The sequence below is a fragment of the Arthrobacter sp. NicSoilC5 genome, assembly GCF_019977395.1.
GTDB lineage: Bacteria > Actinomycetota > Actinomycetes > Actinomycetales > Micrococcaceae > Arthrobacter.
Genome location: NZ_AP024660.1, coordinates 3016275 through 3242945 on the forward strand (window position 1 = coordinate 3016275; position 226671 = coordinate 3242945).

A 226671-nucleotide genomic window follows, 5' to 3' on the forward strand; every position below is an offset into this window, starting at 1 on the left:
GAACAAGCCGATCAGCCCCAGTTCCTCGCCCAGGGAGGCGATGATCATGTCGCTGTTGGCGAAAGGAACGAGGTCCGGACGCCCCTGGCCAAGGCCCGTGCCCACCAGTCCGCCGTTGGCCATGCCGAACAGGCCTTCGATGACCTGCCGGCTGCCGTTCTCATAGACGTCGGGGGAGAAGGCGTTGAGCCAGCCGTAGACGCGCTGCTGGACGTGGGCGAACACCTGGGCCGCCACGAAACCGCCACCGATGATCAGGGCCAGCCCGATCACCACCCAGCTGATCCGGCTGGTGGCCACGTAGATCATGACGATGAACAGGCCGAAGAACAACAGGGAGGAGCCCAGGTCGCGCTGGAAGATGAGCACGCCAATGCTGACGAGCCACGCGGTGATCATGGGACCCATGTCCTTGAACCGCGGAAACTGCATGGGGCCGATCTTGCGGCCGGCGAGCAGGATGAGGTCGCGGTTGGAGGACAGATACCCGGCGAAGAATATGGCCAGCGTAATCTTGGCGACTTCGCCCGGCTGGAACGTCATGGGACCGACCCTGATCCACACCCGCGCACCCAGGATTTCACCGGCGCTGATTCCCGGGACAAGCGGCAGGATCAGCAACAGGGCCGAGGCTGCCAGCGAGATAAAGGTAAACCGGCGCAGGATGCGGTGGTCCTTGAGGAAGAAGACCACGGCGATGGCCACTGCCATGGCAATGAGGGTCCACCGGAGCTGGTTGTTGCCGGTGTCCTCGCCGGGAGCATCAAGCCGGTGGATCATTGCCAGACCCAGGCCGTTGAGGGCGACAACGATCGGAAGTATTACTGGATCGGCATATTTAGCGCGGAACCGCAGGACGCCGTGGAACACCAGGGCGGCCACTGCCAGCAGGCTGGACTGAAACCAGAAATCCGAGTCGAAAGCCTTCTCCTGATCCACGCCCACCATCATGTTGGCGCCGATGCCGACGGCAAGGGCCAGCAACAGCAACGCAAGTTCCACGTTGCGGCGAGGCTTGGGCATGGTGCTTACCTGGCTCATTTGGCCGCCTCGCAGGTGATGGTGGGAGTGGGTGAGGGTGACGGTGCGGACGGCGCCGCGGCAGGAGCGGACGCATCCGGTGCCGGTGGCGGCGCCGCCGCACTGGCAGGGGCCGCACTGTTGGAGGGTGCCGGGGCACTGGCGGACGCGGAAGGCTTGGGGCACTCTTCCTCGGGCGAAGTTGTTCCGGTGAGCTCCAGGTTCTTGACGATCCGCTGGGCGTCGTAGAGGTCATTGGCAGGCACCGTCTGCCGCACGCGCTGCTGCGAGAACGGCGGGAGGGAGTCCATGCGGATATCCGTCACTGCTTCCAGGGAGGAAAGCTGGATGGGACCCAGCCGCTGCGACACCCCGTTGTAGATGGCCACGCGGGAGTCGAACTCGCCCACGTAGTAGCGGGTCTGCGTCCACGCGTAACCAAGCCAGAGGCCAACGGCCACCACTACCAGGACGGCGGCCGCGATGGACCAGGTCAACCAGCGGCGGGGACGCAGTGGCGGCAAGGCGTCTTCCCCGTCTGCCGGTTCCGCCTTGTGCGTCAGGAGCGTTGCGGCCCGCCGGGCCACGGTACGGCCGGCGACGGTGGGGATGGAACCGGACTCCGCGGCAGCAGCAGCGGCGCCCACCAGTTCATGCGGGCGGGAGGCCAGCTCTTCGCGCAGGACCTCGGCGGAGAGGTGTTCCCCAAGGTGGGGGTCGGTGCCGCCGGAGTCGGCCGGGCTGGCGTCGCCGTCCTTGGCGCCGGCGCCGTCTGCCGGTTCCTTGGCAGGCCCGGAACCTGGCTTGGGAGCCCCGGCTTCCGAACTGGCCGCCTCCTTGCCATCGGCCGGCACGGCGGCAGGAGCCTGGGCCGCGGGGGAAGCATCCGCCGCGGCAGCGGGCTTGCTGCCCTGGACCGGCGGGACAATTTCGACGGCTGCCGTGCTGACGTCGTCGGGCGTTTCCTCCACGATGTCCACCATGACCACGGTGACGTTGTCCGGGGAACCGGCCTCAAGGGTCAGTTCAACAAGGGTTTCGGCGCACTCATGCAGGTTGTGGGTTTCGCGGACAGTCCGCTCCACCGCATGCGCGGCCACATAGTTCAGTCCATCCGAGCACAGCAGCCAGCGGTCCCCGGGCCGGGCGTCCAGGGTGTCCAGGTCCAGCTCGGGGCTGGCATCGACGTCACCCAGGACGCGCATGAGGACGTTCTTGTGCGGGTGCGTTTCCGCTTCCTCAGGCCGCAGCCGGCCTTCGTCGATGAGCCGCTGGACGAAGGTGTGGTCCACGCTGACCTGCTTGAATTCACCGTCGCGGAGCCGGTAGGCGCGTGAGTCGCCGATGTGGGCGAAATGCAGTTTGTCGTCCGCCAGCAGCAGCGCAGTGACGGTGGTGCCCATACCCGCGAGCTTCGGGTTGATGTGCACCAGTTCAGAGAGCAGGGAGTTGGCAGTTTGGATCTCATCGGCCAGCACGGTCCCGGCGTCCTCGCCGTGGTCCGGGCTGTCCAGGTGGATCATGTCCAGGACGGTGGCGGCTGAGGCAACATCGCCGCCCGCGTGGCCGCCCATGCCATCCGCGACCACTGCGAGATGGCGGCCGGCGTAAGCGGAATCGTCGTTCTTGGAACGGATCCGGCCCACGTCCGACCGCGCGGCGAAGCGCATGATGAGGGGCCGCTGAGCCGGACTGGAGCCGGTTGCGGGGTTTTCAGCCTCGGCCACAGTTACGGCCTCAATTCAATGACCGTCTTGCCGATTCTCACGGGTACCCCTGGCTCGACAGGCAGGGCACGGGTAAGTTGCTGGTCTCCCAGATAGGTTCCGTTGGTGGAACCAAGATCTTCAATGAACCAGCGGCTGCCCTGCGGAAAGAGCCTGGCATGGCGGCCGGAGGCGTAATCGTCCTCAAGGACCAGGGTGGCTTCCTGGGCGCGTCCCAGCAGGATGGGGCTCGCTGCCAGGGGCACGGTCCGGCCCTTGAGCGGACCTTCGAGCACCACCAGCTGCCGGGCCTGCTGTTTCACGGGCTGCGGCGGAGCTTCGGCCAGTTCGGGGTTTCGCCGGATCTGGCGGGCCGTGGGTGCACCGGCCGCAGCCTTGCGGCCCAGCATCAGGTCCCGGCGCATGGCGGAGACGATGCTGAAGATCAGGACCCAGAGGAGCAGCAGGAAGCCGAACCGCAGCGCGGTGATGGTGAGGTCGCTCATGCGTGGCCACCCTGGTTGGCAGGAAGCAGGCGGAAGATGATCTTTGTCCGTCCCATCGTGATGGTGGAGCCGTCTGTGAGTTCGGTGCTTCCGGAAACCTTTTGGCCGTTGACGTAGCTGCCATTGGTGGATCCCAGGTCCACGGCGCTGGTGACACCGTTGGCCGTGCGGATCTCCAGGTGGCGCCGGGATACGCCCGTGTCTTCGATGTGGATGTCCGCCTCTGAGGACCGGCCCAGGATGATGGACGGGGCGTTGAGCGAATAGCGCTGGCCGTCAATGTCCAGCACCGGCTGGAGCCTGACAGGCTGCCGGCTCGGGGCCGCCGGAACGTTGGGCTGGGGCTTTGGCTGGGCGGCGGATCCCTGGGATTTTTCGGTGGAGGAGGCTATTTCGAAATCCCCGGCGCGGAGTTCGGAATCGCGCCGGAACGAAATGCGGACGGGGCCCTGGAGGGTGTAGCCCTGGCTGCGGACGTGGTTGATGACCACGTCGCAGAGTTCTTCGGCCAGCGGCGTGCCCCATTCCTGTGCGCGGCCAAAGTCATCGTCACTGAGCTGGACGTCGAAGACGTTGGGTACCAGCGTGCGTCCGGCCGCCACGGTGAGGGCTTTGTGGTCCACCTCGCGGCGGAGCCGGCTGGCGATCTCAACGGGCTCAACCTGCGCTTTGGAACCGGTGGAGAAGACGCCGCGGACGGCCTTTTCAATGCCACGTTCAACCTTGTCCAGCAGACCCATGGTTCTTCTCCTTTCCCCCCGGCTCCGGGGCAGTAGTTGTTGCTGGCCAGCACCTGCAGGGCAGTCCATCGTTGCGCGGTGATGCCCGCGGGCAGTGGCCACTCCTACATCCGATACTAATGGCCAGCCCTGCGAATGACCTTAATCCACAACGGCCGGGCGCCGGCAAAAGTTCGGATGCGTGACTGCTCCGGGCTGTGGCGGCGGAGAATCCGGGGCGCGGCTGATTACCCAGTGATGCCTGCTTTTGCGCGGTTTTTAGCCTGTCGTAGAGGGCCGCGGGAGGGCGGACGGGGGCCAATTGGTAATTTGCGGCATCTGTCCGTTATGCTTGATCTCGCTGCTTTTACGAGGCGCGGCACGGGAAACCAGTCCGGCTGAGTGGAGGAAGTTGCGCGCGAGTGGCGGAACGGCAGACGCGCTGGCTTCAGGTGCCAGTGTCCGAAAGGGCGTGGGGGTTCAAATCCCCCCTCGCGCACGCAAATGGAAGAGCCCCGGTCTTGGACCGGGGCTCTTTTGCGTTTCCCCATGGATCAGCGGTTCTGAAGGACTGCACCCGTGCACGGACTTCGCACCCGCGCGTTCCAGGGTGGTTCGTCCGGTGGCGGGTGCGTTGAGCGCCTGGCCGGCGGCGCTAACGGACGGGCCCCTGGCTGGACGGGCGCGCCGAAGCCTTGAACCGGCGTCGTGAGTTGGCCAAGTGGCTGCGCATGGCTGCCGCCGCGGCAGCCTCGTCACGGTCGGCGATCGCCTCCAGGATGGACCGGTGCTCCTGGACCACCTGGTCAAAATGGTCCCGGGCGTAATGCTCGACGCCGGTCATCAGGCGGGTGCGGGGCATGGCAATCATGGTCTGGCCCAGGGCCGCCAGGCAGTCCGAGTAATAGGGGTTGCCGGATGCTGCGGCCACGGCCCGGTGGAACTCGAAGTCCGATTTCATGGCATGGGCAGGATGGCCCGCGCTTCCGGTGAAGGCGTCCAGCGCCGTACTGGCGGCGCGCAGTTGCCGGTCCGTGTGGTTCCGGGCGGCCAGGGCCGCAGCCTCCGTCTCCACGCCCATGCGGAAGGCCAGCAGGTGCAGCCGGTCCTCTGTAGTGGCCACGGGGCGGACTCCGGGCACTGCCAGCGGCCCTTCCGCGGGCGGAGTAAGGGCGAAGCTGCCGCGGCCGCGCTCGGTTTCGACGAGGCCCTCCGCCTGCAGCCGGGTGAGGGCGGCCCGCACCACAGTGCGGCTGACGCCGAAGTCGCTGATGAGCGTGTTCTCGCTGGGCAGCTTCTCGCCCGGCTGGATCACGCCGTCCACGATGCGGTTGCGGAGGTCAGCGGCAAGGTCCGCGGTGAGGTTCCGGCTCATGGCTCAAGGGTACGGCGTCGGGGTTACGCGCCGAACTCAACGCTCTCGGTGGTCCAGGCCCGTGCCTGGTCGCTCAGTGTGACGCCCAGGCCTGGGCGGTCGGGGACGATCATCCGGCCGTCCTTGGTTTCCAGGCGCTCGTTGAATAAGGGGTCCAGCCAGTCGAAGTGCTCCACCCAGGGCTCGCGCGGATAGGCAGCAGCGAGGTGGAGATGGATCTCCATGGCGAAATGCGGGGCAAGTCCCAGTCCGCGCTCGTCCGCAAGGGCGGCGAGGCGGAGGAATTGGGTGATGCCGCCGACGCGAGGGGCATCGGGCTGGATGATGTCGCAGCCGTTCGCGGCAATGAGGCCCTTGTGCTCGGCCACGGAGGCAAGCATTTCGCCGGTGGCAATAGGGGTGTCCAGGACCTGCGCCAGGTGGGCGTGGCCTTCGAAGTCGTAGGCGTCCAGCGGCTCTTCAATCCAGACAAGGTCGAATTCCTCGAGGCGGCGGCCCATGCGCAGGGCGGTGGCGCGGTCCCACTGCTGGTTGGCGTCCACCATGAGCGGAACGTCAGGGCCGATGTGGTCCCGGATTCCGGCAACGCGGCGCAGGTCTTCCTTGCTGTCCGGCAGGCCTACTTTGATCTTGATGCCGCCGATGCCCTCCTCGATCGATTGGGTGGCGCGTGCTTTGACCTCCTCCAGCGTGGCGTTCAGGAAGCCGCCGGAGGTGTTGTAGGTCCGCACGGAGTCGCGGTAGGAGCCAAGGAGTTTGGCCAGCGGCAGTCCGGCGCGCTTGGCCTTGAGATCGTACAAAGCGATGTCGACGGCGGCGAGGGCCTGGGTGGCGACGCCGGACCGTCCCACGGACGCGCCTGCCCACAGGAGCTTGGTGTAGATCCTGGCGATGTCGTTGGGGTCCTCGCCGATGAGGCCTTCGGCAACTTCCTTGGCGTGCGCGTACTGGGCCGGCCCTCCGGCACGCTTGGAGTAGCTGAAGCCGATCCCTGAATGGCCCAGTTCGGTGGTGATCTCGGCGAACAGGAAGACCACCTCGGTCATGGGCTTCTGCCGGCCGGTGAAGACCTTGGCGTCGCTGATGGGAACGGTGAGGGGAAGCCTGGCGGTGGACAGCCTGACGTGCCGGATGAAGTCGACGGTGCTCATTTAATCTCCTAGGGCGGGGCGGGCTCCTTCGCCCACCCTCTTAGGATATAAGTCACATACTTGTATTACAAGTATGTGAGGCCGTCCGTGCGATGCGCCACTTACGGTGCACGGCCGGAATAGCTGCAGGCCAGGAGGCTGTTGACGCAGGCATGAAGGCGATTACTTACAGCAAATACGGCAGCCCCGACGTCCTTGAGCTCACCGAGCAGCCCATGCCGAAGGTGGGACCCGGAATGGTCCTGGTCAAGGTCAAGGCGGCTTCGGTAAACCCTGTGGACTGGAAGATCATGGCCGGCTACCTGGATGCTGCGATGGACCTGCAGTTCCCGGCGGTCCCGGGATGGGACGTGGCGGGCGTGGTGGAATCCGTGGGAATCGATTCCCAGCAGTTCAAGCCCGGGGACGAAGTCATTTCCTACGGCCGCAAGGATTATGTCCACGGCGGCAGCTTCGCCGAATACATTGCCCTTCCTGAAAGGCTCCTGGCCCGAAAGCCCGCCACTCTCGAATGGAACGAGTCCGCAGGGCTCCCGTTGGCCGGATTGACTGCCTACCAGGTCCTGAACCGCCTTGGCCTCGCGTCCGGCGAGACCGTGCTGATCCACGGCGGGGCCGGCGGCGTGGGATCCCTGGGCATCCAGATCGCTGTGGCCCTGGGCGCCCATGTCATTGCGACGGCGTCGGAAAAGAACCACGATTTCCTCCGGTCCCTGGGCGCGCAGCCCATCACCTACGGTGACGGCCTTGCCGACCGGGTCCGGTCCCTCCGCCCGGACGGTGTTGAGGTGGTTGCCGATTTTGTCGGCGGCAATCTTGAGGCCACCCTCGCGGTGCTTGCCGACGGCGGCAGGCACGCCTCCATCGCCGACAGTGACGTGGAGGAACATGGCGGAACCTGGATGTGGGTAAGCCCTGTGGGCGCCCAACTCCGGGAGCTCGCGGACCTGGTGGACAAGAGGAAGATGCGGGTGGAGGTCGCCGAGGTATTCCCGCTGGACCGGGCCGCCGATGCATTCCGGCTCAACATGGCCGGGCATACCCGCGGCAAGATTGTTGTGGCAGTGGACCAAACTCCCTGAGGTCCGTGAGGGCCGCTAGGCCCTGATGGCTCCGAAACCGGCAATCAGGGCCTCGAGCCCAAGCTGGAAGGCGGTATCGGCCGGGCGACCACGGTCCTGCCCGGCCGGCCCGTCCTGCCCGTGGGCCGAACTCCGCACGGCCGCGGTGAAATGCGGCGTGGATTCCGCCATGGAGCCGGAATCGAAGATGTCCTCCGGTGCCGTGACGTCGTACGCAGAGCCGAAAATAAACGACTCCAGCGCCACGATGGCGGGAACAATGCGCTCCCGGGGGAACCCGGCGTCGAAAAACCCCTTGCTGACGGTTTCGTACATGGCAAGGGTCTGGGGGGCGTCCGTCACCGGCAGGACTGCGATAACGGGAATGAGCGGGGTATGTTCGGCGAAGACATCCCGGTAGCTCCACGCCCAGGTGCGGACGGCGTCTTCCCAGCTGCCGCCCCCGAAACCTGAGACGTCCACCAGTGACATCAGGTGGTCCTCCACCAGGAGCAGTACGTCCTGTTTTGATTTCACATGGTTATAAAGGGCGGAAGGTGCCACGTCGAGCACCTTGGCCAGCGCCGCCATGGTCAGGCCGTCATAACCTTTCCGGCTCACCAGTTCCAGGGCGGCTGCCGTGATCCCCGCCTTGTCCAGCACTGCAGCCGACGGCCGGCCTGCCCGCCTCCTCTGTGCGCCGCCGTTGCTGGCGGAGCGCCCCTGTGCGGCTGATACTGCCGGCATTGCTGCCCTTTCGTCGGTGTCCCCTGCATTATTCCATCCAGCACTTCCGCTCCCGGCAGGCACCGGCTATAGTTCTAGCTAAATGAATGGCATTCATTTAGTGGTCCCCGTCACCAAGGGGGCCGCAGAGAGGACATCATGCTGAACCTGAACCGCGACGTCGTGGTCGTTGGAGCCGGGCCGTCCGGACTCACCGCCGCCCGTGAACTGAAGAAGGCCGGCCTCACCGTCGCCGTGCTTGAGGCCCGCGACCGGGTGGGCGGCCGCACCTGGACCGACACCGTTGATGGGGCCATGCTCGAAATCGGCGGCCAGTGGGTCTCGCCGGACCAGACCGCCCTCCTGGACCTGCTCCAGGAACTGGGCCTGGAGACCTACCCGCGCTACCGCGACGGGGAGTCCATCTACATCGGCGCCGACGGCTCACCCGTGCGCTACACCGGAGACACCTTTCCGGTGGACCCGGACACCGCCGTCGAAATGGACCGCCTGGTGGCGCTGCTGGACGGACTCGCCGCGGAGATTGGACCGACCGAACCCTGGGCGCACCCCAAAGCGCGTGAACTGGACACCATCTCCTTCCACCACTGGCTGCGGCAGAACTCGGCCAATGAGGAAGCCTGCAGGAACATCGGCCTGTTCATCGCCGGCGGCATGCTCACCAAGCCCGCGCACTCCTTCTCCGCCCTGCAGGCCGTCCTGATGGCCGCCTCGGCCGGCTCCTTCACCCACCTGACGGACGAGGACTTCATCCTGGACCGCCGCGTGGTGGGTGGAATGCAGCAGGTCTCGCTGCTGCAGGCGCAGGAACTGGGGGAGGACGTGGTCCTTGGCTCCCCGGTCCGCACCATCAACTGGGAGCCGGATGCCGACGGCGGCCACCGCGTCACCGTTGAATCCGACCGGGCCACGGTGAACGCCCGGTTCGTCATCATGGCCGTGCCGCCCAACCTCTACTCCCGTGTCTCCTTCAGTCCGCCGCTGCCGCGCCGCCAGCATCAGATGCACCAGCACCAGTCCCTGGGCCTGGTCATCAAGGTGCACGCCGTCTACAGCACCCCGTTCTGGCGGGACAAGGGACTTTCCGGGACCTGTTTCGGGGCAGACGCCCTGGTCCAGGAGGTGTACGACAACACCAACCATGGCGATGCCCGTGGCACGCTGGTGGGCTTCGTCTCCGATGAGAAGGCCGACGCCGTTTTCGAGTTGAGTGCCGAAGAGCGCAGGAAGGCGATCCTTGACTCGATCGCCGGTTACCTGGGCGCGGAAGCCCTGGCGCCGGAGGTCTACTACGAGTCCGATTGGGGCTCTGAGGAGTGGACCCGCGGCGCCTATGCCTCCAGCTATGACCTGGGCGGACTCCACCGCTACGGCAAGGACCAGCACGCCCCCGTCGGCCCCATCTACTGGTCCTCATCCGATCTCGCCGCTGAAGGCTACCAGCATGTGGACGGCGCCATCCGCATGGGCCGCATCACCGCGGCGCGCATCGCGGAAGTTGCCAAGGTTCCCGTGGCATCCGGCTGGTAAATAAGCATGCTTACTAATAGGCTGGCGACGGGGAGCGTCCCCGACTTTTCGACGAACGAGGTGAGGCATGACTGACGCCCAGAGCATCAGCAAGGTTACGGAGATCATCAACGATTCCAAGATCGGAATGGTCACCACCATCAACGAAGCAGGCGCCCTCGTCAGCCGGCCGCTGGCGGTCCAGGAGGTCAAGGACGACGGCGACATGTGGTTCTTCACGGGCCTTGGCACCTCGCAGGTAGCGCACGTCCAGGCCGACCCGCGCGTCAACGTCGCCTTTGGCAAGAAGACCGAATGGGTGTCCGTTGCCGGAACCGCGGAAGTGGTCACGGACCGGGCCAAGATCCACGAGATGTGGAACCAGGTTGTTGAAGCATGGTTCCCGGACGGTCCGGACACGCCCGAGGTGTGCCTGCTGCGGGTCGATTCGGATTCCGCCGAGTACTGGACCAGCCCGGGCGGCACCGCTGCCACGGTGCTTCAGTGGGTGAAGTCAAAAGTCACCAACAGTCGGATGAGCGTCGGCGAAAGCGGCACTGTGGAGCTGTAGCGCAGGCTGTTGACTGGGGGCGGGGCGGCTACTGCTGCTCCGCCCCTTTCAATGCCTCCAGGACTGCAGGCAGCAGCACGTCATTGCGGCCCCACACAGGATCCAGGATCTCCACATACCAGGAATCCGCGAGCAGGAGGGCCAGCGCATCGTTGGTCTCCCCGGCCCAGTCCTGGATCTGGGCCTCCTCCACGGGGTTCTCGCTGGAGCCGAGGACCGTGGTGATCTCTGCTCCGGCCAGGGTCACGGGAATGGCGGCGCTGCTTGCCTCGCCGGGAGCGTGGACTACCGTCACCAGCTCCGTGCGGGTGGAAAGTGCCAGCAGGCCCCGCGCAGTTTCGGCGCTGCAGAAGCCGGTGACGTACTGCCGCTGCGCCGCCCCATCAGCCAGGATGCCCGGCTGGGACTCCTTCGTGAACAGCCCGCTGCGGTTCAACTCTGCCAACGGCGCGGCCAGTGGCTCCGTCTCGGCGTCGAACGCCGCAGCGAAGTGGCCCGGCTGGTACGAACTCCCGCCTTCCAGCCACCGTGCCGTCAGCTCACCGGCGGCCTCCAGCGTGGTGGCTTGCCGCCAGACCCCGCGGTCCTCCAGCAGCCGGCCGTACTCGTCGTGGACAGGCAGTTCCTCAGGCTTCATCTTGGGATGCTATCGCCGGGCCTCCGCGCCGATCCAACCTCTTCGACACAGCAGTTAACTTCAGCCGGCCTGCTTCATTGGCATGGCCGCCGGAATTCCCGCCGCCCGTTCCGCTGCTGCGAGCGATGCAGCCAGGCTTCCGACGGCGTCCGGGTAGCCCTTGTGCGTGGCGGTCCGCAGTTGGTCCGCGGTCCGCATGGCCTTGATCAGTGCCGACGTTTCCGGCAGCCGCACGTCGGTCAGTGCCGGGTAGTCGATGCTGCAGCCGGGATCCAGTTCGTAGCGCCGCCAGCGGACTATGAGCTCATCATGCTGTATCCGGGCGGCCTGATGCGCGGAGAGCTGCTCCCGGTATTCACGCCGGGCGGCGCGCCACGCCAGGAACTTTGGGCTGCCCCGGTAGGCCGCAAGGCCCGAGGCCGCAGCTGCCCCGGCCAGCACCAGCCCCGCCCAGGGAGAAACCAGGGCCGGGATCAGAAGGGCCGGAAGCGCCACGCAGGAACCGAGGAACAGATCCCAAAACAGCTGGTCAGGAGCCTCCGGTGCGCGTCCTGCGGGTGCCAGGGACCGTCGTCGTACAACGAAAACCGTGGCGGCGACGCTGGCAACCAGCACGGCACCGCACAGCAGGACCACCCCCGCACCTTGAAGCAGTCCCTGGGTCAAGGACTCCGCCACGACTGACATCCTGCACCTCCCGCGCCCGTCATTCCCCACAAAGACTTGGCCCCGGCCGGAAAGCCCGGGCTGGTCCTTCCATTGGACCGTCTTCCAGGCACAGCGTCAATGGCTGCAAAATGCGGAGGCAGGCACTCCAAAGGGCGCCATGATGGGCGGTAGCGTGGGACCATGCGACTCAAAATGTGCAGCATCCACGTCCAGGACCCCGCGGCCGCCCACGCCTTCTACACCGGCACGCTCGGCTTTGACACCCTCATGGCCATGCCGGAGTACAACCTGTACATCATCAAGGATCCGGGGGCGGCCGACAGTTCGGTGGGGCTGCTCCTGGAGCCCAGCGACAACCCGATCGGCGCCAGCTACATGAACGCCGTGCGTGAGGCCGGCCTCCCCGCCATCGTTTTCGGGGTACCCGATGTCCAGGCAGAATATGACCGCCTGTCGGCCGCCGGGGTCAGCTTCAAGACTCCGCCCACCACGGACTCATTTGGGACCAGCGCCGTGTTCGACGACGGCTGCGGCAACTACATCCAGATCCACCAGGACTGACGGACCGGGATGCAACAGAAGCTTGTCCGCGCATCCGGACGCTGAGGCTCCGGACGGGCGAACAAGCTTCTGAAAGGGCGGCGGTGCAGGCTAAGCCTGGGCGCGGTCCTTCTTTGCCTGCTTCTTCGCGGCCTCGTCCTTGACCCGCTGGGCCTCGGCACGGACTGCAGCGTGCGTGGCGCGTTCGGTGACGAGCCACTGCGGGGGAGCCTGCAGCAGCGCGGTGATCTCCGCCGTCGTGAGCGCTTCTTCCACGCCGCCGCGTGCCAGGCCGCTGATGGACACGTTCAGCTTCTGGGCCACCACGGGGCGGGGGTGCGGCCCATTGCGGCGGAGTTCGGCAAGCCATTCCGGCGGGTTGGCCTGGAGTTCGGCGAACTCCTCACGGGTAATGGTTGAATCCTGGAACTCCTGCGGGGTGGCCGGCAGGTAGATGCCAAGTTTCTTGGCAACGGTGGCCGGCTTCATGGACTGGGAGTTTGCAGAGGTCATGCTTCAAGGGTATCCGGGCGGCGGGTACTGTGAAGACGTGCCCGCCGACAATGCCCCCATGCCTGATGCCCAGCCCGCCCCCGACGAGGCGGCGCCGCGGGTGCTGCGCGTCGCGTATGTGGCAGGGGTGACGCCGGGAAAGTGGATCCGCCGCTGGGAAGAGCGGATGCCCCATATTCCCCTTGAAGCATTCATGATCGACGACGGCGTGCAGCGCCAGGTGCTGGATGGCGGCCGGGCTGACATGGCCTTCGTCCGCCTTCCGATTGACCGGGACGGCCTCAGCGTCATCCCGCTCTACGAGGAACAACCCGTGGTGGTTGCCCCCAAGGGCCACGAGATCTCAGTGTTCGAGGAAGTGGCCCTTGCCGACCTTGCCCAGGAGTCCTTCCTCGATGCTGCTGCCTTAGGCGGCCCGGAGACGGCGCTCCAGGTGGTGGCCTCCGGGGCCGGGCTGCTGGTCCTCCCAATGTCAGTGGCGCGCCACTTCAACGTCAAAGACACCGTGGCGCGCAGGCTCACCGGGGCGGAGGAGAGCGAAATCGCCCTGGCCTGGCCCGCGGAGGCCACGGACGACGTGCTGGAGGAATTCATTGGCGTGGTGCGCGGCCGCACCGCCCAGAGCTCCCGCCAGCCCTCCGCCCAGCCGCAAAAGGTGAAGAAGGAACCCAAACCGGACCGCCGCGGCACCGGAACCAAAAAAGCGCCCAAGGTGGCCCAGCGCTATGCCCCCAACCCTGACAAGGGCCGCGGCAAGGGATCGCGGAAGAAGGGCAAGCGCTAGCCCCCATGAGCCCACCAGGCACCTGGTTGTTGACCGGATAACAGAAAGCCGGCCCCGCATGATGCGGAGCCGGCTTTGCTGCAGTCCGTCGCTGCCCGCGCGGACTAGGTGTTTTGGATGGTGTCTTTGGCGTCGGTTGCGCGGTCTTTGACGTCGGTGGCTGCGTATTGGCCTTCGGTTTTGACGTTTTGGGCGGCGTCGGTGGCGGTGGCCTTGACGTTTTCCATGGCTTCCTGGGCGGGTTCCTTGAGGTCCTGGGCCATGGTTTTGGCGGCGTCGGTGACCTGGGTTGCCAGGGGCTGGGCTGCGGTTTTGAGTTGGTCCGCGGCTTCGCGTTCTTTGTCGCTGGCCGGGATCAGGGAGGAGATCAGCATGCCGGCGCCGAAGGCGATGAGGCCGGCGGCCAGGGGGTTGCCGGCGGTTTTGGCTTTGACCTGGTCCGGGGCGTGGGAGACGGCCTGGCCGGCGTCGGAGAGTTTCGCGGAGACGGTGTCTGTGGCCTGGTGCAGGTTGTCGCCTGCGGTGTGCATGGCGTTGGTGGTGTGCCCGGCTCCGGTGGCGGTGGTGTCGTGGACTTTGGTGCCGGCGGTGTCTGCTGCTCCCATGATTTTCTCCTTCACCCCGGTCACGGCGTCGCGGACCTTGTCGGTTTGGCGGTGGACGATGTTGGACGGGGTGACTTTGTCGGCCACGGCGTCCACGTTGGTGCCCAGGCGTGCCCGGGTGGCTTCTATGTCTGCGCGGATGACGTCAGGGTTGTCGCTCATCGGTTTACCTCACCTGGTTTTAGGGTTGGGGGAATTTCTGAGAGGGTTTCGCCGGTTTGGGGCAGGCCTTTGATCTGTTTGAGTTCCTTGCGGCCGGTGGAGGCCAGGACGGCGGCGATGATGGCCCAGATGACGGCGACGATCAGTGCGGCCCAGCCCAGGGCCATGATGGCGCCCAGGGCCCACATCAGGGCCAGGGAGAGGAAGAGCAGGACGAAGTGTCCGCCGATCCCGGCGCCGGCGAGCATGCCGGCGCCTTTGCCTGCGCGGGAGGTGGATTGTTTGAGTTCGGCTTTGGCCAGTTCCACTTCCTGGCGCATCAGGGTGGACAGGTCACGGGTCACGTCCCCGAGCAGGTCACCGAGTGAGGCGTTGTCCGCTTTCACGTGCGCCGCGCTGGGCGGCGGCTCCGGAATCTGGCTACTCATCACAGACCACCCGTGCCGTGCCGGCCGGTGCCCGGGGTACCTTCAGTGCCGAACGTCCCGTCGCCGGAGTACACGCCGTTTTCGGCGCGGTAGGGGTCGTCCTCGAAGCGAAGCGGAGTCTCTTCGGGTGTTCCCGAAGGCAGGGTGCTGGTGGACACCGGGGTGGCACTGCCCACTACCGGCTCAGCAAAGAGGTCGTCGGTGCCTGCGGCATAAACGGTCTCCTGGCGAAGCGGCGCTGCCGGGGCTGGCTGCGCGGCGCGGTGCTGGCCTGAACCCTGGGCCGTATTGGAACCTGCAGCCTGTCCCGATGTTTCGGGTGCACCTGCGGTGAGTCCGCGGGTGAGGCGTCCGGCGAGGACGCCGGCGCCGGCGGCGAGGAGCAGGAAGGTTCCGGGGCGGTTGCGGGCGAACCGCTGGACCTCGTTCAGGAGGTCGCCCGGCTCCCGGTTTTCCAGCCAGGTGGCCATGGAGGAGGTGCGTTCTGCGGCCTGGCGGACCAGGTCGCCGGCCATGCCCTGCTGGTCCGGGGCGTTGGCCATGCTGTGCAGCTGGGTGGAGATGTTGCGGATGCCTTCCGCGGCCTTCTGCTGCTGGGTGCCCGCCTGGCTGGTGAGGCCGGACTTTGCCTGGTGCAGCAGGTCCTGCGCATTGGCCTTCGCATCATGCGCCACGTTCGCGGCTTCTTCCTTCGCCGTCTGAGCCACATTCTGTGCGGCGGATGCGGCCTCGCCGGCAACGTTGGATGCCTGCTCCCTGGCTGCCTGGGTCTTGGAGGTGTCACCCAAAGTGGTGGGGTAGGAGGCCTGCCGGGGAGCTGCCTCCGTTGCGCCGTACGGATCGGCGATGGCCGGATCGTCAGCGGTGTGCGGGGTCTGGGGCCATTGGTTCTCTGTCATCTTCGCTCTCTTTCAGAAAGGGTTAGCTGGCGATCAAGAACCAGCAATGCTGGCGAGTTAGTAAGCAAGGTTACTAATTAGATACTAAGCACACTTCCCATTTGGATTGCAAGGGGCAGTGCTGCAGTTTCGAAGTCCCGGGGCCGCCCGGCGATGCGGTTAAGTTGCCGCTGGATAGTAAGCCTACTTGCGAATATGTTGCTAAGCATGCTTATTGTAGTGGTGTAGCGACGCAGGGTGACCAGCACTTCGCCACCTACAGGAAGGCCGCGGCCGATGACCAGCAATCTCGATCCCGACGCCCGGAGCAGCTACCGCCTGATCACTTTGGCGGCCCGGCTCATCCAGCGGCGCCAGGACGATGCACTGGCCCCCCTTGGCCTCACCCGTGCCGCAGTTATTGCACTGGAAGGCCTGACGGGGGGCCCACTGAACCAGGAACAGCTTGCCGATGCGATCAGGGTCCAGAGCCAAACACTGGGCCGGGTCCTGACCCGGCTTGAGGGCACAGGACTCATCACCAGGACCCGGCACGCCTCGGACCGCCGCCAGCTGAAAGTGGAGCTGACGGACGCCGGCGTTGCCGCCGTCGAAGCGGCGCGCCAAGCGGAGATCAACGCCTATCCGGACGATCCGGACATCGGGTGGAAGGAACTCCGGGAGGAACTCACCAAGTTTGTCCGTGCCGTCCCACTCAACCGCGAAAGCGGCGTGGTTCCGTTTGCTCCGCCGGAACACCGGGGCGGACACCGTCCCCAGACCGGGCGGGCAGCCGGAATCCGTGGCTGGGAACAGCCACACCAGAACTGACAGGGCTGCGGGCGTCTTGCCATGCCCCGTGCGTGGGGTTGGGCAGCACCGGACAGGCAGCAGGGCTTACGACGACGGGACGTCCGGTCCCGAGGACCAGCGCAGCAGTGCCGCGATATGCACGCCCTTGGGCAGGACCGGTCCCGGAACCAGGAGAACGCGGGCGTCGGTGAGGGCGGCTGCGCGAAGCAGCGCCGCCGGGGCCGGCACTTCTCCCAGGATGCGGGCAGCCAGGGCTTCTTCCCGGGCTGTGGCAACCCACGGTTCGGCGTCCAGGGCCAGCAGGGTCCGTCCGGACAGGGCGGCATCATCAAAGATCAGGACGTCCGCCTGTGCCTGCTGGAGTGCATGCACCACCGCTCCGATGCCATGGGCTGCCTCGGGATTGGCCTGGCCCTCCTGGACGGCCAGCCTGTCCATGACAGCCTGCTGCTCCTCCGCCCACAGCTCAGCAACGTGCTGGTTGACGTGGTCCTCCAGGTTGGCGCTGCCAGCCCCGGCGGTGTGGGTGTGGGACTCCACCTCCGACACCAAAGCCCTGCCGGCTTCGGAGAGGTTGTCCTTGACCAGGCCCCTGGCACGGATGTCGCCGGCCAGCACGATGAGCCGGGCGCCGCTGGCGTTGGCCACCCTGTCGATTTCGCCTGCCACTTCGTCCGCGTTACGGCGCCAGACGTCTTCGGTGTGGTGCTGGAACCGCAATTCAGACCAACCCCCGCCATGGAACTTGTGCACGTGTTCGGATTCTCCCTCCACGTCCTGTACGAAGGCGGGAATCCTGGCTCCGGCCCGGTACAGCCGGATTTCACCGTGCTCCCGGCTTACTTCCGCCACAACGTAGGCAAGGTCTTCGGGCCGGTGCTTGACCAGCGGCAGCAGGTCCGGGACGGGCTCCACTGCGAGCCGCTCCGGCATGACGGGATCGCCGGGAAGCACCTCATTGACTACGGCCTTCCCTGCGTGGACCAGGACGAAGCGTGCCACGGGGGAGGGGATCCCGGCGGCCGGCTGGAGGGCCTGCTCCATTGCCTCGACATCGGCGGAGGTTGCCCCCTGCGCTTCAAGCCGGGCGCGGGTATTTCCGGCCCTGACATCCCCGGCTTCAAGGGTGTCCACTGTTCCGGTTCCCGCGTCCACGTAGGCCGTGCACCACGGGCCGGGAGTGCGGTAGAGATCGGCATATTTCTGCAGGTTCGTGGTCATTTTTCCTCCTCCCCGATGCGGGGGCCCGAGGTGGTTTTGCCGCGTTCCGCCATGACGATCTCCTTCGCGCGTGGCGTACTGCCACAGGCTTACTGGTTCGTCATTTCACCGTAGCAGCGGTGATCCGGGCGCTGAAGGGCCTTCCGGCCCCTTGCCGGTCAGCCGCGGCAGGCGTCCTGCAGGGCCCGGACTGAGTCTGCCGGCACCTGGTCCCCGGCCTCCGCAATCCGGCCCAGAGGCGTCGTGATCTCTGCAGGAACCCCTGCCGTCCGCGCGGCCGACACCAAGCCCGCCAAAGCCTGGCGGTCTTCGGCGCTGACCAGGCCGTCCTGGACCACTGCGCAGATTTGCCGGTTGACTTCCTGCGCGGCGGCCGAGGCCGCCCTGGAAGCGGCGTCGCTTGCCGCGGTGCCTGCGGCTTCCCCCACGGCGCCGCACCCCGTCAGCAGCAGGGCGGCGGCAAGGGCAGTGGCGGCGACGGGGCGAAGAGTCATGCCTCCAGCGTACCGGCGGCCTCTACCGGCGTGCCGGTACCCCGAGGATGCTGTCCAGCAGGGCGTTGCGGAACTTGCCCTCGGGGTCATGGCCGGCCGCAAAGGCCCGGAAATCGGCGAAGCGCGGGTACAGCGCCTCCCAGTCATAGCCCTCCGGCGTGAACAGCTTGCCCCAGTGCGGGCGGGCACCGAAGGGCCGCAGGGCTTCCTCAAGGACCGGGAGGAAGCCTTCCACCTCAGGCTGCAGCGGTTTCCACGTGAAGTGCAGCGCAGCGCTTTGCTGCCGGTAGAACGGGCTGAGCCAGAATTCGTCGGCGGCGCCGGTGCGGATTTCCGAGACGAACAGCAGCGGGGCAAGGTCTTCGGCCAGCGCGCGGACTGCCTGGAGGGCAGCGGGGGCGTGCTCCAGGGGAAGGATGAACTCGCTCTGGAGTTCGTCTCCGTTGCTTGGGGTGAACTCGTGCCGGAAGTGCGGGAGCCGGTCCAGCCACAGCCCGGGTTCGTCCAACTGCGCCGTGCAGTTCTCCGCTGACATGTCCGGCAGGGGGTGCCGGGGATGCAGCGCGGCGGTTGCCCCGAAGAGGTTTGGAAGCGGCTCCTCCCCGTCGAGCGCTTTGAGCCATACCTGGTTGATGCTGCTGCCCGCGTAGTCCGTAAAGAGGCTCACGCTGTAGGCGCTGGACACGATTCCGGCGAAATCTCCCAGGGCGTTGTCCCACGGCAGGTCCTCCAGAACCCGCTGGCGCATCCTGAAGCTGGGCCGCACCGCCAGTTCCAGCCCGGTGACAATGCCCAGGGCCCCGATGCCCACCACGCTTGCCAGGAACTCGTCGCCGTCCTCCCGGGTCAGCGTGACCTGCTCTCCGGAGGCCCGGACCAGGTCGATGGATTCCACGGCACCGGCGAGGGCCGGGTTGTTCACACCGGACCCGTGCGTGCCGGTCTGCACCGCGCCTGCCACCGAGATGTGCGGCAGCGAGGCAAGGTTGTGGATGGCGACGCCGGCATCCTCAAGCGTCCGGCAGAGCGCCCCGTAACTCACGCCGCCGCTGACGCGCACTGTTCCGCGGCCGGAATCCAGCTCCACCTGCTGCGGCAGCGCATCGAGCAGCACGTGCACGCCGTCGGTGTCTCCCACCCGGTTGAACGAGTGCCGGGACCCCAGGGCCTTGATCCGCGGCGAAGCGGCCACGATGGATGCCAGTTCCGCTACTGATTCCGGCCGACTGACATCCGCGGAGGAGTATTCGAGGTTTCCTGCCCAGTTCTTCATCGAGTGGCTTTCGCTTGGCATCGGTTTCCTCCCACTGTCAGCGCTAACAATCGAGCCTGTCAAGGCGCTTCCGCTGTGTGGGCGGGGATGTCCCGTGGCCGTGATCCGCCTGCCCGCGGGCAGTCCGGGGCAGTCCCGCAGGCAGGCGGACACCAACGCCGTCCAGTCAGGAGCTTCTTTCGTTGCGGGGTGTGGTGGTGCGGGGTGTGGTGGTGCGGGGCGGGGGCATGCGGCGGCTCCCGGTTGCTTCGATGGCCGCGGCCAGCCGGAGCAGGCCGGTATCGCTGTAGGCTTTGCCGGCGATGGTGAGGCCCACCGGCATGGCGATGTCCGCCGCGATGCCCATGGGAACCGTGACCGTGGGGATGCCAAGGTGCCGGGGGACCAGGTTCCCGTTGGCCACCCATACGCCGTTGCGCCAGGCGGCGTCCGCCGAGGCCGGGTTGGTGTCCGCGTCCGCCGGGGCAACATCGGCCGCCGCCGGGAACACCACGGCGTCCAGGCCCAGCCGGTCCATCCATTCCTCCAGGTCCACCCGGCGGGTTTCCTCCAGCCCTGCCAGGCCCGCGGGCAGGTGCGGAATGTCGGCCAGGACGGGCACGCCGTGCCCGCGGATCCAGCCGGGATAGTCGCTGATGTCGTCATCGAAGCCGTCGTAGCGGTCCGGAAGCGCCCCGTCCGGGGCCGGGAAGATGGCGGAACCGTCGACGTCGGCAAGGCGGTTCAGCTGCGGGTCCCCGTTGGCCTCCAGGAAGTCATTCCACGCCCAGGCCGACAGGTCCACGATTTCCCGCCGCAGGTATTCCGGGGACACCAGCCCCCGGGTGGCGATGGTGGGCGCGCCGGGCCGGTCGCCTTCGTAGTTGGAGACCACGGGGAAGTCCACCTCCACCACGTCGGCGCCTGCGGCTTCGAGGTCGCGGCGGGCCGCGTTCCACAGCTCCATGATGGATGCGCGGGTTTCGATCCGCTGCCCTGTGGACCCGCCGATGCCTGGCGCTTCGGCAGTGCCGGCCTCCGGGTCCGCGTTGATGTACATCCGCGGCACGCCCAGCCGCTTCCCGGCGAGTACGCCTGCCGCCGCGGCGGCGTCCGGAACGGCGAGGTCAAGGTACGACGCCGGCCGGACGGTGGATGCCTTGGGCACCGGGATCCAGGGCTGGACACGCCAGAAGTCGCCGCGTGGCTCGGCGTCGTCCGCCACCACCACGTCCAGGACCTCCAGCAGGTCCGTCATAGTGCGGGTGTGCGGAACCACGACATCCATGGTGGGCACCAGGGGCCAGTTCCCACGCACGGAGATGACGCCGCGGGAGGGTGTATAGGCGCACAGGGCGTTGTTCGATGCCGGGGCCCGGCCTGAGGACCACGTTTCCTCCGCCAGTCCGAAGGCTGCGAAGCTCGCCGCAGTGGCCGTGCCGGACCCGTTGGATGACCCGGAGGCAAAGGCGGCCGGGAGGAAATCGGCGTTGTAAGGGCTCTCCGCCCGCCCATATACTCCGCGTTGCATACCTCCGTTGGCCATGGGCGGCATGTTGGTCAGCCCGATCAGGACGGCGCCCCCGGCCCGCAGCCGTTCGATGGTAAAGGCGTCGCGCTGTGCCACCAGGTCCTTGAACGCGGGTGAACCGGCAGCCACGGTAAGGCCTTTGACCTGGTAGCTGTCCTTTGCGGTGTAGGGGACGCCGTCCAGGGGGCCCAGCGTGAAACCGGCGGCACGGCGGCGGTCCGACTCCTGCGCCTCGGCGATGGCCTCGGGGTTCATCACGACGAGCGAGTTCAAACATATTCCTGATGAGTCATATTTCTCGACGCGCGCCAAATAGAGTCGGACCAGGTCTTCGGAAGTGACCACCCCCGCGTCAAGGGCTGCCCGGAGCCGGCCAATGCCGGCCTCCACCACGTCGAAAGTCGCCCCAGCGGCCAACTGTTGAGTGGCCTGTGCCTGCTTCATGCTGCATCGCCTTCGCGCCGGGCCGGCTGCTGCTGGGTGATGCAGTGGATGCCGCCGCCGAAGGCGAAGATGTCCCGGGCATCCACCAGTTCCACCGTGCGTCCGGGGTAGGCGCGCTCCAGGATGCCGGCGGCGATGGTGTCATTCGGATCGTTGAACCCGCAGAGCACCACCACGTTGTTGGCCACGTAGTGGTTGATGTAGGACCAGTCCACCCAGCCCTCTTCATCCCTGAGCGTGGTGGGGGCTGGAACGTCGATGATGCGCAGCGGCCGGCCCTGGGCGTCCAACTGCCCGGCAAGGACTGCCTTCAGCTGCAGATAGACGGCGTGGTCCGGGTGGGCGGGATCATCCTGGCGGTGGAGCAGGATGGTTCCCGGGCCGGCAAAGGCGGCCACGATGTCCACATGGCCGCGGGTGCCGAACTCGTCATAGTCCCGGGTGAGCCCGCGGGGAAGCCAGATGGTCTTGGTGGTGCCCAGGGCTGCATGGATTTCCGCCTCGACGGACTCTTTGGTGGCGCCGGGGTTTCGGCCGGGATCGAGCTGCACCGTTTCGGTCAGCAGCACCGTGCCTTCACCGTCCACATGGAATCCGCCGCCTTCGTTCACCAGGGAGCTTCGCCTGACTGGCACATTGGTGCCGGCTGCCACGCTCCGGGCTACGTCCTGGTCCTTGGCCCAGGCAGCCCAGTCCTGTGCGCCCCAGCCATTGAAGATCCAGTCAACTGCGGCGAGTGAACCGTCCGCCGCATGAACGAACGTGGGGCCGCTGTCCCGCAGCCAGGCGTCGTCCAGCGGAACGGCCAGAACGTCGATGCCCTGGCCGAGCCATTCCCGCGCGGCGGTGGCATCGCGCGGATCGGCGACGACCGTAACGGGCTCGTACCGTGCGATGGTCCGGGCCACCTTGGTCCAGGCGGCCCGCGCACGGTCCAGGGTGGAGCTTCCCACCGGCCCGAAGGTCTCGTTTGGCGGCGGAAAGGCCATCCAGGTCCGCTGGTGGGCGTCCCACTCGGCGGGCATGCGGGACGCGGTACTGACGGCCGCGTGGCCAGGGGCGGCGCTGCCACCGACTGCTGTCGAATAAATGAATGCCATTCATTTATTATGGGGACGGCGCCGTGCGCACGCAAGGGTTTTTCAAACCTGGCGCGTAGTGGTCCGGTCGACGGCCGCCAGGATGGCGCGTGCCAGTTGCTCCGGTTTGGTGAACTGCGGCCAGTGCCCGGTGGGCAGGTCGATGTACTCGACATCCCGGACCTTGGCCAGTTCCGCGACGAACGGATGCCCCGCTGCGATCCATTCCCGGATCATGGCGGACGGGAACTCGCAGGCGATCACGGTGGCGGGGACTTCGTAGCGGCGCTCGTCATGCAGCTGCTGCTTGCCGTACGCCACGCCCCGGGGCTCCGGAACGGCACGGTCACGGAAGGCCTGGCGAAGCCCCTCATCGAGATCCACCAGGTCGGCATCGTCAAAGTCCTCCCAGGGAGGCAGGGGGACGTCATCCCCAACGGCCGGCAGTTCGTCATTGATGACACCGCCTTCACCGAGCGGTCCGCTGTCCACGTACACGGCACGCGCCACCTTGTCCGGCCGCGCATCCACCGCGCCGTGGATGATGGCACCGCCACCGGAATGGCCCACCAGGACCACCTTGCCGGGGAGGCCGTCCAGGAACTCCACCACCGTGTCGATGTGGTCCTGCAGATTGATGCCCGATCTGGCGGCGTCCACGGATTCCTTCCCCGGGAGGGTGAGGGGGTGGGTCCGGTGCCCTGCTGCCTCCAGGGCAGGGGTCACCTCCTCCCAGGATGAGGCGTCCAACCAGAAACCGGGAACCAGGATGATGTCCATGACCGAACCCTACTCCCCGCCCCCACGCCGGAATACGGTCCTACCGCTTCGGCTTGCGGTCCTTCCCCGCGGTCCGGCCTTGGCGTTCCGTGGCCTCGCGTTCCGCCCAGCGCTGCGATTTTCCGGCGGACACCACCTTCTGGTGCCACTCCCGGTGGTAGGCGCGCTGGGCGGCGACGTCGGAGCGGCGGGCCAGCGCGGCCAGTTCGCGCTGCATCTTCAGGTACGAGTTCCAGCGCCGTTCCTCCAGGACGCCGCCATCAATCGCTTCCCGCACCGCGCAGCCGGGCTCACCGCCGTGGGCGCAGTCCGCGAAGCGGCAGCCGGCGGCCAGTTCCTCCACGTCGCCGAACATCCCGCCCAGGCCTTCGCCGGCGTCGAACAGCCCGAAACCCCGTACACCGGGCGTGTCCATCAGCACCGTGCCGTTGGACAGGGGTACCAGCTCGCGGGCGGTGGTGGTGTGCTTGCCCTTGAAATCCCCGGACCGCACCTCCCCGGTCTGCTGGACCTCGCGGCCCACCAGCGCATTGATCAAGGTGGATTTTCCCGCGCCGGACGGACCCAGGAGCACGATGGTGCCGCCGGGCTGGATGCGGGACATCAGTTCGTCAACCCCGTCGCCGTTTTCGGCGGATGTGGTGACCACTTCCACGCCCGCTGCCTGCAGGATGACTTTCCCGACGACGTCGTCCGCCACATCAGCCAGGTCCGCCTTGGTGATGATCACCAGCGGGGTGGCACCGGAGTCCCACGCGGCAACGAGGGTGCGTTCCAGCCGGTTGTGCGTGAGCGGCCGGTCAACGGGCACCACCACCCCCACGGTGTCCATGTTCGCGGCCAGGACCTGTTCCTCGGAGGAATCCTCGAACGCGCGTTTGCGGCTGAGCTCCGAGCGGCGGGGAAGGACTGCCAGGATCTGGCGGTTACCGGCCCGGTTGGGGCCGATCCAGACCCAGTCGCCGGTGACGGCGGGCTCCCCGGACAGCGGATACGGCAGGTGGAGCAGTCCGTCCCCGGCGGCGACCAGCAGCAGGGTGCGGTCCACGCGGACCACCCGTCCGCGTTCCGTGGCGCCGGGGCAGGGGTTCTGGTGGAAGTGGCGGGCGACGGCGGGGGTGTAGCCGTAAGCGCCGGGGCCGCCGGTTGGTTGGTTGGTACTTGGGGTGTTGTCCAGGGGGTTGCCTGAAGAATTGTGCACTGTGGTTTCCTTGCGGGGTCCCCGGTGCAACAGCGCTGCTGCGGACAGCTGCCGACAGGTCAGGCGGGTGCAGCCGGGAGGATGGATGATGGGGTGGGTGCGGAGCGCTCTGGGCGCGCGGCAACTGCAGTCATCAAAACCACCTCCATTCCCTCGCGGGTTCACCGTCTTCCTGCCGGGGACGGCAGGGTGCGAACGGTCCCACTCTAGCGCCCGTCGCCGTCGGGGGCCATGGTTGAATGCTGCCTGCTAAGGGCGACCAGCGTAGTGCCCTCGCTCCCGGTAGCGCATCACCGCCTCGGCGTTGCCGCACCGCGCCGAGCAATAGGCGCGCCGTCCGCCGCGGCTGGTGTCGGCAAAAACCTTCGGGCAGCCGTCCCTGGCACAGGTACCCAGCCGTCCACCCGCAGCCTCCGTGATGAAGATGGCCAGGCCGCCGGCCGTGAGGGCACGCACGCGTTCCACCAGGCTGTCGCTGGTTTCAGCAAAGTGAAGGTGCGGGCCCAGTCCGTCGTGGACCGTCAGGAAGACCCGCTTGACCCCCTGTTCAAGCAGTGCGTTCACCGTGGCGCAGCGGTCCTTCTCGCTGTCCGACTCAAAGACAGCGCGCAGGCGTGTTGTCCAGTCCCGCAGGAGCGCTTCCTCGAACGCGCCCACCTGCGGATTGTGGAAAAGGTGGGCCGCCAAAAGGTCTGCCAGCGCACCTTCGTCCCAGGCTCCGCCGCCCAGCATGTTGACGAGTTCCTCCGCGACCCGGACGCCGGACATGTTGTCATGGTTGAACTGCATAAACCCATGACACCACACTGGGCATGACGGCGGGCTGCCCCAGGGGGTCCTGCCACACCCCACGTTTTCCTGACCAGGAGCCACACCTTTGACCGCCACCGCCGAAACCGCCCGCTCCCTGCAGTCCCGGATGCGCAGGACGCTGGTGTCCGCCCAGATCTTTTCCGGGCTGGGCAATGGCTCCACGCTCGCCTTGGGTTCGATCCTGGCCGTGGATTTGTCAGGCCCGAGGCCTGGGCAGGCTCAGTCAACACGTCCCTGACGCTGGGGACGGCAGTGACCGCCATTCCGCTGGCGCAACTGGCGCTCTCCCGCGGCCGCCGTTTTGCCCTTGCTTCAGGGCTTGCCGCTGCGATTGCCGGTACCGCCCTGATGGTGGGTGCCGTGATCACGGGGCTCTTCGTCCTGCTGCTCGGGGGTGCCTTCCTGGTGGGCGTGGCTTCGGCAGTGAACCTCCAGGCCCGCTTTGCGGTGACGGACCTGGCCGAACCCGCGCACCGCGGGCGGGACCTTTCGCTGGTGGTGTGGGCCATCACCATCGGGGCAGTAGCCGGCCCCAACATGGTGGGTCCCGGCGCGCTGGTGGCCGGCTGGCTGGGGATTCCTGCCGCAGCAGGGCCGTTCCTCATCTCGGCAGCCGGCATGGTCATCGGTGCTTCGATTGTGTGGGGCTTCCTCCGGCCCGACCCGCTGCTGACCCGCCGCACCATGGATGGTCCTGATTCCGGTGACGGTGTCCGGCGCCGGGGCGCCCTGCAGGCCGGATGGCAGATTGTACGGGAGAACCGCACCACCCGCGGGGCAGTGGTGGCGGTGGTGGCTGCCCATGCGGTGATGGTGGCGGTGATGTCGATGACTCCGCTGCACATGCAGCACCAGGCAGGCGAGGCCGCGGGCCACCCGGACACCATTGCGCTGATCGGGCTGACCATCTCCCTGCACATTGCCGGAATGTACGCCCTGTCACCGCTGGTGGGGTGGCTCACGGACAGGATGGGCCCCGCGCGGATGGTGTTGGCGGGCCTGGCAACCCTTATGGCTGCGGTGGCGGTGACGGGATTGGCGCCGGAATATCCGGCGGCCGTGACTACCGGGCTGGTCCTGCTGGGTTTGGGCTGGTCCGCCACCACCGTGGCCGGATCCACGCTGCTCGTCGCTGCTTTGGCACCCTCCCAGCGGATCCCCGCCCAGGGTTTTTCGGATGCCGCCATGTCCCTCGCGGCAGCGCTGGGCAGCGCGGCCGCAGGGCCGGTCATGGGCATGACCGGGTACTCGGGAATCAGCGCCGCCGCCGCGGTCCTGGTGGCCGCGGCGGCGGTAGCCCTGCTGCGGCTTCCGGAACTGGGCCGCTGAGCGAGGGAAACCCGATCCCTGGATCCGCCCCCATCACCACCGCATCAATACCGGTTATGCGCTGGTGGCGTCCTGCACCTCGCCCACCAATTCCTCGATGATGTCCTCCAGGAAGAGCATCCCGGTGGTCCTGCCGTCGGCGTCGAACACCCTTGCCACGTGGGCGCCCGTCCGCCGCATCGCTGCCAAAGCATCCTCGAGGTCCGCCCCGGCAAACGCCGAGGCAAGGCGGCGCACCCTCTTGGCCGGTACTGGGCGGTGGAATTTCTCCGCCGAGGTGAGGTCCATGACGTCCTTGAGGTGCAGGTAGCCATCCGGCTCGCCGGCCGCGTTAACCAGGATGTACCGCGAGTAGCCGTGTCCTGCCACGGCCTGCTGGATGTCCGCCGGCGTGGCGGAGTCGTGCAGCAGCACCATCTCCGCCATGGGCACCTGCACGTCGGCCACCGTCTTGGCCGTGAACTCGAAGGCGTTGGTCAGGGCGCCGGTGGTGTCCTTCAGCATGCCGTCCCGGGTGGACTGCTCCACGATGGTGGCCACCTCATCCAGGGTGTACGCGCTGGTGGCCTCGTCCTTGGGCTCAACCCGGAAGAGCCGGAGGACGGAATTGGCAATCCCGTTCAGCGTCCAGATCACCGGCTTGAACACCTTGGCCACGAACACCAGCGGCGGGGCGAGCAGGAGGGCTGCCCGGGTAGGCACCGAGAAGGAGATGTTCTTGGGCACCATCTCGCCCACCACCACGTGCAGGAACGTCACCAGCAGCAGCGCCACCACGAACGCGATGATGCTTATTGCCTCGTAGGACAATGCGGTCAGGCCCAGCGGGATTTCCAGCAGGTGGTGGATGGCGGGTTCGGACACGTTCAGGATGACCAGGGAGCAGACGGTGATGCCCAGTTGGCTGGTGGCCAGCATGAGGGTGGCGTGTTCCATGGCCCAGAGGGTGGTTTTCGCAGCCTTGCTCCCGGCTTCGGCGCGGGGTTCGATCTGGGAGCGGCGGGCCGAAATGACGGCGAACTCGGCACCCACGAAGAAGCCGTTGACCAAAAGGAGAACCACCAGCCAGATGATGCCGGGAAGATACTCACTCATGGGTCAGCTCCTGGGTCAGGTTGTCGATGATCCGGTCGTGCGGGCTGCGCGGCGGTTCACCGGACGCGGCAGGGGTGAAACGCAGCCGTTCCACGTGCATGCCCGCCACGCGCTCCACGCGGAGGGTGCCGCCGTCGACCGCCACCTCGTCACCCAGCTCGGGAAGCCGGTCCAGCCGGTCCGTGACGTACCCGGCCACGGTGTCGTACTCGTCCCCGTCGGGGACCTCGATGCCGGTGCGGTCCAGCAGCTCGTCCGGCCGCAGTGCGGCGTCGAACGTGACGGAACGGCCCACGCGGACCACCCCGGCCCGCGCCCGGTCGTGCTCGTCCTCCAGCTCTCCCACGATCTCCTCCACCAGGTCCTCCAACGTGACGATCCCGGCCGTGCCGCCGTGCTCGTCGGAGACGATGGCCACTTGGAGACCCTGGCGCCGAAGCAGGCCCAGGAGCGTGTCAACGCCCATGGATTCCGGAACCCGCAGCGGCTCGATCATGAGCTCCGCCGCGGTGGTGTCCGCACGCCGGCCAAGGGGCACGGCGAAGGCCTGCTTGACGTGCAGGAGGCCCAGGACATCATCCTTGTCACGTCCGGTGACCGGGAAGCGGGAGTAACCGGTGGAGGTGGCAAGGGCGACGATGTCCTCCGCGGTGTCCGCCGCGCCCACCGCCGCCATCCGGACGCGCGGGGTCATCACGTCCGCCGCGCTGTACTCGGAGAAGCGGAGGGTGCGGTGCAGCAGGGTGGCGTGGTCCAGGTCCAGGACGCCCTCGACGGCGGACCGGCGCACCAGGGAGCTCAGCTCCTCCGCGCTCCGGGCACCCGAGAGTTCCTCCTTGGGCTCGATGCCGAAGCCGCGGATGATGCTGTTGGCCGTGTTGTTGAACAGCAGGATTACCGGCTTGAACACGGCGGTGAAGAGGGCCTGGAACGGCACCACCACCTTGGCGGTGGCCAGCGGCAGGGCCAGGGCGAAGTTCTTGGGGACAAGCTCGCCCACCACCATCGAGAAGACCGTGGCCAGGAAGATACCGGCAACAGACCCGACGGCCGGCACCAAGGCTTCGGCCAGCCCCGCAGACTGCAGCGGGCCGCTGAGCATCCGGCTGATGGCGGGCTCAAAGGTGTAGCCCGTCAGCAGGGTGGTCAGCGTGATGCCCAGCTGCGCGCCGGAAAGGTGCGTGGAGGTGATGCGAAGGGCCTTGATGGTGGGCCCAAGCCGCTTTTCGCCGCGGGCCTGGCGGGCTTCCAGGTCATGCCGGTCCAGGTTCACCAGCGCGAACTCCGAGGCGACGAAGAAGCCGGTGCCGACGGTCAGGACCAGGCCGATGCCCAGCATGATCCATTCAAACATTGGGGCGCCCCTCTCCTGGTGTGGCCGGTGATCCGGTCAGGTGGCAGAGGGGCCAGGGCATGTGTGAAGGAGGGTCGTCCATAACCCTTTCAACTCAGCCGGGGACGCGAAGGTTCCCGGCGCCCTACCGCCGCAGTTCCAGCGCACGCTTCCGGCGGGCGCTGATGGAGGAGACATAGCCGCAGTTGGTGCAGGTGATCCGGTATTTCCGGGACACGGTAAGAACCGGGATGAAGAACAGGGTGAACCTGGTGGCCTGCTCCTCAAGGAGGTGGTGGATGAAGGCGCCGCAGTGCGGGCAGGTAGCGGTCCGTCCCGGCAGGGCCTTGTGCACGGTCTTGAACCCAAAGAGAAGAAGCATGGCGGCCTTTCGTGGTCCGGTTGCTAACCACCACCCTAGGCGGGTTTCGAAGGTGTCCGTCAGGGGTACGGGAGCTTCTGCAGTGTCTGTGTTAAATGCAATACTTGCGTGAGCAGCAATCGCCGCATTTGGGGGGACGTCTGGCACATGGTTCTGGATACGGCAACCCTGCGCATCGCTTTTGGCCTGATGGCCCTGGTGCTGGTGGTTCTGTTCTACTTTTCCGCCTACCGGGTGACGCGATCGCCGTACAGCGCCTGGTGGTGCGGCGCCCTGCTGTTCTTCCTGTCGGGATCGGCCTGTTTCCTCCTCGATGGCACGCCCCACCAGTGGTGGGCCAACCCGGCCGGGAACACCCTGCTGGTCCACGGCGGCGTCGCGGTGTGGGCAGGGGCGCGTTCGCTGCGGACCGTGCGGCCGCCCAAGTGGGCCTTCACGGGCATTCCGCTGGCCACGCTCGTTGCCTCCCTGCTCGACCATCCCGCCACCAACACCTGGTCCGGCGGTCCCGTGTTCCTCGCCGCGATGAGCTTGACTGTTGGGCTTGCGTCCCGTGAACTGTGGCGCCTTGAGCCGGGTTATTCGCGGGTCCGCATCCCCATGGCGGTGGCTGCGGGCGGACTTTCCGTTTTTTACTTCTTCCGCTGGCTGGCGTTCCTCGTGGAGGGCCCGGATGGCCCGGTGTTCGTTAATGTCTTTGGCTCGGCCATCACCACGCTGGTCACCATGGTGTTGCTGGTGGTGGTTTCCTTCAGCATGGCGGCGTTGAGCAGTGAACAGCAGACGCGTGCCCTGCGCGTGGTCGCCACCCGGGACGACCTCACGGGGCTATTGAACCGCAAGGCCTTCATGGACCTTGCTGCGGAACAGCTTGCCGACCGCAGCATCACGGGCGGCTCGGGAGCCTTGATCCTTGCCGACCTGGACCACTTCAAAGCGGTCAACGACACCTACGGCCATGCCGCCGGGGACCTGGCGCTTCAGGCCTTCGCCGACGCCTGCGTGGCAACTGTCCGATCCACCGACCTGATCGGGCGCTATGGCGGGGAAGAGTTCGTCATCCTGGTTCCGGGGGCAAGCGCGGAACGGGCAGAGACGATCGCGGAGGAAATCAGCAGGCGCCTGGCCGGCGCCAAAGCACCGGATGGCATGGAGATGCCCACCGCGAGTTACGGGATTGCCACGTACGACGCCGGAACTTTCGATGCCGATGACCTGGTCGCCTCGGCGGACGCGGCTCTGTACAGGGCCAAGTCCCTGGGCAGGAACCGCGCCGCCCGCAGCGATCGGCTGCACTAGCCCCCTGCTTCTGCGGCGCGGTTCCGGACACCGGCCTACTTGGACTGGAGCGCGTCTGCCTGCTCAGCCAGGACCGTCAGCTCCACGCTGCCAGGCCGCTCAACGGTGCTCTCGATGGCCACCGCCGTGCCCGTGTGTGCGGACTCCAGGACGGATTCCATGACCTCCAGGGCGTGGTAGGCCAAGGCTCCGCCGGCCCTGGGCTCCATTCCCTGCGGGGTGGCGGCCAGGTCCGCGATGCCGAACCCGCGGCCGGAATCCACGTAGCCGGCGGACACGGGAAGGGTTTCCCAGTCCTCGGCGCCCAGGGAGAACAGCTGGACGTCGCCGTCGAAGTGGTTGGGGTCCGGTACCACCAGGGAGCCGCGCTCGCCGTGGATCTCGATGTTGGGGGATTTGGACTTCACGGCATCAAAGCTCATGAAGAGCGTCGAGAGCGCGCCGGATGCGTGGACCAGGACACCGGTGACGTGGGAATCGATGTTCACGGGTACCTTCCCGCCCTGGCGCGGCCCCGAGCCGATGGTCCGCTCATTCCGCGTGTGGCTGGCCGCACCGATCACCGACACCACAGGGCCCAGCAGCGTCACGAGTGCCGTGACGTAGTAGGGGCCCATGTCCAGGAGGGGGCCGCCGCCGGGCTGGTAGTAGAAGTCAGGGTTGGGGTGCCAGCGCTCGTGGCCCGGCGTCACCATGGTGGCCGACGCCGAGATGGGTGCGCCGATCAGTCCGTCATCGATGGCTTTCCGGGCGGTCTGGATCCCGGTGCCCAGCACGGTGTCCGGTGCACAGCCGACGACGACACCTGCCTCCCGCGCCGCGTCCAGCACCCGGCGTGCTTCTTCGGTGGTGGCAGCCAGGGGTTTTTCGCCGTAAACGCTTTTTCCTGCGGCGATCGCCTTCAGTGCCACCTCTGCGTGGGCGGCGGGGATGGTCAGGTTCAGGACCAGGTCCACGTCCTCTGCGGAGAGCAGCTCGTCCACGGAGACGGCGCGGACGCCGTCGTAGTCATCCGCCACGGCCTGCGCACGTGCCGGATCCAGGTCCGCCACGGCCACCAGCTGGATCTGGTCCAGCCGGCGGAAGTTGGCGAGGTATTGCGCGATGATGGCTCCGCAGCCAACGATTCCGACTTTCAACGGCTTGCCCACAGCAGGCCCCTTTCGATGATGGTGCGTACGTTCCGGTCCTGGAGGATTTCCACGCGGTGCCCGGGGGTGGACACGAAGATCCGGCCTTTGCCCCACTGGCGGGTCCAGATGGCGGGGGATGTCACTTCGCGGTTCCAGGGGTCCCACTCGCGGACTTTCTGGGTGGTGGTGGCCAGGACGTCGATGTAGTCGTCCGACAGCACCCAGTACTGTTCGGTGACCAGGTCGAAGTCCTTGATGCCCTTGGTGATGGGGTGGTCGGCGGCGGCCGGCAGCATGTTGACGGTGTAGGGCACGTAGTTGTCCGACTGCTCACCGATGCACTCATCCGGGTGCTTGCCGGGGTGGCAGGCGAACTGGCCGCCGATCAGGTGCAGGTAGTCGGAGGTGTTCCGGTAGGAATCCGCAATGCCGCCGTGCCAGCCGGCCAGGCCGGTGCCGTTCTCCACGGCTGCCCGCAGTCCGGCGAATTCGTCCTTTTCGATGGTGGTCATGGTCATGCACTGCATGATGAGGTCCACCCCTGCCATGTAGGCGGCATCGGCGTAGACCTTGGGGGATTCCTCCACCCGGACGTCGTAGCCGTTGTCCTTGAGGTAGGGGATGAAGAGCTCTGTGGCCTCGTAGGGCTGGTGGCCGTCCCAGCCGCCGCGGACCACCAGGGCGTTCTTGCGTTCTGTCATTGGGGTTTCCTTTGGTTGGCTGCCGGCTTTTGCCGGCAAGGCGTGGGGTCAGCGGCTGGCGAAAGCGGCGTCGAAGGCCGCTGCCGGCGGGGCGATCCGGGCCAGGTCCTGGACCATGGCCAGCGCCTGCGGGGCCCCGATGAGCCGGTCCATGCCGGCGTCCTCCCACTCGATGCTGGTGGGGCCCTCGTAGCCGATGGCGTTCAGGGTCCGGAAGATCCGGTTCCACTGCACGTCCCCGTGCCCTGCCGTGACGAAATCCCAGCCGCGCCGGGGATCGGCCCAGGCCAGGTGCGAGCCCAGGCGGCCGTTGCGGCCGTCGAGCTGGCGGATGGACTCCTTGACGTGGACATGGAAAATCCTGTCCGCGAAGTCCTGCAGGAACATGACGGGGTCCAGGTCCTGCCAGATGAAGTGGGAGGGGTCGAAGTTCAGGCCGAAGTTCTCCCGGTGTCCGATCGCCTCAAGGGTGTGCTTGGCGGTCCAGTAGTCATAGGCGATTTCGGACGGGTGGACTTCCAGGGCGAACCGGACACCCACCTCGTCGAAGACGTCGAGGATGGGGTTCCAGCGGTCCGCGAAGTCCTGGTAGCCGGCGTCGATCATTTCCTGGGAGGCGGGCGGGAACATGGCCACCGCCTTCCAGATGGAGGAGCCCGTGAAGCCGGTGACAGTCTTCACCCCCAGGCGGGCAGCAGCCCTGGCGGTGTCCTTCATGGCGTCCGCTGCCCGGCGGCGTACGCCTTCGGGCTCGCCGTCACCCCAGATGTCCGCTGGCAGGATGCCCTGGTGGCGCTCGTCGATGGGGTCGTCGCACACCGCCTGTCCGGTCAGGTGGTTGGCGATGGCGAACACCTTCAGGTTGTTCTTTTCGAGGATGTCCATCCGGCCCTGGAGGTAGTTGTCATCCTCGGCCGCGCGGCGCGGGTCCAGATGGTCGCCCCAGCAGGCGATCTCCAGCCCGTCGAAGCCCCACTCGCCCGCGAGCCGCGCCACTTCCTCGAAGGGCAGGTCGGCCCACTGGCCGGTAAACAGCGTGATTGGTCGTGTCATGTCTATTCCTTGGATCGCTTGAAGCTGGTCGTTGCCGTGCCGAACCGCTGCTCAGACTTTTTGCCACTGGCTGGAATTTGCGGCACTGGACTCCACAGCGGCCAGGACCCGCTGCACCTGCAGGGCGTCGGCGAAGGACGGTTCCGGTTGGCGGGCTTCGCCGATGGCCGTGACGAGGTCCACCACCTGGTGGGTGAAGCCGTGTTCGTACCCCAGGCCGTGGCCGGTGGGCCACCAGTTTCCGACGTAGGGGTGCTCGGGCTCGGTGACGAAGATCTTCCGGAACCCGGCGTCGGGGGATTCGGCGGCGTCGTAGAAGGACAGGACGTTCATGTCCTCGAAGTCGAAGGCAACGGAACCCTTGGTGCCGTTGACCTCCAGCCGCATGGCGTTCTTCCTGCCCAGGGCGTAACGCGTGGCTTCAAAGACGCCGATCGCACCCGAAGCCGTGCCGCCGTCGAACTTTGCGCTGAAGATTGCCGCGTCATCAACCGTGACTTTTCCCCGCGGAGCATCGCTGCTGAGGTCGCCGTGCCCGCCGAGTCCCACCAGGTCGCCGGCCAGCGGGCGTTCCTGCACAAAGGTCTCCAGCAGGGCCGAGACCCCGCTGATGTTCAGGCCCGTAACCCACTGCGCGGCGTCGATGCTGTGTGCTCCGATGTCACCCAAGGAGCCGGATCCGGACTTGCTCTTGTCCAGCCGCCAGGTCATGGGGGCGTTGGCATCGCTGAGCCAGTCCTGCAGGTACTGGGCCCTGACATGGCGGATGCCGCCCAGCCTGCCCTGTTCCACGAACCGCTTGGCCAGCGCCAGCGCCGGAGTGCGGCGGTAGCTGAAGCCGCACATGGAGAAGACGCCGTTCTTCGCCGCGGTCTCCGCGGCGAGCGTCATCCGTTCGGCTTCCGCGACGGAGTTGGCCAGCGGCTTCTCGCACAGCACGTGCTTGCCGGCTTCCAAGGCGGCGATGGCAATGTCGGCGTGCGTGTCGCCGGGCGTGCAGATATCGATGAGGTCGATGTCGTCGCGCTCGATCAGGCGGCGCCAGTCCGTTTCAACCGATTCCCAGCCGAGCTTGTCTGCCGCGGCGCGGACGCCGTCGGCATTCCTGCCCGCGACCGCTGTCAGCCGGGGCTGCAGGGGCAGGTCGAAAAACCGGGGTGCGGTGCGCCAGGCGTGGGAGTGGGCTGCACCCATGAAGGCGTAGCCCACCATGCCGACCCGCAGGGGTTGTGCGGTGGTCATGGAGATGTCCTTTCTTACTTGCTGAAGCCGGCGGTGAGGCCGCTCAACAGTTGACGGCGGGCGACGACGTATACCACCAGCAGGGGAAGGGTCGCCAGGACGACGGAGGCGAGAATGGCGGGGATGTTCACGCTGAACTCACCCTGGAAGGTCCACAGGGACAGCGGCAGGACCCTGGTTGCCGGGCTCTGCGTCAGGATCAGCGGGAAGAGGAAACCGTTCCAGACATGCAGGGCGTTGTAGATGCCGACGGTGATGACCGCCGGCTTGGTCATGGGGAGAGCGAGGCGCCACATCATGGCCCAGTCGGAACAGCCGTCCAGGCGCATCGATTCGAAAAGCTCATTGGGGACATCGCGCATGAAGTTGGACAGGATGAGGACGCTGACCGGGATGGCAAATGCCACGGACGGAAGGATCAGGGCCAGCAAGGTGTCATACATGTGCGCCCGGGTGATCATCCAGTAGATGGGGATGATGGTGGCGTGCAGGGGGATGGCCAGGCCAAGGACGAACAGGTTGTTCGTCAGGCTCAGGAACCGGCCCTTGCCGCGGACTATCGCATACGCGGCCATGAAGGACACCAGCAGGGCAGGCAGGACCGTGCCCAGGGTGACGATCAGGCTGTTGGTGAAGTACCTGACGAAGTTGTTCTCCAGGACCAGCTTGTAGTTGTCCAGGGTGGGTTCCGTTGCCGGGAGCATGGGGTTGGAGGCGAAAAAACCAGCCTGGTTCTTGAAGCTGGTGATCACCACGTAATAGATGGGGACGATGATGATGGCCAGCCAAAGCCAGCCGCCCAGCCCGCCAAGGAGGTTTGGCCGGAGCCGCCCGGGTCCCTTGGTGCGGGTAACCGGTGCTGCGGTGATGCTGCCCGCCGGGGCCGGTGGGACGGGAAGTTGTGTTGTGGAGGCCATCAGGCACCTTCCAATTGGCTTGCGTTGCGGTTTTTGCCGCCCAACCGCTGGAGGATGAGCGCCAGGCCCAGTCCGATGACGACGAGAATGACTCCCAGGGCGCTCGCGGCGCCCATGTCGTTGGCCTTGAAACCCGTCAGGTACATGTGCAGCGGTAGCAGCCGCGTGCTGTAGCCGGGGCCGCCCCCGGTGAGCACGAAGATGAGGTCGAAGTAGGCGAGGCTGCCCACCACCATCAGGGTGGAGGACGTGATGATCGTGTACTTGAGCTGGGGCAGGGTGATGTTCCAGAACTGGCGGAAGCGTCCCGCGCCGTCGATTTCGGCGGCCTCGTACAGCGACGTTGGGATCTGGCGGACGCCGCCCTGGTAAATCAGCGTGTGGAAGGGAACGAACTGCCACGCAATCACGAAGACCACCACGAACAGGACCAAATCCGAGTTGCCAAGCCAGTCCTGGGCAAGGATGGGCAGGTTGAATCCGGGGCCCAGGCCGAAGTTGGGATCGAGCAGGGCCTTGAAGGCGATGGCAACGGCGGCGGACGAAAGCAGCAACGGCAGGAAATAGAGCACGGCGAGGGCGGCGCGGTACTTCTGGCCGCCGGCCGTGAACACGCCCAGCAGCAGGCTGATGGGCGCCTGGACGATGAACGAGAAGAACATGATCTTCGCGGTGACCACCAGGGCGTTGCCGGTGACCGGATCCTTGAGGACCGTGGTCCAGCTGGACAGGCCGTCCAGCTTGATCTCGCCCAAACCGTTCCAGCTGGTGAAGCTGAGGAAGACGACGCCGATCAGCGGGACGACAGCGAACGCCAGGAAGAAGACCAGGGCCGGGACTGCGAGCCACCCCGAGGGGCCCGCATCGCGGACCCCCCGGTTGGCGGAACCAAGAGCCGTCATGGTCCCTTACTTTCCGATCGTGGCGTTCATGGTGCTGATGAACTGGTCAGGGCTGATCTTCTTGAGGAAGATCTGGTCCAGGTTGGACAGCATGGCGTCACCCTGCGCGGGGCTGAGGGCCTGGTCCCAGGAGAGGGTGAAGCTGGGGGCGTTCTTGGCCAGGCCGTAGACGAAGGTCAGGAAGTCCTTGTCGGGTGAGGCGGCGAGTTTGTCTTCGATTCCCTTGACTACCGGGACGGCGCCGGAGCTGATCAAGGCATCTGTGTTGGCATCGGTGAACATGCCGTCCTTGACATAGTCCAGGGCGGCCTTCTTCTGGGCATCGGTTGCCTTGGCGGAGATGGACCAGAAGTTGGAGGGGTTGCCCACGACGTTCGTCGGGTCACCCTTGCCGCCCGAAACGGTGGGGAAGGTGGTGTATCCCAGCTTTCCACTCCTGACGAAGTCGGCGGCGTCCTTCTTCATGCCCTGGTAGATCCAGCCGCCCTGCAGGATCATGGCGGCCTTGCCGGTGTACATCAGGGCCTGGTCTGCGTTGCTGTCCGCCGCAACGGATGAGAAGCCGTTGATGAACCCGCCGGCGTCGGCCAGGTCCTGGATCTTGGTCAGCGCCTCTTTGACGGCGGGGTCGGACCAGGCCCCGGGCTTGTTGGCTGCGATGTTGGCGAAGACTTCGGGGCCGCCAATGCGCTCCACCAGGTACTCAAGCCACATCAGGTCCGGCCACTTGGACTGGCCGCCCAGCGAGAACGGGGCAACACCGGCTGCCTTGAACTTCGGCACCAGGGCCATCAGCTCATCCCAGGTCTTCGGCGGCTGGGCTCCCACCTTGTCGAAGACGTCCTTGTTGAAGTAGAGGACAACCGGCTGGACGTTGTTGTTCGGCAGTGCGTAGGTCTTGCCGTTTACTTCACCGTTCTTCAGCACTGAGGGAAGGTAACGGTCCTTGACCTGCGGGTTGTCCTTGATGAAGGTGGACAGGTCGTCAACCTGGCTGGCGTCGACGTACGACTTCAGGACTCCGCCGCCCCAGCCATAGATGAAGGTGGGGCCTTCGCCGGCGCCGACGGCGGTGCGGACTTTGGTCTTGTAGGCGTCGTTGGCGAAGAAATCCAGCTTGATGGACTTGTCCGGGTTGGCCTGGTTCCAGTCATCCACCGACTTCTGGAGCACCGGCTGGTTGCCGCCGGTGAGTCCCCACATGGTGGCCGAATCGCTGCTGACGTTTGAGCCGGCAGGACCTGACGAACCGCAGGCAGCGAGGCTGACTGCCAGTCCTGCTGCGGAAATTGCCAACGCTGCCGAGCGCAACTTTCGAATCTTCATTTCGCTTCCGTTCATCCTCCGGGCTCAACGCTGGGTCCCGGTAACGTGTGAAGCAGGCGTTTGCCTCGGCTCCGAGGCGGATGGCCCGCGTCAATTCGGTCAGTGGTCGTACCGCGCGGCTTTCGAAAGTTTTCGAAACATTACGAGCGGTGGTGCCAATCTAGCCGTGAGCCGGATCACAGTCAAGAGTTGAACCGTGATGGGCTCGACCTGTCCTTACCGGTAATCAGTTGACGCCCTGAGGAAACGCAGGCAAGATGGCCGTAAACGAAATGTTTCGAAAGAGTGGATGAGTCAGTGGCGAAGACTGCACGGCCGGCAAAGACAACCCTGGCAGCTGTTGCCTTGCAGGCGGGGGTTTCCACCCCCACAGTGTCCAAGGTGGTCAACGGCCGCGAAGATGTTGCGCCGGAGACCCGGGCCCGCATCCTGGCCGCCTTGGAGCAGGCGGGGTATCAATCACCCGTGCAGCGCCGTTCCGTGACGAGGACCAGCACGGTGATCGAGGTGGTGGTGGACGTCCTGACCTCCGCCTACACCACCGAGGTCCTGGACGGGATTCTGCAGTTCGCCGCTTCCGAGGATGTCGAGGTCCTGGTGAGCGTCACCGCACCGTCGACTCCGACGGTGCAGACCGCGGAGCGCCGCGCGCAGCGGATGGTCGACGAAGGCAGGGCGGGAATGATCGTGGTGACCTCGGCATTCAGCGAGGCGCAGATGCACGCTTTCCGGCGGCGCCGGATCCCGGTGGTGGTGATCGATCCGCTCAACCCGCCACCCGCGGACGTGGTCAGCGTAGGGGCCACCAACTGGGCGGGCGGCAAGGCCGCCACCGAACACCTGCTGGAACTGGGCCACCGGCGCATTGCCTACATCGGCGGTATTGAGCGGGCCGAGTGCAACCAGGCGCGGCTCCACGGCTACATGGCCGCCCTTGCAGCCTATGGCATCTCCGTGGATCCGCAGTACATCATTCCGGGCGGCAGGTTCCGCCGGGACAGCGGGGTGTCCGGGATGAAGGCGCTGCTTGGCCTCGAGAAGCGCCCCACGGCCATCTTTGCCGGAAGCGACAGCATCGCCTTGGGCGTGCTCAGCGAGGCGGCGCATTGCGGCTTGAAGGTTCCCGGGGACATCAGCCTCGTCGGTTTCGATGGCACCATCCAGGGCGAGGAATCCGTGCCGGCGCTCACGTCGGTGGCGCAGCCCCTTGAGGAGATGGGACGGGCTGCCCTGAGGTCGCTGCTGCGCCAGGCGCGCGGTGAAGTCCTCGATTCCCGCCGGGTGGAGCTGGCCACCCACGTGATTGTCCGCGAGTCCACCGCCCCTCCCGCGGCCTGAGTGCGGGGCGGGGCAACGCGTGGAACACAAAGCGGCGGCTGCCACCCCGTCCGAAGAGGACCGGGTGGCAGCCGCCGCTGGGGTGTGAAGCCTAGCGCTTGACCGCTTCCAGCTTCAGCATCTTGGCAATGACGCCGTCGAGTTCGGAGTCGTCGAAGATCTTCTTCCAGTCGTCCTTGATGATGGTGTCCTTGCCGTACTGGATGGCGATTTCGCAGGCCTCGGAGAACGGGTTGGACCCGCGCAGGGCGTTGGTCAGCGCGATCTGGACGTGGCCGAACAGCATGGCCTTGGCGGCTTCCTCGGGGACGCCGGCGGTGTGAACGGTCTCGTGCAGTGCCTCGTTGAGCAGGGTGCCGATCATGCAGGCCACCGTTTCCACGAGGGTGGGTTCGAGGATGGCGAGCTGCTTGACGGTGACCCAGTGGACGTCGATGACGGGGGCGTAGATGGTGCGGATGGTCGCCTCCGCAGCTGCCTTGGTGGCCTCCGGGGCGTCTTCGTCGATGGCGGCCACCACGTTCTGCGGGGCGCCCTGGCCGCCGAAGGTGTCGGCCCATTCTTCCTTGGTGGTGCGCTCCAGGAACACGGACGGGTGGCACGGGTGCGCTACCGCCTGCACGACGTCGTCGCGCTTGGCCAGCAGGCCGGCGTAGGCGGCGGCGGGGTCCAGGGTGAGGAGGATGGATCCGGCTTTCATCTGCGGGACCACGCCTTCTGACACGATGCCCAGGACGGTGTCCGGGACGGCGAGGATCACCACGTCGGCGCCCTTGACGGCGTCGTCCGTGGCGGTGATCTCGCGGCGCTCGGCGCGGACGCGCTCCTGGCCGGCGGGGGAGTTCTCGCTGTAGAAGACGGTGTGGCCGGACTTCTGGAGGTTCCGGGAAACCCGCAGCCCCATCTTGCCCCCGGCTCCGATGACGGCGACGGTCAAAGTTTCTGCTGACATTTCACTTGCTCCTTAGGTATTCGATGCTTTGCCGGGTCCACTGGTTTTCGAGCCGGATGGTTTCCGCCTCGGTGTCCTGCCAGGGCAGCCAGTGTTCGACGATTTGGTTGATGTTTCGTTCGTGCGGCCGGATCTTCCCGGCCATGTACCCGTAGTCGAGCAGGCCTTCGCCGAGTGGGGCGCCGGAGTAGGTGAATCCCACCCAGCCGTCCTTGCGGCTGAAGGCAAAGTCCTTGACGTGCATGTTCAGGACATGGGGTGCGACGGCGTCAATCACCTCACGCGGCATCTCCAGCGCCGCGACGGTGTTGGCGGGGTCGCTGCAGATCCCCAGGTGCGGGCTGTTCACGCCGTGGATCACGTCCAGGACCCGGGAGGTGGGGACCTGTTCGTAGGTTTCCACGGCGATCTTCACCCCTGCCGCCTCGAACTCGGGCAGGACCTCCTTGAAGATGGCCACCGCTTCCTCCGTGGTGGGGGTGTGGCCTGGGGTGTTGAACATGGTCCGCAGCAGCGGGGATCCTAGGATTTCCGCGATGTGCAGGAACTTCCGAAGGTGCTCCGGCCGGATCCCCTTGGTGCCCAGCTCAAGGCCGATGCCCAGCCGGTCCGCGGTATCCCGCACGGCCTGGAGTTGGGCGTCGGTCATGGCTTCCAGCGGTGCGTAGTCGCAGACCTGGAAGAGGTCAACGCCCAGTTCCGCCGTCCGTTCCAGGGCGTCATGGATGCTCAGTGGCGTGGAGACCTGGTCCGAGAGCTGCCAGAAGAAGGCGTAGCTGCTGAGGCCGATTCGTGAGGTCATGCCGCCACCTCCGCTGTTTCCAGCCGCGCCGCGGTTTCGTCCAGGATGGTCTTCAGCGCCTTCGGGTCGTGGGCGAAGCGGCCCAGGAACAAACCGGCGACGGCGGGATCCAGCTGGGTGATCAGGCCCGGTCCGGCACTGCCGCCGTAGATCACGCGGCTGGTGTCCTGGCCCGGGAGGCTGCGCAGGTGCGCGTCCAGTCCGGTGGTGACGGCGCTGATGTACTCCGGTGTGGCCGGTTCCGGGGCGCCGATGGCCCATTGAGGCTCGTAGGCGACGATGGTCCGGCCGGCGGGCGCCAGGGACGACGCGCGGTTCAGTGCGGCGTCGATCTCCGCCGTGCACTGGGCGACGGCCTCCTCCACGGACCCCTGCTGCAGTTCACCGACGCACAGGACGGGGGTCAGCCCGTTGCGGTAGGCGGCTGCGGTCTTCAGCCCGATGGTCCGGTCGTCCTCGCCGAAGATCCGGCGGCGTTCCGCATGGCCCACCTCGGCGTACCGGCCGCCGAGTTCGGCGATGGTCCTGCCGCCCACCTCGCCGGTGTAGGCGCCTTCGTCTTCCCAGAAGATGTCCTGGGCGCCGGCGGCGGCACCGGCGGGGCCCAGGATCCTTGCGGCCTCCGGCAGTGCCGGCAGGACGGGCAGGACGAAGAGCTCGATGTCGCCGCTTTGCACTGCCGGATGGGCGAAGGCGATGGATGCGACGTCGCGGCAGTAGTCCACCGAGCGGGCGTAGCCGAAGTACATCTTCAGGCTGACGCCGATGATGGCTTGGGGGTTCTTAGCAGGAAGTGACACCCTCGTAGTCCTTAATCAGGGCGACCTTCTCCGCCGAGGCGGAGCTTTCGTCGAACGTGTAGGTGAGCCATTCCTTCGCCAGCCGGCGGGCGAGCTCCAGGCCGACGACACGCTGGCCGAAGGTGAGGACCTGGGCGTTGTTGCTCAGGATGGCGCGTTCAACCGAGAAGCTGTCGTGCGCTGTGACGGCACGGACGCCGGGGACCTTGTTCGCGGCGATCGCGACACCCAGCCCGGTGCCGCAGACCAGCAGGGCCCGGTCGGCCTTGCCCGCGGCGATGAGTTCGGCGGCGGCGATGGCAACTGACGGGTAGGGGGTGTGGCTACTGGCGTCCACCCCGACGTCGGTCACGGATTCGACCAGTTCGGAGGCTTCCAGGTCGGCCTTCAGGGCTTCCTTGTAGTCGAAACCGGCGTCGTCGGCTCCAATGACCAGGCGCAGTTTGGCGCTCATGCGTTCTCCTTGATGGTGGTGTTCTGGCTGAGGGTGTTGTGGATGGCACGGACGATCAGGGCCATGGACACGGCGCCGGCGTCAGGGGTGCCCAGGCTCTTCTCGGCGTGGGGCCGGGCCCGGCCCATCAGGGGCAGCAGGTTGGCGGTGTCCTCGGCAGCCTGCTGGGCAGTGGTGGCTGCAACGTCCCAGGCATCGGCCAGGGACTTTCCGCCCTCCACGCCGGCGGTCAGGGCATCCCGGAACGGAACCAGCACGTCCACCAAGGTCTTGTCGCCCACCTTGGCCTTGCCAAAGTCCATGATCGCGGCGGCGGCGCCTGCCACGCCGGCGGCGACAGCACCGGCGTCGGGCGCTTTGCTGTCACCCACGGCATCGCCTACCGCACGCAGGGCCATGCCCCACAAGGCGCCGGATGTGCCGCCGGCCTTGTCGGCCCAGGCATCGGCGGCGAAGTACAGGGTGGTGGCAGCGCCGGCACCGCGGCCGACGGCGTCTGCCGCGGCTTGCACGGCCGCGCGGACGCCGCGCTCCATGCCGATGCCGTGGTCGCCGTCTCCGGCGATCGCATCGATCCGGCCCAGTTCGGCGGCGTTGGCGTCCACCACATCCTTGGCGGCGCCAAGCGCCGCGAGGACACGGCACGCACCGGCCTGGGATTCAGCGGTTGCCTCCGGGACCGAAAGTTCGACGTCGGCCGTCTCGCCTGCCGTCTCCTCCAGCGCTTCGGCGGTGACGGCGCCGCGGCGGAAAGCCGGGGCGTCGGCGGGGGCGTTCCAGAGGGCCTCCAACTCGTCGTCGAGCCAGAAGAGGGTCAGGGAGGTGCCGGCCATGTCGAAGCTGGTGACCAGCTCGCCCACCTGCGGGTCCACCGCCTCCAGGCCTGCCTCAGCCAGCAGCTGGGCCACGCGCCGGTACACCACGAAGAGCTCTTCGTATTTGACGCTGCCCAGGCCGTTGAGGATGGGGACTAGGCGGGCGCTGGCGGCCTCAATGCCGTCGGGCACTTCGGTGAGGAGCTTGCCAACGAGCAGTTCGGCGAGCTCATCCGCCGTCGGAATGTCTGTTTCTCCAATGCCCGGCTCACCGTGGATGCCCATGCCCACCGCCATCCGGCCCTCGGGAACGGAGAACAGCGGTGTTTCGGCGCCTGGGAGGGTGCAGCCGGTGAAGGCGACGCCGAAGGAGCGGGTGCGGTGGTTGGCGCGTTCGGCGATCTCCATCACCGCATCCATGCCGTAGCCGGCCTCCGCGGCAGCGGCCGCTACCTTGAAGACGGTGAGGTCTCCGGCGATGCCGCGGCGCTTGGTGTGCTCTTCGATCGGGGCAGAGGAAACGTCGTCCGTGACGGCGATGCTGCGGCAGTCGATGCCTTCCCTGCGGAGCTTTTCCTTGGCCTGGGTGAAGTGGAGGACGTCACCGGCGTAGTTTCCGTAACCAAGCAGCACGCCGGTGCCGTTGTGGGCGGCCCTGGCCACGTTGTAAACCTGCTGGGCCGACGGCGATGCGAAAAGGTTGCCCATGGCGGCGCCGTGAGCCAGGCCCTGGCCCACGAGTCCGGCGAAGGCCGGGTAGTGGCCGGAGCCGCCGCCAATAACCAGTGCCACCGTGTCCGGGGTGCTCTTGGTGTTGCGGACAACGCCTCCGGAAACACGCCTCACCCAGCGTCCGTGTGAGGCGACGAAGCCTTCGATCATTTCGTCAGCGAAGGCTGACGGTTCGTTGAACAGGCGGGTCATGGGAAAAGCTCCTGGGCCTAGCTGGGGAAGGGTCTGTGGGCAGTGGTTGGTGTGGGGGCGCCTTCGGGCAAGGAAGGCGCCCCCGGGTTTTACGGTGCGTTGCCGCTCAGGGCTCGGCGTGCTGGCCGGCGCCGGCCGGATCCAGGGCCTCGGACCGGATGCCCTCCGTGACGCGGCCGGAACGGCTCAACGCCACCATCAGGACGGCGGACAGGAGCATGAAGCCGCCCACCACGAACATCGGCACGGTGTAGTCGCCTGTCCAGTCCTTGAGCCAGCCGGTGATGTAGCCGGCGCTGAAGCCTGCCAGGTTGCCCACGGTGTTGATCAGGGCGATGCCGGCTGCCGCTGCCGCACCGGTCAGGAACTGCGTGGGGACCGTCCAGAAGTTGGGCAGCGCGGCGAAAATGGCCATGGCCGTGATGGTGATGACGGCGATGGTGGCTGCCGGGCTTCCCGCAAAGAGTGCCAGCGGGATGCTCAGTCCACCCACCAGGGCCGGTACTGCGATGTGCCAGGTCTTGACGCCGCGCTTGGTGGCGTCCTTGGACCAGAAGTACAGGGCGATGGCTGCCGGCAGGTACGGGATGGCGGTGATCAGGCCCTTTTGGAAGACGTCGAACTTGGTGCCGTAGACGCCTTCGAAGCCGGAGATGATGGTCGGCAGGAAGAAGCCGAGGGCGTAAAGGCCGTAGATGAAGCCGAAGTAGATCAGGGAGAGCATCCAGACGCGGCCGTTGCCGAAGACGGTGCGTACGCTGACGTGCTTGTTGCCCGCGGCGGTTTCGTTCTTTTCCTTCTCCAGCGCGCCGGTCAGCCAGGTCTTTTCCTCGGCGCTGAGCCACTTGGCCTTGGCGGGGGAGTCGGCCAGGTAGAACCAGGAAACGATGCCGATGAGGATGGCGGGGATGGCAACGCCGAGGAACATCACGCGCCAGCCTTCGAGCCCGAAGAGGCCGTGCTGCTGGATGAGGATGCCGGCCAGCGGGGCGCCGATGACGGTGGTCAGCGGCTGGGCCAGGTAGAACAGGGCCAGGATCTTGCTGCGGTGCCTGGCGGGAACCCAGAGGCTCAGGAAGAGGATGGCGCCGGGGAAGAATCCGGCTTCGGCCACGCCCAGGATGAAGCGCAGGATGTAGAGCTGCTCAACGTTGGCCACCCAGGTGAACAGCAGGGAGACGATGCCCCAGCTGACCATGATGCGGGCCAGCCAGCGGCGGGCTCCGAACTTGTGGAGCGCCAGGTTGGAGGGGACCTCCAGCAGGATGTAGCCGATGAAGAAGACGCCGGAGGCGAAGCCGAACTGGGCGGCGTTCAGGGCCAGGTCCTTGTTCATGCCGTTGGGGCCGGCGAAAGAGATGGCGGTGCGGTCGAGATAGTTGATGAAGAACATCAGCGCGACGAACGGGACAAGCCTGATCGCCACTTTCCTGATTGCGGATTTTTCGACCACCGATTGTGTGGTGTCCACGTTGACTCCTAGATGTTGGTGTCCCGGCCGCATCCGTCACTGGAGGCGTGGGGCTGTCTCATGTGCACGCGGGCTTGGGGTTCCGCGGCGGCTGAAGCTGTGAGTTCCACCATAGGACTGAAACAAGAATTGGTCAACCGGTTGACTGGTTCCCGTCCGATGACAATCCCGTAGGTGGTCCTCTGGGGCCGTCCGGCGTGGTCAACCAGTTGTTACGCTTGGGTGGTGTCCGTAGAATCCGCCGCCGCGACGGCCAAGATCAGTGCCGCCCTGGGCTCTCTGGGGCAGGGTTCAGTGGTGTCGGAAGTGGCCGAGCGCCTGCTGGCCTTTTTCACCAGCGGTGATATTGCCCCGGGAACCAGGCTCCCTGCCGAGCGCACGCTGGCCGCCTCCCTTGGCGTTGGCCGGTCAGCGGTGCGGGAGGCCCTCGCTGCGCTGGAAATCCTTGGCATCGTGGTGGTCCGGCCGGGATCCGGCACTTATCTTCGGGACGGCGTCTCGGAGCTTCTGCCCCGCACCCTGAGCTGGGGCATGATGCTGGGCGCCCCACGCACGCGCGAACTCGTGGAACTGCGCAGCGGACTCGAGGTGCAGGCCGCCCAACTGGCCGCAGGGCGCATCACCGACGAGGCGCTGGAGCGGATGCGCTCAAACCTGGACACGATGGAACGCACGCTTGACGACCTTACGGCCTTCGTTGAGGCCGACGCCTCGTTCCACCGCGAAATCGCCGCGGCTTCCGGGAACCAGGTGCTCCAGGAACTCCTGCAAAGCATCCGCTCGTTGCTGCGGATCTGGGTGGACCGGGCCCTCACGGACGAAGGGCATGCTGCTGCCGCGCTGAAGGAGCACACCAAAATCTACGAAGCGCTGGCCGCCCGGGATGCCGGTGCCGTGACGGCAACCATGAGCTCCCACATGGAGACGGCTACCCGGCGCCTGCTGGCGGGATTCGACGCCGCCCAGTAGGCCCGGGGCGTCAGGCTGGCTTTCCCGCCAGCTGTTCGCGGCCAGGTTTCCCGGTGGTGGCCGGGCACGGCCCCACTGACCCGCGCCGCACCAGGGTTGCCGTGAATTGTGCGGGAGCGGCAGGCGGGAGCCCCTCCATTTGCCGGATCAACGCCTTCGCTGCCGCCACTCCCATGTTGTAGACGGGCTGGGCGATGACCGTGAGGGGCGGGGTTGTCAGCCTGGTCCACGCAAAGTCGTCGTACATCAGGAATGAAACATCCGCTGGAATGGACAGGCCCAGTTCCTGGATCGCTTCCACCACGCTGAGGGCGATGAGGCCGTCGGACGCCACCGCGGCCGTGGCCCGGTCCGGACCCCTGAGCACTTCCCGGGTAATGCTGCGGATGGAGTCTTCATCGCCCGCGTTCAACCGGACCAAGTCCTCCGGAAAAGCCAGCCCGTATTCCAGGAAGGCCTCCCGCATGCCTTCGATACGGTCGGCAATCTGTGAGGACTCCAGCGTCATTCCGGGGGTGTACGGGGCATTAGTCCTCAACGTGGAAATGAAGGCGATCCGGCGGTGGCCCGCATCCAGCAGGTACCGCGTAGCCTCGCGCGAAATCCGTGCCATGTCCACGGCCATGGTCTCAACCGGCATGTCCCCGGCAGTGCGGTCGATGAAGACCATGGGCCGGCCTGACCGGTGCACCTCCTGGAGGTGTCCGGTGTCCACCGAGGACGCAGGAGCGACGATCAGCCCGTCCACGCGCTTGTCCAGCAGCACCCGCACTGCGTCCACTTCCGCCTCGCGGTCCTCGTCCGTATTGACCAGGATGACGTTGTAGCCGGCCTTCTTTGCCGTGTCCGTGATGCCCCGGGTCGCCAGTCCGAAGTGGGGGTTCTCGATGTCACCCACCACCACGCCGATGGTGTGCGATTTGCCCGTGTTCATGCTGCGCGCAAGCTCATTGGGCCGGTAGGAAAGGGCCTCCGCCGCGGCCTGGACGCGCTCGCGGACGTCGTCGCTGACGGCGCCGTAATTGCCCAACGCGCGGGCTGCCTGGGCCTTGGAGACCTGGGCTGCCTTTGCGACGTCTGCAACGGTGACGTCCCGCCGCCGTGCTCCTTCAGCGCTCATCTTCACCTTTCGAAGAGGCTGTTGACGCCCCCTGTGACTTCCGCTACATTTCTATCCATCGATGTGAGTCCGGTCTCAATCTTAGGGTGTGAGACCGGACTCAACAAGAGCATCGGCGACTTTCTTCGGCGGCCCTGACAGCACCGCCTCCCTCCCAACGATTGGACAACGCTGTGAAGAAAAAGAACCTCCGCCCGGCCGGAATCGCCGCCGCAGCACTGGCTGCGGTCCTGGCGCTCTCCGGCTGCAGCTCCACCTCCGCCGCTTCCACCACTGAGAACAACCCTTACGGCCTGATCCAGCCGGGCACCATCCGCGTGGCCAGCCTGGGCGACTCCAAGCCGTACACCTTCGCCGACGCGTCCGGTAATTTCACCGGCTTCGACGTCGAACTGTTCAAGGATGTGGCCCACCGGGCCGGTGTGGACAACGTGGTCTTCACCGGACAGGACTTTTCCGGCCTCCTGGCCGCAGTGGCCAACGGGCAGTTCGACGCCGGTGTGGCCGCGATCGGCATCACGGACAAGCGGAAGGAAACCGTGGACTTCTCGGACGGCTACCTGGCCGGTTACCTGACGGTGATCACCACCAAGACGTCGGGCATCACAAGCGCTGAGGGCCTGGCCGGCAAGCGCCTGGGTGTGGTCCAGGGAACCCTGCAGGAAGCGTACGCCGTCAAGAACTTCACCTCGGCCAGCCTGGTCCGCTTCCCGGACAACAACACCGCCATCGCGGCCGTGAACAGCGGCAGCGCGGACGCCCACTTCCTGGATTACGAGGCAGCGAAGGCCTACGAGGACCAGCACGGCCTGGTCAGCGCCGCGGACATCCCGTCCTTCGACGCTCCGGCCGGGTTCGCCGTCGCCAAGGGCAAGACCGCCTTCAAGGAAGCCCTGAACAAGGGCTTGGCCGCCGCCATGGAGGACGGCACCTGGAAGAAGCTCTACCAGAAATGGTTCCCGGGCTCCCCGATGCCCAAGCAGTACCTGCCCAAGGCCGAACAGGCCGCCTCCGCCTCACCCGCGCCCAGCAAGTAGCCCGCGCACCAGCCCTCCGGCTTCACTGCCGGGGCGGGCCCCGCTGGCCGCGGCCCGCCCCGGCACCTCCACCCAATCTACGTCTGAGAGCAACCATGGACTGGTTCAACACCATCATCCGTACTTTCTTCGACTTCGGCGCTATGGCCGAGGTCCTGCCCCAACTGTTGGCGGTCGGCCTGCTGAACACGCTGATCATCTCCATCGCCGCCACCGTCCTTGGCACGGTGCTGGGGATGGTGGTGGCCGTCATGGGCATCTCACCCTCGAAATGGCTGCGGGTTCCGGCCCGGATCTACACCGACCTTTTCCGGGGCCTGCCGGCCATCCTGACCATCCTGCTGATCGGCCAGGGCTTCGCCCGGCTCAGCCAATCGATCTTCGGGCCGTCCCCTTACCCGCTGGGCATCATCGCACTGAGCCTGATCGCCAGCGCCTACATCGGCGAGATCTTCCGCGCCGGCATCCTCAGCGTGGACAAGGGCCAGGGCGAGGCCTGCCGCGCCCTGGGGATGAGCTACGCCAAGTCCATGGCCCTGGTGGTGGTGCCCCAGGGCGTACGCCGGGTGCTTCCGGCCCTGGTGAACCAGTTCATCGCGATCGTCAAGGACTCCTCCCTGGTGTACTTCCTGGGCCTGCTGGTCACCGAACGCGAACTCTTCCGCGTGGGCCAGGACGCCGCCGTGCTCTCCGGCAACCTCTCACCCCTGGTCGCGGCAGGCCTGTTCTACCTGGTCATCACCGTCCCGCTGACGCACCTGGTAAACCACTTCGACAACAAGTTCCGCACCGGACGCCGCCGGGCCGCGCCACCCACCAGCGGGCTGAAGGAAGTCAAGGAACTCGACGCGGCCTCGCCGCTTACCACCGGGAGCAACACATGAACACCCCCACACAAAACACCACCACAGCAGGCCGCATAGGGGCCCCGACCTTCCACGGCTCCAGCCTGGAACTGCACAACGTCACCATGGCTTACGGCGACATCGACGTCCTGCGCAACGTCAGCCTCACGGTCGCCCCCGGAACCACCACCTGCATCATCGGCCCCTCCGGCTCCGGCAAATCCACCCTGCTGCGGGGCATCAACCGCCTCCACGAACCCAAAAGCGGCGACGTGCTGCTCGCCGGCGACAGCACCCTGGGCACCAACCCGGACACCCTGCGCACCCGCATCGGCATGGTCTTCCAGCACTTCAACCTCTTCCCGGACCACACTGCGGAAGAAAACGTTGCCCTGGCCCTCTGGGCCGTCAAGGGCATGCCCAAGGCCCAGGCCATGGATCGCGCCCGCCAACGCCTGGCCGAAGTAGGCCTCGCCGAACGCGCCGACCACCGCCCCCGCGATCTCTCCGGCGGCCAGCAGCAGCGCGTCGCCATTGCCCGCGCCCTGGCCATGGAACCCGAAGTCATGCTCTTCGACGAAGCAACCAGCGCCCTGGATCCTGAGCTGGTCAAGGGCGTCCTGAACCTCATGGCGGGCCTGGGCCGCCGCGGCATGACCATGCTGGTGGTCACCCACGAAATGGGCTTCGCCCGCAAAGTCGCCGACCAGGTGGTCTTCATGGACGAAGGTGAAGTGGTTGAAGCAGGCACTCCCACCCAACTCTTCGACGACCCCCGCAGCGAACGCCTCCAGCGCTTCCTCTCCGAGGTGCTCTGATGGGTACGGTTCCCGCTGCACCCATCCGGACCGCCGTCGTCGGCTTTGGGATCTCCGGAAAGGTCTTCCACGCGCCGCTGATCGCGGCCAACCCGGATTTCTCGCTCGACGTGATCCTGACGGCCCGGCCCGGGCGCGCGGCCGAGGCGGCACGCCTCTACCCACGGGCACGGATCGTTGGAACTCCAGAAGAGCTTTTCGCCCTGTCCGCGGACCTGGACCTGGTCATCCTGGGCACCCCGCCGCACACCCACTTCGGACTGGCCGCGACGGCCATCGCTCATGGCCTGCACGTGGTGGTGGACAAGCCGTTCGTGCCCACGTCCGCCCTGGGTGGGGAACTGCTCAGCAGGGCGGACGACGGCGGGGTGCGGCTTACGGTGTTCCAGAACCGCCGGTGGGATGCAGACTTCCTTACCCTCCGGAAGATCCTGGCCTCGGGAGCGCTGGGGCAGGTCAGCAGCTTCGAATCACGGTTCGAGTGGTGGCGGCCGGGAGGGTTTGGGAACTGGCGGGACACCGTGTCCCTTGCCGAGGGCGGCGGCATCCTGCACGACCTGGGAGCCCACCTGATCGACCAGGCCATCCAGTTGTTTGGCCCGGTGGAACGGAGCTACGGCGAGACGGCCAACCGCGGGAAACATCCGGACGCTGCCGACACTGAGGCCTTCGTGTCACTGCTGCATGCCTCCGGAGTACGCTCCCGGCTGTGGATGAACGGCATGGCCGCCCAGGCGGGCGCCCGCTTCCACGTCCTCGGCTCCGCGGCCGGGTACACCAAGTGGGGTCTTGACGGCCAGGAACCTGCGCTCGCAGCGGGTATGCCGCCGTCGGATCCGGCATATGGCCTCGACCCCCAGGAGTCTTGGGGGCTCCTGGGCATCGATGGTGCAACGTCCCCCGTTCCTGCCGAACGCGGCGCCTACCCGCAGTTTTACGTGCAACTGGCCGCAGCCCTGCACGGGGAGGGGCCGCTGCCCGTCGACCCCGCCGGCCCCCTCGAAGTACTGAAAGTCATCGAGGGGATCCACGCCCTGGCCTGAGGCTCCCCCCAACTCTTCTCCATGACGCACCGTTCGCGTCCAACCCAGAACCACGAATTCCAAAGAAAGGGACACCAATGTCCTCTGCCACAGCCACCAAGCGCGTCGCCATTATCGGCGGCGGAATCCTGGGCGTTTCCACCGCCGTGCACCTGCTCCGCGAAGGCGTCTCCGTGATCCTGCTGACCGAGCGCGGCCTGGCCAGCGAAGCCAGCGGCCGTTCCCTGTCCTGGCTCAACTCAGCGGGCGAACGGTCCACCCCGTACCACCAACTGCGGGTTGCCGGCGTGGACCGCTACCGCACGCTCTTCGCCTCGGACCCCAAGCGGGAGTGGCTCCAGTTCGGAGGCGGACTCATGTGGAACGCGGACGGGCAGGCTGAAACGACCGAGGCGCGGCACGCTTACGAGAAGTCCATCGGTTACGACTCCAAACTGCTGGCTCCGGAAGAGATTGCAACAGCCACCCCCGGTATCGATTCCAGTGCCGTACCGGACAACGCCATCTTCAACCCCGGCGAAGGCTGGGTCAGCCTTCCGGACCTGATCGACTTCCTGATGGAGGAGTTCCACTCCCGTGGCGGCGAACTGGTCCTCAATGCCGGCAAGGCCTCCGTCATGGTGGAGGGCGGCCGCACCACCGGCGTGGAGACCTCGTCCGGTGGGACCTACCCGGCCGACGCCGTCCTGGTGGCGTGCGGGGCAGCGACGCCCGCCGTCGTCCAGCCCCTGGGCGTGCACATCCCCAATGGTTCGCCGGTGTCCATGCTGGTGGTGACCAAACAGGTGCAGCACGACGTCACCGCCGTGATGAACACCCCGCGCGCCGCGCTCCGGCCCAACCCCGGCGGCACGTTCGCGCTGGACCACGACTGGTACGAGGAACACATCACCGAGCACGCGGACGGTTCCTTCACCGTCCCGGAAGAAGTGGTGCAGGAACTGGCTGATGAAGCCTCCAGGCTGGTTGCCAGCAATCCGGAACTCAAGCCGGCCTCCTGGAAGATGGGCTACAAGCCGATCCCCGGTGACGGCGAACCCGTCCTGGGCGAACTCGGCCAGGTGCCGGGCTGCTTCGTTGCCTTCACGCACTCCGGTGCCACCCTGGGCCTTATCGCCGGCGAACTTCTTGCCGGTGAAATCCTGACGGGCCGGAAGCACCCCATGCTGGCGACGTTCCGGCCGGGGCGGTTCTCCTAGGTCATGCGCGAAGGAGCGGGACCGCAGACGTGCGGCCCCGCTCCTGGACGCGCGCCGAAGGTCAGGCGCCCAAATGCCCCGTAAGGCGGCGGTGGAAGCCGGTGCTGCGCTCATCGAGGCCTTCAATGGCGACCTCGGCGCCGTGGTGCCCGTACTTGGTTTCGATGGAGTCCAGGGCGGCCACCGTTGATGCGTCCCAGATCTGGGCGCGGCTAAGATCGATGGTCACCGAGGCGGGATCGTCGGCGTACGCGAAATGCTCCACGAGGTCATTGCTGCTGCCGAAGAACAGCGGCCCCACCACCTCGTAACGCACGCTTCCGCCGTCGTCCGCCAGGTTCCGCTCGACGGTGATGACGTGGGCCACCCGGCGGGCGAACAGCACCATCGCCAGGATGACGCCCACCAGCACTCCGTAGGCCAGGTTGCCCGTGAAGACCACGACGGCCACCGTGACTCCCATGACGATCGTCTCCGGCAGTGGCATCCGCTTGAGGGTGGACGGCCTGACGCTGTGCCAGTCCACCGTGGTGACGGCCACGACCATCATCACCGCGGCCAGGGCCACCATGGGGATCTGCCCCATGATCGGGCTCAGCCCCGTCACCAGGGCCAGCAGGAACACCCCGGCCACAACCGTTGAGATGCGGGTCCGCGCCTGGCCGGTCTTCACATTGAGGACGGTCTGGCCGATCATGGCGCAGCCGGCGATGCCGCCGTAGAACCCGGCGAGGATGTTCGAGACGCCCAGGCCCCAGGACTCGCGGCCCTTGTGCGAGGGCGTCTCGGTGATGTCATCGACCAGTTTCGCCGTGAGGAGGGTTTCCATGAGGCCGACGAACGCCACGCTCAGCGCCGTGGGCAGGACCAGCTTGAAGGTCTCAACATCAAGCGGAACCAGGAACGGGGTGAATCCCGGCATCTGGCCGGTCAGGGGCCCCTCGTCGGCGACGTTGGGAACAGCAAGGCCCGCAAGGATGGCGATCGCCGTGACGACGACGATGGCCACCAGCGGTGACGGGACCACCTTGGTGAAGCGGGGGAGGACGAAAATAATGGCCAGCGTCAGGGCAAACAGGACGTAGGCGAGCCAGGGGACGTTGAGGACATGGGGCACCTGCGCCATGAAAATCAGCACACCCAGGGCGTTGACGAACCCGATCATCACTGATCGCGGGATGAACCGCATCAGGCGGGCAAGCCCGGCCAGGCCAAAGACCACCTGGATTACCCCTGCAAGCAGCACCGTGGGCAGGACGTACTGGACACCGTGCTCGTGCACCAGCGGTGCGATGACCAGGGCCACGGAGCCCGCAGCCGCCGTTACGACGCCGGGCCGTCCGCCAAGGATGGACATCGCCAAGGCAAGCACGATGGAGGCGACGAGGCTGACCATCGGATCCACCCCGGCCACGATCGAGAACGAAATGACCTCCGGGACGAGCGCGAGGGTGGTGACCATGCCGGCGAGGACTTCGCGGGTCAGCTGCCGCGGAGAGCGCAGCGCGGCCATGACGGTATTCGGCTGCCGGGTGGGGCGGGGGCGGTCGGCGACGGCCAAGGAGCGGCTCCAGGGACTTGGCTCTCAGGAAAGAGCGGGTGGGCAACGTTGGGCGCGCCACGGTGCGCAAGGGTCCAGCCCTGCCATGGAAGACAATTGGGGTGGAGAGAAAAGTGCCGGTGACTGCCGGCTGCGCATGCAACACTACCCTAACGTGAGGGTTGAGCCGGATGGGTGACGTGATGGTGAAAGAGATGACCGCCGAAGAAGTGGTGGCCACAATGCATATCGGCGAACTCGCGGACCGTTCGCAGATGTCCCTGCGCACCATCCGCCACTACGACGAGGTGGGCCTGCTCAAACCGTCCGGCCGCACCGACGGCGGATTCCGCCTCTACACCGAGCGCGATTTCACGCGCCTGCTGCTGATCCGCAGGATGAAACCGCTGGGGTTCACGCTCGAAGCCATGGCCGGGCTCCTGAAGGTCATTGACGCTTTGGAGGCGGCCGAGCCGGGCGAGGATGTTACGGCCATCAGGACTGAGTTGAACGGTTTCATTGAAGAAGCAGCGCGGCGCCGTGCGAAGTTGGAGGAACAACTCGGCATGGCCGACGAGTTCCTGGCGCTGCTGCGCGCTCGGTAGGGGACCCGCCGCTGTTGCCAAACTGTGCCTTGCCGCCCGGCCATGGCCCCGGGGCAGCAGTAAGCACGGCTGATAAAATGACCGGGTTGCAGGGCGGCCCAGAGAGCCGGTGCAACCAGTGCCGTAACAAAGTAGGGGACCACACAATCATGACGGCAGGCGGGTCACACCTTGAGACGTCGGAGAGCCGGCCGGGCAAACCGGTCGACCCCTCCGTGCCCGCCAGGGGCCGCGCCTACCTCGCCACCATCGAAGGTTTCATCGGCGCCCTCATGATGTTTGTCGGCTCCATCGGCACGGGCTGGATCGCCAACGGCTCGCCCATGATCCGCCAGCCGGTGGTCATCGCGCTCCGCACCGAGGGGTGGGGTGTTGCCGTGTCCACCGTGCTGCTGACGGCCGGCGCCATGCTCCTGATGCGCTCCTGGCTGAGGCTGGGCCAGCGGCTGGGGGACTGGGGGCAGTCCTCGCTGCGGTCCGTGGTGGTGGCCATCTCCGCCTGGTCCCTGCCGCTGCTGTTCTGCGTCCCGGTCTTTTCCCGCGACGTCTACGCCTATACCGGCCAGGGACGCCTGGTCCAGGAGGGCCAGAACCCGTATGAGGTGGGCATTTCCACCCTCAACAACTGGTTTTCGCTGGGCGCCGACCCCGCCTGGGCCGAGAACCGGACCCCCTACGGGCCGTACTTCCTGTGGCTGGCGCGCGCCGTCGTGGGGCTGACCGGCGCCCAGCCCGACGCGTCAGTCCTGCTCTTCAGGCTCCTGGCCGGCGTCGGCGTCCTGCTCTGCGTCATCTACGTCCCCAAGCTGGCCGAACTGCACGGCATCAACGGTGCGCGGGCCCTCTGGATCTCCGTGGCCAACCCGTTGTTCCTCATCAGCTTCATCGCCAGTGCCCACAACGACGCACTCATGGTGGGGCTCGCCGTCGCCGGTGTCTACCTGGCCGCCACCCGCCGCTACCTGCCGGGCATCCTCCTGGTCACCGCCTCCATCGGCATCAAGCCCATCACCGTGCTGCTGCTGCCGTTCATCGGGGTCATGTGGGCGGGCCCTTCCGCTTCCTGGCCGCGCAAGTTCCTGATGTGGGGCGCGACGGCGGCCATCAGCTTTGGCGTGCTGGCCCTCAGCGGCATCCCCTACAACCTGGGCATCGGCTGGACCTGGGCCATTATGGACCCCACCCCGGGCTACACGGGCTACTCGCCGTCGGGCTTCCTGGGCCAGCAGGTGGAGATGCTCGCCAACGCCCTGGGCCTGCCCGGCGGAACACTGGCCACCTGGCTGAGGACGGCCATGAAGTGGGCCGCCATCGCCCTGGTCCTGCTGCTGATGTTCCGCGGCGACTACTCCCGGGCGGTGCGCCGGATGGCCCTGGCGTTCACCGCCGTAGTGATGCTCTCACCCATCATCCAGCCCTGGTACATCCTCTGGTTCCTGCCGTTCCTCGCGGTCACCGGCATCCGGGACGACTGGCAGATCCGCTCGCTGTACGTGGGCGTGACGTTCTTCGTGGTGTTCGGCGCCCAGGACCAGCTCTCGGTCTGGTCCTTCGTGGAACTTCCCATCGACGCGTCCTCCCTGGCGTTCTTCACCGCCCTGGCCTTCACGTTCTACCTGCTGGTGCTGGACGTCCACACCCGGAAACTGCTCATCGAGGGAAAGCCCCTCGACCTGGCCCGGCGCGGGTGGCAGTGGGCCGTGGGACGGCGGGCGGCACGCCGCACCCGCGCACCCCAGGCCCCAGCCGCCGTCGACCGGTCCGAAAGCCGCTAGCCGGGCGGCCGGCCACATAAAAAGCTAGGCTTCCGCCGGCACCCGCGTGGAGGTCTTGCGGCCCAGTTCCGCCGTGCGCTTCACCGACCACCACAGCAGCACCACCAGGAGCACGTTGCGGGTGGTGAGGATGGCCGCCATGACCGGGTGGGCGTGGATCAGGGGCGTGTAGAACAGCGGGTAGATCACGAACGTTGTCATGGCGATGCCCATCAGCAGGGCCGCTGGCACCTTCCAGCGCTCCCAGTCGTGGGCCAGGCCGGCGATGATCACCGGGGCCAGCCAGATGATGAACTGCGGCGAGCCCACCTTGTTGAAGACGATGAACGCGGTGACCATCATGAGGGAGCCCTCAAGGAACAGTTCCTCGCGCTCGGCGCCCCGCCGCATGGCACGCACCAGCAGGATGGCGGCGGTCACGGCGGCGAGGACCAGCAGCGGCTGCATCAGGAACGCTGCAGTACTGGCTCCGGGGCCGTAGACCTCGGTGGAGTTGATGGCCGTGTTGTCCGCCATCTTGGAACCGGCGATGTGGAAGACGCTCAGCCAGACCCACGGTGTGGAGAAGGTGGCCTCGAGCTGCATGCCGCGCTCGCCCTGGTTGAGCAGGAAGTCCATGATGTGCGGCAGCCCGCCGGTCAGCCAGGTCCCCAGTCCAACGACGGCGGTCACAGCGGCACCGGCGAGCACCACCTGGATGCGCTTGTGGCTGGCGATGACGATGGGTACCAGCACGGCTGCAGGCCACACCTTGATCCAGGTGGCCACGCTGAGCAGGACGCCCGCCACCACGGGCCGGTCAGCCGCGTAGAGCAGCGCGATCAGCACGATCGGTGCGGTGATGCCTTCCACCCGGGCGAAGCTCAGGTAGCCCATGAAGACGGTGAAGAACAGCCACCACCACGCCGGAGCCACGCCCGTCATCTTCCGCGGGCCGCGGGTCAGATAGAGCAGGCCGACGGCGTTGAGTGCCGTGATGATCAGGAACCAGACCAGCAGGTAGAGGCCCGGCCCGGCGATATTCGCCAGGAAAATGGGGATTTGCGCCAGCACGGGGTAGACCCAGGGGCTGATCTTCCCGGTCAGGTCCGCCGGGTTGTACCCGTCCATGGCCCACTGCCGGTACTGCTCGGTGTCGCTGAACGTATCGCCGTTCAGGAAGAAGGACGCCATCCAGCCCAGGAAGTACAAGTGGACGACGGCGAAGCCCCACCACACGCTGGACGGACGGGCGAACCAGTCCACCACCTTGGCTGGCAGGACTTTGCTGCGGACCGTCACCAAACGGTCAAAGAACCTTGTGGAAATCTCAGGTCTCCTTGAGCGCGGGGGCGGGTGCGGCGGTCTTCTTGCCCAGTGAGTACAGGCGCCGGACGCTCCACAGGAACAGGACCACCAGCAGGATGTTGCGGATGGTCAGCACCAGTGCCATCCACGGGTTGTTGTGGCTGAGGGCGTCGTAGAAGAGGGGGTAGATGAAGTAGGTGGCCACGGCGATGGCGATCAGCATCAGTGCCGGGACGCGCCATTCGCGCCAGCTGTGCGCCAGGCCGACGGCGACGGCGGGGCCCAGCCACACCATGAACTGGGGCGAGCCCACCTTGTTGAACACCACGAAGGCGGCGGCCAGGGCGAGGGCGCCGGCCAGAAGCAGCTCGGTCCGGTCCACGCCGCCGGCCACCTTGTGCTGCTTGCCGTTGTGGAGCGCCCAGAAGGCCAGGCCTGCCACCAGCAGGGCGGCCAGGACCAGGAGCGGCTGCATCAGCACGGACATGGTGGCGGTGCCGGGGCCGTCCACCTGCATGGAGTTGATGTCCGTGTTCATGTACATCCGGGAGCCGCCCACGTTCAGAACGGAAAGCCAGAGCCACGGGGTGGTGAAGGTGGCCTCGAGCTGCATGCCGCGGTCGCCCTGCTGGGTGAGGAAGTTCAGGAGCTTGGGGACGCTGCCTAGGGCTGCCGCCAGCGCAACGACGCCCGCCGTCGTCGCGATTCCTGCCAGCACCACCAGCAGGCGGTTCTTCACGACGGCGAACAGGGCCAGCATGATGGCCGCCGGCCAGACCTTCACCCAGGTGCCGATGGCCAGCAGGACCGAGGCGATGAACGGGCGCTGGACGCCGTATGCCAGGGCCACGAGGACCAGCGGGGCGGTGAGGCCGTCAACGCGGGCGAAGCCGAGCCAGCCCATGAGGAACGTGAAGGCCAGCCACCACCAGCCCGCGGGGATGGCGTTGGCGTTGCGGCCGCGCCCGGTGAGTTTCAGCAGCGCCCAGCCATTGAGGACGGTTGTCATGAGGACCCAGAGGAAGAAGAACGGTCCAGGGCCTGCGAGGCCCGCAATAGCCATGGGGATCAGGGCCAGGATGGGATAAACCCAGGGGCTGGGGCCGCCCCGGAGGTTGGCGTCGTTGAAGCCGGCCATGGCCCAGTCGCGGTAGATGAAGGTGTCGCTGAACGCCTCGCCGCGCAGGGAGAGCGAAGCTGCGAAGACCAGGAAGACCAAATGGACCACGATGAAGCCGCCCAGCAGTCCGCGCCCGGAGTTCAGGCCGCTCCGCACGGGCGCGGGGAGGATGACATTGCGGATCCTGGTCAGATTGCCGAAGAGAGCGTCGGTGGAAATGGCGGAATCCTTGTCAGGTCGTTGCACAGTCAGCGGTCGCGCAATAATGGCTCGGGTGGGCCGCGGGGCGGGTTTCGGAGGCAGATGGAAGCCCCGGAAAACGGCTCCCACTCCCTTTCAACTCTAATTGACAGCGCCCTGCGGCCAGTAATTGTCAGGACAAAGGGTGGCGCCCAAGGCGCTGACCTGCGTCATTTATCTAAAGTTGCTGGCACATTTTTGCTCAGGCACCATGGGTTGAGGCGCGAAAGCGCCAACCGCCTATGCAGCCAGGGGGAGCGCTGGGCGGGGTATGCCCACCCATCCCCTGAAAGACACAGGCAACATCCATGAACTTCCCCCTGACCCTCACCGTCTCCGACCGCCACAGCATGGACACCGAGCTGGACGCCGCGGTCGCAGCTGCTAAGGCCCATGCACTGATCGGCCGCCGCCACGGCATCCTGGTGACCCGCCATGGCGCCGACAAGTTCACGGTGGACCTCAGCGACGCCGTCCCCTTCGGCCTCACCCGCGAACACCAGGCCTGGTAGGCCCCTTCAGCCGGCGGCTGACACAGCCGGCCCCCTGGCACAAAGCCGGTCGTCGAACTTACCCTGCCCCTGACGGCGGCGCCTTTGGCGCCGCCGTCAGTGCCGGCGTCGCCCGCTTGCCGCGTCTAGCTGCCGGCGCTGCTGTCCCCGCCGCCGCCCACGCGGTTGCTGCGCTGCTGCAGCCGGTCGATGTGCTTTGACGCCTCCGCCTTGCTCAGGTCAGCGGGAAGTTCCTCCCCCGCCTCGCGTGCAAGGGTATCGAGGTAGCTGCGCTGGGCTGCCGTCATGGGCTCGTCCCCGGTCACCCAGTCTTCCGGGTCCCTGTTGAGCCCTGCGTTAGGTTCGGGTTCCGGGCTGCCGATCGTTTCCTGGTTGCTGTCGCTCATGGGTACGAGTCTAGGCCGGGGCGCAGACATTCCACTGGAGCGTGCGCTCTGGAATGCCTCCGCTTGAATAAGTCGGGGAATCATGGAGACGTTGAGTAGGTAGACGCCGGACATCAACGCAGCCAGGAGAATGACTCGATGGATACCAAGCTCAAAGTCGCAGTGCTCGGGACGGGAATCATGGGAGCGGCCATGGCCCGGAACCTCCTGCGGGCCGGTCACGAGGTTTCCGTGTGGAACCGGGATGCGACCAAAACGGAACCCCTGGCTGCTGACGGCGCCCGGCGTGCCGCCAGTCCCGCCGACGCCGTGGAAGCGGCCGACGTGGTCCTGACCATGCTCTATGACGCCGCCGCGGTGGAAGAAGTGGTCCGGGCTGCAGCCCCGGGCTTCCGGCCAGGCACGGCCTGGATCCAGTCCACCACCGTGGGTGTGCAGGACGCGCCCGCTGTGGCCAAACTGGCCGCCGAGCTCAGCCTGGACCTGGTGGAAGCGCCCGTGTCAGGCACCCGCGCGCCCGCTGAAGCCGGCCAGCTCCTGGTGCTGGCCGCCGGGCCTGACGCTGTGCGCCGGCGGGTGGCACCGGTGCTGGATGCCATTGGCGCCCGAACCATCTGGACGGGCAGGACCCCGCTGAAGGGTCCGCCGCGCGGCTCAAACTTGTGGTGAACAGCTGGGTCATTGCCGCCTCCAACGCCGCCGGCGAGGTGGTTGCCCTTGCCCAGGCGCTCGGGGTCGATCCGCAGCAGTTCCTCAACGTAATCGACGGCGGCGGACTGGACCTTCCCTACCTACGGACCAAGATGGGGCTCATCCTGGATGAGGGACTCGAGCCTGCGTCCTTCGCCGTGGACACTGGCTGCAAGGATGCACACCTGATCGTCGATGCCGCCGCTGAGCAGGGCCTCAAGCTCGACGGCGCCGAAGCGTTCGCCGCCCGGCTGGACCGGGTGGCAGAACAGGGCCGCGCCAAGCAGGACATGGCTGCGGCGTACTACGCCAGCAGGTAGCAGCCGGGGCTCCCAGAGCAGGCTGGATAGCGCTTGCCCATTGACGTAATGCACGTCACCTTCTATATTGGATGAATCGATTCAAGAGCTGCCGCCCAAGCCCGTCCCCCGTGGGTTTCTGCGCAGACACCGCCCCAACTGTTTCCAGGGGTTTCGGTTCCTTGCCAATGAAGACGAAGGACAAGCACATGAGCACCACCCCAACCCGCGTAGCCCCTTCCAGTCCAGCTGCCGGCGCGGGTCTGCGGGATCCGAAGAAGGCCGCAATGAGCGGCTGGATCGGAAGTGCCCTTGAGTACTACGACTTCGCGCTGTACTCGCTGGCTGCCACGCTGATCTTCCCGACCATCTTCTTTCCCGCGGAAAACCCGACCGTTGGGATCATTGCCTCCCTTGCAACCTATGCGGTGGGATACGTCTCCCGCCCGGTAGGCGCCGTCGTCCTCGGTGCTTACGGGGACCGGCACGGACGCAAGAAGGTGCTCGTCTTCGCCATGCTGCTCATGGGCTTTGCCACCTTTGCCGTCGGGCTCCTGCCCACGTACGGGCAGGTGGGCCTCCTCGCCCCCGCCCTCCTGGTGATCCTCCGCCTGATCCAGGGCTTCGCGGTGGCCGGCGAACTGGGCGGCGCCAGCGCGATGATCGTCGAACACTCGCCGGATGCCCGGCGCGGCTTCTTCGCCAGCTTCAGCCTCCAGGGCACCCAGGTGGGGTCGATCCTGGCCACCGCCGTCCTGCTGCCGCTCGCCGCCCTCCTTCCGGCTGACCAGTTCGGCTCCTGGGGCTGGCGCATCCCGTTCCTGCTCAGCGCCGTCGTCATCTTTGCCGGCTACCTCATCCGCCGCCGCGTGACCGAGCCTCCCGCCTACGCCGCGCAGCCCGGGACCGCCGGGGCCGCGCAGCGCTTTCCACTCGCCGAGCTCCTGCGCACCCGGCCGGGCGCACTGCTCCGCTGCATCCTCATGACCTTCACCAATGTCATCGGCATGGCCACCCTGATCTTCGGCGTCTCCTTTGCCACCCAGAAGGGCTACGGCAACGGGTTCTCCAGCAGCGAGTTCCTGTGGGTGACGCTGGTGGCCAATATCGCGGCCGTGGCCACCATTCCGGTGTTCGGCGCGCTCTCGGACAGGATCGGCCGGCGGATGCTGATGGCGGCCGGCGGCGTCACCGGCGGCGTCCTGGTGACCGGATACCTCTGGGCGATCGAGCAGGGGAGCCTGCCACTGGTCTTCGTCTGCGTGGTGATCGTGCAGGGCATCTTCTTCCAGATGTGGAACGCCACATTCGCCACGTTCTTCCAGGAGCAGTTCCCCATGCGGATCCGGGTGACCGGCTTCGCTGTCTCGCAGAACATCGGGCTCATGATCGCGTCGTTCTTCCCGAGCATTTTCACCGCGATCGCCCCTCCCGGCTCGGCGAACATCCCGCTGACCATCGGCCTGACTACGCTCGGCATCTGCCTGGTCTCCGCGGTGGCCACCCTGATGTCCTCCGACACCAGGGGTACGTCCCTGGAGGACCTGGAGGCGCAAAAGACCGGACGCGCCGCGGGCCGCGCTTAGGTCCGCCGTTCAACGACGAAGAGGGAGGGGCGGCGCGTGCTGCCCCTCCCTTCTTCGTGTGCCGGCCCGTGGCCCCGGCGGGGGCGGGCTCCGCGCGGTTCTTTTGTATAGATGTATACAAGTATGATGGCGAGTGGAGGTGGCACATGCCCGAAACACCGGCCCGGAACACCGGCGCACACTTTGTCTACCAGGAACTCAAGCGCCGGATCCTGAGCCTTGAGCTGAAACCGGGGGAGCGCATCTACGAACCGGCGATGGCATCGGCGCTGCAGGTGAGCCGCACGCCGCTGCGTGAGGCCATCCGGCGCCTCATCTCGGAAAGCCTGCTGGAACAGCAGCCCACGGGCGGGGTGCTGGTCCCGTCACTGGACGAAGCCGCCATCTCAGAACTGTACGAGGTCCGCGCGGCAATGGAGTCACTGATGGCACGCAACGCCTGCCTGAAAGCGACTCCTGCTGACATCGAAGCCCTGCACGGCATCCTTGAACGCAACGCCGCCATGGTGACGTTCGCCGATGACGCCATGCAGCAGGGCATGGCGCTGCACTCAAAAATCGCCGCGATCGCCGGAAACTCCTGGGCCCGTCGCTTCCACGGCCAGATCTCGAGCCATATGGAGCGGTACCGGCACTTCACCAACAGTACCCAGGAGCGCCGGGACCAGGCCCTGGCCCAGCACCGGACCCTGGTGGATGCAGTGGCCGGCGGCGATCCGGACAAGGCTGCCGCCATCGCTTTCGAGCACGTGATGGGCGCCCGGGACGCCGCGGTGCGGGCCATCTCCGGCGCCACAACCAGCGCATGATCGGTGAACTCGGGCGGCGCACGTCCACGGCCCTGCTGGTCCATTCCGCACTCATCCAGGCCGTCACCTTCCTGGTCCGCCCTGCAGCCACCTACCGTGCGCTCGAGCTCGATGTCCCCGGCTTCGCCCTGGGCCTGCTCGCCGCCAGCTACGCCGTCTTTCCGCTGCTGCTTGCCGTGCCCACGGGCGGCCTGGTGGACCGCCTGGGTGAGCGCAGGCTCATGGCGATCGGGTCCTCCGTCGTCCTCTCCTGCTCTGCCTTCCTGCTGCTGTGGGGCTCCTCGATCGTGGCCCTGGTCATCGGAACCGCGCTGCTGGGGGCCGGGCAACTGGCGTGCGTCGTGGGGCAGCAGGCGGTGGTGGCCAACAATGCCGCCTCGTCCCGGATGGACTCCGCGTTCGGATACCTGACGTTTGCCGCGTCCCTGGGGCAGGCCCTGGGGCCGCTGGCGATTTCCCTGGTGGGCGGCGCATCCATCCGTCCCGACACCCAGGCGATCTTCCTTCTTTCGGTCGTCATGAGCCTGGTGCTGTTCGCCACCACCTTTGTTGTCCCGGCCCACGTCAGCGCCGGGAGGAAGAAGGCCGTTTCCGCCGTTACGGGCAGTGCGGTATCCCTGCTGAAGTCACCCGGCGTGGCCCGCGCCCTCGCCACCAGCGCCACCGTCCTGGCCGTGGTGGACCTGACCATGGTCTACCTGCCGGCCCTCGGCGCCGACCGTGGACTCACAGCGGCAACCGTGGGCGCCATGCTGACCGTCCGCGCCGTCTTCTCCATGGTGTCACGGCTCCTGCTGGGCCGGGTGTCCCGGAGGATCGGCCGGATGCGGCTGCTGGTGGTGAGCCTGGCCCTGTCCACCGCGGCTTTGGCGGCTGCGGCCATTCCCATGCCGGCGTGGTTGCTCTTTGGTGTTATGGCCGTGCTGGGGCTGGGCCTGGGCATCGGCCAGCCGCTGACCATGTCCTGGCTTTCGGCGCAGGCGCCGGCCGGGCAGCGGGGGCGTGCACTGGCCCTGCGGCTCGCCGGCAACCGGGTGGGACAGGTGGTCCTGCCCAGCGCCATCGGCGTCGTAGCCGCCGGGCTGGGTGCGGGCGGCGTGTTCCTGGCGTCAGCCGTCGTGGTGGGAGGGACGCTCCTGCTGCTTCGCGGGGTGCAGCTGGACTGACAGCTGCTGCCCAGCGTCACGCCGGGCAGGCTTTCAGGCAGCGCACGACGGCGGGTCCCCGGGTTTCCGGGGATTCCCCGTCCCAGGTGGGCCGAAAGCGTGCCATGCGTGACGCCGTCGTCCGCCTTTTCGCGGCGGACCGCGAGGGTCAGTAGACGGAGCCCTCCAGCAGCTCGGAGAGCCGGCCGGCCGCACGGCGCAGTTCCGGAACCCCGGCTTTCAGGGTAGCCTCGCTGGCTGCTTCCACCGGGCTGGTGAGCGAGATCGATTCGGTGGGCCGGCCCGTCCGGTTGGGCACGGCCATGGCCACCGACAGGACGCCGGTGGCACGCTCATCGGCGGAGAACGCATAGTCGGTTCCGGGTTCCGGGAGCCGCGCACGCAGTTCCATCGCTGTCAGCTCCGCGTCTTCCTGGCCGGCCGCAACGGCCGTCGCCACCGCCTGCTGAAGTTCGTCATCGGACGCCGATGCGAGCAGGATCTTTCCTGCGGCGCCGAGCGTCAGGGGCAGTCGTTTGCCCAGCGGCAGGTCGTAGCGCAGCGGTGCCTCGCCGTCCACGCGCGCCACCAGGATCCGCTCGAACCCAAGCCGCGAATACAGCGACGCCGTCAGCCCGGTCTGAGATGCCACTTGCTGCAGGACGGGGCGCGCGGCGACCACCAGGGGATCGTTCTCCAGGAAGCTCCGTGCGGCGGGCAGGACGGCCGGGCCGATCCGGTAGGACTTGTCCGTCTGGCTCACCATCCCGAAATCCTGCAGCACCCGGAGGATCCTCAGCGTGGTGGGCAGGCTCATGCCGCAGTTCCGCGCCAGGTCACTGAGCCGCTGCGGCCGTTCGGCCCGCTGCAGTTCGGCGAAGACCTCCATGGCCCTCGAGAGGGAGCGCATGTTCGAGGACTTGGGGCCCTCTTCTGCCGTGCCGGCCGTGGTGGAAGTCGTCGTTGCCATTCTTTCATTCTATGTAAGTTTCTTGCGCTTGACAGTACCTGTGTCTCCTGTCACTATTTCTCAGTACGCAATATAGTTTCATTCTATGAAACGCAATGACGCGCTGTGAAAAGGAAACTCATGACAACGGAGTCAGTCACGACAAAAGCAGGGAGCACCGTCCGGATCGCGCCCGGTGTGCTGGCGGGGATCGGCGCCTTCGCCGCCGTCGGCATCTATGTCCTGGTCAGCTCGGCCACCCTGGGGTTGTGGACGTCGCTGGGCCCTGGCGCCGGAATGTTCCCCTTCGCTATGGGGGCTCTCCTGGTGGCAATGTCGGCCGTCTGGCTCCTGCAGGAACTCCGCCGGCCGAGCGTCAGGGGTGAGGGCGTGGACAAGGGAGTGGTCATCTCCGTCGTGGCCAGCCTGGTCATCCTGGCGTCCGTGATGGACCTGCTGGGCTTCCAGCTGAGCATGTTCGCGTTCCTGCTCTACCACCTGAAAATCCGGGGACGCCGGGCATGGGTGCCCTCACTGATCATCGCCCTGGCGGGAAGCGTCGGCGCTTTCTACGCCTTCAACTACGGCCTGAACGTGGCCCTTCCCGTCTCGGCATTTACTCCGCTGAACCTGATCGGACTCTAGGCATGGAAACCCTCAACGAACTGCTCGGCGGCTTTGCCACCGCCATGACCTGGCAAAACCTGCTGTTTGCCTTCCTCGGCTGCCTGCTCGGCACCATCATCGGCGTCCTGCCCGGCGTCGGACCCGTCGCAGGCGTGGCCCTGCTGATCCCGCTGACGCTCAACCTCGACCCGGCCGGGTCCATCATCATGCTGTGTGCCATCTTCTACGGCACCCAGTACGGCGGAACCATCACCAGCGTCCTGCTGAACACTCCCGGCGAAGCCTCCTCGGCCATCACCACCATCGACGGCTATGCCATGACAAAAATGGGAAGGGCGGGTGCGGCACTGACGCTGGCCGCCGTCGGGTCCTTCATCGGCGGTACGATCGCCACCGTTGGCCTGGTCGCCGCCGCGAAACCGCTCGGCGAGATGGGCCTGCTGGTGGGGCCGCCCGAGTTCTTCGCGCTCATGGTGGTGGGCATCTCGCTGCTGGTCGCCCTGGCCGGAAAGTCCATGGTCAAGGCCCTGATCTCCGGCGCCCTGGGCCTGCTGATCTCCATGGTGGGCATCGATCCCGTGGCCGGAGCACCGCGCTTCACCTTCGGCATCGACAACCTGATGGACGGGGTCAGCTTCGTTGCCGTCATCGTCGGCGTCTTCGGACTCTCCGAAATCCTCTCCTTCCGCCGGAACGAGCCCACCCCCATGGTGCACGCCCCCGGTTTTCGGCAGCTGTTCCCGTCCAGGACGGAATGGCGCCGCAGTGCACCCGCCATGGCGCGCGGCACCGGCGTCGGCTTCGGCCTGGGCCTCATTCCCGGCATGACCGGCTCCGTGTCCTCCCTCCTTTCCTACGCCACGGAAAAGAGGTTCTCGCGGTTCCGCCACCAACTCGGCAAGGGCGCCGTCGAAGGCGTGGCCGGTCCGGAGACCGCCAACAATGCCCACGCCAACGCTGCCCTCATCCCGCTGTTCACCCTGGGAATCCCCGCCTCGCCCACCATCGCCGTGCTGATGGGCGCGTTCCTGCAGCAGGGCCTCACCCCGGGACCCAGCCTGTTCACGGAACACTCGGAGATCGCCTGGGCCATCATCGCCAGCCTCTTCATCGGAAACGTCCTCCTGCTGCTGCTGAACGTCCCGCTCGTGGGGCTGTGGACCTCCATCCTCCGCGTGCCCACCCCGATCCTGACCGCAGTGATCCTCGTGTTCATGGTCATCGGGGCGTACACCATCAACTTCAGCGTCTTCGATGTCTACGTCATGATCGGCTTCGGCCTCCTGGGCCTGGCACTGCGGAACCTCGACATTCCGCTGGCCCCGATGGTGCTCACCCTGGTCCTCGGGCCGCTGATGGAACGCTCGCTGCGCGAATCGCTGGAAATATCCCAGGGCGACTTCACCGTCTTCACCAGCCGTCCCATCTCCGCCGTGCTGATCGGCCTTGGCCTGCTCATCATCTGCAGCCCCCTGCTCAAGCTCCGCAAACCCAGGGCCCTCATGGAGGACCCGGAAGCCTGATTCCCCGCCACTACCCGCATTTCCCGCACCGCTTCAAAGGAGAAGAACCATGTCACGCAAGAAGATCATTGCAGCAGTCGCAGCTGCGTCCCTGCTCGCCCTCACCGGCTGCGGCGCCAACGCCGGAGCCGGCAACTCCGCCGCAGCCGCCGGCGACTTCCCCAAGAAGGGCAAGTCAATCGACCTGATTGTCGCCTTCTCGTCGGGCGGCGCCGTGGACACCGCCGCCAGGCTCATCCAGCCGGTCCTCGAAAAGGAGCTCGGCACCAACGTCGAGGTCATCAACAAGCCCGGTGCCGGCGGCCAGATCGGTTACACGGCCCTGACCGGCGCCAAGCCGGACGGCTACACCATCGGCGCCACCGGATCCCCCTCGGTGGTGGTCTCACCCCTGGACCCGGCCCGCGGCGCGAAGTACACCAGGGACAGCTTCCAGCCGCTGGGCCGGCAGGTCATCGACCCCACCGTCATCGCCGTCCAGCCGGACAGCCCGTACCAGACCCTGAAAGAGCTGCTGGAAGCGGTCAAGGCCAAGCCGAAGTCACTCACCGCCAGCACCACCGGGATCCAGACCGGCGAACACTTCGCCCTGGCCCAGATCCAGGAAAGCACCGGCTCGGAGTTCGCGCCGGTCCACTTCTCCGAGGGCGCCTCCCAGGCCACCACCGCATTCCTGGGCAAGCACGTGGACGTCCTGGTGGCCAACGTCAGCGACGTGAACGACCTCAGCAAGCAGGGCAAGGCACGGGTGCTGGGCGTCATGTCCGGGGACCGCGCCCCCTCGCTGCCGGACATCCCCACGTTCAAGGAATCCGGCTACGACCTGACCGCCGGCACCGCCCGCGGATACTCCGCGCCCGCCGGGCTCCCGGCTGACGTGGCCAAGAAGCTCGAAGCCGCCATCGAGAAGGCCATCGAGGACCCGGCCGTGGTGCAGAAGATGAAGGACCTGGGCCTGCAGACCAGCTACCTCAACGGCACCGACTACCAGAAGTTCTGGGCAGGCCAGGAAGACGACTTCAAGAAGGTCCTCCCGCTGGTCCAGAAAAAAGACTGACCCCTCCACCCCTAAAGGAACCGACCATGACAACTCCAGCCATCGACACCAGCGCCGACTTCGCCCGCCCCGACCAGGGCATCGTGGACCGGCTCGCCAAGCTGCCCGCTGCCAATATCGGTGACGCCATGGACCGGCTCGGCGTGGCGGACTCCGCCATCCAGGCCGTGTGGCCCGGTGCGAAGCTCGCCGGACCGGCGTTCACCGTGTGGACCCGTCCCGGCGACAACAAGGGCATCCATGCCGCCCTGCAGCAGGCCAGTCCGGGAGATGTCATTGTGGTCGCCGGCGGCGCCGATGAATCCCGCGCCCTCCTGGGTGAACTGATCGGGGAGCGCGCCATCAACCTCGGCGTCGCGGGCTTCGCGCTGGACGGAGCAGCGCGCGACGCCGAGGCGCTGGGTGAGATCGGCATGCCCGTCTTCGCCCGGGCTACTTCGCCCGCCGGCCCCTACAAGGACGGCCCGTTCAGGCTGGGAACCGCCGTAGCCTTCGGCGGCGTCCCCGTCCTGCCCGGCGATGTCATTGTGGGTGACTCCGACGGCGTGGTGGTTGTCCCCCGGGAGCAGGCCGCCGCCGTCGCCGAAGCCGCCGAAGCGGTGTTCGCGGATGAAACCGGCCGCCGCCAGGCCATCGTCGCCGCCCGCAACTGAACCGCACCCCCACCAGAACGTCACCAGAAGGAACAGAGCAAAACCATGACAGCGTGCACCGTCATTGGCCTCGGCGAAGCCGGAGCCACCTATGCCGCAGCGCTCGCAGCTGCGGGCCACCAGGTCACCGGGTTCGACCCCGTGGCCCCCACCACCCCGGAAGGCGTCACTCGGATGGCCACGGCGGCCGAAGCATGTGCCGGGGCAGACATCGTCCTGGTGATGACCGGAGCGGCAGCTGCCCGCAACGTGGCGCAGGAATGCCTGCCGGTCCTGGGTGACGGCAGCGTCTACGCCGACTTCACATCCTCCTCCCCGGGCGTCATGCAGGAACTCGGACAGCTGCCCAGCAAGGCCGGCTTTGCCGACGTCGCCATCCTTGGCCCCGTCTCCGCGCTGGGGGAAAAGACGCCGCTGATGGTGAGCGGCCCCGGCGCCCAGGCTGTTGCCGGCCTGCTGCGTCCCCTCGGCGTGCAGGTGGAAATCGCCGACGGCGAGCCTGGGGCTGCGATGGCCCACAAACTGCTGCGCAGCGTCCTCATGAAGGGCCTGGCGTCCGTGGTGGTGGAAGCGGTCACGGCCGGCAAGGCAGCCGGCCTGGAGGACTGGATCCGCGGCCAGATCGCGAACCAACTGGCAGGGGACGGCCAGGCTGTCATCGACAGGTTCCTCACCGGAAGCGCCAAGCACGCCGTCCGCCGCTCCAAGGAAATGCAGGACACCGCCAGCTACCTCTCGGACCTCGGTGTCCCGGCCGAGATGACCACCGCCTCCGCCGCAGCCCTCGCCCGGATGGCCCAGAACGCGGAACCGGCCTTGCGCTGACCGCGCAGCAGGGCACAATCAGGAACGGGAAATACGTGATTTCAACAGCAACAAGCATTCCGTTATTAGGAGCAGCAGCATGATCGGCATCTGGGCACTGGGCGCCTACCTTGCCGTGATCCTGCTTTGGACGACTGCAATCAAGCGCAGCGTGGGGGAGGCCATGATCCTGGGCTTCCTGGTGGTCCTGCCGTTTACCGGGGCCGCCGCGGCACAGGTGGGTTGGTCAGCGTTCTACTCGGCAGCGACCGACGAGATTGTCTACGCCACCATGGCGTTCGTCTTCATGGGCTACCTGCTGGATAAGGGCGGCGTCCTGGACCGGTTGATCGACCTGCTGAACTCGCTGATCGGCGGGGTGAAGGGCGGTCCGGCGTGGGTCTCCACCGTGGCCTCGGCAGGCCTGGGCGGAGTGGTCCACAACCAGGCAGCCATCGCCGCAACGGTGGGCTCGGTGACCATTCCCTGGATGGAAAAATCCAAGCTGGACAAGCCTGCTGCCGCAACCCTCGTGGCCGGGAACGCCGGGATGGGCATCACCTTCCCGTTCAGCGCCTCCATGTTCGTCCTCGTAGGCTCCGCTACGGTGGGGCCCCTGCTGGATATCAACGCCCTGGTCCTTCCCCTGCTGTTCGGCGGCCTGTGGTGCTTCCTGCACCGGCTCATCGTCACCTGGATGCTCATCAGGAAAAGCGGAATGGCACCGCTCGATGCCGCCCACCGCCTGCCTGTACGGGCTGCGTTCGGCCAGGGGTGGGCCACGCTCCTGCTGTTCGTCGTCGTCGCCGTCCCGTTGGTGATCACCTCAGGGTTCCTCACCTCGGCGCTCTCCGACTGGACCGGTGGGGATGTCAGCAAGTCCGTCAGCGTGATCGTGTGGATCCCGGTGGTCCTCCTCATTACGGGTGCCCTGCTGGGCCGGAAGAAACTGCCCCGCACCGGCCGCGACTGGGGAAACCTGCTGCACGGTTCGGCCCCGCGGTTCGGCATCGTGGGCGTTACGGTGCTCTTCGCCTTCGCCGGAGCCAATGCCCTCGCCGCCACGGGCCTTCCCAAGCAAATGACCGCCCTGCTGAACGGGATGAACCTTCCCCTCTGGCTGCTCGCCATCCTGATCGGGCTGATTGTCATCGCGGTCGCGGCCCCGCTGTCCGCGACAGCCACCATGGCCGCCGTCGGAACGGTCGGTGTCGCAGCCCTCGTTGCGGCCGGTGTTCCGGCCACCACCGCTGCCGTGGCTGTCCTGGTGTTCTCCTCCTGCGAGGCGGCGGTCCCGCCCGGGGGCGCGCCGCTCTATGTTGCCTGCGGCATCGCGGACGTCAACCCCCTCAAGACCTTCGCCCGCCTGCTCACCCACTATGCGCTGCCCCTGCTGGTCATCGGCGTGCTGATCATCCTCGGCGTCCTGCCGATCTAAGGAACCACCATGAACACACCGCGCAGGATCACCGGAACCGTCTTCACCCTCACCCTCGCAGTCCTCCTCATCGGCGGCGTCCTGTTCGTTGCCGGGCAGGCCGCGGGCCTCGTGGCCGGGCAAAACGGCTGGCTCCAGTTCTTCAACAACGTCATCAAACCGCCCCTCTGCATAGCCGCATCGGTGTGCGCGGTGGCCGGCTTCCTGCTCAGCTACGGGCGGCCCGGGAAAGAGGCCGGGCAGAAACAGGAAGCCACCACCCGATGACTGCCCACGGAACGTTTCCCACTTACGCGGAACTCCTGGCGAGGGAGGGCGACCTGGCGGGAACATCCTGGGGCCTCTTTCCGGAGCCCGACAGGGGTACACCGTCCTTCATCACCCCCGCGGCCGTCCTGGAAGCCAGGAACAGCATCCGCACCGGTACCGTGTTCGGCCTGGACTATCCCGCCGACGCCTTTGATCCGGGGATGTCGCTCAAGCGCGGAGCACCCCGGCACACCATCTACTCCTCCCATCCCGCCCACCGCGATGACTACCTTGACGGCTATTACCTCCAGGGGTCGACGCAGATTGACGGGCTCCGGCACCGCCGGGCCGATGACGTGGGGTTCTACAACGGCGTCCCGGACCACCGGGTCACTGAAGGCACCCCGGACCTGGGGGTCCAGGAATGGGCCGAGCACCCCATCGCCGGCCGGGGCGTGCTGGTGGACCTCGAGGGCTTCCGGAACGGCATGGGCCAGCCCATCGACCACGCAGCCGGGGAACCGCTGGGCTTCGACCTGATCCACGCGGCCATGGAGTCCCAGTCCCTGGCCACCTGTCCCGGCGACATTCTGATGCTCCACACCGGGTGGTGCGAATGGTTCCTCGCCCTGGACCCGGAGGCGAAACAGCGGCTCCGTGAAAGCCGGAAGGCAACAGGCGTGGCGCAGTCGCAGGAGTTCGTGGCCTGGGCGTGGGACAGCCGGTTTGCCGTGATCGCCGCCGACAACTTTGCCTTCGAGTGCCTCCCCGCGGTCCCGGGAAGCCCCTACCGGGAGTCCGCGGTCAACGACCACGGCATGATGCACCAGCAGCTCCTGGCCAAGCTCGGCATGCCCCTGGGCGAGCTGTGGCGGCTCGGCCCGCTGGCTCGGCACATGCGCAGCTCGGGCAGGTGGGACGCGTTCATCAGCATCAAGCCGCTGAACATTACCGGCGGCACCGGATCCCCGGCCAACGCCACCGCCATCATGTGAGCTGAAGGCGGGATAGCGTCACGCCGGGCAGGCTTTCAGGCAGCGCACGACGGCGGGATCCCGGGTTTCCGGGGCTTCCCCGCCCCGGGTGGGCCGAAAGCGTGCCGTGCGTGACGCCGTCGTCCGTCTTACGTCCTGCCGGGGCGTCCTAGGGCAGGGCCTGCTAGGGCAGCCGGGACGGCCGCAGGACGCTGGCCTCGCCTGCCCGGGCAGGGTCCAGCGGCACAGGGCTGACCAGCACGGCAGGACCCCGGTGCAGGAAGCCGCTGGAGACGGCCCGGCAGCGGATGCCCCCGCGGCCACGCATGGCCGGATGGGCGCCGGGGGCGAGCATTTCGTTCATCCATGCGCACGGCTGGGCGTGCCGCCCGCCGTGCAGGGCCACCGAGGAGCCGCCGGATTCCAGCACGAAGTCCTGCCCCAACAGTGGGGCCAGCTGGGCCCCGCGCAGCACCACGTTCCGGCGGGTCAGCAGCGGATCGAACGGCGCCGAGCCCAACTCTGCGGCGATGGCCTCGAGGGACTCGACGGCGAACAGGGTCACCGCAGCATCCATGTGCGCGGCCTTGCCGAAGAACCGGTCGCCCACGATGCCCTTGCCGGCCACCACCTCAGCCTGCGGAGCATCAGTGGTGGGAACGTCGGCGGCGCCGTCCCGGGCTCGGCCAAAGTAAGCATGCGCGGGGGATACCAGCAGGTGCAGGATCTCGACGTCGTACCGGAACATTTCGGGCATACGGCCAGCGTAGGCCAGCCCGGCATTGAAATCCTGCCGCCGGATGGAAGGATCAGGAACCATGAAGACTTCACCGGCCGGCCAAGCCAGTGCGCCGCCCAGGAAACGGACGGCCCTGTTCTGGGCATCGGCAGGGTGCGCCGCCGCCCTGACCGGAGTTGCGCTGTGGATGCTGGCAGGCAACCCCGCCGTCCTGGGCGGCCACCCGCTGCTGCCGTGCATCCTGCTGGCCGCGGCAGCCGCCGGTGCAGCCTGGGCAGCCCTGCTCTGGCTCCGCCGCGATGTGCCCCGGCCCCGCTCCCGCGTCCGGGCCATCGGCGCGTGGGCCGGCAGGCTGGCCGTCCTGGCCCTCGCCGCCGGGCTCGCCTGGCTCAACCCCTTCGCCTATCAGCCGGGCCCGACGGCGGAGGCCGGGCCTGCGTCGGACCTCACCGTCACCGAAACGGACACCGCCATCACCATGGCGCCCGACGCAGCCAGAACCACCAAGGGGCTCGTCTTCTACCCGGGAGCACGCGTTGATGCCCGGGCCTACCAGGACGTCCTGGCTCCCGCGGTCGGTGCCGGGTACCGGGTGGTCATCCTGAAGGAACCGCTCGGGCTCAGCCTGCTGGACGGCAACCAGGCCCGCAGCGCCATCGAGGACAACCCGGACATCGCTACGTGGGCGGTGGGCGGCCACTCCCTGGGCGGGGTGTCCGCATCGTCATTCGCCCTGGCGAACACCGACATCACCGGCCTGGTGCTGTACGCCTCCTACCCGGTGGAATCGCTGCGGGGACGGACCGGCCTTTCCGTCCTGTCCGTCTCCGGGACCAAGGACGGTCTCAGCACGCCGGACAAGATCCAGGCCTCCCGGGAACTCCTGCCTCCGGATACTGAGTTCGCCGCCGTCCAGGGCGGAGTGCACGCGTTCTTCGGCGACTACGGTGATCAACCCGGCGACGGCGAGCCCGGCATCAGCCGCAGCGCCGCGCAGCAGCAGATTGGCGCCGCCACCGTCAGCTTCCTGGGCCAGCTGCCGGGAAGCCGCTGACGCAGCGTCCTAAGTAGGCCCAGCCGCCCGCTTTACGCACCGACGTACGCGGCCAGATGCTGGCCGGTGAGCGTGGCCCGGCCGGCCACCAGGTCAGCCGGGGTGCCCTCGAAGACGATCCTGCCGCCGTCGTGCCCTGCTCCCGGACCGATATCGACGATCCAGTCACCGTGCGCCATCACTGCCTGGTGGTGCTCAATGACGATCACGGACTTCCCGGAATCCACCAGCCGGTCCAGCAGCCCCAGCAGCTGTTCCACGTCCGCCAGGTGCAGCCCCACCGTGGGCTCATCCAGGATGTAGACGTCCCCGGACTCGGCCATCTGGGTGGCCAGCTTGAGCCGCTGGCGCTCGCCGCCGGACAGCGTGGTCAGCGGCTGGCCCAGTGAAATGTATCCCAGGCCCACGTCCGCCAGGCGTTCCAGGACCTTGTGCGCGGCGGGAGTTTTGGCCTCGCCCCCGGCAAAGTATGCCAGTGCCGCGTCCACGGACATGTCCAGGACGTCCGCGATGTTCTGGCCGCCCAGGGTGTATTCGAGGACGGCGGGCTGGAAGCGGCGGCCCTCGCAGTCCTCGCAGGTGGACTCCACCGTGGCCATGACGCCCAGTTCGGTGAAGATCACCCCGGCGCCGTTGCAGGTGGGGCACGCGCCCTCGGAGTTCGAGCTGAACAGCGCCGGCTTCACGCCGTTGGCCTTGGCGAATGCCTTCCGGATGGGCTCCAGCAGCCCCGTGTAGGTGGCCGGATTGCTCCGCCGTGAGCCCTTGATGGCACCCTGGTCGATGACGACCACGCCTTCGCGCTTTGCCAGCGAGCCGTGGATCAGGGAGCTCTTGCCGGACCCGGCCACGCCCGTCACCACGCAGAGCACGCCCAGTGGCACATCGACGTCGACGTCCTGCAGGTTGTTCGTCGACGCGCCCCGGACCTCCAAGGCGCCCGTGGCGTCCCGGAAGGACTCCTTGAGGCGGGCGCGGTCGTCCAGGTGGCGCCCTGTGATGGTGCCGCTGGAACGCAGCCCGTCCACGTCGCCCTCGTAGACAATCTCGCCTCCGCCGGTGCCGGCCTTGGGACCGAGGTCGACGACGTGATCGGCGATGGCGATCATCTCCGGTTTGTGCTCCACCACCAGGACGGTGTTGCCTTTGTCCCGCAGCTGCAGCAGGAGCGTGTTCATCCGCTCGATGTCGTGTGGGTGCAGGCCGATGCTGGGTTCGTCGAAAACGTAGGTGACATCCGTGAGGGAGGAGCCCAGGTGGCGGATCATCTTGGTCCGCTGTGCCTCGCCGCCGGAGAGGGTGCCGGCCGGGCGGTCCAGTGAGAGGTAGCCCAGGCCGATCTCGGCAAACGAGTCCAGCAGGTCCCGGAGCCCGGCGAGCAACGGCCGGACCGAGGGCTCGTCCAGCCCGCGGATCCACTGCGCCAGGTCGCTGATCTGCATGGTGCACAGGTCCGCGATGTTCTTGCCGTTGATGCGCGAGTTGAGCACCTCCGGCGTGAGCCGCGTTCCGCCGCAGTCCGGGCAGGTGGCGAACGTGACGGCGCGCTCCACAAACCGCTTCACATGCGGCTGCATGGCCTCCACGTCCTTGGAGAGCATGGACTTCTGGATCTTGGGGATGACCCCTTCGAACGTGAGGTTGACGCCTTCCACCTTGATCTTGGTGGGCTCGGCGTACAGCATCGTGTCCAGCTGCTTCGCCGTGAACTTGGCGATCGGCTTGTCCATGGGCAGGCCCATGCCCTCGAACAGGCGGCCGTACCAGCCATCCATGGAGTAGCCGGGAACAGTGAGCGCGCCTTCGGAAAGGGACTTCGAGTCGTCGTAGAGGGCGGTCCGGTCGATGTCGCTGATGTTCCCCATGCCCTCGCAGCGCGGGCACATGCCGCCCAGGTAGGTGACCTGGCGGACCACGTTCTTTTCCACCCGGCCGCCCTTCTCGGTGCTCATGATGCCGCTGGCCTTGCGGGTGGGCACGTTGAAGGAGAAGGCGGTGGGCGGGCCGACGTAGGGCTTGCCCAGCCTGCTGAACAGGATCCGGAGCATGGCGTTGGCGTCGGTGGCGGTGCCCACGGTGGAGCGCGGGTTGGCGCCCATGCGCTCCTGGTCCACGATGATGGCTGTGGTCAGGCCTTCCAGCCGGTCCACGTCGGGCCGGGCCAGGCTGGGCATGAACCCCTGCACGAACGCGCTGTAGGTTTCGTTGATCATCCGCTGCGACTCGGCGGCGATGGTGGCGAACACCAGCGAGCTCTTGCCGGAGCCGGAAACACCCGTAAACGCGGTCAGCCGGCGCTTGGGCAGCTCCAGGCTCACGTCCTTCAGGTTGTTCTCCCGGGCGCCTTGGACCCGGATCAGGTCGTGGCTGTCGGCTACGTGCGCCGCCTGCCTGGTTTCCATGTCTGCTTCCGTGCTCAAGGTGTCCCCCTCTTCCTGGAGCGGCGCCGAAGCGGAGCTGCGCTGGCAGCCCCGTTCCGGCGTCGTCCGTTATCTACGTGTCTGTTGATATGCCTAAGGCTGCTGGTTGATGCGGACCGTGTTGCCGGCCGGGTCGCGGAAGGCGCAGTCCCGGATGCCGTACGGCTGGTCGATGGGTTCCTGGACCACGTCGGCCCCGGTTGCCTCCACCTTGGCGAACGCGGCGTCCACGTCGGGGGAGGAGAGGACGATGGTGGCGTAGGTGCCTTTGGCCATCATCTCGGTGATGGTGCGGCGCTCGTCCTCGGTGATGCCCGGGTCCACGGCCGGCGGGTGCAGGACGATGGAAACGTCCTTCTGGCCGGCGGGGCCAACGGTGATCCACCGCATGGTGCCGCGGCCCACGTCGTTGCGGATTTCGAAGCCGAGCGCGTCGCGGTAAAAGGCCAGGGACGCGTCCGGATCGGTGGCGGGAAGGAAGGTGGAAGAAATGTTGATGTCCATGCCAGTCATGCTAGTGACGGCTCCCGGGCCGGCGCTTCTCGATTCCTGACCGGTCTGGTGACCTGTTTCGCTACGCAGGCCGGAATCCCCGCCGTCGACTCCGCTGCTTCCTGCTTGTAGACACTCGGCGGCATTCCCACCAGTTCGCTGAAGCGGGTGCTGAAGGTGCCCAGCGAGGAACAGCCGACGGCGAAGCACACCTCGGTGACGCTGAGGTCGCCTTTGCGGAGCAACGCCATGGCCCGTTCGATCCTGCGGGTCATGAGGTAGCTGTACGGGGATTCGCCGTAGGCAAGCTTGAAGCGGCGGCTGAAATGGCCGGCCGACATATGGACATCCCGGGCAAGGGATTCGACGTCCAGCGGCTGGGCATATTCGCGGTCCATCCGGTCTTTGACGCGCCTCAGCTGGGTGAGTTCACGGAGGTAGGGATCGGGTGCGGGACTGCTGGTCACAGCTTCGATCGTGCTACGCCGCGCGGGCCTTGTCCAGACGTGGGGAGTATCACGTATCGGCCGTAATTTGGGCGTCCGCGCGCGGGATATGATTATGCCGCCGGCCAGCGTAAGAGGTCCTCGCCCGAACAGGGCTCGAGTCAACGCAGAGCTGGATGATGCAGGTTCCACGGAACGGCATCCGGCGAAACCCAACCCTGAACCACCTCTTGAGCCCTGCCCTGATACTGCGCAGGCACCACCTTGGAAGGACGCCATGGAACTGCTGTGGGAAATTGCCGGCTGGGCAGGCGCTGTTGCGATTCTCAGTGCATACCTGTCTGTTTCCATGGGGTGGCTGAAGGCCGGCAAGGGCTTCCAGACCGCCAACCTCTTTGGCTCCGTTGCCTTCATCATCAATGGAACCCTGCATGGCGCCTGGCCGTCAGTGGTCACCAATGTTGCCTGGTTCCTGATCTCTGCTGTGGCGCTGGTGCGCATGCGTTCGGAGGAAGCGGCCGCCGAGCCGGTTGAAGCCGCGCATGTCCAGTACCCGGGCGTTCCGGACTCCACCGGCCAGCTGGCCGTTGTCGAGGCGTTCACGGACGCCCTGCCCGTGGTCGGTTCCGCGCCCGTCCTGTCGGACGGGCCCCGGCTGGCCGTCTAGGCCAACGAGGGCGGCCCGCGCCGCAGGCGCCTTAAGGCTCCCGCGCAAAAGACCTATTGACAGGACAAACCTTCTCTCATATCGTGTTAGAGCGCTCCATTATCAGGAGTGGCTTTTCAAAGGAGAGAACCCCATGAGGCTTGGTGTCTACAACGCGATCCTGCATGACCGTCCACTGCCCGAGGCGCTGACGGTCATCGCCAACCTGGGCCTGACGGGAATCGAGATCAATACCGGCGGCTTCCTTCCCCCGGTGCACGTTCCCACCTTTGACCAGATCCTGGAAAGTGACGCGGCGCGTGATGACTACCTGGCGCTATTTGAAGGGACCGGCGTTTCCATTGCGGGGCTGAACTGCAACGGCAACCCGTTGCACCCCAATCCGGAGATCGGGGAGAAGCATGCCGGGGACATCCGCCGCTCCATCAGGCTGGCGCACCGGCTGGGCCAGGCCCGCGTGGTCACCATGTCCGGCCTGCCCGGCGGCGAGCCCGGGGCGACCGTTCCCAACTGGATCGTCAACGCTTGGAACTCGGCCGCGCTGGACGTCCTGGATTACCAGTGGGAGATTGCGGCGGAGTTCTGGAAAGAGATCGACCAGCTGGCGCGCGAGCTCGAGGTCAAGGTGGCCCTTGAACTGCACCCGCAGAACCTGGTGTTCAACACCGCCGATGTCCGGAAGCTGATCGATCTCACGGGGGCCACCCACGTGGGCGTTGAGCTGGATGCCAGCCACCTCTTCTGGCAGCAGATGGACCCGGTGGCAGTGGTCCGCGAACTGGGCCCCCTGGTATTCCAGGCTGCCGCCAAGGACGTCCGCATCAACAAGGAAAATGCCGCACTGTACGGGGTCTTGGACAACAGCTTCCGCCGGCTGTCCCCGGACGAGAACCGTACCAACCTGGGCGGTGACGAATGGGCCAACGAATGGCCACGGCACTCCGCCTGGGACTTCGTGGCCCTGGGCCGCGGCCATGACACCGCCTACTGGACGGAGTTCCTGCGCGCCCTGCACGAAGTGGACCCGGAGATGCTGGTCAACATCGAGCACGAGGACGTTTCACTCGGCCGGATCGAGGGCCTTCAGGTAGCTGCGAAAGTCCTGCGTGACGCGGACGCGGCACTGCGGGAGTCGCTGGCCTCCACTTCGGCGTAGAAGGCCTGTTCTTCCCTGCGGTTACAGCAGGGGATGGCTTTGCGCGTCCGGCTCGCCGGCGCGGACGGTGGCACGGTCCACGATGTCCTGGGCCACAGCGTAGACCTTGCGGTTTGTGTCCTGGCTCAGCTGGCTGATGAGCTCGTAGGCCTGATCGGCGGTGACACCGGTGCGGCCCATCAGGACGCCCTTGGCCTGTTCAATGACCGCCCGGTTGAGCGCCGACGCCGCCACCGCCTCGGTGGCGAGCTGGTGCCGGTCCGTGTGGATTGACGTCGTGAGGTCCACCACCACGCCCCAGACGCCGATCGGGGTGTCTCCGTCCATGATGTAGTCGGCGGAGTAGAGCAGCTTGTGCTGGTGGTCCTTGCGGTCCCGGATGGACAGGTACATGGATGACGGTCCGCCCTGGGTGGACACATGGTCCCAGTAGGCCTGCACCCTTGGCCGGTCTTCGGGCTCGACGTGGGGAAGCACCATCTCCATGGTCGGGACCACCTCGCCCCGTTCGTACCCGTAGATGCGGTACAGCCCGTCCGACCAGCGGAAGACGCCGTCCGCGAAGTAGTACTCAACGAATCCGGTGGGGCAGTTAAGGAAATCGGTGTGCTGGACGTTACCCTGCGCGGAATCTGGGTGCCTGCTGCTTGGTTTCAATAAAAGGCCGTTCGACGTGCTGTGGCCCGGCTCCCCTGCGCCCAGGCCTGAAAACACCAGAATATAGCAGGGTTTAAACGGCCGTCCCGCTTTCGAACCCGTGGACCGGTGCCGGAATGGCCCACTTTTGGGGCCACTAACGACGGCGGGACCCCGGCATTCCGGGGTCCCGCAGCTCAATGCCGGCCCAGGGTGGCGATCGCCTGCCGCACCGCGGCCAGGTCCAGATCGCCAAGGCCCTGCGCCACCAGTTCCGCGTACAGGTCGACGCCGGCGGAGGCCATCGGTGCGGCGGTGCGGGCAGTGGCGGCGCTTTCCAGTACGAAGGACAGGTCCTTGTGCATGAACTTCGCCGGCCCTGTCGGCGTGTAATCCTTTGCCGCGAGCCGGGGGCCCACCACCTCCAGCACCCTGCTGGCGGCGAGGCCGCCGGACAGGACCTCAAAGAGGGCTTCCACATCCAGCCCGGAGCGTTCCGCAAGCTCGGCAGCCTCGGCGAGTGCCGCCGTCGTGGTTCCCACGATCAGTTGGTTGCACCCCTTGGCCAGCGAGCCGGCACCCAGGTCACCCAGTCGGCGGACGGAGGTCCCCATTGCCTCCAAAGCCGGGAGGGCCCGGCTGAAGTCTTCCGGGGAACCGCCGGCCATGATGGCGAGGGTTCCCCGCTGCGCGCCGACCGTGCCGCCGCTGACCGGGGCATCAAGCACCGAGGCACTTCCGCCGCTGGCATCCGCAACGGCGAGCCCGAAGGCCCGCACCGCAACCGGCGACACGCTGCTCATCACCACAACGAGTGTTCCCGGTGCGGGCGGCGCCGCCCGCCACGCCTCCAGGAGCCCCGCCGCAGCCTCTTCAATGAAGGGGAGGTCGGGGAGCATGAAGATGATGACGGGCTCGTCCCGAAGGTCCGCAACGTGGCTGGCGGCGTTCCCGCCCAGCGCCTCGAGGTCGCGGACGGCGCCGGGGGAGCGGTTCCAGCCCGTGACCTGCCACCCTGCCTTGAGCAGGTTGGCGGCCATCGGCGCTCCCATCAGCCCCAGCCCGACGAACCCCGCACTTTTGGGCGCAGGGTCCGTCGGGGCGGCGTTGCCGATGGTCACTTGGCGTCCTCCACGAGCACCAGGTCGCGGCCGTTGGTTTCCGGGGTGAAGAAGGTGGTGGCGAACGAGATAGCCGCCAGGACCAGGGAGTAGAGCGCGGGTACCAGCCAGGAGTGGTTGGTGGCCGCCAGCAGCGCGACGCCGATCATCGGGGCGAAGCCGCCGGCGAGCACGGCCGAAAGTTCACGGCTCAGGGCCACGCCGGTGAAGCGGTGCTGCGAGCCGAAGAGTTCCGGGAGCAGGGCGCACTGCGGGCCAAGCATGGACTGCACGCCCAGGGCGATGCCCACCACCATGACCACCCAGACCAGGGCCACGTTGCCGAGCGTCACCAGGTAGAACGCCGGCAGGGCGATGACGGCCTGGAAGAGCGCGCCGTAGCGGTACACGGGAACCCGGCCAAAGCGGTCGGACAGGGCGCCGAAGGCAACAACCAGCACCGCTGCGAAGCCCGCGGCGATCAGCAGGCCGGTGGGGCCGATGAACTTGTCGCCGGGGAAGACGCCGGCCGGCATGCTGATGAAGGACACCAGCAGCGCGGAGTAGATGGACGAGTTGCCGTTCTCGCCCATGCGGAGGCCAATGCCCACCAGTACGTTCTTCTTGGAGTGCTTCCAGATCTGGCCCACCGGGTTCTTGACCACGGCCTTGTGCTTCTCCAGTTCCTGGAAGACCGGGGTCTCCTTGAGCCGGAGGCGGATGAAGACGGCAATCGCGATCAGGATGATGCTGGCCAGGAACGGAACGCGCCAGAGCCAGCCCTGTAGGACCTGCTTGTCCGCCAGGGCCATCAGGGCAAAGGTGCCCGCACCCAGGAGGGTTCCCAGCTGGATGCCCACGAACGGCAGCGAAGCGAAGAAACCACGACGACGGCGCGGGGCCACCTCGGAGATGAGGGTGGTGGCGCCTGCCTGCTCGGCGCCGGCGCCCAGGCCCTGGAGGATGCGCAGCGTCACCAGGAGCACCGCCCCCAGCATTCCCGCCTGGTCGAAGGTGGGCAGGAGGCCGATGGCGCAGCTGGAGAGGCCCATCAGGCCGATGGTCAGGATGAGCACCATCTTGCGGCCGAAGCGGTCGCCGATGTGGCCGAAGACCACCCCGCCGAAGGGCCGTGCCGCGAAGCCGACGCCGTAGGTGGCGAAGGAGGCGATAACGGCTCCGCTCTCGCCGAGCGGGGCGAAGAACAGTGGTCCGAAGATCAGGGCCGAGGCCAGGCCGTAGATGTAGAAGTCGTAGTACTCCAGGGCGGACCCTACGGAGCTGGCAAGTGTTGCCCTTCGCAGCTGGTCCGGATCGACGACGGCGCCGTCCGTGGTGGCCTGCGGTGAGTTAGTACGAGTTGTCACGAAAACTCCCTCTAATGCACTCCAGGCCCCCGTTGGCCTGGTGGGATAGCGGCAACACCTGTTGTGTCGATCACTATGCTGAACACAATACAGCAAGCTGAACAACTGGCAACAGTTTTTGGTTTTGAGTTACGGAAAGCCGCTGGGCCGGCCCGGGACTAGCCCATCGGGTTGCCCAGGGAGTGGGCCAGTTCCTGCAGTTCCTTGACCATTTGGGAGCCCTGCTCCGGCGTGTAGGTGGCCTTGAGGGCTGTCACGGACAGGCCCAGGCTGGGACCGTGGGCGCCGCGGGTGGGGACGGAGACGGCGAGGCACACCACGCCGGTGGTGGATTCCTCGTCCTCGAAGGCAAATCCCTGCTCGCGGATCTCCTTCAGCTGCGCCTTCAGTTCCGCGCCGGTGTGCAGGGATTTGGGGGTGAGCACCGGCAGTTCGGCGTCATCCGGGAACATTTCCTCCAGGTCATGGTCACGCAGGCGCGCGATCAGGGCCTTGCCCACGGCGCACAGGGACACCGGCATCTTGTCGCCGATGTTGGACGTGAGCCGCACGGCGGGGTGGCCCTCATACCGGGCCAGGTAAATGACGTTGGTGCCATCCAGCATGGCGATCCGCACCGTTTCGCGGGACAGGACGGAGGCCTGCTCGCAGTAGCGGTAGAACTCCTGTACCTCATCCATCCGGCCGAGATACGCGGCGCCCAGTTCCACCAGCTTGCGGCCCAGCGTGAACTCCGAGCCCTGCCGGCTGATCAGGCGGGCCTCCTCCAGCGCCAGCAGGAGGTTGGAGGTGGAGGACTTGGGGATTCCCACTTCGCGCGAGAGGTCACTCAGGGTGAGGCGGCCGGTGGCCGAGGCGGCAAGGGCATCCAGGACGGCTGCTGCCCGGGTGACGGCCGGCGCCGGCGAGGTGGCTCCCGCTTTGTCGGATGAAGCGGGGATGTGGGAATCGGCCATGATTCTCCTTAGGTCGCCAGGGCAGACTGCGGTTCCGTTCAGTCAACTGAACGCAATCCATCATAAGGGCCGCGGCGGTTCACGGCGCCGTCAGGCCACCGGGCTGCCCAGGGTCCCGATGCCCTCCACTGCGATCTCCACCCGGTCCCCGGGCTCGACGGGTACCACTGTGGCGGGCGCTCCGGTCATCACCACGTCGCCGGGTTCCAGGGTCAGCCATGAAGTGACGTAAACGAGGCAGTCCACCACCGTGGAGGGGAGGTTGAAGGTCCCGGAGCTGGCCTTGGCTGTCCCGTTGACGTACACGTCGATGGCCACCTTTTCGGGATCTGGGAGCCCGGTTTCTATCCAGGGGCCCAGGGGTGTGTAGTTGACGCCGGCCTTGCCCTGGAAGTTCCGCTCATCCACCGCGTTCTGGTCCACGTTGGTGACGTCGTTGACGCAGGTGTAGCCCAGGACATGGTCCAGGGCGTTCTCCACGGTCAGGTTGGCGGCTGTCCTGCCGATCACGACGGCGAGTTCACCCTCGGCATTGACCGTGCCCTGGCCGCGGGCCGCGGTGATGGTGTCGCCGGGTCCGGCGACGGTGTGGACGGACTTGTGCCACGCCTGGATGGGCAGGGGGTGGTCATTCAGGGTCCGGTTGTGGCCAATGCCCAGGACGACGGCGGGCGTCACCGGGGCGAGGAATGTTGCCTCGCTGTGGGTGGTGGCGCCGCCGGTGTAACGGAGGGTTTCCTCGAAGGGGTCGATGATGTGGTGCCAGGTGCCGTCGCTTTCAACGGCGTGCTGCGGGCCTGCTGCTGTTTGGATTCTGGCGATGCGCACTTCTCTGCCTGTCCTAGTAGAAGTGGACCGTGTCCACGAGGTGGGGGAGGTCGCCGCCGTCGAGGAACGTCCGGAGGTTGCTGCAGAACCGTTCGGTGATGAGGCGGTTCTCGGCGGCGCTGAGGGCTGAGGTGTGCGGCGAGACCATGACCTTGGGATGGTTCCACAGGGGGCTGTCCTGGGGCAGTGGTTCCACGGCGAAGACGTCAAGGCAGGCGTAGCCCACCTGGCCGTTGTCCAGGGCCTCCAGCAGCGCCTCCTCGTCCACCACGGTTCCGCGGCCCACGTTGACGAAGGTGGTCCCGGGCTTCATGGCGGCGAACAGGTCCCGGTTGAACAGCTTTTCCGTGTAGGCGGTGCCGGGCAGGGTGTTGACGACGGCGTCTGCCGTGGCCAGGAGGGCGGGAAGCCCGGCGTTGTCCACCACCTGGTCGATTCCGTCGATGGGCTCCACGGTCCGCTTGGTGCCGCTGACCTTCATCCCCAGTGCCCGTGCGATCCGGGCGGTTTCCAGTCCGATTTCGCCGAGGCCGCTGATGACCAGGTTGGATCCATTGACCAGCCGGGTGGGGACCCGGAGGCTGGGCCAGGCCTTTGCAGCCTGGTCCTGGGCAAGTTCGGCGCTGCGCTTGAAGCCGTTGAGGATTCCCATCGCTGCGAACTCTGCGAGGGGCAGGGCGTGGACCCCGGCGGAGGTGGTGATCTTGAACTTCTGCAGGACGTCCTGGCTCAGGCCCGACGCCTTGACCGCTCCGCCCGCCCCGGCCGCCATCGCGTGGACCCACTCCAGCCTTGGGTTTTCCCGGGCGATGCGCGCCAGGCCGTCAGGACTCTCGTTGGGAAAGCCGTACAGCACGTCGGCACTGTTGAGCATTGCCCAGTAGCGCTCTTCCTGTTCAGCCGTCCGTTGGAAGGCCGGATCCCCTGCGTGGTCGGCCGGGAAGCGCTCCGGCGGCAGGAGGCCGGGCTCGTAAAGGACAGTGACGGCGGGGTCAACGGCGCGGATCTGGTCCACAAGCTCTGCTTCGAGCGGGACAGCGATGGCCACGGTCTTGGTGGAAGTCATGCGTACAGCATACTGGGTGATGTTCGAAATATTGAACACCTGGCGACACATGGTTCTTTTACTGCGATTAGTTTTTCAACGAATGACATTAGCCTGCTCCCCCGACGCTTCCTGGCTGATTCTTGGAAGTCGTCGGGTTTGCCTGCAGTCAGGTGGGTCCGCGAGGTCACTGTCACAACGTCTTAGGGAGCACGTTTTGGATTCGAAGGACCATGAAGACAGGCTTGTCATGCTGGGGGTCAACGGCGGACCTGTCATCGCGCCCGGCGAGGCCCAGCCGGCCCTCGCGCTTGTAGTCAACAATGCTGTCTACCTGGTGGACTGTGGGCTGGACAGTGCACGGCAGCTGGTCCACTCGGGGCTCGGCTTCGGCCCGGTCCGGAGCGTCTTTATTACCCACCATCACTTCGACCACACTTCAGGGCTGCCGGCGCTGCTGCTGCACGGATGGACGGCCCGCCCGCCGCTGTCGTTCCTTGACCTGTGGGGACCGCCCGGGACCAAAGCCAAGGCAAGGAACCTCCTGGCCGGCTTCGAGGACGACATCTCCCTGTACCAGGCGGGTGGCGGTTTTGGCCCGTTTCCGGCGGTCGAAGGCCACGACATCGAACTGCCTGCGGATGGCACCATCACTCCCGTCATGGAGGATGAGAACGTGGTGGTGGCCGCAACCAGGGTGTTCCACGGCCCGGAAGTGGCGGACTCCTATGCGTACCGGTTCACCATTAAACGCACGGGCAAGGTGGTGGTCTTTTCCGGCGACACTGCCGCCCATGACGCAAACCTGATTGCCCTCGCCAAGGACTGCGACGTTCTGGTCCACGAGACACAGGACAACTCCGCGGTTGAGAGAATCGCTGCCGGTCTTCCCGGGCCGCAGGCCGCCGAATTGACCAAGCACTTGTTCGAAGCGCATTCCAGCGTCCTTGAACTGCCGGCCATAGCCGCAACTGCAGGGGCGGGAAAGCTCGTCCTGAGCCATTACACCCCCACCGTTCAGCCTCCGGAGGTGTGGCTGGCCATGGTGCTGCCGGCGGCCGAAAAAGCGGGATACACCGGAGAAATTGTCGCTCCCGCGGCTTTGGACGTGATTCCCCTGTGACCTGCTGGTTTACCGGAACCCGGAGGTGTTTGACCCGGACAGGTTGAGTACGTCCTTCAGCATCGCCAGTGCCGCCCCCTTCGGGCTGGAGCGGCCGCCCTGGGCGGTGATGTCCCCGGCGTCCGGGCACCTGAAGACCATGGCCTTTTCCGGTCCAGCAATGGCGAAAAGCGGGTCCCCCGGTGCCACGGCTTCCAAGCGGACCGTGACCATCATGGGCCGCTCCAGGGAGGCGGACGCCACGGCGCGTAAACGCAAGCCTTGCCCGGAGGCCTCCAGTGCCCTGGCGGCCGTGGAGGAGTCGATGGGCTCCGCCTCCACCGCCATGGTGGACACGTCCCAGTTCCAGAGGAGCCCGGCGATAAGCCGCACCTTTGTGGCCGCATCCTTCCCGGACAGGTCCGCGGAAGGGTCTGCCTCCGCGATGCCGCGGCGCTGCGCTTCCCGGACCGCGGACTCCAGCCCGGCACCGCGGGACAGCTCATCGAGAATGAACGTGGATGTGCCGTTGGGGCAGGCCCGGACGGCGCTGCAGCCCATGCCCCGAAGCGCGACGCGGGCCATGTCCGCCGTGGGAAGCGCGGCGCCGGTGGCCCCCGAGATACGGATGCGGCTCCCGCCATCGACGGCGGCACGCTCAAGGTCCCGCCAGTGGCTGAGGATGTGGCTTTTGGTTGCTGTCACTACATCCACCCCACTCCGGAGGGCAGCAACCGCTTCCTCCCGGGCACGGGCGTGAGCGTCCGGTGCGGATGGCAGGGCCTGGACCAGGACAGTGGCGGCGGTCCGGGACAGTGTTTCCTCAATGGGCCCGATTTGGTCCCATGACGAACGGGCCGGCACAGCGGAACCCGCCGCAAGGAAGACTTCGGTCCTGTGACCGCGGATGGCAGCAAGCTGCAACAGGGGACCCTGCTCCAGGACAGCATCGACGAAGGCGCGGCCCACGGCACCGAAGCCGGACAGAACCAGCCGCACAGGTTCTACCAACCGCCCCTACTTCTTCGTCATCCTGTACCGCTCAATCTGCCGCAGCCGCCGCAGGAGGCTGTCGCGCCGCGGGTGCGGGACGGCGTCGGGATCTTCTGCGGTGAGGTCGATGTGCTTGGTGCCGTACTGCCAGAGGAGGAGGTCATCCAGGAGCCGGTCCGGGCCGGGGGAGTAGCGGTGGTCCAGGGCCTTGCGGACTTCCGTGATCTGGTTGGCGCTGAGCAGTCCGGCCAGTTGCATGGTCTGGTTGAGCCCATGCGCGGCGAGAAGCTCGGCAGCCCAGCCCCAGTCATCGTCCACCTTGCGGTCCACGTGCGGGAGCAGGGTCCGCCAGACGTCCCGGATCCGGTTGGGCGTCAGCGGGGCCGCACCCTCGCCGTCCATGTCCCAGTAGCCGCGGACTTCCTCGTAGCTTTCGTGAAGGTCCGAGAAAGCAGTTTCCACGGTTTCCAGCATGGCCGCCGTGGCCGTGAACTGCCGGTCGAAGTGCGGCGTCCAGGCGCGGGGGTCCTCGGCCTTGAACCGGATATCGTGCTCAATCTCGCTCCACGCGTGCGCGAAAATGGTGCGGATCTGGCACTCGAAAAAGTAGCTGCCGTTGGGCTGCAGGTCCGGGTTGAAGACCTGCTGGTACTCCTTGACGGCTTCATTCTGGATGGTGCGCAGGATCAGGTGCCGGCTGGAATACCCGTAGGTGCCGGACTCGATGGAGCCGATGTCCTTTTCCCGGTCGCCGCGGCAGTCGAAAAGCTGCCGCTGGCGCTTGATGACATTGGCCACCGCGGCATTCTCCGCCGGCAGCTTGGTGATCACCCGGATGCCCACCATGTCATTGAGCGTGCGGAACGGGTCCGGAAACTTCAGGAGCCTCCGCCCGCCCGGTTCCAGCGGCTCCTCGGTGCGCGAGATCTTTTCCTTGAAGGATTCCACAGTCTTGGTGCGGCCGGTAACGAACAGCGGGTTAACCTCGCTGTCCTTCAGCATGTCCCGCAAAACAAGCAGGACATCACGGGTAACCAGCTTCAGGGCAGGCCGGACGCGCTCATAGATCTCCACGTTGTGCTGCACCGACTCACGCAGCGGTGCGTCCAGACTTTCCCAGTTACTCGGCATGGTCCCAGCTTACGGCCGGGGTCCGACAGGAAGCCTACGTTGCGGCGGCCGACGTGGAGCCGCGCACCACCAGCGAGGTCTCCAGGGTGACGCCGCCGGACCCCGGCGACTTCCCCTCCATGAGTCCGCGCAGCTGCTCCCCGGCCTTCTGGCCCAGGGCAGTGGCAGGCAGGTGCACACTGGTCAGGCCCGGATTGCTGGTGGCCGAATAGGGCAGGTCGTCGAACCCGGCCACGGCCAGCTCCTCCGGGATCCGGATCCCTGCCACGCGCGCTTCCTGCAGCACCCCGTACGCGTGGGTGTCGGTGGCGCAGGCGACGGCGGTTACTCCCGCGCGCTGCCAGTCCGGCCACGCTTCGGCGAACGCGCCCGCCGCGGCACCGACGTCGATGGTGGTGCTGATAATGCGCTCCGGGCTCACGGTGATGCCGCGCGAGGCGGCCTCCTCCAGGAACGCCGCGCGCCGGACCGCGAACGTCTCGGTGCCGGTCACGCTGTCCACGTAGGCAGCTTCCCTGTGCCCGGCGCCGGCCAGGTGCGCCGCCAGCTGGCGTGCCCCGCTGGCCACATCCAGGTTCACGGAGGGCGCGTAGGACTCCAGTCCCGGCGCATCAAGCAGGACAAGGGGCGACGGCGACGCGAGGTCTTCGAGGAACCCGGCGTTGGGTGCATCCACCAGCAGCCCTGCCGGCCGCAGGGACATCAGGCGCCGGACGTCGTCGGCCTCCGGAAATTCGCCGGCCTCCGTGACGGACAGCAGCAGCTGGTACTGCGGGCCCAGCGACTCCCGCACCCCGGCGATCACCTTGGCGAAGAACGGGTTGGAGATGTCCGGCGCCACCAGGATCACAATCGAGCTGACGCCCTTGGCCAGGGAACTGCCGATCCCGTCCACCACGTACCCCAGCTCCGCAATGGCCTCCCGCACCCGGGAAATGTTGTCCTCGGCCACGCGCCCGGCGGTCTTGCCATTGGCCACCAGCGACACCGTGGCCACCGAAACGCCGGCCCGCGCAGCGACCATCGCCGCCGTCACTCGCCGCGGCCGTGGCCGTTGCTGCTGCACCTGTTCCCCGGAATCCATACTTTGATCGTAGTGGGCACGGCCGGGCGCCGGTCCCGCCTTGGAAAGACGCGCATGGTGAGAGAGGAGAACTTCCATGCGCGCCAAGGCATCAAGCGTTTGACGTGCGGCAATGCGGAGACAGCGTTAAGCGTTTGACGTTAGCCACATAACCCTGCCATGATCACTCCCGGAATACTCAAGACCCCTGCCCGCAAGGCAGGCCCCAATGACGTGGAGCACCATCGTGGAACCAAATCCCCAAGCGAGCCAGCACCGGACGGGTTCAACAGAACCCCGGAAGATCATCCTGGACTGCGACCCCGGCCACGATGACGCCGTGGCCCTGCTGCTGGCACACGGCAACCCCAACATCGAACTGCTGGCCGTCACCACGGTGGTAGGCAACCAGACCCTCGAAAAAGTCACCCGCAACGCCCTGGCCGTCGGCACCATCGCCGGCATCACCGGCGTCCCCTTCGCCGCCGGCTGCCCCCGCCCGCTGGTCCGCAGCATCGAAACCGCACCGGACATCCACGGCGAGTCCGGCATGGACGGCCCCGCCCTGCCCCAGTCCACCATCGAACTGGACCCCCGCCACGCCGTCGACCTCATCATCGACACCGTCATGGCCCACGAACCCGGCACCGTCACCCTGGTCCCCACCGCCGGCCTGACCAACATCGCCCTGGCCGCCCGCAAGGAACCGCGCATCGTGGAACGCGTCAAGGAAGTGGTCCTCATGGGCGGCGGCTGCCACGTGGGCAACTGGAGCGCCGTGGCCGAGTTCAACATCATCATCGACCCCGAGGCCGCCCACATCGTCTTCAACGAAAAATGGCCCGTGGTCATGGTGGGCCTGGACCTCACCCACCAGGCGCTGGCCACCCCGGAGGTGGTGGGGAAAATCGCCGCCATCGGCACCGGGCCCGCCAAGTTCGTCACCGAACTGATGGACTTCTTTGCCCACACCTACAAGGACGCGCAGGGCTTCGACTACCCGCCGGTCCACGATCCCTGCGCCGTCGCGTACGTCATCGACCCCAGCATCGTCAGCACCCGCAAGGTCCCCGTGAACATCGAACTCCAGGGCACGCTGACCCTGGGCATGACCGTCGCGGACTTCCGCGCCCCGGCCCCCGCCGACTGCCACACCAGCGTGGCCGTGGACCTGGACCACGCACGGTTCTGGGACCTGGTCACCGACGCGCTGGTCCGCATCGGCGAGCCGGCCGGCGTCGTACGCCCGGAAAGTGCCCAGCTCACCGCCGGAGGCGTCAAGTAGATGGCCACCGCAACCATGACTGAAACCAAGACCGGCCGCGGCAACATCGCCGCCCTCATGACCGCCCTGCTGGCCGCCTGCGTGGCGTTCCAGCTCAACGCCTCCATGCTCAGCCCCGCCCTGGTGACCATGGGCCAGGAACTCAAGGCGGACCAGGCCCTGATCGGGCTCTCGCAGACCTGGTTCTTCACCGCCGCCGCCCTGTTCTCCCTGTTCCTGCCGCGCCTGAGCGACATCATCGGCCGCAAGAAGGTCCTGGTGGGCATGATGCTGCTCATGGCCGTGGGCTCCGTCATCGCCGCACTGGCCCCGGACATCACCTGGCTGTTCGTGGGCCGCATCATCCAGGGCGTCAGCGGCCCCACCGTCCCGCTCTGCCTGATCATGCTGCGCTCCGCCGTCAGCAACCCGCGCAAGTACGGCACCCTCATGGGCCTCATCACCGCAGTCAACGGCGGGGTGGCCGGCGTGGACTCCTTCGTGGGCGGCTACTTCGCCGAGCACTTCGGGTTCCGCAGCATCTTCTGGCTGATGGTGGTCCTGGCCCTCGCGGCCACCGCCCTCATCATGGTCCTCGCCACCGAGAGCAAGCCCGGCGCCGGCACCCGGATGGACTGGCGCGGCGTGTTCTTCATCGTGGTGGCCGTCGGCGCACTGCTGACCGCCCTGAACGAAGGCTCCAAGCTGGTGGCTGGCTTCTCCTCCGGCACGATGCTGCTGAGCCTGGCGCTGGTCCTGGTATCCGCCGTCGCGTTCTTCGCGTTCTGGCGCACCGAACAGCGCGCCGCCCAGCCCATGGTGGAAACGGTGCACCTGCGCCAGCGCGCCACCTGGGCCCCGCTGCTCACCACCACCCTGACCATGACCGGCATCTTCGCGGTGATCAACGGCATCGTGCCCGCCTACGTCCAGGCCGCGGACCCCGGCTTCGGGGTGGGTCCCACCGAAATGTCGCTGATCATCCTCACCCCCTACGCCCTGCTGGGCTGGCTGGTGGGCCCGCTCAGCGGACGCCTCGCCCCGGTCCTTGGGTACACCAAGGTGCTGCGGATCGGGCTGCTGGGCAGCATCGCCGCGCTCGCCGTCATCGCGTTCCTGGGCCTGCACAGCCTGCCCATGATGATTGCCGGCACGGTCTTGCTGGGCATCATGTACGCCGGTACGGTCAACATCATGCTCAACGGACTCGGCGTCGTCCTCTCGCCCGCCGGCAACCCCGGCTTCCTCCCCGGCATGAACGCCGGCGCCTTCAACCTGGGCGCGGGCCTGAGCTTCCTCATCCTGCCTGCCGTCCTGGTGGCGACGTCCGCACTCGGCGACGCGACGGCGTCGTACCTGACCGTCGTGGTGGTCGGCCTGGCGCTGACCGTGGCAGCGTTCGCGGCGTCGCTGCTGATCCCCAAGCCGGTTGAGGCCGAGGTGGCCGCATGAGTGCTGCCGCTGCCGCTTCAGGCCGGATCGTCGTCGTCGGCTCCCTGAACGCCGACCTCACCATCTACTGCGAGCGGCTTCCGCAGCCCGGTGAGACGGTCCAGGGCAACGGTTTCGCCGTGAATCCCGGTGGCAAGAGCGCCAACCAGGCCGTGGCCGCGGCCCGGCTGGGCGGGCACGTCAGCCTGGTCGGCGCCGTGGGGGAGGACGCCAACGGCAACATGCTTGAGGCCTCGGTGGCTGGCGCAGGCGTGGACGTCAGCCACGTGCGCACCTCCAGCGAGCCCACCGGCGTCGCCGTAATCGCCGTGGACGCCCGAGGCGAGAACAACATCATCATCTCGGCCGGCGCCAACGGCACCCTGTCCCCGGCGGACGTGGCCGGAGCCGCGGACGTCCTGGAGGGCGCCGCCGTGGTGAGCCTCTGCCTGGAAGTCAGCATGGAGACGGTGCTGGCCGCCGCGCAGGCAGGGCACGGCGCCGGCGCAACAGTGTTGCTGAACCTGTCGCCGTATGCGGAGATCCCGGCTGCTTTGGCCGGGTTGGCAGACGTCCTGCTGGTCAACGCGCACGAGGCCGCGCTGTTCCTGGCTTCTGACATTCCAGGGGCCGACGCTGTTGGCTCGGACTGGGACGCGGTGCGCGAACGGTTCGCAGGCCACGGGATCCAGCAGGTGCTGGTGACACTGGGTTCGCAGGGGTCCGTGGTGCTGGACTCGCTCGCTGCACCCGGCGCCCGGGTGACCCGTGTCCAGCCCACCACGGTGGGCGCCGTGGACACCACCGGGGCCGGGGACGCTTTCACCGGTGCCGTTGCGGTCCGGCTGGCGGCGGGCGATGCGCTCGCGGAAGCCGCCGCATTCGCCTCCGTTGCCGCGGCGCTGGCCACCACCCGCAAGGGGACGCAGGCGGCGTATCCGGAAGCGGCCGACGTCGAACGCCGCCTAAGTACCGCCTAAACCCCCGTCGATTGCTCCGTACTTGTCGTTTTCGCGCCCCAAAACGGCGTTTACGGAGCAATCGATTCCGGAAGGGTGAGGCCGGTGTGCTCCGCGAGCCGGGACAGCAGGGCGTCCTGGAACCGCGGATCAACGGCGGCCGGGTGCGGGGCCTGCAGGTGCTGGTGGTACCAGTAGCCCCCGCCGGCCAGGGCGGCCGGATCATCACTGGTGGCCAGCCACTCCTGGGTGCGGTGGCCCAGTTCCAGGCTGTCCGGGGCAGACCGCCCGCCCATCCGGGTCGGCACCCAGCCGGGATCCACCGCGTTGCTGGCGACGCCCGGCACCAGCCTGGCCACGGCTGCCGACAGCGCAGTGACGTGCAGCTTGGTGGTGGAGTAGGAGGCCGTCGTCGTGCGTCCTGCCCAGTCCATGCCGTCCAGGCCGGTGTCGCCGCCGCGGTGCATCCCGCTGCTCAGGTAGATGAGCCGGCGGGGGCCGGGAATGAGGGCGGTGAGCACGTACGGTGCCACCACGTTCACCGGAAGCAGCGCCGCGCCGCTCAGGACGCCGGCATTGTGGATGACAACGTCGATGCCGCCGATTCCGTTGACGTCCTCCGCGATTTTCCGGACGTCCGCCAGGATGGCCAGGTCCCCGACAACACTCTGCGCCCCGCGATCCAGCAGGTGCTGGACTGCGGGGATCCGCTTCAGGGACCGCGCGTGCACGATCACCTCATGGCCGTCCCGCAACAGCGTGTCCGCCGCCGCGAGGCCAAGTCCGTCGGTGGATCCGGTGATGAAGATGCGTGCCATGTCCGGCCCTTCTTTCGCTCGTCGTCGCCCTGCCGCTACCGCCTGGTGCTGCCGGATGCCACGCGGACCGCCTCTTCGGAGAAGACCTGGTCTACGGCGCCCGGAGCAAAGATCTTCCGCATGACCAGGGTAGCGAGCCCCGAACAGGCAGCCTGGTCCTCCGGATGCCCTGTCTCCACCACCAGGCCCTCGCCGATGCGGTCCACCACATCGGCGAGAACGCGCTCTCCCACCTGCGCTGCGAAAAAGTCCAGGGAACCCAGGTCACCGCCCAGGACCAGCCGGTCCGGGTTGAGCGTTGTGACGGTGGCGGCCAGGGCGCTGCCCAGCACCTCCGCTGCCGACTCAACGGCGCCGAGCACGGCCGGGTCGCCGGCCCCGGCGGCGGCGCGGATGTCAGCCATATTCCTGAAGCCCCGGCCGCTGAGCTTTTCGCTGAGTGCCCTGCCGGAACTGTAGGCGGCGAGGCAGCCGCGGCGGCCGCACCGGCAGAGCGGGCCGTCCGGGGTCATGCGGATATGCCCGATGTCCCCCGCCGCACCGTGGGCGCCCCGCAGGATGGAGCCTTCCACCACAATGCCGCAGCCAATGCCGGTGCCCACTTTCACGTACACCACGGTTTCGGCATCGCTCCTGCGCTCGCCCAGGCCGGCCGCCCTGGCATCATTTTCGACGACGAGGGGCAGGTCCCAGGATGCGGTGACCGCTTGCACCACGGAGTCGTCTGCCCAGCCGGGGAGGGTGGTGGGGTGCCGGACGTGCCCGGTGCCAGCCTCCACGGGGGCCGGAAGGCTGACACCGATGCCGAGCAGGGTCTCATTCTTTCCCTGGGCCAGCAGCTCCTGCCCTTCCCGGATCAACGGACCCAGCACGGACTCGGCGGGAGCGCTGACATCGAGGGTCTTCGTAAAGGAGCGCAGCTGCCGGCCAGTGGTGTCGGCGATGCTTACCGTTCCGTGGGTCTGGCCCAAGGTGATGGCGAGGACCACCCTGCCCCGGTCTTCGAACCGGATTTTCCGCGACGGGCGGCCCCCGGTGGACCCCAGCGGTTCGGCTTCGTAAATGTAGCCCCGCCGAGTCAGGGTATCCAGCCGTTCATACAGGGTGGCACGCGACATCCCGGTGGTGGAAAGGAGCTGCTGCCGCGACAGCCCATCCGCGGCGCGGATCAGCTCCAGCAGGTGTCCGTGCGACGTCGCCCCAACCAGTCCCGCAGGCACTCTTTCAACCGTCACTCCGGCCCCCTTTCCCGGTTTCCCAGCCTACTTCCCCGGACGGTTCTCCTGGGCCGGCCCCACCCACTCAAGCGCCGCAGCCGCGGTCCAGGCCTGTGCGAGGCTTCCCAGGGGTTCGCCGGTGAACGGCTCGTAGTACTCGCCGAACTGCAGGTCGGAAAGCTGTTCAAGGGACGCCGACCTGAGCGCGTCGACCAGGGCGGTCTCGCCGTCGCGGGCACAGGCCCAGCCAAGCAGCAGGTTGAGGAAAGGCCACACCGGTCCGCGCCAGTACGTCCGCGGCCGGAAGGCCTCACTGGCCGGAGAGGTGGAGGGCGGCAGGGCGAACCGAAGGCCCGGGAACCCCATCCACCGCGGTCCGAGCAGGAGCTCCCGCTGGGCTGCGAGAAGGGCGGGGTCGCCGCCGGCGACGAGGGGAGCGAAGCCCGAGACAGTTTCGGTGCCGATCCACTCCCGGGCCAGCACATCGTAATCGCGTGCCAGCCCTGTGGCCGGGTCCACGGTTGAGGCAACGCCCTCACGGAAGCGGGTGGCCATGCTTCTGAGTTCTTCGGCGTCCTGGTCCCGGCCGATTTCCGCAGCAAGTCCTGCGAGTACGTCGCTGGAGGCCGCCATGATGGCGGAAAAGAAGACGTCGCGGACACGGAAATCCACGGCGTCCTGCACGGCGGCATCATCGAACCTGACCTCCGCCATTTGCTGCACCAGCCACAGGTACTTGGTGTATTCGGCGTCGTCGGGCCGTTCGCTGGCGTCCGCGACGTGCAGGACGTCGCGGCGGGTGAAGGGCGGCACGGTTCCCGGCACGATCCGCGAGTAGGGGCCGTCCCAGCGGGGGGAGTTATCGAACCCCGACTCCCAGCCGTGGTGGATTTCAACAAGTCCCACGCCGTCGGGGTCCCGGACGGTGGCCAGCCACCGGTGCCACGCCAGCCAGCCGTCAAAAGATTCGGCCAGGAACGCCTCGGCCACCTCCTGGTCCGCGCTGCCGTTCTCCCGTCCGCGGTCCACGATGTGGCGCAGGGCGATGGCGTGGACCGGCGGTTGGCAGATGCCGCTGCTTTTGATGCCTTCCGGCAGCGCCGCGGCGTCCGCCGTTCCCCACCGGTCGAAGCCTGGGAAGTAGCCGGTGTGGTTGTCACTGAAGACGATGTGCGGAATCATCCCCGTGGACCACTGCGCCTTGAGGAGGCTGCGCAGCTCCGTGACGGCACGGGGAACGCTGGTCCGGGCCAGGCCGATGGCAACAAACGCCGCGTCCCAGCTCCACATATGGGGGTACAGGTGGGGGGCGGCACTGGTCATGGTGCCCAGGTCATTGACCTTCAACACTTCAATGGCGGCTGAGCGCAGTTCTTCCATGGACAGGGAATGGGTCGGGTTCATGAGGCCTCCAGTGCCATTGACGTTTCGCGGTCATAGACGCGCATGGTGTTCGGGGCGAAGCCCAGCCAGATGGTCTGGTGGGGTGCCGTCTTGAAGGTGGGGGGTGCCTGCACCTTGAGGGTGTGTCCGTCGACCTCAACGGTGAGCAGGATGGTGGATCCCATCGGCTCCACCACCAGGACCGTAGCGGCCACATCGCCGGAAGACCGGGTGCTGCTTACCGTCACGTTTTCGGCGCGGACCCCAAGGAGGACGTCCTTGCCCGCGAAGGAACGCAGGATGGACGGGGCCATGAGCCGCTGTTCACCCAGGACCAGCGTGCCGCCGTCGTGGCTAACTGCTGCGTCCAGGAAGTTCATCGGCGGCGAACCGATGAAGCCGCCCACGAACCGGTCGGCGGGTGCGTCGTAGACGTCCAGCGGGTCACCCAGCTGCGCGATCCGGCCCTTCCGCATCACCGCAACCTGGTCTCCGAGGGAAAGTGCCTCGCTTTGGTCGTGCGTGACGTAGACCGTGGTGGTCCCGAGGTCCTGGACGATCTTCTTGAGCTCGGACCGGAAGGTCAGGCGCAGCAGGGCATCGAGGTTGGACAGCGGTTCATCCATCAGCAGGACGTCGGCGTCCATGACGATTGCACGCGCCACGGCGACCCGCTGCCGCTGGCCACCCGAGAGGTTGGCCGGCAGGCGGTCCAGGTAGGGGCCCAGTTGGAGGAGATCTGCTGCCCACTGGACCTTCCGTTCGATCTCGTCGGCAGGAACTTTCGCCATCCGCAGCCCGAATCCGATGTTGTACCGGACCTTCCGGTGCGGGAACACGGCGTAGGACTGGAACACCATGGACAGGTTGCGTTTGTTGGGCGGCAGGTAGGTGACGTCGCGGCCGCCGATGGAGATGGAGCCGGAGTCCGGCAGTTCAAGTCCGGCGATCATCCGGAGCAGGGTGGTCTTTCCGCAGCCGGAAGGGCCAAGGAGGACGGTGAATTCACCGTCGGGGATGGACAGGGACACGTCATCCGTCGCGCGTTCGGATCCGCCCGGATAGGTCTTGACGAGGTTGGAGATTTGGATGTCAGCCACGATCGGCTCCTTCAAAAAAATGGTGGTGAGCGGGGAGGGGCCTAGCGGATGGTTGAGCCCCACATGTTGGTGAGGTACCGGCGCATCAGGGCGATGAAGATGATGGACGGGATGACCAGGGCAAAGCCCCCGGCGAACCTGTAGGCCAGCGGTGAGTCTGACAGCGAGCTGAGGACCTGCGCGGGCAGGGTGCGGTGGTCGAGAGTGAGGATTGACGCGCCCAGCACTTCATTCCAGGACATGACGAACGTGAAGATCGACGCCGCGGCGAGGCCCGGCAGTGCCATGGGCAGCACCACCCTGCCGAACGCCCCCAGCGGTGAGCAACCAAACAGGCGGGCAGCTTCCTCAACATCAACGGGGACGCTGAGGAACACGCTGGCCGAGATCAGGATGGTGGTGGGCAGCGCCAAGGCCGTGTGGAGCAGGATGACGGCGTAGGTTGTGTCGTAGATGTCCACCGTGAGGAAGAGCCGGGCCAGGGGGACGGACAGCACCACGATGGGCAGGGCGCGTGTGAACAGCAGGAACAGCTGGTAGGGGTCCTTGCCGGGGAAAGTGAACCTGGCCAGCGCGTACCCTGCAGGGACTCCGATCAGTGCCGACAGCAGGAGCGTGCCGGCGCCAACAATCAGCGAGTTGCCCAGGGCTCCGAAGATTCCCGTGGAGCCGAGGAAAGCGTTGAGCGTGTCCACGGAAAGGTTTGTGGGAAGGAGCGACAACGGAAACTCGTTGAACGATTCCCGGGTGGAAAGCGCCGCAAGCGAGATCAGGTAGATGGGAATCAGCATGAAAAGCGAGACGGCGATGCATGCGGTCTGCAGCAGGACCCGGTTCCGCCTTCTCCGGGCGATGGGGGTGGTATCCACAGTGGTGCTCATCGGAGCCCTCCCTGGTTCTTGTCGCGGAGGGCCCGCAGGTAGAAGATCGATGTCAGCATGGACACGACGAGGATGACGAGTGCCAGCGCCGCAGCGACGTTGGGGTTCTGCAGCCCGGTGTACCAGCGGTAGGTTTCACCCACCACCAGGGGAAAGTTCTGGCCCGTGAGCGCCTGCGCCACCGCGAAGGTCTGGAACGCAAGGATGGTCCGCAGTATCAGTGCCACCTGGAGGCTCGGCTTCAGCAGCGGCAATGTGACGTGCCGCAGGCGCTGCCCGAATGTGGCGCCGAAGACCTGCGCGGCCTCGTCGTAGTCCTTGGGGATGCCCTGCAGCCCCGCCACCACGATGATGAGCACCAGGGAGGTTGCGCGCCAAAGTTCGGCGATCAGGACGCAGATGAACATGCTGGTCTGGTTGTCGTACGCCAGCCAGGAGGTGCCCTGCAGTCCGAACCAGGAAAGGACCGAGTTCAGGTATCCGCGGTCGTTGAAGATTGCGAGCCAGACCAGGCCGGCCGCCAAGTCGCTGAGCGCCAGCGGTATGGCCCAGACAAAGAAGTGGACTTTGTGAAGCCGGGGGTTGCTCCGCAGCATCAGGGCCATGGCGATGGCGAGGGTGAACTGCAGCGGGATCATGACCACGATCAGCAACAGCGTGTTGCGTACCGCCGGCCAGAAGTATGGGTCCTGCACCATGCGGTTGACGAACTCAAAGGTGAAACCCTGGTCATTCCTGAAGGCCTGCAGGACGCCCTGGATGACGGGCCATCCCAGCAGCAGCGCCATGAATATCACCGAGGGGGCTATCAGCAGGACGGCCGGCGGTATCCTGCGCCGGCGTGGCGGCGCAACCGTTGCCGCGGGGGTGGGGGGTGCCTCTACGGCCATTACGCTACCTCGCACTTCGTGGAAACCGGATCGGGCGCCCAGCAGGGAACATTCAAGCCCTTCAGGATGGTGTTCAACTGCGTCGCCTGCGTATCGAGGACCTGCTGGATGGGCCGGGTTTCCAGGCAGATCTGCTGGAAACAGTTCTTGAAAATCTGCGACACTTCGCCCTCTTTGGCGCCGAGGCCCACCGGGGGAAGGGCCAGGAGGGCGCCGGCAGACCGCTGCTGCCGGCGGACTGCGGCAGCTTCGAGCGCAATAGCGCCGGTCAAGTCGGAGGGAAGCTCCGTTTGGACCACCGGGAAGAAGGCGTTGCTGCGCAGGGTCTCGATCTGGGACGCGGGTTCGGTCAGGGCGCGGATGGCCTTTTCGGCGAGGTCGCGGTCCTTGCCATTTTTTGGCAGGGCCATCCCGGCGATGATCAGCATGTAGCCGCGGCCCTTGGGCCCTCGTGGTGCGGGGACCATGAGCCAGTCGTCGGGCTTGTCAGCAGGGGCATGGACCAGGCGGGCCACGTGGTCCCAAGCGACCAGGACCTCGCCCCGCGCCAGGGGTTCCTGCATGTAGTCATAGTTGGTGGATGCCGGTGCCATCGCGGACCACAGCTCCTGCATGTAGTCCCAGCCGGCTGCGGCATCCTGGTTCCGGAACGTGGTGATCTGCCCGCCGGTGAAGCTGGGCAGCAGGAAACCCTGGTAGAAGCGGTGGTGCAGGCCTTTGGGTCCGGCGGGCATCCCGAAGACGGGCCGGCCCGCTCCCTGTTTAGCCGCCTTGGCCCATGCGAGGTAGCCCTCGTACGTAAGGTCGTTGACATCCACGCCCGGGGGCAGCCACTCCAGGGCCTTCTTGTTCACGGCCACCACGTAGGTTGCCTGCATCCAGGGGACATACCGCGAGGTGGAACCGCCCACCTTGGTCAGCTCGAGCATCTCCTTCGTGAAGCCGCGCCCGGATAAATCCCTGAGGAGGCCGTCGACATCCTCCAGGGAGTCGGCCAGCGGAGCGAGCTCACCGTGAAGTCCGCCCAGGAGCGAGGTCTTCACGTTGCCGGCGCTCGCCTGGGAGGTGACCGTGGAGGCGAACACGCCGGGGTCTACTGAGTTGTAAGCGGTGGGGACTTTCGCAAATTTCTTGAGGACTGCCTCGTACCGCTGCTTTTCCTCCACGGGTGTGAACTGGGTGGAGAGGAATCCCACGGTTCCCTGGCCGGCTGCTGCGCCGCTGGTATCAAAACCTGCACAGGATGCGAGGAAAGGGGCCGACATGGCCGTTCCCAGTCCGGCCAAAAGGAGGCTCCTGCGGGAAACGGGCCCTCGCTGGGGATGAAATTTCGGGTCGTTCATTGAATGCTCCGATCGAGTGTGCGCCACTGCACAAACTTTCGTTTAAGCATTAGACATAAGTCGGAGGGTGTCAACCCTTCGGTTCGAACGCCAATTGACAGAAAGGGTTCACCACGACAGCGGAAAGCGGCCCGGCTTACGCCGGGCCGCCTTCTGTGCGGACTCATCCAAGCCGGCCCCGTACCGGAGCCTAGTGGAGGTCAAAGGTGGGTTCGGCTCAGCCGCGCTTCCGGCCCAGGATCAGCGCCAGCAGGCCTCCGAAGACCAGAAAGAGCACACCCACCACCAGCAGCCCGGTGTTGATGCCGGTGTCGGCCGGGGGCGTGGACCCGGAGGCGCTGGCCTTTGCCGGTGCGGCGCCCCCGGCGTCTCTGGCGGCTGCGGCGGTGTGGACGGTGTGGGCGGTGCGGCCGGAGGGCTGGGGCACGGAAGAAACCGTGCCGCCCAGGAAGGGGGCGGCGGTGTGGGTGGCGGGAATCGTGACCGGCGTTGCCGGCGTGGTGCCGGCGGCATGGGCGGCTACGCCGTTGGAGGCCAGAAGGCCGCCTGCGATCACGGCGCTGAGCAGGCATCCACGGATAGTGCGGTGCATCATTTGGAAGTTCTCCTGAAAGTTGGATCGGGCCTACTGCTTAGCCCGGGATTTGCTCATTCCGCGTTGGGGCGCAGAGGGGCCTCAACTAGTCAGGAAAGGATCCGGGGTAGAAGGACACACCGTCCGGGGCAGTGGGCAGACCGCCCTGGACGGCGGCTGAGCCGGCCGCCGGGATCTGCAAGGTGACGGGGTCGCCGGGGCGCTTGCCGGTCCGGATTCCACTGGTTCCAGGACGTCCCCGGCCCGGTGAGTGAGGGTGCCGGCAGCCGATGCCAGCGCGGACCGGGCGGCTCCGGGAAGCGGGTCCCCGGGAGCGGAGGTATCAGCGGATGCACCCGCGGCGGACAAAAGGATCCACGATGCGGCTGCCGCCACCGCGAGCAGAAGGGGGCGCAGGAACGTCCAGGCAGCCAGTCTTGACTTCACCTAGTACGCCTCCCCCCAGAGTTACCTGCAAACAATGCTGCCCACCATAAGCACAGCCGTGCAGCAGAGTCCAACCACCTGGGGAACGCCACGAACACCAGGCGGTCACATGTTTGCCCTGCTCAGGCCGCGTCGGTCGGGGCGGCCCGGTGGTCAATGTCCGCGGTCAGGGTGTCGATGCGGTCCATGGCTTCACTGAGTTTCTCGACGGCGGCCCACAGGTCCGGCTGCTGCTGACGGACCTGTTCCAGGGTGGCCCCGGCGGAGCGGAGGGATCCGAGGTCGAAACTGACATTGGTGCGGGCGCCGGCCACTGCCGCACGGAGGGCGCCGAACGCGACCACGACATCTGCGACCAGTGCCCGGTTGCCGTTGGTGGCCAGCCAGGCGAGGTCGTCGATTGCCTGGATGGCCCGCTCGCCAAGGACAGCAGAGGATGCTGCGGCTTCCAGCGACGCGCGGCGGATTGCCTCGTCCCGTTCCGGGCCCGGTTCCAGCCGGAAGGCGGCGCCGAAGGCTTTGGAGGCGGACGCGTCGTCATCAGCCAGCTTCAGGGCTTCCCGGCGCAGCACTCGGGCCCGCGCCCGTATCCCGGCCGGCTCCCCGCCGTCGTCCTCCCCATTGCCGCTGTAGCCGGCGACCATCGACGTCAGCGATGCCGCCACCGCCAGCATCAGGCCGGTCCCCGCGCCCCCGCCCGGCGAACCCGTGGACTCCGCCAGTGCGCTTGTCCACTCTTCAACAGTCGAATCCTGGGTGGTTACTTCAGCCTCTTCCATGCCAGGAACCGTGCCCACAAGGGCCGCCGGCTAAACGGAAACAGCCGCAATGCCCGCGCTGGCCCAGTTTTCGGGGCCCGGGCCGCGGAAGCCCGCGGAGTTACCGCGGATGCCGGGGCAAAAGTGGGCCAGTGTGACACTCACCCGCCGGCGGGCGCCTGTAGTGTCGGCAAGGTGCAGCAGCATAGATACCAGTACGGCCAGGACCCCAGCCAGTGGGGCGAGCTTTTCCTGCCGGATCTTCCGGCCGGCAGCAAGCACCGGGGCGTGGTGGTGGTGATCCACGGCGGCTACTGGCGCTCCACCTACGGCGCCGAACTGGGGGAGCCGCTGGCGAAGGACCTGGCGGAGCACGGCATGGCCGCCTGGAACCTGGAGTACCGCCGGGCGGGCAACGGCGGGGGCTGGCCGGGCACCTTCCAGGACATCCTTGCGGGCATCGACAAGCTTGCCGCGCTCGCAGGGCCCTACTCGTTGGACCTGGGCAAAGTGGTGGCGCTGGGACATTCGGCCGGCGGCCACTTGGCGGTGTGGGCGGCGGGCAGGGACCGGCTGGACGGGCTTGGGACGGCGGAGGCCTGCCAAGTAAATAACACGAACGACGGCGTCCGCCTCACCGGGGTGGTCAGCCAGTCCGGCGTGCTGAACCTGGCCGAAGCCGAAAGGCTGGGCCTCAGCAACGGCGCCGTGGGCAACCTGCTGGGCGGACCGTCGTCGGACTTCCCCGGACGCCACCGCGTGGCCGACCCGATGGCCGTGCTGCCGCTGGACGTTCCGGTCTACGCCGTCCACACGACGGAAGACAACGACGTTCCCCTGTGCATGTCCACAACGTACGTTGAGGCCAGCCGTTCCGGAGCCGTCCCGGCACGGCTGGTCACGGTGCCGGGAGACCACTTCGCGCTCATCGATCCCGCCGCGGAGGCCTATGTGACGTGCCGGGAACTGGTTGGAAAGCTGCTCGGCTGACACGAACTGCTGACGCCGGCCGGTTTCTGGCAGAGTATGACCATGCTCACAGTGATCGGCGAAGGCCTTGTTGACGTTGTCCAGCGCGCTTCCGGAATCGAAGCCCACGTGGGCGGAAGCCCCCTGAATGTCGCCGTGGGCCTGGCCCGGCTGGACCACCCGGTGCAGTTCATTGGCCGTTACGGCCGGGACGCTTATGGCGACTCGGTGGCTGCGCACCTGCGCGCCAGCTCCGTCATGCTGCCGGTGCCCCCGGACGAGCTGCCCACCAGCGTGGCCACCGCACTGATTGACGACGACGGCGCCGCCACCTACACCTTCGACCTCGCCTGGGAGCTGCCGCACCTGGCAGACCGGCTTGGCTTCATGCTGCAGGGAACCACCCTGCTGCACACCGGCTCCATTGCCACCATGCTGGCACCCGGGGCCACAGAAGTGCTGGCCGCCGTCGAATACGCCCACCCGTCCGCCACCATCAGTTTCGATCCCAACTGCCGGCCCAGCATCATCACGGACGTGGACTTTGCCCGGCGCCAGGCCGAAAAGTTCGTCACGTTGTCCGACGTGGTCAAAGCGTCCGACGAGGACCTGGCCTGGCTTTATCCGGGACAGGATGTGCTGGATTCGGCCCGCAAGTGGCTGGCGCTCGGCGGGGAAGAAGGTCCCGCGATGGTGGTGGTCACCCGCGGTGCGGACGGGCCGTGGGGTGTGTGCCGTGCCGGCGAAGCCGCTATTCCTGCGCCCAGGGTGGAAGTGGCGGATACCGTGGGGGCCGGGGATTCCTTCATGGCGGCGCTGCTGTCCGGCCTGGTGGACCGGGAGCTGGACGGCGCCCAGAACCGGCAGGACCTGCGCGACCTTCCCGTCGAGGGACTCTCCGAACTCCTGGCACATGCCGCCCGCGCCGCAGCAGTCACCGTGTCGCGCCCGGGCGCCAACCCGCCGACCCGGGAGGAGCTCCACGGGGCAGAGGCCACGGAGGGTTAGAAGGGCCTAGAGCTGCGGGACGCAGGGACCGCTGCCCAGCAGGGCCAGTCCGGCGAGGTCACCCGCAGCGAAGGTCCTGACGCCCATGTTTTCCGCATACATCAGTTGCGTCGGATCATTCACGTGGTCCAGGCCCAGCACGTGTGCCAGTTCGTGCATGATGATGGCGCGCACCTCCGCCGCGCCGTCCGGGCGGCTGGCGATGATGCCGGCAAGGTCAGGGGCATCAAGGCGCACCTGGCCGGCTTCGAGGACCAGCGGCTGCCCGGCGGCCTCCACGTAACCGCTCCCGCCAAGGCCCGCAACATTCCCGGCAAGGCCCGGCGTTTCCATGGGCGTTGACCAGGCGATGAGTACCGGTACCCACCGCTTTCCGTAGCGGTCCGGCTGGAAAGCAGACCGGTCATCCGACGGCGCTTCCGTGGTGGGTCCGTCATAGACAAACTGCAGCCCGGAGGCCTGGGAGACTGCTGCCACTGCCTCCCGGACCAGGACATTGCCACCCGGCAGCGCGTTATCCGGCCGGACAACGTAATGGCCCGGGCGGCACGGATCGTACGCGACCAGCCGCTGGCCCTCTTTCGGCGACTCCTGCAGCACAAAGGCAGCGGAGCCCGTGCTTGCGGGTGGCGTGCCCAGGGGTGCGGAGGCTGCCTCATGCCCCGGCGGCGGCATTTTCGCCCCCGGCAGGTAGGGGGCTGCGGCGGGAAGAACCACGCGGTCGAAGAGCGTCGGCGTGAAGTACAGGCAGACCACCAGGGCGATCCCAAGGACTGTCCGCAACCGGACCGTCCGCGACGGAGCGGTCCGGTTCGACCGGAAGCCTTCTCTTCCCGCCCTGCTGCGGAACTTCTTCCGGCGCCGTTGAGGGGCTTCAGCACTGCGCCAGGGCGAAGGAGCCTCCGCCCTTCCGTACGCTTCATCGATGGCCCATTGCGGGATACGTCCACTGGGGGAGCGCCGGACGTTTGGCGGCGCGAACCCGCCGGGCATGTCCTGATGAGACTTATCGTCATTCCCGAAGCCGTGCACCGGCACCCCCTGATTCCTGCCGCCCGCCGGCCAACCCTTCCAGCCTAGGGGCGGGCTGCCCGGCCTTGCCGCGGGAAAGGCGCAGGATTTGAGCAAGAAAGGCGGCCCCGGATGCAGGCCGCTCCGGGGCCGAAGTGGAGGCCCGAGGCCACATCGATTGCTCCGTAGATGCCGTTATGAGGGGTCAAAAGGGCGTTTACGGAGCAATCGATGAGGCTTTACTCCTTGCCGAGCCCTGCGGCCGGGGTCTTTCCGTTCGAGACGCTGTTGAGGGCGCGCAGGTCGAAGATGCCGTTGATGTCGGCCTGCTTGGTGGTGCCTGCGGTCACGCCGTCGGCCAGGAGCTTCTGGTAGGTTCCGGCCAGCGGGTCAACGGTGAAAACGATGTTCTTCAGGGAGCGGTCAATGACATCCGCCTTCAGTTCGGCGCCGGCTGCTTCCTTGAGGGCTGCATTGATGACGGTGGCCTTGTCGCCGGCAGAAGCGCTGTTGAGCCATTCGACCGACTTCGCGTGGCCCTTCAGGAGTGCCTTGACGGTGTCCGGGTGGTCTGCCGCGAACTTCTGGTTCACGATCAGGATGGTGGTGGGGAACTCGCCCGGCTTGCCGGACAGCGAACCGTCCCACAGGTCCTTTTCGTCCACCAGCACCTTCGCGCCGGCATTCAGCACCAGGCGTGACGCCCACGGCTCAGGCAACCACGCACCGTCGAGCTTTCCGTCCTGGAACAGCTTGAGGGTCTGGGCGTTCTCCGTGGGGTTGATGGCCACGTCACCGCTGCCGTCCACCCCGGTCTTGTACCCCTGGGAGGAGAGCCAGGCGCGCAGGGCCACGTCCTGGGTGCCGCCCAGCTGCGGGGAGGCGAGGGTCTTGCCTTTGAGGTCCGCGGCGGAGGTGATGTCCGGCTTGACCACCAGCTGCGCCCCGCCGGCTGCGGCGCCGGCGATGATGTTGATCGACTGGCCCTGGCTCTTCACGAAGGAGTTGATGGCCGGGTTCGGGCCGATGTAGGTGGCGTCGATGGCCCCTGCGTTCAGGGCTTCGATGGCTGCCGGGCCGGCGTTGAACACCTGGGTGCTGAGCCTGGTGCTGCCGAGTTCGTCCTTGATGAAGCCTTTGCTGACGCCCACGAGGGCCGGGGCATGCGTGACGTTTCCAAAGTAGCCGAGCTTCAGTTCGGCCGCGGGGTTGCCTGACGGGGCAGCCTCCTGCGAGGCTGCCGGTGTCCCGCTGTTCACGGCGGACGCGACGGCGGCGCCCCCACCGATGAGGGCCAGGACGGCTGCCGCGATTCCGATCTTCAGGCCGAGCGGGCGTGTGGGCTTGGCGGGCTGCCCGGCGACGATGCGGGTGGAGCCGTGCTGGTCTTCCGGACTCTTGTCCTGCTGGTTTGCCATGGGGAAATCCTTTGCTGGGGTGGGTGCTGAGACGAGATTACGGAGCGCCCAGCGGCCCCACAATCAACCCCGTAGCGGGCGTTCATGCGGCGACGCGAACGCTCAACGCGGCGTAGTGCGGCGTCAAAAATCGTCGTGCGGGGACGCTGTTCGGAGGTCCGGCGGAGGGGGCCCTGTCCGCAGTCGGGACGCAACGGCGGCCGTGGAAGCCATCAGCAGGTGCGGGCCGTGATTCGCGTGCCGCATTGTGGGTACGTGCACGGCATGGGGATTTTGTAAAACTAATCAAGGAGACTCTCATGTTGCTTTGGATTGCCATCATCATCGCCGTTCTCTGGCTTCTCGGATTGCTCGCGAACATTGGCGGCGGCCTGATCCACATTCTGTTGGTTGTCGCAGTGGTGGTCCTGATCTTCCACTTCGTCCGTGGCAGGTCCCGCGTCTAGCAACCCCGCGTCCCCGCCGCCGGCCCAGCGTCCGGCGGCGGGAACCGTCGGCCCCAGGCCGCCTTGCAGCCCCAGGCCGCCTTGAGCTCTTCAGGCGCCTGACCCCTCACGCCGCCTTGACCAAGGGCAGCTCGTCCCAGTGCGTCGTATAGCGGGGCGAGCGCATGTCACGTTTCATGGTCCAGTCCAGCCCGGACCTGATGCCCGCGTGCCCCAGCCCGATGGTGCCCCGCCCGAAGCGGCGGCTCACATCCTCAAGCAGCGGCCCGATGCCGCGTTCCTCATGCCGGTTCTCGAATGGCTCCAGGGGCGGCTGGTTCCCCGTGGGCCGCAGGTCGGTGAGCATCAGCCCCGCCTTGGCGTATTTGAGTCCGTCCCGGATGCTGGGCAGCAGCGCGTGCGCCGCCCTGGTGAGCAGCAGCGGATCCGCCGTGGGCATGGGCAGCGCGACGCACACCGATGGGTACGCCTGCTCGTGGTCCCGGAAGGGGGACGTGGCAGCAAACGCCGTCAGGACCTTTGCCTGCAGCCCGTGCTTTGAGAGCCTGGCGCTCGCCTGCTGCCCGTAGATGCTGAGCACCTCCCGAAGTCCGGCGGCGGTGGTCACAGGGGTGGCGAAAGAGCGGGAAAAAATCAGCTGGTCGCGGCCGATGCGCTCTTCTTCCATCGGGATGCAGGGGGTGCCCCGCAGTTCCAGGACCGTGCGCATCAGCACCACCGAGAACTTATCCCTGATCATTACCGGATCCGCCCGGACAAGGTCCTGGACAGTGACGATGCCCAGCACATTGAGGCGCTTTGTGAGCCGCCCGGCAATGCCCCAGATCTCATCGACAGGAAGCCGGGACATCAAACCCTCCCGCACGTCAGCCGGAACGGATTCCCACAGGCAGACTCCGCCAAAGGCGGGATTGTTCTTGGCCCATTTATTGCAGAGTTTCGCCAGGGTTTTAGTGGGGGCGATGCCAACGCACACGGGAACCCCCACGTGCCGCCGGACCGCCTCTTTCATCCTCCGGCCAAGGGACAGCAGCTCGTCCGGGGTGCCCTTGACGCCCAGGAATGCCTCGTCGATGCTGTAGACCTCCAGCCAGGCCGAGTACCTGCCCAGCAGTTCCATTACGCGGGAGCTGATGTCGCCGTACAGCTCATAGTTGCTGGATTTTGCCACCAGGCCCCACTCCTTGGCCCGCGGCGCGAGTTTGAACCACGGTTCGCCCGTGGCGATGCCCAGTGCCTTCGCTTCCGGGGAGCGGGTCACGGCGCAGCCGTCATTGTTGGAGAGCACCACCAGCGGCCGCCCTTCCAGGGAGGGGTCGAAGGCGCGCTCGGCGGAGGCGTAGAAGCAATTGACGTCCACGTGCGCGATCTGCGGCATCTGCCGCATGTGGACTGGCTTAGCCATGCTGATCCGCAGGCGCGGGCAGCTCAGACATGGTGCAGGCACCTGGTGGCAACGCCCCAGATGGTCAGCTCGGACAGTGCGGGCACGTGGATGTCCGGGTACTTGGGGTTCTCCGCCTGCAGCACCACGCCAGTGCGGGTGATGCGCAAGCGCTTGACCGTCAGTTCCCCGTCCAGGACGGCGATCACCACGGCCCCGTCCCTGGGCTCGAGGGCACGGTTGACGATCAGTTCGTCCCCGTCGCTGATGCCGGCACCCTCCATGGAATCCCCCGTCACCCGGACCACGAAGGTGCTGGTGATGTCCTTGATCAGGTGCGCGTTCAGGTCGATCCGGCCGTCGAAGTAGTCCTGTGCCGGCGACGGAAAGCCCGCCGCCACCGCGACCGGGGAAATCAGCACCGAGAACAACGAGGCGCCCGCGTCTATCACGCGGGGACCGACAATAACGCCCACAACACACCTTTATTCGAAAATATGTTCGATAGTTTCAGTGTAGCCCCGAGGGCTGACAACGGGCAGTCCCGCTCGGGGGGACTAGAATCAGGCCACTGTCTGCTCTGGGGGGAAACGATGCGGTTGGTACGGCTTTGGTGGATTGCGGCGGCGATGACGCCGGGACTGGCGGGGTGCGCGTACAGCGAGGTACCCGAGGGGCAGGCTCCAGTGCCGCCGCCCCCGGCCACCGCTGCCGCCCAGCCCGGCGCCGATCCGCGTGCTTCCGGGGTGGAAGACATGCGCCAGTGGTCCCAAGAGCAACTGCAGCCCAGGTTGCCCGGCGAGTTCGCCGGTTCCACCAGCTCGAACACCACGGTCAGCTTCGGATTCACTGGCGCGGAACCGGGTGGCTATGAGGTGCATTTCACCTGCGAGGGTCCGGTGACGGCAGAGGTTTCGCTTGCCAGCCAGGCCGGCGCCGAAGTCCTTCCCCCGCTGCAGGTCCCCTGTGACGGGAACATCTTCAAAACGCAGGTGGCGCTCGCCGTCCGGGGAGTGGACTTCGTCATGACTCCGGAAGGCGGAGCAGAGGGCCGTTACGCCTTCCGGCTGGTGCCGGCCTCCGCGAAGCCTCCCACCACGGTGCTGCCGGGAACGGATGGGCTGAAGGCCGTGGTCCGCTCCAGTCAGACGTCCGCAACGGGACCCGAGGTGGAGCTCAAGGGCCACATGGACAGGGACGGGGCCGGATGCGTCATCCTGCAGGCTGCCGACGGGAACGATTACACCCTGATCTTCCCCGAAGGAACCAGTTTCGACGCTGAAACGCTGGTAATGCCCGGCGGCCAGCGTCTTGCCGCCGGCGCCCCGGTAGTCCTCAAGGGCACCAGCGCCCCGGCCGATGAAAGCCTAAGCATGTGCCTGAACTACGCCCGGCTCCTGTCCGTGGAATCGGCGCACGGGAGCCAACCGCCCACGTAGACTTGCAGGATGCGGTTGGTAGCAAGCGATATTGACGGAACGATCCTCGGACACGACGGAAAAATCAGTGACCGCACCATCCGTGCCTTCCACGCCTGCCGGGATGCCGGCGTCGAACTGGTGTTTGTGACCGGACGCCCGCCCCGCTGGCTGCACCCCCTGGAGGAACAGCTGGGCCACACCGGCCGGGTGATCTGCTCCAATGGTGCCGTCGTGTGGGACCTTGAAGCGGACCGCCTGGTCTCCGCCCGCACACTGGCCATCGAGACCGTCCTGGAAGCCCGCCGCATCATCAAGGGGCTCCGCCCGGCTGCGCTGTTCGCCGCGGAAACGCTCACCGGATTCCACCTGGAACCGGGCTTCATCGAAAACGACTCCAGCGAACTTCTCGCCGAATTCACCCCGGCGCCGCTGAAGCAAACCCTCACGGACGATGACTCCGTGGTCAAGTTCCTCGCCATCGTCCGCGACGGCACCCCGGACGATTTCCTCGCCGAGGTGGCGCCCGCCGTCGAACATCTGGCCGCCACCACCCACTCCTCCCCGGGCGTTGCGATGCTGGAACTGTCGCTGCCCGGCGTGAACAAGGCCGTCACGCTTGCAGAATACGCAGGCGCACTGGGCATCGACGCCGCAGACGTGGTGGCCTTCGGTGACATGCCCAACGACATCGAGATGCTCCGCTGGGCCGGTCATGGGTACGCGATGGCCAGCGGCCATCCGGAAGCCATTCGCGCGGCCGGGCAGCAGGCGCCGCATTTTGACGACGACGGCGTGGCCCAGGTTTTGGAGGCCCGGCTCGCTGCCTTGGGCGTCCAGTTTTCCTGACGCCCGGGCTGTCCCGGACCCGGCACCCCCATTTTCACAGCTTGCGCTCACCTGGCGTTTACCTTCCCTGCGTAGCGTGAAGCGTGGAGAGCAGGCACCCTCCCGCCGGCTCGAAGGGGGCAACGATGGCACGAAACGTCAGGCAGCACGCGGCCGATGCGCCGCAGCGCAAAGCAACGCCCGCTCCGCACTGGAAACAGTTGCGCCAGGGTGACCGGGTCCGGGTCCTGTTCGCGCCCGGATTCGAGGCAGGCGGCGTGGTGGACACCGTCACGGCGGACCACACCGCGGTATGGGTCCACCTGGACGCCGGCCGTGGGCGGACCCTGCTGCACTGCGGCGACGGCGTGGACATCCTTCCCTGCGGAGAGACCGCCTGCCTGGATTGACGGTGGGTTTCACTCATGGTGGGGGCGGTAGGCTCGCAGTGTGAGCCTGCCTTTCTTTGAGCACCCTGACGACGCCGGGCGGCAGCTTCCCATCGCCATGGCGCACCGCGGATTTTCGGCTGAGGGCCTGGAAAACTCCATGGCCGCGTTCCGCGCCGGCGTCGACCTCGGCTTCCGCTACCTTGAAACGGATGTGCACACGACGGCGGACGGCGTGCTGCTGCTCTTCCATGACGAAACCCTGGACCGGGTCACGGACGGCAGGGGCCGGGTGGCGGAACTTCCGGCCGCGGACGTGGCCAGGGCGCGGATCAACGGCCGCGAGCCCATCCCCACGTTCGACGAACTGGTCACCCAGCTTCCCGAAGCGCGGCTGAACCTCGACGTCAAGGACTGGGGCTCGGTCCGCAGCACCGCTGCCGCGATCGAGCGGCACCAGGTGCACCACCGCGTTCTGGTGACCAGCTTTTCGGACCGCCGGCGGCGCGCGGTGCTGAAACTGCTCAGCCAGCCTGTGGCTTCGTCCGCTGGAGTGGCCTCGAGCGCCCTCTTCACCTTGCTGGGGCCTGCGCTTCCACGTCCGGCGTTCCGGTGGCTCATGCGCCGGGTGCTCCGGGACGTGCATGCTCTGCAAGTGCCCGTCCGCTATGGGCGGGTGCCTGTAGTCACCACCGGTTTCATCCGGCGGGCGCATGACCTGGACCTGGTGGTTCATGTGTGGACCATCAACGATGCCGGCGAGATGCACCGGCTCCTCCAGCTGGGGGTGGACGGCATCGTCACCGACCGGGCGGACCTGCTCCGCGACGTGCTGCGCGCCCGAGGCCAGTGGCCGGAGAAGCCCGGGCAGGCTAACCGGGCGCCCGGCCCGGCTGCCTAGCCTCTGGCCTGCTCCCGGCTGCCTAGCCCCCGGCCTGTTCCCGGGCGCCTAGCCCTGGTCTGTTGCGGTGGGCGCCGTGGCGTCCCCGGCCAGGCCGGCGTCGTCCGTTGTGCCGTTCTGCTCCCGCTCGCCGTGCGCCCTGCTGTTGTGCGCCTTGTCGTTGTCGGCGTCGCCGCCCAGCGGGCTGTTGGAGACCGGCCCAGGGGCGGCCCCGGTTTTGAGGCCGGGCGCCTTCTGCTTCTCCGCCTCAATCGCGTTTGAGCCTTCGCTCAGGGACGAGTGGACCTCCACGTCGTCGTTGGGATCTGCCGGGTCCGGCACGTCCGTTTTCTCCGTCGGCTTGGATGTCCCGGCCAGGTCCTCCATGGCGTTTTTTGCTGCCTTGCCAATGCTGTCGCCGATACCCATGTGACTGCTCCTTCCGGCGTTGCGTGCCGGCCGCCCCAGCGGCGTGCCGGCCCTACTCCTCCAGAATTATCAGCATGCTTACAATTAGTCCAGTGCTGGGGAACCGAACCGCAGCCGGAGAGGAAAGGAAAGGCTATGAGCACTTACCATCCGGAAAATGACCCCGCGAACCCCGACCGCCCGGGTAAGGAAGAGGTGGGCGCCGCCCAGCCCCGTCCGGCGGAGCAGCGCAGCCGGGAGGCGGCCGGCTCGCCGAACCCGGATCCGCTGGAAGGCAATGTCACCGGCCTGGAACCGGGCGGGGGAGTCCCGCCGGGAGAGACGCCGCCGGCGGAGGGCCAGATGAGCAGGGACCAGGGCCACTCCGAATAGGGCCCGGACGTGCAGCGGGGCGGCGCATGCTGCCCGCCGCCCCGCTGACTGCGTCAGGTTCTCAGGACGACTCTGTTCCCCGGGTGGTGGCGCGAGGTTCCCCCGGCCCGGCCAGGTGGCGCTCCAGGCCGTCCATGTCGAGGCGCGTGTTCCAGCTGGCCCAGTCCTTGGGCCGCACCGACGGCCGGCCCAGCAGGTAGCCCTGGCCGGCGCTGATGCCCAGTTCCGTGAGGACCTTGAGTTCGCCCACCGTTTCGATGCCCTCGGCCACCAGGGTGATGCCAACCTGGTCGGTGAAGTCCACCAGGCATGCAGCCAGCGCACGCTGGAGGCCGTCCTTGTCGACGTCGCCGATCACGTTGCGGCCCACCTTGAGGAAGTCGGGCCTCAGGTGGACCATGCGGCTCAGCGCGCCGGCGCCGGTGTGGGTGTCGTCGACGGCAATGCGCAGGCCCTTTTCCCGCAGCGGATTGATCGCGGAAAGGAATTGCAGGTATTCCTCTTCGGGAATGTCCTGGGTCAATTCGAGCACCACCCGGTGGATGGGCAATTCAATGTGGTCGAAGAGCTCCGGCAGCCGCGGGTCCAGGCAGGACGTGGGGGAAATGTTGAGGGACACGTACAGGTCCTCGGGCAGGTCCTTCGCGGCCGCTGCCGCCGATCCCAGCGCGGAGAACTCGAGGTTGGCGCCCAGGCCCACCGCGGCGGCCTCGGCAAACCACAGCTCCGCGGCTGCGCCGTCGTCGCTGACGAACCGGGACAGCGCCTCTGCGCCCACCACGGTTCTTCCTTCCAGCCCGTAGATGGGCTGGAACGCGGTCATCAGCATCTGGTTCTCAAGCAGGGTGCTGATCCGGGACGCGCTGCGGATGGCATCCAGCTGCTCCGCAAACTGCGGCGGGAGCGCGGGCGGCGTGAGCCGCATATCCTTCGCGGCTTCCAATGTGTCCGTCATGGTGGCGTCGCTGCGCCGGGTCTCGAGGAGATACTCCAGCAGGGCCCGTTCCGGCACGCCGGGATTCTCATCGAGGCTGTTGCTCAGCCGCTGCCGCACAGCGGTTCCCGCAGGATCCGTATCCGCCAGCACGGCGGCGATAATTCCCCATGCCTGTACCCGAACCGACATTAGCAACGCCCCCAGTTGACGAAGTAATGACCCGATGGCCCCATAATGTTCAAATTTCCAAACGCCTTATAAAAGAACGGTGCTGCCAACCTGATTTCAGAGGCGGCGAAAAACCAGACACCGCACGCTGATCGTATAACGGCGGCCACGAAAGTGCAGTAGTTTTTGCGTTACTGGTTAGCGCTTTCCTGCTGGTCAGCCAGCAGTTCCGGAATCTGGTCGGGGGGAACAGGCCGGCTGAAGTAGTAGCCCTGGGCGCTGCGGCAACCCAGGCCGCGGAGGATTTCTGCCTGCTCCGCCGTTTCGACGCCCTCCCACACCGCTTCCAGCCCGCACGCCCGCACCAGCTGCAGGACTGCCGCCACCAGCGCGGGCTGGCTGGGGTCGCTCTCCAGCCCGGTGATCAGTGACCGGTCCACTTTGACCCGGTCCACCGGCAGCCGGCGAAGGTAGCTGATGGACGAGTAGCCGGTCCCGAAGTCGTCGATTTCGATGCCCACGCCCAGGCCGCGGAGCCCGCCCAGCGAATACCGGTCCAGCTCATTGCCTTTGACGATCGCCACTTCCGTCAACTCCAGCACAACCTGTTCAGGCCTGACGCCGGTCTCCTTCAGGGTGTTGCGCACGTCCTCGATGAACTGCAGGCTCTGCAGGTCCGTGGCGGAGATGTTGATGCGCACAGAGAACCGGCTGTCCACCAGGGCAGCATCAATCCAGGCCCGCAGCTGCTTCACGGCAGTCCTGAGGACCCACTGTCCAAGTTCGGAGATCAGGCCCGCCTCTTCGGCAAGGGGAATGAACTCGTCAGGCATGATGAAGCCGCGGGTGGGGTGGTTCCACCGGACCAGTGCCTCTACGCCTTCGATCCGACCGGTGCCAAGCTCCACCACCGGCTGGTAGTACAGGGTCAGTGCATCGTCCTTGATGGCGGCCCGCAGGTCATCCACCAGCTGGCTGCGGAGGCGGCGCACCAGCAGCAGGGCGGGCTCGAACCGGTGCAGCTTGTTCTGCCCTTCGGCCTTGGAGGCGTACATGGCGACGTCGGCCTCCATCAGCATGTCCTCAGGGCTTTGGCCCCCGCTGCCCACGCTGAGCCCGATGCTGGCACCACAGCGCACGCTGCGGCCGGGAAGCTCGATGGGGTCGTTGAGGGAGGCCAGGATGCGGTGCGCCACGATCGCCGCCTGGTCCGCCGATGCGGAGGGCATGACGATGGCGAATTCATCGCCGCCCAGGCGGGCTACGACGTCGGAGGCGCGCACCGCGGTCCGGAGCCTTTCACCCACGGTCACCAGGACCTGGTCCCCGGCCGTGTGCCCCAGGCTGTCGTTGATGGATTTGAACGCGTCCAGGTCCATCAACAGGATGGCCGGCCCCTCTTCGGATCCCCCGCCGTCCACCGCGGCACGGGCTTCCAGCGCGGAGCGAAGGGCTTCGAGCAGCGCCGACCGGTTGGCCAGCCCGGTCAGCGGGTCCTGCATGGCCATCTTCTGCATCTCAAGGTGGGCCTCGTGAAGGAGCTGGGTCCGGACCTGCACCCGCTGCTCGAGTTCCTCGTAGATGACCTGCAGGTCTTCGGCCAGCAGATTGGTGCCCATAATGATCGCATCGAGCTCGTCCCGGGCCGGGGAGACCTCTATCCGGGACGTGAGGTCGCCGGAGGCAAGCCGGACAATGCCTTCCAGGAGCTGGGAGAGCCGGGGATCGTCGTTGGCAAACATGGCCAGTCCTCCTTCGGCGCCTAGTTGGCCTGGACGCGGTCAGTGCCGAGGGGAAGGCTGACGGTGACGGTGGTCCCGGTGCCCAGGGTGGAAGCGACATCGATCCGCCCGCCGTGGCGGTCCACAATGTCCTTGGAGATGGCAAGGCCCAGCCCTGTTCCCGGGATGGCGCCGTTCATCGCGTTCGAGGCCCGGTAGAACCTGGTGAACACGTGGTTGATTTCGTCGTCCGAGATGCCGATGCCGGTGTCGGCGATGCGCACGGTGGCCCACTTGGACCCGTCCTCCGCGGCGTGGGATTCGCTGCCCACCTCGATCCGGCCGCCGCTGGGGGTGAACTTGATGGCATTGGACACGAGGTTGGTGAAGACCTGCTGGAGCTGCACCTCATCGGCCAGGATCTCCGGATCCTCCGGCACCGGGTCCACATCGATGGTGACGTTCTGCAGCGTGGCCAGCGGCCGGAGTGCCGCGGCAACCAAATCCAGGGTCCGTCCCAGGCGCACCGGCGCGAGCTGCATGTCCGCGTTGTCCAGCCCGCCGCGGGAGACGCTGAGCATGTCCTCGATGAGGGTCCGGAGCCGTTCGGTGTTGCGGACCACGATGTCCAGCATCTGGTGGACCTCCTTGGACACCGGGTGCTCGGTGCTCTCCTGGATCATGTCCAGGTACGCCATGATCGAGGTCAGCGGCGTGCGCAGCTCGTGGTTCACCGTGGCCAGGAAGTCCGTCTTTGCCTTGTCGAGTTCGCGCAGCTGCTTGACCACCTGCTGCTGGCTGCTGATCAGGTGGCTCTGGATGAGTCCGTAGGCGGCGTTTCCGGCCACGTGCTGGATCAGTCCCAGTTCGGCGCTGGACCACGTCCGTGGCCGGTCCATCATGGCGATCCAGATGATCCCCAGGGAGGAGTTGCCTTCGCCGATGGGCACCGCCAGCGTGGAGGCCGCCCCGGCCACGGCCCTGGCAGGCTTTTCGTCGGCCCTGGGCTCGGATTCGTTTCCGTCCGACGAGAGCGTCTCTGTCCCGGCCCAAAGCGCATCGGCCGTGGCGCGGGCCTCGTCCTCGCCGGGGAGGGCGTCCTTGGGCAGTTCCACCAGGCCCTGCCGGTGCCAGGCCGCCATGATCACCGGGACGCGGTGGTCCTCGAAGGTGGCCAGCACCACGTGGTCGGCCTTGAATGTCCGGCCGAAACCGGAGACCACGTGGTTGGCGATCTCCTGGGGATCGTTGGTGGCGCGTACCGCGGCTGAGACCTCGCGCAGCTGCTCACGGAGACCCTCGGCTTCCTGCCGGGCGGCGCGGCGCCGGGACACCTGCTCGATGAGGACGGATGCGCGGTGGACCAGCTCTTTGGGCTCCGGCGGCTTGGTGATGCAGTCGTGGACGCCGGCCGGGTTGGCTGCGGCTACCTCCTGCGGATTGTCCAGGTCCACCATCAGCAGGACGGGGGCTGCGGACTGGGCAGGGGACAGAAGCGCGTCGGCGACGACGACGGAGGGCTGGCCTGCGTCCAGCAACGCGGCGAGGCCGGCGGCGTCCGCCGCTTCCTGGACGCCGTACCCGGCGTCCCGCAGTGCCTGGGCGTTGCGGGCCAGGCGGCCGGCGTCGGGATCGGCGACGACGGCGGTGCGGGTCAGGGGCACGCCACTCGGCACAGCCGTCACAGTGTTCCCTTCCTCCCAGTTGAGTACATTCTAGGGGGACGGGGGCAGCACGGGTCCAGAGCGCCCGCGCCCACCCCGACATTCGTGCCCCGCGGGCAGGGCACGCCGTAATGTGGCCGAAGCTGCGCCGGTTGGCAGGGATGGAACATATATTTGAGCCGTGTCCTCCCCAACGAAGTCGCCGCGGTCCGTCCTGCAGAAGTACCTGATGCTTCCCAAGCTCGTCAGGTTGTCGCGGGGTGCGCCGAAAGACCGGCACCAGGCATGGGATACCTACTGGGCAGGAATCACGGCCACGGGCCCCGGGGGAGAGGTCCTGTGGGATTCGGGCAGCGACCATGAGTTCCTGGGCTACAAGGACAGCCTCCTGCGCTACCTGGACCCTGCGCTTCCTGTGGTGGATACCGGGTGCGGCCATGGCAGTTTCACCCGGGCGCTCGCAGGCGTCTTCCCCCGGGTGGTTGGCGTTGATGTCTCCCCGCACGCCGTTGACAGGGCCCGGGCGGAGTGCGGGGGAAGCGGCAACGTGACTTTCGAAGCGCGGGACATGACGGCGGAGGGTGCCGGGGCAGCCCTGGCAGAGTCCCTCAACGCAGGCAAGGAAGGGGCCAACGTCTTCATCCGCGGCGTCCTGCACGTCCTTGCCCCGGCGCACCAGATGGCACTGGTCGAAAACCTCCGGCTCCTGGCCGGGCACCGCGGCACCGTCTTCATGGCGGAAACCAACTTCCAGGGCAATCCGGTGGAGTATGTGTCCCACCTCGGGGCAACCACGCGGGGCATTCCGGCGCCGTTGGAGCTGGCCATCCGCGGGCTCCCCATGCCGGGACACTTCGGGCCCGAAGAGCGCGAACGGACGTTCCCGGCGCCGGCCTGGGAACTCCTTGAAGATGGCCATACGGCCATCGAAACCAACCCCGTGACCGGCGTGCCCGGCCAGGACCGGGTGCCCGGGTACTACGCGATCGTCCGCCCCCGCCGTTAGGCCCCGGGACTGGCCATTTGACCGTCCCCGCAGACTTGCCCGGATTCCCGCAGCCAGTCCGCAGGCCGCCGTACTTCCCCTTGACACGGGCCGGATCCCGAGGCTCCATGATAAGTAGACTTACTAGTTAGCCCGAGGTGAAAGGAAGGCCACGCCAGCCGGGGGGATGGTTCTGCACCTTCGACTCCCGGACACACTGAATGTCCTCTACCAGCAACAGCAGCGACGGCATCCACCGAATGTCTTCCGGTTGGAAAATCCCAGCCCGGAAGGCGCCCAAGCCGCACCCGCGCCCCTGCCCGGCTGGTTCCGGATTACCCTCCGGTACCGCCACCGGCAGCAGGCGCAAGACCTACAGGAACCGCCATGAACAACCTCATTCCGTCCGGCGAACTCCGCCGGATGCTGCTGCCCCCCACCTATGGACGGCACGTCACGCCAGCCACCGAATTCACCATTCTGTCCGTGGAGGTGTGGGCCTCCGGGTTGGTGGTGAACATCCACCTTCCCTCGGATGACGCCCCCGAGCCCCGGCTCGTGCTCCAGGACCACTTCGGGACCGAATACACACTGCAGGAATCCGCCACCGTGGGGGCCCGAAACCTGCAGGTCTTCACCCCGTCCGTGCCGCCGGGCACCAGGAGCCTGACCATCAGATCGGCTGACGACGCCGGCAGCAGGCCCGTGGTGACCTTCGCCGTGCCCCTCATGGCCGTGCCCGAAGGCCGGCCAAACCTGGAGGCGGCAGGCCACGGGGCCTCTACTGCCGTCAGTGACGAGTCCTACGAGTCCGAGCTCCGCCGCCCTGCCTGACCTACAGAAAGGCCCGCCATGCCCGACACCAGCAACTTCGCGCCCACTGCCGCCATCGTCACCGCCTCCGACTCGGGAATCGGCAAGGCCACCGCTGTTGCGCTGGCCCGCGCCGGGATGGACGTGGGCGTCACCTGGCACTCGGACAAGGCGGGCGCGGAGGGGACGGCCGACGAGATCCGCAGCCTGGGGCGCAAGGCCGTGGTCCGCCAGCTTGACACCACCGAACTCCGCTCCGCTGCGGGCGTGATCGATGACCTCGCCGAGGAGCTGGGCGGCCTGGACGTCTTCGTCAACAACGCGGGGACGGGAACCAGCACCAAGTTCCTCGATCTGGGCATCGACGACTGGATGAAGATCCTCGACACGAACCTCAACGGCGCCTTTGTCTGCCTGCAGGCGGCGGCGCGGCGCATGGTCAAGGCCGGCAAGGGCGGCCGGCTGGTGGCGGTGTCCAGCGTGCACGAGTTCCAGCCGCGCGTGGGTTCATCCGCCTACGATGCCTCCAAGCATGGCCTGGGCGGCCTCATGAAAACGCTCGCACTGGAGCTGGGCCAGTACGGCATCACGGCCAACACGGTGGCCCCCGGCGAGATTGCCACGCCCATGACGGGGCAGGAGGACCAGGATCCGACGACGACGGCACGGCCCGGGGTGCCGCTCGGACGGCCCGGCCACGCGCGGGAGATCGCCGACGTCATCGCCTTCCTTGCCTCGCCGGCCTCCAGCTATGTGACGGGTGCGGCCTGGGTGGTGGACGGCGGCATGCTCCAGATGGGCCCGCAGGCGGGATCGCACCTCACCGGCAATGAATGGCGCGAGGGCTAGGCTGATCCGTCCGGCTGGGAAGTCACGCAGTCCGCATCGCGGAGATGGCAAGCGCTTTCCGGCGGCGTGCTGGCATGATGGAGCGCATGCGCATTCTTATCGCTCCGGACAAGTTCAAGGGGTCCCTGACGGCAGCTGAGGCCGCCGCCTCCATCGCTGAGGGGGCACTCCGGGTGTACCCGGACGCCGTCGCCACCCAGTTTCCCATCGCCGACGGCGGCGAGGGCACCCTGGAAGCGGCCGTGGCGGCAGGCTACGAGGAGCGGTTGAACGCCGTGGTGGGCCCCATCCTCGCCCCCCTTGGCGCCGCCTGGGCCATCCACAAGGCGGGCGACGGCAAGGTCACGGCGGTGATCGAGACGGCCCAGGCGTCCGGCCTGGCCGACATGGAGCCAATCCCGGCCAACGCCTTGCGCGCCCACAGCTATGGGTGCGGCCAGCTGATCGCCGCGGCCCTCGACGCCGGCGCCACCGAGATCGTCCTGGGCCTGGGCGGGTCCGCCATGACGGACGGAGGCAGCGGCGCCCTGCGCGCCCTCGGCCTGAAACCCCTGGACTCAGCAGGGAACGTGGTGCCCCTGGGGGGAGGTTCGCTGGCCGACGTCACGGCGCTGGACACAAGCGGGCTGGACCCGAGGCTCTCCGCCACCACGTTCCGCATCGCCGTCGACGTCCGCAACCCGCTGTACGGGCCGTCCGGCGCTGCCCACGTCTTCGCCCCGCAGAAAGGTGCGGACCAGGACGCCGTGGAAATGCTCGACGCCGGGCTCCGCAACTGGGCGTCGGTGCTGCGGGAAGCAACGGGCCGGGACGTAAACGTCCCCGGCGCCGGCGCAGCCGGTGGCTTCCCGGCGTCGTTCCTTGCGTTCACCAACGCCACGCTGGAAGGCGGCTTTGCGCTGGTGGCGGGGCTGACCGGACTGGCCACCCAGCTGGACCAGGCGGACCTGGTGATCACCGGCGAAGGATCCATGGACTCCCAGTCGCTCACCGGCAAGGCGCCGATCGCACTCGCGAACGCGGCCCGGGACCGCGGCATACCCGTCATTGTGGTGGCCGGCAGGATCCTGGTGACTTTCGAGGACCTCGCCGGACACGGCGTGGTGGCCGCGGCCCAGCTGCTGGACGTGGCGTCGAGTCCGGAAGATGCCGTGGCAAACGCCGGCAAGTACTTGGCCTGGGCAACAAGCCAGGTACTCGAAGGGGCCTGACCGGCGCGGAACGTCAGGCACCGGTCTCGTAGTGGGGTTCGGCAACCGGTTTTGATTCCGGGGATCCCTTCTCCCGCAGGTATACCGACGCCCCTACCAGGACGCCGACGGCCAGGAACTCGCTCTGCCAGTTCTGGAAGGACTCGAACCAGAAGCGGCTGGTGCCCAGGTACTGCAGGAAGGTGATGACGGGCTGGCCGTGGCTTTGCTGGTCCTGGTTGTACTCGTCCACGCCGCCGGCGGCGTGGAGGAGGAACGAGGCAAGGAACAACACGAAAAACAGGATCGACAGGGAGTGCTCGTAGACCTTGAGTGCCATGCCGCCGCGCCGGATCGGCCATGGGGTGGCGCTGCTGATACGCGCTTCCCGGGGGTCCTGGTCCTGAGGGGCCTTCCTGCCCATCGGCTTGGACTCGGATGAGCCCTTCAGGAACAGGAACACCGTGAGGACCACGTACATGCCCATCTGCAGGAACTCCGACTCCCAGTTCTCGAACGTGGCCTCAACGAAGGCGCCGGTTCCCAGGAACTGAAGTACGGATACCGCCGGCTCCCCATGGGCCTGCTGGTCTTCGCTGTACGACGCTGCACCGGAGAGGACCATTCCCACGAAAAATGCGAGGAACAGGCCCAGGTTGGCCACCAGCAGCCCGTGCTCTTTGGCCCACTTACGCATCCTCACTCCTTATCTTTGGCCGGGAGGATCCTCCCGGTGGCCCGTTTGTTCAGGCGAAGCGGAACGAACACCAGCATCACCACCATGACGCCCAGCAGCGCGCCACCCGCCATGACCCCGGCGGACCGGCCGGCCGCAACATCAAAGACCAGGGCGGCTGTTCCCGCGCTCAACAGGGCGATGCCGCCGAGGGCAATCTTGGTGATGGTGTCCGCGCTGGACACCAGCATTTCCTTCAGCCGTTTCCGGAAGAGCCGCCGGTGCACGCTGACCGGAAGGAGGATGAAGGCGGTGGTCAGGGCGGCAATCACCACATTGGTGAGGTAGAGGCCAACTTCCCAGTCGTCCAATTTTTCAAAGCGCTGCTGGAACGGCAGGGTCAGCAGGAAGCCGGCCAGGATCTGCACCCCGGTCTGGAGCACCCGCAACTCCTGCAGGAGTTCGGCCCAGTTGCGGTCCAGCTGCTCTTCGCGGGTCTCGTTCCGGCCCGTGCGGCCCGTGTAGTCCTCAACTTCGGACATCGGCGCTCCTTCCTTCCCGGCGGCGGTCCAAGTCTTCTTTCTACTCCTCCCGTACCCAGAAACAAGGCTGGCCGTTGCGCCCGCTACAACATTTGATAAGTTTACTGATTATTACCCGCGGTGGTGGACTTGGTCCGCTGCCCGGGATAGCTTCAAAGGGCCGGAGCACGGCGGAGCCCTTCTCTATCGACACAGGTCAACCGACAGCAGGCAGGCGGACATGAGCGACACGGACAAGCAGACAGACCAGCCGCAGGATCCGCGCGGCGGCTACCACTCGGGCCCCTTTCCCGAGCAGGAACAGAAGCAGCCCGGGCTCACGGCACCCATGGACCCCAAGCCGGACCACGGGGAGCTCAGCTACGAAGGACACGGCAAGCTCGAAGGCAAGGCCGCCCTCATCACCGGCGGCGACTCCGGCATCGGAAAGGCCGCAGCCATCGCGTTCGCCCGCGAAGGGGCCGACGTCGCCATCTCCTACCTGCCCGAAGAGGAAGACGACGCGCAGGACACCGCGGAGTGGATCCGCAAAACCGGGCGCCGGGTCCTCCTTCTTCCGGGCGACGGCCGTGAAGAGGAGTTCAGCACCCGCATCGTGGAGGAAACCGTTTCCGAATTCGGGCGGCTCGACGTCCTGGTGCTGAACGCGGCCTACCAGAAGAACCGGGAGAGCCTGGAGACGCTTCCCACCGAAGAGTTCGACCGGGTCTTCCGCACCAACCTCTATTCACTGCTGTGGTCGGCGCGGGCAGCCGTGCCGCACTTGAAGGCCGGGGCTTCGATCATCACCACGGCCTCCATCCAGGCCTTCAACCCGTCGCCGGAGCTCATCGACTACGCCATGACCAAAGCGGCGCAGGTGGCCTTCACCAAGGCCTTGGCCCAGGAGCTCGGCCCGAAGGGGATCCGGGTCAACGCGGTGGCCCCCGGCCCCATCTGGACACCCTTGATTCCCGCCACCGAGTGGCCGGACAAGCTCCCGTCCTTCGGCCAGGACACGCCGCTGGAGCGCGCGGGCCAACCCGCCGAACTCGCCGCAGCCTACGTACTGCTGGCGTCCGGGGACGGCTCCTACATCTCCGGCGCAGTCCTGCCCGTCACCGGCGGCAAGGGGCTCTAGGGAGCGCCGCGCTCCAGGCAGTACCGGGGTTGTATCGCCCGGGCAGTATCAACAGACCAGCAACATCGGCAACGCACAACAGGAGGAAGCATGACGCAGGAAAACCAGCAGGCTGAACCCGAGTCGGCCCCGGGCGGCTACGGCACCCCCACCGCCGAGCAGGAGGCTGCCGGCACCCAGGGCGGCCAGCAGTCCGGCGGCGCTTCGTCGGCCGGCGCTGACACCAACGAACCGCAGTCCGGGACGGGCCAGAACCCGGTCCCGCACGACATGGACCTCCCCTCCAGCGCGGCGGAGATCGACGAGTCGAATGATGACTCCAAGGGGTCGGCGCCGGTCTCCTCGGAGTCCGGGCAGGAAGCCACGGGTATTCCGGACGGCAGCGGAAACGACCTTCCGCAGGAGAAGTCGCCGAACGACGACGACGAAAGCTTCGACGCCGGATAAGTCACCCTGGCCCCTGGCCTCCGTTTCCCCTGCCCGCAGCGGCAGCGGAAACGGGGGCCTTTGCCGTGCCCGCGGCTCCTCCTGCCGGCCCCATTCCGGCGGTCCCCTGCAGTGGCATACATCCCGTCCGGCTGGGTACGGAACACGCGAAACCACATCAGCCGGCAGGCAGCAGAAGGCGTCCCCTCCTGCCCGCCGGCGTCAATTTCGACGCCAGGAAGGTGGACCTGTGGGCAGGAGATCTTCGGAGCAGTGGGCGCGGCAGCCGGACCGGCCGGACAGAGTGGCGGTGGATGTCCTGGTGCCCACGTGCAACCGGCCGGCGGAGCTGGCCGTCACCCTTGCGGGACTGGCAGCGCAGCAGGAACCCGCGTTCGCCGTCGTCATCAGCGACCAGTCAGCGGGGCAGCCCGCGTGGGAACATCCGGCACCCGCAGCGATGGTGCGGGTGCTCGAGGCGCAGGGCCGGACCGTGACGCTGCTGCGCCACCTTCCACGGCGTGGACTGGCCGAACACCGGCAGTTCCTGCTGGACCAGTCCACCGCGGAGCAGTGCCTGTTCCTGGACGACGACGTTTGGCTGGAACCCGGCGCCCTGGAGCGGCTGAGCCAGGCCCTCGCCGAGCTGCAATGCGGGTTTGTGGGCATGGCGCCGCAGGGGCTGTCCTTCCTGGACGATCCCCGGCCTGAACAAACGGCGGCCTTCTCAGCCTGGGAGGGCCCGGTGGCGCCGGAGCGCATCCGCCCGGGCAGCCCGGAATTCGAGCGCTGGCCGTTGCACAACGCCGCGAACCTCAGCCATCTCAGTGCCGAACTGGCCCTGCAGTCCGGCGACTGGGTGCCCTACCGCGTGGCGTGGCTGGGCGGCTGTGTGCTGTACCGCAGGGAGGCGTTGAGCGACGCCGGCGGGTTCCGTTTCTGGACCAGCCTTCCGGCAGACCATGCCGGCGAGGACGTCGTGGCCCAGTGGCAGGTGATGGAACGGTACGGCGGGGCCGGAATCCTGCCGTCCGGCGCGGTCCACCTTGAAGCGCCCACCACCGTGACGGACCGGCGGGTGGAGGCGCACGACGTCGTCCTCAGGCAGGACTCCGCCGGGGCGCCCTAGTAGGCGTCAGGGCCTCAGGCTCCGCTCCCGGCTGCTCCGGACAGCGGGTAGGCCACGTACGCGAAGCGGTCTGACGCCGGCGACCAGCTGTTGACGTTCAGGGTGCCCTGGCCGCCGAAGACCGGCCAGGTGTGGAGCGGGGTGGTCCAGTCAGTGGTGGCGACGAGGACGACGTCGACCGGCAGGTCTGCCGGGTGGCCTTGCGTTCCGGCGGGGAAGCGGATGTAGCCGGCCAGGCGGCCGTCGGGGGAGAGATGCGGGAACCAGTCCACGGAAGCGCTGTCCACCAGCCGCTCGAACTGGCTTCCGTCGGTCCGGACGCGGGCGAGTTGGGCATGGCCGGGGAGGGTGGTGAAGGATTCCGTATTGAGGTACAGCCAGTCGCCGCCGGGCGAGTACTCGGGCCCGTCGCAGTGCCCGGGCCCGACGTCGACCCTGGCGGCAGCACCGCCGTCGGACTTTATGGTCATCAGGCGCCCCGGCCGTGTGAAGTCGCCGCCCTCAATCCCTACATATGCGAGCTCCGTGCCGTCGGGACTGACGCCATGCAGGAAATGGAAGGACCCGTCGTCGTCCGTGATCCTGGTGGCCTGTCCACCCGCCAGGGGCGCCCGGTAGATGTGTCCGTCCTCCCCGGACAGGAAGATGGAGTCGCCGTCCGGGGCCAGGACATGGTCGTTATTGAGCGCCGGGAGGCCCGTCAGCCGGATCCCGGCAAGGGATCCGTCCGCCAGGTCCAGTTTCCACAGGAGGCCGTCACCGTTCAGGATCAGTGCGCGGCCATCGAGCGTCCAGTTAGGTGCCTCCAGGAGCATATTCCCGGTGGCGTATGCCAGTTCGAGCCCGCCGCCGGCCGAGGCAATCCAGACCTCGCACTGCTGGCCCGGCTGCAGGGCACGCATGGCGTGGATCAGTCCTTGCTGCTGAAGGCGGCGTCGAAGCTGGTTTGGGAGGCTGGGAAATCGTACTTCTTGAGCGCTGCCAGTGCTTCGGGGGCCCCGTGGAGGCGGTCCATGCCGGCGTCTTCCCATTCGATGCTGATGGGGCCGGTGTAGCCAATGGCGGCGAGGGCGCGGAACGAGGCTTCCCAGGGGACGTCGCCGCGGCCGGCGGAGACGAAGTCCCAGCCACGGCGGGGGTCGCCCCAGGGCAGGTGGGAACCCAGGACGGTGTTGCGGCCGGTTTGGCGGATCTTGGTGTCCTTGCAGTCCACATGGTAGATCCGGTCCTTGAAATCCCAGATGAAGGAGACGGGGTCAATGCCCTGCCACATCATGTGGGAGGGGTCCCAGTTCAGGCCGAACGCTTCGCGGTGGCCGATGGCTTCAAGGGTGCGGACGGTGGTCCAGTAGTCGTAGGCGATTTCGGAGGGGTGGACTTCGTGGGCGAACCGGACCCCGCATTCGTCAAAGACGTCCAGGATGGGGTTCCAGCGGTCGGCGAAGTCCTGGTAACCGGCGTCGATGACTTTTTCCGGGACGGGCGGGAACATGGCGACGTACTGCCAGATGGAGGAGCCGGTGAACCCGACGACGGTGTCCACGCCGAGGGCTTTGGCGAGCCGGGCGGTGTGCTTCATTTCCTCGGCGGCGCGCTGGCGGACGCCTTCGGGGTCGCCGTCGCCCCAGACCTTGGACCCGACGATGGCCTGGTGGCGGAAGTCGATGGGGTCATCGCAGACGGCCTGGCCCTTGAGGTGGTTGGAGATGGCCCAGACCTTGAGGTTGTACTTGTCCAGGATTGCCAGTTTGGACTCGACGTAGCCCGGTTCATCCCAGCGCCAGGCGTCCAGGTGGTCTCCGGAGACGGCGATTTCCAGGCCGTCGTAGCCCCAGCCGGAAGCAAGCTTCGCGACTTCTTCGAAGGGCAGGTCGGCCCACTGGCCGGTGAACAGGGTGAACGGGCGGGGCATTCGGGGCTCCTTGGCTTAAAGCTGGACTGGCGGGCGCTGCCGGGTCAGGCGTTAGTGGCGGACGACGGTGAGGGTGCTTTTGTTGGCGGCAGATTCCTCCACGGCGTTCAGGATGTGCTGGACGTTCAGTCCTTCTTCGAACGACGGCGAGGGCTGGGTTCCGTCCTTGATGGCGGTGAGGAAGTCGCGGATTTGGTGGGTGAAGGTGTGTTCCCAGCCGATGATGTGGCCCTGCGGCCACCAGGCTTCCAGGTAGGGGTGGCTGGGTTCGTTGACCAGGATTCGGCGGAAGCCCTGTTCCCGAACCGGGGCGGTGGCGTCCAGGAAGCCGAGTTCGTTGAGGTTTTCCAGGTCGAACAGGAGGCTGCCCTTGTCCCCATAGATCTCGATCTGGAGGCTGTTTTTCCGTCCCGTGGCCACCCGGGAGACCTCCACTGAGGCGATGGCCCCGGAGGTGAGGGACAGCGTGGCCCAGGCGGCGTCGTCGACCGTGACGTCCTCGGTGCCGTTCTTGCCGGGGCGCTGGTCCACGAAAGTGTTGAGCCGCCCGGACACCTCGGTGACCTGGTCGCCGAGGAGGAACAGGACCTGGTCGATTGCGTGGGAGGCGATGTCGCCCAGGGCACCGGACCCGGCGGTTTCCTTCCGCAGCCGCCAGGTCATGGGTGCCTGGGCGTCCGCGAGCCAGTCCTGCAGGTACGCGGCCCGGACGTGCCGGACGGTGCCCAGCCGGCCTTCGGCGATCAGTTCCTTCGCGAGGGCCAGGGCCGGGACGCGGCGGTAGTTGAACCCGATCATCGACTGCACGCCCCGGGCCCTGGCTTTGGCTGCGGCGGCGGTCATGAGTTCGGCTTCGGCCAGGGTGTTGGCCAGGGGTTTTTCCACCAGGACGTGCTTGCCTGCCTCCAGCGCGGCGATGGCGATCTCCGCGTGCATCCAGCCCGGGGCGCAGATGTCCACGATGTCGATGTCATCGCGGGTGATCACCGTGCGCCAGTCCGTTGCCGATTCGGCCCAGCCATACCTTTCCGCGGCCTCCGCGACCGCGGTGGCGTCCCGGCCCACGAGGACTTTCTGCTCGAAGGCCGGGACGTCGAAGAAGCTGGCCACATTCCGCCACGCATTCGAGTGGGCCTTGCCCATGAAGGCATAACCGATGGCTGCCACGCCCAGCGGGCGCGAAGCCGGTCGGGAGGCCGGGGGTTCGGAGGGGTGTGCGGGTGCGGTCATGGTGCGTTCCTGCGTGCTTCCTGCTGGCTGGACTACGTGCTGGATTACTTGCTGGATCAGAGCGTGGCGGTTTCCGGCGCCCAGTCCTCGGGGAGGGCGGGGGATGCCGGGGCTGAACTTTCAACGTTCACGAACGTGCCGGAATCGACGGACTCCGAGATCGAGACCATCGTGTCCAGGACGTGGTACGCCAGTTCACCCGTGGCACGGTGCTTCACACCGGCGCGGAGGGAGCGGGCCATGTCCAGGACACCCATGCCGCGGCCGTTGGCGGGCCCGGTGGCGGGAACCGTGGTCCAGTCCTCGTCGCCGGCACGCCAGAGCTTGATGTCTCCGGTGAAGTAGTTGGGGTCCGGCAGCGAAATGGTGGCTTCCGTTCCGGTGATCTCCACGAAACCCATCCGGGTCCGGGGGGATTCGAAGGAGAAGACGCTGTGCGAGGAGGCACCGGATTCGAACTGCGCCATGGCGGAGACGTGGGTGGGCACCTCGACGGTGAACTCCTCGCCTGCCTTGGGTCCCGAACCGATCACACGCACGTCCTTGGACTTGGAACCGACGGCGGCCACCTTGCGGATGGAGCCGAAGGCCTGGACCAGGGTGGTCAGATAGTAGGGGCCCATGTCGAACAGCGGGCCGGCGCCGTGCTGGAAGAGGAAGGCCGGGTTCGGATGCCACGACTCCGGGCCGGGGGTCTGGAACGTGGTCATTGCGGTCAGCGGCGTGCCGATGTCGCCGCGCTGGATCAGGCGCAGCGCCGTTTGGATACCGGCGCCGAGGAAGGTGTCCGGCGCGCAGCCCAGCCGGATGCCGGCGGCGTCGGCGGTCTTGAGCAGGCCCAGGCCGGATTCGCGGTCCAGGGAGAACGGCTTCTCCGTCCAGACGTGCTTGCCCGCGTTGACGGCTGCGGTGGCCACCTCCACGTGGGCTGCGGGGATGGTCAGGTTGACGATGATTTCGACGTCGGGGTGGTTCAGGGCCTTGTCCACGCCTCCCCACTCAGGGATGCCGTACTCCTTGGCGCGGGCTTCGGCGGCGTCCTCGAAGAGGTCGGCGATGACATGGACCTTGAGGTCCGGGAACGCCGTGAGGTTGTCCAGGTATTGCTTGCTGATCACACCGGCGCCGATGACGCCGACTCCCACCGGGCCGCTGCGGGCCGGCGTGCCTGCGGGGGTGCTCATGCGTTGGCTCCTTCGGCTGCGGTGTTGCTCTCCAGGAAGGCAAGGCTCTGGGCGATGCCCTCGAAGATGTCGCCGTCGTAGTCGTCAAACTCCACCACGCCTACCTCGAGGGACTGCGCGGCGGCGATGACGTCCATGACCGGGACCTTGCCCTGGCCGGCCGGACGCTGGGCCTTGTTGTCCTTGTTCAGCGGGCCATCCTTGATGTGGATGAACTTCACGCGGCCACCGAGCTTGGTGAGGATGTCGATCGGGTCCTGGCCGCCGACGGCCACCCAGTAGGTGTCCACTTCGAGGACCAGTTCCGGGTCCAGCAGGGACTCGAAGTACTCCAGGGCGGTGCGGCCCTCGACGGTGGACTCCAGCTCCCAGGCGTGGTTGTGGTAGCCAACCCGGATGCCGTACCCGGCGCCCTTCTTCGCCGCGGCGTTGAGCTTGGCGGCGGTCGCCTGGATGTCCTCCGCCTTCTGCCAGTGCTCGGCGGGCAGGAACGGATCGATGACCGTGGTGATGCCCAGTTCCTTCGCGGCGGCGAAGATTTCGTCCTGGTCCTGGCTCATCAGGGGCGCGTGGCCGGACGGCGCGGTGAGGCCGTTTTCCTTCAGGGCGGCGCCGAGTTCCTTGGCAGTGGCCACGAAGTTGTAGGGCTCAACCTGGGTGTAGCCGATTTCGGCGACTTTCCGGATAGTGCCCGGGAGGTCCTCCGCGATCGCGTTGCGCAGGGTGTAGAGCTGAAGTGAGTAGGACATGGGTTTCCTTAGCGTTCTGTTGTGAATCGAAGTGGACTGGGGTCAGCGGCCGGCGAGCGAGCCGCCGATGCCGCCGACGCTGAAGTATTTGTTCAGCGTGGCGAAGACGATGACGGGCGGGAGCATCATGACCACGGCCAGGGCCATGACGGATGTCCAGTCCGTGGCGTTCTGCTGGAAGAAGGACTGCACGCCCATGGGAAGGGTGAAGATTTCGTTCGAGCGCAGGAACACGATGGCTACGAGGTAGTCGTTCCAGGCCAGGAGGAAGGCGAAGATCGCGGTGGAGAGAACGCCGGGGAGGGAGTTCCGGAGCACCACCTTGGTGAATGATCCGAAAACGGAGCACCCGTCGATCCAGGATGCTTCCTCGAGGCTGATGGGGATGGAGTCGAAGTACGCGGCCATCATCCAGGTCGCCACCGTCATGGTGGAGCCGACGTAGATGATGGTCAGGCCCAGGAGGTTGTCCACCAGGCCCATGCCGGCGAACAGGATGAACAGCGGGACCACGGAAGTGATGATGGGCAGCGACTGCATGACGAACAGCAGCAGCGAGTACCCGGACACTGCCTTGCTGCGGCCGCGGGAGAGGACGTAGCCGGCCGGTGCGGCAACAGCCACGGAGACCACCACGGTGGACAGGGTGGTGACCAGGCTGTTTTTCAGCCAGGTGGCGGCCAGGGTCTTGGAGAAGACGTTGCCGAGGTTCTCGAAAGTCAGCCCGGTGGCAGTGCTGTTGGGTCCGGGCGTGAAGGCCAGCAGCACGGTGACCATGATGGGCACCAGCACGATCCCCGTGATGATGAGGATTGCGGCGAAGCGCCACCAGCGGCCGCGCTGGCCCGCTTCGGAGAGGACCCTGCGCCGCTTGCCGGCGTCGATGCCGAGCGCGGGGCCGGATTCGGGATGGGCGTGGAGGACTGCGCTCATTATTCGACGCTCGACTTTCGGATCTGGCGGTACAGGATGACCGAGATGACCACCAGGGTCATCGTCATGAGGAAGGCGATGGCCACGCCGGGGCCGGTGGCGAAGTCCTGGAACACGGTCCGGTAGGCCAGGACCACCAGGGAGGTGGTGGCGTTGACCGGTCCGCCGCCGGTGAGCAGGTAGATGGTGGGAAAGTCGTTGACGCAGAAGATGGTCATCAGGATCCAGCTGATGTACGTGGAGCGGGCGATCAACGGCAGGGTGATCTGGGTGAACTGCTGCCAGCGGCTGGCGCCATCCATGCTGGCTGCCTCATAAACGGTGGTGTCCACCGAAGCCAGGGCGGCCGAGATCATCATCATCATGAACGGGAAGCTGACCCAGACCTTGAACACCATCACGGTGATGGAGGCCAGGGTGGGATCGGCCAGGAAGAGTGGCGTGCCCATGCCCAGGTTCCGGAACAGCGACGGGATCAGGCTGTCCGGGGTGGCCACCAGCCAGTTCCAGGCAGTGGAGGACACCACGATGGGCACCACCCAGGGCAGGAGCAGCAGGACCTTGAAAGTGCCGCCGCCGGGGATCTTGGTGCGCAGGAGCAGGGCCAGGCCCAGCCCCACCAGCCAGGACCCGAAGACGCCCACGATGGTGAACCACAGCGTGAACTGGGCAGCTTTCCAGAACGCCGGCGAGGTCAGGACGGTGGCGAAGTTCTGGCCCGCCACGAAGTTTCCGGTCTGGAGCAGGTCTCCGTCGTGCGTCGCCTGGATGGCGGCGTAGATCAGCGGGTAGCCGTGGATCAGGACAAGGAGGACCACGGAGGGGAGCAGGAGCCAGAAGAACGTCCTGGTGGCCTGCGCGGAGAGCTTGCTCTTGCGTTTTCCGGGGACGGCCCCGGACCCGCCGGGGGCAAGCCCTCGGCGGGCCCGGCTTAGGCCGGACTGGGTGGTGGTGCTGGACATGGGCGCTCGGTCCTACTTCTTCAGGACCGACTCGAGGCCGGACTGGAAGGTCTGCAGGGCAGTCTTGGCGTCGGCCTTGCCGGTGATGATGGTCTGGCTGAACTGGTTCAGTGCCTGGCCGCCGTCAAGGGCCGCCAGGTTCGCATTGAGCCGGCTGCCCTGGGCGGCGAAGGTCTTGGCAATGGGCTGCCAGTCCTTGACGATCTTGACGTTGTTGGGGTCGTTGGCGAACTCGGGGATCTCCGTGATCGACTTGAAGACCGGCAGGGCGGACATCAGCTTCTTCTGCCACAGCTGCTTGAGCTGGCCCAGGTAGTACACCAGGAACTCCTCCGAGGCTTCCTGCGACGGGGTGTTGGTGTACATCATGATGTTGTTCGGGAAGACGATGGTGGCCTTGTCCCCGTGCGGGCCCTTGATGGGGTCAGCCACCAGCAGGTCGCCGGAGGTGTCGCCCACGCGCTGCGGGACGTTCACCTGGAACAGGCCGTAGCCGGCCTTGCCGTCTTTCCACTGGGCGGACATATTGTCCGTGGTGTAGCTGACCGCGGCCGGGTCGACGATGCCGTTGGAGACGAGCTCCAGGACGAATTCCATAGCCTCGACGTTGCGGTCATTCATCAGGTCCAGCTCGCCGTCCTTGTTCCAGACGCCGCCGCCGTTGTTGACCATCATCATGATCATGGAGTGGTTGGCGTAGTTGTTCCCTGCGCCTGCGCCGGTGGTGAAGCCGAACGCGCCCACCTTCTTCAGTGCCTTGCCTGCTTCCAGCAGAGACGGCCAGTCCGTGGGCAGCGCAACGTTGGCTTTCTCGAACAGGGACTTGCGGTACCAGAAGACGCGCATGTCCAGCTGCCACGGGACCGCCACGTAGCCCTTGTCCGACTTGAAGGGGTCCAGCACGCCGGGCAGGAAGTCATCGAACTGGCCGTTGGCCTTCAGCTTCTCGATCACCTTGTCCGCGTAGGCGATCTGGCCCTGCTGCTCGAACTGGAACGCCTGGAAGCCGCCGCCCGTGGACACAGCCGGGCCCGTCTTGGAGGCAATCGCGGAGGAGAAGGTCTGGTAGAAGTTGTTCCACTGGATGATCTGGTAGCTCGCCTTGGCGCCATTGGCCCCGGAGAAACCTTCCGCGATGCCCTTGGCGGCATCGTTGTAGGCCGGTGTTGCCCAGGGCATGTCCCAGAACTTCACGGTGCCGCCGGCCCCGCCCCCGCCGCCTCCCTGCGATGCCGAGCCGCCGCCGCAGGCGGCGAGCAGGGGTACGGAGGCTGCGGCAGCCGTCAGGCCCAGGAAGCCGCGCCGGGAAAAGGAGCGGCGCTGTTCGGGAGTTGCGTTCATGATGTGTCCTTTCGGGACCGTCTTGCGCTGTGCGCCGTTGGTGCGGTCCTGCTCATCGTTGAGAGTGGAGGTGGGACTGGACTGCTGGTTCGGTTGCGTATCGGTGGGCTGGTTACGTGGCAGCGAGGGTTGCGTAGAGGTCGGTCAGCCGGGCAAACCCGGCCAGGTCGTCCGGCAGCGTGCCGGCGCTGAGATGGGTCTTCAGCCGCCGCCACGCCGCCCGGTGGGCGGATTCGTACAGGGTGGGAAGCAAAAGTTGGCCGTGGGCCCCGGTGACCCTGACTTCGGCGGGCCACGCGGCGTCCGGATCCGGGACCTGGACGTCCACGCCGCCGTCGGCCGTGTAGAGGTGGATCCCGACGCCGGCCGGGCGGGCTGCGGTGAGTACGCCCTGGGCGGTGAACGGTGCGCCGTTGGCCAGCAGGCCGGTGGCGGTGTACCCGGTGGTGCCGCTGCGGAGGACGCTGACGCCGTGGAGCTGTCCGCTGACGGCGAGCACGGCGGCGAGGTGCCGGGCCAGGAGCCGCTGCACGTCCGTGCCCGGGGCTGCCGTGGCAATACTGTCCAGCAACGATGCCGTGCCCAGGGCGCTGCGAACAGCGTCGCGGGCGTCAGGGTCGCCGCTTCCGCTAACCAACGCGGGGTTGGAAGCCCAGTGGAGATCGAGGACGACGGCGGCACCGGCTGCCCGGGCAGCGTCCGCCAACTGCGTGGTTTCCTCGGGGACGGGATCCACCACCAGGATGCCGCGCGGCCCGGCGTCGACGGCCCGGGCGGCTTCCGTGGTCCAGCCCGCTTCGCCGGCGATCACCGCAACGTCAGCCGCCCGGTCCTCCGTCGCGGGGCCGAAGGTCGCCGGCAGGGAGGCAACTGCGAGGGCTACCGCGCCGGCTTCTTCGGCCTGCGGCGTTGCTGTCACTGTGTATGCGCTCATGCGGTGGCTCCTGCCGTTTCCGTGGCGGCCGCGTGTCCTGTTGCAACGTCCTGCACCGTGGCCGCGGAGATGGCCAGGGCGAAGGTGAGGTCGTCGATCAGGGCCTGGGCGGAGGGGGCCGGGCGCGTGCCGCGGGCCAGTTCAGCCAGTTCACGCCACTCGCCTTCGTAGCCGTTGTGGCCGTACGGACCGAAGGTGCTGGTTTCGCTGCCCCGGGAGAACGTGGCGACGGCGGAGCCGGCCTGGACGTAGGACGGCGTGAAGTCGATCCGCAGCGCGGAGTCGTCACCGATGGCCTCGAAGGTCCACTCGGGCTTCCAGGTGCTGTTCATGACGGCACGCAGTTCGATGACGCGGGTGGGGGTCCTGAGTGAGACGGCGTAACCGAACGGCCGGACGTGCCGCGCCTGGAGCACCTCGATCTCATCGAAGTCCGGGGTGAAGCGCCGCACCAGGGGCAGGTCGTGGATGGCCAGGCCCATGATGCCGCCCTGCATCATGGCCTTGATGACCTCGACGTCCAAATAATCGGGCGTGCCGGTGGTGGGGCGGGTAATGATCTCGGTGGCGAAGTCTTCGAATCGGGCGTTCGGCGGGAGGACGATGGATGAACGGATGGTGTGCGCCTGTGCGGGAAGATCGCCCCAGTTCTGTTCCGCCGCGAGCCAGCCGGGGTCGAATGTATGCATGGCCCCCACCACGATCGGGACCCCCGTCGCGGCGCTGACTTCGGCGATCCTGGCTGCCTCGTCACCGTTCATGGCGAAGGGCTTCTCGCAGAGCACGGCTTTCTTGCCGGCCCGGCACGCGGCAATGACCTGGTCCGCGTGGAACTGGTGGGGGCTGCAGATCGCCACGATCTCCACGCCTGGATCACCCAGCAGGGCCTCCAGGCTGGTGCTGGATGCAGCCCCGACCCGGGCCGCCACCGAAGAGGCCACGGCCGGGTCCACGTCCATGATGTGCCGTACTTCCAGGGTGTCCCGGAGCCGTGCCAGTGCCGGGAGGTGGATGGCCTGGGTGACGGGCCCGGCGCCGAGGATGCCGACGCCCAGGGGCCGGTCTGCTGGCGCTGCGATGTGGGACAAGTTCAACTACCTCTTTGTAAGCGGACTCTGGAGTACCGGAGGGATCAGTGCGGCGGATGGTTGCCATCGGAACCGCAAATGTGCCTTGAGTCACAACGTAGAACTACTTTTGACGCGCGTCAAGCAAAAGTTGTTTGTTGCGCGTCATTCTTCTGGCGTGGTGACAGCAGTAAGTAACAGTGTTATGACTTAGACATGACTTCACCGACGGGCAGGCAGGCCGGAAAAGACTCCGATGTCGGCAGCCTGTCGCGTGCCGGGGACCTGTTCCAGCTGCTCCGCGACGGCAGGGCCCGCACCCGCGCCGAACTTGCCCTGAGCACGGGGCTGGCCCGCTCCACGGTGGCCTCCCGGATCGATGCGCTCATGCTGTCCGGCCTGGTGGGCCCGGCAGGGGAAGCCCTCTCCAGCGGCGGCAGGCCGCCGTCGCGCTTTGCCTTCAACCCCGCAGCGCGCCTGGTGCTGGCCGTGGACGTGGGTGCCACTCACGTCATCGTCGCGGTCACCGACCTCGGCGGGAAGATCCTTGCCGAACACCGGCTCGAGCAGCAGGTGGCCGACGGTCCGGAGGCCGTGCTGGACCAGGTGGTGGCCCAGGGCAAGGAGCTCCTCGCTTCGGCGGGACGCAGCGTCGCAGAACTTGCTGGAATCGGCATCGGACTGCCCGGCCCCGTGGAACATGACACCGGCAAACCGGTGAAGCCGCCCATCATGCCGGGCTGGGACGGGTTCGACGTGGTCAGCTACGTCCAGCGGTCCCTGCCCGTCCACGTGCTGGTGGACAACGACGTGAACATCATGGCCTTGGGGGAGCAGTCCGCACACTGGCCGGAGCACAACAACTTTTTCTTCGTCAAGGTGGCCACCGGCATCGGCTCCGGCATCATCAGCAACGGCGAGCTGCAACGCGGTGCCAACGGCACGGCGGGCGACCTGGGGCACGTGCAGGTGGCCCGGGGCGCGGATGTCCTCTGCGCCTGTGGAAACTACGGGTGCCTGGAGGCACTCGCGTCAGGTCCCGCCGTCGCGCGTTCCTTGCGGGAGCACGGACTGGACGTCGGGAGGGGCGCGGACGTGATCCGGCTCGCCGCAGACGGCAACCTGCAGGCCATCCAGGCGCTGCGCCAGGCAGGCCGGGACATCGGTGAGGTCCTGGCCACCGTGGTCAACCTGCTCAATCCGTCCGTGATTGTGGTGGGCGGCAGCTTTGGTGAGACGGGGGAGCACGTGGTGGCCGGCATCCGCGAAGTGGTGTACCGGCGCTCGCCCCCGCTGGCCACCTCACACCTGCGCATCAGCGTCTCCCGCGCCGGAAGCCAGGCTGGCGTGCTGGGGGCAAGCCAGCTGGTCACCCAGTACGTGCTCTCGCCCGCCATCATCGAAGCCACCCTGGCCGGCGCCATCGCCGGGTGACGCCGGAGGATCCCCGGCGCCACCTGGCGATCAGCCTTACGCCTCCGCTTCGGGCTCCGGGGCCTCAGTCAGGAGTAGCGCGGTTCCGCCATAGGCGGGCAGCTCCAGGAAGAAGCTGTGCAGGTCATCCACCTGCCCCACGGTTTCGCCGCTGAACAGGTCCTGGACATTGGCGCCGGACGGCAGTTCGTTGGACTGGATGCTGCCGGCGATGTCCTGCCCGGAGAAGTTCAGCGCGGTGACCTGCAGGGCCCCGTCCTTCAGCCGGTTGACCAGCACCAGCGCGGCGCGGTTGGAGACCTCGGGGACGTCCAGCAGGGTGCCCGTGGCGATGCCGTTTTCTTCCCGGACGGCGAGGATCCGCTGGAGGCGCCGGGCGAAGGAGTCCTGGTCCTGCAACTGGTCCGGCAGGGATCCGTACAGGCTGCGGGCCCGCGGCATCCCGGCCGAGGAGTTGGTGGCGTCCGGGCTGGTCCCCATGAGGTCGTGCGCGCCCCGGTTGATCCAGCGCGTATCGCCCTGCGACGTGAGTTCGCGGACGCTGCTGCGGTCCAGGGCCATGATGCCGGTCAGGTCCCAGCCGGAAAGGGCAAAGACGCCGGGCTGGAGCGCGTTGTACATGGCCAACAGCAGGTGGACGTCCCGGATCTGCGCCTCCTGCTCCGGGGTAACTGTGGCCGGGTCCTTGATTCCCAGGGCCGCCATGATGAAGCTGACGGTAGTGCAGGCAATGCCGTTGGTGGTGAACACGGCGTTGTACGGCGCATTCTCCCCGGTGAGCTGGTCCCGCAGGGTCTGCTGCACATTCTCGGCCAGCTGGGCGCCGGTGAGTTCCTCACCGTTGAGCTCGAACATCTCGTCCCGGTGTCCGGCAGCGAAGTGCAGCAGCTCGTAAGTGAGTTCGTCATGGTTCTGGAGTGCGTGCACCAGTGAGGCCTGGTCCACCCCGATTTCCATGGACAGCCGGAGGGTCAGCCGCAGGAACTCGGTATCGGCCGTGACCAGGGCGTAGTGGTACGCCGGCCGGGTGATGAAGTCGTAGGAAAGGTCCGGGCCGGACTCCGACGTTGCCTTGATGTCGTCAATGGTCAGGTTCAGCTCCTGGAAGGAGAACCCGCCCACCTTGCGGATCATGGAGCCGATGAGCTGGTTGGCGGCCTCGGACAGCGGATGCCCCTCGGACCAGCCGGGCTGCTCCTCGGCGCTCTTCTCGACGCCCAGGAAGCCGTTGGCATCAAGGCGGAGCGCCCCCGTGCCCAGGTCCACCAGCGAGTGCAGGGCATCGCCCACCACCAGGCGCATGCCGGCGAACGTGGGGTCAAGCCAGTTGATGGAGGGCTGGCCGGCCTTGAAGTAGTGCAGGTAGACCCAGCGGCGGGTCTTTCCGGTGGTGTCCACGATGGGCCGCGTAGCGCTCCAGTTGGTCTCCTTGACTCCGGGCTCGTAGAAGATGACCCGCTGCAGGCGGCCGATGATGTAGCCGGCTTTCTGCAGGGCCTGCTCGGAGTCGGGGCTGAGGTTGACCGAGTCCGCCCCCTCCGGGACGTCCGGGAGCAGGTTCCAGTCCTCTTCCGGGATGTCCACCATGTGGTAGATCCCCGGGTAGTCCCGGAAGTTCATCTCGGCCAGGCGGAAGTCCGCGCCCTTGCCTGTGTGGCCGGGGACGATGTCATCGATCACCGTGCCCTCGTGCTCAGCCGCGACCTCGCACATGCTGCGGAACTCTTCTTCGGTGCCGAAGACCGGATCGATCGCCATGCTGATGCGGTCAAAGTGGCCGTCAACGCTGGGCGTGTGGGACCAGCCGCTGATGCCGCCGGCGAGCTTCACGGGTCCGGTGTGGATCCCGCGGATTCCGATTTCGCGGAAAGCCTTCCACATTTCGGGGTCGCCCAGGGCGGAGAGGAAGGACTGCCCGGTCCGGGTGATGAAGGACAGCGGGTAGGCGGTGAACCATACGGAGGCGCGTTCGACGGCGGCCCGCGGGTTGGGATGGGCATACGAGTTCTGCCACATGCTGGCCTGGCCGGACAGCTGCCGTGCCAGCGTATTCGCATCCCCGAGCATGGCCTGGTTGCGCAGCCACTCCACATACGCGGCGTTCCGTCCGTCGAATTCGAAGGACGGCCTACTGCCCACGAACTGCCGCCGGCGCGCGATGGGCCGCAGCGCCTTGGGCCGGGCAGCGAAGAACTGCTCGTCGAAAGTAACCTCCAGGTCCGGTGATGGCTCCGCAGCGCCCTCTTCCACTTCCGCATTGCCCGCGGCGGCTGCATCCGCTTCTGAAGTACGCTCGCTGGTGCCCGGCTCCCGCATAAGCTCCTCTTTCCGTTGCTCGTTTCCGTGCTGGCATGGATGCCCCAAGACCCCTTGCCCAAGGTCAGGTACCCAAGCGAGCAGGGAGTATTCGGTGTTCCCCCTCCCGATGCTACTGCGCAGCCGAGCCTGCGGAAGGGACACCGGCGCGCCGCTCCTCCCTAAACCCGCGAAACCCCCTGTTTTACCCGTTTCCCCCACCAACGCCTCAAAGGGGTCGTATTCTTAGAGCAAAGGTTTTGCAGTGGGCCGAAGCGCTGATAGCAGGGCTGGAGCATGGCCGCTGATCCCACGGGGCAGGTTGGCTGGGGACCGCTTCCAGTTACCCCGGAGCCGGTATTCGACAGCAAAGACGTCGAAGACTACCTCTGGGAAGTCACCCGCGACTTCATGACGGGTATCAAAGGTGAGCGCCGCGGCCTCGGCTGGGCGGCCACCCTCTTTCGCCTGGGCAAAGCACGTACCCTGGCGGCCAGCACGGAGCGGGCGCGCGAGGCCGACCGCGAACAATGCTCGTTTGCCGACGGGCCGGTCATGGAAGCCGTGCGCACCGGGGAATTCGTCCTGCTGTCCGACCTGGGCCGGGACCGGCGCTGGCCCGGTTATTCCAGCGCCGCCGCCGGCCATGGCGTGCAGTCCCTGCTTTCCGTCCCCATCCTTACCGAAGGCGCCACGAGCGCTGCCATCACCCTGTACGCAGCGGCCCCGCATTCCTTCACCAGCGATGACCTGGTGCAGAGCCAAAGCTATGCACACCAGGTTTCGCGGGCCCTGCGCGTCGTCGTCCGCACGGCGGAGCGGGCGGAGGCAACGGCCGGCCTCGCCGTCGTCCAAAGCTCCCTGATCCTGGTGGACCTGGCGGTGCGCAGCCTCATGAACGAATACGGACTCACCCGCGAGGGTGCACTGCGGTTCCTGCAGACGCAGGCGGTGCACCACGAAGTGGACTTGCGGGACGCGGCACTGAACGTTGTGGCCCCCGGCGGCGTGGACCGCGGGGGCGGGCAGGTTCCAGCGCGGCGGCAGGAAACGTACGACGGCGTGGCGGAGCTTCCGCGCCCGTCGACGGCGGGGCGGGACTTTCCAACCGGAAAGTCGCCCCGGAAGGAAGCTGCGGCGGGGAAGGAACCCCCGCCGGCGGCGGAAGGGAGGACGGCATGACCATCGAGAAGCAGGAGCTGCGCTCCGTCGCCGAAGGACCGGACAGACATCCCTGGCACCGGTTCGTTGCCCTGGGGGACTCCTACACCGAAGGAATTGGCGATCCCGAGCCGAACAGCCTGGGCGGCCTCCGTGGTTGGGCTGACCGGGTGGCCGAGGAACTCGCCGACAGCCAGCCGGACTTCGCCTACGCCAACCTGGCGATCCGGGGCTTCCTTCTGCAGCAGATCCTCGACGTGCAGCTGGCGCCGGCCCTGGCACTGAAACCCGACCTGATCGCGATGTCCGGCGGCGGTAACGACATCTTGTTCCGCCACGGCGATCCGGACAAGCTGGCGGAAAAGATCGACGAAGCTGTCGGCATCCTGTCAGGCACCGGTGCCACGGTGCTGCTCTACGCAGGTCCGGACTGGGGCGACACTCCTGTCTTCGGCAAGATCCGCGGACGCGTGGCGATCTATAACGAGCACCTGCACAGGATCGGCGCGCGGCACCACGCCATCATGGTGGACCTGTGGTGCCTGCCGGAGCTTCAGCATGCACTGATGTGGGACCCGGACCGGCTGCACCTGTCCCCGCTGGGCCATCACTCCGTGGCCGTGGCCACCCTCAATGCCCTGGGGGTAGCGCACGCCCTCAAGCCGCTCCAGCCGCGGCCGCTTCCGGCCCATGGGTGGACACAGGCCCGGGCCGAGGACCTGGTGTGGGCGCGGCAGTACTTTGTGCCCTGGGTACTGAAGCAGTTGCTTCCCCGGCATGCTGAAGGACTGGCGGCGAAGCGGCCGCAGCCGGCGCCCGTGTTTGGCCTGGGCCGCCCGGGGCCATTCCCGCCCGGGCACCCGGTGGCAGGCCGGAATCCGGGAATGGCGGGCGGCCCCGCACCGGAGGGGCAGGCAGCGTAGCCTTCTGTCCGGCGCGCCGTGTGGAACTCCTGCCCGGCGCCGGCAGGCAGTGCCTGCGTCAGGTCCTGCTGGCGTCCCTGGCCAACGCGATGAGTGCGGGGACCCCTGCCACGATGGCTGGGGCAGTCAGCAGCAACCCGTACGCGGGCTGGGTTGCTGACATTACTGCGGCAATGACAGACGCAGCGAGGGTGCCGATGAGCGCCACGGACCACGGCCTCCGGCGGTCCCTGGCGTTGAAGAACAGGAAACCCCCGAGGCCGGCTGTGGCCACGCCAAGGGCGATGACGATGCCGGAAACAATGGCCGGCCCGGGGCCCGGAGCGTCCTTGAGCTGGTCAATGAGCGCCACGGGTACTGCAAGCATCCAGCTGCCCAAAAGGAATGCGATGACGCAGGCCGCCAGGCGGCCTTTGGGCACCGGGTCCAGGGTGTGGATCTGCTCCGGCGGCAGGTCGGACTGCTGGACGTGGCGGTGGTTTGCCGATGTATTCGGCCTCAACGCTTCTTCGGTGCCCGCTTCGCTGCCGCGTTCAGCGCCGACTTGACCGCGGGAGGCAGGACGCCCTGCTCCGTCTCGGGCTCCGCCACAGTTCCCCGCGCCTTCGCGATGGCCTTCATGCCGTGGTAGATCACCAGTGCGGCGGCGGATCCCAGGGCAATGCCGGTGAACTTCAGGTCCCCGATGGTCCAGGTGTAGTCGGCGATGCCGATGATCAGGGCGACGGCGGCGGTGGTCAGGTTGACGGGGTTGGAGAAGTTCACCTTGCTCTGCACCCAGATCTTGACGCCGAGGATGCCGATCATGCCGTACAGCATGGTGGCCGCGCCGCCCAGCACCCCGGCCGGGACGGTCGCAATCAGTTCGCCGAACTTCGGCGAGAAGCTGAGCAGGATGGCGAACATGCCCGCCACCCAGTAGGCGGCCGTCGAATACACCTTGGTGGCTGCCATGACACCGATGTTCTCCGCGTAGGTGGTGGTGCCCGAGCCGCCGCCGAAGCCGGCCAGCACGGTGGCGGCGCCGTCCGCCATCAGCGCGCGTCCGGAGACGCCGTCGAGGTTCTGGCCCGTCATGGCGGCGACCGACTTCACGTGGCCGATATTCTCCGCCACCAGCACCAGGACCACGGGGACGAACAGGCCCAGCACGCCGATATGGAACTCGGGGGTCTGGAAGTGCGGCAGGCCGATCCACGCTGCGGCGTCCATCTTGTCGTACTTCACCTCGCCGCGGAGCATGGCCACCAGGTAGCCCACGACCACGCCCACCAGGATGCTGAGCCGCCCCAGGATTCCGCGGAACAGGACGCTGACCAGGATGATGGTGACGAGCGTGACCAGGGCGGTGATGGGGGCGGCGTCGAAGTTTTGCTTCGCGGCGGGGGCCAGGTTCAACCCGATCAGCGCCACAATGGCGCCGGTGACGATGGGCGGCATTAGCCGGTTGATCCAGCCGGCGCCGAACTTCTGCACCACCGCACCCACCAGGGCCAGCGTGGCACCGGCGAGGACCACGCCGCCCAGGGCTCCGGGGATCCCGAACTGCGCCTGCGAGGCGGTAATGGGAGCGATGAACGCAAAGCTTGAGCCCAGGTAGCTGGGCACCCGGCCCTTGGTGATCACCAGGAACAGCAGCGTGCCGATGCCCGAGAAGAACAGCGTGGTGGCGGGCGGCATGCCGGTGATGATGGGGACCAGGAAGGTGGCGCCGAACATTGCCACCACGTGCTGCATGCCCACGCCGATGGTCAGGGGCCACGCCAACCGCTCATCCGGGGCCACCACCTGGCCGGGCTTGATGGTTTTGCCGGTGCCGTGCAGCTTCCATTTGATTCCGAGCATGCTCATGGGAAGGAATGCCTTTCAAGGGGGTGCCGCGAAGGGGCGAAGATCAACTCGGTCCAGAATACCGCCAAGTATTTCCCGCGGCCTGCTGTGGCCAAGGTCACCAGGCGTCACGGGAAGAGGAGGAAAGCACTTGAAGTTGCAACTATGGACAGCAACAGAGGCCACCCCGGCAGGCGGGCGGCGCAGCGAAAGGGAAGCCAATGACCATTGCCCACGAAGAAGCGGTTATCGATTCGGCAGCCGTCGACGCCATCTTTGCCCAGGCCCGCACCGCCAACTCGTTCACCGGTGAGGTGACCGAGGAGCAGGCCCAGGCCATCTACGAGCTCACCAAGTTCGGCCCCACCGCGTTCAACTCCCAGCCGCTGCGCGTCACCTACGTCCGCTCGGCCGAGGCCCGCGCCACCCTGGTGGATGCCCTGTCCCGCGGCAACCAGGCCAAGACGGCCTCCGCCCCGCTCGTGGCAATCCTCAGCTACGACACTGACTGGGCCGGCAAGTGGGACAACTTCCTCCCCGGCTACAACGCCCCCAAGGCCATGTACGACGCCGATCCGGCCCTGGCCGCCGCCACGGGCAACAACAACGCCCACCTGCAGGCCGGCTACTTCATCCTGGCTGTCCGATCGCTCGGCTTCGCCGCCGGCCCCATGACGGGCGCCGACTTCGCCGCGATCGACGCTGCCTTCTTCCCGGCCGGCGACCAGAAGAGCTTCCTGGTGGTCAACATCGGCCAGCCCGGTGAGGAAGCCTGGGGCGAGGCCAAGCCCAAGTTCTCCTACGGCGAGGCCGTCCGCACCGTCTAACCCTCCCCGACGCGCCATCACTTCCTGCCCCCTTTTCCCCAACGCCCCATCACCTACTGATGAGGCGTTCGGGTTTTATGGGCAAGAGCTGATGGGGCGTTGGGGTTTTATGGGCGGGAGGTGATGGGGCGTCTGAGGGGGAGTGGGAGACTGGGGGCATCCCGATGCGGAACCTGATCTTCGTGGCGTTCGTCGAGCCCGTGGCCGACGGCCAGGTTTTCCCGCGGACGGACTGGCCGCTGCACATCACGCTGGTGCGGTTTGACGTGAGGCTCGACGCCGGCGCTGCCGCCACCACAAACGCCCAGGACCCCGCGGACGTCGCGGAAAGCATCGCCGGGCTTGCTGATGCGCCGATCGCCGCTGCGCTGGGTGCCGCGCTCACGGTGGGGGAGGACGCGGCGTTCGGCCGCAACGGTTCGGTACCGGTCAACCTCATCAAGCCCCAGCCGGATCTGCAGGCCCTGCACGTGCAGTTGGTTTCTGTCGTCGACGGCGTGCGCGGCAGGATCCTGACGCCCGCGCACACCTTTGCCGGTTACCGCCCCCACGTCTCGCACCACGGTGGCAAGCGCCTCCACCAGGGCGACGCCGTCGTGCTTGACCGCGTCGCCCTGGTGGACATGGCTCCCGACGGCGACCACACCATCAGGCGCGTCCTCCGGCTGTGGTGCCGCGAAGGTGAAAGCTAGGCGATAACGCTGTCCACCAGCGCCTTGGCCTCCGCCTGCACCTGCTTCAGGTGCTCCTCGCCCTTGAAGGACTCGGCGTAGATCTTGTACACGTCCTCGGTGCCGGACGGGCGGGCCGCGAACCAGGCGTTCTCCGTGACCACCTTCAGGCCGCCGATGGGTGCGCCGTTGCCGGGGGCCTCGGTGAGCTTGGCGGTGATCTCTTCGCCGGCCAGTGAGGTGGCAGTGACGTCCGCGGCGGACAGCTTGCCCAGCTTTGCCTTCTGCTCACGTGTTGCGGCGGCGTCGATCCGGGCGTAGACGGGGGCGCCGAACTGGTCGGTCAGGCCCTTGTACAGCTGCGACGGGGACTTGCCCGTGACCGCGGTGATCTCGGACGCCAGCAGGGCCAGCAGGATGCCGTCCTTGTCCGTGGTCCACACGCTGCCGTCCAGCTTGTTGAAGGAGGCGCCGGCGGATTCCTCGCCGCCGAACGCGCCTTCACCGGACAGCAGGCCGGGGACGAACCATTTGAAGCCCACCGGGACCTCCACGAGCTTGCGGCCCAGGCTCTGCGCCACGCGGTCGATGATGGAGGAGGACACCAGGGTCTTGCCCACCACCGAGGCCGGGTTCCAGCCGCTGCGGTTGCGGTAAAGGTAGTCGATGGCTACGGCGAGGTAGTGGTTGGGGTTCATCAGTCCGCCGTCAGGGGTGACGATGCCGTGGCGGTCGGCGTCGGCGTCATTGCCGGTGGCGACATCGAAGGTGGATCCGCCGGCAGCCATCCGCTGGATCAGCGATGCCATGGCGGACGGCGATGAGCAGTCCATCCGGATCTTCTCGTCCCAGTCCAGGGTCATGAACGCCCACTGCGGATCCACCGTGGGGTTCACCACGGTGAGGTCCAGGTGGTGGCGCTCGGCGATCTCGCCCCAGTAGTCCACGGAGGCCCCGCCCATGGGGTCGGCGCCGATCCGGACGCCGGCCTCGCGGATGGCGTCCAGGTTCAGGACGGACGGAAGATCGTCCACGTAGCTGGAGAGGAAATCGAACTTTCCGGTGGTGTCCGCGGACTGCGCGTCGCCCAGCGGAATCCGCTTCACGCCGCGCAGGCCGTTTTCCAGCAGCTCATTGGCCCGGTTGGCGATCCAGCCCGTGGCGTCCGAGTCAGCCGGGCCGCCGTGCGGGGGGTTGTACTTGAAGCCGCCGTCGGCCGGCGGGTTGTGGCTGGGCGTCACCACGATGCCGTCAGCCTGCGGGGCCCCGGGCGCCGCCTTCCGGTTGTAGGTGAGGATGGCGTGGCTCAGTGCCGGCGTGGGGGTGTAGCCGTGCCGGGCATCGACCAGCACCTGGACGCCGTTGGCGGCGAGGACCTCGAGGGCCGAGTTCTGTGCCGGCTCGCTCAGTGCGTGGGTGTCCTTGGCCAGGAACAGCGGACCGGTGACGCCCTGCGCCGCCCGGTACTCCACGATGGCCTGGGTGATGGCCACGATGTGCTGCTCGTTGAAGGAGGCCTTAAGGCTGGATCCCCGGTGCCCGGATGTCCCGAACACCACGCGCTGGCCGGGATCACTGAGGTCCGGCGCGATGTCGTAATACGCGTCAAGGAGCGCAGTGATGTCAACAAGGTCCTGGGGTTGGGCAACTGTACCCGCGCGGCTAGCCATGGCTCCAGCATGCCAGAAGCTGGCAGGAGTCAAAACGATCCGCCCAGAATCCGGACGCTGTGACCTGCTGTGACGGACGCAAACCAAGTAGTCAACCTGAGTACACGGCCGCAAAAGTACCTATATACCGGGCCTTCCGTGCCCTGCTAATTTCAAGAAAATTCCACGAAAACACGCGAAAGGAACGGACGACGGCGGGCCGCCGGCGTCGTCCTGTCCGGCAAGGAAACGGGGACGTCCAATGGGGGCAGGAGACGGGGCAGCGGAACAGTCCAGGCTTGCTGCCGAGCGCGTTGCACGGCTGAAGCGGCGGCTGGACCAGGCCGAACATTCCACCAAGGCATGGGACGCCGGTGCGGTGGGGGAGCGGATGGTGGCCGACAAGCTCAGCGATCTGGTTCCCCGCGGCTGGTACGTACTCCACGATGTCCATTGGCCGGGCAGGCCAAAGGCAAACCTGGACCATGTCCTGGTGGGCCCGGGCGGCGTGGTGGTGGTGGATTCGAAGAACTGGACCGGTGAGGTGCGGGTGGCTTCCGGGGTGCTGTGGCAGGGCCGTTACGCGCGGACCCAGGCCGTGGAGGGCGCCCTGGCCCAGTGCGCCGCTGTCGCCTCGGTGCTGGCTCCGCCGCACCGCAGGCTGGTGCGTCCGCTCATTTGCATGGCTGCGCAGCCGGACCTTTTCGGGGTGACGGCCTCGGACGTCGCCGTGGCCGGTTCCCAGCGGGTTGTCGGGGCCATCGAGGCGTTGCCTGCCGTCCTTGACCAGCAGGCAGTCGTGGGCCTCTATGAGGAGCTGGGCCGGCAGCTTACGCATGAGCAGGAGCCGGGCATCACGGCCCTGCGCAACGTGCGCCCGGGAACGGTGGTGCGCCCGGCGGGTGCGCTGCCCCCAGCCGGCCCCGCGGTGCCCCCGGCACGTAAAACCGGCTCCGGCGACGAGGCCGCCAGGGCCCGCAGTGCAGCGCGGCACCCCGCCGGCCGGGCCCTGCCGCCACGGGAAAAACCGGCAGGCCAGGGGACCAGCGGGACGGCTGGGGTGTCGGCAAAAAAGCGGTCAGCGCGACCGGCCGGCCCGGGGCGCCACGGCCGGAACGCCAAAGCGCAGCAGCACGGCAGTACCAGCGGAGGAAAGCTGGCGCTGCTGGCTGCATTCGTTATTTTCGCCGTCTATATCCTGCCCTACTTGGCCCGTTAGCTTCCCGGCCGCCGCCCCCGGGCTGCAGCAGGGTTCCGGCGGCCGTCCGGACAGCCGCGCCCAGCCGCGCGAGCCGGTCTGAATCCAGGGCCCACGCCTGCCAGTAGAGGGCCACATCCTGGTGGGTGTCCTCCTCCAGCCGGACCAGGACGCCGTCGGCCAGTTCGCCGGTGAGTTGAAGCTCCGGGATCATTCCCCAGCCCAGGCCGGCCGTGACGGCTGCCAGGAACCCCTGGGAAGAAGGCACGGTGTGCGTGGGGGGAAGTCCAGGCACGCTCTTTCCGGTGAGCAGTTGCTGCTGAAGCGTGTCCTTCGTGTTGAATTTCAGCACCGGCATTGCCGCCCAGTCCACCCTGCCGGAGGCGGAAAAGCGGCGGCGCAGCGCGGGGGCGGCCACCGGGATGTAGCGCATGGATCCCAGCAGTTCCACGCGGCACCCGCTGACCGGGACGGGGTCGGACGTCACCGCGCCCATCACCGCACCGTCGCGGAGCAGTTGGCTGCTGTAGCCCTGGTCCTCCACGTGGAGGTCCAGTGCAGAGTCCTCCCAGCCCGCGGCCTGGTGCAGGACCGGAATGAACCACGTGGCCAGCGAGTCGGCGTTCACGGCCACCGGCAGGTGGGCCCGTGCCGGCGACCCCGCCCCCAGCGCTGCTGACGTTTCCGCCTCGAGTACCTGCACCTGCCGGGCCATCCGCAGCATCAGCGCACCGGCGTCCGTGGCGGTACAGGGCACCCGGCGGCGTACCAGGACCTGGCCCACGGATGCTTCCAGCGCCTTGATCCGCTGGCTCACCGCGGACGGCGTGATCCGGAGCAGGTCTGCCGCGGCCTCAAAGGTTCCTTCGTCCATGACGGCGGCGAGGGCTTTCAAGTGCTCGAGGTTCATGAAGATATTCTAATGACAATCAAGAATCCGTTATTTGCCTTCACTGAGCGGGAATCTTACGGTCATTGGTATGTGGGCTGCAGGAATTACGGGAATGCTGACCGGGCTGGCGCTGATCGTGGCGATCGGCGCCCAGAATGCCTTTGTGCTGCGCCAAGGTATCCGCCGGGAGCACATTGGCCCAGTGGTGGCCGTCTGCATGGCTGGTGACGCCCTGCTGATCGTGGCCGGCACGGCGGGTATCGGGGCGCTGGTCACCCGGTTCCCCGGAGTGCTGGAAGTCCTGCGCTGGGCGGGAGCCGCCTACCTGCTGTGGTTCGCGGTGCGGTCCTTTATGGCTGCGGCCAGGCCTGCCGCGCTGGCGGAACAGGCGCCCAGGTCCAGGAGTTCGGTCATCGCAACCACGGCGGCCCTGACATTCCTCAACCCGCATGTCTACCTGGACACCGTGGTGCTGCTGGGCAGCCTTGCCAACCAGCAGGGTCCTGACCTGCGCTGGACTTTCGCCGGCGGCGCCGTGGCCGGAAGCGTCCTGTGGTTTTCAGTCCTCGGGTACGGGGCGCGGGCGCTCGCAGGAGTGCTGGCAAGCCCCCGCACCTGGCGGTGGATCGACGCTGCCATCGGCGTCCTGATGGTGGTCCTGGCCGTCCGTCTGATCCTGCACTGAAGTAGGCTGTAGCCAGATTCGCAGGGGAGGAATCATGACCAACCAGCCGTCCCAGGGGCCCGATTACCAGCGTCCCGAAAACCAGCCCAACGGTTCGCCATGGCCCGGGTACCGGCCACCGGCCCAGTACGGGCAAGGCCAGTACGGGCAGGCCCAGTACAACCAGCCGCAGTACGGGCAGGCCCAGTACAACCAGCCGCAGTACGGACAGGCACCATATAGCCAGGCCCAGTATGGCCAGCCCCAGTATTTCGGCCAGCCGTCCTACTACGGCGGAACTGTGGAACCGAAGACCCTGAGCATCGCCAGCATGGTCTGCGGCATCGCCTCGGTCATCATGGGCTGGCTGTTGCTTCCCCAGTTCGCCGCCATCATCACCGGCCACCTGGCACTGCGCCGCGAACCCTCGGGCAAGGGGATGTCCATTACCGGCCTGGTGCTGGGCTACCTCTGCCTGCTGGGGTACGGGGCGCTCTGGCTGCTGTTCATCATTGGCGTGGCCGTCGCCGGCACCGCCGGGTCAAACACCGGCACGTTCTAACCGGCAGGTGCCAGGCGCGCCGATCCGGCACGAAAGGCGCCCGCGGCACCTGATGCCCAGCCCGCCGTCGTGCTTACGGAAACAGCGACCCTTACCCCTTCACTGCCTCGGGGGCTGGCACCTCGAGCGGCCGGTCCGGATAGATGGACGCCGCCGGGGCGCGGTTGGTTGCCTTGGCCCAGGGGTAGTAGATGGCCAGGGTGGCAACGATCCCCACGAGCCAGGAGATGTCCGCGCCGCCCAGCAGCTTGGTGACCGGGCCGGTGTACAGCGACTGCGCCAGGAACGGGACCTGGATGACGACGCCGATTCCATAGGAGACCAGGGCGGCGGCGTTCCAGCGGCCGTAACGTCCGTCCGGGTTGTAGAGGGCCGGGATGTCCAGCCGGTCGCGGGAGATCTTGTAGTAGTCCACGAGGTTGATCACGGACCAGGGGGTGAACACCATGAGCAGCAGGAGCACGAAGTTCTTGAACAGGTTCAGGAAGTCCTTGCTGGCGAACAGCGCGATGAGGACGCTGGCGCCGATGACGGCCACGATGAACGCGATCCGGACGGCTTTGGAGACGGTGTCCCGGCGGTTGACGGCGGTGCTGATGGTGACGCCGCACATGAAGGCGCCGTAGGCGTTGAGGCAGTTCACGGTCAGCTTGCCCGTGACGATCATCAGGTAGATGAAGATGGCGATCAGGCCGCCGCCGGCAAGGTCTCCCATGTACCCCACCTGGTTCTTCAGGAAGTCCCCGCCGAGTTTGGCGGCGGACAGGCCGCCGGCCAGTGCACCCAGGGTCATGGCCCACTGCGCGCCGCCCACCGAGCCCGCGAAGGTGTACCAGAACGTCTTGCGCTCCGAGGTGTCGGCCGGGAGGTAGCGGGAGTAGTCGGCCACGTACGGGCCGAAGGTCAGCTGCCAGCCCGCACCAAGGGCAATGGCGGTCAGGAAGGTGGGCCATTCGAAGCCCTTGACCATCATCACCTGGGTGACATCGAACTTGGTGACGACGGCGACTGTCAGGTACAGGAACCCGGCCAGGCCCAGCACGGTGGCGATGCGGCCCAGCGCATGGATGTACTTGTAGCCCAGGACGGCCAGCAGGGCGGTGGCGGCACCGAAGATGAGGATCCCGACGGCGGGAGTGTCCACTCCCAGCATGAGGTTGATGGCCTGCCCCGAGAGGACGGTGCCCGTGGAGGCGAACCCCACGTACATCAGGATGACCAGCGCCAGCGGGATCACCGCTCCGTAGACGCCGAACTGGGCGCGGCTGGAGATCATTTGGGGCAGCCCCAGTTTGGGGCCCTGGGCAGAGTGGAGGGCCATGACGGCGCCGCCCAGCACGTTGCCCACCAGCAGGCCCACGATGGCCCAGAAGGCATCCGCCCCGAATACCACCGCGAGGGCGCCATCCACGATGGCGGTGATCTGCGCGTTGGCGCCGAACCACAGCGTGAACTGGCCCCGCGGGTGGCCGTGGCGCTCACCCGGCGGGATCATGTCGATCGAACGTGCCTCTACGGCGGTACTGCCTCCGGCCATGGCCAAACTCCTCAGTGATGAAAACGTAAGGTCCATCACATCGGTTTTCGCGCCGCGGAAACACCGCGATTCAGGCGCAGCTGTCCGGGGAGCCAGACAGCCCGGCGTGTCGCCGCGGGGTGCCCGGTGCGTGCGGCTGCTAGCGGAGCAGCTCCACGTCGGAGACGAGCTCGATGTGCGCCAGCATGGCGTCGGCCGCTGCCGCAGCGTCCTGCGCACGTACGGCATCCGCGATCTTCCGGTGCGACGCCAGCGACTGTTCCGGCCTGCCGGGCTGGCCCAGGGATTCCATCCTCGTTTCCAGGATCATCTCCGCGATGAAAGCCATCAGCTGTGCCAGCACCGACGAATGCGCTGCGCCGGTGATCGCCCGGTGGAACAGCTCGTCACCGTGGGTGCCGCGGTCGCCGTCACTGATTTCCTGTGCCATGACGTCCAGGGCCTTGTCGATCGCGGCGAGGTCCTGGTCTGTCCGGCGTTCCGCGGCAAGGGCGGCAAGCTTCACTTCCAGGGTGCTGCGGGCTTCCACGATTTCCGGCAGCCGGCTCTGGTGTTCACGCAGGCCCTTGACCACCGAGGCGACGCTGGGCCTCCGGGCCAGGACCGCTCCGGTGCCGTGTTGCACGTCAATGACGCCCAGGACCTCAAGGGCCACAAGTGCCTGGGCGAGAGTGGCGCGGGAGACGCCCAGCCGCTCGGCAAGGTCGCGCTCGGCCGGCAGCAGGTCGCCGGGCTTCAGCTGGGCGGACTCGATATAGGCAAGGATCTGTTCCACCAGCTGCTCGTACAGCCGTGGCCGCGTCACGCGTTCCAGGCCCAGCCGTGCTGTCTTCTCCACAAAGCCCTCCCTTGGGTCTACCGGTCCAGAATACTCCCTCGTTCTATTGACAGATAGACTCACTGTCTAAGAGGCTAGTCCAGTGAGCCAGTAACTCACGTCACATTCTTTCCCCCAACGGAGGACCAACGATGTCCGCTCCTGTCTTGTCGATCATCATCCTGGCGGCGATGTTCCTGCTCGCCACCGTTCTGCCCCTCAATATGGGTGCCCTCGCGTTCGTCGGTGCCTTCCTGCTCGGCTCCGTGGTGCTGGGCATGTCCACCAACGAGATTCTGGCCAACTTTCCCGGCGGCCTCTTCCTGACCATCGTGGGCGTCACGTATCTGTTCGCCATCGCCCAGAACAACGGCACCATCGACCTCCTGGTGCGCGGTGCCGTCAAGTTGGTGGGCAGCCGCGTCGCCCTGATCCCATGGGTCATGTTCGCGATCACCGCTGTCATCACGGCCGTGGGCGCGCTCTCTCCCGCCGCCGTCGCCATCATTGCCCCCATCGCCCTGAGCTTTGCGGGCAAGTACAAGATCAGCCCGCTCCTGATGGGCATGATGGTGATCCACGGCGCGCAGGCGGGCGGCTTCTCACCGATCGCGGTGTACGGGGTCACCGTCAACGGCATCCTGGCCAAGACCGACCTTGCCTTCAGCCCCACCGCGCTGTTCCTGTCCAGCTTCATCTTCAACCTGGTCATCGCCGTGGTGCTCTTCGTGGTCCTGGGCGGCAGGAACCTCCTGTCCTCCAAGGTGGGGCACTTCGTGGAGCAGGCGGCAGAAGCCCGCATGTCCGTCAGCGTCGGCGCTAAGGCAGCCGGCGGCGACGTCCCCTTCAAGGGCTTCGGTTCGGGCATGTACGGCCCCCGGGACCCTGCGGGTGACGGCATCGCCGCCACCAAGGAACGCAAGGACCGGATCCCGCAGCTGGTCACCATCGCCGGCCTGATCGTGCTGGCCGTCGTGGCCCTCGGCTTCAAGATGGACGTCGGCTTCGTGTCCATCACCATCGCCATCGTGCTGGCCCTCGTCTCACCCGCCGCGCAGAAGGGCGCCATCAACAAGATCAGCTGGTCCACCGTGCTGCTCATCTGCGGCATGCTGACCTTCGTCGGCGTACTCGAGGAAGCCGGCACCATCAAATTCGTCTCCAGCGGCGTGGCCGGCATGGGAATGCCGCTCCTCGCAGCCCTGATCATCTGCTTCATCGGCGCCGTGGTGTCCGCCTTCGCCTCCTCCACCGCCATCCTGGCGGCCCTTATCCCGCTCGCCGTCCCCTTCCTCTCCACCGGCGAAATCGGCGCCGTCGGCGTCATCTGCGCCCTGGCAGTGTCCGCCACGATCGTTGACGTCTCACCCTTCTCCACCAACGGCGCCCTGGTGCTGGCCAACGCGCCGGAGGGCGTGGACAAGGACAAGTTCTACAAGCGCATCCTCGGGTACAGCGGGGTGGTCATCGTGGCAGGCCCCATCCTGGCCTGGCTGACGCTGGTGGTTCCCGGCTGGCTCTAGCCGGCATCGCAACCGCCTCCGCCCTACTTACGAAAGGAAACCCAGCACATGAGCACCGCCGAAACTTCCCAAGGCCCCCTGGCCGGGCACATCGTCGTCGACCTCAGCCGGGCGCTGGCCGGACCGCACGCCGGCATGATGCTGGCAGACCTCGGTGCCCGCGTCATCAAGGTGGAGAACCCCAGTACGGGCGATGACACCCGGGGTTGGGGCCCGCCCTTCGTGGGGCCCGAAGACGACCTGCAGTCCACCTACTTCATGTCCTGCAACCGCAACAAGGAATCGATCAGCCTGGACCTGAAGAGCGAAGACGGCCAGGCGGTGCTCCGCGGGCTCCTGGAGCGGGCGGATGTGGTGATCGAAAACTTCCGGCCCGGGGTCATGGACCGGCTGGGCTTCTCCACCGCGGCGATGCACGCCATCAACCCGCGCCTGGTGATCCTGTCCATTACCGGCTTTGGCCACGACGGTCCCGAATCCCAGCGCAGCGGCTACGACCAGATTCTCCAGGGTGAGGCCGGGCTGATGTCCCTGACCGGATCCGGGCCGGATGATCCACAGCGCGTGGGCGTGCCCATTGCCGACCTGCTCTCCGGCATGAACGGGGCGTTCGGCGTCCTGGCGGCCCTCGTTGAGCGGAACCGGACCGGGCAGGGCAAGGTGGTGCGCACCTCGCTGCTGGCATCCCTGATCGGCGTCCACGCCTTCCAGGGCACCAGGACCACCGTTGCGGGTGAGGTTCCGCAGGCCCAGGGCAACCACCACCCCTCCATTGCCCCCTACGGCCTGTTCAACTGCAAGGACGGGAGCGTGCAGATCAGCGTCGGCAGCGAGAAGCTCTGGCAGTCCTTTGCCGCGGCTTTTGGCCTGGACCCGGCTGCCCCGGGCTTCGCCAGCAACGCCGAAAGGGTGCGGAACCGGGCGGAGGTGATTGCCGCCGTCGAACGCGCCTTCTCGGAGTACGGTGCGGTGGAGCTGCTGCAAAAGCTGAACGACGCCGGGATCCCCGCAGGCAAGGTGCGCTCGCTGGACGAGGTGTACGCCTGGGAGCAGGTGGCGTCCCAGGGGCTCGTGGTGGATGTACAGCATCCGCTGCTTGGAAAGGTGAGCCTGCCCGGGCCGCCGCTGCGGTTCTTCGCGCCTGGCGACGCCGCGGAAACCACCCTGACCGAACACGACGCGCCGCCGCTGCTCGATGAGGACGGGCAGTCGATCCGGGAGTGGCTCGGGCTCACGACGGCCGGCGCCGCTGCGGCTTCCGGGGCAAAGTAGCATGGCGACGGCGGAAAAGGTGCGGCACATGAACGCCACCGAGCTCCTGGAAACCGTGGTGGACCCGGGCTCCTTTGTCTCCTGGGACACCGAACCCCAACAACCCGCGCTGTCCGGGGAATACGCCGGCGATTTGGCCAGGGCGCGCGAACGCAGCGGCGCCGACGAGTCCGTCATCACCGGCGCCGGACTGATCCGCGGCCACAGGGTGGCGCTGATCGTCAGTGAATTCTCCTTCCTTGCCGGCTCGATCGGCCACGCGGCGGCGCAAAGGATCGTTGCCGCCGTCGAACGCGCCACTGCTGAAGGGCTCCCGCTCCTGGCCGGTCCCGCGTCCGGCGGGACCCGGATGCAGGAAGGGACGCTCGCGTTCCTGTCCATGGTGAAAATCACCGGCGCAGTCCGCGCACACCGGCAGGCCGGCTTTCCCTACCTTGTCTACCTGCGGCACCCCACCACCGGCGGCGTGATGGCATCCTGGGGGTCTTTGGGCCACATCAACGTCGCCGAGCCGGGCGCCCTCCTGGGCTTCCTGGGCCCGCGCGTCTACGAGGCCCTGTACGGCGAAGCGTTCCCGGAGAACGTGCAGGTGGCGGAGAACCTCTTCAGCAAGGGACTGATCGACGGCGTGGTGGAACCCGGCGACCTGGCCGACCTGGTGGGCCGCGCGCTGGACATCCTGGCGGCGAACGGGGGCGCCGGCGGCGGAACCATGCCGGCGACGGTGCCCGCCCCGCCCGAAACCCTGGACATCAGGCCGTCAACCGCTGATGCCTGGACCTCGATTGGGATTTCACGGCGGCAGCGGCGGCCGGACCTGCGCCAGCTGCTGAAGATCGGCGCCACGGACGCGTTGCCCCTCAACGGAACCGGGCAGGGGGAAAAGGACCCGGGACTGCTGCTGGCACTGGCCCGCTTTGGCACCCAGCCGTGCATCGTGCTGGGGCATGCGCGGCCGCTGCGGAAGGACGCCGCCGGCATGGGCCCGGGATCGCTGCGCGAGGCCCGACGCGGCATGAAACTGGCGGAGGAGCTGCGGCTGCCACTGCTCACCGTCATTGATACTGCCGGTGCAGCCCTCTCGCAGGAAGCGGAGGAGGGCGGACTTGCCGGGGAAATTGCGCGGTCGCTGTACGAACTGATCGGGCTCGAATCGCCGTCGGTCTCCGTGCTGCTCGGCCAGGGCGCCGGGGGAGGGGCGCTGGCGTTGCTGCCCGCTGACCGGACCATCGCCGCCCAGCACAGCTGGCTTTCGCCACTGCCTCCGGAAGGCGCCAGCGCCATTGTGCACCGCACCACCGCGTTCGCGCCCGCCATGGCCCAGGCGCAGGGTGTTGACGTCGCTGCCCTGTATGCCAGCGGCCTGGTGGACCACATCGTGGATGAGCGGGGTGATGCTTCACTGGAGCCGCGCGATTTCTGCACCCGGATGGCGCGGGCCATCGAGTACGAACTGGGTTCGGTGGCCAATGTTCCGGTACCTGACCTCGTCGCCGCCCGCGCCCGGAAGTTCGCGAACCTGGGCGCCTTCTGAGGTCGACGGCGGCTACCTGCGTTGCCGGACCCTGTCCCGGTGGGCGTTTGAACGTAGCTGCAGGATGCGCGCGCCGCCCGCCACGGCTACCAGCACGCCGCCGGTCACGGCGGCAATGAACAGCGCCATGCCCAGCGGGACGGACCCCTCAAAGCCCAGGAACTTCACCAGGACCAGCTCCTGGTTCTGCAGGATGAAGACGATCAGCAGGATCAGGAGCACCAGGGCGGCCACAACTGCGGCCCAGATGACGCCAGCGCGGGTGACTTTTCGTTCGGGGCCGGCCCCTGCCGTGGTGGCTGGACCCCTGGCGCCCGTCGTTTCCGGTACATCCGCCCGGTAAGAGGGTGCGTTGCCGTGCCCCACAGGACGTTCCGCCGGAGTTTCCGGGGGGAGGGGCTGTGCCGTGGCGTGTTCTGACTCCGGCTGCCTGTCAGGTGTAGGCGTGCTCTGTCCTGCGCTCATAGTGTCCTCTTCCCAGAATGCTAAGCATGCTTACGGTTCAACCATAGACGCCAGGGTCACCGCAGCACAACGGCCTGAACGACGAGGCGCCGCAGCGGCTGCATTTCGGCGGAGAGTTGCAGGGGGCCGTGGTGCTGGAGGGGTCCCAGCGCGGTGACCCCTCCAGTGACTCCCGTCCGGGGCATTACTGCCCCGGCGTCAGACCCTCTCCTTGCTCTTTTCAGCGGAGGGGGTGCGTGGCGCAGGCGTCCTGCGCCAGTTGGGGAAGGCCCAGAACGTGAATTCCTGTGCCCTAACCGGCTTCCCGGGATTTTCCGCAGGGGTTTCCGGTTCCGCTTCAGGCCGGCGCTTGGTTTCTTTCTTTGCGCCCCACCCGAAGTCCTTGCTCGATGCGTAGCACATCACAGACCTCCTCATTGGTGACTGCCCCTTAATCGTCCTCCTGCCTGGCGCCGGAGTCGAGGGTGCGGCAGCGGGGCACGCGGCAGCGGGTATCAGCGGGTTCGGGCTGTGGGGCAGGAGCGCCGGGGCATCGGGTCTTAGGCAGGGTGCCGGCGCAGAGTGGCGCCGGGGACTGTCAGGTGCCGTTGGCCACGACGTCCTGCGCCTCCTGCGGGCGGTGGAACTCGCAGGGCCCCTGATGGCGGATGGGCAGGAGGCAGGTCCGGCCCGTCGGCAGGTGGACCAGGGCGCAGCGGCCAGCCATGGCAAGGTCCTCCCTGACGTTGGAGTTGCTGAGGTCCGGCCGTTCCTCGTCTGGCGTCACGGTGGTTCCGGGGCTGGCGGCAGGGTATTCAGCGTTCATTGTGGGCAACTCCTCGTCAGGCGGAGGGCGGGTGGAGGGTGCTGAAACGTGCTTTTCCAGTCTGCGGCCGCGGGGGTTACGGGCGGGTTAACCCGGCGTTATGTTCAGGTCAACAACGTCACCCACGCCGGTGCCTCCCACGGGCTCCAGCTGGCCTGGAAGCCAAGATCGCCCGGTGCAACTGGCCCCTAATACCCCAGTTGCCGCGCCACCTGCAGGAGGAGGGCTTCTGATCCCATGGGGCCCACCAGCTGGATTCCCATGGGAAGTCCGCTCCCGGCGGCACCGCCGGTCCAGTGAACAGGGAGGGTGATGGCCGGCAGTCCGCACACATTCACCATCGAGGACCATGGCGCGTATTCGCACTGCTTCCGGTAGTCGCCGTCGGCATCCCCCGGCCACTGGGCCGACGGCCAGCGGTCACCGCCGTGGGCGGTGCCGGTGAACCAGCCCACCGGCCGCGGCGTCTGTGCCAGCGCCGGCATCAGCATCAGGTCCCACTGCCCGTACTGTGCCAGGGTGTCGTGCTGGAACTGCCGGAGGAATGCCAAGGCCTCTGCCAGCTTCGCCGGGCTGCGCTGCTGGGCGCGCCGGCGGAAGGTCCGGGTCAGGGGCGCCAGCAGCGCTTCCCGGGACGGGCTGATGCGGGCAGCGCCCACTCCGGCGGTCCACGCGGTGGTGAAGGCGTCCGGGTAGCGGTTGTCGTAGCGGATGCCGGCGTCAGCAAGGGTATGGCCGGCCTGTTCCAGGAGGGTTTCGCCGGCCTGGAGCGCGTCCAGGGCCTCCCGGTCCGGCGTGAACGGAAACGTGCTGGACCACGGGCTGTCCAGCGTGACGCCGATCCGCAGCCGGGGTGGCTCCTGCGTGATCGCCGAAAGGTATTGGTTCCCTGGTGCCAGGACGTCCATCATCAGTGCTGCGTCCTCCGCGCTCCTCGCGAGGGGGCCTGGCGCCACCAGCCGTGCAGGGTCGCCGGTACTTTCCCCGGCGGCCACCACCCCGCGGCCGGGCTTGAGCCCCACCAGGCCACAGGCGGCTGCGGGTATGCGGACTGATCCACCGCCGTCGGTTCCGGGGGCAAAAGGCAGCAGTCCTGCGGCCACAGCGGCTGCGCTGCCGCCGGAGGACCCTCCCGAACTCCTGCTGGGTGCATGGGGATTGCGCGACGGCGGTGCGATGCGGTTCTCGCTGTAGGCCGTCAGTCCGAATTCGGGCACCTGGGTCTTGCCCAGCGAAATGGCGCCGGCATCCTTGAACAGGGCCACGAGGGGAGCATCTGCGGGGGCTGGTTTGTGGTCCAGGGCGGCACTGCCGTGCGTGGTCACCACCCCCGCCACATCAGTGAGGTCCTTGAACGCAACCGGCATGCCATGCAGCAGGGGCAGGTCATCGGCCTCCGAGCGGGAGCGCAGGGCATCCGCCGCCCGGGCCTGCGCCATGGCCTGGTCCGCCGTCACTGTAATAAAGGCGCCCAGAAGGGGGTTTTGGCTACCGATCCGGTCCAGGAAGTGGGAAGTGGCGTCCGTGGAGGACACCGCTCCGCTGCGAAGGAGGTCCCGCAGGGCCAGCGCCGGGAGATCGTGAAGTTCAGTCACGATGGCACCCCCGGTGGCATCTCCCCGGCTGCGGCCCGGCGCTCCGGCCTGGACATGCCGGTGGCGCGGGAAGGGCTGTCAGCTGCTGGGACATGGAAACCTCCTGGGCCTTCACCAGCCTAACCTGCAGCCTTTTCCGCTGTGATCCGGGCGAAGCGGGGCGGAAGGGCTAGGCTTAAACCTGACTTTGATCCGCCAGATCCGCCAAGACAGGACTCCGATGAGCGATTTCGATACCGTCCCCGTCCATGACGTCCCCGCAGACGCCGTGATCCTGGACGTCCGGGAGGATTACGAGTGGGTTGCCGGCCACGCTGAAGGCGCTGTCCATATTCCCATGGACCAGATTCCGGCCCGCCTGGGCGAACTCGACCCGGACGAGGACGTCTACGTCATTTGCCGCACGGGCGGCCGCTCCTTCCGCGTTGCCCAATGGCTTACGGGCCAGGGGTATACAGCCATTAACGTGTCCGGCGGAATGGACCAGTGGCTCGAATCCGGCAAGCCCCTCGTCTCGGACAACGGTCTCAAGCCCCTGGTCCTTTAGTGGGCGGCACGTCCCGCACCTACGCCTTCCTGGGCCCCGAAGGCACCTTCACCGAGGCTGCCCTGCTGCAGGTGCCTGACGCCGCCCAGGCTGTCCGGGTGCCGGCGTCGAACGTCAACGCTGCCCTGGACAAGGTCCGCGACGGTTCGGCAGACGCCGCCATGGTCCCTATCGAAAACTCGGTGGAGGGCGGCGTCACCGCCACGCTGGACGCCATCGCCACCGGCCAGGAACTGCGGATCATCCGCGAAGTCCTGGTTCCCATCAGCTTTGTCCTGGTAGCCCGGCCCGGCGTGCGGTTGGAGGATGTGCGGCGGGTATCCACCCACGGTCATGCGTGGGCGCAGTGCAGGCTGTGGATGGACCGGAATATACCGGATGCGGAATACGTCCCCGGCTCCTCGACTGCCGCCTCGGCCCTGGGATTGCTGGATGGGAACTGTCACTACGACGCGGCGATCTGCGCACCGCTGGTGGCCAGGGAGCATCCAGGGCTGTCGGTCCTGGCGGAGAATATCGGGGACAACCCCGGTGCGGTGACGCGCTTCATCCTGGTCAGCCGGCCTGAGCCGCTGCCGGAGCGCACCGGCGCGGACAAAACCACCGTCGTGGTCCCGCTTCCGGAGGACCGGCCGGGCGCCCTGATGGAGATCCTGGACCAGTTCGCCAGCCGCGGCGTCAACCTCAGCAGGATTGAATCCCGCCCCACAGGCCAGTACCTGGGCCACTACTTTTTCAGCATCGACGCCGATGGCCACGTCGGCGAAGCGAGGGTCGCTGACGCGCTGGCGGGTCTGCACCGCATCAGTCCAAGCACCCGTTTCCTGGGCTCGTATGCCAGGGCTGACCGGCAGGCCACGCTGGTCCCCGCACATACCTCCGATGAAGCTTTCGCAGCGGCCCGGACGTGGGTGCAATCCATACTCGCCGCGGAATCCACCGCAGGTGAAAGCGGTTCCGGGGCTTCGCCCAAAGCGTAGGTAAATGCCTTCCGAAGTACTTCCGTGGGGTGTTGACAATGCGTATGCTTGCCTGATCCACACGGGGTATGGCCCCTGACGAAGGGAGCGGGTCATGACCAGCAGCACTGACAACGACGGCCAGGGGATGATCGTCAATCCCAAGCCCACGGGAGATAACCAGGACTGGGACGGGGACGACGCCGACCGTGCTGACCGCCTGCGCTTCGAAGAGGAGCAGGCGATGATCCGCGAGCAGTCCGAAGCCCATGCTGCTGCCAAACAAGCCCATGCGGACGCGAAAGCTGCTGCTGAGGCAGAGAAGAAGTCCGGGGCCTGACGGCGCCAACTACTGATTCAGGGCCGCATCGCGGCACCGCTTCAGCCGTCCGCTACCGTGCGGCGTGTGCGCTTCCATGCACGGGACCGCTGTCCTGTACCTGTCCTTTGACCCTGACCAGGAGTGACCGGGGCTCCACCCGGACCGTGAGCTGCGTGGCTTCCCCCGCCGTGTCGCCGTCGAGCTGTGTGGGCATGGGTTCGGGGCACTTGATGACCACCTTGACTGACCGGTAGACGGTCATGATGGGCAGCTTTCCGCTGTGCTTGAACATGATCTTCACGTACATCAGCAGCCAGCCCAGGGCGCTGCGGGGGCTCATGACCACGACGTCGAGCATGCCGTCGTCGATCATGGCCTGCGGGATGAAATCAATGCCGCCGGGGACCAGCCCACAGTTGGCGAAAAGCACGCTCCGGATGTTCCGGACCTGCTCCGGGTTGTCATCCAGGGCGATGGAGACCTTCTTGCGCCGGCCCGGAAGGTGGCGCACGCCGGCCTCGGTGTAGGCGAGCCAGCCCACGGCCTTCTTCAGCCCCGCGTTTGTGTCGGCCAGGACTTCGGCGTCCATGCCGATACCGGCGATCACCAGGAAGACGTGCTCCGAGTAATGGCCTGTGCGGGAGTTCTCGATGGCCATCCGGGCGGTGTCGATGTACCGTTGGCGGCCGAAAAGGGCTGTCTGGACGTTGCTGTGGAGGTCGTTCACATCCAGGTCCACGTTCCGGGCCAGCAGGTTTCCCGTGCCCAGCGGAATCAGGCCCATGGCAACACCGGTGTGCGCGAGGGCCTCAGCCACCACGCGGACGGTGCCGTCGCCACCGCCCACCAGGACGACGTCGGGCTTTCCCGCCAACGCAGCCTGCATCTGCGAAAAGCCCGGGTCCTCCGCCGTCGTCTCGAAAAAGACCGGTTCCTCCCAGCCGGCGGCCAGGCAGGCCCTGTGGATCATCCCCCTGGCTTCGTCGGCCCGCGCCTTGATGGGATTCAGGACCACGGCCACGCGCTGTCGCGCCAGCCCTGAGTCGTAGGCTTCGCCGGCCACGGCGCTGCGCACATGCAGGGCTTTGAGGCGGCGCACCCCCCACCAGCTGGACGTGGCGAAGGCAAGCGCCACCGCAATCAGCAGGTAGAGAATCCAGTCGCTCATGGTGCTTCAACAGTAGCCCGGCGCACGGCGGGGGACCGCACGGGGCCGCGCGCCCGCCGTCGTGCACTGAATTGGATACCCTTGTCTGGTGATCGACGTAAAAGACCTCAGCGAAAACCCGGACAAGTTCCGTGCCAGCCAGCGCGCCCGCGGCGCGGACGAATCAGTGGTGGACGCGATCATCTCCGCGAATTCCGCCCGCCGCGAGGCCCTGCTCCGCTTCGAGAACCTCCGCGCGGAGCAGAACGCCTTCGGCAAGAAGGTAGCGAAGGCCAAGGGCGAGGAGAAGCAGGCCCTGCTGGCCGAGGTCAAGGAGCTGGCCAATTCGGTCAAGGCCGCGTCCGCAGAGGCCGATGCCGCCCAGACCAAGCAGGAAGAACTGCTGCGCACCATCCCCAACCTGGTGGAGGACGGCGTTCCCGAGGGCGGCGAGGACGACTACGTGGTGGTCAAGACCGTTGGCACCCCGCGCGAATTCCCCGACTTCGAGCCCAAAGACCACCTGGAGATCGGTGAGCTGATCGGCGCCATCGACATGGAACGCGGCGCCAAGGTCTCCGGCGCGCGCTTCTACTTCCTGCGCGGCGTGGGTGCCCGGTTGGAGATGGCACTGCTGCAGATGGCCATGGACCAGGCCATCCAAGCCGGCTTCATCCCCATGATCACCCCCACCCTGGTGCGCCCCGAGACGATGCAGGGCACCGGCTTCGATGTGAAGCACGACGCCGAGATCTACCGTCTCGCCGAAGACGACCTTTACCTGGTTGGCACCTCAGAGGTGGCCCTGGCCGGGTACCACGCCGACGAGATCCTGGACTTCTCCGCCGGTCCCATCCGCTACGCGGGCCAGAGCTCCTGCTACCGCCGCGAAGCCGGATCCCACGGCAAGGACACCCGCGGCATCATTCGCGTGCACCAGTTCAACAAGGTTGAGATGTTCATCTACACCACGGTTGAAGAAGCTGCCGCAGAGCACCAGCGCCTCCTGGCCTGGGAAGAGGAAATGCTGGCCAAGTGCGAGCTGCCGTACCGGGTCATCGACACCGCGGCCGGCGACCTCGGCACCTCCGCGGCACGCAAGTACGACTGCGAAGCCTGGGTCCCCACGCAGAACGCCTACCGCGAGCTGACGTCCACCTCCAACTGCACCACGTTCCAGGCCCGCCGCCTGAACATCCGTGAACGGGTGGTCAACGCGGAAGGCGTCTCCAAGGGCACCCGCGCCGTGGCCACGCTGAACGGCACCCTGGCCACCACCCGGTGGATCGTGGCGCTGCTTGAGCACCACCAGAACGCGGACGGCTCCGTCAACGTCCCCAAGGCGCTGCAGAAGTACCTGGGCGGCCTCGAGGTCCTCCCGGTCCTCTAGGCTTCCACTCATAAGCTTGTTCGCGGATCCGACCCTACGTGGTTCTGATCCGCGGACGAGCTTAGGTCCGCCTCGTGGTTGTCCACATGCAGGCGCCGGCCCCGTATCCCTGCTTCCACTGTCGCGCATCATGATGGCATGGATGTACCGCCGGGACTGATTGATACTGCCGCCATTCTCCGCACAGGCGCCGGCACTGATGCCGTGCACCGTGCCTTCAAAGCGGGGCAACTGGTGCGGATTCGCCGGGGTTTCTACGTTCCCACCGAAGACTGGCTTCGTGCACTGCCCTCCCGGCGCTTCGAATGGACGACGACGGCAGTTGCCAGGTCAGTCAAAGGTGCAGTTCTGTGCGGGCTTACGGCAGCGGTGGCCAGTGGGTTGCCAACACTTGGAACGCCACCCTGCGTGGAACTTGCCACAACGCTTCCCGGCCGCAGCGGCGTCAGAAATTCGCCGCTGCTGGTACTGGGTGGGGACGCTTCCGCCGGGAACGTCCGCCGCACGCGTTCCTATCCGCTTCGGTACCGCCTTATGACCGGGTTCAATGCCGTGCCCTTTGGCGAGTTCCTCTGTTCAGGGCTCACCAAGACCACCGTGGACGTACTGGCCTCAGCGGAGCTTAGCCAGGCCCTGGTGCTCGCGGACGGGGCCGCCCGCAGGCTACTGCCAGATGGCGTGCTGGAGGAGGGTGTCAGCCTCCTGTCCGTGCCGGAAATTGCCGCTGGCATAGCGGCCCTTCCTTCCGCTGCTGCCCGCTGCCGCGCGGAGCGTGCGGCCGGCCTTGCCAGCCCGCAGCCGGAGTCGGTTGGTGAGTCCTACAGCCGTGCCGTCTTTGAATTCCTCGGCTTTGAGCAACCGGTCCTTCAGCAGGTCTTCAGGGATGGCGCCGGCTTCATCGGCAGGAGTGACTTCTGGTGGCCCCGGCAAAGCGTGGTGGGTGAATTCGACGGCAAAGGGAAGTACGTGGAGTTTGCCCGGCGGAACGGGATCAGCGCAGAGGAGGCTGTTTACCGGGAGAAGCTCCGCGAAGACCGGATCCGTGCCCTCGGCCATGGTTTCGTCCGGTGGGGGTGGGCAGACCTGACGGACCCAAACAAGCTGCGTTACAAGCTCCTCGCCGCAGGCCTCCGCCCGCGCCCGTAGCCTGCCGCCGCCTGAATCAGAGCCTTGTTCGCCGATCGGAACGCTGAAGGCGCGGATGCGCGAACAAGGTCGGGATTCGAGGAATCAAGTGCCCTCCTAACGGACAGGACCGCTCAGGGCCGGGGTGAAGGCACGCGCCGGCAAGCGCATCCATGTGGAAACCCGCCGTGTTAACCAACAGTTCAATAAACCTGTGGTCCGCGTCCTAGCGCGTGTCAGTTAGGTCTGCTTCACTATGTGGATGACAACGCTGACTGAAACCTCAGTCGCCGGCAACGATGACCGGCGAGACAACAATCGAGACTACAACCAGAACAACATCAGCCTCGCCGCGGTGGACCGGAAATTCATGGTCGCCCTGGACGTGGACGGCACCCTGGTCAACCACGACGGGCATATGTCCCCTGGCGTACGGGAAGCCGCGCAGGCCGTCGTGGCCGCCGGGCACGAGGTGATGATCGCCACCGGCCGCTCCCTGAACGCCACGCTTCCCATCATCGAGAAGATCGGCATCGAGCGCGGGTACGCCGTCTGCTGCAACGGCGGCGTGACCCTCCGGCTCCACCCGGAACTGGACAACGGCTACGAGGTCATCCACAAAGCCACGTTTGATCCCGCCCCGGCGCTGCGTGCCCTCCGCGAACGGCTTCCGTCCGCCAAGTATGCGCTTGAGGACGCTGACGGCAACTTCCTCTCCACCGAACGGTTCCAGGATGCCAGCTTCGGGGTGGAGGCGGTAGGCGTCGACTTCCACACCATGCTGGAGGCAACAGCCGTCCGCGTGGTGGTGTTCAGCACCGAAAACACGCCCGAGGAGTTCAACGAGGCCATCAACCACGTGGGCCTCGCGGGGGTGACCTACTCGGTGGGCTGGACTGCGTGGCTGGACATCGCCGCAGCGGGTGTGACCAAGGCCAGCGCCCTGGAAAACCTGCGGGTCCGCCTTGGCTTCGAAGAACACCTGACGGTTGCGGTGGGGGACGGCCGGAACGACATCGAAATGCTCACCTGGGCCGGCCGCGGCGTCGCCATGGGGCAGGCCCCGGCGGAAGTGGTCGCCGCAGCGGACGAAGTCACTCACTCAGTGCACGACGACGGCGCCGCCCACGTGCTGCGCAGCCTCCTCTAAGGCGCTGAGGGCACCGTCCGCTGCCGCGATTCCGGTGCGGGCCTGGAGCCAAGGCAGAATAGAGGCATGACCCTTACGACGTTCGCCCTCGTCCGCCATGGCCAGACCGACTGGAATGCCGAGCGCCGGCTGCAGGGATCAACCGACATCCCCCTGAACGACGTCGGACGCGGCCAGGCGCGGGACGCCGTCGGCATCCTGGCTCCGTACGAATGGGACGCCATCGTCTCCTCCCCGCTCAGCCGCGCTGCCGAGACCGCGGACCTGATCGCCGAAGGGCTCGGGCTCACCGTGGCCCGGCGCGTCCCGGAACTCACCGAACGCAGCTTCGGCCCGGCCGAAGGGATGCAGGCCGGCCCCGAGCTGGAGGCGCTGCGCGTGCCCGGCGGGTTCAAGGGCGCCGAAAGTGAAGACGAAGCCGCCGACCGCGGCCTCGCAGCGCTGGAAGCCCTGGCCGGGGAGTTCCGCGGCCAGCGGCTCCTGGTGGTCACGCATGGCACGCTGCTGCGCGTCAGCCTCAGCCGCGCCATCGGCCAGACGCTGGCGAGCGTGGACAATGCGGCCCTCAACCTGGCGCACCACCACGCGATCGATGGCTGGAAGCTGGAGTACTTCAACGGTGAGCCGGTCCTGGCCGCCACCGGGAGCTAAAGCCCGGAAAAGCCCTGCGGCAATTGACGACGGCGGGACCCGGCTCAGGCGGTCAGCCCACCAGCGCTCAGCGCACCTCAAGGATCAGCGCCAGCAGTCTCGCGGCAGCGGGCCGGGCGGCGTGTTCCTCATTCCACTGTGCCCGGGCCACCGCTTTGCTGACGGCCTGGGTGGTGATGCCCAGCTCCTGCGCCACCGCTTTCTGCTGGCCGCGGACCCCGGGGGTCAGCAGGTCCAGCACGCGCCATTCCGCGCCTGACCGGTCGCGCACGATATGGCCCAGCAGCCGCAGGATTGCTTCGGCGTCGTGGGCAACGTCGACCAGTGGCCCCTCCACCGCAACCGGCACCCGCTCCTTGCTGGTGCGGAGCCGGTCCACGGCCCGGCGCGCATAGACCAGGCCGTGCCCGGACGCGTCCTTGACCTGGTTGGGCAGCGGCTCGTTCACGGGCCCCGCTCCGATACCCACGTACCAGTGCCCGCTTCGCAGCGCGATCAGCGCGGCGTCCACGGCCTGGTGCGGGCAGTCGACGATCCCCTGGACTTCGTCCTCGACCGACCTGTCAAAATCCAGGCGCGCGGGAATGTGCCGCAGCGCCTTGAGCAGCTGCGGCACCTGGTCGCCGTCGCGGCGGCTGTCCGTCTGGTTGATGGTCAGGGTGAACATTCTGGGTCCACACTACCCGGAAGTAGGAATTGCGAAACGGCCGGTTTCGCCTTGGGCGGCCCGCCGGTCCCCACCCCGGCAAACGGCTGGGAGTCCGCATCGCATGGACGCGGACCCCCAGCCACAGACCGGCAGGCCAACAGGCCCGGGTCAGTTTCCCTGTTCCGCAGCGGCGCCCGCTGCCGGGAAACGGTCCCAGGCGCGGTGGGCGGCGATGAGCCCCGAAAGTTCGGTGGTTACCGAGGCAGCATCGTTCCCGCCAATTACCCCTGCGGCCCCCTGCGGGATGCCGGCCGCTTCCAGGACGGCCGAGCCGGAGCCCCAGGCGGCGATGGCCTTGGCATGGCGGTAGGCCTCGGACAGCATGAGAGCCACCCGCGGATCCAGTCCGTCAGCCGGCTCCCCGGCCTTGGCGTCGCGCCCCGCGGACGCATCGGGCGCGGGCTGCTTGCCCCCGGCCACGATGAGGGCGTCAAACTCTGTGGACCGTGCCGTGAGGAAGGTCCGCTGCACCGTCACCGACGACCCGTCGGAGGAAAGCACGCCCCCGTTGGGTGCGATGACCAGCGGGACCATGCCCTCGCCGTCGAGCGCCTTCCGGGCCGCCTCCACCTGGGACAGGTCGCTGGAGGGATCGGCGATGATGCCCACAATGCGCCCGGCAACAGGCCACGTTCCACCCACCTGGGACACGGAAGGGCTGGGATCCCGGTCCGGGACCTGCTCCGTGGCCTCCGGCGCGGGCATGCCCAGGCCGGCGGCCACCGCGGTGCAGAGCCCGGAGTCGATATTGGCCAGGGCCTGCAGCTGGCGTTCGCGGACGGCGCTTTCGTAGCACTTGCCGAGCTCGAACGTGTAGGCCTGGATCACATGGTCCTGCTCCACGGCGCTCAGGCTGCGGAAGAACAGCCGGGCCTGGCTGTAGTGGTCATCGAAGGAGGCCGGGTTGCGCCGCTCCTTGATGGATTCCGCCACCGCTTCCGGTACGTCCACGAACGCGCCCATGTCCTGCCCGGCCAGGAACGGGCAGCCGCCATCCAGCGAATTGGGCCGGTAGGGGGCAACCCCGGAGTGGACCGCCGTTTGGTGCATGCCGTCGCGGAGCATGTCGTTGACCGGGGCCTGCGGCCGGTTGATGGGGATCTGCGCGAAGTTGGGGCCGCCCAGGCGTGAAATCTGGGTGTCCAGGTAGGAGAACAGGCGCACCTGCAGCAGGGGATCGTTGGTGACGTCGATGCCCGGAACCAGGTGCCCCGGGTGGAAGGCCACCTGCTCGGTTTCCGCGAAGTAGTTGGTGGGGTTCGCGTTAAGGGTCATGAGCCCGATGGGCTGCACCGGCGCCAGTTCCTCGGGGACGAATTTGGTGGGATCCAGCAGGTCGATTCCCTGGAACATCTGGTCTTCCGTGTCCGGGAAGGTCTGGATTCCCAGTTCCCACTCCGGGTAGGCGCCGGCCTCGATGGCATCAGCCAGATCGCGCCGGTGGAAGTCCGGGTCCATGCCGTTGATGATCTGGGCTTCTTCCCAGACCAGCGAGTGCACGCCCTGCTTGGGCTTCCAGTGGAACTTCACCAGGGTGGTGTCGCCGGCGGCGTTGACGAGCCGGAAGGTGTGGACGCCGAAGCCCTCCATGGTCCGGTATGACCGGGGGATGCCGCGGTCCGACATGTTCCACAGGGTGTGGGCCTGCGCCTCGGTGTGGAGCGATACGAAGTCCCAGAACGTGTCGTGCGCGCTCTGGGCCTGCGGAATCTCGCGGTCCGGGTGGGGCTTGGCCGCGTGCACCACATCCGGGAACTTCATGCCGTCCTGGATGAAGAAGACGGGAATGTTGTTCCCTACGAGGTCGTAGGTGCCCTCATCGGTGTAGAACTTCGTGGAGAACCCCCGGGTGTCCCGCACGGCGTCGGCTGACCCACGGGAGCCAAGCACCGTGGAAAACCGAACAAACACGGGCGTTTCGACGTCCGCGGCAAGGAAACCGGCGCGCGTTACCTTCGACGCCGTGCCGTAGGACCGGAACACCCCGTGCGCGCCCGCGCCGCGTGCGTGGACAACGCGCTCCGGGATCCGTTCGTGGTCAAAGTGGGTGATCTTCTCGCGCAGGTGGTGGTCCTGCAGCAGGATGGGGCCGCGGGCGCCGGCCTTCAGGGAATGGTCCGTATCCTGCAGCCGCAGGCCCTGGGCCGTGGTCAGGTACTGGCCGGACTGGGCGCGGGCGGTGGCCGGCGCGCCGGTAGGGCTGCCCGTGGGGGACACGGCCTCGGGGCCGCGCTGGTCCGGTTTGGGCGGCAACGGCTCCCGCGGGCTGGTGGGCTCCTCGAACGCCGGCGGCTCGCTGGACGGAGCCCCGGGAATTACAACGTCGTCTTCGGCTGGCATGTCTTGATCTCCCCACGTTTTGATGTTCCCAGCCTCCGCCTCAGCGAAAGCTAAGCTTGCTTAGTACCCTACAGGTGCCGAAGGCGGTAAAGGGAAGGTCCGACGGCGGGGGTTGCCTCCCTGCCCCTCCATCTGTTGCGATGGGGAAACGGCCGCCTGCAGCGGCACACCCGAGGTGAGGATGGTTATGGCCGGCAGCACTGGGCGCGATGGAATGCAGGACACAATGCAGCAGGACGACGTGTGGCAGGAAGGCATCGGGCAGGGGGAACTGGAACTCGTCGACCGCTGGTGGCGCGCCGCCAACTATCTCTCGGTGGGCCAGATCTACCTGCGGTCCAACCCGCTGCTGCGCGAGCCACTGCAGGCTGAGGACACCAAGTCCCGCCTGCTGGGCCACTGGGGCACCACGCCCGGGCTCAACTTCGTGTACGCCCACCTGAACCGCGTCATCCGCCGCGACTCACTGGAGATGCTCTTCGTGGCAGGTCCCGGCCATGGCGGCCCCGCCGTCGTCGCCAATGCCTGGCTGGAGGGAACCTACTCCGAAATCTATGCCCACGTGGGCAATGACGAGGCCGGCCTGGCGGAACTGTTCCGGCAGTTCTCCTACCCGGGCGGCATCCCCAGCCACGCCGCACCGGAAAGCCCGGGCTCCATCAGCGAGGGCGGCGAACTGGGATACTGCCTGGCCCACGCCTACGGATCGGTCTTCGACAACCCGCAGCTGGTGACCGCCGTCGTGATCGGTGACGGCGAGGCGGAGACCGGACCGCTGGCCGCCAGCTGGCACTCCCACAACTTCCTGGACCCGGCCACTGACGGTGCCGTGCTGCCCATCCTGCACCTGAACGGCTACAAGATCGCCAACCCCACGGTCCTGGCCCGGATGCCGCAGGACCAGCTGGAGCAGCTGCTGCGCGGCTACGGCCATGAGCCGTATTTCGTGACGGTGGCGGATCCGGACAACACGGAGCAGGCGCACCGGGATTTCGCGGCCGTGCTGGACCGCTGCCTGGCCGATATCAAGGCCATCCAGGACGCCCACCGGCAGGATCCGGATGCAGAAGAGGCGGGGGAGGGCGGCCACCGCTGGCCCATGATCGTCCTGCGCTCGCCCAAGGGCTGGACCGGGCCGGGCACCGTGGACGGGCTGCAGGTGGAAGGCACGTGGCGGGCGCACCAGGTGCCGCTGTCCGAGGTCCGCACCAACGGGGAGCACCTGAAGCAGTTGGAGGAGTGGCTGCAGTCATACCGCCCGGACGAACAGTTCGACGGCGACGGCAGGCTCCGGCCCGACGTCGCACGGGGTGCGCCCGCCGGTGACTTCCGCATGAGTGCCACACCGCACGCCAACGGCGGACTGCTCCGACGCGCGCTGAAACTGCCCGCGTACCAGGACCACGCCGTGGAGGTGCCCAACCCGGGAACCGACCGGGTCAGCCCGATGATCACCCTCGGCTCCTGGATGCGGGACGTCATCGCACAGAACATGGACAACTTCCGGCTGTTCGGCCCGGACGAGACGGCGTCCAACAGGCTGCAGAACGTCTACGAGGTCACCGACAAGGTGTGGCAGTACCGGATTGACGACGTCGACGAGCACCTGGCACGGTCCGGACGGGTGATGGAGGTACTGAGCGAGCACCTGTGCCAGGGCTGGCTGGAAGGCTACCTCCTCACCGGCCGCCACGGCGTGTTTAACTGCTACGAAGCTTTCGTCCACATCGTCGATTCGATGTTCAACCAGCACGCAAAGTGGCTGAAGGTATCCCGCAAACTTCACTGGCGCCAGCCGGTCCCCTCGCTGAACTACCTGCTGTCCTCCCACGTGTGGCAGCAGGACCACAACGGTTTCTCGCACCAGGACCCGGGCTTCATCGACCACGCGGTCAACAAAAGGGCCGAGGTCATCCGGGTGTACCTGCCGCCGGACGCCAACACCCTGCTGTCCGTCATGGAGCACTGCCTGGCGTCGACGGACTACGTGAACATCGTGGTCAGCGGCAAGCAGCCCTCGCCCACCTGGCTGGGCCCGGCCGATGCCGCCAACCACTGCCACCGCGGCCTGGGCATCTGGACGTTCGCCGGCTCCGAGGTGCCCGGCGAGGAGCCCGACGTCGTACTGGCCTGCGCGGGCGACGTCCCCACCGTGGAGACCGTTGCCGCCGCGGAACTGCTCCGCAACGGCGCCCCCGGCCTCAAGGTGCGGGTGGTCAACGTAGTGGACCTGATGCGGCTGCAGGACGAAAGCGAGCACCCGCACGGCCTCCCCGCCCATGACTTCGACGGCATCTTCACCGCTGACAAACCCGTCATCTTCGCGTACCACGGCTACCCGGCGCTGATCCACCGGCTGGCGTACCGGCGCACCAACCAGCAGGGGCTTCACGTGCACGGCTACAAGGAAGAGGGGACCACCACCACCCCGTTCGATATGGCCATGCTCAACGGCATCGACCGCTTCACCCTGGCCATCGACGCGATCGATCGCGTACCGGGCCTTGCCGAGAAGCACTCACTCCTGCGCCAGGACCTGCAGGACCGGCGCAACCGGGCGCGCGAACACACCCGCACGCACGGCGAGGACCCGGAAGAAATCCGGAACTGGAAACTGGGCGGCTGACGCCCTAAAGCGGGAGGTCGTCCAGCGTGCAGGAGGGCAGGTGGATCCAGCCTTCGCTGCGGGCCGCCCGGGCATGCGCATCGTCAGGGGCGAGGGTACGACGGCGGGCCACGGCCCGGGCGGTCAGCGAGGCGATGACGGCATCGAACAGGTCGTCCGAAGCGGTTAGCCTGTCCCGGTGCCCGGCCAGGTCCAGCCAGGGCGCCTGCTCCTCGAGGGCCGCCAGGAGGAGGCCCAGGCGTTCGGCTTCGGGGATGCCGCGGCCTTTGTAGCCGCGCCCGTTGAGGCCCCAGATCTTCAGCGACGCCGCCGGGTACACCTCGGCAAAGCGCCCCGAGCCGTCCCGGAGCTGCGGGCCGTGCAGTGCCGCGATCTTCGCCTGGATCACCGCGCAGCGCATGGCAGGGTGGGCCAGCCGGTCGGCGGAAACGCTCAGGGGGATCAGGCCGGTCCGGGCGGTGCAGAACCGGTCGGTGTCCCGGTAGGCGAGGAGCCGCCGGCCCGCGATGCCGTCATGTTCCAGGACGGGTGCTGCGTTGAAGGCCAGGTGGCCGGTGAGGAACGGAATCAGCGCGTCAGGCCAGCCCACGGGGCAGTCGACGCCGGTCATGCCGCAGGTGCCGAACAGGTCCACGATCTCCTGGTCGTCAACGTCCAGGGCCAGGTGGGCCAGCCGGGCCTGGTCATCGCTCCACTCGATGACCGCCACGGCAGTCTTCTTGGCCGCCGCCGCCAGATCCACGCCAAGGGTCCTCATGGGCTGCTCATCAACACTGCGGTCAAACGGCATTGCGTCAGACCGCGCGGTAGCGCAGGACGCCGGGGATGCTCCCGGATCCGCCAAGGTCAGTGCCCCGCGCGAAGCCGGCCCACAGGGCGCGCATCCTGCGGCCCGCGGCGTCCACGTCCGCCCAGTCCGCGCCGGCAATGAGCCCAACGCCGTCCCAGGTCTTCCGGTTGCCGAGCAGGAGGGGCAGGTCCACGGTGTGGGCGGCGCCGAAGATGTTGCCGGGCGCGTGCCAGTCCAGGATGTAGCGGTGCGCCCGCCCGCCCGCCTTGGCATGCCGGCGCGCGAACCTGCGGGTTGCCCGGCCGTACACGGTTTCGGTGACCGCCCAGTCGATGGCGCGGACGGCGGCGCGGCCCACCACCGGAACCGCGGCCAGGCGCATCAGGCGGGGGCTGCGGGGGAGGAACAGGCGGGCCTCCTCGGAGGTATGGCCGATCAGCACCTCGATCGACGGCGCTGTCCGGCTCCAGGCAGCCTCGATCCCGGACTCCTCCGGAAGCGGATCATGGCCGTACTGGGTACCAAACGGCATGGCCGCCAGCATGCCGAACTTCCGGGCCACCTGCGTGACCTGGGCTTCGAGAGCCACCACGTCCATGGCGGGCGTCTGCTCGGAGACCCCGTCCGCAGCAATGCCCATGGCATGGTTCATTTTCGCCCGGCCGCGGGTAATGCCCAGCGGGGCGCTTTGGATGATGGCGCGCTGGAAAAGGGATGGTGCCTCGGGCGTGGCCATCAGGTGGGCGATCGCGTCGCCCCCGGCGGACTGGCCGAAGGCGGTGACCCTGCCGGGATCGCCCCCGAACGCGGCAATGTTCCGCTGCACCCACCGGAAAGCCTCGAGCTGGTCCAGGAGTCCCAGGTTGCCGGGCCGGCCTGCCGGTGTGGCGAGGAACCCGAACAGCCCGAGCCGGTACGTCACGGAGACCACGATCACCCGGTTTTCGGCCACCAGCCGTGCGGGGTCGAAGATGGCCAGGTCCCCGGAGCCGGTGGTGTAGGAGCCGCCGTGGATCCAGACCATGACGGGCAGCTTCTCGTCCGGCTTCAGGTCGCCGGGCAGTGTGATGGAAAGGTTCTGGCAGTCCTCGCTGCCCGGCAGCTCGCCGTATTTGGTGCCCAGGACGTCGTCCAGGAACGGCACCGGAGCCTGGGGGCAGGCGGGTGCGGGAGAGGTGGCGGCATATTCGGCGGTCCAGTCCGGAACCGGGGCCGGCACCTGGAACCGGTGGGCGGTGGCGTAGGGAATGCCGGTGGCACGAATGACGCCGCCGTCGCGCCGGCCGCTGACGGGCCCGCACGGGGGATGGAACAGAAGCTGGGACGTCACGGCTGGCTCGGAACTCACAGCCCCACCATGCCATAACTTCCTGAAACAACGACGGCGGGTGCCCGGCTTCGAAAAGCCGGGCACCCGCCGGCGGACCCTAAAGCAGTTGTTGGGGCAAGCCCAACCTGGAAATCAGTGTCCGGTGGGCACGTAGCGCTTGATGGAAGCTTCCAGCTCGGCTTCGGCGGCGGCGCGGTCGCCCCAGCCCTCGGCCTTGACCCACTTGCCCGGCTCCAGGTCCTTGTAGCGGGTGAAGAAGTGCTCGATTTCCTTGATCAGGTACTCGTTGACGTCGCTGACTTCCTGGATGTGGTCAAAGCGGGCGTCCACCGGCACGCACAGGATCTTGGCGTCTCCGCCGCCGTCGTCGGTCATGTTGAAGACACCGATGGGGCGGGACTCGACGATGACGCCGGGGTGCAGGTCGAAGTCCTGCAGGAGCACCAGAGCGTCCAGCGGGTCGCCGTCCTCGCCGAGGGTGTTCTCGAAGTACCCGTAGTGCGTGGGGTACTGCATGGAGGTGAAGAGGACGCGGTCCAGGCGGACGCGGCCGGTCTCGTGGTCAACTTCGTACTTGACGCGTGATCCCTTGGGGATCTCGATGGTCACGTCGTGCTTCATGGGAATGCTCCTCGGCAATTGCAGGGGGTGCGCGGCACACTTGACGGGCCCACAAAAAAGCGTGTCGGTGCCGCCGACTACAATTGAGGATATAGCGAGAGGCCCTGGAATCAGGAACTTGTGGGGAAATTTCAGGACTTGAGGACCGGCACCAGCATGACCAAACCAACCGGCGGGGAACCGTTGCGCGCCCGGCGTTCCCGGCGTTCCGGCGGCATCACCCAGGAGGCAGGGAAGTCCTGGCACCTGGTCCTGGCCACCCTGGTCCTGCTCGCGCTGGCCATCCCGGCGGCCCTGCTCGTGGCTCCCGGATTCCGCGGACCGGAGGCCCCGGCGCCGGCCCCCGCTGCGCCCGCCTGGCAACAGGCCCCCGCCACACTTTCCGCCCCGCAGGTGCTGGCACCCCTTCAGCCTGCCGCCCCCGTACCCGCGCCGTCAGCCGTGGCGGCGCAGGTGGAACCGTTATTGACAGCCGACGGCGGCGGTACTTTCACGGGCATGGTCCAGGACGCGCTCACGGGCCAGGTCCTCTTTGACCGGGGTGGCGCCGAAGGCCGGGTGCCGGCGTCGAACCTCAAGCTGCTGACCGCCGTGGCCGCGCTGCGCACCCTGGGGCCGGAGCACCGTTTCACCACGAACGTGGTGCAGGGCCCTGCTCCCGGGCAGGTGGTCCTGGTGGGCGGCGGCGACGTCCTCCTGGGCGCGGGGGAGTCGCGGCCCGGACAGGCCATGGGCCATGCCGGCCTGGCCACGCTCGCAGCCCTCACCGTGCAGGCCCTGCAGGCCGCCGGTACCACCGGTGACATCAAGGTCCTGCTGGACGACTCCCTCTTCACCGGCCCTGCACTGAATCCCAACTGGCAGTCCGGCGACGTGGAAGCCGGCGAAATCGCTCCGCTGTACCCGCTGGCGCTCAACTCCGCACGCTTTGATCCCGCCGTAACCACCGGTCCCCGCCCCCAGGACGCGGCCATGGCTGCGGCGGAAGCGTTCGCGGCCCAGCTCCGTGCGGCAGGCGCCGGGGCGGGACTGACGGTGGCGGCCGGCGTCGACCGTTCACCCGGCGCGGCCAAGGCCGGCGCTGCAGCCCTGGCCGGTGTTGACTCGGCCACCGTGGCGGAGCAGGTGGACCTGATGCTGCAGGTCTCGGACAACTACCTTGCCGAAACCATGGGCCGGATGGCCGCGTTGGGCACGGGACGGCCCGGAAGCAATGACGGCGCCATTGCCGCGGTCGCCGCCGAGCTTGCGGCCGCCGGGATCACAGTGGACGCCGTGAAGCTGGTGGATGTGTGCGGCCTGGCCATGGGCAACCAGGTCACGGCCCGCCAGTTCACGGACGTGGTGCGGGTCATGACCACGGGAACGGATGCCAGGCTTCGCGCCGCACTGGACGGATTCCCGGTTGGCGGATTGTCGGGCACGTTGGACACCCGTTACGGGGATGCCACCACCTCGGGCGGCGCCGGGCTGGTCCGCGCAAAGACCGGGACCCTGAATACCGTGCTGGCGCTGAGCGGCTATGTGGTTGACGCCGACGGCCGGCTCCTGGTGTTCTCCTTCATCGGCAACGGCCTGACGCCCGGAGCCGCCGGCAACAAGGTGGCGCTGGACCGGGCAGCTACCGCGCTGGCGGGCTGCGGCTGCCGCTAGCGCGGGCTTGCGGTAGTCCCCAGCAGCGCGGCCATCACGACGGCAGCCAGCACCGACTTCCAGCCCGTGCGCGGGCCGATGGTCAGGGGAGCGATGGGACGGTAGGGGATCATGGTTCCTCCTTCGATGGTTATGGCCGTGGACCGCATGGGCGGCCCTGCCCCGCATAAACGGTGCGGGGCAGCAACGGTTGTGCGGGGGCGGGCCGCTCCTGGACAGGCAGGCTGCCCTGCGGTTTCCAGCCTGCCCGGCGGGTCTGGGACAGCGCTTTCGCCTCCCTGTGCAGGGGCTGTGGAAGTTTCGCCGGTCAGCGAACTTAAGGACGATCCCTGGCCTGCTGTGTTCTGATGGGAACCATGGAGTCCACTGCGCGCGAGTCCGCACCGACGTTGTCCCCGGAAGCCCAGTCCAACCAGGCAGCCCAGTCCAACCAGGCGCAGGCCCTGATCAACTGGGACCTCGCTGCCTCTGCCGCGGCGAGGCTGGCTCCGGCCGGACCCGTGCTCGACGGAAAAGCCATTGGGGAGGCGGTGGACAGCCTGCGCCGGCTGGCGGACGCATCCGTGCCGCACGTCCACGAGATCACCGGGCTGGAAGCGGCGCGAGACCTTCGCGATTCCTCCGTGCTGGTGGTGGACCGGGCGTCCTGGGCCAAGGCCAACACCCAAAGCTTCGCGGTGATGCTCAAGCCCGCCATGCAGAAGATGCTGGACACCCGGCGCGGAAACCTCAGCCCCGCGGCCGCCCAGGTCAGCGGCGCCATTACCGGCAGCCAGTTGGGCGCCGTCCTGGCCTTCCTGTCCAGCAAGGTCCTGGGCCAGTACGATCCCTTTGCGGCGCTGGCGGAGAACTCCACGGCCCCTGCTGCCGGCCGGCTCCTGCTGGTGGCACCGAACATCGTCTCGGTTGAGCGCGAACTGAACGTCGCCCCGGAGGACTTCCGGCTCTGGGTGTGCCTGCACGAGCAGACGCACCGGGTGCAGTTCGCGGCGGCACCATGGCTGCGCCACCACATGCTGGAGCAAATCGACGAACTCAGCGGGCACCTGCTGGGCAACGTCGATTCCCTGATGGAGCGTGCCTCAGCTGCCGCGCGTTCACTGAAGGACCGCTCTGCCAGCGGAGACACGCCGGGCCGCGGCGCCATCCTGGACCTGCTGCAGGATCCGGAGGAAAAGGCCGCCATCTCGCACCTCACCGCCGTGATGAGCCTGCTCGAAGGGCACGCCAACGTGGTGATGGACGCCGTCGACGCCAGCATTGTCCCGTCCGTGAAGACCATCCGGCAGCGGTTCAACGACCGCGGCAAGGACCGGGGCGTCATCGAGAAGTTCATCCGCAGCCTCCTGGGCCTGGACGCCAAAATGCGCCAGTACTCCGACGGTGCCCGCTTTGTCCGCGCCGTTGTGGACGTGGCCGGCATGGAGGGCTTCAACAAGGTATGGGACTCGGTGGACCACCTTCCCACCGAGCCCGAGATCCACGACGCCAAGCTGTGGCTCGACCGGATGGGCCTCTAGTTGCCTTCAGAGGTACCGGTGGGCGCCCCGGCGGCTGAAGGACAGGGCGCGCGGAGCGGCCGACGCCGGCCGGGCAGGTTGGCGCCCGTCGTCGGCACTGCGCGCAAACTGCTGCAAAACGCCCTGGCCGGGGCCGGCTATCCCCGCCACGTCCTCGTAGCTTGCAGCGGCGGCCCGGACTCCCTGGCGCTCGCCGCCGTCGCCGCGTACTTTGCCCGCCGCGGCCACGTGGACGGCCGCCCGCTGACCGTCGGCGCCGTGGTGGTGGACCACCAGCTGCAGGAGGGGTCGGCCGATATTGCCGCCCGCACCGTGGAAGCACTGCAGGACCTGGGACTGCACCCGGTGGAAATCCGGACCGTTACGGTGGCCGGTGCCGGCATGGGCCCCGAAGCCGCCGCCCGTGAAGCCCGGCATGCCGCGCTTGAGGCCGCAGCCGCAGATCACGGCGCGGAGGCAATCCTGCTGGGGCACACCCTGGACGACCAGGCCGAACAAGTACTGCTGGGCCTGGCCCGCGGCTCCGGCACGCGGTCCCTCGCAGGGATGCGTCCGGCCCGTCCTGGAACCGGAAATGCCGTCCTCCTGCGCCCCTTCCTGGAACTCCGCCGGGTGGACACCGAGGAAATCTGTGCCGTGGAAGAGCTGGATCCCTGGCACGATCCCACCAACTCCGATCCCGCCTTCGCCCGGTCACGGACCCGGGTGGAAGTCCTCCCGCACCTTGAGGAAAAACTTGGTCCCGGCGTCGCCGAATCCCTGGCCCGGACAGCCGCCATCCTGCAGCTGGACGCCGACTACCTGGAGGATGTGGCGGAAAGCACCTACGCCTCCCTGGTGGAACTGGACGGCAGCGGACTGAGCCTGCCGGAGGAGGCGCTGCGGGCGCTTGCACCGGCCATCAGGTTCCGTGTCATCGCCAAGGCAGCGGCCGACGCCGGCGGGCAGCAGCCCAGCTACCGGCGCCTTTTGGCGGCAGAAGCGCTGCTCCGGCGGCATGGCTCGGCCGGACCGGTTGAGCTTCCCGGCGGTGTGAGTGTGTACCGGTTGTCACTCGCGCAGCTGGAGGAATCGAAGGACGCGGCGGCTGCAGGGGCCCCGGGCGGCGCCGGTTCCGTTCCCCGCGAACCCGCGCGCTGTGGGAAGCTAGTATTCCGGCCTCAAAAACCGCCCGCAAAATAGTCGCACCCCGCATCTAAACAGGAGCCATTGGTGGATTCAAACGACGTCCAGGCAGATCTCAAGCACGTTCTCTACACCAAGGAACAGATCCAGCAGCGGATCACCGAACTCGCCGCGCAGATCGACAAAGACTACGAAGGACGCGAAATCCTCATCGTTGGCGTCCTCAAGGGCGCCGTCATGGTCATGGCTGACCTGGCCCGGGCACTGCACAGCCACATCTCCATGGACTGGATGGCCGTGTCCTCCTACGGCTCGGGTACTCAGTCCTCCGGCGTGGTGCGGATCCTCAAGGACCTGGACACCGACCTGATGGGTAAGGACGTGCTGATCGTCGAGGACATCATCGACTCCGGCCTGACCCTGTCCTGGCTCAAGACCAACCTGGAATCCCGTGGCACCGCGTCCGTGGAAATCTGCACCGCGTTCCGCAAGCCCACCGCAGCCAAGGTGGAAATCGACGTCAAGTACGTGGGCTACGACATCCCCAACGAATTCGTGGTGGGCTACGGCCTGGACTACGCGGAAAAGTACCGCAACCTGGACTTCGTGGGCACCCTGGCGCCGCACGTCTACGAGTAACCCCTTCCCTCGGCATGGCGGTTCACGGCAATGGTGCCGCCGCCCGGGACTGCCGGGACTGCCGTGACATCCCATCCCGCAGTGGCCTTGCTGAGGTGCGGGAAGCGTGAGTAGCGGCAGCGTGGGCATCCGGGACGTGGCGCGGGAAGCCGGCGTCTCGGTCACCACGGTCTCGCACGTCCTCAACGACGTGCCTTTCGCCCGGGTCAGCCCGGAAACCCGCGAGAAAGTGCGGACGACGGCGGCCCGGCTGGGGTACGGCCCCAACCGCCTGGCGCGCGCCCTCCGCAGCCGCAGGTCCGGTGTGCTGGGCCTGGCCATTGAGGATGTGGCCACCACTCCGCACGCCGGCCGCATCATCCTGGGCGCGGAGCAGGCGGCACGTGCCCGCGGCTACGCCCTGATGGTCGTCAACATCCCGGGGCAGGCGCAAGCGGAAGCCGGCACGCAGCCCGGCTTGAAGTCCTGCCGGGAACCCAGCCAGCGTGCAACCGACCCCATACAAGCTGGCGTGGAGTCTCTCCTGGCACGGCAGGTGGACGGAATCCTCTACGCGGCCGGCCACCGGCGCGTCCTGCAGCATTCCGCCACCCCGGGCAAGGTCCCCGCGGTCCTGCTGGATGAAGTCGCCGCGGACCGGAGCCTTCCCGCCGTCGTGGCCGACGAATACGGTGGGGCTGCAGCCGCGGTGGAAGCACTGCTCGCTGCCGGCCACACCCGGATCGGACTGCTCACCACCGCTGAAGAGAACCACTCCACCCGCCAGCGCATCCGGGGCTTCCGGGACGCACTTCAGCGTGCGGGACTGGACGGTGCCTCCGCCACTGGCGAGGCGGCGTCGCCCGATGCATCCGGCGGGTACGCGGCTGCCCGCAGAATCCTGGCAGCCGCCAACCCGCCGTCGGCCCTCTTTTGCTGCAGTGACTCCCTGGCCATGGGCGCCTACCGCGCCGCCGCGGAACTGGGCCTGTCCATCCCCGGCAACCTGTCCGTCGTCGGGTTCGGCGATGAGGAACTGCTGGCCGCCAACCTCCATCCGGGGCTGACGACGGTCGCCGTGCCGCACTCCGAAATGGGGGCCTGGGCCGTCAACCGGCTGATCAATGAACTCGAAAGCGCCGCAGCGGAGGCCGGCCCCACCCCACCCACAGGCGGACCGGACCCAGTGCGGCTCGGGTGCCGGCTGGTCACGCGTGGGTCCGTGGGGCTGCCGGATACCGGGAAGCGGCAGCCCTGACGCGGTATTCTGCGGACTGCCGCACCATCTACGCCCACAGGGAACTTTTGCTTTTCGCTATGCGTGATTTACTCCGGACGGTGTATAGCTAGAAGCTGACGCAGCACCATCACGCGCGCAGACTACTCGCCGTGAAGCACTACCGGAAGGGACGGGGCCAGCCCCGAACAGATGAAAGCTAAGAACTTCTTCAAAGGCCCGGGCATCTGGATCGTCGTTGTGGTCGGTCTGCTCCTTGTGGCTTTTGCAACGCTCGCCCCCGGCGGTGCGGCCCGGATCGACACGGACAAGGGCCTGGAACTGCTCTCCAGCAACAAGGTGGAGCAGGCCAAGATCTTCGACGGCGAGAACCGCGTTGACCTCACGCTGAAGGACAACCTGCAGGTGGACGGGCAGGACAAAGGCAAGAGCGTCCAGTTCTTCTTCGTGGATGCCCGCGCACAGGACGTGGTGAAGGCAGTCACCGACGCCAAGCCGGCCCAGGGGTTCACCGACCAGCCGATTGAAAGCAACTGGTTCTCCGGCCTGCTTTCCCTCCTGATCCCCGTGATCCTGCTGGGCGCACTCTTCTGGTTCCTGATGACCCGCATGCAGGGCGGCGGCTCCAAGATCATGCAGTTCGGCAAGTCCAAGGCCAAGATGGTCAGCAAGGACATGCCGCAGGTCACCTTCGCTGACGTTGCAGGTGCCGATGAGGCCGTGGAGGAACTCCAGGAGATCAAGGAATTCCTGCAGGAACCAGCCAAGTTCCAGGCCGTCGGCGCCAAGATCCCCAAGGGCGTGCTGCTCTACGGCCCGCCAGGTACCGGTAAGACCCTGCTGGCCCGCGCGGTTGCCGGTGAGGCCGGCGTACCCTTCTTCTCCATTTCCGGCTCTGACTTCGTGGAAATGTTCGTCGGCGTCGGTGCATCCCGTGTCCGCGACCTCTTCGAACAGGCCAAGGCCAACTCGCCCGCCATCATCTTCGTGGATGAGATCGACGCCGTCGGCCGGCACCGCGGCGCCGGCATCGGCGGCGGCAACGACGAACGCGAGCAGACCCTCAACCAGCTGCTGGTGGAGATGGACGGCTTCGACGTCAAGACCAACGTGATCCTCATTGCGGCCACCAACCGGCCAGACGTCCTGGACCCGGCCCTGCTGCGCCCCGGCCGCTTCGACCGCCAGGTGTCCGTGGAAGCGCCGGACCTGATCGGCCGCGACCAGATCCTGCAGGTGCACGCCAAGGGCAAGCCGATGGCTCCCGGGGTGGACCTGAAGGGTGTGGCGAAGAAGACGCCCGGGTACACCGGTGCCGACCTCGCCAACGTCCTCAACGAGGCCGCTCTGCTCACCGCGCGTTCCAACGCCAACCTGATTGACGACCGCGCCCTGGATGAGGCCATTGACCGCGTCATGGCCGGCCCGCAGAAGCGCAGCCGCGTCATGAAGGAACACGAGCGCAAGATCACCGCCTACCACGAAGGCGGCCACGCCCTGGTGGCGGCGGCCCTTCGGAACTCCGCTCCGGTCACCAAGATCACCATCCTTCCCCGCGGCCGCGCCCTTGGTTACACCATGGTGGTCCCGGAAAACGACAAGTACTCCGTGACCCGCAACGAACTCCTGGACCAGATGGCCTACGCCATGGGTGGACGCGTCGCCGAGGAGATCGTGTTCCATGATCCCTCCACCGGTGCTTCTAATGACATCGAAAAGGCCACCGGCACCGCACGCAAGATGGTCACTGAATACGGCATGAGCGAACGCGTCGGTGCAGTCCGCCTGGGCCAGGGCGGCGGTGAACCGTTCCTGGGCCGCGACGCAGGGCACGAGCGGAACTACTCTGACCAGATTGCCTATGTCGTGGACGAGGAAGTGCGCCGCCTGATCGAGCAGGCACATGACGAGGCCTACGAAATCCTCACCGAGAACCGGGATATCCTGGACTACCTCGCCTTGGAGCTGCTCGAGCGGGAGACCCTCAACCAGGCCGAGATTGCCGACATCTTCCGTGACGTCCGCAAGCGGGACTTCCGCGAGGTGTGGCTGTCCAAGGAAACCCGTCCCGTCCAGTTGACCGGACCGGTGGAGAGCCGCCAGGAACGGGCTGAACGGGAAGCGCAGGAGGAAGCGAAGAAGGCGCGCCTTGACGAGCCGCTGGACGCCCAGCCCCCGCACCCGCAGGGCGTGTCGGAGGATGCTCCGTTTCACGGAGGCACCCCCGACTCGGGGCCTGACACCCTTCGCGGCTAAGCTTTCCTTGTGACTTCCTTCGACGACGACGACGTTTCCGCCTCCGCCGCCTACCCGGCGGAGGACGGTTCCCACCACTCCAAGCGCGAAAAGGTGGACCGGCCACGGATTGAGGCGGCCGTCCGCGAGATCCTCCTTGCCATCGGCGAGGACCCGGACCGCGGCGGCCTCGTGGACACGCCGAAAAGGGTTGCGAAGGCGTACGCCGAGGTGTTCGCCGGACTGCACCATGATCCTGCGGACGTCCTGTCCACCACCTTCGACCTGGACCACGAGGAACTGGTCCTGGTCAAGGACATCCCCTTCTACTCCACGTGCGAGCACCACCTGGTGCCGTTCCACGGGGTGGCCCACGTTGGCTACATCCCCTCGCACGACGGCAAGGTGACCGGGCTGAGCAAGCTGGCCCGGCTGGTGGACATCTACGCCCGCCGCCCCCAGGTACAGGAGCGGCTGACTACCGAAATTGTCGAAGCGATGGTGCAGCACCTCAAACCCCGCGGTGCGATCGTCGTCGTCGAATGCGAGCACATGTGCATGTCCATGCGCGGCATCCGCAAGCCCGGAGCGAAGACCGTCACCAGTGCGGTCCGCGGGCAGCTTCATGACCCGGCCACCCGTGCCGAAGCCATGAGCCTCATCCTCGGAAGGTAACCACACACCATGGATTCACTCGCTGCAGCCCCTGGAACGGGGCCCGCTACGTCCCCGCTGCCCATCCTGCGCAAGCCCCGCCCGGCTGCCCGCTTTGAGGACCTCCCCACCGGCCGCACCCTGGTCATGGGCATCCTGAACGTCACCCCGGATTCATTCAGCGACGGCGGCAAGCACGCGACGGCGGACACCGCCATCGCGGCAGGCCTGCGGATGTTCTACGCGGGTGCGGACATCATCGACGTCGGGGGCGAGTCCACCCGGCCCGGCGCCGACGACGTCACCCCCGACGAAGAGCAGCGCCGCGTCCTGCCGGTGATCGAAGCGCTGGTGAAGGCCGGCGCGCTGGTCAGCATCGACACCACGCACGCCTCCACCGCAGCCGCTGCCCTGAAGGCGGGCGCGGCCATCATCAATGACGTCTCCGGGCTGACCATCGAACCGGAGATGGTGGAGCTTGTGGCGGCCTCCAAGGCACCCTATGTCCTCACGCACCGCCGGGGCGACGCCCGGACCATGAACTCGCTCGCCGAATACACGGATGTGGCCGGGGAAGTGGTGGCGGAACTGGCAGGAGTACGGGACAAGCTCTACGCAGCCGGTGTCAGCAGGGAACAGATCATCATCGATCCGGGCCTGGGGTTCGCGAAGAACGACGCCCAGAACTGGGAACTGCTGCAGAACCTGGACCAGCTGGACAGCCTGGGCCACAAGGTCCTGGTGGCTGCCTCCCGCAAGCGTTTCCTCGGCACCCTGCTCACCGTGGCCGGGAAGTCCGCCGCTCCTGACGAGCGGGACAGTGCCACGGCCGCAATCACAGCGATCAGCGCCTACCGAGGGGCCTGGGCCGTCCGCGTACACGACGTCGGTTCCAGCCTTGACGCGGTCAAGGTGGCTGCGCGCATGGCGGCACCCACAACACAAGCCGTACCCAAAACGCAATAGGGCCGGGGGACCCATGGACAGGATTACGCTGACCGGAGTGACCGCCGTCGGCCACCACGGTGTCTTCGATTTTGAACGCCGGGAGGGCCAGCCCTTTGTTGTGGACGCCGTGCTCTACCTGGACTTCACCGAAGCGGCGCAGTCCGACGACGTCCGGGACACCGCCCACTACGGTGAGGTGGCGCAGCGTATTACCGAGTGGATCACCGGGGAGCCCCTGAACCTCATTGAGGCACTCGCCGTGCGGATCGCCGACAGTCTCCTGGCCGAATTCGCGCTCCAGGCCGTGGACATCACCGTCCATAAGCCGCAGGCCCCCATCGAGGTCCCCTTCGGAGACGTGGCCGTCACGGTCCACCGCGAGCGGGTTCCCGCCGCCCCTGCGCTGTCCGGTGCGCAGGCATGAACGGGATCTACACCAAGGCCGTGCTGGCCCTGGGCAGCAACCTTGGTGAACGGAACGAGACCCTGACCGAGGCTGTGGCGGACCTGGTGGATCCGCCCGAAGTACGGCTGCTTGCCGTCTCGCCCATAGTCCAGACCAAAGCCGTGGGCGGCCCTGCCGGCCAGCCGGACTTCCTGAACATGGTCATCACGGTGGAAACCAGCCTCACCCCTGCCGAACTGCTGGAACATTGCCAGGCCGTGGAAAACAAGCACCTCCGCGTCCGTGAGGTCCGCTGGGGGCCGCGGACGCTCGACGTCGACATCATCACCTACGGCGAGCTCCGCAGTGACGACCCCGCCCTGACCATCCCCCACCCCCGGGCGGCCTCACGCGCTTTCGTCCTCTACCCGTGGTCGCTCATCGAACCCGCCGCCACGCTGAACGGCGAACGGATCAGCACCCTGGCAGTCCAGGCGGACGATTTCAAGGATCTTGCCCCGTTCGACGGGTTCGGGGAATTTGACGGGATGCCGACGGCGGGAGCGGTGGAGGAGAGATGAAGCCCATCAACCCGCTGCGCCTGCTGCTGATCTGCGTCATCCTTGCCATCGCGGGCTGGTCGGCCACGGTTGTCACCAGCCGGTACAGCATGGCCACGCCTGTCCTGCCTGCCACCGCGCTGGCCACGATGGGCGTCATCGTCATCATCACCCTGATCCTGGGTATCCGGATCCTGAGGTGGCGGAACAGCCACCAGCCCAACAGCAAGGCGAAGAAGACGCAGCTGGATCCCCTCCTGGCCGCCCGGACCCTGATCCTGGCGCAGGCGTGCGCCTACGCCGGAACGGTGCTCCTGGGATGGCATGTGGGAATCTTCCTGGACCAGCTGCGCATCTGGAGCCTGCGCAGCGACCAAGGCATCACCTGGCTTGCCCTGGCCATGGCGGGCGGCGGCCTGGTGATGATCGTGGTGGGGCTCGTCGTGGAGCGGTTCTGCAGGATCCCGCCGGAAGACGGCGACACCAACAGCGTTGACGGGAAGAAGGGCCGGCCTGCCCGCGGGGAAGCCGCAGGGGAAGGCGAGTATGCGTACCGAGGCGATTGACCCGCCGGGGATCGACTGGCAGCGGGTGTCACCGAAATACGTCATCGTCCGCCTGGTGGAATGGGCCCTGGCCAACATCGCCGCCATACTGGTCCTGTCCGCGCCGCTGGTGTTCGTCCTCCTGGGATGGTGGCGGTGGCCGCCGCTGTGGCTGGCCATCACCGTTCCGGCCGCCACCCTGCTGCTTGCCTTATGGCGGCTGGTCCTCATCCCGCGGCAGGTCCGGGCCATCGGCTACGCGGAGCGCGACGAGGACCTCCTGGTCAGGAGCGGCATCTTCTTCCAGCGCACCATGGCCGTCCCGTACGGACGCATGCAGTATGTGGACATCGCCGTGGGACCTGTGGAGCGGGGCATGGGCTTGTGTACCGTCAAGCTCCACACAGCGTCCCCCGGCACCAATGCGCGCATCCCCGGCCTCCCGGCGGCTGAAGGCGCCCGGCTCCGTGAACAGCTGGCCGCCCGCGGCGAAGCCAGGCTGGCAGGACTGTGACCACTGACGGCCAGCTGCCCGGTCCGGCGCTGCCGCCTGCCGGCACCGGCCCGGAAGACACGGGAACGCCCGACGGCGAATGGCTGCGTGTGCATCCCGCCTCACCTTTTGTCCGTGGCTGGGTTGCACTGGCCGCCATCACGTTCTTCTTCGGCCGCGACCTGTTTGAGCGGACACTCCAGGGCCAGCCTGTGTTCGAGGACGGGTTCGCCCGCCGTGCGCCGTGGCTCCTGGGCGGCGGTGCCGCGGTGCTGGCCGTGGCAGTCCTGGGGTTCGTCCTGACCTGGTATTTCACCAAATACCAGGTCTCCGGCGGCTATGTCCGGGTCAACACCGGCCTCCTCTTCCGCCAGCACCGGCAGGCACGCCTGGACCGGGTGCAGGCCATTGACATCGTGCAGCCACTGCTGGCCCGCATCTTTGGCCTGGCCGAACTCAAGTTTGAAGTTGCCGACGCCGGCGAATCCGCCGTGCGCCTGGCGTACCTCAGGATCGACGACGCCCGCCGACTGCGCGCCACCATCCTGGCCCGGGCCTCCGGGGCTGAGGCAGGTTTCGGTGCGGGCCCGGCGGCCGGCGCCGCGGCGCATCCAGGTCCCGGCAGCCCGTCGGCGGCGTCCTTTGCCCCGCCCGCACCTGAGGCGCCCGAAATCCAGGTACTCAGCGTGCCGCCGTCGCGCCTTGTCGGATCGCTCCTGTTGAGCGAGCAAAGTTTCTTCATTGTGGTGGGCGGTTTCGCTTCCGTGGTCCTGTCCGCGCTGACGGACAACCGCGCTTTCTACTTCTACCTGGTACCCGCAGCGCTGGGCCTTGCCGCCAGCTACTGGAACTTCTTCAACAAGGGCTACAACTTCACCGCCGCCGTCTCACCGGACGGCATCCGGCTGCGGTACGGGCTGCTGGACACCCAGGCGCAGACACTTCCGCCGGGTCGGATCCAGGCCGTGAAGATTGCCCAGCCTCCGCTGTGGCGTCCGTTCGGCTGGTACCGGATGCAGGTGAACGTTGCCGGCTACGGGACGTCCGGCAACGCCGTCGAAGGCAACACCAGGACCATCCTCCTGCCGGTGGGCAAGTTCGCCGACGTCCTTGCCATGCTCTCGCTCGTCCTGCCGGACCCGGGAACGGATCGCCCTGCGGAGGTGTTCGCCGCGGGGCTTACCGGCAGGGATTCCGACGGCGGGTTCACCACCACGCCCCGGCGGGCCCGGCTGCTGGCGCCCCTGGGCTGGCGGCGGAACGGGTTTGCCGCCACGGACACGGCACTGCTGATCCGCTCCGGACGCTGGTGGCGGGACCTTGTGCTGGTGCCCCATCAACGCACGCAGTCACTGGCGATCCACCAGGGGCCCGTGGCGCGCCGGTTCCGGGTGGCCGACCTGGTCCTGCATACGACGGCCGGTCCCGTTGCCCCGCGGCTGACCCAGGCGGGGCTGGACGAGGCCAGGCAACTCTTCGACGAGCAGTCGGCGCGGGCCCGGCTGGCCAGGAAGCGGCAAACCACCGAACAATGGTTGCGGCAGGTTGTTCCGGCAGTGGAACCTGCGCCCGTGCCGGGCACACCGGTTCCCGGGGCGCCGTACCCTGGGGCTCCAGCCAGTGAAGCCCGCACCCATTACCAACAGGAAGGCCAGACGCATGGCTAAGCCCGGACGCCTCGGCGTCGGAATCATCGGCGCCGGCAAAGTGGGCGCCGTGCTCGGCGCGGCCCTGCGCGCAGCCGAGCACGCCGTCGTGGGAGTGTCAGCCGTCTCCGACGCCAGCCGGGACCGGGCCGAGGCACTGCTTCCCGGGGTGCCCATCCTTGAGGTGCAGGACATCGTGGAACGTGCCGAACTGGTGCTGCTGGCGGTGCCCGACGACGCGCTGCCGGATTTGGTGGAGGGTCTGGCGAAGCTCGGGGCCTGGCAGCCGGGGCAGCTCGTGGCACATACCTCGGGCCGGTTCGGCGTGGGCGTACTGCATCCGGTCCGTGCCGCCGGCGCCGTGCCGCTGGCGCTGCACCCGACCATGACGTTCACGGGCATGAGCCTGGACCTCACCCGGCTGCTGGACTGCACCTTCGGCGTGACGGCCGATGCCGCCATGCTCCCCATCGCGCAGGCGCTGGTGGTGGAGATGGGGGCGGAGCCTGTGGTCATTGCCGAGGCGGACCGGACGCTCTACCACGCGGCCCTGGCCCATGGTTCCAACCACCTGGTCACCTTGGTGGCACAGGCGTCGCAGCTCCTGCGCGAGGTGGGAGTGGAATCGCCCGAACGCATGCTGGGGCCGCTGCTGCGCGCCACCCTGGAAAACGCGCTGGCCTCGGGAGAGTCTGCGCTGACCGGGCCGGTGGCCCGCGGTGACGTGGGCACCGTGCGTGCGCACGCCGAGGCGTTGCGGGAGTTCGACGGCGGCGGGCATGGGGACGTGCTTGAGGCCTACCTTGCGATGGCCCGCGCCACTGCCCTGCGCGCTGAAGGGCGCGGCCTGCTGAAACCCGACCAGCTGAAGGGGCTGCGCGAGGCCCTCGATCCGAAGGAAGACTGAATGCCCATCCAACTCGTCACCACCGTGGCCGGCCTGAAAGCCGAAAGCGCCCGCTTGCTCGGCGCGAAACAGGGTGTCTCCCAGGGGCTTGTGCCCACCATGGGCGCCCTCCACGAAGGCCATGCAACGCTGGCGCGCACCGCCGTCGAGCAGAACGATGTGGTGGTGGCCAGCATCTTCGTCAACCCCCTGCAGTTCGGCGATGCCGTTGACCTGGACCGCTACCCACGGACACTCGACGCGGACCTCGCCCTGCTCGAGGAGCAGGGCGTTGACCTCGCGTTCGCGCCCTCCGTGGAGGAGGTCTATCCCGGCGGCGAACCCCTGGTGCGGATCACTTCGGGCCGCCTGGGGAATAAGTGGGAGGGCGCCTCGCGGCCCGGCCACTTTGACGGGGCACTCACTGTGGTGGCCAAACTGCTGCACTACGGCATGCCGGCGGCCGGTCTTCCCGCCGGTCCCGCGGGTTCTGCCGGCGGCAGCCTGCCGGCGTACCGGGCCTACTTCGGGCAAAAGGACGCCCAGCAGCTGGCCCTGGTCCGGCGGATGGTTTCCGACCTGAACTTCCCGGTGGAGATCGTGGGTGTGCCTACGGTGCGCGCAACGGACGGGCTGGCGCTGTCCAGCCGGAACCGCTTCCTGTCCGATGCCGAACGGGACGCCGCGCTGGTCCTGTCCAGGGCCCTGCGGCTGCTGGAGGAAAGGGCGAACGCCCATGAGCCGCTGGACCTCGACTCCGCGCTGGCGATGGTGGAATCCCAGCCCTTGGTCTCGCTGGACTATTTTGACGTAGTGGACCCGGGCACCCTTGAGCCGCTGGCCGAGAACTGCCGGGAAACACCCTTCCGCGGCGAGGCCCTGGCGCTTATCGCGGCCAAGGTGGGCCCGGTGCGCCTGATCGACAACATTCCGCTGAGTTCGTAGCTGCCGTTCATAGCTGCCCCGCCGGCCCGGGGCATACCGTGCCCGTTATAGCCCTGAGTGGTCCCGGTTGATCATGAGCTGTTCGAGCAGCGCGCGTTCAGGGCGGCCCGGGTTCCTGGCGACGCAGCGGCGAAGGCGGGCCCGGACGAGTTCTTCACTGGGATCCTGGCCGCCAAGCAGTTCATCGATGATTTCCTGCGCCTGCCACCGGAGCGACTCGATGGCGAACTGCCTGACCTCTTCGGGCGTATCACTGGACATCCAGGGATCGGGATCCGACGGGACACTTTGGAACATCCGCTCTGCTGACATTGGGGCCTCCTTGCTCCAAACCGGCGGACCCTTTGGGGGCGCCTTGCGGTGTTCTAAAGAACTGCGTAGGAGAAACACTACAGCGGGCAAGACCAGTCTGTCTCCCCTGCACTAGACTCCAAGTCTCATGAGCACAGAGGCGAAGGTCCCGATATCCGATGCGTCTTCCCCGGCCTCGTCGGGGGAGGGCAACACCAATTCCGTGGAGCGGATCCTCACGGTGGCATACGAGCTGTTTTCGCGCAGGGGAATCCGGGACGTGGGTGTCAATGAGCTCATCGAGCGGTCAGGGGTGGCCAAGGCCACCTTCTACCGGCATTTCCCGTCAAAGGATTCGTTGGTCCTGGCCTTCCTGGAGCAGCGGGACAAACTGTGGACTGTTGAAGCAATAGTGGCCCAGGCCCGCGGCCGGGGACAGACACCGGAGGAGCGTCTGCTGGCGATCTTCGACGTCCTGGGGGAATGGTTCCGGCGCGATGACTTCGAAGGGAGCACCTTCACCCAGGTCCTGCTGGAGATGGGACCGTCCCACCCCCTGGGGCAGGCCAGCATCAACTACCTGGCAAAACTTCGGAGCCACGTGCAGGCCCTGGCCGAAGAAGCCGGGCTTGTGGACCCTGACGGGTTCGCGCGTTCCTGGCAGATCCTGATGAAGGGCTCCATCATCTCGGCCACCGGCGGTGACCTGGACGCCGGGAAGCGCGCCCAGCAGATGGCTGCCTGGCTGATCGAGCACCACAGGGCATAGCGGCGGGCGCTGCAGGACGGGCTTCAGAAGTGGCCTCGGAACTGTCCATGGCCGCCTACGGCCGGGCACCAATGGCCTCCGGGAAAAGGGCGAATGGCGTGGCGAGGAATTCGGCCCAGAGGGGATCGTCGGCCGGCAGGTCGTTGAGGTCCACGTATCTGTCGTCGTCGGGTTCCCACTGCGGAAGGTTATTGAGGCTGGCCTCCAGGCATTGGCAGAGGGCGGGCGCGGCCCACTGGAGCCACTGCGGCCATTGCGACCCCTGCGGCCAGCTTTCTGGTGGCCAGTGGGTTGGTTCGGGGTCGGGGTGTTCTGGGTTGTAGTGCCTGCCCGTTGGTGAGGTCCAGCCGGGTGGTTCATTCTTGTTGGCGGGGTCCGGTGTCCATTGGCTGTGATGTTTGAGCCGGTGGTGTTTGGGGCAGAGCTGTGCCAAGTTACTGGTTCCAGTGGTGCCGCCGTGTTGCCACGCTTGTAGGTGGTCGGTTTCGTTGTCGGGGGTGCGGTTGGTGCAGCCGGGGAAAGTGCATTTGGCATCCCGCATCCTGATCCAGCGTTTGATGGCCTCGGTGAGCCGGTAGTTTTTCCGGCCGATTTCCAGTGGTGCCCCGTCGCGGGGGTCGACCAGGACCCGGTAGAACGAGTCCGCCCCGTCGGCGACAAGTTTCCGGGCCATGGACGCCGGAATCGGGCCGAAACCATCCAGCACGGCGGGTTCATCCGTCAGTCCGAGGAGGGCGAACACGGGCACGGTGACCAGGACGTCGGCCCGCGGCGCAGGGACCTTCCCGATCCCTGTGACACCCTGCGTGCCCGGGGCGGTGCCGGTGGACCCCTCGCCCGCCATCTGGCCGGCGCCGAGGAGGAGGCTGGCGGCGATATCGGGGCGGAGCTGGGTGAGGGTGCGCTCTTCGTCGGGGCCTTGGAGTCCGCGGGCGGTGGCCGTGGTGCGGTTCCAGATGGCGCAGGCGGTGTCCCCAGGGAGGTAGAGGGAGACCCAGGCCATGCCGTCCTTGTCGGGGGTGTATTCCATCCGCCGGTCAGCGGTACTTTTGGCGTGGCGCTTCTGGATCGATTCCGGATGGTGGCGTTCCCGCCACCCACGGACCTTGGCCCGGAACCGGCACGGTACGAGCTCGCCGGGGGCGGCGCCGCGGGCGGGCTGGGGTGCGTCAGGGTCGAAGAAATGCGCCACCAGCGCAGCAGCACCAGTCCAGTCGACGCTCTCGGTTTCGTCCGCAACGATGCGGGCGTGCTGCCACGACATGTCCCCGGTGGCCAAGGCTTCGAACACCAGCGGCAGGGAGCAGATCCGGCGTGAGTGCTCCACCAACGCCCCTGCTGCCGCGGAGCTGATGGTCAGCACCCCGGCGATCTCCTCCACGGCCGACATCTCCGCATAGGTCCGCTCATGCACTGGGGCGTCCGGGGCCAGCAGTGCGTGCTGGATCTCGACGGCGTCGGCAACGTCGCGGGCCTTGACCGCGGCGAGCTGGCCTTCCAGCCGCTTCACGACCTCCAGCCGTTTCAGGCGGAGTTCGTACCGCCGCTGCAGCACATCCACGTCAGTGCCAACGCAGGCACCGGATGCAAGGGCGGTGTCTTCCTGAATCAGCCTGCGGAAGGCAGCCATGGAGGATTCAAGTCCCTCCACAACCGCTGCCCCGCCTGTCCCGATTCCCATACCCATATCATCCAGCGACCCACTGACATTCTGACGTGGCATCGCCCATCACTGGCCACCGGTCGGGAGCTGCCGGAGGCCCAACCGTCACGTCCAAACGCCACCGGCCGTCCAAGGTGCCTCGGCCGCGCAAGCTGCCTGCCGCCGTCGTACGCAATTCCAGGGCGCAAAATCCCCGGCGCACCCCAAATACCCGCCGCGCAAAGGAGCTTGCGCGGCGCACTCGTGAGAGCACGCAAGATGGATAGTCAGCTTGCTTATTACTTTCCCATTTCCTAGGCTGGAGTGGTCAGGCAATCAACTCTCAAGCGGGACCCCCGCGTGCCAAAAGCGCGCAACCGCAAGGATGAGGAGGAACAATGTCAGAGCACAGCATCGCAGGCAAGAAGGTCGCATTCCTGCTGACTGACGGAGTGGAGCAGGTAGAGCTCACCAGTCCCTGGCAGGCAGTGAAGGACGCCGGCGGCGAGCCCACCCTGGTGGCGCCGAAGAGCGGCAAGCTGCAGGGCTACAACGGCACGGAGAAGGGCGATACCTTCGACGTCGACCTGACGGTCGCGGAGGCGAACGCCTCGGACTTCGACGCGCTGGTACTCCCGGGTGGCGTGGTGAACGCAGACCACCTCCGCGTCGACAAGGACGCCCAGAGCTTCACGCGGAACTTCTTCGAACAGCACAAGCCCGTGGCATCGATCTGCCATGGACCGTGGCTGCTCATCGAGGCCGGAGTCATCCGGGGCCGGAATGTCACGTCCTACTTCACGCTGGAAACCGACCTGAAGAACGCGGGCGCCAACTGGACGGACCAGGAAGTGGTGGTTGACCAGGGCCTGGTGACCAGCCGGAACCCTGATGACCTCCCGGCGTTCAACAACAAGCTGGTGGAAGAAATCTCCGAAGGCCAGCACGCAGGGCAGACCGCCTAAAGCAAAGCCCTAATGTTCCCTCAGGGGTAAAAAGTACCCATGCGGAGGAATTACTCCAGCGGGTAGAGTGTTGGAATCTGCAGCGGCGCCGACCGCGCATCACTCTTAAAACACCCCTGAGGGAACACCCATGTCTACCGAAGTCTCTCCGAACGCCAGCGGACAGCCCGCCCCTGACCAAGGACCCGGCGAAGGAATCCGCCAAGGAACCCTGCCCGCTGCCCCGGAGAAGATGTCTCGGGAGTCCGTGACCATCATCAGCACGCTGCTGGTGGCGACGTTCGTGGTGATCCTCAACGAGACCATCATGAATGTTGCCCTGCAGCGGCTCATGGTGGACCTCCGGGTGGACGCCCCCACTGTTCAATGGCTGTCCACCGGATTCATGCTCACCATGGCCGTGGTCATCCCCACCACCGGCTTCATCCTCCAGCGCCTCTCCACTCGGGCCGTCTTCATGCTGGCCATGGGCCTGTTCGCGGGCGGAACAGCACTGGCCGCGGTGGCCCCGGGGTTCGAGGTCCTGCTCCTGGCACGGATCGTCCAGGCCGGCGGCACCGCCATCATGCTGCCGCTGCTGATGACCACCATCCTCACCCTGGTCCCGCTGGCAAAGCGTGGCGCCGTCATGGGCAACGTGAGCATTGCCATCTCGGTGGCACCGGCCATGGGCCCCACCGTCTCCGGGCTGATCCTTGAGCATTTCACCTGGCGCTTCATGTTCGTCTTCGTCCTGCCCGTGGCCCTCGCAGCGCTGGCCATCGGCGCCAAATACCTCACGAACGTGGGCGAGGTGGAGAAGGGCAAGCTCGACGTCCTGTCCGTTGTCCTCACCGTTCCCGCTTTCGGCGGCCTGGTCTACGGGCTCAGCCAGATCGGCGGCGGCCACGGCGGCCAGGCTGGCCCGGGTGCCGGTGCCATCGCGGCCCTTGTCATCGGCGTCGCAGCGCTCACGGTATTCGTCCTGCGCCAGGCCCGGCTCCAGAAGGCCGCCGCGCCGCTGCTGGATCTTCGCGCGTTCAACTTCCGGATGTTCACCGTCTCGGTCCTCCTGATGGTGGTGGCCATGATGGCGCTGTTCGGCGGCGTCATCCTGCTCCCGCTCTACCTGCAGGAAGTCCGCGGCCTGGGGTCGCTCGAGACCGGCCTGGCGCTGCTTCCCGGCGGCCTGGCCATGGGGCTGCTGGGCCCTGTCATCGGCCGCGCGTTCGACAAGGTAGGCCCGCTGCCGCTTACCGTCACCGGCTCCATCCTGATGGTGGTGGCCCTTTGGCAATTTTCAATGCTCGACGCCGGCACAGCGGTTTGGTGGATCATCACCCTGCACGTGGCGCTGAGCTTCGGCCTGGCGCTGCTGTTCACCCCAGCCTTCACCACGGGCTTGAACCCGCTGCCGCCGCACCTCTACTCCCACGGCTCAGCGATCATGAGCACCACGCAGCAGGTGGCCGGTGCGGCGGGCACGGCCCTGCTGGTGTCCATCTTCGCTGTGGTGAGTGCGGCGTCGGGACTCGTAGCAGGGATGAGTGCCGCCTTCATGACGGCAACCGTCATAGCCTTTGCCGCCGTCGTACTGTCCGCGATGATGCGCAAGACCGAAGGTGCCGGCCCGGGCCACGGCGCAGGACACTAGCCGGCGAAGAAGTCGCTCAGTTCCTTGATCAGCTTGTCCGGGGCCTTGATGGCGCCGTCGTGGCCGAAGCCGGGCAGGATGGTGTAGCTGGAGCCGGAGAGTACGTCGTGGATCTGGCCGCAGGCGATGCCGAAGTAGGCGGGGCTCTTCTCGCCCACCACAATCAGCGTCTCCAGGGGGAGTGCCTGGAACGGTTCGGCCGGCATGTCGGCGGCGATGATGGCTTTGATTTCCCGGACGCCGGTGCGCATCAGTTCGCGCTGCTGCTTGCCTTCGGTGGTGCCCGCGGTCAGCTTGTTGGCCAGGGTCAGCATGGACAGCGGCATGCGCGAAGAAAATGCACCGCCGGCTTCCAGGCCGCGCTGGATCACGGCGAGGGCGCGGTCGTCATCCTTGGCGGCGATGGCACGCTCATATTCCACGATCCAGTCGGCGGTGACGCTGCCGTTCACGGAGACTGCGGGATCGTAGACGGCGAGCCGTTCCACGGGCAGGGTCCGCGCGGCGTGCAGGGCAACTGCTCCGCCGAAACTGTGTCCAAAGACGTCCGTGCTGGAGGTGTGCTTCATGACCGTGTCCAGGTCCCGGATGTCCACGTCCAGCGTGTAGTCCTCGGGTTGCGGCGACGACGATCCGCGGCCACGCCGGTTGAACGTGTGGACCGGCCGGCCCAGGGCGGCGCTCAGCTTTTGGGCGAACTTGGTGTAGTCCGCGGCCGTCACCATGGAGGGCGGCACCACCACCACGCCGGACCCGGCCGACGCCAGTTCCGCGCCGGTGGAGAAGAGCTCAATCGTTCCGCCGTCGGGGGTCCTAATGTTCTCTCGCGTCATGCTCTGAGCCTAGCCGAGCAAGTGGTTGCGGGCATCCCGGAGAGCGTCGGCTCAGGCCAGCCGGTCAATGAGGGACCGGCTCGCCGCGCGGATGGCCGGCAGCTCCCCGCCCAGCCCGCACAGGATCAGACCGGCGTCGGCCGCCTGCAGGGGCGAGTCCGGCCCCACTGCCCCGTCCGCCCGGAGGTAGATCAGGGATTCCACCAGGCGGAAGGTGAAGTCGCCGCCGTCGGGTCCCGCCGCGGTGGCTGACAGGCCACCGCCCAGCTCTCCGTACAGGTGCCGGAGTTCCTGCCGGTCGTTCAGGAACCGGGCAAAGCGCGTGCTCCGCACCTCCGGCAGGTGGTAGAGGACGCCGAGGTTCCACCGGGCATTGCACAGCTGGGTGCCGTCATAAAGTGCGACGGCGTGCAGCCGGCTCCCAGCCGGGCCTTCGGTTTCCGGGATCCCGGCAGGGAGCGCCGCCACTGCGCGCGCGAACGTCAGGCCGCCGGACACCGTCCCCTCCAGCAGGTCCTCAAGGATGTCGTCCTTGGTTTTGAAGTGGTGGTAGAGCGACGACTGCCGGATTCCCACGGCGTCCGCAATGGACCGGGTGGAGGTGCTGGCGAAGCCTTGCGTGGTGAAGAGCTCTGCCGCGGCGTCGAGTATTTCCTCGCGGGCGGTGGCACCTGGCCGGGAGGGTTGCTGGTGGCGGGGGCGTCCCGGTCCGGCTGAAGTCACTGCTTCATTCTTGCACCACCGGGCGCTGCACCGGTCAGGGCTGAGATGCCAAATGGAGCCGGTGAGGGGACGGAAATCTGGCCGAAACAAGATGTCTATCCGCCTTTTACAGAGGCGAAACTGTTTGGGGACATCCCGCTGGAAAACTATCAAGTGACCGGTAATCAGCAGCCTTCGGCCGAGCGCTGCGGTGCCGGGAGGCTTTGCCCCCCCAGATTCCTTTCCAGCCCCGGAGATTCCCGATGACATCAACCGTCCTCCCCACCGTCCACCAGGACGATGCAGACCTGACGTCCCTTGGCTACCAGCCCACCCTCCACCGAAAGCTCGGCCGCTACGCTTCCTTTGCCGCCGGCTTTTCCTTCGTCTCCATCCTCACCACCATCTTCCAGCTCTTCGCCTTCGGCTACTCCTTTGCCGGCCCGGCGTTCTTCTGGACCTGGCCGGTCGTCCTGGTGGGCCAGTTGCTGGTGGCGCTGAATTTCGCCGAACTTGCCGCCCGCTACCCACTGTCCGGCGCCGTCTACCAGTGGGCGCGGCGCGTCGGGGGAGAAGGCGTTGGCTGGTTCGCCGGCTGGTTCATGTCCATCGCGCAGGTGGTCACCGCCGCCGCGGCCGCGATCGCCCTGCAGGTAGTGCTGCCCCAGCTGTGGGACGGCTTCCAGGTGGTGGGCGGGGACCCGGCACTCAACACCGTGACCGGGGCTTCGAACGCCGTGGTCCTGGGCGCGGTCCTCCTGGTGGCCACCACCATCATCAACTCCCTGGGCGTGAAGCTCATGGCCCATGTGAACTCCGTTGGCGTCACCTGCGAGATCGTCGGCGTCGCGGCCGTAATCCTGGCCCTCATCAGTGCCGCCCAGCGCGGACCGGACGTGGTTGCTGACACCAGCGTGCTGCAGGGATCCGACCTGGGCGCGGTGGGAGCCTTCCTGGTCTCAGGACTCATGGCCGCCTACGTCATGGTGGGCTTCAACTCCGCGGGCGAGCTCTCAGAAGAAACCAAGGACCCGCGCCGCACCGCACCGCGGACCATCCTCTCCGCCCTGCTCATCTCCGGCGTCGGGGGTGCACTGATGATCATCACCGCACTGATGGCAGCCCCCAGCCTGGACGATGGCCGCCTCGCCACCGAAGGCCTGCCCTACGTGCTCACCGCCGTCCTGGGCACCTTCTGGGGCAAGGTCCTGCTGGTGGACGTGGCCATCGCCATCTTCGTCTGCACCCTGGCAATCCAGACTGCGGGTTCCCGCCTGGTGTTCTCCATGGCCCGCGACGGCAAGCTCCCGGCGTCGCGACTCCTTTCCTCCGTGCACCCCACCCGCGGCACCCCCATGTGGCCCTCGATCGTGATCGGTGCCCTGGCCGTCGCGGTGCTGGCCATCAACGTAGGCAACGCGGCGCTGTTCACCACCCTCTGCAGCGTCTGCATCGTGATGGTCTACCTCGCTTACCTCCTGGTCACCGTCCCGCAGCTGGCCAACCGCCTCCGCGGCGACTGGGACCGGGTGGGACAGGCCATGCCCGCGGGCCTCTTCTCACTGGGCCGCTGGGGCCTGCCGGTCAACATCCTCGCAGTGCTCTACGGCGCAGTCATGGTGGTCAACCTCGCCTGGCCGCGGCCCGAGGTGTACGACCCCTCAGGCGAAAACGGGCTCCTCCTCTGGTCCGCGCCGCTCATGGTCACGGCCGTCCTGCTCCTGGGCCTCTGGGTCGGGCGCCGGAATGCGGCAATCAAGGCCTGACGGGCCACCCCGCCCTTCCCAAAACATCCACGACATCCAGGACTGACATGACACAGACCATTGAAACGCCAACAACCGGTACCGCCACCACCGCCGGCGCCCGCACCCACGCCAGGGAACAGCACGGTAAGACCGTGGACACCATGCGCTTCGTCCCGGCAGCCTCCGCGCCGCAGCACCTGCTGGCAGGAATGCCCGACGGCGCGTCCCCCACGTGGGCAGAGTCCCTCGCCTTTGGCCGCTACACCACCATGGCGCTGGCCCGGGGCACCCGGATCCGGCTCACGGACACCGCCGGCGACGCGTGCGTCCACACCCTGCTCTACCGGACCGGCGCCCTGCACGAACGCCTTAACATTGCCGACACCGTCAAGGTCCCGTGGCAGGCCTACCCCGCCACCGGCCACCCACTGCTGTCCGACGCAGGCCGCCTGATGGCCACCATCGTGGCGGACACCTCCAGCCGGCACGATGCCCTCACCGGGGCCACCACCCTGGCAGGCAACACTGCCAGGTACGGCGCCGGGACCGTCCACAGCGCCTCACCGGCCGCCCGCGAACTGCTCACCCTGGGCGCCCTCAAGAACGGCCTGGGCACCCGCGACGTGGCGCCGTCGCTCTCGCTCTTCAAGGGCATCACCGTTGACCCGGCCGGAAGCATCACCTTCACCGGGAGCACCGGACCGGGCGCCGCCGTCGAGCTTCTCCTCCAGATGGACGCCGTGCTGGTCCTCGCCAACACCGCGCACCCGCTGGATCCCCGCCGTGACTTCACCGGAACCGCCGTGGACATCACCGCCTGGCACGCCCCGCAGGACCTCGCGGAACTCGAAGCGGGACGCCTCGCCGGACCGCTCAGCCCGGAACACCTGCAGGCCCTCCGCAACACCGAACACGACCTCACCGCAAGGGACGCCCGATGAACACCGTTACAAGCACCCGCCCCGACGCCGCGGAAACCGCGCTCGCTGCCGGCACCGTGATCCTGGATGAATTCGTCGAAGCCCGCGGACCCTGGTCCGCCGTGGTGGCCGCCGGTGACGTCCTCACCATCGTGGACCTGGAAGGCAACCAGGCCGTGGACTGCCTCCTGTACGCCGCGGCAGACACCACTGTCCGCTACTCGGCTCCGGCAACCATCGCCGCGCAGCAGTCGATCATCCTCACCACCGGTTCCGTCCTGAGGGCGGACACCGGTGCGCCCCTGATGACCGTCGTGGCGGACGAAGTGGGCGTGCACGACACCATCGGCGGTGCCTGCTCGCAGGAATCCAACACCCTCCGGTACGGCCAGCACACCCGCGAACAGCACGCCTGCGTGGAGAACTTCCTGATCGAGGGTTTCCGCTGGAGCCTCGGCAAACGCGACCTCGTCTCCAACATCAACTGGTTCATGAACGTCCCGGTGGACCCGGACGGCGCCCTGGGCATTGTGGACGGCCTGTCCGCCCCCGGAAAGCGCGTGGCGCTGCGGGCGGAGGTGGACACCCTGGTGCTGGTCTCCAACTGCCCGCAGGTCAACAACCCCTGCAACGGTTTCAACCCCACCCCCGTCCGCATGATCGTCACCCGGCCGGAGGCTGCACTGTGAACAACCACCTGAACACCTTCGACACCCTGCTGGTTGCCAACCGCGGCGAAATCGCCTGCCGCATCATCGAATCCGCGAAGAAGCTGGGACTGCGCACCGTGGCCGTCTTCTCCGAGGCTGACCGCGGCGCCAAGCACGTCCGGCTCGCCGACGAAGCCGTGCTCCTGGGGCCCGCCCCGGCCAAGGAGTCCTACCTCCGGGTCGATGCGATCCTGGCCGCCGCCAAGGCCACCGGTGCCGGCGCCATCCACCCCGGCTACGGCTTCCTGTCTGAGGACGCAGCCTTCGCCGAAGCGGTGGAAGCCGCGGGCCTGGTCTTTGTTGGCCCCACCCCGGAGCAGCTGCGCATCTTCGGCACCAAGCACACCGCGCGCGACGCCGCCCGGGCGGCCGGGGTGCCGATGATCGCCGGTTCCGGGCTGCTGGAGGACGTGGATGCCGCCGTCGAAGCCGGCAGGACGATCGGGTTCCCGCTGATGCTCAAGGCCACCGGCGGTGGCGGCGGCATCGGCATGACGGTGTGCCGCTCCGAGGCGGAACTCGCCGAAAGCTTTCCCCGCGTGGCCCGCCTGGCCGGCGCCAGCTTCGGAACCGCCGGGGTCTTCGCCGAGCGGTACGTGGAGAACGCACGGCACATCGAGGTCCAGGTCTTTGGCGACGGCGAAGGCCGGGTGGTGAGCCTGGGCGACCGTGACTGCTCGCTGCAGCGCCGCCACCAGAAGGTCCTTGAGGAAGCTCCGGCCCCGGACCTGCCCGAAGACCTCCGCGCGGAACTGCACCGCACCTCACGGGCGCTCTGCGCCTCCCTTAAGTACCGCTCCGCGGGCACAGTCGAGTTCGTCTACGACTCCGCCCGCCGGGAAGCCTCCTTCCTGGAAGTCAACGCCCGCCTCCAGGTGGAGCACCCCGTGACCGAGGCCGTCACCGGCGTTGACCTGGTGGAGTGGATGCTCCGCCTGGCGCAGGGCGGGAGCGCAGGGCACGCGGTGCTGGAGAACGTGCCGGAGGCACTGCCCGTCACCGGCCACGCCGTGGAAGCCCGCCTCTACGCCGAGGACCCGGCCCGTGGGTTCCAGCCCAGCGCCGGAACCGTTACCAACGCCGCCTACCCCGCGGCGGGGGAAGCCCGGGTGGACGCCTGGGTGGAAACCGGCACGGAAGTCTCCACCAACTACGATCCCCTCCTGGGCAAGATCATCACCTCCGGTGCCAGCCGCACGGAGGCCTTTGACCGCCTGGCCGCAGCCCTGGAAAACACCCGGATCGACGGCATCGAGACCAATCTGGGCATGCTCTGTGCCGTGGGCGGCCTGGATGTGGTCCGCAGCGTGCAGCACTCCACCAGCACCCTGGACTCCGTGGGGGATCCGGAACCGCGCATCACCGTGAACCGCCCCGGCCTGCAGACCAGCGTGCAGGACTGGCCCGGCCGCACCGGCCTTTGGCAGATCGGTGTCCCGCCCAGCGGCCCCATGGATGACCTGTCCTTCCGCCTGGGCAACACCGCCCTGGGCAACCCGGAGGGCGCGCCGGGCCTGGAGTTCACCATGACCGGTCCCAGCCTGACCTTCACGCACTCCACCACCGTCTGCGTTACCGGGGCGGACGTCACGGTGACGGTTGACGGCGCGGAGGTGGCCGCCTGGACGCCCGTCGTCGTTCCGGCAGGTGGAACGCTCGACGCCGGCACGGCCACCGGGAACGGCCTGCGGGGCTACATCCTGTTCCAGGGCGGCCTGGATATCCCGCAGTACCTGGGCAGCGCCTCCACCTTTACGCTCGGGCAGTTCGGCGGCCACGCCGGGCGGGTCCTGCGCGCCGGCGACGTCCTCCGCGCGGTGAAGTCCGCCGTCGAACAAGCCCCCGGCAGTGCGGTGCCCCTGGACAGCCGCCCTGCCCTTACCTCCACTTGGGAACTGGCCGTGGCCGAAGGCCCGCACGGCGCCCCCGAGTTCTTCCAGCGCGAAGATATCGAAGAACTGTACGCCGCGGAGTACGAGGTGCACTTCAACTCCGCCCGCACCGGCGTGCGGCTCATTGGCCCCAAGCCCCGCTGGGCCCGGACCGATGGCGGCGAGGCAGGCCTGCACCCGTCCAACATCCACGACACCGCCTACTCCGTGGGGGCCCTGGACTTCACCGGCGACACCCCGATCCTGCTCGGCCCGGACGGCCCGAGCCTTGGCGGTTTCGTCTGCCCCGTGACCGTGGTGACGGCCGAACGCTGGAAGCTCGGCCAGCTCCGGCCCGGAGACAAGGTCCGGTTCGTGCCCATCACAGCCGGCCAGGCGCCGTCGGCCAAGGACCTGGGTCCGGGCCGCCAGCTGGTCCTCCCGGGGGATGCTGACTGGTCAGCGAACCCGTCCCCGGCAGCTCAGGCGGCTGGCCGCCCCGGCCGCCCCGTCCGCGGGGATGGCGACGACGGCGTGCTGGGCAGGGTGCCGGAAGGTTCCGGCCGGCCCGCGGTCACCTACCGCCGGTCAGGAGACGACAACCTGCTGGTCGAATACGGCGAGATGGTGCTGGACCTTGGCCTGCGCGCCCGGGTCCACGCCCTGCACCAGCACATTGAGGCGCTCCGCGTACCCGGCATCGTGGACCTAACCCCGGGCATCCGCTCCCTGCAGATCAAGGTGGACCCATCCGTCCTGTCCACCACGCGGCTGCTGGACCTGGTCCAGGACATCGAGGCCGCCCTGCCGGCGAGCTCCGAACTGGTGGTTCCCAGCCGTACGGTCCGGCTGCCGCTGTCCTGGGATGATCCCGCTACCCGCGAGGCTATAGAGCGGTATATGGCAGGCGTCCGGGACGACGCCCCGTGGTGCCCGTGGAACATCGAGTTCATTCGCCGCATCAACGGCCTGGATTCGGTCAACGACGTTTTCGACACCGTCTTCAACGCCGAGTACCTGGTCCTCGGCCTCGGAGACGTGTACCTGGGCGCGCCGGTGGCCACCCCGCTGGACCCGCGGCACCGCCTGGTCACCACCAAGTACAACCCGGCCCGGACCTGGACGCCGGAAAACGCCGTGGGCATCGGCGGGGCGTACATGTGCATTTACGGCATGGAAGGCCCCGGCGGTTACCAGTTCGTGGGGCGCACCACCCAGGTGTGGTCGCGCTACGCGGATTCCGCCCCGTTCGAGCCGGGATCCCCGTGGCTGCTCCGCTTCTTTGACCGGATCTCCTGGTACCCCGTCAGCCCGGAGGAACTCCTGGACCTGCGCGCCGACATGGCAGCCGGACGCGGCCGTGGCGTGGAGATCGAGGAGGGAACCTTCTCCCTGGCCGAGCATGAGGCGTTCCTGGCCGAAAACCGTGACTCGATCGGGCTGTTCCGGGAAAAGCAGGGTGCCGCCTTCGCGGTGGAACGCCAGGCGTGGGCCGACGCCGGCGAGTTCGACCGCGCGGAGGCTCTGGCCGCCGTCGTGGCCCCTTCAACGGATGACGTGGTGGTTCCCGACGACGGCGCACTGGTCTCCGCACCCTTCGCCGCCAGCGTCTGGAAGGTGGACGTTGCGGCCGGGGACCACGTGGTCAAAGGCCAGCCGCTGGTGTCCCTGGAGGCCATGAAGATGGAAACCGTCCTGGCGGCGCCCTGCGACGGTGTGGTGCTCCGCGTCCTGCCCACCGCAGGTTCGCAGGTGGTGGCCGGCGAGGCAGTGGTGGTCCTGGGCGCCCCCGCTGAGCCTGCAGGGCTGGAAACTCTGGAACTGGAAGAGGCAGCAGTATGAGCACCACAGCCACCGGCAACACCACCCGGCGCGTCAAGGCAGCGCTCGCCGCCATCGAAGCAGCGGACCGGCCCGAAATCTGGATCACGATCCGCGGCGGGGACGATCTCCTGGCCGAGGCAGCATCCATCGACGCCGCAGTGGCCGGCGGCGCAGACCTCCCGTTGGCCGGGCTCCTGCTCGGCGTGAAGAACAACGTGGACGTGGCAGGCATCCCCACCACGGCAGCGTGCCCCGGCTTTGCGTACATCCCGGACAAGGACGCCGAAGCCGTGGCCCGCCTCCGCTCCGCGGGGGCGCTGGTCCTGGGGGCCACCAACCTGGACCAGTTCGCCACCGGGCTGGTCGGCACGCGGAGCCCCCACGGCGCCGTGCGCGATTCCCGCCGCACGGACCACATCTCCGGCGGGTCCAGTTCCGGGTCCGCGGTGGCCGTGGCACTGGGACTGGTGGACATCGCCATCGGTACTGACACCGCCGGCTCCGGCCGCGTCCCTGCCGGGCTGCAGGGCATTGTGGGGATCAAAGCCACCCTGGACGTCGTTTCCACGGCCGGCGTGGTTCCCGCCTGCCGGTCCTGGGACGCCGTCACCATCTTCGCCCGGGACCTGTCCACCGCTGAACTCGCCATGGGCGTCATGGCCGGCAACTCCCGCGCCTGGCCCACGGACGTCCGGCTGGCCGCGCCGTCACGGCCCCGCGTCGCGTATCCGGCCACCCTGCCGGCCCTTCCGCCGGCCTGGGCAGCCGAGTTTGGGCGGCACATCGACCGGCTCACGGCCTCCGGTGTGGAAACAGCACCCATCGAATTCGACGACTTCCTCCAGGCGGCACGGCTGCTGTACGACGGCGGCCTGGTTGCCGAACGCCACGCCGCCGTGGGCAGCTTCCTTGAGGAGCACGACGCCGGCGCGGAAAGCCATGCGGGGATCGATCCCACGGTGGGGCGCATCATCCGGGCGGCCGGCACAGTGCCCGCCCACCAGTACGTGGCCGATACCGCCCGGCTGCAGGAACTGAAATCCAGGGCCATGGCGCGGCTGAAGGGCTTCGACGCCCTGCTCATCCCGACGGCGCCGTTCCACCCGACGCTTGCCGAAGTGGCAGCGGATCCGGTGGGCGTGAACTCCCTGATGGGCACCTATACCAACTTCTGCAACCTGTTCGACCTGTGTGCAGTGGCAGTTCCTGCCGGAGAGGTGGACGGCGCCCAGTTCGGGCTCACCGTGGTGGGCCGGACCTTCGATGACGCCGTGGCCGCGGACATCGCCCGCCGCATCGAAGCCACCCCCGCCCCGCCTGCGCTCTTCGCCGCCGCGGCGGTGCCGGGCGGTGCACGACCGGAGGCAATCGCAGGAGCCAGCCAGCCGTCGTCGTCCGTTCCCTGGCCGGTGGCCGCGGGGGCAACGGCGCTGCCGCTGGTGGTGGTCGGCGCGCACCGGAAGGGGCAGCCGCTGGCGCAGCAGCTGGAGGAGCGCGGCGCATTCTGGGACGGCCCGGTCCGGACGGCTGCACGATACCGGATGGTGGCGCTGGATACAGTGCCGCCCAAGCCGGGCGTCTACCGGTCCGACGACGGCGCCGAACTGGTGGGGGAGCGGTGGCTGCTGTCCCCGGCCGCCCTGGGGACGTTCCTGGCGGACCTCCCCGAACCCATGCTGCTCGGTTCCATTCAGCTCGCCGACGGGTCCACCGCAGTCGGGTTCGCCTGCGACGCCGTTGCCGCCGAACGCGGGGAGGACATCACCGCCTGGGGCGACTGGCTGGCCGACCGCAGCGTGGCGCCGGCGCCGCGGACGGTATGGCGGGACCTCGGCGAGGCTGCGCTCGCCGGGTTCAGCCGCGGCGAACGGGGATAGCGTCAGGAGTGTCCGGGCGGGGCTTCCCGTCCGGACCTTCGTCCTTGAAGTATGCCGAGATGTCCGTCACCAGTTCCTTCACGGCCGCTGGTATGGAGCCGTGGAAGCACTTGGGGGACAGCTGGTAGGTGCTCCCCGGCACAGCGGCGTGGAGCCGTTCCGCCGTCACCCTGTAATAGCTGGGACTCTTTCCGCCTGCCATGAAGTGGGTTCCGGCGGGCAGCACGCTGAAGTCCCTGGCGTGGTCCTTTTCGTCGTACGCGGCCCTGAGCTCTCCCACACCGCTGGGCATGACCTGCTGGAACATCCTGTTGACCTTGGTCCGCGACAACACCGCCATCAGGCCGGCCAGGACCGGTTCCGGAATCCTGGCCATGGCTGAACCCGGGCTGGTGGCCTTCTTCATGTGCGCCAGCGCGTGACCCACCCTGCCGTTGTTCACGGCGTCCTCGAATCCGTCCAGCCATGCGGTGTCGATGCTGCCGTCGATGTTCACCGCCGCGTCGTACACGGCGAGCTTGTCCGGGACGAACCCGGTCCCGGTGAACTCCTGGACGGCGTTCAGTGCCACCGAGCCACCCAGGCTGTGGCCCAGGATATTCCGGGCGCCGGTGGCTGTGAGCACAGTGCGGACATCCTCGATTTCGGTGGCCATGGAGTAGTCCGCGGGCTGTCCGGACGAGTTGCCCCGGCCCCGCCGGTCATACACGTCAACAGCCCAGCCGTCGCCCAGGCCCTTGGCCAGCTCAATCGAGAACGGGCGGTAGATCAGCGCCGTGAGGAACGCGCCGCCGATCACCAGCACCCGCTTTTCGCCCGGGGCATCATCGGTGCCGTAGCTGTACAAAGCCAGCCTGCCGCCGTCGTGCGTTGGAAGTACCCGTTCTTTCACCCGCCCATCCTAGGGCGCAAGCCTGCGGGGAAGCTGAAAGTCCGGGCAGCCAATGCCCGGTAAACTTGATGATTGTGACTTCCCAAAACACCCCCGCGCCCAAGAATGCCCAAGAGCCCATCGACGCCAGCGAGCAGATGCGGATCCGCATGGAAAAGCGCGCCAAACTTCTTGAGCGCGGCACGGAGGCGTACCCCGTGGGAGTGGAACGCACGCACTCCCTGGCCGAGATCCGGGAAAAGTACGCCCACCTCGAGGCGGACGACACCACCGGCGACATCGTAGGCGTCACCGGCCGCGTGGTCTTTGTCCGCAACACCGGAAAGCTTTGCTTCGCCACCCTGCAGGAAGGCGGCACCGACGGTAAGGGAACGCGCCTGCAGGCCATGCTGAGCCTGGCCAACGTGGGCGAGGAAGCCCTCGCCGACTGGAAGGCCCTGGTTGACCTGGGCGACCACGTCTTCATCAAGGGCGAGGTCATCTCCTCCCGCCGCGGCGAACTGTCCATCATGGCCGAGTCCTGGTCCATGGCCTCCAAGGCACTGCGCCCGCTGCCCGTCCTGCACGCGGAACTCAACGAGGAAACCCGCGTCCGCCAGCGCTACGTGGACCTGATGGTCCGGGACGAGGCCCGCGAGATGGTCTACACCCGCGCGGCCATCACCCGGTCCATCCGCGAAACGCTGTTCCGGCACCGCTACGTGGAAGTGGAAACGCCCATCCTGAACCTGGTCCACGGCGGCGCCCTGGCGCGTCCGTTCGAGACCCACATGAACGCCTTCGACCAGAAGATGACCCTCCGCATCGCCACCGAGCTGTACCTCAAGCGCGCCGTGGTGGGCGGAATCGACCGCGTCTACGACATGGGCCGCGTGTTCCGCAACGAAGGCGTGGACTCCACCCACAGCCCCGAATTCACCACACTTGAGTGCTACGAGGCCTGGGCGGACCAGTTCGTCATGGCCGAGCGGATCAAGGAAATCATCCTCGACGCCGCGGACGCCGTGGGTGCCGGACGCGTCCTGCAGACCGGGGCGGGGGAGATCAACCTCGACGGCGAGTGGACCTGGCTGGCCGTCTACCCCGGACTTTCCGACGCCGTTGGGCAGGAAATCACCCCGGACACCTCCGCTGAGGTGCTTAGGGAGCTTGCAGCCAAGCATGACGTCAAGGTGGATCCCAAGTGGGACGCCGAGAAGCTGGCAGTGGAGCTCTTCGGTGAAATCGTGGAGCCCACCCTGCTGAACCCCACCTTCGTCTACGACTACCCGCCCTCCGCGCAGCCGCTGGCCCGCCCGCACCGCGAGGACGGCCGCCTCATCGAAGCCTGGGACCTCATCATCGGCGGCATGGAGCGCGGCACCGCCTTCTCCGAACTGATCGACCCCGTCATCCAGCGCGAACGGCTCACCGAGCAGTCCCTGCACGCCGCTGCCGGCGACGTCGAGGCCATGCAGCTTGACGAGGACTTCCTGCGCGCCCTGGAATACGGCGCTCCTCCCATGGGCGGCATCGGCCTGGGCATCGACCGGCTGGTGATGCTCTTCACCGGAGCCGGCATCCGCGAAACCATCCTGTTCCCCCTGCTGAAGCCCGAAGGGCACTGACCATGGAATACGTAGCAGTCATTCTTCCCTCCCTCGTGGTGGGCCTGCTTTTCTGGTTCGCCATGAAAGCAATCTTCAACGCGGACAAGGCAGAGCGGCAGGCGGAAGCCCGCGCCCAGGCCGAAGCGGATTCCCTCGCGGTGCAGCCCACGGAGCAACCGGGTTCGGAATCCAAATAGATAAACCCCCTGCTTTCCGGTTTTATCCCCAAGGAACCATTAGGCGCTTTGACGCGTTGCCAAGATAAGAGTCATACTTTTTTATGGGAAACATCCTGCTTTTCTGAAAACCGAACTTTCCAGCAAGAGGAAGACCTAAATGGCACAGAAAGTAAACATCATCCTCGTTGATGATCTGGATGGGGGATCCGCAGACGAGAATGTTAAGTTTGGCCTCGACGGGGTCAACTATGAGATTGACCTGTCGGCAGCCAATGCCGCTGAACTCCGGTCTTCATTGGAGAGGTTCACCACTGCCGCGCGCAAGGCATCCGGAGGCCGCGTCCAGCGGGCCAAGGCAGCAACGGGTGGCCGCAGCCACGACTCGGCGCAAATCCGGCAATGGGCGCGGGATAACGGCTACACCGTTAACAGCCGCGGCCGAATTCAGGCCGAAATCCAGGAAGCCTACCAAAAGGCAAATTCCTAGGACTGCCTTTAGCTCCGCCGAAACCCCGCTACCGCCACCCGGCGGGGCGGGGTTTTTCATTTTCAGTAATTACTGCTACGCAAGGCCTTCGCACAGGGTCCTTTGGCCCAATTGTGCCGTTGCGCATGAACGGGTGCTGCCAGCCATTATTCGCTTGGCCGTGAGCGCTCCGGCCGGCGCCTTTGACCAGGGCTGCCCCGTCTTTGCTGGCCCGGTCCACGGGGCCGCGACTGGCCGCCGCCGTTATTCCCGCAAGGGGCGCGGTTTCCCCTGTGGCGAACACGCTCCACAACTCAGGGGCGGCCACGTAGCATCAAAGTACGTCGTAGCTAGGAGTGTGGCGAAATGTTTGAGCGATTTACGGACCGTGCCCGTCGCGTAGTTGTGCTTGCCCAAGAAGAGGCACGCATGCTGAACCACAATTACATCGGTACCGAACACATCCTCTTGGGTCTGATCCATGAGGGTGAGGGCGTTGCCGCCAAAGCTCTTGAGTCTTTGAGCATTTCGCTCGACGGCGTTCGCGAGCAGGTGCAGGAGATCATCGGACAGGGCCAGCAGGCTCCCTCCGGCCACATCCCCTTCACCCCCCGTGCCAAGAAGGTACTGGAGCTCTCGCTGCGCGAAGCCCTCCAGCTGGGCCACAACTACATCGGCACGGAGCACATCCTGCTCGGCCTCATCCGCGAGGGTGAAGGCGTTGCCGCACAGGTTCTGGTCAAGCTCGGCGCCGACCTCAACCGGGTCCGCCAGCAGGTCATCCAGCTCCTCTCCGGCTACCAGGGCAAGGAAACCACCGGCGCAGGCGTCGGCGGCGGACAGCCTGAAGGTGCCCCTGCCGGTTCCGTGGTCCTGGACCAGTTCGGCCGCAACCTGACCCAGGCTGCGCGCGAGAACAAGCTGGACCCGGTCATCGGCCGTGAGCAGGAAATGGAACGCGTCATGCAGGTCCTTTCCCGCCGCACCAAGAACAACCCGGTCCTCATTGGTGAGCCCGGCGTCGGCAAGACCGCCGTCGTCGAGGGCCTGGCCCAGGCGATCGTGCGCGGCGACGTCCCGGAGACCATCCGCGACAAGCAGCTGTACACCCTGGACCTCGGTTCCCTGGTGGCAGGCTCCCGCTACCGCGGTGACTTCGAAGAGCGCCTGAAGAAGGTCCTCAAGGAGATCCGCACCCGCGGCGACATCATCCTGTTCATCGATGAGATCCACACCCTGGTGGGTGCTGGTGCCGCCGAAGGCGCCATTGACGCAGCCTCGATCCTGAAGCCCATGCTGGCCCGCGGCGAGCTGCAGACCATTGGCGCCACCACCCTGGATGAGTACCGCAAGCACATCGAGAAGGACGCCGCGCTGGAGCGCCGCTTCCAGCCGATCCAGGTCAAGGAACCCTCCGTGGCCCACGCCATCGAGATCCTTAAGGGCCTGCGCGACCGGTACGAGGCACACCACCGCGTCACCATCACCGACGGCGCCCTGGCGTCCGCCGCCAGCCTGGCCGAGCGCTACATCTCTGACCGCTTCCTGCCGGACAAGGCCATCGACCTGATCGATGAAGCCGGTGCCCGACTGCGCATCCGCCGCATGACCGCTCCGCCGGAGCTCAAGGCCATGGACGAGCGCATCGCCAAGCTGAAGATGGAGAAGGAATCCGCCATCGACGCCCAGGACTTCGAAGGTGCAGCTTCGCTCCGCGACAAGGAGCAGAAGATGATCTCCGAGCGGGCGGAGAAGGAGCGCCACTGGAAGTCCGGCGGCATGGATGACATCTCCGAGGTGGATGAGGATCTCATCGCCGAGGTGCTGGCCAACTCCACCGGCATCCCCGTCTTCAAGCTGACCGAGGAAGAGTCCTCGCGCCTGCTCAAGATGGAAGAGGAACTGCACAAGCGCGTGGTGGGCCAGGATGAGGCCATCAAGGCACTGTCCCAGGCCATCCGCCGCACCCGTGCAGGGCTGAAGGACCCCAAGCGCCCCGGCGGCTCATTCATCTTCGCCGGCCCCACCGGCGTCGGCAAGACCGAGCTCGCCAAGGCACTCGCGGAGTTCCTGTTCGGTGAAGAGGACGCCCTCATCACGCTGGACATGTCCGAGTACTCCGAGAAGCACACCGTTTCGCGGCTCTTCGGTGCCCCTCCGGGCTACGTGGGCTACGAAGAGGGTGGCCAGCTGACCGAGAAGGTCCGCCGCCGTCCGTTCTCCGTGGTGCTGTTCGACGAAGTGGAGAAGGCCCACGCGGACCTCTTCAACTCGCTGCTGCAGATCCTGGAAGACGGCCGCCTGACCGACTCCCAGGGCCGCGTGGTGGACTTCAAGAACACCGTGATCATCATGACCACCAACCTGGGTACCCGGGACATCTCCAAGAGCGTTGCCACCGGCTTCCAGTCCGGCACCGACACGCAGACCGGCTACAACCGCATGCGTGCCCGTGTCACGGAGGAACTGAAGCAGCACTTCCGCCCCGAGTTCCTGAACCGTGTTGACGACGTCGTGGTGTTCCCGCAGCTCACGCAGGACGAGATCATCGAGATCGTGGACCTGTTCGTGACCCGCCTGGAGAAGCGCCTCAAGGACAAGGACATGGGCATCGAGCTCACCAAGGCCGCCAAGGTGCTCCTCGCGACCCGCGGCTACGACCCCGCCATGGGTGCCCGGCCGCTGCGCCGCACCATCCAGCGCGAGATCGAGGACCAGCTCTCCGAGAAGATCCTCTTCGGCGAGATCCACACCGGCGACATCGTCGTGGTGGATGTCGAAGGCGAAGGCGACGACGCGAAGTTCACCTTCGCCGGCAACGCCAAGCCGCGCATCCCGGAAATCGCCCCGAGCGTCTAAGCGCCACAGCCAAAGCCCCGCCACTCCCGCAAGGAGAGGCGGGGCTTTCGCTTTGCCGCCTCTCGCCCGGCACAGGCGGCCCGTACCCGCATAACCGGTGGTGTCCGGCAACGGTTATGCGGGCCAGGGCCGTCCATAGCGTTGGGCTGTCCGTGGAACTGAGAGTGGCGGCTGTGCTCCAGGCCACAAAGCGTGTTGAATCGGGGCATGGCTAATCAGAATCCGGCGATCCCGGACGAGCAACCACTGACCCCTTTCCACGACCTCGACCACTACCTGTCCATCCCGCGGGTAAGCGGCCTCGCCCTGAGCCCGGACGGCTCCCGCTTGGTGACCACCGTCGCCACCCTGAACGGAAAGGGCACCGAGTTTGCCACCGCCCTGTGGGAGCTGGACCCGGCCGGCCAGAAGCACGCCCGGCGCATCACCCGCAGCGCCAAGGGCGAAGCAGGCGCGGCTTTCGCCGCGAACGGCGACGTCTACTTCACGTCCGCGCGCCCCGACCCGGACAGCCCCGATGAAGAGGCGGTCAATGCACTGTGGCTCCTTCCAGCAGACGGTGGGGAAGCCCGCGTGGTCCTCAGCCGGCCCGGCGGCGTCAGCAAGGTGATGACCGCCAGGAACGCTGATGCGGCATTCGTGGCAGCCGAGGTACTGGCAGGGTCGGCCGATGAGGAGGACGACGCCGAACGGCGCAAATCCCGCAAGGACAGGAAGGTCTCCGCCATCCTGCACAGCGAATACCCGGTCCGCTACTGGGACGCCGACCTTGGCCCCGGCCAGCCGCGGATCTTCGCCGTGGAAGCCGGGGCAGACAAGGGGCCCGGCAAGCCCACAACCGTTGACGCCACAGCTCCCCTGGTCCTGCGCAACCTCACGCCCGACGCCGGCCCGCGGCTGAGGGAGGCCGAGACAGTGGTCAGCCCCGACGGGAAGACCGTCTACAGCAGCTTCACCAAACCCCTCGCCAAGGCGGACAGCCGCTCCGTCCTGGTGGCGGTGGATGTGGCATCGGGCAGCCTCAAAGTGCTCCTGGACCAGGAGGGCATGAGCTATTTCCCGGGTCCGGTCAGCCCGGACGGCAAGACCCTGGTGGTGATCAGTGAAAGCGACTCCACCCCGCAGCAGGCTCCAGAGGTCAGGATGCACCTCCTGGACGTCTCCGGGGGAGCAGGGGAGCCCGGCGGCCTCCAGCCACTGGCCCATGACTGGGACCGCTGGCCCAGGCCGGCAGCGTGGCTTCCGGACGGTTCCGCCCTCCTGGTCACGGCGGACGACGACGGCGCGGCGCCGGTCTTCCGGGTCAGCGTTCCGGCGGCTGCCGCCGAGGTGGGTGTTGCCCGGGTGACGCAGGACGCGGCGGCCTACTCCGACGTCGTTGTTTCGCCGGAGGGGCGCTATGCCTACGCGCTGCGCAGCTCCTACGAATTCCCGCCCGAAGCTGTGCGGATCGATGTGGCCACCGGGGAAACCACCCGGCTTCCAGCCCCTGCCGACCGGCCGTCCCGCCCGGGCCGGCTGGAACGGATCGCCGCCACGGCTCCGGACGGCTCCCGGGTTCCGGCCTACCTTGCCCTGCCCGAGGGCGCATCAGCAGAGGAGCCCGCGCCGATGCTGCTCTGGATCCACGGCGGCCCCCTGGGATCCTGGAACGCCTGGACCTGGCGGTGGAATCCCTGGCTCCTGACGGCGAAGGGCTACGCGGTGCTGCTCCCGGACCCGGCATTGTCCACGGGCTACGGCCAGGCCTTCATCCAGCGCGGCTGGGGTGCCTGGGGCAAGGCGCCGTTCACCGACCTCATGGCCGTCACGGACGCGGCGGTGGAGCGGTCGGACATTGATGAGGCCCGGACTGCTGCGATGGGCGGCTCCTTCGGCGGGTACATGGCCAACTGGGTGGCGGGCAACACGGACCGGTTCAAGGCCGTGGTCACCCACGCCAGCCTTTGGGCGCTGGACCAGTTCGGACCCACCACGGATGCCTCGCAGTACTGGCTGAAGGAAATGACCGAAGAGATGGCGCTGGAGAATTCACCGCACCTGCACGCCGGGAAGATCAGTTCGCCCATGCTGGTGATCCATGGCGACAAGGACTACAGGGTGCCCATCGGGGAGGGCCTGCGGCTCTGGTACGAGCTGCTGTCCAAGTCGCGGCTGGCGGCAGACCAGGACGGGCAGACCCCTCACAGGTTCCTCTACTTCCCGGACGAGAACCACTGGGTCCTCCAGCCGCAGCACGCCAAGGTCTGGTACCAGGTGGTGGAGTGGTTCCTGGCGAAGAACGTCCTGGGCAAGGAGACCGAGCTGCCGGCCGAGCTGGGGCTGTAATTTCCCGCCAACAGGCGCAAGGCGTCGATCGCCGGGGAAGATTGCGAGGCGAAGGGGGCTGGGGCATTTACGTAGCGTGCGTCTAAGCGAGGAACGAGCGAGCACGCGGTATATGCCGCAGTCCCCGAGCCGGAAGCCTTCGCCTCGTAGGATTGCCTTGTGACCGACTCCTTCCGCATCCGCCCAGCACGCACCAGCGACGTCCCCGCCATCAAGAAGCTGGTGGCGCCCCTGGCCGAGGAACGCATCCTCATGGCGAAGGAGACGGTGGCCTACTACGAGAGCCTGCAGGAGTTCCGCATCGCCGAGTCGAGCGACGGAGAAATGATCGGCTGCGGGGCGCTGCACGTCATGTGGGAGGACCTGGCTGAAATCCGCACCCTCGCGGCCTCCGGGCAATGGCGTGGCAAGGGCGTGGGCCACGTCCTGGTGGAGAGCTTGCTGGAGGAGGCCCGCGCCCTCGGCGTGTCCCGGGTCTTCTGCCTTACCTTCGAGGTGGACTTCTTCAAACGCCACGGGTTCGAGGTGATGGCGGACCAGTCCGCAGTGGACCCGGAAGTGTATTCGGAGCTTCTGCGTTCGCACGACGAAGGTGTGGCTGAATTCCTGGACCTGGCGCGGGTCAAGCCGAACACCTTGGGCAACACCCGGATGATCCGCACCCTTTAGGCAGCCCTGGGGCCGCCCGAGGCATACCCCTCTTGGTTTTACTCGAATTGATGGATAAACTACTGGAGGCCGATATGTGGGGGGCCTCAGGGAAGGGACAGTCATTGGGGGCTGTCCCTTTGCTGCGTCCGGGACCCGCCGCCGGCGGACGCGGCCAGAAAACCCGGGCCGGAGGAACCTACCGCCACCTGCGATCCCGGTAGTAGGGTCGGAAACACATCCTTCAGGAGCACAGCCAGGAGCACCGCCATGAAGAAACTCATCAACGATCCAAAAGCCGTTGTCCAGGAAGCTGTCCAGGGCTTTGGCCTGGCACACGCCGGACTTGTCACCGTCAGCGAAGACCCCATCTACATCACGCGCAAGGACGCGCCAGTGGCAGGCAAGGTGGGGCTGGTTTCAGGCGGCGGCAGCGGGCATGAGCCGCTGCATGCCGGCTATGTAGGGCGGGGAATGCTCGACGCCGCGGTGCCCGGGGCGGTGTTCACCTCACCTACCCCGGACCAGATCCTTCCCGCCACCCTCGCAGTCAACTCCGGTGCCGGCGTCGTGCATATCGTCAAGAACTACACCGGGGACGTCCTGAACTTCGAGACCGCCGGCGAACTGGCCGAGGCTGAGGGCGTAAGCGTCCGGACCGTACTGGTCAACGACGACGTCGCGGTGGAGGACTCGCTGTACACCGCCGGCCGCCGGGGAGTGGGCGGCACCGTGCTCGTGGAGAAGATCGCCGGCGCCGCTGCCGAGCGTGGTGATGGCCTGGACGCCGTGGCCGCCATCGGCGAACGGGTCAACGCCAACGTCCGGACCATGGGCGTTGCGCTGTCAGCCTGCACTGTGCCGCATGCCGGCACGCCAAGCTTCGACCTCGCCGAGGATGAGATCGAGATCGGGATCGGCATCCACGGCGAACCCGGCAGGCACCGGATCCCCATGGAAAATGCGGACAGCATCACCAACCGCCTGCTGGAACCCGTCCTGGCCGACCTCAAGATCAGTTCCGGCGACAAAGTACTGCTGTTCGTCAACGGCATGGGCGGCACCCCGCTGAGCGAGCTCTACATCGTGTACCGGCGGGCGGTGCAGGTGCTGGCGGATGCCGGCGCCACGGTGGAACGTTCGCTGGTGGGCAACTACATCACGGCGCTGGAAATGCAGGGATGTTCCATCTCCGTCCTCCGGCTCGACGACGAGCTCACCGAACTCTGGGACGCCCCCGTGCACACCCCCGCCCTGCGCTGGGGCGTGTAGCCGTGGTGCTGGATGCCAACTGGGCCGTCAAGTGGCTGACCTTGTGCGCGCAGGCCATGGCTGAACACCGCGTTGAACTCATCGAACTGGACCGTGCCATCGGGGATTCGGACCACGGCGAGAACATGGACCGCGGCTTCCAGGCGGTCCTTGCCAAGCTCGGTGAATCCGCGCCCGAAACGCCGGGGGCGGCGCTGAAGATGACAGCCATGACGCTGATGTCCAAGGTAGGCGGCGCGGCCGGCCCGCTCTACGGGACAGCGTTCCTTCGCGCCGCCACCGCTCTGGGTGATTCCGCCGAGATTGACCCCGCTGCCTGGGCCGGCGCCCTGGAGGCCGCCAGGGACGGCATCGTGGCGCGCGGCAAGGCGGAATCCGGGGACAAGACCATGGTGGATGCGTGGACGCCGGCAGTTGATGCCGCCCGCGCCGCAGCCGACGGCGGCAGCAACGATGTGCTGGCCGTCCTGGTGGCAGCCGCTGAGGCAGCGGAGGCTGGGGCGGTGGCCACCGACCCGATGGTGGCACGGAAAGGCCGCGCGAGCTATCTTGGCGAACGCAGTGCGGGCCACCGTGACCCGGGAGCAGTGTCCAGCGCGTTGATCCTGCGTGCTGCCGTTGGGGCGGCTGCGTGACTGTCAGCATCGTGGTGGTGTCGCACAGCGAAAAAATTGCCGACGGCGCCGTGGAGCTTGCCGCCCAAATGGCACCGGATGTAGTGATCCTGCCAGCCGGGGGCACCGACGATGGCAGGATCGGCACCAGCCTGGAGAAAGTCCTCGCCGCCCTGGAAAAGGCCGGGGGACAGGCTGGCCGAGGAACGTCCGGGCAGGCCGGCGGGGATGGCGCCGGGGCAACTGGCACCGTGGTCCTGACAGACCTGGGATCAGCCGTGATGACCGCGGAATCGGCGCTCGAGTTTTTGGAGAATCCCGCCGGTGTCCTGCTTGCCGACGCGCCGCTGGTGGAAGGCCTGGTGGCCGCGGCCGTCGCCGCGCAAGGTGGTGCGGACGTCCATGCGGTCCTCAAAGCGGCCGAAGGCGTGCGCGGTCCGGCGCGCGAACCGGAGCGGGGCGGGGCGGGAGCCGAACACGAGCCTGTCAGCAGCGCCCCGCCGGACTTCACGGGCGACTTTGAGCTGGTGAACCAGGCCGGCATGCATGCCAGGCCTGCCGCGAAAGTGGCAGGGGGCCTGGCTTCGCTCGACGCTGAGGTCACCATCAACGGCGTGGATGGCGCGTCAATGACGGGCTTGATGACCCTGGGCGCGGGCAAGGGCACCGTGCTGCACGTGGAAGCGTGGGGCGCGGATGCTGAACGGGCTGTGGAGTATGTCGGCGGTCTGGTGGAGGCCGGCTTCGGCGAGCCCTGAGCTCCCTGGCCGTTCCTGGGAATAAGCTCGATGGCATGGAACGGCCGCTTGCAGACAACACCCCGGAAATCGAAGTGCTGGACGGCCAAATCTCCGTGGAGGAACTGCTCGCCGAACTGGGCTTCAACTGGAGTGCTGAACCGGTGGGCAGCGGCCCCGCGGCCGGAGCTTCCGACGACGGGACCTTCACCCAGCCGGCGCTTTTCTAGCCCCGCGGCTTTTGGGATGCCGGCTGCTGATGCAGCCCGTCGCCGTCCAGCGTAAGTGATGCCGACAGGAACTTCCCGCACTGCTCACCGAACGGATACAGCGCCTGCGGGCGGAACTCCAGGGTGCGGACGGCCAGCGCCGTCCCGTCAGGAGCCGTGCCGGAAGCGGTCACCGTCATGGGTGATTCCGTCAGGGCCTCCAGCATCAGCGTGGCCACCTTTGTGCCGTCGGGAGAAGCCGTGGCCGAGCAGGCGCCCTCCTTCGTGCACCCCTGGTCCACGGAGGAGCTGCCGGGGCGCAGTTCGACGCGGGACTCCTTGCAGGTGCCGTCCTGGCACGCCCGCAGATGCAGCGTCTGCACCTGGGAGGAGTAGCCGGCGGTGACTGTCACGGCCACGGAGGTGGCCTGCGCAATCGCCGGGCAGGCGCTGCCGCCGGGCCCGCAGGCGGAAAGGCACACCGCAGCCATCCCCAATGCCACCAGCATTCCGGGCTTGTGCATGCCTTCAGGCTACCGCGCCGGCGGCACACTCAGCCCATTGGAAAAACGCCGATGAACCAGAACGAGGCGACGGCGAAGACCGCGAAAAATGCGATCAGGCAGCCCATGGCCGTGCGCGGCTCCGAGGACACCTGAAGTGATTCGTTGGGGTTCGCCGGGTTGTAGGCCACCTCGATCAGCGAACCGGGAACGGGCTGCTCCACCCCGGAGATTTCGGACTTGCCCATGAAGAGGGTGCCCTGAGGATCCGTGAACTGGTACGTGGGGAAGTAGCGGAGGTTCCGGTTGGAGCCGCCCACGCCGCTGGTCCACCCGGTTGCGCTGCCGGTGACGGTTGCCTGCGCCTTGGGCCAGGATGCCATCTGTTGTTCCTGCCGCTTGGTCCGGCGCGACGCATGGAGCAGCGAAAATATCGCCGCGGCAACAAACAGTGCCCAGACGATGTACAGAATGGTCTTCATGGCTTCCCCCGGTTCCGGTCACCAAGAAGTATGCCATCCCGGCCCCGCGCCGCCGGTGGGTCAGGCAGGAAGCCGGTAGCCGCCGTCGTGCATCTCTGCCAGCCCGTCCGCCAGCAGCCCCGCCAGCGCCCGCTCCAGCTGTTCAGGGGCGGAGTTGAGCCGGTGCAGCGCGGCCAGCGGCACCCCGATTCCTTCCGGGGCGAAGCCAAGGTCGGCAGGTTCACGCTCGAACATGTCCGGCGGCACGGGCGAGTCCGCCAGCCTGAGCACGGCCAGCACGGCGCCGCGGACCTGGCGGTCGGTGCCGTGCCAAGCCTGCCCCTTGGGAACGTACGACGGCGGGGGCTCACCCGCCGCCAGCCACGCGCAGGAATCTTTGACCGGGCAGGCAGCGCACTTCGGCGCCCTGGCCGTGCACACCAAAGCCCCAAGCTCCATGACCGCAGCGTTCCAGCGCACGGAAGTTTCGTCGTCGTCCGGCAGCAGGGCGGCGGCCAGGCGCATCTCCGCCGCGGTCAGCGCCGGGGCGGGAAGCGCGACGCCGGAGACCAGCCGGGCGTGCACCCTGCGGATGTTGGTGTCCACCACTGTTTCCCGGCGGCCGTACGCGAACGCTGCCACTGCGGCGGCGGTGTAGCTGCCCACCCCGGGAAGGGCCAGCAGCTCGGCGTGGGTGTCCGGGACCCTGCCGCCATGGTCCTGCACGATCGCCGTGGCCGCGGCGTGCAGCCGAAGCGCGCGGCGGGGGTAGCCCAGCCGGCCCCACGAGCGGACGGCTTCCCCTGCCGGTTCGCCCGCCAGGCCGGCCGGGGTGGGCCAGCGCTTAAGCCACTCATGCCAGACCGGAAGCACCCGGACCACGGGGGTTTGCTGCAGCATGATCTCGCTGACCAGGACGCCCCACGCGGAGCAGTCCGGTTCGCGCCAGGGCAGGTCACGGGCAATGCCGGCGAACCAGCCGTTGATCCGGTGGTGGAGCAGCTCCAGGTTTGCGGGGTCCGCCGGAGCGTGCTTTGCGGGGGAGGTTTGAGTGTCGATGCCAACACTGTAGTGGATGGGTTCCGGCAGCCCGCAAACCGGTTGTGACCAGCGCGATGGGCCTGCGGCGGCGTGGTGGCAGCGCAGATCCGGCGGGTTTCCCTAGCCTAGGAGGATGGGCAGGCAAGGCAATTCATCAGCGCGCGGCACGGCATCGGGTTCCAGCAGCGTCCGGAAGCCCAGCGCCGCTGTGTACCGCCGGCGACGGATGGTTGTCGGTGGTGCGCTCCTGCTGGTGATCGCGCTGGTGGCGGGCGGGTTCGCGCTCGCCGCAGCCTTCACGGGCGGGTCCCAAAAGGCATCCTCCACCCAGCCTTCGTCCACCGAAACCGCTTCGAACCCGGCCGCATCCCCGTCTGCTGCCGCCACGCCCTCCGCCTCCGCGGCGTCCGCCACGCCGTCGCCCACGGCCCCGGCGACGCCCACCTGCAACCAGAACCTGGTGACTGTCTCGGCCGCCACGGACAAACCCGCCTACGGCCCGGGGGAAAACCCGCTGCTCACCCTGAAAGTGACCAATGGCGGCACCGTGCCCTGTGAGGTCAACATCGGAACCTCCCAGATGGAGTTCCTGGTGACCAGTGGCTCTGACCGGATCTTTTCTTCGAAGGACTGCCAGGCCTCCAGCGAGGACCTGGTGAAGGTGATTGCGCCCGGTGCCAGCGAAACCGCCAACTTCCCGTGGAGCCGTAACCGCAGCGCCGATGGCTGCAAGGCCGTTGCTGCGGCCCCCGGCGGCGGCGGGGCGTACTACATCTTCACCGCCAAGCTGGGTTCCCGGGCCAGCCCCAAGGCCGTCTTCCAGCTGAACTGAGCTGGCTCTTCATCGATTGCTGCGTAACTGTCGTTTTCAGGCTTCATAACGACAACTACGGAGCACTCGATGAGCGGGTGTCCCACGGATGGGAATTTAGAGGAAGCGGTCCAGGAGGCTGGCCTCGGCCATGCGGCTGAGGCCTTCGCGGACGGTACGGGCGCGCTGGTCGCCGATCCCGTCAACGGTCATGAGGTCATCAATGGTGGCGGCCATGAGGTATTGCAGGCCTCCGAAATGGTCCACCAGGCGGTCCGCCACGGCCTTGGGGACTGCCTTGAGGCCGGACAGCAGCCGGTAGCCGCGGGGCTGGACCACCGCGTCGAGATTGGCTTCGCCGCCCGCAAACCCCACAATCGCGGAGATCTTGCCAAGGTCGATCAGTTCCGTGGGGCCCAGGCTGACAAGTTCATGGACGGCCTTGTCGATGTCGTCCGCGGAGGCATTGGGGCTGGCGTAGTCACGGATGATCACGTCGCTGCCGGGGCCCCTGCCCACGGTGAGTTCGTCGAGCTGCAGGGAGAGGAGCCTGCCGTCCTCGCCCAGTTCCAGCACATACTGCGAGATTTCCTCGGAGATGCGGCGGACCATTTCCTGCCGCTGGAGGGTCACGGCCACGTCCCGCACCGTCACCATCGCCTCGATTTCCAGCGCAGACAGCGAACTGGTGACCTGGTCCAGCCGGGCGCGGTAGCGCTCCAGGGTGGCCAGGGCCTGGTTGGCGCGGGCAAGAACGTTCTCCGAGCCCTCCAGGACGTGGCGGAGACCGTTGACGTAAAGGGCAATGATTTGCATGGATTGGCTGACGGAGATGACCGGGACCCCGGTCTGCTTGGCTACCCGTTCCGCGGTGCGGTGGCGGGTGCCTGACTCCTGGGTTTCGATGCTTGAGTCCGGGACCAGCTGGACCGCCGCGCGCAGGATGTTGCCCGCGTCCTTGTCGCAGATGATGGCACCGTCCATCTTGGCCAGTTCCCGCAGCCGGGTGGGCGAGAACTCGATGCCGATATCGAATCCGCCGGAACAGATGGAATCGATGGTGCGGTCGGAGCCCAGGACGATCAGTGCGCCGGTCCGCCCGCGGAGGATCCGTTCCAGGCCGTCCCGAAGCGGTGTTCCGGGTGCAACCCTGCCCAGAGTGGCCTTCAGCGACTCTTCGGGGCTCCGCGCCATAGGTGTTTCCCTTCAAAGGTGCGGACCGCCGCCCGCAGGAATGCCGGCATCTGCAGGTGGCCGGCAGGATCAAAAAAGTGCTCTGATTCCCGCAAGCTCAATGATAGGGGTAAGAAGCCCAAGTTCCGCACGGGCAAGCCCCAAAGTGCCCCATTAGGGGGTAACCGGACAGGCCGCAAAAGTGCCCCCTGGATGTCATGCGGGGCAGGCGCTTTCGCTCCGTTCAGCCGCGGTTCCTGCCGCCCGGCTCAGGCAGCCCCTGCCAGGAGCGTGACCGTTTTGGTGCTGCTGTCCCACAGCCGGGCTGCCGTACAGCGGCCCTCCACGCGAAGGTCCAGCAGGTCCATGGCCGTCCCGAGTTGATGGCCGGGGATGCGGCGGGAGATGGTGACGTGCGGTGTCCATGCCCCCGGCAGGGTGAGCGGCAGTGCACCTGCAAGCCCTTGGTGCAGGTGGCGGTGCAGATCCAGCAGGGGAGCGGTCAGCAGGACAGACCGGGCCAGCACGTACCTGCCGGCTCCGGCGGGAAAGATGATGGCGCCGGAAAGGATCATGTCCAGGGGCAGCGCCTGCCAGGGCCCTTCCTGGCCGGCCTGCAGGTCCGCTCCTGCGGCAAGCGTGATGTGTGGACTGTTGCTGGGTGAGGTGTGCGCTGCCAGGCTGGGCAGGCCGGCGGCTTCGAGGCGCGCCCAGTCGGCCCTGATAAGGGCGTCCGTGCGGTCATCAAAGACCAGTTCGATGCTGCGCATAAGCACATCATGCCGTTACCCGCTGCCCCTTTCCGCGACGTGGTGTGCGCGCCGGGAAAGCCGGGCCGCGGCCGCGGGGTGTTTCAGCGCGTGCGCTCCCTGAGCATCCGCTCCAGATCCCTGCTGACTTTCGAGAGGGACGCGGCTCGGAGCGCCTTGTGTTCCGCCGCCGTCTGGACGCCCCGTTTCCGCAGCGGGGCGGAGGGAATGGCGCCGCCGGGCCCCTGCGCACCCGCACCAGACGGGCCGGCGGCCAGGTTGGTGGCCAGCGGATCAAAGAAAAGATTCCCGGAGAAAGTGGCGCCATGCATCATGCGCCCACGCTAACCGTCCGGCATTTCGCGGCTTTGAACGGCCGGTTTCGCCTGCGTTAAGCGCAGCCCATGCCGGTTTGCCGCCCTGCGATAAACTTGTACTTTGGCCGTTTGCCAATCCTGATTCCCCGCCCTCGAGTCGCAGCGCAGAACCCGAATGGCCCCTGGGCAGCCACAACCGCAGCGAAAGTAGCACCGTGTCCCAAGATGTCCTGACCCCCGCCCGGATCTCCGAGATTCACAAGCAGGCGGGCCGCCGCAGGACCTTCGCCGTCATCTCCCACCCGGACGCCGGTAAGTCCACGCTCACCGAGGCGCTGGCCCTGCACGCGAAAGTGATCGGCACCGCGGGTGCCTCCAGCGGCAAGGCCAACCGGAAGGAAACGGTCTCGGACTGGATGCAGATGGAGAAGGACCGCGGCATCTCCATCAGCTCCGCAGCCCTGCAGTTCTCCTACCGGGACACTGTCATCAACCTCCTGGACACCCCCGGCCACGCCGACTTCTCCGAGGACACCTACCGCGTGCTCGCCGCCGTGGACTGTGCCGTGATGCTGGTGGACGCCGCCAAGGGCCTGGAAACCCAGACCATGAAGCTCTTCGAGGTCTGCAAGCAGCGCAACCTGCCCATCATCACAGTCATCAACAAGTGGGACCGGCCGGGCCTGGACGCCCTGGCGCTGATGGACGAGATCACCGAACGCACCGGACTGCAGCCCATGCCGCTGACCTGGGCCGTGGGCATCTCCGGCGACTTCCGGGGCGTGTGGGACCTGCGGAAGGACCGCTTCGCCCGGTTCCAGCGCAACAACGCCGGCGCGCAGATCGCCATCACCGAATACTTCACGCCGGAGGAAGCCGCCGAGAGCCAGGGCAGCAACTGGTCCGACGCCGTGGACGAGGCAGGCCTGGTGATCGAGTCCAACCTCGAGTTCGACGTCGAAGCCTTCCACGCGGGAAAGGCCACCCCCATCCTGTTCAGCTCCGCCGCACTGAACTTCGGCGTCAAGGAGCTGCTGGACGCCCTGGTGGACTTCGCTCCGCCGGCGTCCCCGCGCCCCGACGTGGACGGTGCGGCCCGCCCGGTTGAGTCGCCGTTTTCCGGCTTCGTCTTCAAGGTGCAGGCCGGCATGAACAAGGCGCACCGCGACCACGTGGCCTTCATCCGGGTCTGCTCAGGCGTCTTCGAGCGCGGCATGGTGGTCACCCAGACCCGCACCGGCAAGTCCTTCGCCACCAAGTACGCACAGCAGGTGTTCGGCCGGGAACGCGAAGTCATCGACGAGGCGTATCCCGGCGACGTGGTGGGGCTGGTCAACGCGTCATCACTGCGCGTAGGCGACAGCCTGTTCCTTGAGGAACCGGTGGAATACCCGGCCATCCCGCTGTTCGCCCCCGAGCACTTCCAGGTGGCCCGGTCCAAGGACCCCAGCAAGTTCAAGCAGTTCCGCCGCGGCATCGAGCAGCTCGAGCACGAGGGCGTCATCCAGGTGCTCCGCTCCGACGTCCGCGGCGACCAGGCGCCGGTGCTTGCCGCCGTCGGACCCATGCAGTTCGAAGTGGTGGAGGACCGCATGGCCCACGACTTCAGCGCCCCCATGCGCCTGGAACGCCTGCCCTACTCGCTGGCCAGGATTTCGACGGCGGACGCCATGCCCGCGCTGGCCAACGTACCGGGTGCGGAGGTGCTTTTGCGGTCCGACGGCGAATACCTCGCCTTGTTCAACGACGTCTGGGCGCTCCGGCGGATCGAGAAGAACCACCCGGACCTGACACTCGTGCCCATCGGCACGCACAACCCGGCGAAATAAGGCATCCGTGAACACTCCTGCACCCCGCGCCGTCGTCACCGGTGCCGGCACCATCAACCCGCTCGGCACCACGGTCAAGGAGACCTGGGAGGCCCTGCTTGAGGGGCGCTCCGGGATCACCGCCCTGCACCAGGACTGGGCGGAGCAGCTGCCGGTCAAAATTGCCGGGCAAATTACTGCCGACCTTTCGGAGCACCTCAGCACCCGCGAAATGAAGCGGATGGACCGTTGCGGCCAGCTCGCCCTGGTCGCAGCCCGTGAGGCGTGGACGCAGGCCGGGAGCCCCGAGGTTGACCCCGAGCGGTTTGCGGTGGTGATCGGTTCCGCATACGGCGGCCTGGGTTCCACCATCGAGCAGGACCGCACGCTGAACCAGTCCGGGCCGCGGAAGGTTTCCCCGCACACCCTTACCCGGCTGATGGCCAACGGTCCCGCCGCCTGGGTCTCCATCGACCTTGGCGCCCGCGGCGGCGCACGGACGCCGGTCAGCGCCTGCGCCTCAGGGGCTGAGGCGATTGTCCAGGCAGCCGAGCTGATCCGCTCCGGTGCCGCCGACGTCGTTATTGCCGGCGGCGTCGATGCCTCCGTCAATGACCTGGTGATCAGCGGCTTCGCGCAGATCCGTGCACTGTCCACCCGTTCGGATGACCCGCAGCGGGCCGCGCGCCCGTTCGACGGCGGCCGGGACGGGTTTGTGCTCGCCGAGGGAGCCGCGGTGGTGGTGCTGGAGAGCGAAGAGCACGCCCGTGCCCGCGGCGCCATCATCCTTGGTGCCGTCGCCGGGGGAGCGGTGACCTCCGATGCCAACGACATCGTGGCGGCAGATCCTGCGATGCAGCGCCGCGTCATGCAGAAGGCGCTGGACTCGGCCGGGATGGAACCGGCGGGGATTGGGTTTGTCCACGCCCACGCCACGTCCACCCCCGTGGGTGACCGGCTGGAAGGCCAGGCGATCAATGCCGTCTTCGGCGCCTCCGTACCGGTGACGTCCACGAAGGGTCACACCGGACACCTGCTGGGCGGCGCCGGCGCGCTGGCCGCCGTCGTGGTCCTCGAAGCCCTCCGCACCGGCCACCTTCCCGGGACGCTGAACGTGGAGGCACTGGACCCGGAAGTGGACCTTAACGTCGTCACCGAAAACGCACACCAGCTTCCGCCCGGGTATGCCCAGGCGGGCCTGGTGAATGCGTTCGGCTTCGGCGGCCACAGCGTGGCTCTGGTGCTCACCGGCGCGTAGCCAAACGCTGGAAAACGCCGATGCAGCAGCGCGTTAAGCGG

221 protein-coding genes and 1 tRNA gene (1 of these 222 cut by a window edge) are annotated in these 226671 nt (G+C 67.3%); 110 read left to right on the forward strand and 112 right to left on the reverse strand.

Annotated features, from left to right (window positions below; all coding sequences use genetic code 11):
- The 4 genes in view from LDO22_RS14080 to LDO22_RS14095 are tightly spaced (at most 59 nt apart) and all read right to left on the reverse strand, a layout consistent with a single transcriptional unit that may run on beyond the window.
- Positions 1–1041, reverse strand: partial view of an FtsW/RodA/SpoVE family cell cycle protein gene (locus LDO22_RS14080; RefSeq protein ID WP_224023973.1) — the 5' portion only. Its footprint begins 348 nt before the window's first position; the window shows 1041 of its 1389 coding nt (coding positions 1–1041); the start codon lies at positions 1039–1041; the stop codon falls past the left edge of the window.
- Complete coding sequence (locus LDO22_RS14085; RefSeq protein ID WP_224027245.1) at positions 1038–2690, reverse strand: PP2C family serine/threonine-protein phosphatase; 1653 nt, start codon at positions 2688–2690, stop codon at positions 1038–1040. Before LDO22_RS14085 ends, LDO22_RS14080 begins: the two co-directional genes overlap by 4 nt.
- A 59-nt stretch (positions 2691–2749) precedes the next feature.
- On the reverse strand, positions 2750–3232 hold the full coding sequence (locus LDO22_RS14090) for an FHA domain-containing protein (RefSeq protein WP_159629345.1): 483 nt from the start codon (positions 3230–3232) through the stop codon (positions 2750–2752).
- Positions 3229–3972, reverse strand: a complete 744-nt coding sequence (locus tag LDO22_RS14095) for a DUF3662 and FHA domain-containing protein (protein ID WP_159629343.1) — start codon at positions 3970–3972, stop codon at positions 3229–3231. The genes LDO22_RS14090 and LDO22_RS14095 overlap by 4 nt, the downstream gene beginning before the upstream one ends.
- Positions 3973–4367: 395 nt before the next feature.
- Between LDO22_RS14095 and LDO22_RS14100 the strand changes: the two genes are divergently transcribed.
- Positions 4368–4450: transfer RNA gene (locus tag LDO22_RS14100), tRNA-Leu, on the forward strand.
- Between the two features lie 156 nt (positions 4451–4606).
- Here the strand turns inward: LDO22_RS14100 and LDO22_RS14105 are convergent.
- Positions 4607–5326 (reverse strand): FadR/GntR family transcriptional regulator, encoded by a 720-nt coding sequence (locus LDO22_RS14105; RefSeq protein ID WP_159629342.1) that lies wholly within the window; start codon positions 5324–5326, stop codon positions 4607–4609.
- A 23-nt stretch (positions 5327–5349) separates the two neighbouring features.
- Positions 5350–6477, reverse strand: coding sequence for a mandelate racemase/muconate lactonizing enzyme family protein (locus LDO22_RS14110; protein WP_224023975.1), 1128 nt, complete (start codon positions 6475–6477; stop codon positions 5350–5352).
- Between the two features lie 152 nt (positions 6478–6629).
- Between LDO22_RS14110 and LDO22_RS14115 the strand changes: the two genes are divergently transcribed.
- The gene (locus tag LDO22_RS14115; RefSeq protein WP_224023976.1) at positions 6630–7559 is read left to right on the forward strand and encodes an NADP-dependent oxidoreductase; all 930 of its coding nucleotides are present in this window, start codon (positions 6630–6632) and stop codon (positions 7557–7559) included.
- Between the two features lie 15 nt (positions 7560–7574).
- On the opposite strand, the gene LDO22_RS14120 is transcribed toward LDO22_RS14115, so the two are convergent.
- On the reverse strand, positions 7575–8285 hold the full coding sequence (locus tag LDO22_RS14120) for a TetR family transcriptional regulator (RefSeq protein WP_224023978.1): 711 nt from the start codon (positions 8283–8285) through the stop codon (positions 7575–7577).
- A 138-nt stretch (positions 8286–8423) separates the two neighbouring features.
- On the opposite strand from LDO22_RS14120, the gene LDO22_RS14125 reads away from it, so the two are divergent.
- A complete protein-coding gene (locus LDO22_RS14125; RefSeq protein WP_224023980.1) occupies positions 8424–9815 on the forward strand; it encodes an NAD(P)/FAD-dependent oxidoreductase in 1392 nt (463 codons plus the stop codon).
- 67 nt (positions 9816–9882) lie between these two features.
- Positions 9883–10365 carry a pyridoxamine 5'-phosphate oxidase family protein gene (locus LDO22_RS14130; RefSeq protein WP_159629334.1) on the forward strand — a complete coding sequence of 161 codons (483 nt, stop codon included), beginning with the start codon at positions 9883–9885 and terminating at the stop codon, positions 10363–10365.
- 28 nt (positions 10366–10393) lie between these two features.
- On the opposite strand, the gene LDO22_RS14135 is transcribed toward LDO22_RS14130, so the two are convergent.
- A complete protein-coding gene (locus LDO22_RS14135) occupies positions 10394–11002 on the reverse strand; it encodes a hypothetical protein (protein ID WP_224023982.1) in 609 nt (202 codons plus the stop codon).
- A 60-nt stretch (positions 11003–11062) separates the two neighbouring features.
- Positions 11063–11689: a hypothetical protein gene (locus LDO22_RS14140; RefSeq protein ID WP_224023984.1), complete on the reverse strand. Its 627-nt coding sequence runs from the start codon at positions 11687–11689 to the stop codon at positions 11063–11065.
- A 162-nt stretch (positions 11690–11851) separates the two neighbouring features.
- Between LDO22_RS14140 and LDO22_RS14145 the strand changes: the two genes are divergently transcribed.
- Positions 11852–12232, forward strand: a complete 381-nt coding sequence (locus LDO22_RS14145) for a VOC family protein (RefSeq protein ID WP_159629328.1) — start codon at positions 11852–11854, stop codon at positions 12230–12232.
- Between the two features lie 90 nt (positions 12233–12322).
- Here LDO22_RS14145 and LDO22_RS14150 read toward each other — a convergent pair whose 3' ends face one another.
- Complete coding sequence (locus LDO22_RS14150) at positions 12323–12724, reverse strand: DUF5997 family protein (RefSeq protein ID WP_159629326.1); 402 nt, start codon at positions 12722–12724, stop codon at positions 12323–12325.
- A gap of 58 nt (positions 12725–12782) precedes the next feature.
- On the opposite strand from LDO22_RS14150, the gene LDO22_RS14155 reads away from it, so the two are divergent.
- Positions 12783–13508, forward strand: a complete 726-nt coding sequence (locus tag LDO22_RS14155; RefSeq protein WP_224023986.1) for a LysR family substrate-binding domain-containing protein — start codon at positions 12783–12785, stop codon at positions 13506–13508.
- A 104-nt stretch (positions 13509–13612) separates the two neighbouring features.
- Here the strand turns inward: LDO22_RS14155 and LDO22_RS14160 are convergent, their stop codons facing one another.
- Genes LDO22_RS14160 through LDO22_RS14170 form a run of 3 tightly spaced genes read right to left on the reverse strand, consistent with a single transcriptional unit; the run spans position 13613 to position 15602 of the window.
- Positions 13613–14275: a DUF3618 domain-containing protein gene (locus LDO22_RS14160; protein ID WP_224023988.1), complete on the reverse strand. Its 663-nt coding sequence runs from the start codon at positions 14273–14275 to the stop codon at positions 13613–13615.
- Positions 14272–14703, reverse strand: a complete 432-nt coding sequence (locus LDO22_RS14165) for a phage holin family protein (protein WP_224023990.1) — start codon at positions 14701–14703, stop codon at positions 14272–14274. Before LDO22_RS14165 ends, LDO22_RS14160 begins: the two co-directional genes overlap by 4 nt.
- Positions 14703–15602 (reverse strand): hypothetical protein, encoded by a 900-nt coding sequence (locus tag LDO22_RS14170; protein WP_224023992.1) that lies wholly within the window; start codon positions 15600–15602, stop codon positions 14703–14705. The genes LDO22_RS14165 and LDO22_RS14170 overlap by 1 nt, the downstream gene beginning before the upstream one ends.
- Positions 15603–15878: 276 nt before the next feature.
- Between LDO22_RS14170 and LDO22_RS14175 the strand changes: the two genes are divergently transcribed.
- A complete protein-coding gene (locus LDO22_RS14175) occupies positions 15879–16412 on the forward strand; it encodes a MarR family transcriptional regulator (RefSeq protein WP_224023994.1) in 534 nt (177 codons plus the stop codon).
- A 66-nt stretch (positions 16413–16478) separates the two neighbouring features.
- Here the strand turns inward: LDO22_RS14175 and LDO22_RS14180 are convergent, their stop codons facing one another.
- The 8 genes from LDO22_RS14180 to LDO22_RS14215 form a co-directional block, all read right to left on the reverse strand.
- On the reverse strand, positions 16479–17615 hold the full coding sequence (locus LDO22_RS14180) for a Vms1/Ankzf1 family peptidyl-tRNA hydrolase (RefSeq protein ID WP_224023996.1): 1137 nt from the start codon (positions 17613–17615) through the stop codon (positions 16479–16481).
- Between the two features lie 158 nt (positions 17616–17773).
- Complete coding sequence (locus tag LDO22_RS14185; protein ID WP_224023998.1) at positions 17774–18109, reverse strand: hypothetical protein; 336 nt, start codon at positions 18107–18109, stop codon at positions 17774–17776.
- Positions 18110–18131: 22 nt separating this feature from the next.
- Complete coding sequence (locus LDO22_RS14190) at positions 18132–19382, reverse strand: D-arabinono-1,4-lactone oxidase (RefSeq protein ID WP_224027246.1); 1251 nt, start codon at positions 19380–19382, stop codon at positions 18132–18134.
- 166 nt (positions 19383–19548) lie between these two features.
- Positions 19549–21336: an amidase gene (locus tag LDO22_RS14195; RefSeq protein WP_224024000.1), complete on the reverse strand. Its 1788-nt coding sequence runs from the start codon at positions 21334–21336 to the stop codon at positions 19549–19551.
- Positions 21333–22436, reverse strand: a complete 1104-nt coding sequence (locus tag LDO22_RS14200) for an agmatine deiminase family protein (protein ID WP_224024002.1) — start codon at positions 22434–22436, stop codon at positions 21333–21335. Before LDO22_RS14200 ends, LDO22_RS14195 begins: the two co-directional genes overlap by 4 nt.
- A gap of 42 nt (positions 22437–22478) precedes the next feature.
- Positions 22479–23195 carry an alpha/beta hydrolase gene (locus LDO22_RS14205; RefSeq protein WP_224024003.1) on the reverse strand — a complete coding sequence of 239 codons (717 nt, stop codon included), beginning with the start codon at positions 23193–23195 and terminating at the stop codon, positions 22479–22481.
- A gap of 40 nt (positions 23196–23235) precedes the next feature.
- Complete coding sequence (gene rsgA, locus LDO22_RS14210) at positions 23236–24396, reverse strand: ribosome small subunit-dependent GTPase A (RefSeq protein WP_224024005.1); 1161 nt, start codon at positions 24394–24396, stop codon at positions 23236–23238.
- Between the two features lie 249 nt (positions 24397–24645).
- Positions 24646–25185 (reverse strand): CGNR zinc finger domain-containing protein, encoded by a 540-nt coding sequence (locus tag LDO22_RS14215; RefSeq protein ID WP_224024007.1) that lies wholly within the window; start codon positions 25183–25185, stop codon positions 24646–24648.
- Between the two features lie 88 nt (positions 25186–25273).
- Here LDO22_RS14215 and LDO22_RS14220 point away from each other — a divergent pair, with 88 nt between their 5' ends.
- Positions 25274–25447: a hypothetical protein gene (locus tag LDO22_RS14220; protein WP_224024009.1), complete on the forward strand. Its 174-nt coding sequence runs from the start codon at positions 25274–25276 to the stop codon at positions 25445–25447.
- A gap of 14 nt (positions 25448–25461) precedes the next feature.
- Positions 25462–26538, forward strand: coding sequence for an MFS transporter (locus LDO22_RS14225; RefSeq protein ID WP_263422182.1), 1077 nt, complete (start codon positions 25462–25464; stop codon positions 26536–26538).
- 54 nt (positions 26539–26592) lie between these two features.
- Here the strand turns inward: LDO22_RS14225 and LDO22_RS14230 are convergent, their stop codons facing one another.
- The 3 genes from LDO22_RS14230 to LDO22_RS14240 form a co-directional block, all read right to left on the reverse strand.
- Entirely contained in the window at positions 26593–27633 is a 1041-nt protein-coding gene (locus tag LDO22_RS14230) for a hemolysin family protein (protein WP_159634906.1), read from the reverse strand.
- Complete coding sequence (locus tag LDO22_RS14235) at positions 27626–28987, reverse strand: hemolysin family protein (RefSeq protein ID WP_224024011.1); 1362 nt, start codon at positions 28985–28987, stop codon at positions 27626–27628. Before LDO22_RS14235 ends, LDO22_RS14230 begins: the two co-directional genes overlap by 8 nt.
- 124 nt (positions 28988–29111) lie before the next feature.
- Positions 29112–29348 (reverse strand): zinc-ribbon domain-containing protein, encoded by a 237-nt coding sequence (locus LDO22_RS14240; RefSeq protein WP_224024013.1) that lies wholly within the window; start codon positions 29346–29348, stop codon positions 29112–29114.
- A 147-nt stretch (positions 29349–29495) separates the two neighbouring features.
- On the opposite strand from LDO22_RS14240, the gene LDO22_RS14245 reads away from it, so the two are divergent.
- Positions 29496–30647 carry a GGDEF domain-containing protein gene (locus tag LDO22_RS14245; RefSeq protein WP_224027248.1) on the forward strand — a complete coding sequence of 384 codons (1152 nt, stop codon included), beginning with the start codon at positions 29496–29498 and terminating at the stop codon, positions 30645–30647.
- Positions 30648–30682: 35 nt separating this feature from the next.
- On the opposite strand, the gene LDO22_RS14250 is transcribed toward LDO22_RS14245, so the two are convergent.
- From LDO22_RS14250 to LDO22_RS14280, 7 genes are read right to left on the reverse strand one after another with little or no spacing between them, the layout of a single operon-like run.
- Positions 30683–31798 (reverse strand): Gfo/Idh/MocA family oxidoreductase, encoded by a 1116-nt coding sequence (locus LDO22_RS14250; RefSeq protein ID WP_224024015.1) that lies wholly within the window; start codon positions 31796–31798, stop codon positions 30683–30685.
- A complete protein-coding gene (locus LDO22_RS14255) occupies positions 31783–32481 on the reverse strand; it encodes a ThuA domain-containing protein (RefSeq protein WP_159634894.1) in 699 nt (232 codons plus the stop codon). The genes LDO22_RS14250 and LDO22_RS14255 overlap by 16 nt, the downstream gene beginning before the upstream one ends.
- 48 nt (positions 32482–32529) lie before the next feature.
- Positions 32530–33534 carry a sugar phosphate isomerase/epimerase family protein gene (locus tag LDO22_RS14260; protein WP_224024017.1) on the reverse strand — a complete coding sequence of 335 codons (1005 nt, stop codon included), beginning with the start codon at positions 33532–33534 and terminating at the stop codon, positions 32530–32532.
- A 51-nt stretch (positions 33535–33585) separates the two neighbouring features.
- Positions 33586–34776 (reverse strand): Gfo/Idh/MocA family oxidoreductase, encoded by a 1191-nt coding sequence (locus LDO22_RS14265; RefSeq protein WP_224024019.1) that lies wholly within the window; start codon positions 34774–34776, stop codon positions 33586–33588.
- 14 nt (positions 34777–34790) lie between these two features.
- On the reverse strand, positions 34791–35693 hold the full coding sequence (locus LDO22_RS14270) for a carbohydrate ABC transporter permease (protein WP_224024021.1): 903 nt from the start codon (positions 35691–35693) through the stop codon (positions 34791–34793).
- Positions 35693–36595, reverse strand: a complete 903-nt coding sequence (locus LDO22_RS14275) for a sugar ABC transporter permease (protein WP_224024023.1) — start codon at positions 36593–36595, stop codon at positions 35693–35695. The genes LDO22_RS14270 and LDO22_RS14275 overlap by 1 nt, the downstream gene beginning before the upstream one ends.
- A 6-nt stretch (positions 36596–36601) precedes the next feature.
- Positions 36602–37921, reverse strand: coding sequence for an extracellular solute-binding protein (locus LDO22_RS14280; RefSeq protein WP_224024025.1), 1320 nt, complete (start codon positions 37919–37921; stop codon positions 36602–36604).
- Between the two features lie 297 nt (positions 37922–38218).
- Between LDO22_RS14280 and LDO22_RS14285 the strand changes: the two genes are divergently transcribed.
- On the forward strand, positions 38219–39259 hold the full coding sequence (locus LDO22_RS14285) for a LacI family DNA-binding transcriptional regulator (protein ID WP_224024027.1): 1041 nt from the start codon (positions 38219–38221) through the stop codon (positions 39257–39259).
- Positions 39260–39350: 91 nt separating this feature from the next.
- Here the strand turns inward: LDO22_RS14285 and LDO22_RS14290 are convergent, their stop codons facing one another.
- The 6 genes from LDO22_RS14290 to LDO22_RS14315 form a co-directional block, all read right to left on the reverse strand.
- Positions 39351–40211 (reverse strand): phosphogluconate dehydrogenase C-terminal domain-containing protein, encoded by an 861-nt coding sequence (locus LDO22_RS14290; RefSeq protein ID WP_224024029.1) that lies wholly within the window; start codon positions 40209–40211, stop codon positions 39351–39353.
- 1 nt (position 40212) lies between these two features.
- On the reverse strand, positions 40213–41013 hold the full coding sequence (locus LDO22_RS14295) for a TIM barrel protein (protein WP_224024031.1): 801 nt from the start codon (positions 41011–41013) through the stop codon (positions 40213–40215).
- Positions 41010–41813: a triose-phosphate isomerase family protein gene (locus tag LDO22_RS14300; protein WP_224024033.1), complete on the reverse strand. Its 804-nt coding sequence runs from the start codon at positions 41811–41813 to the stop codon at positions 41010–41012. The genes LDO22_RS14295 and LDO22_RS14300 overlap by 4 nt, the downstream gene beginning before the upstream one ends.
- Positions 41797–42267, reverse strand: a complete 471-nt coding sequence (locus LDO22_RS14305) for a ribose-5-phosphate isomerase (RefSeq protein ID WP_224024035.1) — start codon at positions 42265–42267, stop codon at positions 41797–41799. Before LDO22_RS14305 ends, LDO22_RS14300 begins: the two co-directional genes overlap by 17 nt.
- Positions 42264–44006 (reverse strand): dihydroxyacetone kinase family protein, encoded by a 1743-nt coding sequence (locus tag LDO22_RS14310; RefSeq protein ID WP_224024037.1) that lies wholly within the window; start codon positions 44004–44006, stop codon positions 42264–42266. The genes LDO22_RS14305 and LDO22_RS14310 overlap by 4 nt, the downstream gene beginning before the upstream one ends.
- 106 nt (positions 44007–44112) lie before the next feature.
- Positions 44113–45477 carry an MFS transporter gene (locus LDO22_RS14315; protein WP_224024039.1) on the reverse strand — a complete coding sequence of 455 codons (1365 nt, stop codon included), beginning with the start codon at positions 45475–45477 and terminating at the stop codon, positions 44113–44115.
- Between the two features lie 225 nt (positions 45478–45702).
- On the opposite strand from LDO22_RS14315, the gene LDO22_RS14320 reads away from it, so the two are divergent.
- Complete coding sequence (locus tag LDO22_RS14320; protein WP_224024041.1) at positions 45703–46446, forward strand: FadR/GntR family transcriptional regulator; 744 nt, start codon at positions 45703–45705, stop codon at positions 46444–46446.
- 10 nt (positions 46447–46456) lie between these two features.
- On the opposite strand, the gene LDO22_RS14325 is transcribed toward LDO22_RS14320, so the two are convergent.
- Positions 46457–47566: a LacI family DNA-binding transcriptional regulator gene (locus LDO22_RS14325; protein WP_224024043.1), complete on the reverse strand. Its 1110-nt coding sequence runs from the start codon at positions 47564–47566 to the stop codon at positions 46457–46459.
- Positions 47567–47739: 173 nt separating this feature from the next.
- Between LDO22_RS14325 and LDO22_RS14330 the strand changes: the two genes are divergently transcribed.
- From LDO22_RS14330 to LDO22_RS14350, 5 genes are all read left to right on the forward strand, one after another.
- The gene (locus tag LDO22_RS14330; RefSeq protein ID WP_224024045.1) at positions 47740–48603 is read left to right on the forward strand and encodes an ABC transporter substrate-binding protein; all 864 of its coding nucleotides are present in this window, start codon (positions 47740–47742) and stop codon (positions 48601–48603) included.
- Positions 48604–48698: 95 nt separating this feature from the next.
- Positions 48699–49487 (forward strand): amino acid ABC transporter permease, encoded by a 789-nt coding sequence (locus LDO22_RS14335; RefSeq protein WP_159634867.1) that lies wholly within the window; start codon positions 48699–48701, stop codon positions 49485–49487.
- Complete coding sequence (locus LDO22_RS14340; RefSeq protein WP_275966755.1) at positions 49484–50266, forward strand: amino acid ABC transporter ATP-binding protein; 783 nt, start codon at positions 49484–49486, stop codon at positions 50264–50266. Before LDO22_RS14335 ends, LDO22_RS14340 begins: the two co-directional genes overlap by 4 nt.
- Positions 50266–51309, forward strand: a complete 1044-nt coding sequence (locus LDO22_RS14345; RefSeq protein WP_224024047.1) for a Gfo/Idh/MocA family oxidoreductase — start codon at positions 50266–50268, stop codon at positions 51307–51309. Before LDO22_RS14340 ends, LDO22_RS14345 begins: the two co-directional genes overlap by 1 nt.
- Positions 51310–51386: 77 nt before the next feature.
- The gene (locus tag LDO22_RS14350; RefSeq protein ID WP_224024049.1) at positions 51387–52508 is read left to right on the forward strand and encodes an FAD-binding oxidoreductase; all 1122 of its coding nucleotides are present in this window, start codon (positions 51387–51389) and stop codon (positions 52506–52508) included.
- 61 nt (positions 52509–52569) lie between these two features.
- Here the strand turns inward: LDO22_RS14350 and LDO22_RS14355 are convergent, their stop codons facing one another.
- Entirely contained in the window at positions 52570–54021 is a 1452-nt protein-coding gene (locus tag LDO22_RS14355; RefSeq protein WP_224027250.1) for a SulP family inorganic anion transporter, read from the reverse strand.
- A gap of 230 nt (positions 54022–54251) precedes the next feature.
- Here LDO22_RS14355 and LDO22_RS14360 point away from each other — a divergent pair, with 230 nt between their 5' ends.
- Together LDO22_RS14360 and mptB are read left to right on the forward strand one after the other, a co-directional pair.
- Positions 54252–54653 (forward strand): MerR family transcriptional regulator, encoded by a 402-nt coding sequence (locus LDO22_RS14360; protein WP_224027251.1) that lies wholly within the window; start codon positions 54252–54254, stop codon positions 54651–54653.
- Between the two features lie 149 nt (positions 54654–54802).
- A complete protein-coding gene (gene mptB, locus LDO22_RS14365; protein ID WP_224024051.1) occupies positions 54803–56428 on the forward strand; it encodes a polyprenol phosphomannose-dependent alpha 1,6 mannosyltransferase MptB in 1626 nt (541 codons plus the stop codon).
- A gap of 24 nt (positions 56429–56452) precedes the next feature.
- Here the strand turns inward: mptB and LDO22_RS14370 are convergent, their stop codons facing one another.
- Both LDO22_RS14370 and LDO22_RS14375 read right to left on the reverse strand, forming a co-directional pair.
- The gene (locus tag LDO22_RS14370) at positions 56453–57709 is read right to left on the reverse strand and encodes a glycosyltransferase 87 family protein (protein WP_224024053.1); all 1257 of its coding nucleotides are present in this window, start codon (positions 57707–57709) and stop codon (positions 56453–56455) included.
- 28 nt (positions 57710–57737) lie between these two features.
- A complete protein-coding gene (locus tag LDO22_RS14375; protein ID WP_201302542.1) occupies positions 57738–59027 on the reverse strand; it encodes a glycosyltransferase family 87 protein in 1290 nt (429 codons plus the stop codon).
- Positions 59028–59383: 356 nt separating this feature from the next.
- Here LDO22_RS14375 and LDO22_RS14380 point away from each other — a divergent pair, with 356 nt between their 5' ends.
- Positions 59384–59587 (forward strand): hypothetical protein, encoded by a 204-nt coding sequence (locus tag LDO22_RS14380; protein WP_159634846.1) that lies wholly within the window; start codon positions 59384–59386, stop codon positions 59585–59587.
- 125 nt (positions 59588–59712) lie between these two features.
- Here LDO22_RS14380 and LDO22_RS14385 read toward each other — a convergent pair whose 3' ends face one another.
- Positions 59713–59973: a DUF3072 domain-containing protein gene (locus tag LDO22_RS14385; RefSeq protein WP_159634843.1), complete on the reverse strand. Its 261-nt coding sequence runs from the start codon at positions 59971–59973 to the stop codon at positions 59713–59715.
- 138 nt (positions 59974–60111) lie between these two features.
- Between LDO22_RS14385 and LDO22_RS14390 the strand changes: the two genes are divergently transcribed.
- The 5 genes from LDO22_RS14390 to LDO22_RS14410 all read left to right on the forward strand — a co-directional run bounded on the left by LDO22_RS14390 (position 60112) and on the right by LDO22_RS14410 (position 64523).
- Complete coding sequence (locus tag LDO22_RS14390) at positions 60112–60642, forward strand: NAD(P)-binding domain-containing protein (protein ID WP_224024055.1); 531 nt, start codon at positions 60112–60114, stop codon at positions 60640–60642.
- Complete coding sequence (locus LDO22_RS14395; protein ID WP_263422183.1) at positions 60639–60983, forward strand: NAD-binding protein; 345 nt, start codon at positions 60639–60641, stop codon at positions 60981–60983. Before LDO22_RS14390 ends, LDO22_RS14395 begins: the two co-directional genes overlap by 4 nt.
- A gap of 188 nt (positions 60984–61171) precedes the next feature.
- Positions 61172–62548: an MFS transporter gene (locus LDO22_RS14400; RefSeq protein ID WP_224024057.1), complete on the forward strand. Its 1377-nt coding sequence runs from the start codon at positions 61172–61174 to the stop codon at positions 62546–62548.
- Positions 62549–62694: 146 nt separating this feature from the next.
- Entirely contained in the window at positions 62695–63357 is a 663-nt protein-coding gene (locus LDO22_RS14405) for a GntR family transcriptional regulator (protein WP_224024059.1), read from the forward strand.
- Positions 63354–64523, forward strand: a complete 1170-nt coding sequence (locus tag LDO22_RS14410) for an MFS transporter (RefSeq protein ID WP_224024061.1) — start codon at positions 63354–63356, stop codon at positions 64521–64523. Before LDO22_RS14405 ends, LDO22_RS14410 begins: the two co-directional genes overlap by 4 nt.
- 148 nt (positions 64524–64671) lie before the next feature.
- Here the strand turns inward: LDO22_RS14410 and LDO22_RS14415 are convergent, their stop codons facing one another.
- Entirely contained in the window at positions 64672–65472 is an 801-nt protein-coding gene (locus LDO22_RS14415) for an IclR family transcriptional regulator (protein ID WP_224024063.1), read from the reverse strand.
- 120 nt (positions 65473–65592) lie between these two features.
- On the opposite strand from LDO22_RS14415, the gene LDO22_RS14420 reads away from it, so the two are divergent.
- The 8 genes from LDO22_RS14420 to LDO22_RS14455 all read left to right on the forward strand — a co-directional run bounded on the left by LDO22_RS14420 (position 65593) and on the right by LDO22_RS14455 (position 72797).
- On the forward strand, positions 65593–66096 hold the full coding sequence (locus tag LDO22_RS14420; RefSeq protein ID WP_224024065.1) for a tripartite tricarboxylate transporter TctB family protein: 504 nt from the start codon (positions 65593–65595) through the stop codon (positions 66094–66096).
- A gap of 2 nt (positions 66097–66098) precedes the next feature.
- Positions 66099–67601, forward strand: a complete 1503-nt coding sequence (locus LDO22_RS14425) for a tripartite tricarboxylate transporter permease (protein WP_224024067.1) — start codon at positions 66099–66101, stop codon at positions 67599–67601.
- 49 nt (positions 67602–67650) lie between these two features.
- Positions 67651–68658: a tripartite tricarboxylate transporter substrate binding protein gene (locus LDO22_RS14430; protein WP_224024069.1), complete on the forward strand. Its 1008-nt coding sequence runs from the start codon at positions 67651–67653 to the stop codon at positions 68656–68658.
- A 26-nt stretch (positions 68659–68684) separates the two neighbouring features.
- Positions 68685–69311: a methyltransferase gene (locus LDO22_RS14435; protein ID WP_224024071.1), complete on the forward strand. Its 627-nt coding sequence runs from the start codon at positions 68685–68687 to the stop codon at positions 69309–69311.
- Positions 69312–69356: 45 nt separating this feature from the next.
- Entirely contained in the window at positions 69357–70136 is a 780-nt protein-coding gene (locus tag LDO22_RS14440; RefSeq protein ID WP_224024073.1) for an NAD(P)-dependent oxidoreductase, read from the forward strand.
- A 79-nt stretch (positions 70137–70215) separates the two neighbouring features.
- Positions 70216–71553 (forward strand): TRAP transporter large permease subunit, encoded by a 1338-nt coding sequence (locus LDO22_RS14445; RefSeq protein WP_224024075.1) that lies wholly within the window; start codon positions 70216–70218, stop codon positions 71551–71553.
- A 9-nt stretch (positions 71554–71562) separates the two neighbouring features.
- Positions 71563–71820 carry a hypothetical protein gene (locus LDO22_RS14450; protein ID WP_224024077.1) on the forward strand — a complete coding sequence of 86 codons (258 nt, stop codon included), beginning with the start codon at positions 71563–71565 and terminating at the stop codon, positions 71818–71820.
- Positions 71817–72797, forward strand: a complete 981-nt coding sequence (locus LDO22_RS14455; RefSeq protein WP_224024079.1) for a cyclase family protein — start codon at positions 71817–71819, stop codon at positions 72795–72797. The genes LDO22_RS14450 and LDO22_RS14455 overlap by 4 nt, the downstream gene beginning before the upstream one ends.
- Positions 72798–72960: 163 nt before the next feature.
- On the opposite strand, the gene LDO22_RS14460 is transcribed toward LDO22_RS14455, so the two are convergent.
- Positions 72961–73533 (reverse strand): MOSC domain-containing protein, encoded by a 573-nt coding sequence (locus LDO22_RS14460; RefSeq protein WP_224024081.1) that lies wholly within the window; start codon positions 73531–73533, stop codon positions 72961–72963.
- A 61-nt stretch (positions 73534–73594) separates the two neighbouring features.
- Between LDO22_RS14460 and LDO22_RS14465 the strand changes: the two genes are divergently transcribed.
- The gene (locus LDO22_RS14465) at positions 73595–74569 is read left to right on the forward strand and encodes an alpha/beta hydrolase (protein WP_224024083.1); all 975 of its coding nucleotides are present in this window, start codon (positions 73595–73597) and stop codon (positions 74567–74569) included.
- A 32-nt stretch (positions 74570–74601) separates the two neighbouring features.
- On the opposite strand, the gene LDO22_RS14470 is transcribed toward LDO22_RS14465, so the two are convergent.
- The 3 genes from LDO22_RS14470 to LDO22_RS14480 form a co-directional block, all read right to left on the reverse strand.
- Positions 74602–76971 carry an excinuclease ABC subunit UvrA gene (locus LDO22_RS14470; RefSeq protein WP_224027253.1) on the reverse strand — a complete coding sequence of 790 codons (2370 nt, stop codon included), beginning with the start codon at positions 76969–76971 and terminating at the stop codon, positions 74602–74604.
- A 111-nt stretch (positions 76972–77082) separates the two neighbouring features.
- Complete coding sequence (locus LDO22_RS14475) at positions 77083–77502, reverse strand: VOC family protein (protein ID WP_224024085.1); 420 nt, start codon at positions 77500–77502, stop codon at positions 77083–77085.
- Complete coding sequence (locus LDO22_RS14480) at positions 77499–77948, reverse strand: helix-turn-helix transcriptional regulator (RefSeq protein WP_224024088.1); 450 nt, start codon at positions 77946–77948, stop codon at positions 77499–77501. Before LDO22_RS14480 ends, LDO22_RS14475 begins: the two co-directional genes overlap by 4 nt.
- Positions 77949–78204: 256 nt before the next feature.
- On the opposite strand from LDO22_RS14480, the gene LDO22_RS14485 reads away from it, so the two are divergent.
- Together LDO22_RS14485 and LDO22_RS14490 are read left to right on the forward strand one after the other, a co-directional pair.
- A complete protein-coding gene (locus tag LDO22_RS14485) occupies positions 78205–78594 on the forward strand; it encodes a YgjV family protein (protein WP_224024090.1) in 390 nt (129 codons plus the stop codon).
- Between the two features lie 133 nt (positions 78595–78727).
- Positions 78728–79750 (forward strand): sugar phosphate isomerase/epimerase, encoded by a 1023-nt coding sequence (locus LDO22_RS14490; RefSeq protein WP_224024092.1) that lies wholly within the window; start codon positions 78728–78730, stop codon positions 79748–79750.
- A gap of 21 nt (positions 79751–79771) precedes the next feature.
- Here LDO22_RS14490 and LDO22_RS14495 read toward each other — a convergent pair whose 3' ends face one another.
- The 6 genes from LDO22_RS14495 to LDO22_RS14520 all read right to left on the reverse strand — a co-directional run bounded on the left by LDO22_RS14495 (position 79772) and on the right by LDO22_RS14520 (position 85703).
- A complete protein-coding gene (locus LDO22_RS14495; protein WP_224024094.1) occupies positions 79772–80407 on the reverse strand; it encodes a PAS and ANTAR domain-containing protein in 636 nt (211 codons plus the stop codon).
- Positions 80408–80583: 176 nt separating this feature from the next.
- Positions 80584–81507, reverse strand: coding sequence for an NAD(P)-dependent oxidoreductase (locus tag LDO22_RS14500; RefSeq protein WP_224024096.1), 924 nt, complete (start codon positions 81505–81507; stop codon positions 80584–80586).
- Positions 81504–82853, reverse strand: coding sequence for an MFS transporter (locus tag LDO22_RS14505; protein ID WP_159634747.1), 1350 nt, complete (start codon positions 82851–82853; stop codon positions 81504–81506). The genes LDO22_RS14500 and LDO22_RS14505 overlap by 4 nt, the downstream gene beginning before the upstream one ends.
- A 158-nt stretch (positions 82854–83011) precedes the next feature.
- Complete coding sequence (locus LDO22_RS14510) at positions 83012–83809, reverse strand: IclR family transcriptional regulator (protein ID WP_224024098.1); 798 nt, start codon at positions 83807–83809, stop codon at positions 83012–83014.
- Between the two features lie 90 nt (positions 83810–83899).
- Positions 83900–84637: a fumarylacetoacetate hydrolase family protein gene (locus LDO22_RS14515; RefSeq protein WP_224024100.1), complete on the reverse strand. Its 738-nt coding sequence runs from the start codon at positions 84635–84637 to the stop codon at positions 83900–83902.
- Between the two features lie 13 nt (positions 84638–84650).
- Positions 84651–85703, reverse strand: coding sequence for a D-2-hydroxyacid dehydrogenase (locus LDO22_RS14520; protein ID WP_224024102.1), 1053 nt, complete (start codon positions 85701–85703; stop codon positions 84651–84653).
- A 196-nt stretch (positions 85704–85899) separates the two neighbouring features.
- Here LDO22_RS14520 and LDO22_RS14525 point away from each other — a divergent pair, with 196 nt between their 5' ends.
- Entirely contained in the window at positions 85900–86805 is a 906-nt protein-coding gene (locus LDO22_RS14525; RefSeq protein ID WP_224024104.1) for an MBL fold metallo-hydrolase, read from the forward strand.
- A 9-nt stretch (positions 86806–86814) separates the two neighbouring features.
- Here LDO22_RS14525 and LDO22_RS14530 read toward each other — a convergent pair whose 3' ends face one another.
- From LDO22_RS14530 to LDO22_RS14540, 3 genes are read right to left on the reverse strand one after another with little or no spacing between them, the layout of a single operon-like run.
- The gene (locus LDO22_RS14530) at positions 86815–87795 is read right to left on the reverse strand and encodes a hypothetical protein (RefSeq protein WP_224024106.1); all 981 of its coding nucleotides are present in this window, start codon (positions 87793–87795) and stop codon (positions 86815–86817) included.
- A gap of 6 nt (positions 87796–87801) precedes the next feature.
- Entirely contained in the window at positions 87802–88908 is a 1107-nt protein-coding gene (locus tag LDO22_RS14535; protein ID WP_159634729.1) for a RelA/SpoT domain-containing protein, read from the reverse strand.
- Between the two features lie 34 nt (positions 88909–88942).
- Positions 88943–89992, reverse strand: coding sequence for a LacI family DNA-binding transcriptional regulator (locus LDO22_RS14540; protein WP_224024108.1), 1050 nt, complete (start codon positions 89990–89992; stop codon positions 88943–88945).
- Between the two features lie 208 nt (positions 89993–90200).
- Here LDO22_RS14540 and LDO22_RS14545 point away from each other — a divergent pair, with 208 nt between their 5' ends.
- Genes LDO22_RS14545 through LDO22_RS14555 form a run of 3 tightly spaced genes read left to right on the forward strand, consistent with a single transcriptional unit; the run spans position 90201 to position 93646 of the window.
- Positions 90201–91256 carry a nucleoside hydrolase gene (locus LDO22_RS14545; RefSeq protein WP_224024110.1) on the forward strand — a complete coding sequence of 352 codons (1056 nt, stop codon included), beginning with the start codon at positions 90201–90203 and terminating at the stop codon, positions 91254–91256.
- A 15-nt stretch (positions 91257–91271) separates the two neighbouring features.
- Complete coding sequence (locus LDO22_RS14550) at positions 91272–92687, forward strand: MFS transporter (protein ID WP_224024112.1); 1416 nt, start codon at positions 91272–91274, stop codon at positions 92685–92687.
- Entirely contained in the window at positions 92684–93646 is a 963-nt protein-coding gene (locus tag LDO22_RS14555; protein WP_224024115.1) for a ribokinase, read from the forward strand. The genes LDO22_RS14550 and LDO22_RS14555 overlap by 4 nt, the downstream gene beginning before the upstream one ends.
- Positions 93647–93696: 50 nt before the next feature.
- On the opposite strand, the gene LDO22_RS14560 is transcribed toward LDO22_RS14555, so the two are convergent.
- The 9 genes from LDO22_RS14560 to LDO22_RS14600 all read right to left on the reverse strand — a co-directional run bounded on the left by LDO22_RS14560 (position 93697) and on the right by LDO22_RS14600 (position 103057).
- Positions 93697–94443 carry an SDR family NAD(P)-dependent oxidoreductase gene (locus tag LDO22_RS14560; RefSeq protein WP_224024117.1) on the reverse strand — a complete coding sequence of 249 codons (747 nt, stop codon included), beginning with the start codon at positions 94441–94443 and terminating at the stop codon, positions 93697–93699.
- 35 nt (positions 94444–94478) lie between these two features.
- Complete coding sequence (locus tag LDO22_RS14565) at positions 94479–95678, reverse strand: ROK family transcriptional regulator (RefSeq protein ID WP_224024118.1); 1200 nt, start codon at positions 95676–95678, stop codon at positions 94479–94481.
- A gap of 27 nt (positions 95679–95705) precedes the next feature.
- On the reverse strand, positions 95706–97064 hold the full coding sequence (locus LDO22_RS14570) for a glycogen debranching protein (RefSeq protein ID WP_224024119.1): 1359 nt from the start codon (positions 97062–97064) through the stop codon (positions 95706–95708).
- A complete protein-coding gene (locus LDO22_RS14575; protein WP_159634705.1) occupies positions 97061–98143 on the reverse strand; it encodes an ABC transporter ATP-binding protein in 1083 nt (360 codons plus the stop codon). The genes LDO22_RS14570 and LDO22_RS14575 overlap by 4 nt, the downstream gene beginning before the upstream one ends.
- Positions 98144–98184: 41 nt before the next feature.
- On the reverse strand, positions 98185–99024 hold the full coding sequence (locus LDO22_RS14580) for a carbohydrate ABC transporter permease (RefSeq protein WP_224024121.1): 840 nt from the start codon (positions 99022–99024) through the stop codon (positions 98185–98187).
- A complete protein-coding gene (locus tag LDO22_RS14585) occupies positions 99021–99914 on the reverse strand; it encodes a sugar ABC transporter permease (protein ID WP_224024123.1) in 894 nt (297 codons plus the stop codon). Before LDO22_RS14585 ends, LDO22_RS14580 begins: the two co-directional genes overlap by 4 nt.
- On the reverse strand, positions 99914–101179 hold the full coding sequence (locus tag LDO22_RS14590; protein ID WP_224024125.1) for an ABC transporter substrate-binding protein: 1266 nt from the start codon (positions 101177–101179) through the stop codon (positions 99914–99916). The genes LDO22_RS14585 and LDO22_RS14590 overlap by 1 nt, the downstream gene beginning before the upstream one ends.
- Before the next feature lie 295 nt (positions 101180–101474).
- Positions 101475–101852 carry a hypothetical protein gene (locus LDO22_RS14595; RefSeq protein ID WP_224024127.1) on the reverse strand — a complete coding sequence of 126 codons (378 nt, stop codon included), beginning with the start codon at positions 101850–101852 and terminating at the stop codon, positions 101475–101477.
- Positions 101853–102400: 548 nt separating this feature from the next.
- Positions 102401–103057, reverse strand: a complete 657-nt coding sequence (locus LDO22_RS14600) for a cyclodeaminase/cyclohydrolase family protein (protein WP_224024129.1) — start codon at positions 103055–103057, stop codon at positions 102401–102403.
- Positions 103058–103231: 174 nt separating this feature from the next.
- Here LDO22_RS14600 and LDO22_RS14605 point away from each other — a divergent pair, with 174 nt between their 5' ends.
- The gene (locus LDO22_RS14605; RefSeq protein WP_224024130.1) at positions 103232–104026 is read left to right on the forward strand and encodes an alpha/beta hydrolase; all 795 of its coding nucleotides are present in this window, start codon (positions 103232–103234) and stop codon (positions 104024–104026) included.
- Between the two features lie 42 nt (positions 104027–104068).
- Positions 104069–105013, forward strand: a complete 945-nt coding sequence (locus tag LDO22_RS14610) for a carbohydrate kinase (RefSeq protein WP_224024132.1) — start codon at positions 104069–104071, stop codon at positions 105011–105013.
- Positions 105014–105019: 6 nt separating this feature from the next.
- Here the strand turns inward: LDO22_RS14610 and LDO22_RS14615 are convergent, their stop codons facing one another.
- Positions 105020–105796 carry a matrixin family metalloprotease gene (locus tag LDO22_RS14615; RefSeq protein WP_224024133.1) on the reverse strand — a complete coding sequence of 259 codons (777 nt, stop codon included), beginning with the start codon at positions 105794–105796 and terminating at the stop codon, positions 105020–105022.
- Between the two features lie 467 nt (positions 105797–106263).
- Complete coding sequence (locus LDO22_RS14620; protein WP_159634674.1) at positions 106264–107442, reverse strand: ABC transporter substrate-binding protein; 1179 nt, start codon at positions 107440–107442, stop codon at positions 106264–106266.
- A 299-nt stretch (positions 107443–107741) separates the two neighbouring features.
- On the opposite strand from LDO22_RS14620, the gene LDO22_RS14625 reads away from it, so the two are divergent.
- Entirely contained in the window at positions 107742–107888 is a 147-nt protein-coding gene (locus LDO22_RS14625) for a lmo0937 family membrane protein (protein WP_159634671.1), read from the forward strand.
- Positions 107889–107994: 106 nt separating this feature from the next.
- On the opposite strand, the gene LDO22_RS14630 is transcribed toward LDO22_RS14625, so the two are convergent.
- Together LDO22_RS14630 and umuD are read right to left on the reverse strand one after the other, a co-directional pair.
- Positions 107995–109293, reverse strand: a complete 1299-nt coding sequence (locus LDO22_RS14630; protein ID WP_224024134.1) for a Y-family DNA polymerase — start codon at positions 109291–109293, stop codon at positions 107995–107997.
- Between the two features lie 23 nt (positions 109294–109316).
- Positions 109317–109748: a translesion error-prone DNA polymerase V autoproteolytic subunit gene (gene umuD / locus LDO22_RS14635; protein ID WP_159634668.1), complete on the reverse strand. Its 432-nt coding sequence runs from the start codon at positions 109746–109748 to the stop codon at positions 109317–109319.
- Positions 109749–109901: 153 nt separating this feature from the next.
- Between umuD and LDO22_RS14640 the strand changes: the two genes are divergently transcribed.
- From LDO22_RS14640 to LDO22_RS14655, 4 genes are all read left to right on the forward strand, one after another.
- Positions 109902–110711 (forward strand): hypothetical protein, encoded by an 810-nt coding sequence (locus tag LDO22_RS14640; RefSeq protein WP_224024135.1) that lies wholly within the window; start codon positions 109902–109904, stop codon positions 110709–110711.
- A 9-nt stretch (positions 110712–110720) separates the two neighbouring features.
- Positions 110721–111539 carry an HAD family hydrolase gene (locus LDO22_RS14645; RefSeq protein ID WP_224024136.1) on the forward strand — a complete coding sequence of 273 codons (819 nt, stop codon included), beginning with the start codon at positions 110721–110723 and terminating at the stop codon, positions 111537–111539.
- Positions 111540–111664: 125 nt separating this feature from the next.
- Positions 111665–111928 (forward strand): hypothetical protein, encoded by a 264-nt coding sequence (locus LDO22_RS14650; protein ID WP_159634626.1) that lies wholly within the window; start codon positions 111665–111667, stop codon positions 111926–111928.
- Between the two features lie 97 nt (positions 111929–112025).
- Positions 112026–112808: a glycerophosphodiester phosphodiesterase family protein gene (locus tag LDO22_RS14655; protein WP_159635958.1), complete on the forward strand. Its 783-nt coding sequence runs from the start codon at positions 112026–112028 to the stop codon at positions 112806–112808.
- Between the two features lie 48 nt (positions 112809–112856).
- Here the strand turns inward: LDO22_RS14655 and LDO22_RS14660 are convergent, their stop codons facing one another.
- A complete protein-coding gene (locus LDO22_RS14660; protein ID WP_224024138.1) occupies positions 112857–113216 on the reverse strand; it encodes a hypothetical protein in 360 nt (119 codons plus the stop codon).
- Between the two features lie 135 nt (positions 113217–113351).
- Here LDO22_RS14660 and LDO22_RS14665 point away from each other — a divergent pair, with 135 nt between their 5' ends.
- Positions 113352–113588: a DUF6480 family protein gene (locus LDO22_RS14665; RefSeq protein WP_224024140.1), complete on the forward strand. Its 237-nt coding sequence runs from the start codon at positions 113352–113354 to the stop codon at positions 113586–113588.
- Between the two features lie 61 nt (positions 113589–113649).
- On the opposite strand, the gene LDO22_RS14670 is transcribed toward LDO22_RS14665, so the two are convergent.
- From LDO22_RS14670 to LDO22_RS14680, 3 genes are all read right to left on the reverse strand, one after another.
- A complete protein-coding gene (locus LDO22_RS14670) occupies positions 113650–114714 on the reverse strand; it encodes an EAL domain-containing protein (RefSeq protein WP_224024142.1) in 1065 nt (354 codons plus the stop codon).
- A 170-nt stretch (positions 114715–114884) separates the two neighbouring features.
- The gene (locus LDO22_RS14675) at positions 114885–116435 is read right to left on the reverse strand and encodes an EAL domain-containing protein (protein WP_224024144.1); all 1551 of its coding nucleotides are present in this window, start codon (positions 116433–116435) and stop codon (positions 114885–114887) included.
- A gap of 20 nt (positions 116436–116455) precedes the next feature.
- Entirely contained in the window at positions 116456–118099 is a 1644-nt protein-coding gene (locus tag LDO22_RS14680) for an ATP-binding protein (protein ID WP_224024146.1), read from the reverse strand.
- Positions 118100–118307: 208 nt separating this feature from the next.
- On the opposite strand from LDO22_RS14680, the gene LDO22_RS14685 reads away from it, so the two are divergent.
- From LDO22_RS14685 to LDO22_RS14700, 4 genes are all read left to right on the forward strand, one after another.
- Positions 118308–119084 carry a class I SAM-dependent methyltransferase gene (locus tag LDO22_RS14685; RefSeq protein ID WP_224027254.1) on the forward strand — a complete coding sequence of 259 codons (777 nt, stop codon included), beginning with the start codon at positions 118308–118310 and terminating at the stop codon, positions 119082–119084.
- 366 nt (positions 119085–119450) lie between these two features.
- Positions 119451–119897 carry a hypothetical protein gene (locus tag LDO22_RS14690; protein ID WP_159634611.1) on the forward strand — a complete coding sequence of 149 codons (447 nt, stop codon included), beginning with the start codon at positions 119451–119453 and terminating at the stop codon, positions 119895–119897.
- Positions 119898–119915: 18 nt separating this feature from the next.
- On the forward strand, positions 119916–120725 hold the full coding sequence (locus tag LDO22_RS14695; RefSeq protein WP_159634608.1) for an SDR family oxidoreductase: 810 nt from the start codon (positions 119916–119918) through the stop codon (positions 120723–120725).
- An 86-nt stretch (positions 120726–120811) separates the two neighbouring features.
- Positions 120812–121936: a glycerate kinase gene (locus tag LDO22_RS14700; RefSeq protein WP_224024148.1), complete on the forward strand. Its 1125-nt coding sequence runs from the start codon at positions 120812–120814 to the stop codon at positions 121934–121936.
- Positions 121937–121949: 13 nt separating this feature from the next.
- On the opposite strand, the gene LDO22_RS14705 is transcribed toward LDO22_RS14700, so the two are convergent.
- On the reverse strand, positions 121950–122612 hold the full coding sequence (locus LDO22_RS14705) for a DUF6766 family protein (RefSeq protein WP_224024150.1): 663 nt from the start codon (positions 122610–122612) through the stop codon (positions 121950–121952).
- Positions 122613–122614: 2 nt separating this feature from the next.
- A complete protein-coding gene (locus LDO22_RS14710) occupies positions 122615–123133 on the reverse strand; it encodes a DUF6328 family protein (protein WP_159634599.1) in 519 nt (172 codons plus the stop codon).
- A 220-nt stretch (positions 123134–123353) separates the two neighbouring features.
- On the opposite strand from LDO22_RS14710, the gene LDO22_RS14715 reads away from it, so the two are divergent.
- From LDO22_RS14715 to LDO22_RS14725, 3 genes are all read left to right on the forward strand, one after another.
- Complete coding sequence (locus LDO22_RS14715) at positions 123354–124253, forward strand: SDR family oxidoreductase (RefSeq protein WP_159634595.1); 900 nt, start codon at positions 123354–123356, stop codon at positions 124251–124253.
- Between the two features lie 90 nt (positions 124254–124343).
- Positions 124344–124700 (forward strand): hypothetical protein, encoded by a 357-nt coding sequence (locus tag LDO22_RS14720; protein WP_159634592.1) that lies wholly within the window; start codon positions 124344–124346, stop codon positions 124698–124700.
- 229 nt (positions 124701–124929) lie between these two features.
- Positions 124930–125808 carry a glycosyltransferase family 2 protein gene (locus LDO22_RS14725; protein WP_224024151.1) on the forward strand — a complete coding sequence of 293 codons (879 nt, stop codon included), beginning with the start codon at positions 124930–124932 and terminating at the stop codon, positions 125806–125808.
- A 14-nt stretch (positions 125809–125822) separates the two neighbouring features.
- Here the strand turns inward: LDO22_RS14725 and LDO22_RS14730 are convergent, their stop codons facing one another.
- The 10 genes from LDO22_RS14730 to LDO22_RS14775 form a co-directional block, all read right to left on the reverse strand.
- Entirely contained in the window at positions 125823–126710 is an 888-nt protein-coding gene (locus tag LDO22_RS14730) for a biopolymer transporter Tol (RefSeq protein ID WP_224024153.1), read from the reverse strand.
- A gap of 8 nt (positions 126711–126718) precedes the next feature.
- Positions 126719–127720 (reverse strand): sugar phosphate isomerase/epimerase, encoded by a 1002-nt coding sequence (locus tag LDO22_RS14735; RefSeq protein WP_224024155.1) that lies wholly within the window; start codon positions 127718–127720, stop codon positions 126719–126721.
- Between the two features lie 51 nt (positions 127721–127771).
- Entirely contained in the window at positions 127772–128950 is a 1179-nt protein-coding gene (locus LDO22_RS14740) for a Gfo/Idh/MocA family oxidoreductase (RefSeq protein WP_224024157.1), read from the reverse strand.
- Positions 128951–129006: 56 nt separating this feature from the next.
- Positions 129007–130134 carry a Gfo/Idh/MocA family oxidoreductase gene (locus tag LDO22_RS14745; protein WP_224024159.1) on the reverse strand — a complete coding sequence of 376 codons (1128 nt, stop codon included), beginning with the start codon at positions 130132–130134 and terminating at the stop codon, positions 129007–129009.
- Positions 130131–130883 (reverse strand): sugar phosphate isomerase/epimerase, encoded by a 753-nt coding sequence (locus tag LDO22_RS14750; protein WP_224024161.1) that lies wholly within the window; start codon positions 130881–130883, stop codon positions 130131–130133. Before LDO22_RS14750 ends, LDO22_RS14745 begins: the two co-directional genes overlap by 4 nt.
- A gap of 42 nt (positions 130884–130925) precedes the next feature.
- Complete coding sequence (locus LDO22_RS14755) at positions 130926–131816, reverse strand: carbohydrate ABC transporter permease (RefSeq protein WP_159634571.1); 891 nt, start codon at positions 131814–131816, stop codon at positions 130926–130928.
- Positions 131816–132778, reverse strand: coding sequence for a sugar ABC transporter permease (locus tag LDO22_RS14760; RefSeq protein WP_159634568.1), 963 nt, complete (start codon positions 132776–132778; stop codon positions 131816–131818). The genes LDO22_RS14755 and LDO22_RS14760 overlap by 1 nt, the downstream gene beginning before the upstream one ends.
- Positions 132779–132790: 12 nt before the next feature.
- Entirely contained in the window at positions 132791–134119 is a 1329-nt protein-coding gene (locus tag LDO22_RS14765) for an extracellular solute-binding protein (RefSeq protein ID WP_159634565.1), read from the reverse strand.
- A 112-nt stretch (positions 134120–134231) separates the two neighbouring features.
- Positions 134232–135053 (reverse strand): hypothetical protein, encoded by an 822-nt coding sequence (locus tag LDO22_RS14770; RefSeq protein ID WP_224024163.1) that lies wholly within the window; start codon positions 135051–135053, stop codon positions 134232–134234.
- A complete protein-coding gene (locus LDO22_RS14775) occupies positions 135050–136147 on the reverse strand; it encodes a Gfo/Idh/MocA family oxidoreductase (RefSeq protein ID WP_224024165.1) in 1098 nt (365 codons plus the stop codon). The genes LDO22_RS14770 and LDO22_RS14775 overlap by 4 nt, the downstream gene beginning before the upstream one ends.
- Before the next feature lie 189 nt (positions 136148–136336).
- Here LDO22_RS14775 and LDO22_RS14780 point away from each other — a divergent pair, with 189 nt between their 5' ends.
- Positions 136337–137554 carry an ROK family transcriptional regulator gene (locus LDO22_RS14780; RefSeq protein ID WP_224024168.1) on the forward strand — a complete coding sequence of 406 codons (1218 nt, stop codon included), beginning with the start codon at positions 136337–136339 and terminating at the stop codon, positions 137552–137554.
- A 36-nt stretch (positions 137555–137590) separates the two neighbouring features.
- On the opposite strand, the gene treS is transcribed toward LDO22_RS14780, so the two are convergent.
- On the reverse strand, positions 137591–139870 hold the full coding sequence (gene treS, locus LDO22_RS14785) for a maltose alpha-D-glucosyltransferase (protein ID WP_224024169.1): 2280 nt from the start codon (positions 139868–139870) through the stop codon (positions 137591–137593).
- 276 nt (positions 139871–140146) lie between these two features.
- Between treS and LDO22_RS14790 the strand changes: the two genes are divergently transcribed.
- Together LDO22_RS14790 and LDO22_RS14795 are read left to right on the forward strand one after the other, a co-directional pair.
- A complete protein-coding gene (locus LDO22_RS14790; RefSeq protein WP_224024170.1) occupies positions 140147–141031 on the forward strand; it encodes a GAF domain-containing protein in 885 nt (294 codons plus the stop codon).
- The gene (locus LDO22_RS14795; protein WP_224024172.1) at positions 141028–141933 is read left to right on the forward strand and encodes an SGNH/GDSL hydrolase family protein; all 906 of its coding nucleotides are present in this window, start codon (positions 141028–141030) and stop codon (positions 141931–141933) included. The genes LDO22_RS14790 and LDO22_RS14795 overlap by 4 nt, the downstream gene beginning before the upstream one ends.
- Positions 141934–141991: 58 nt before the next feature.
- Here LDO22_RS14795 and LDO22_RS14800 read toward each other — a convergent pair whose 3' ends face one another.
- Both LDO22_RS14800 and LDO22_RS14805 read right to left on the reverse strand, forming a co-directional pair.
- Positions 141992–142435 carry a hypothetical protein gene (locus LDO22_RS14800; RefSeq protein WP_224024174.1) on the reverse strand — a complete coding sequence of 148 codons (444 nt, stop codon included), beginning with the start codon at positions 142433–142435 and terminating at the stop codon, positions 141992–141994.
- On the reverse strand, positions 142432–143784 hold the full coding sequence (locus LDO22_RS14805; RefSeq protein WP_224024176.1) for a solute carrier family 23 protein: 1353 nt from the start codon (positions 143782–143784) through the stop codon (positions 142432–142434). Before LDO22_RS14805 ends, LDO22_RS14800 begins: the two co-directional genes overlap by 4 nt.
- A gap of 200 nt (positions 143785–143984) precedes the next feature.
- Between LDO22_RS14805 and LDO22_RS14810 the strand changes: the two genes are divergently transcribed.
- Together LDO22_RS14810 and LDO22_RS14815 are read left to right on the forward strand one after the other, a co-directional pair.
- Positions 143985–144590, forward strand: coding sequence for a malonic semialdehyde reductase (locus LDO22_RS14810; protein ID WP_159634540.1), 606 nt, complete (start codon positions 143985–143987; stop codon positions 144588–144590).
- Between the two features lie 164 nt (positions 144591–144754).
- Positions 144755–145282, forward strand: coding sequence for a hypothetical protein (locus LDO22_RS14815; protein WP_224024178.1), 528 nt, complete (start codon positions 144755–144757; stop codon positions 145280–145282).
- On the opposite strand, the gene pgm is transcribed toward LDO22_RS14815, so the two are convergent.
- Complete coding sequence (gene pgm / locus LDO22_RS14820) at positions 145279–146931, reverse strand: phosphoglucomutase (alpha-D-glucose-1,6-bisphosphate-dependent) (protein WP_159634495.1); 1653 nt, start codon at positions 146929–146931, stop codon at positions 145279–145281. The genes LDO22_RS14815 and pgm overlap by 4 nt on opposite strands.
- Positions 146932–147172: 241 nt before the next feature.
- Between pgm and LDO22_RS14825 the strand changes: the two genes are divergently transcribed.
- Entirely contained in the window at positions 147173–148129 is a 957-nt protein-coding gene (locus LDO22_RS14825) for a nuclease-related domain-containing protein (protein ID WP_224024180.1), read from the forward strand.
- Here LDO22_RS14825 and LDO22_RS14830 read toward each other — a convergent pair.
- On the reverse strand, positions 148089–149018 hold the full coding sequence (locus tag LDO22_RS14830) for a LysR family transcriptional regulator ArgP (RefSeq protein ID WP_224024182.1): 930 nt from the start codon (positions 149016–149018) through the stop codon (positions 148089–148091). The two genes, LDO22_RS14825 and LDO22_RS14830, sit on opposite strands and share 41 nt — an antisense overlap.
- 94 nt (positions 149019–149112) lie before the next feature.
- Between LDO22_RS14830 and LDO22_RS14835 the strand changes: the two genes are divergently transcribed.
- Positions 149113–149685: a LysE/ArgO family amino acid transporter gene (locus tag LDO22_RS14835; protein ID WP_224027255.1), complete on the forward strand. Its 573-nt coding sequence runs from the start codon at positions 149113–149115 to the stop codon at positions 149683–149685.
- A 34-nt stretch (positions 149686–149719) separates the two neighbouring features.
- The gene (locus LDO22_RS14840; RefSeq protein WP_224024184.1) at positions 149720–150226 is read left to right on the forward strand and encodes a DUF4190 domain-containing protein; all 507 of its coding nucleotides are present in this window, start codon (positions 149720–149722) and stop codon (positions 150224–150226) included.
- Positions 150227–150317: 91 nt separating this feature from the next.
- Here LDO22_RS14840 and LDO22_RS14845 read toward each other — a convergent pair whose 3' ends face one another.
- Entirely contained in the window at positions 150318–151763 is a 1446-nt protein-coding gene (locus LDO22_RS14845; RefSeq protein WP_224024186.1) for a cytosine permease, read from the reverse strand.
- Between the two features lie 139 nt (positions 151764–151902).
- Positions 151903–152601 (reverse strand): FCD domain-containing protein, encoded by a 699-nt coding sequence (locus LDO22_RS14850; RefSeq protein ID WP_224024188.1) that lies wholly within the window; start codon positions 152599–152601, stop codon positions 151903–151905.
- Positions 152602–152732: 131 nt separating this feature from the next.
- On the opposite strand from LDO22_RS14850, the gene LDO22_RS14855 reads away from it, so the two are divergent.
- The 3 genes from LDO22_RS14855 to LDO22_RS14865 are packed head-to-tail and all read left to right on the forward strand — an operon-like array spanning position 152733 to position 156909.
- Positions 152733–154103, forward strand: coding sequence for an SLC13 family permease (locus LDO22_RS14855; RefSeq protein WP_224024190.1), 1371 nt, complete (start codon positions 152733–152735; stop codon positions 154101–154103).
- 48 nt (positions 154104–154151) lie between these two features.
- Positions 154152–155375, forward strand: a complete 1224-nt coding sequence (locus LDO22_RS14860) for a CoA transferase (RefSeq protein ID WP_224024192.1) — start codon at positions 154152–154154, stop codon at positions 155373–155375.
- Position 155376: 1 nt separating this feature from the next.
- Entirely contained in the window at positions 155377–156909 is a 1533-nt protein-coding gene (locus LDO22_RS14865) for a carboxyl transferase domain-containing protein (RefSeq protein WP_224024193.1), read from the forward strand.
- Between the two features lie 12 nt (positions 156910–156921).
- On the opposite strand, the gene LDO22_RS14870 is transcribed toward LDO22_RS14865, so the two are convergent.
- From LDO22_RS14870 to LDO22_RS14880, 3 genes are all read right to left on the reverse strand, one after another.
- Positions 156922–157275 (reverse strand): LapA family protein, encoded by a 354-nt coding sequence (locus LDO22_RS14870; protein ID WP_308209022.1) that lies wholly within the window; start codon positions 157273–157275, stop codon positions 156922–156924.
- Between the two features lie 676 nt (positions 157276–157951).
- Complete coding sequence (locus LDO22_RS14875) at positions 157952–158179, reverse strand: hypothetical protein (protein WP_159634465.1); 228 nt, start codon at positions 158177–158179, stop codon at positions 157952–157954.
- Between the two features lie 188 nt (positions 158180–158367).
- Positions 158368–159774 carry an amidase gene (locus LDO22_RS14880; protein WP_224024195.1) on the reverse strand — a complete coding sequence of 469 codons (1407 nt, stop codon included), beginning with the start codon at positions 159772–159774 and terminating at the stop codon, positions 158368–158370.
- Between the two features lie 220 nt (positions 159775–159994).
- Between LDO22_RS14880 and LDO22_RS14885 the strand changes: the two genes are divergently transcribed.
- From LDO22_RS14885 to LDO22_RS14895, 3 genes are all read left to right on the forward strand, one after another.
- Entirely contained in the window at positions 159995–160321 is a 327-nt protein-coding gene (locus tag LDO22_RS14885; protein WP_224024197.1) for a rhodanese-like domain-containing protein, read from the forward strand.
- The gene (gene pheA, locus LDO22_RS14890; RefSeq protein ID WP_224024199.1) at positions 160321–161301 is read left to right on the forward strand and encodes a prephenate dehydratase; all 981 of its coding nucleotides are present in this window, start codon (positions 160321–160323) and stop codon (positions 161299–161301) included. Before LDO22_RS14885 ends, pheA begins: the two co-directional genes overlap by 1 nt.
- Positions 161302–161395: 94 nt before the next feature.
- Positions 161396–161620 (forward strand): hypothetical protein, encoded by a 225-nt coding sequence (locus LDO22_RS14895; protein WP_159634453.1) that lies wholly within the window; start codon positions 161396–161398, stop codon positions 161618–161620.
- Positions 161621–161672: 52 nt separating this feature from the next.
- On the opposite strand, the gene LDO22_RS14900 is transcribed toward LDO22_RS14895, so the two are convergent.
- Positions 161673–162770, reverse strand: a complete 1098-nt coding sequence (locus LDO22_RS14900) for a diacylglycerol kinase family protein (RefSeq protein WP_224024201.1) — start codon at positions 162768–162770, stop codon at positions 161673–161675.
- Between the two features lie 88 nt (positions 162771–162858).
- Here LDO22_RS14900 and serS point away from each other — a divergent pair, with 88 nt between their 5' ends.
- The 4 genes from serS to LDO22_RS14920 all read left to right on the forward strand — a co-directional run bounded on the left by serS (position 162859) and on the right by LDO22_RS14920 (position 167065).
- Positions 162859–164139 (forward strand): serine--tRNA ligase, encoded by a 1281-nt coding sequence (serS, locus tag LDO22_RS14905; RefSeq protein ID WP_224024203.1) that lies wholly within the window; start codon positions 162859–162861, stop codon positions 164137–164139.
- Positions 164140–164547: 408 nt separating this feature from the next.
- The gene (locus LDO22_RS14910; protein ID WP_224024205.1) at positions 164548–165285 is read left to right on the forward strand and encodes a hypothetical protein; all 738 of its coding nucleotides are present in this window, start codon (positions 164548–164550) and stop codon (positions 165283–165285) included.
- A 241-nt stretch (positions 165286–165526) separates the two neighbouring features.
- Positions 165527–166414, forward strand: coding sequence for an HAD family hydrolase (locus LDO22_RS14915; protein WP_224024207.1), 888 nt, complete (start codon positions 165527–165529; stop codon positions 166412–166414).
- Between the two features lie 66 nt (positions 166415–166480).
- Entirely contained in the window at positions 166481–167065 is a 585-nt protein-coding gene (locus tag LDO22_RS14920; RefSeq protein ID WP_224024209.1) for a histidine phosphatase family protein, read from the forward strand.
- Between the two features lie 67 nt (positions 167066–167132).
- Here the strand turns inward: LDO22_RS14920 and LDO22_RS14925 are convergent, their stop codons facing one another.
- Entirely contained in the window at positions 167133–167732 is a 600-nt protein-coding gene (locus LDO22_RS14925; protein ID WP_224024211.1) for a hypothetical protein, read from the reverse strand.
- Between the two features lie 150 nt (positions 167733–167882).
- Positions 167883–170114 carry a catalase gene (locus tag LDO22_RS14930; RefSeq protein ID WP_224024213.1) on the reverse strand — a complete coding sequence of 744 codons (2232 nt, stop codon included), beginning with the start codon at positions 170112–170114 and terminating at the stop codon, positions 167883–167885.
- Positions 170115–170301: 187 nt separating this feature from the next.
- Between LDO22_RS14930 and LDO22_RS14935 the strand changes: the two genes are divergently transcribed.
- Positions 170302–172740, forward strand: coding sequence for a phosphoketolase family protein (locus LDO22_RS14935; RefSeq protein ID WP_224024215.1), 2439 nt, complete (start codon positions 170302–170304; stop codon positions 172738–172740).
- A gap of 4 nt (positions 172741–172744) precedes the next feature.
- On the opposite strand, the gene LDO22_RS14940 is transcribed toward LDO22_RS14935, so the two are convergent.
- The 3 genes from LDO22_RS14940 to LDO22_RS14950 all read right to left on the reverse strand — a co-directional run bounded on the left by LDO22_RS14940 (position 172745) and on the right by LDO22_RS14950 (position 175481).
- Positions 172745–173497, reverse strand: coding sequence for a DUF429 domain-containing protein (locus LDO22_RS14940; protein ID WP_224024216.1), 753 nt, complete (start codon positions 173495–173497; stop codon positions 172745–172747).
- A gap of 37 nt (positions 173498–173534) precedes the next feature.
- Positions 173535–174878, reverse strand: coding sequence for a carboxylesterase family protein (locus LDO22_RS14945; protein WP_224024218.1), 1344 nt, complete (start codon positions 174876–174878; stop codon positions 173535–173537).
- 114 nt (positions 174879–174992) lie between these two features.
- Positions 174993–175481: an inorganic diphosphatase gene (locus tag LDO22_RS14950; protein WP_043450105.1), complete on the reverse strand. Its 489-nt coding sequence runs from the start codon at positions 175479–175481 to the stop codon at positions 174993–174995.
- Positions 175482–175637: 156 nt separating this feature from the next.
- On the opposite strand from LDO22_RS14950, the gene dacB reads away from it, so the two are divergent.
- The 15 genes from dacB (at position 175638) to LDO22_RS15025 (ending at position 190931) form a co-directional block, all read left to right on the forward strand.
- Positions 175638–177134, forward strand: a complete 1497-nt coding sequence (gene dacB / locus LDO22_RS14955; protein ID WP_224024220.1) for a D-alanyl-D-alanine carboxypeptidase/D-alanyl-D-alanine-endopeptidase — start codon at positions 175638–175640, stop codon at positions 177132–177134.
- 356 nt (positions 177135–177490) lie between these two features.
- Entirely contained in the window at positions 177491–178654 is a 1164-nt protein-coding gene (locus LDO22_RS14960; protein ID WP_224024222.1) for a zinc-dependent metalloprotease, read from the forward strand.
- A gap of 108 nt (positions 178655–178762) precedes the next feature.
- Positions 178763–179836: a tRNA lysidine(34) synthetase TilS gene (tilS, locus tag LDO22_RS14965; protein ID WP_224027256.1), complete on the forward strand. Its 1074-nt coding sequence runs from the start codon at positions 178763–178765 to the stop codon at positions 179834–179836.
- A gap of 30 nt (positions 179837–179866) precedes the next feature.
- On the forward strand, positions 179867–180418 hold the full coding sequence (gene hpt / locus LDO22_RS14970; RefSeq protein ID WP_041651844.1) for a hypoxanthine phosphoribosyltransferase: 552 nt from the start codon (positions 179867–179869) through the stop codon (positions 180416–180418).
- A gap of 106 nt (positions 180419–180524) precedes the next feature.
- Positions 180525–181655: a LacI family DNA-binding transcriptional regulator gene (locus LDO22_RS14975; protein ID WP_224024224.1), complete on the forward strand. Its 1131-nt coding sequence runs from the start codon at positions 180525–180527 to the stop codon at positions 181653–181655.
- A 171-nt stretch (positions 181656–181826) separates the two neighbouring features.
- Positions 181827–183890: an ATP-dependent zinc metalloprotease FtsH gene (gene ftsH, locus LDO22_RS14980; protein WP_159634414.1), complete on the forward strand. Its 2064-nt coding sequence runs from the start codon at positions 181827–181829 to the stop codon at positions 183888–183890.
- Positions 183891–183899: 9 nt separating this feature from the next.
- Entirely contained in the window at positions 183900–184544 is a 645-nt protein-coding gene (gene folE / locus LDO22_RS14985) for a GTP cyclohydrolase I FolE (protein WP_224024226.1), read from the forward strand.
- A 9-nt stretch (positions 184545–184553) separates the two neighbouring features.
- Entirely contained in the window at positions 184554–185489 is a 936-nt protein-coding gene (folP, locus tag LDO22_RS14990; protein WP_159634408.1) for a dihydropteroate synthase, read from the forward strand.
- A gap of 13 nt (positions 185490–185502) precedes the next feature.
- Entirely contained in the window at positions 185503–185895 is a 393-nt protein-coding gene (folB, locus tag LDO22_RS14995) for a dihydroneopterin aldolase (protein ID WP_159634405.1), read from the forward strand.
- Positions 185892–186437, forward strand: a complete 546-nt coding sequence (folK, locus tag LDO22_RS15000; RefSeq protein ID WP_224024228.1) for a 2-amino-4-hydroxy-6-hydroxymethyldihydropteridine diphosphokinase — start codon at positions 185892–185894, stop codon at positions 186435–186437. Before folB ends, folK begins: the two co-directional genes overlap by 4 nt.
- Positions 186434–186982 (forward strand): DUF3180 domain-containing protein, encoded by a 549-nt coding sequence (locus tag LDO22_RS15005; protein ID WP_224024230.1) that lies wholly within the window; start codon positions 186434–186436, stop codon positions 186980–186982. The genes folK and LDO22_RS15005 overlap by 4 nt, the downstream gene beginning before the upstream one ends.
- Positions 186963–187475, forward strand: a complete 513-nt coding sequence (locus LDO22_RS15010; RefSeq protein WP_224024232.1) for a PH domain-containing protein — start codon at positions 186963–186965, stop codon at positions 187473–187475. The genes LDO22_RS15005 and LDO22_RS15010 overlap by 20 nt, the downstream gene beginning before the upstream one ends.
- Positions 187476–187504: 29 nt before the next feature.
- A complete protein-coding gene (locus tag LDO22_RS15015; protein WP_224027257.1) occupies positions 187505–189121 on the forward strand; it encodes a PH domain-containing protein in 1617 nt (538 codons plus the stop codon).
- Positions 189114–190007: a DUF2520 domain-containing protein gene (locus LDO22_RS15020; protein WP_224024234.1), complete on the forward strand. Its 894-nt coding sequence runs from the start codon at positions 189114–189116 to the stop codon at positions 190005–190007. The genes LDO22_RS15015 and LDO22_RS15020 overlap by 8 nt, the downstream gene beginning before the upstream one ends.
- Positions 190008–190931 (forward strand): pantoate--beta-alanine ligase, encoded by a 924-nt coding sequence (locus tag LDO22_RS15025; RefSeq protein WP_224024236.1) that lies wholly within the window; start codon positions 190008–190010, stop codon positions 190929–190931.
- 45 nt (positions 190932–190976) lie between these two features.
- On the opposite strand, the gene LDO22_RS15030 is transcribed toward LDO22_RS15025, so the two are convergent.
- Positions 190977–191243, reverse strand: a complete 267-nt coding sequence (locus tag LDO22_RS15030) for a hypothetical protein (RefSeq protein ID WP_159634351.1) — start codon at positions 191241–191243, stop codon at positions 190977–190979.
- 127 nt (positions 191244–191370) lie between these two features.
- Between LDO22_RS15030 and LDO22_RS15035 the strand changes: the two genes are divergently transcribed.
- On the forward strand, positions 191371–191991 hold the full coding sequence (locus LDO22_RS15035) for a TetR/AcrR family transcriptional regulator (RefSeq protein WP_224024238.1): 621 nt from the start codon (positions 191371–191373) through the stop codon (positions 191989–191991).
- Between the two features lie 55 nt (positions 191992–192046).
- Here LDO22_RS15035 and LDO22_RS15040 read toward each other — a convergent pair whose 3' ends face one another.
- A complete protein-coding gene (locus LDO22_RS15040) occupies positions 192047–193672 on the reverse strand; it encodes an HNH endonuclease signature motif containing protein (protein ID WP_224024240.1) in 1626 nt (541 codons plus the stop codon).
- 359 nt (positions 193673–194031) lie between these two features.
- Here LDO22_RS15040 and LDO22_RS15045 point away from each other — a divergent pair, with 359 nt between their 5' ends.
- Positions 194032–194598 carry a type 1 glutamine amidotransferase domain-containing protein gene (locus LDO22_RS15045; RefSeq protein ID WP_159634341.1) on the forward strand — a complete coding sequence of 189 codons (567 nt, stop codon included), beginning with the start codon at positions 194032–194034 and terminating at the stop codon, positions 194596–194598.
- A 130-nt stretch (positions 194599–194728) separates the two neighbouring features.
- Positions 194729–196231, forward strand: a complete 1503-nt coding sequence (locus LDO22_RS15050) for an MDR family MFS transporter (protein WP_224024242.1) — start codon at positions 194729–194731, stop codon at positions 196229–196231.
- Here LDO22_RS15050 and LDO22_RS15055 read toward each other — a convergent pair.
- Together LDO22_RS15055 and LDO22_RS15060 are read right to left on the reverse strand one after the other, a co-directional pair.
- Positions 196228–197064 (reverse strand): alpha/beta hydrolase, encoded by an 837-nt coding sequence (locus LDO22_RS15055; RefSeq protein WP_159634334.1) that lies wholly within the window; start codon positions 197062–197064, stop codon positions 196228–196230. The two genes, LDO22_RS15050 and LDO22_RS15055, sit on opposite strands and share 4 nt — an antisense overlap.
- 51 nt (positions 197065–197115) lie before the next feature.
- Positions 197116–197787, reverse strand: coding sequence for a TetR/AcrR family transcriptional regulator (locus tag LDO22_RS15060; RefSeq protein ID WP_224024244.1), 672 nt, complete (start codon positions 197785–197787; stop codon positions 197116–197118).
- A gap of 242 nt (positions 197788–198029) precedes the next feature.
- Here LDO22_RS15060 and LDO22_RS15065 point away from each other — a divergent pair, with 242 nt between their 5' ends.
- Genes LDO22_RS15065 through atzF form a run of 5 tightly spaced genes read left to right on the forward strand, consistent with a single transcriptional unit; the run spans position 198030 to position 206716 of the window.
- Positions 198030–199532 carry an amino acid permease gene (locus LDO22_RS15065; protein ID WP_224024245.1) on the forward strand — a complete coding sequence of 501 codons (1503 nt, stop codon included), beginning with the start codon at positions 198030–198032 and terminating at the stop codon, positions 199530–199532.
- Positions 199533–199579: 47 nt separating this feature from the next.
- Positions 199580–200455 (forward strand): urea amidolyase associated protein UAAP1, encoded by an 876-nt coding sequence (locus LDO22_RS15070; protein ID WP_224024247.1) that lies wholly within the window; start codon positions 199580–199582, stop codon positions 200453–200455.
- The gene (locus tag LDO22_RS15075; RefSeq protein WP_224024249.1) at positions 200452–201123 is read left to right on the forward strand and encodes an urea amidolyase associated protein UAAP2; all 672 of its coding nucleotides are present in this window, start codon (positions 200452–200454) and stop codon (positions 201121–201123) included. Before LDO22_RS15070 ends, LDO22_RS15075 begins: the two co-directional genes overlap by 4 nt.
- An 8-nt stretch (positions 201124–201131) precedes the next feature.
- A complete protein-coding gene (gene uca, locus LDO22_RS15080) occupies positions 201132–204857 on the forward strand; it encodes an urea carboxylase (protein WP_224027258.1) in 3726 nt (1241 codons plus the stop codon).
- Positions 204854–206716 carry an allophanate hydrolase gene (gene atzF, locus LDO22_RS15085; protein ID WP_224024251.1) on the forward strand — a complete coding sequence of 621 codons (1863 nt, stop codon included), beginning with the start codon at positions 204854–204856 and terminating at the stop codon, positions 206714–206716. The genes uca and atzF overlap by 4 nt, the downstream gene beginning before the upstream one ends.
- Here atzF and LDO22_RS15090 read toward each other — a convergent pair.
- On the reverse strand, positions 206694–207608 hold the full coding sequence (locus tag LDO22_RS15090; RefSeq protein WP_159634315.1) for an alpha/beta hydrolase: 915 nt from the start codon (positions 207606–207608) through the stop codon (positions 206694–206696). The genes atzF and LDO22_RS15090 overlap by 23 nt on opposite strands.
- Positions 207609–207676: 68 nt before the next feature.
- Between LDO22_RS15090 and lysS the strand changes: the two genes are divergently transcribed.
- The 10 genes from lysS (at position 207677) to LDO22_RS15140 (ending at position 218530) form a co-directional block, all read left to right on the forward strand.
- Entirely contained in the window at positions 207677–209215 is a 1539-nt protein-coding gene (lysS, locus tag LDO22_RS15095; protein WP_224024253.1) for a lysine--tRNA ligase, read from the forward strand.
- A gap of 2 nt (positions 209216–209217) precedes the next feature.
- Positions 209218–209394 carry a hypothetical protein gene (locus tag LDO22_RS15100; protein WP_201302477.1) on the forward strand — a complete coding sequence of 59 codons (177 nt, stop codon included), beginning with the start codon at positions 209218–209220 and terminating at the stop codon, positions 209392–209394.
- A gap of 139 nt (positions 209395–209533) precedes the next feature.
- Positions 209534–209863: an Lsr2 family protein gene (locus tag LDO22_RS15105; protein WP_159634309.1), complete on the forward strand. Its 330-nt coding sequence runs from the start codon at positions 209534–209536 to the stop codon at positions 209861–209863.
- Between the two features lie 345 nt (positions 209864–210208).
- Complete coding sequence (locus LDO22_RS15110; RefSeq protein ID WP_159634306.1) at positions 210209–212701, forward strand: ATP-dependent Clp protease ATP-binding subunit; 2493 nt, start codon at positions 210209–210211, stop codon at positions 212699–212701.
- A gap of 207 nt (positions 212702–212908) precedes the next feature.
- On the forward strand, positions 212909–215029 hold the full coding sequence (locus LDO22_RS15115) for an alpha/beta fold hydrolase (protein ID WP_224024255.1): 2121 nt from the start codon (positions 212909–212911) through the stop codon (positions 215027–215029).
- A gap of 159 nt (positions 215030–215188) precedes the next feature.
- Positions 215189–215698, forward strand: coding sequence for an amino-acid N-acetyltransferase (locus tag LDO22_RS15120; RefSeq protein ID WP_159634302.1), 510 nt, complete (start codon positions 215189–215191; stop codon positions 215696–215698).
- A 249-nt stretch (positions 215699–215947) separates the two neighbouring features.
- Positions 215948–216949, forward strand: a complete 1002-nt coding sequence (gene dhaK / locus LDO22_RS15125; protein WP_159634300.1) for a dihydroxyacetone kinase subunit DhaK — start codon at positions 215948–215950, stop codon at positions 216947–216949.
- Positions 216950–216951: 2 nt separating this feature from the next.
- A complete protein-coding gene (dhaL, locus tag LDO22_RS15130; RefSeq protein WP_224024257.1) occupies positions 216952–217584 on the forward strand; it encodes a dihydroxyacetone kinase subunit DhaL in 633 nt (210 codons plus the stop codon).
- Positions 217581–218321 carry an HPr family phosphocarrier protein gene (locus LDO22_RS15135; RefSeq protein WP_224024258.1) on the forward strand — a complete coding sequence of 247 codons (741 nt, stop codon included), beginning with the start codon at positions 217581–217583 and terminating at the stop codon, positions 218319–218321. Before dhaL ends, LDO22_RS15135 begins: the two co-directional genes overlap by 4 nt.
- Positions 218322–218356: 35 nt before the next feature.
- Positions 218357–218530, forward strand: coding sequence for a hypothetical protein (locus LDO22_RS15140; RefSeq protein WP_224024260.1), 174 nt, complete (start codon positions 218357–218359; stop codon positions 218528–218530).
- On the opposite strand, the gene LDO22_RS15145 is transcribed toward LDO22_RS15140, so the two are convergent.
- Genes LDO22_RS15145 through LDO22_RS15155 form a run of 3 tightly spaced genes read right to left on the reverse strand, consistent with a single transcriptional unit; the run spans position 218527 to position 220373 of the window.
- Positions 218527–219033 (reverse strand): hypothetical protein, encoded by a 507-nt coding sequence (locus LDO22_RS15145; protein WP_224024262.1) that lies wholly within the window; start codon positions 219031–219033, stop codon positions 218527–218529. The two genes, LDO22_RS15140 and LDO22_RS15145, sit on opposite strands and share 4 nt — an antisense overlap.
- Before the next feature lie 29 nt (positions 219034–219062).
- The gene (locus tag LDO22_RS15150) at positions 219063–219494 is read right to left on the reverse strand and encodes a DUF3592 domain-containing protein (protein WP_159634291.1); all 432 of its coding nucleotides are present in this window, start codon (positions 219492–219494) and stop codon (positions 219063–219065) included.
- A gap of 60 nt (positions 219495–219554) precedes the next feature.
- A complete protein-coding gene (locus LDO22_RS15155; RefSeq protein ID WP_224024264.1) occupies positions 219555–220373 on the reverse strand; it encodes an A/G-specific adenine glycosylase in 819 nt (272 codons plus the stop codon).
- 274 nt (positions 220374–220647) lie between these two features.
- On the opposite strand from LDO22_RS15155, the gene LDO22_RS15160 reads away from it, so the two are divergent.
- The gene (locus tag LDO22_RS15160; protein ID WP_224024266.1) at positions 220648–221346 is read left to right on the forward strand and encodes a hypothetical protein; all 699 of its coding nucleotides are present in this window, start codon (positions 220648–220650) and stop codon (positions 221344–221346) included.
- A gap of 96 nt (positions 221347–221442) precedes the next feature.
- Here LDO22_RS15160 and disA read toward each other — a convergent pair whose 3' ends face one another.
- The 3 genes from disA to LDO22_RS15175 all read right to left on the reverse strand — a co-directional run bounded on the left by disA (position 221443) and on the right by LDO22_RS15175 (position 223582).
- The gene (disA, locus tag LDO22_RS15165; RefSeq protein ID WP_159634285.1) at positions 221443–222519 is read right to left on the reverse strand and encodes a DNA integrity scanning diadenylate cyclase DisA; all 1077 of its coding nucleotides are present in this window, start codon (positions 222517–222519) and stop codon (positions 221443–221445) included.
- A 248-nt stretch (positions 222520–222767) separates the two neighbouring features.
- Positions 222768–223268: a 2'-5' RNA ligase family protein gene (locus LDO22_RS15170; protein WP_159634282.1), complete on the reverse strand. Its 501-nt coding sequence runs from the start codon at positions 223266–223268 to the stop codon at positions 222768–222770.
- An 83-nt stretch (positions 223269–223351) separates the two neighbouring features.
- The gene (locus tag LDO22_RS15175; RefSeq protein WP_224024268.1) at positions 223352–223582 is read right to left on the reverse strand and encodes a hypothetical protein; all 231 of its coding nucleotides are present in this window, start codon (positions 223580–223582) and stop codon (positions 223352–223354) included.
- A 197-nt stretch (positions 223583–223779) separates the two neighbouring features.
- Here LDO22_RS15175 and LDO22_RS15180 point away from each other — a divergent pair, with 197 nt between their 5' ends.
- Together LDO22_RS15180 and LDO22_RS15185 are read left to right on the forward strand one after the other, a co-directional pair.
- Positions 223780–225393 carry a peptide chain release factor 3 gene (locus LDO22_RS15180; RefSeq protein WP_224024270.1) on the forward strand — a complete coding sequence of 538 codons (1614 nt, stop codon included), beginning with the start codon at positions 223780–223782 and terminating at the stop codon, positions 225391–225393.
- A 7-nt stretch (positions 225394–225400) separates the two neighbouring features.
- Positions 225401–226630: a beta-ketoacyl-[acyl-carrier-protein] synthase family protein gene (locus LDO22_RS15185; protein WP_224024272.1), complete on the forward strand. Its 1230-nt coding sequence runs from the start codon at positions 225401–225403 to the stop codon at positions 226628–226630.
- Positions 226631–226671 lie beyond the last annotated feature (41 nt).

Coding starts and splice junctions, on each gene's coding strand:
- LDO22_RS14085 (WP_224027245.1), bottom strand. CDS start 2,690: ATGCGCTTCGCCGCGCGGTCGGACGTGGGCCGGATCCGTTCCAAGAAC.
- LDO22_RS14090 (WP_159629345.1), bottom strand. CDS start 3,232: ATGAGCGACCTCACCATCACCGCGCTGCGGTTCGGCTTCCTGCTGCTC.
- LDO22_RS14095 (WP_159629343.1), bottom strand. CDS start 3,972: ATGGGTCTGCTGGACAAGGTTGAACGTGGCATTGAAAAGGCCGTCCGC.
- LDO22_RS14105 (WP_159629342.1), bottom strand. CDS start 5,326: ATGAGCCGGAACCTCACCGCGGACCTTGCCGCTGACCTCCGCAACCGC.
- LDO22_RS14110 (WP_224023975.1), bottom strand. CDS start 6,477: ATGAGCACCGTCGACTTCATCCGGCACGTCAGGCTGTCCACCGCCAGG.
- LDO22_RS14115 (WP_224023976.1), top strand. CDS start 6,630: ATGAAGGCGATTACTTACAGCAAATACGGCAGCCCCGACGTCCTTGAG.
- LDO22_RS14120 (WP_224023978.1), bottom strand. CDS start 8,285: ATGCCGGCAGTATCAGCCGCACAGGGGCGCTCCGCCAGCAACGGCGGC.
- LDO22_RS14125 (WP_224023980.1), top strand. CDS start 8,424: ATGCTGAACCTGAACCGCGACGTCGTGGTCGTTGGAGCCGGGCCGTCC.
- LDO22_RS14130 (WP_159629334.1), top strand. CDS start 9,883: ATGACTGACGCCCAGAGCATCAGCAAGGTTACGGAGATCATCAACGAT.
- LDO22_RS14135 (WP_224023982.1), bottom strand. CDS start 11,002: ATGAAGCCTGAGGAACTGCCTGTCCACGACGAGTACGGCCGGCTGCTG.
- LDO22_RS14140 (WP_224023984.1), bottom strand. CDS start 11,689: ATGTCAGTCGTGGCGGAGTCCTTGACCCAGGGACTGCTTCAAGGTGCG.
- LDO22_RS14145 (WP_159629328.1), top strand. CDS start 11,852: ATGCGACTCAAAATGTGCAGCATCCACGTCCAGGACCCCGCGGCCGCC.
- LDO22_RS14150 (WP_159629326.1), bottom strand. CDS start 12,724: ATGACCTCTGCAAACTCCCAGTCCATGAAGCCGGCCACCGTTGCCAAG.
- LDO22_RS14155 (WP_224023986.1), top strand. CDS start 12,783: ATGCCTGATGCCCAGCCCGCCCCCGACGAGGCGGCGCCGCGGGTGCTG.
- LDO22_RS14160 (WP_224023988.1), bottom strand. CDS start 14,275: ATGAGCGACAACCCTGACGTCATCCGCGCAGACATAGAAGCCACCCGG.
- LDO22_RS14165 (WP_224023990.1), bottom strand. CDS start 14,703: ATGAGTAGCCAGATTCCGGAGCCGCCGCCCAGCGCGGCGCACGTGAAA.
- LDO22_RS14170 (WP_224023992.1), bottom strand. CDS start 15,602: ATGACAGAGAACCAATGGCCCCAGACCCCGCACACCGCTGACGATCCG.
- LDO22_RS14175 (WP_224023994.1), top strand. CDS start 15,879: ATGACCAGCAATCTCGATCCCGACGCCCGGAGCAGCTACCGCCTGATC.
- LDO22_RS14180 (WP_224023996.1), bottom strand. CDS start 17,615: ATGACCACGAACCTGCAGAAATATGCCGATCTCTACCGCACTCCCGGC.
- LDO22_RS14185 (WP_224023998.1), bottom strand. CDS start 18,109: ATGACTCTTCGCCCCGTCGCCGCCACTGCCCTTGCCGCCGCCCTGCTG.
- LDO22_RS14190 (WP_224027246.1), bottom strand. CDS start 19,382: ATGAAGAACTGGGCAGGAAACCTCGAATACTCCTCCGCGGATGTCAGT.
- LDO22_RS14195 (WP_224024000.1), bottom strand. CDS start 21,336: ATGAAGCAGGCACAGGCCACTCAACAGTTGGCCGCTGGGGCGACTTTC.
- LDO22_RS14200 (WP_224024002.1), bottom strand. CDS start 22,436: ATGGCATTCATTTATTCGACAGCAGTCGGTGGCAGCGCCGCCCCTGGC.
- LDO22_RS14205 (WP_224024003.1), bottom strand. CDS start 23,195: ATGGACATCATCCTGGTTCCCGGTTTCTGGTTGGACGCCTCATCCTGG.
- LDO22_RS14215 (WP_224024007.1), bottom strand. CDS start 25,185: ATGCAGTTCAACCATGACAACATGTCCGGCGTCCGGGTCGCGGAGGAA.
- LDO22_RS14230 (WP_159634906.1), bottom strand. CDS start 27,633: ATGAGTGAGTATCTTCCCGGCATCATCTGGCTGGTGGTTCTCCTTTTG.
- LDO22_RS14235 (WP_224024011.1), bottom strand. CDS start 28,987: ATGTTTGAATGGATCATGCTGGGCATCGGCCTGGTCCTGACCGTCGGC.
- LDO22_RS14240 (WP_224024013.1), bottom strand. CDS start 29,348: ATGCTTCTTCTCTTTGGGTTCAAGACCGTGCACAAGGCCCTGCCGGGA.
- LDO22_RS14245 (WP_224027248.1), top strand. CDS start 29,496: ATGGTTCTGGATACGGCAACCCTGCGCATCGCTTTTGGCCTGATGGCC.
- LDO22_RS14255 (WP_159634894.1), bottom strand. CDS start 32,481: ATGACAGAACGCAAGAACGCCCTGGTGGTCCGCGGCGGCTGGGACGGC.
- LDO22_RS14260 (WP_224024017.1), bottom strand. CDS start 33,534: ATGACACGACCAATCACGCTGTTTACCGGCCAGTGGGCCGACCTGCCC.
- LDO22_RS14265 (WP_224024019.1), bottom strand. CDS start 34,776: ATGACCACCGCACAACCCCTGCGGGTCGGCATGGTGGGCTACGCCTTC.
- LDO22_RS14270 (WP_224024021.1), bottom strand. CDS start 35,693: ATGGCCTCCACAACACAACTTCCCGTCCCACCGGCCCCGGCGGGCAGC.
- LDO22_RS14275 (WP_224024023.1), bottom strand. CDS start 36,595: ATGACGGCTCTTGGTTCCGCCAACCGGGGGGTCCGCGATGCGGGCCCC.
- LDO22_RS14280 (WP_224024025.1), bottom strand. CDS start 37,921: ATGAAGATTCGAAAGTTGCGCTCGGCAGCGTTGGCAATTTCCGCAGCA.
- LDO22_RS14290 (WP_224024029.1), bottom strand. CDS start 40,211: ATGTCAGCAGAAACTTTGACCGTCGCCGTCATCGGAGCCGGGGGCAAG.
- LDO22_RS14295 (WP_224024031.1), bottom strand. CDS start 41,013: ATGACCTCACGAATCGGCCTCAGCAGCTACGCCTTCTTCTGGCAGCTC.
- LDO22_RS14305 (WP_224024035.1), bottom strand. CDS start 42,267: ATGAGCGCCAAACTGCGCCTGGTCATTGGAGCCGACGACGCCGGTTTC.
- LDO22_RS14310 (WP_224024037.1), bottom strand. CDS start 44,006: ATGACCCGCCTGTTCAACGAACCGTCAGCCTTCGCTGACGAAATGATC.
- LDO22_RS14325 (WP_224024043.1), bottom strand. CDS start 47,566: ATGAGCGCTGAAGGAGCACGGCGGCGGGACGTCACCGTTGCAGACGTC.
- LDO22_RS14335 (WP_159634867.1), top strand. CDS start 48,699: ATGGACTGGTTCAACACCATCATCCGTACTTTCTTCGACTTCGGCGCT.
- LDO22_RS14340 (WP_275966755.1), top strand. CDS start 49,484: ATGAACACCCCCACACAAAACACCACCACAGCAGGCCGCATAGGGGCC.
- LDO22_RS14345 (WP_224024047.1), top strand. CDS start 50,266: ATGGGTACGGTTCCCGCTGCACCCATCCGGACCGCCGTCGTCGGCTTT.
- LDO22_RS14350 (WP_224024049.1), top strand. CDS start 51,387: ATGTCCTCTGCCACAGCCACCAAGCGCGTCGCCATTATCGGCGGCGGA.
- LDO22_RS14355 (WP_224027250.1), bottom strand. CDS start 54,021: ATGGCCGCGCTGCGCTCTCCGCGGCAGCTGACCCGCGAAGTCCTCGCC.
- LDO22_RS14360 (WP_224027251.1), top strand. CDS start 54,252: ATGGTGAAAGAGATGACCGCCGAAGAAGTGGTGGCCACAATGCATATC.
- mptB (WP_224024051.1), top strand. CDS start 54,803: ATGACGGCAGGCGGGTCACACCTTGAGACGTCGGAGAGCCGGCCGGGC.
- LDO22_RS14380 (WP_159634846.1), top strand. CDS start 59,384: ATGAACTTCCCCCTGACCCTCACCGTCTCCGACCGCCACAGCATGGAC.
- LDO22_RS14385 (WP_159634843.1), bottom strand. CDS start 59,973: ATGAGCGACAGCAACCAGGAAACGATCGGCAGCCCGGAACCCGAACCT.
- LDO22_RS14390 (WP_224024055.1), top strand. CDS start 60,112: ATGGATACCAAGCTCAAAGTCGCAGTGCTCGGGACGGGAATCATGGGA.
- LDO22_RS14400 (WP_224024057.1), top strand. CDS start 61,172: ATGAGCACCACCCCAACCCGCGTAGCCCCTTCCAGTCCAGCTGCCGGC.
- LDO22_RS14405 (WP_224024059.1), top strand. CDS start 62,695: ATGCCCGAAACACCGGCCCGGAACACCGGCGCACACTTTGTCTACCAG.
- LDO22_RS14410 (WP_224024061.1), top strand. CDS start 63,354: ATGATCGGTGAACTCGGGCGGCGCACGTCCACGGCCCTGCTGGTCCAT.
- LDO22_RS14415 (WP_224024063.1), bottom strand. CDS start 65,472: ATGGCAACGACGACTTCCACCACGGCCGGCACGGCAGAAGAGGGCCCC.
- LDO22_RS14420 (WP_224024065.1), top strand. CDS start 65,593: ATGACAACGGAGTCAGTCACGACAAAAGCAGGGAGCACCGTCCGGATC.
- LDO22_RS14425 (WP_224024067.1), top strand. CDS start 66,099: ATGGAAACCCTCAACGAACTGCTCGGCGGCTTTGCCACCGCCATGACC.
- LDO22_RS14430 (WP_224024069.1), top strand. CDS start 67,651: ATGTCACGCAAGAAGATCATTGCAGCAGTCGCAGCTGCGTCCCTGCTC.
- LDO22_RS14435 (WP_224024071.1), top strand. CDS start 68,685: ATGACAACTCCAGCCATCGACACCAGCGCCGACTTCGCCCGCCCCGAC.
- LDO22_RS14440 (WP_224024073.1), top strand. CDS start 69,357: ATGACAGCGTGCACCGTCATTGGCCTCGGCGAAGCCGGAGCCACCTAT.
- LDO22_RS14445 (WP_224024075.1), top strand. CDS start 70,216: ATGATCGGCATCTGGGCACTGGGCGCCTACCTTGCCGTGATCCTGCTT.
- LDO22_RS14450 (WP_224024077.1), top strand. CDS start 71,563: ATGAACACACCGCGCAGGATCACCGGAACCGTCTTCACCCTCACCCTC.
- LDO22_RS14455 (WP_224024079.1), top strand. CDS start 71,817: ATGACTGCCCACGGAACGTTTCCCACTTACGCGGAACTCCTGGCGAGG.
- LDO22_RS14460 (WP_224024081.1), bottom strand. CDS start 73,533: ATGCCCGAAATGTTCCGGTACGACGTCGAGATCCTGCACCTGCTGGTA.
- LDO22_RS14465 (WP_224024083.1), top strand. CDS start 73,595: ATGAAGACTTCACCGGCCGGCCAAGCCAGTGCGCCGCCCAGGAAACGG.
- LDO22_RS14470 (WP_224027253.1), bottom strand. CDS start 76,971: ATGGAAACCAGGCAGGCGGCGCACGTAGCCGACAGCCACGACCTGATC.
- LDO22_RS14475 (WP_224024085.1), bottom strand. CDS start 77,502: ATGACTGGCATGGACATCAACATTTCTTCCACCTTCCTTCCCGCCACC.
- LDO22_RS14485 (WP_224024090.1), top strand. CDS start 78,205: ATGGAACTGCTGTGGGAAATTGCCGGCTGGGCAGGCGCTGTTGCGATT.
- LDO22_RS14490 (WP_224024092.1), top strand. CDS start 78,728: ATGAGGCTTGGTGTCTACAACGCGATCCTGCATGACCGTCCACTGCCC.
- LDO22_RS14510 (WP_224024098.1), bottom strand. CDS start 83,809: ATGGCCGATTCCCACATCCCCGCTTCATCCGACAAAGCGGGAGCCACC.
- LDO22_RS14520 (WP_224024102.1), bottom strand. CDS start 85,703: ATGACTTCCACCAAGACCGTGGCCATCGCTGTCCCGCTCGAAGCAGAG.
- LDO22_RS14535 (WP_159634729.1), bottom strand. CDS start 88,908: ATGCCGAGTAACTGGGAAAGTCTGGACGCACCGCTGCGTGAGTCGGTG.
- LDO22_RS14540 (WP_224024108.1), bottom strand. CDS start 89,992: ATGGATTCCGGGGAACAGGTGCAGCAGCAACGGCCACGGCCGCGGCGA.
- LDO22_RS14545 (WP_224024110.1), top strand. CDS start 90,201: ATGACGTGGAGCACCATCGTGGAACCAAATCCCCAAGCGAGCCAGCAC.
- LDO22_RS14550 (WP_224024112.1), top strand. CDS start 91,272: ATGACTGAAACCAAGACCGGCCGCGGCAACATCGCCGCCCTCATGACC.
- LDO22_RS14555 (WP_224024115.1), top strand. CDS start 92,684: ATGAGTGCTGCCGCTGCCGCTTCAGGCCGGATCGTCGTCGTCGGCTCC.
- LDO22_RS14560 (WP_224024117.1), bottom strand. CDS start 94,443: ATGGCACGCATCTTCATCACCGGATCCACCGACGGACTTGGCCTCGCG.
- LDO22_RS14570 (WP_224024119.1), bottom strand. CDS start 97,064: ATGAACCCGACCCATTCCCTGTCCATGGAAGAACTGCGCTCAGCCGCC.
- LDO22_RS14580 (WP_224024121.1), bottom strand. CDS start 99,024: ATGAGCACCACTGTGGATACCACCCCCATCGCCCGGAGAAGGCGGAAC.
- LDO22_RS14585 (WP_224024123.1), bottom strand. CDS start 99,914: ATGGCCGTAGAGGCACCCCCCACCCCCGCGGCAACGGTTGCGCCGCCA.
- LDO22_RS14590 (WP_224024125.1), bottom strand. CDS start 101,179: ATGTCGGCCCCTTTCCTCGCATCCTGTGCAGGTTTTGATACCAGCGGC.
- LDO22_RS14595 (WP_224024127.1), bottom strand. CDS start 101,852: ATGATGCACCGCACTATCCGTGGATGCCTGCTCAGCGCCGTGATCGCA.
- LDO22_RS14600 (WP_224024129.1), bottom strand. CDS start 103,057: ATGGAAGAGGCTGAAGTAACCACCCAGGATTCGACTGTTGAAGAGTGG.
- LDO22_RS14610 (WP_224024132.1), top strand. CDS start 104,069: ATGCTCACAGTGATCGGCGAAGGCCTTGTTGACGTTGTCCAGCGCGCT.
- LDO22_RS14620 (WP_159634674.1), bottom strand. CDS start 107,442: ATGGCAAACCAGCAGGACAAGAGTCCGGAAGACCAGCACGGCTCCACC.
- LDO22_RS14625 (WP_159634671.1), top strand. CDS start 107,742: ATGTTGCTTTGGATTGCCATCATCATCGCCGTTCTCTGGCTTCTCGGA.
- LDO22_RS14630 (WP_224024134.1), bottom strand. CDS start 109,293: ATGGCTAAGCCAGTCCACATGCGGCAGATGCCGCAGATCGCGCACGTG.
- LDO22_RS14640 (WP_224024135.1), top strand. CDS start 109,902: ATGACGCCGGGACTGGCGGGGTGCGCGTACAGCGAGGTACCCGAGGGG.
- LDO22_RS14645 (WP_224024136.1), top strand. CDS start 110,721: ATGCGGTTGGTAGCAAGCGATATTGACGGAACGATCCTCGGACACGAC.
- LDO22_RS14650 (WP_159634626.1), top strand. CDS start 111,665: ATGGCACGAAACGTCAGGCAGCACGCGGCCGATGCGCCGCAGCGCAAA.
- LDO22_RS14655 (WP_159635958.1), top strand. CDS start 112,026: ATGGCGCACCGCGGATTTTCGGCTGAGGGCCTGGAAAACTCCATGGCC.
- LDO22_RS14660 (WP_224024138.1), bottom strand. CDS start 113,216: ATGGGTATCGGCGACAGCATTGGCAAGGCAGCAAAAAACGCCATGGAG.
- LDO22_RS14665 (WP_224024140.1), top strand. CDS start 113,352: ATGAGCACTTACCATCCGGAAAATGACCCCGCGAACCCCGACCGCCCG.
- LDO22_RS14670 (WP_224024142.1), bottom strand. CDS start 114,714: ATGTCGGTTCGGGTACAGGCATGGGGAATTATCGCCGCCGTGCTGGCG.
- LDO22_RS14675 (WP_224024144.1), bottom strand. CDS start 116,435: ATGTTTGCCAACGACGATCCCCGGCTCTCCCAGCTCCTGGAAGGCATT.
- LDO22_RS14685 (WP_224027254.1), top strand. CDS start 118,308: ATGCTTCCCAAGCTCGTCAGGTTGTCGCGGGGTGCGCCGAAAGACCGG.
- LDO22_RS14690 (WP_159634611.1), top strand. CDS start 119,451: ATGAACAACCTCATTCCGTCCGGCGAACTCCGCCGGATGCTGCTGCCC.
- LDO22_RS14695 (WP_159634608.1), top strand. CDS start 119,916: ATGCCCGACACCAGCAACTTCGCGCCCACTGCCGCCATCGTCACCGCC.
- LDO22_RS14700 (WP_224024148.1), top strand. CDS start 120,812: ATGCGCATTCTTATCGCTCCGGACAAGTTCAAGGGGTCCCTGACGGCA.
- LDO22_RS14705 (WP_224024150.1), bottom strand. CDS start 122,612: ATGCGTAAGTGGGCCAAAGAGCACGGGCTGCTGGTGGCCAACCTGGGC.
- LDO22_RS14710 (WP_159634599.1), bottom strand. CDS start 123,133: ATGTCCGAAGTTGAGGACTACACGGGCCGCACGGGCCGGAACGAGACC.
- LDO22_RS14715 (WP_159634595.1), top strand. CDS start 123,354: ATGAGCGACACGGACAAGCAGACAGACCAGCCGCAGGATCCGCGCGGC.
- LDO22_RS14720 (WP_159634592.1), top strand. CDS start 124,344: ATGACGCAGGAAAACCAGCAGGCTGAACCCGAGTCGGCCCCGGGCGGC.
- LDO22_RS14730 (WP_224024153.1), bottom strand. CDS start 126,710: ATGCGTGCCCTGCAGCCGGGCCAGCAGTGCGAGGTCTGGATTGCCTCG.
- LDO22_RS14735 (WP_224024155.1), bottom strand. CDS start 127,720: ATGCCCCGCCCGTTCACCCTGTTCACCGGCCAGTGGGCCGACCTGCCC.
- LDO22_RS14740 (WP_224024157.1), bottom strand. CDS start 128,950: ATGACCGCACCCGCACACCCCTCCGAACCCCCGGCCTCCCGACCGGCT.
- LDO22_RS14745 (WP_224024159.1), bottom strand. CDS start 130,134: ATGAGCACCCCCGCAGGCACGCCGGCCCGCAGCGGCCCGGTGGGAGTC.
- LDO22_RS14750 (WP_224024161.1), bottom strand. CDS start 130,883: ATGTCCTACTCACTTCAGCTCTACACCCTGCGCAACGCGATCGCGGAG.
- LDO22_RS14755 (WP_159634571.1), bottom strand. CDS start 131,816: ATGAGCGCAGTCCTCCACGCCCATCCCGAATCCGGCCCCGCGCTCGGC.
- LDO22_RS14760 (WP_159634568.1), bottom strand. CDS start 132,778: ATGTCCAGCACCACCACCCAGTCCGGCCTAAGCCGGGCCCGCCGAGGG.
- LDO22_RS14765 (WP_159634565.1), bottom strand. CDS start 134,119: ATGAACGCAACTCCCGAACAGCGCCGCTCCTTTTCCCGGCGCGGCTTC.
- LDO22_RS14770 (WP_224024163.1), bottom strand. CDS start 135,053: ATGAGCGCATACACAGTGACAGCAACGCCGCAGGCCGAAGAAGCCGGC.
- LDO22_RS14780 (WP_224024168.1), top strand. CDS start 136,337: ATGACTTCACCGACGGGCAGGCAGGCCGGAAAAGACTCCGATGTCGGC.
- treS (WP_224024169.1), bottom strand. CDS start 139,870: ATGCGGGAGCCGGGCACCAGCGAGCGTACTTCAGAAGCGGATGCAGCC.
- LDO22_RS14790 (WP_224024170.1), top strand. CDS start 140,147: ATGGCCGCTGATCCCACGGGGCAGGTTGGCTGGGGACCGCTTCCAGTT.
- LDO22_RS14795 (WP_224024172.1), top strand. CDS start 141,028: ATGACCATCGAGAAGCAGGAGCTGCGCTCCGTCGCCGAAGGACCGGAC.
- LDO22_RS14805 (WP_224024176.1), bottom strand. CDS start 143,784: ATGAGCATGCTCGGAATCAAATGGAAGCTGCACGGCACCGGCAAAACC.
- LDO22_RS14810 (WP_159634540.1), top strand. CDS start 143,985: ATGACCATTGCCCACGAAGAAGCGGTTATCGATTCGGCAGCCGTCGAC.
- LDO22_RS14815 (WP_224024178.1), top strand. CDS start 144,755: ATGCGGAACCTGATCTTCGTGGCGTTCGTCGAGCCCGTGGCCGACGGC.
- pgm (WP_159634495.1), bottom strand. CDS start 146,931: ATGGCTAGCCGCGCGGGTACAGTTGCCCAACCCCAGGACCTTGTTGAC.
- LDO22_RS14825 (WP_224024180.1), top strand. CDS start 147,173: ATGGGGGCAGGAGACGGGGCAGCGGAACAGTCCAGGCTTGCTGCCGAG.
- LDO22_RS14830 (WP_224024182.1), bottom strand. CDS start 149,018: ATGAACCTCGAGCACTTGAAAGCCCTCGCCGCCGTCATGGACGAAGGA.
- LDO22_RS14835 (WP_224027255.1), top strand. CDS start 149,113: ATGCTGACCGGGCTGGCGCTGATCGTGGCGATCGGCGCCCAGAATGCC.
- LDO22_RS14840 (WP_224024184.1), top strand. CDS start 149,720: ATGACCAACCAGCCGTCCCAGGGGCCCGATTACCAGCGTCCCGAAAAC.
- LDO22_RS14845 (WP_224024186.1), bottom strand. CDS start 151,763: ATGGCCGGAGGCAGTACCGCCGTAGAGGCACGTTCGATCGACATGATC.
- LDO22_RS14855 (WP_224024190.1), top strand. CDS start 152,733: ATGTCCGCTCCTGTCTTGTCGATCATCATCCTGGCGGCGATGTTCCTG.
- LDO22_RS14860 (WP_224024192.1), top strand. CDS start 154,152: ATGAGCACCGCCGAAACTTCCCAAGGCCCCCTGGCCGGGCACATCGTC.
- LDO22_RS14865 (WP_224024193.1), top strand. CDS start 155,377: ATGGCGACGGCGGAAAAGGTGCGGCACATGAACGCCACCGAGCTCCTG.
- LDO22_RS14875 (WP_159634465.1), bottom strand. CDS start 158,179: ATGAACGCTGAATACCCTGCCGCCAGCCCCGGAACCACCGTGACGCCA.
- LDO22_RS14885 (WP_224024197.1), top strand. CDS start 159,995: ATGAGCGATTTCGATACCGTCCCCGTCCATGACGTCCCCGCAGACGCC.
- LDO22_RS14895 (WP_159634453.1), top strand. CDS start 161,396: ATGACCAGCAGCACTGACAACGACGGCCAGGGGATGATCGTCAATCCC.
- LDO22_RS14900 (WP_224024201.1), bottom strand. CDS start 162,770: ATGAGCGACTGGATTCTCTACCTGCTGATTGCGGTGGCGCTTGCCTTC.
- LDO22_RS14915 (WP_224024207.1), top strand. CDS start 165,527: ATGACAACGCTGACTGAAACCTCAGTCGCCGGCAACGATGACCGGCGA.
- LDO22_RS14920 (WP_224024209.1), top strand. CDS start 166,481: ATGACCCTTACGACGTTCGCCCTCGTCCGCCATGGCCAGACCGACTGG.
- LDO22_RS14925 (WP_224024211.1), bottom strand. CDS start 167,732: ATGTTCACCCTGACCATCAACCAGACGGACAGCCGCCGCGACGGCGAC.
- LDO22_RS14930 (WP_224024213.1), bottom strand. CDS start 170,114: ATGCCAGCCGAAGACGACGTTGTAATTCCCGGGGCTCCGTCCAGCGAG.
- LDO22_RS14935 (WP_224024215.1), top strand. CDS start 170,302: ATGGCCGGCAGCACTGGGCGCGATGGAATGCAGGACACAATGCAGCAG.
- LDO22_RS14940 (WP_224024216.1), bottom strand. CDS start 173,497: ATGAGGACCCTTGGCGTGGATCTGGCGGCGGCGGCCAAGAAGACTGCC.
- LDO22_RS14950 (WP_043450105.1), bottom strand. CDS start 175,481: ATGAAGCACGACGTGACCATCGAGATCCCCAAGGGATCACGCGTCAAG.
- dacB (WP_224024220.1), top strand. CDS start 175,638: ATGACCAAACCAACCGGCGGGGAACCGTTGCGCGCCCGGCGTTCCCGG.
- LDO22_RS14960 (WP_224024222.1), top strand. CDS start 177,491: ATGGAGTCCACTGCGCGCGAGTCCGCACCGACGTTGTCCCCGGAAGCC.
- ftsH (WP_159634414.1), top strand. CDS start 181,827: ATGAAAGCTAAGAACTTCTTCAAAGGCCCGGGCATCTGGATCGTCGTT.
- folP (WP_159634408.1), top strand. CDS start 184,554: ATGGATTCACTCGCTGCAGCCCCTGGAACGGGGCCCGCTACGTCCCCG.
- folB (WP_159634405.1), top strand. CDS start 185,503: ATGGACAGGATTACGCTGACCGGAGTGACCGCCGTCGGCCACCACGGT.
- folK (WP_224024228.1), top strand. CDS start 185,892: ATGAACGGGATCTACACCAAGGCCGTGCTGGCCCTGGGCAGCAACCTT.
- LDO22_RS15005 (WP_224024230.1), top strand. CDS start 186,434: ATGAAGCCCATCAACCCGCTGCGCCTGCTGCTGATCTGCGTCATCCTT.
- LDO22_RS15010 (WP_224024232.1), top strand. CDS start 186,963: ATGCGTACCGAGGCGATTGACCCGCCGGGGATCGACTGGCAGCGGGTG.
- LDO22_RS15020 (WP_224024234.1), top strand. CDS start 189,114: ATGGCTAAGCCCGGACGCCTCGGCGTCGGAATCATCGGCGCCGGCAAA.
- LDO22_RS15025 (WP_224024236.1), top strand. CDS start 190,008: ATGCCCATCCAACTCGTCACCACCGTGGCCGGCCTGAAAGCCGAAAGC.
- LDO22_RS15030 (WP_159634351.1), bottom strand. CDS start 191,243: ATGTCAGCAGAGCGGATGTTCCAAAGTGTCCCGTCGGATCCCGATCCC.
- LDO22_RS15035 (WP_224024238.1), top strand. CDS start 191,371: ATGAGCACAGAGGCGAAGGTCCCGATATCCGATGCGTCTTCCCCGGCC.
- LDO22_RS15040 (WP_224024240.1), bottom strand. CDS start 193,672: ATGGGAATCGGGACAGGCGGGGCAGCGGTTGTGGAGGGACTTGAATCC.
- LDO22_RS15045 (WP_159634341.1), top strand. CDS start 194,032: ATGTCAGAGCACAGCATCGCAGGCAAGAAGGTCGCATTCCTGCTGACT.
- LDO22_RS15050 (WP_224024242.1), top strand. CDS start 194,729: ATGTCTACCGAAGTCTCTCCGAACGCCAGCGGACAGCCCGCCCCTGAC.
- LDO22_RS15055 (WP_159634334.1), bottom strand. CDS start 197,064: ATGACGCGAGAGAACATTAGGACCCCCGACGGCGGAACGATTGAGCTC.
- LDO22_RS15065 (WP_224024245.1), top strand. CDS start 198,030: ATGACATCAACCGTCCTCCCCACCGTCCACCAGGACGATGCAGACCTG.
- LDO22_RS15070 (WP_224024247.1), top strand. CDS start 199,580: ATGACACAGACCATTGAAACGCCAACAACCGGTACCGCCACCACCGCC.
- LDO22_RS15075 (WP_224024249.1), top strand. CDS start 200,452: ATGAACACCGTTACAAGCACCCGCCCCGACGCCGCGGAAACCGCGCTC.
- atzF (WP_224024251.1), top strand. CDS start 204,854: ATGAGCACCACAGCCACCGGCAACACCACCCGGCGCGTCAAGGCAGCG.
- lysS (WP_224024253.1), top strand. CDS start 207,677: ATGATTGTGACTTCCCAAAACACCCCCGCGCCCAAGAATGCCCAAGAG.
- LDO22_RS15100 (WP_201302477.1), top strand. CDS start 209,218: ATGGAATACGTAGCAGTCATTCTTCCCTCCCTCGTGGTGGGCCTGCTT.
- LDO22_RS15105 (WP_159634309.1), top strand. CDS start 209,534: ATGGCACAGAAAGTAAACATCATCCTCGTTGATGATCTGGATGGGGGA.
- LDO22_RS15110 (WP_159634306.1), top strand. CDS start 210,209: ATGTTTGAGCGATTTACGGACCGTGCCCGTCGCGTAGTTGTGCTTGCC.
- LDO22_RS15115 (WP_224024255.1), top strand. CDS start 212,909: ATGGCTAATCAGAATCCGGCGATCCCGGACGAGCAACCACTGACCCCT.
- dhaK (WP_159634300.1), top strand. CDS start 215,948: ATGAAGAAACTCATCAACGATCCAAAAGCCGTTGTCCAGGAAGCTGTC.
- LDO22_RS15140 (WP_224024260.1), top strand. CDS start 218,357: ATGGAACGGCCGCTTGCAGACAACACCCCGGAAATCGAAGTGCTGGAC.
- LDO22_RS15145 (WP_224024262.1), bottom strand. CDS start 219,033: ATGCACAAGCCCGGAATGCTGGTGGCATTGGGGATGGCTGCGGTGTGC.
- LDO22_RS15150 (WP_159634291.1), bottom strand. CDS start 219,494: ATGAAGACCATTCTGTACATCGTCTGGGCACTGTTTGTTGCCGCGGCG.
- LDO22_RS15155 (WP_224024264.1), bottom strand. CDS start 220,373: ATGCTGCAGCAAACCCCCGTGGTCCGGGTGCTTCCGGTCTGGCATGAG.
- LDO22_RS15160 (WP_224024266.1), top strand. CDS start 220,648: ATGGGCAGGCAAGGCAATTCATCAGCGCGCGGCACGGCATCGGGTTCC.
- disA (WP_159634285.1), bottom strand. CDS start 222,519: ATGGCGCGGAGCCCCGAAGAGTCGCTGAAGGCCACTCTGGGCAGGGTT.
- LDO22_RS15170 (WP_159634282.1), bottom strand. CDS start 223,268: ATGCGCAGCATCGAACTGGTCTTTGATGACCGCACGGACGCCCTTATC.
- LDO22_RS15175 (WP_224024268.1), bottom strand. CDS start 223,582: ATGATGCATGGCGCCACTTTCTCCGGGAATCTTTTCTTTGATCCGCTG.